This is a genomic window from Longispora fulva, from assembly GCF_015751905.1.
Classification (GTDB): Bacteria; Actinomycetota; Actinomycetes; order Mycobacteriales; family Micromonosporaceae; genus Longispora; species Longispora fulva.
In genome coordinates, this window is record NZ_JADOUF010000001.1 from 2230004 (window position 1) to 2458952 (window position 228949).

Annotated in this window: 201 protein-coding genes and 5 pseudogenes (2 of these 206 cut by a window edge); 69 read left to right on the forward strand and 137 right to left on the reverse strand. The window is 70.8% G+C overall.

Annotated features, from left to right (window positions below; translation table 11 throughout):
* The 3 genes from IW245_RS09885 to IW245_RS09895 all read right to left on the reverse strand — a co-directional run.
* Positions 1 to 6588, reverse strand: the 5' portion of a protein-coding gene (locus IW245_RS09885; protein ID WP_197002871.1) for a discoidin domain-containing protein. The gene continues 1530 nt to the left of window position 1, outside the view; the window shows 6588 of its 8118 coding nt (coding positions 1-6588); its start codon is at positions 6586 to 6588; its stop codon lies off the left edge, out of view.
* A 161-nt stretch (positions 6589 to 6749) separates the two neighbouring features.
* On the reverse strand, positions 6750 to 7568 hold the full coding sequence (locus IW245_RS09890) for a heterodisulfide reductase-related iron-sulfur binding cluster (RefSeq protein ID WP_197002872.1): 819 nt from the start codon (positions 7566 to 7568) through the stop codon (positions 6750 to 6752).
* A gap of 205 nt (positions 7569 to 7773) precedes the next feature.
* A complete protein-coding gene (locus tag IW245_RS09895) occupies positions 7774 to 10647 on the reverse strand; it encodes an RICIN domain-containing protein (protein WP_197002873.1) in 2874 nt (957 codons plus the stop codon).
* A gap of 341 nt (positions 10648 to 10988) precedes the next feature.
* Here IW245_RS09895 and IW245_RS09900 point away from each other — a divergent pair, with 341 nt between their 5' ends.
* From IW245_RS09900 to IW245_RS09925, 6 genes are all read left to right on the forward strand, one after another.
* The gene (locus tag IW245_RS09900) at positions 10989 to 12329 is read left to right on the forward strand and encodes an ABC transporter substrate-binding protein (protein WP_197002874.1); all 1341 of its coding nucleotides are present in this window, start codon (positions 10989 to 10991) and stop codon (positions 12327 to 12329) included.
* Positions 12330 to 12362: 33 nt separating this feature from the next.
* Positions 12363 to 13283, forward strand: coding sequence for a carbohydrate ABC transporter permease (locus IW245_RS09905; protein ID WP_197002875.1), 921 nt, complete (start codon positions 12363 to 12365; stop codon positions 13281 to 13283).
* Position 13284: 1 nt separating this feature from the next.
* Positions 13285 to 14178, forward strand: a complete 894-nt coding sequence (locus tag IW245_RS09910; protein ID WP_197002876.1) for a carbohydrate ABC transporter permease — start codon at positions 13285 to 13287, stop codon at positions 14176 to 14178.
* 29 nt (positions 14179 to 14207) lie between these two features.
* Positions 14208 to 15227, forward strand: a complete 1020-nt coding sequence (locus IW245_RS09915; RefSeq protein ID WP_197002877.1) for a LacI family DNA-binding transcriptional regulator — start codon at positions 14208 to 14210, stop codon at positions 15225 to 15227.
* A gap of 76 nt (positions 15228 to 15303) precedes the next feature.
* The gene (locus IW245_RS09920; protein WP_197002878.1) at positions 15304 to 16740 is read left to right on the forward strand and encodes an arylsulfatase; all 1437 of its coding nucleotides are present in this window, start codon (positions 15304 to 15306) and stop codon (positions 16738 to 16740) included.
* Entirely contained in the window at positions 16740 to 17675 is a 936-nt protein-coding gene (locus tag IW245_RS09925) for a formylglycine-generating enzyme family protein (protein ID WP_197002879.1), read from the forward strand. The genes IW245_RS09920 and IW245_RS09925 overlap by 1 nt, the downstream gene beginning before the upstream one ends.
* 320 nt (positions 17676 to 17995) lie before the next feature.
* Here the strand turns inward: IW245_RS09925 and IW245_RS09930 are convergent, their stop codons facing one another.
* Positions 17996 to 18913, reverse strand: coding sequence for a LysR family transcriptional regulator (locus tag IW245_RS09930; RefSeq protein WP_197002880.1), 918 nt, complete (start codon positions 18911 to 18913; stop codon positions 17996 to 17998).
* A gap of 144 nt (positions 18914 to 19057) precedes the next feature.
* On the opposite strand from IW245_RS09930, the gene IW245_RS09935 reads away from it, so the two are divergent.
* Positions 19058 to 19600 (forward strand): dihydrofolate reductase family protein, encoded by a 543-nt coding sequence (locus IW245_RS09935; RefSeq protein WP_197002881.1) that lies wholly within the window; start codon positions 19058 to 19060, stop codon positions 19598 to 19600.
* A gap of 116 nt (positions 19601 to 19716) precedes the next feature.
* Entirely contained in the window at positions 19717 to 20358 is a 642-nt protein-coding gene (locus IW245_RS09940) for a dihydrofolate reductase family protein (RefSeq protein WP_231398739.1), read from the forward strand.
* A 189-nt stretch (positions 20359 to 20547) separates the two neighbouring features.
* On the opposite strand, the gene IW245_RS09945 is transcribed toward IW245_RS09940, so the two are convergent.
* Positions 20548 to 20844: a three-helix bundle dimerization domain-containing protein gene (locus IW245_RS09945; protein ID WP_197002882.1), complete on the reverse strand. Its 297-nt coding sequence runs from the start codon at positions 20842 to 20844 to the stop codon at positions 20548 to 20550.
* 189 nt (positions 20845 to 21033) lie between these two features.
* Between IW245_RS09945 and IW245_RS09950 the strand changes: the two genes are divergently transcribed.
* Positions 21034 to 21324, forward strand: coding sequence for a hypothetical protein (locus IW245_RS09950; protein WP_197002883.1), 291 nt, complete (start codon positions 21034 to 21036; stop codon positions 21322 to 21324).
* A gap of 247 nt (positions 21325 to 21571) precedes the next feature.
* Here IW245_RS09950 and IW245_RS09955 read toward each other — a convergent pair whose 3' ends face one another.
* Entirely contained in the window at positions 21572 to 23281 is a 1710-nt protein-coding gene (locus IW245_RS09955) for a lamin tail domain-containing protein (RefSeq protein ID WP_197002884.1), read from the reverse strand.
* Between the two features lie 1311 nt (positions 23282 to 24592).
* On the opposite strand from IW245_RS09955, the gene IW245_RS09960 reads away from it, so the two are divergent.
* Positions 24593 to 27586 carry an AfsR/SARP family transcriptional regulator gene (locus tag IW245_RS09960; protein ID WP_197002885.1) on the forward strand — a complete coding sequence of 998 codons (2994 nt, stop codon included), beginning with the start codon at positions 24593 to 24595 and terminating at the stop codon, positions 27584 to 27586.
* A gap of 9 nt (positions 27587 to 27595) precedes the next feature.
* Here IW245_RS09960 and IW245_RS09965 read toward each other — a convergent pair whose 3' ends face one another.
* Positions 27596 to 27901: a hypothetical protein gene (locus IW245_RS09965; RefSeq protein ID WP_197002886.1), complete on the reverse strand. Its 306-nt coding sequence runs from the start codon at positions 27899 to 27901 to the stop codon at positions 27596 to 27598.
* 77 nt (positions 27902 to 27978) lie between these two features.
* A complete protein-coding gene (locus IW245_RS09970) occupies positions 27979 to 28365 on the reverse strand; it encodes a hypothetical protein (RefSeq protein WP_197002887.1) in 387 nt (128 codons plus the stop codon).
* A gap of 266 nt (positions 28366 to 28631) precedes the next feature.
* On the opposite strand from IW245_RS09970, the gene IW245_RS09975 reads away from it, so the two are divergent.
* Positions 28632 to 29975, forward strand: a complete 1344-nt coding sequence (locus IW245_RS09975) for a CHAP domain-containing protein (RefSeq protein WP_197002888.1) — start codon at positions 28632 to 28634, stop codon at positions 29973 to 29975.
* A gap of 45 nt (positions 29976 to 30020) precedes the next feature.
* Here the strand turns inward: IW245_RS09975 and IW245_RS09980 are convergent, their stop codons facing one another.
* Positions 30021 to 30407, reverse strand: a complete 387-nt coding sequence (locus IW245_RS09980) for a RidA family protein (RefSeq protein WP_197002889.1) — start codon at positions 30405 to 30407, stop codon at positions 30021 to 30023.
* 155 nt (positions 30408 to 30562) lie between these two features.
* Here IW245_RS09980 and IW245_RS09985 point away from each other — a divergent pair, with 155 nt between their 5' ends.
* The gene (locus IW245_RS09985) at positions 30563 to 33739 is read left to right on the forward strand and encodes an AfsR/SARP family transcriptional regulator (protein ID WP_197002890.1); all 3177 of its coding nucleotides are present in this window, start codon (positions 30563 to 30565) and stop codon (positions 33737 to 33739) included.
* 18 nt (positions 33740 to 33757) lie between these two features.
* Here the strand turns inward: IW245_RS09985 and IW245_RS09990 are convergent, their stop codons facing one another.
* The 3 genes from IW245_RS09990 to IW245_RS10000 all read right to left on the reverse strand — a co-directional run bounded on the left by IW245_RS09990 (position 33758) and on the right by IW245_RS10000 (position 36144).
* Positions 33758 to 34159, reverse strand: coding sequence for a hypothetical protein (locus IW245_RS09990; protein ID WP_197002891.1), 402 nt, complete (start codon positions 34157 to 34159; stop codon positions 33758 to 33760).
* Positions 34160 to 34307: 148 nt separating this feature from the next.
* On the reverse strand, positions 34308 to 35678 hold the full coding sequence (locus tag IW245_RS09995; RefSeq protein WP_197002892.1) for a TolB family protein: 1371 nt from the start codon (positions 35676 to 35678) through the stop codon (positions 34308 to 34310).
* A complete protein-coding gene (locus IW245_RS10000) occupies positions 35671 to 36144 on the reverse strand; it encodes a sigma factor-like helix-turn-helix DNA-binding protein (RefSeq protein WP_197002893.1) in 474 nt (157 codons plus the stop codon). Before IW245_RS10000 ends, IW245_RS09995 begins: the two co-directional genes overlap by 8 nt.
* A 679-nt stretch (positions 36145 to 36823) precedes the next feature.
* Between IW245_RS10000 and IW245_RS42140 the strand changes: the two genes are divergently transcribed.
* Positions 36824 to 37837 (forward strand): helix-turn-helix domain-containing protein, encoded by a 1014-nt coding sequence (locus IW245_RS42140; RefSeq protein WP_197002894.1) that lies wholly within the window; start codon positions 36824 to 36826, stop codon positions 37835 to 37837.
* Positions 37837 to 38397, forward strand: a complete 561-nt coding sequence (locus tag IW245_RS10010; RefSeq protein WP_197002895.1) for a hypothetical protein — start codon at positions 37837 to 37839, stop codon at positions 38395 to 38397. The genes IW245_RS42140 and IW245_RS10010 overlap by 1 nt, the downstream gene beginning before the upstream one ends.
* A gap of 157 nt (positions 38398 to 38554) precedes the next feature.
* Here IW245_RS10010 and IW245_RS10015 read toward each other — a convergent pair whose 3' ends face one another.
* The 5 genes from IW245_RS10015 to IW245_RS10035 all read right to left on the reverse strand — a co-directional run bounded on the left by IW245_RS10015 (position 38555) and on the right by IW245_RS10035 (position 49499).
* Positions 38555 to 38941, reverse strand: a complete 387-nt coding sequence (locus IW245_RS10015) for a hypothetical protein (protein WP_197002896.1) — start codon at positions 38939 to 38941, stop codon at positions 38555 to 38557.
* Entirely contained in the window at positions 38928 to 43376 is a 4449-nt protein-coding gene (locus tag IW245_RS10020) for a polymorphic toxin-type HINT domain-containing protein (RefSeq protein ID WP_197002897.1), read from the reverse strand. Before IW245_RS10020 ends, IW245_RS10015 begins: the two co-directional genes overlap by 14 nt.
* 174 nt (positions 43377 to 43550) lie before the next feature.
* The gene (locus IW245_RS10025) at positions 43551 to 45848 is read right to left on the reverse strand and encodes an FG-GAP-like repeat-containing protein (protein WP_197002898.1); all 2298 of its coding nucleotides are present in this window, start codon (positions 45846 to 45848) and stop codon (positions 43551 to 43553) included.
* 77 nt (positions 45849 to 45925) lie between these two features.
* Positions 45926 to 48238: an FG-GAP-like repeat-containing protein gene (locus IW245_RS10030; RefSeq protein ID WP_197002899.1), complete on the reverse strand. Its 2313-nt coding sequence runs from the start codon at positions 48236 to 48238 to the stop codon at positions 45926 to 45928.
* Positions 48239 to 48470: 232 nt separating this feature from the next.
* Entirely contained in the window at positions 48471 to 49499 is a 1029-nt protein-coding gene (locus IW245_RS10035) for a helix-turn-helix domain-containing protein (protein WP_197002900.1), read from the reverse strand.
* Positions 49500 to 49594: 95 nt separating this feature from the next.
* Here IW245_RS10035 and IW245_RS10040 point away from each other — a divergent pair, with 95 nt between their 5' ends.
* Together IW245_RS10040 and IW245_RS10045 are read left to right on the forward strand one after the other, a co-directional pair.
* Entirely contained in the window at positions 49595 to 50488 is an 894-nt protein-coding gene (locus IW245_RS10040) for an alpha/beta hydrolase (RefSeq protein WP_231398742.1), read from the forward strand.
* A gap of 265 nt (positions 50489 to 50753) precedes the next feature.
* The gene (locus tag IW245_RS10045) at positions 50754 to 51122 is read left to right on the forward strand and encodes a hypothetical protein (RefSeq protein ID WP_197002901.1); all 369 of its coding nucleotides are present in this window, start codon (positions 50754 to 50756) and stop codon (positions 51120 to 51122) included.
* 39 nt (positions 51123 to 51161) lie between these two features.
* Here IW245_RS10045 and IW245_RS10050 read toward each other — a convergent pair whose 3' ends face one another.
* Together IW245_RS10050 and IW245_RS10055 are read right to left on the reverse strand one after the other, a co-directional pair.
* Positions 51162 to 51419: a DUF4404 family protein gene (locus tag IW245_RS10050; RefSeq protein WP_197002902.1), complete on the reverse strand. Its 258-nt coding sequence runs from the start codon at positions 51417 to 51419 to the stop codon at positions 51162 to 51164.
* Between the two features lie 74 nt (positions 51420 to 51493).
* Entirely contained in the window at positions 51494 to 52963 is a 1470-nt protein-coding gene (locus IW245_RS10055; protein WP_197002903.1) for a glycoside hydrolase, read from the reverse strand.
* A 233-nt stretch (positions 52964 to 53196) separates the two neighbouring features.
* On the opposite strand from IW245_RS10055, the gene IW245_RS10060 reads away from it, so the two are divergent.
* Both IW245_RS10060 and IW245_RS10065 read left to right on the forward strand, forming a co-directional pair.
* Positions 53197 to 53553 (forward strand): YciI family protein, encoded by a 357-nt coding sequence (locus IW245_RS10060; protein WP_197002904.1) that lies wholly within the window; start codon positions 53197 to 53199, stop codon positions 53551 to 53553.
* A 7-nt stretch (positions 53554 to 53560) separates the two neighbouring features.
* Positions 53561 to 54796: an RNA polymerase sigma factor gene (locus IW245_RS10065; protein ID WP_197002905.1), complete on the forward strand. Its 1236-nt coding sequence runs from the start codon at positions 53561 to 53563 to the stop codon at positions 54794 to 54796.
* A gap of 79 nt (positions 54797 to 54875) precedes the next feature.
* On the opposite strand, the gene IW245_RS10070 is transcribed toward IW245_RS10065, so the two are convergent.
* The 3 genes from IW245_RS10070 to IW245_RS10080 all read right to left on the reverse strand — a co-directional run bounded on the left by IW245_RS10070 (position 54876) and on the right by IW245_RS10080 (position 57947).
* Entirely contained in the window at positions 54876 to 56276 is a 1401-nt protein-coding gene (locus tag IW245_RS10070; RefSeq protein WP_197002906.1) for a hypothetical protein, read from the reverse strand.
* On the reverse strand, positions 56273 to 57133 hold the full coding sequence (locus IW245_RS10075) for a hypothetical protein (protein ID WP_197002907.1): 861 nt from the start codon (positions 57131 to 57133) through the stop codon (positions 56273 to 56275). The genes IW245_RS10070 and IW245_RS10075 overlap by 4 nt, the downstream gene beginning before the upstream one ends.
* Positions 57134 to 57386: 253 nt before the next feature.
* A complete protein-coding gene (locus tag IW245_RS10080; RefSeq protein ID WP_197002908.1) occupies positions 57387 to 57947 on the reverse strand; it encodes a TetR/AcrR family transcriptional regulator in 561 nt (186 codons plus the stop codon).
* Positions 57948 to 58043: 96 nt separating this feature from the next.
* Between IW245_RS10080 and IW245_RS10085 the strand changes: the two genes are divergently transcribed.
* Positions 58044 to 58706, forward strand: coding sequence for a DUF2867 domain-containing protein (locus IW245_RS10085; RefSeq protein ID WP_197002909.1), 663 nt, complete (start codon positions 58044 to 58046; stop codon positions 58704 to 58706).
* On the opposite strand, the gene IW245_RS10090 is transcribed toward IW245_RS10085, so the two are convergent.
* From IW245_RS10090 to IW245_RS10100, 3 genes are all read right to left on the reverse strand, one after another.
* Positions 58703 to 59068: a hypothetical protein gene (locus IW245_RS10090; protein ID WP_197002910.1), complete on the reverse strand. Its 366-nt coding sequence runs from the start codon at positions 59066 to 59068 to the stop codon at positions 58703 to 58705. The two genes, IW245_RS10085 and IW245_RS10090, sit on opposite strands and share 4 nt — an antisense overlap.
* A gap of 270 nt (positions 59069 to 59338) precedes the next feature.
* Complete coding sequence (locus tag IW245_RS10095; protein WP_197002911.1) at positions 59339 to 60547, reverse strand: WD40/YVTN/BNR-like repeat-containing protein; 1209 nt, start codon at positions 60545 to 60547, stop codon at positions 59339 to 59341.
* A 422-nt stretch (positions 60548 to 60969) separates the two neighbouring features.
* Positions 60970 to 61434: a DUF6326 family protein gene (locus tag IW245_RS10100; protein WP_231398743.1), complete on the reverse strand. Its 465-nt coding sequence runs from the start codon at positions 61432 to 61434 to the stop codon at positions 60970 to 60972.
* A gap of 161 nt (positions 61435 to 61595) precedes the next feature.
* Here IW245_RS10100 and IW245_RS10105 point away from each other — a divergent pair, with 161 nt between their 5' ends.
* Both IW245_RS10105 and IW245_RS10110 read left to right on the forward strand, forming a co-directional pair.
* A complete protein-coding gene (locus IW245_RS10105) occupies positions 61596 to 62747 on the forward strand; it encodes a sensor histidine kinase (protein ID WP_197002912.1) in 1152 nt (383 codons plus the stop codon).
* Entirely contained in the window at positions 62744 to 63391 is a 648-nt protein-coding gene (locus IW245_RS10110; protein ID WP_197002913.1) for a response regulator, read from the forward strand. Before IW245_RS10105 ends, IW245_RS10110 begins: the two co-directional genes overlap by 4 nt.
* A 150-nt stretch (positions 63392 to 63541) precedes the next feature.
* Here IW245_RS10110 and IW245_RS10115 read toward each other — a convergent pair whose 3' ends face one another.
* Complete coding sequence (locus tag IW245_RS10115) at positions 63542 to 66286, reverse strand: AfsR/SARP family transcriptional regulator (RefSeq protein WP_197002914.1); 2745 nt, start codon at positions 66284 to 66286, stop codon at positions 63542 to 63544.
* Positions 66287 to 66465: 179 nt separating this feature from the next.
* Between IW245_RS10115 and IW245_RS10120 the strand changes: the two genes are divergently transcribed.
* From IW245_RS10120 to IW245_RS10130, 3 genes are all read left to right on the forward strand, one after another.
* Positions 66466 to 67845 carry a CHAP domain-containing protein gene (locus IW245_RS10120; protein ID WP_197002915.1) on the forward strand — a complete coding sequence of 460 codons (1380 nt, stop codon included), beginning with the start codon at positions 66466 to 66468 and terminating at the stop codon, positions 67843 to 67845.
* A 48-nt stretch (positions 67846 to 67893) separates the two neighbouring features.
* A complete protein-coding gene (gene gsmA / locus IW245_RS10125; RefSeq protein ID WP_197002916.1) occupies positions 67894 to 69303 on the forward strand; it encodes a sporangiospore maturation cell wall hydrolase GsmA in 1410 nt (469 codons plus the stop codon).
* Positions 69304 to 69519: 216 nt separating this feature from the next.
* Positions 69520 to 70101: a dihydrofolate reductase family protein gene (locus IW245_RS10130; RefSeq protein ID WP_197002917.1), complete on the forward strand. Its 582-nt coding sequence runs from the start codon at positions 69520 to 69522 to the stop codon at positions 70099 to 70101.
* A gap of 30 nt (positions 70102 to 70131) precedes the next feature.
* On the opposite strand, the gene IW245_RS10135 is transcribed toward IW245_RS10130, so the two are convergent.
* Entirely contained in the window at positions 70132 to 71073 is a 942-nt protein-coding gene (locus IW245_RS10135) for a type VII secretion protein EccE (protein ID WP_197002918.1), read from the reverse strand.
* A 96-nt stretch (positions 71074 to 71169) separates the two neighbouring features.
* Here IW245_RS10135 and IW245_RS10140 point away from each other — a divergent pair, with 96 nt between their 5' ends.
* Positions 71170 to 71589, forward strand: coding sequence for a hypothetical protein (locus IW245_RS10140; protein ID WP_197002919.1), 420 nt, complete (start codon positions 71170 to 71172; stop codon positions 71587 to 71589).
* On the opposite strand, the gene IW245_RS10145 is transcribed toward IW245_RS10140, so the two are convergent.
* Both IW245_RS10145 and IW245_RS10150 read right to left on the reverse strand, forming a co-directional pair.
* Positions 71576 to 72832 (reverse strand): sensor histidine kinase, encoded by a 1257-nt coding sequence (locus IW245_RS10145; protein WP_197002920.1) that lies wholly within the window; start codon positions 72830 to 72832, stop codon positions 71576 to 71578. The genes IW245_RS10140 and IW245_RS10145 overlap by 14 nt on opposite strands.
* Positions 72829 to 73488 carry a response regulator transcription factor gene (locus tag IW245_RS10150; protein ID WP_197002921.1) on the reverse strand — a complete coding sequence of 220 codons (660 nt, stop codon included), beginning with the start codon at positions 73486 to 73488 and terminating at the stop codon, positions 72829 to 72831. Before IW245_RS10150 ends, IW245_RS10145 begins: the two co-directional genes overlap by 4 nt.
* A gap of 34 nt (positions 73489 to 73522) precedes the next feature.
* On the opposite strand from IW245_RS10150, the gene IW245_RS10155 reads away from it, so the two are divergent.
* Together IW245_RS10155 and IW245_RS10160 are read left to right on the forward strand one after the other, a co-directional pair.
* Positions 73523 to 74962: a BTAD domain-containing putative transcriptional regulator gene (locus tag IW245_RS10155; protein WP_197002922.1), complete on the forward strand. Its 1440-nt coding sequence runs from the start codon at positions 73523 to 73525 to the stop codon at positions 74960 to 74962.
* 10 nt (positions 74963 to 74972) lie between these two features.
* Positions 74973 to 75638, forward strand: a complete 666-nt coding sequence (locus IW245_RS10160) for a winged helix-turn-helix domain-containing protein (RefSeq protein ID WP_197002923.1) — start codon at positions 74973 to 74975, stop codon at positions 75636 to 75638.
* Here IW245_RS10160 and IW245_RS10165 read toward each other — a convergent pair.
* The 3 genes from IW245_RS10165 to IW245_RS10175 are packed head-to-tail and all read right to left on the reverse strand — an operon-like array spanning position 75622 to position 77167.
* Entirely contained in the window at positions 75622 to 75936 is a 315-nt protein-coding gene (locus IW245_RS10165) for a hypothetical protein (protein WP_197002924.1), read from the reverse strand. The genes IW245_RS10160 and IW245_RS10165 overlap by 17 nt on opposite strands.
* A gap of 14 nt (positions 75937 to 75950) precedes the next feature.
* The gene (locus tag IW245_RS10170; RefSeq protein WP_197002925.1) at positions 75951 to 76811 is read right to left on the reverse strand and encodes a WXG100-like domain-containing protein; all 861 of its coding nucleotides are present in this window, start codon (positions 76809 to 76811) and stop codon (positions 75951 to 75953) included.
* Positions 76808 to 77167 carry a YbaB/EbfC family nucleoid-associated protein gene (locus IW245_RS10175; RefSeq protein WP_197002926.1) on the reverse strand — a complete coding sequence of 120 codons (360 nt, stop codon included), beginning with the start codon at positions 77165 to 77167 and terminating at the stop codon, positions 76808 to 76810. Before IW245_RS10175 ends, IW245_RS10170 begins: the two co-directional genes overlap by 4 nt.
* 96 nt (positions 77168 to 77263) lie before the next feature.
* Between IW245_RS10175 and mycP the strand changes: the two genes are divergently transcribed.
* The 4 genes from mycP to IW245_RS10195 are packed head-to-tail and all read left to right on the forward strand — an operon-like array spanning position 77264 to position 80069.
* Complete coding sequence (mycP, locus tag IW245_RS10180) at positions 77264 to 78499, forward strand: type VII secretion-associated serine protease mycosin (protein ID WP_197002927.1); 1236 nt, start codon at positions 77264 to 77266, stop codon at positions 78497 to 78499.
* Positions 78496 to 78810 carry a hypothetical protein gene (locus IW245_RS10185; protein ID WP_197002928.1) on the forward strand — a complete coding sequence of 105 codons (315 nt, stop codon included), beginning with the start codon at positions 78496 to 78498 and terminating at the stop codon, positions 78808 to 78810. The genes mycP and IW245_RS10185 overlap by 4 nt, the downstream gene beginning before the upstream one ends.
* On the forward strand, positions 78807 to 79880 hold the full coding sequence (locus IW245_RS10190; RefSeq protein ID WP_197002929.1) for a WXG100-like domain-containing protein: 1074 nt from the start codon (positions 78807 to 78809) through the stop codon (positions 79878 to 79880). The genes IW245_RS10185 and IW245_RS10190 overlap by 4 nt, the downstream gene beginning before the upstream one ends.
* Positions 79881 to 79886: 6 nt before the next feature.
* Positions 79887 to 80069, forward strand: a complete 183-nt coding sequence (locus tag IW245_RS10195; RefSeq protein ID WP_197002930.1) for a hypothetical protein — start codon at positions 79887 to 79889, stop codon at positions 80067 to 80069.
* Positions 80070 to 80119: 50 nt separating this feature from the next.
* Here the strand turns inward: IW245_RS10195 and IW245_RS10200 are convergent, their stop codons facing one another.
* Both IW245_RS10200 and IW245_RS10205 read right to left on the reverse strand, forming a co-directional pair.
* Positions 80120 to 80422, reverse strand: coding sequence for a hypothetical protein (locus IW245_RS10200; RefSeq protein WP_197002931.1), 303 nt, complete (start codon positions 80420 to 80422; stop codon positions 80120 to 80122).
* A gap of 12 nt (positions 80423 to 80434) precedes the next feature.
* Positions 80435 to 80773: a hypothetical protein gene (locus tag IW245_RS10205; protein WP_197002932.1), complete on the reverse strand. Its 339-nt coding sequence runs from the start codon at positions 80771 to 80773 to the stop codon at positions 80435 to 80437.
* A gap of 125 nt (positions 80774 to 80898) precedes the next feature.
* On the opposite strand from IW245_RS10205, the gene eccCa reads away from it, so the two are divergent.
* Genes eccCa through IW245_RS10220 form a run of 3 tightly spaced genes read left to right on the forward strand, consistent with a single transcriptional unit; the run spans position 80899 to position 86387 of the window.
* Positions 80899 to 84849 (forward strand): type VII secretion protein EccCa, encoded by a 3951-nt coding sequence (gene eccCa / locus IW245_RS10210; RefSeq protein WP_197002933.1) that lies wholly within the window; start codon positions 80899 to 80901, stop codon positions 84847 to 84849.
* Between the two features lie 17 nt (positions 84850 to 84866).
* On the forward strand, positions 84867 to 85292 hold the full coding sequence (locus IW245_RS10215) for a hypothetical protein (RefSeq protein ID WP_197002934.1): 426 nt from the start codon (positions 84867 to 84869) through the stop codon (positions 85290 to 85292).
* A gap of 12 nt (positions 85293 to 85304) precedes the next feature.
* On the forward strand, positions 85305 to 86387 hold the full coding sequence (locus IW245_RS10220; protein ID WP_197002935.1) for a hypothetical protein: 1083 nt from the start codon (positions 85305 to 85307) through the stop codon (positions 86385 to 86387).
* An 84-nt stretch (positions 86388 to 86471) separates the two neighbouring features.
* On the opposite strand, the gene eccB is transcribed toward IW245_RS10220, so the two are convergent.
* Both eccB and eccD read right to left on the reverse strand, forming a co-directional pair.
* The gene (eccB, locus tag IW245_RS10225) at positions 86472 to 87857 is read right to left on the reverse strand and encodes a type VII secretion protein EccB (protein WP_197002936.1); all 1386 of its coding nucleotides are present in this window, start codon (positions 87855 to 87857) and stop codon (positions 86472 to 86474) included.
* Positions 87858 to 89195, reverse strand: a complete 1338-nt coding sequence (gene eccD / locus IW245_RS10230) for a type VII secretion integral membrane protein EccD (RefSeq protein ID WP_197002937.1) — start codon at positions 89193 to 89195, stop codon at positions 87858 to 87860.
* A 97-nt stretch (positions 89196 to 89292) separates the two neighbouring features.
* Between eccD and IW245_RS10235 the strand changes: the two genes are divergently transcribed.
* On the forward strand, positions 89293 to 90762 hold the full coding sequence (locus IW245_RS10235; RefSeq protein ID WP_197002938.1) for a serine/threonine protein kinase: 1470 nt from the start codon (positions 89293 to 89295) through the stop codon (positions 90760 to 90762).
* Here the strand turns inward: IW245_RS10235 and IW245_RS10240 are convergent.
* From IW245_RS10240 to IW245_RS10265, 6 genes are all read right to left on the reverse strand, one after another.
* Entirely contained in the window at positions 90714 to 92813 is a 2100-nt protein-coding gene (locus IW245_RS10240) for a transglutaminase TgpA family protein (protein ID WP_197002939.1), read from the reverse strand. The genes IW245_RS10235 and IW245_RS10240 overlap by 49 nt on opposite strands.
* A complete protein-coding gene (locus IW245_RS41550) occupies positions 92810 to 93898 on the reverse strand; it encodes a DUF58 domain-containing protein (RefSeq protein ID WP_197002940.1) in 1089 nt (362 codons plus the stop codon). Before IW245_RS41550 ends, IW245_RS10240 begins: the two co-directional genes overlap by 4 nt.
* 2 nt (positions 93899 to 93900) lie before the next feature.
* Positions 93901 to 94854: an AAA family ATPase gene (locus tag IW245_RS10250; protein ID WP_233472403.1), complete on the reverse strand. Its 954-nt coding sequence runs from the start codon at positions 94852 to 94854 to the stop codon at positions 93901 to 93903.
* 55 nt (positions 94855 to 94909) lie between these two features.
* Positions 94910 to 96664: a fibronectin type III domain-containing protein gene (locus IW245_RS42145; protein ID WP_197002942.1), complete on the reverse strand. Its 1755-nt coding sequence runs from the start codon at positions 96662 to 96664 to the stop codon at positions 94910 to 94912.
* Between the two features lie 212 nt (positions 96665 to 96876).
* Positions 96877 to 99900: a hypothetical protein gene (locus IW245_RS10260; RefSeq protein ID WP_197002943.1), complete on the reverse strand. Its 3024-nt coding sequence runs from the start codon at positions 99898 to 99900 to the stop codon at positions 96877 to 96879.
* A gap of 238 nt (positions 99901 to 100138) precedes the next feature.
* Positions 100139 to 100894: a DUF2306 domain-containing protein gene (locus IW245_RS10265; RefSeq protein WP_197002944.1), complete on the reverse strand. Its 756-nt coding sequence runs from the start codon at positions 100892 to 100894 to the stop codon at positions 100139 to 100141.
* A 93-nt stretch (positions 100895 to 100987) separates the two neighbouring features.
* Between IW245_RS10265 and IW245_RS10270 the strand changes: the two genes are divergently transcribed.
* On the forward strand, positions 100988 to 101686 hold the full coding sequence (locus tag IW245_RS10270) for a TetR/AcrR family transcriptional regulator (protein WP_197002945.1): 699 nt from the start codon (positions 100988 to 100990) through the stop codon (positions 101684 to 101686).
* 3 nt (positions 101687 to 101689) lie between these two features.
* On the opposite strand, the gene IW245_RS10275 is transcribed toward IW245_RS10270, so the two are convergent.
* From IW245_RS10275 to IW245_RS10300, 6 genes are all read right to left on the reverse strand, one after another.
* Complete coding sequence (locus tag IW245_RS10275) at positions 101690 to 102988, reverse strand: hypothetical protein (protein WP_197002946.1); 1299 nt, start codon at positions 102986 to 102988, stop codon at positions 101690 to 101692.
* 215 nt (positions 102989 to 103203) lie between these two features.
* The gene (locus IW245_RS10280; RefSeq protein ID WP_197002947.1) at positions 103204 to 103866 is read right to left on the reverse strand and encodes a Type 1 glutamine amidotransferase-like domain-containing protein; all 663 of its coding nucleotides are present in this window, start codon (positions 103864 to 103866) and stop codon (positions 103204 to 103206) included.
* Between the two features lie 238 nt (positions 103867 to 104104).
* Entirely contained in the window at positions 104105 to 105295 is a 1191-nt protein-coding gene (locus tag IW245_RS10285; protein WP_197002948.1) for a trypsin-like serine protease, read from the reverse strand.
* 202 nt (positions 105296 to 105497) lie between these two features.
* The gene (locus tag IW245_RS10290; protein ID WP_197002949.1) at positions 105498 to 106682 is read right to left on the reverse strand and encodes a heparan-alpha-glucosaminide N-acetyltransferase domain-containing protein; all 1185 of its coding nucleotides are present in this window, start codon (positions 106680 to 106682) and stop codon (positions 105498 to 105500) included.
* Between the two features lie 249 nt (positions 106683 to 106931).
* Positions 106932 to 107357 (reverse strand): poly-gamma-glutamate hydrolase family protein, encoded by a 426-nt coding sequence (locus IW245_RS42150; RefSeq protein ID WP_307788877.1) that lies wholly within the window; start codon positions 107355 to 107357, stop codon positions 106932 to 106934.
* A 24-nt stretch (positions 107358 to 107381) separates the two neighbouring features.
* The gene (locus IW245_RS10300; protein ID WP_197002951.1) at positions 107382 to 109439 is read right to left on the reverse strand and encodes a phosphocholine-specific phospholipase C; all 2058 of its coding nucleotides are present in this window, start codon (positions 109437 to 109439) and stop codon (positions 107382 to 107384) included.
* Between the two features lie 148 nt (positions 109440 to 109587).
* On the opposite strand from IW245_RS10300, the gene IW245_RS41555 reads away from it, so the two are divergent.
* The 4 genes from IW245_RS41555 to IW245_RS10315 all read left to right on the forward strand — a co-directional run bounded on the left by IW245_RS41555 (position 109588) and on the right by IW245_RS10315 (position 112590).
* Entirely contained in the window at positions 109588 to 109719 is a 132-nt protein-coding gene (locus IW245_RS41555) for a hypothetical protein (protein WP_267919845.1), read from the forward strand.
* 5 nt (positions 109720 to 109724) lie between these two features.
* Entirely contained in the window at positions 109725 to 110585 is an 861-nt protein-coding gene (locus IW245_RS10305; protein ID WP_233472398.1) for a PhzF family phenazine biosynthesis protein, read from the forward strand.
* 69 nt (positions 110586 to 110654) lie between these two features.
* Entirely contained in the window at positions 110655 to 111113 is a 459-nt protein-coding gene (locus IW245_RS10310) for a MarR family winged helix-turn-helix transcriptional regulator (RefSeq protein WP_231398745.1), read from the forward strand.
* Positions 111114 to 111156: 43 nt separating this feature from the next.
* Positions 111157 to 112590 (forward strand): MFS transporter, encoded by a 1434-nt coding sequence (locus IW245_RS10315; protein ID WP_197002953.1) that lies wholly within the window; start codon positions 111157 to 111159, stop codon positions 112588 to 112590.
* 122 nt (positions 112591 to 112712) lie between these two features.
* Here the strand turns inward: IW245_RS10315 and IW245_RS10320 are convergent, their stop codons facing one another.
* The 3 genes from IW245_RS10320 to IW245_RS10330 all read right to left on the reverse strand — a co-directional run bounded on the left by IW245_RS10320 (position 112713) and on the right by IW245_RS10330 (position 115740).
* Entirely contained in the window at positions 112713 to 113042 is a 330-nt protein-coding gene (locus tag IW245_RS10320) for an HIT domain-containing protein (protein ID WP_197002954.1), read from the reverse strand.
* A 126-nt stretch (positions 113043 to 113168) separates the two neighbouring features.
* Positions 113169 to 114803 carry an amidase family protein gene (locus IW245_RS10325; protein WP_197002955.1) on the reverse strand — a complete coding sequence of 545 codons (1635 nt, stop codon included), beginning with the start codon at positions 114801 to 114803 and terminating at the stop codon, positions 113169 to 113171.
* Positions 114804 to 114930: 127 nt separating this feature from the next.
* A complete protein-coding gene (locus IW245_RS10330; RefSeq protein ID WP_231399539.1) occupies positions 114931 to 115740 on the reverse strand; it encodes a TetR/AcrR family transcriptional regulator in 810 nt (269 codons plus the stop codon).
* On the opposite strand from IW245_RS10330, the gene IW245_RS10335 reads away from it, so the two are divergent.
* A complete protein-coding gene (locus IW245_RS10335) occupies positions 115739 to 116881 on the forward strand; it encodes an FAD-dependent oxidoreductase (protein ID WP_197002956.1) in 1143 nt (380 codons plus the stop codon). The genes IW245_RS10330 and IW245_RS10335 overlap by 2 nt on opposite strands.
* A gap of 24 nt (positions 116882 to 116905) precedes the next feature.
* Here the strand turns inward: IW245_RS10335 and IW245_RS10340 are convergent, their stop codons facing one another.
* Positions 116906 to 117277, reverse strand: a complete 372-nt coding sequence (locus IW245_RS10340) for a VOC family protein (protein ID WP_197002957.1) — start codon at positions 117275 to 117277, stop codon at positions 116906 to 116908.
* Between the two features lie 164 nt (positions 117278 to 117441).
* On the opposite strand from IW245_RS10340, the gene IW245_RS10345 reads away from it, so the two are divergent.
* Positions 117442 to 117780, forward strand: a complete 339-nt coding sequence (locus tag IW245_RS10345; RefSeq protein WP_197002958.1) for a hypothetical protein — start codon at positions 117442 to 117444, stop codon at positions 117778 to 117780.
* A gap of 141 nt (positions 117781 to 117921) precedes the next feature.
* Positions 117922 to 118371, forward strand: a complete 450-nt coding sequence (locus IW245_RS10350; protein ID WP_197002959.1) for a DUF4279 domain-containing protein — start codon at positions 117922 to 117924, stop codon at positions 118369 to 118371.
* 30 nt (positions 118372 to 118401) lie between these two features.
* Here IW245_RS10350 and IW245_RS10355 read toward each other — a convergent pair whose 3' ends face one another.
* Positions 118402 to 119331, reverse strand: coding sequence for a phosphotransferase family protein (locus tag IW245_RS10355; protein ID WP_197002960.1), 930 nt, complete (start codon positions 119329 to 119331; stop codon positions 118402 to 118404).
* Positions 119332 to 119716: 385 nt separating this feature from the next.
* Positions 119717 to 120706: a hypothetical protein gene (locus IW245_RS10360; RefSeq protein WP_197002961.1), complete on the reverse strand. Its 990-nt coding sequence runs from the start codon at positions 120704 to 120706 to the stop codon at positions 119717 to 119719.
* A 739-nt stretch (positions 120707 to 121445) separates the two neighbouring features.
* Here IW245_RS10360 and IW245_RS10365 point away from each other — a divergent pair.
* Together IW245_RS10365 and IW245_RS10370 are read left to right on the forward strand one after the other, a co-directional pair.
* On the forward strand, positions 121446 to 122561 hold the full coding sequence (locus IW245_RS10365) for an ABC transporter substrate-binding protein (RefSeq protein ID WP_233472388.1): 1116 nt from the start codon (positions 121446 to 121448) through the stop codon (positions 122559 to 122561).
* 526 nt (positions 122562 to 123087) lie between these two features.
* Positions 123088 to 124035, forward strand: a complete 948-nt coding sequence (locus tag IW245_RS10370; RefSeq protein ID WP_197002962.1) for a DMT family transporter — start codon at positions 123088 to 123090, stop codon at positions 124033 to 124035.
* Positions 124036 to 124138: 103 nt separating this feature from the next.
* Here IW245_RS10370 and IW245_RS10375 read toward each other — a convergent pair whose 3' ends face one another.
* The 4 genes from IW245_RS10375 to IW245_RS10390 are packed head-to-tail and all read right to left on the reverse strand — an operon-like array spanning position 124139 to position 127583.
* Positions 124139 to 125590 carry an FAD/NAD(P)-binding protein gene (locus tag IW245_RS10375; RefSeq protein ID WP_197002963.1) on the reverse strand — a complete coding sequence of 484 codons (1452 nt, stop codon included), beginning with the start codon at positions 125588 to 125590 and terminating at the stop codon, positions 124139 to 124141.
* Positions 125587 to 126312: a PIG-L deacetylase family protein gene (locus IW245_RS10380; RefSeq protein ID WP_307788878.1), complete on the reverse strand. Its 726-nt coding sequence runs from the start codon at positions 126310 to 126312 to the stop codon at positions 125587 to 125589. Before IW245_RS10380 ends, IW245_RS10375 begins: the two co-directional genes overlap by 4 nt.
* A 1-nt stretch (position 126313) precedes the next feature.
* Positions 126314 to 127150, reverse strand: a complete 837-nt coding sequence (locus tag IW245_RS10385) for a class I SAM-dependent methyltransferase (protein WP_197002964.1) — start codon at positions 127148 to 127150, stop codon at positions 126314 to 126316.
* Positions 127143 to 127583, reverse strand: coding sequence for a MaoC family dehydratase (locus IW245_RS10390; RefSeq protein ID WP_197002965.1), 441 nt, complete (start codon positions 127581 to 127583; stop codon positions 127143 to 127145). The genes IW245_RS10385 and IW245_RS10390 overlap by 8 nt, the downstream gene beginning before the upstream one ends.
* Positions 127584 to 127630: 47 nt before the next feature.
* Between IW245_RS10390 and IW245_RS10395 the strand changes: the two genes are divergently transcribed.
* Positions 127631 to 128269, forward strand: coding sequence for a maleylpyruvate isomerase family mycothiol-dependent enzyme (locus IW245_RS10395; protein ID WP_197002966.1), 639 nt, complete (start codon positions 127631 to 127633; stop codon positions 128267 to 128269).
* Here the strand turns inward: IW245_RS10395 and IW245_RS10400 are convergent.
* The 6 genes from IW245_RS10400 to IW245_RS10425 all read right to left on the reverse strand — a co-directional run bounded on the left by IW245_RS10400 (position 128253) and on the right by IW245_RS10425 (position 132209).
* Positions 128253 to 128492, reverse strand: a complete 240-nt coding sequence (locus tag IW245_RS10400) for a hypothetical protein (RefSeq protein ID WP_197002967.1) — start codon at positions 128490 to 128492, stop codon at positions 128253 to 128255. The two genes, IW245_RS10395 and IW245_RS10400, sit on opposite strands and share 17 nt — an antisense overlap.
* Positions 128489 to 129331 carry a class-II aminoacyl-tRNA synthetase family protein gene (locus IW245_RS10405; protein WP_197002968.1) on the reverse strand — a complete coding sequence of 281 codons (843 nt, stop codon included), beginning with the start codon at positions 129329 to 129331 and terminating at the stop codon, positions 128489 to 128491. Before IW245_RS10405 ends, IW245_RS10400 begins: the two co-directional genes overlap by 4 nt.
* 21 nt (positions 129332 to 129352) lie before the next feature.
* Complete coding sequence (locus tag IW245_RS10410) at positions 129353 to 130252, reverse strand: diiron oxygenase (protein WP_197002969.1); 900 nt, start codon at positions 130250 to 130252, stop codon at positions 129353 to 129355.
* Between the two features lie 164 nt (positions 130253 to 130416).
* A complete protein-coding gene (locus IW245_RS10415) occupies positions 130417 to 130842 on the reverse strand; it encodes a VOC family protein (protein ID WP_197002970.1) in 426 nt (141 codons plus the stop codon).
* A gap of 109 nt (positions 130843 to 130951) precedes the next feature.
* On the reverse strand, positions 130952 to 131434 hold the full coding sequence (locus IW245_RS10420; RefSeq protein ID WP_197002971.1) for a hypothetical protein: 483 nt from the start codon (positions 131432 to 131434) through the stop codon (positions 130952 to 130954).
* Between the two features lie 313 nt (positions 131435 to 131747).
* On the reverse strand, positions 131748 to 132209 hold the full coding sequence (locus IW245_RS10425; protein ID WP_267919839.1) for a YybH family protein: 462 nt from the start codon (positions 132207 to 132209) through the stop codon (positions 131748 to 131750).
* A 348-nt stretch (positions 132210 to 132557) separates the two neighbouring features.
* Here IW245_RS10425 and IW245_RS10430 point away from each other — a divergent pair, with 348 nt between their 5' ends.
* A complete protein-coding gene (locus tag IW245_RS10430) occupies positions 132558 to 133154 on the forward strand; it encodes a hypothetical protein (protein WP_197002973.1) in 597 nt (198 codons plus the stop codon).
* 20 nt (positions 133155 to 133174) lie between these two features.
* Here the strand turns inward: IW245_RS10430 and IW245_RS10435 are convergent, their stop codons facing one another.
* Complete coding sequence (locus tag IW245_RS10435) at positions 133175 to 134017, reverse strand: alpha/beta fold hydrolase (protein WP_197002974.1); 843 nt, start codon at positions 134015 to 134017, stop codon at positions 133175 to 133177.
* 92 nt (positions 134018 to 134109) lie between these two features.
* On the opposite strand from IW245_RS10435, the gene IW245_RS10440 reads away from it, so the two are divergent.
* Entirely contained in the window at positions 134110 to 134862 is a 753-nt protein-coding gene (locus IW245_RS10440) for a TetR/AcrR family transcriptional regulator (RefSeq protein ID WP_197002975.1), read from the forward strand.
* A gap of 222 nt (positions 134863 to 135084) precedes the next feature.
* Here the strand turns inward: IW245_RS10440 and IW245_RS42790 are convergent.
* From IW245_RS42790 to IW245_RS10455, 4 genes and pseudogenes are all read right to left on the reverse strand, one after another.
* Positions 135085 to 136002: pseudogene (locus IW245_RS42790) on the reverse strand (SGNH/GDSL hydrolase family protein); the annotation flags it as partial.
* A 1476-nt stretch (positions 136003 to 137478) separates the two neighbouring features.
* Positions 137479 to 138273, reverse strand: a pseudogene (locus IW245_RS42795) (substrate-binding domain-containing protein); the annotation flags it as partial.
* Between the two features lie 381 nt (positions 138274 to 138654).
* On the reverse strand, positions 138655 to 141627 hold the full coding sequence (locus tag IW245_RS10450; protein WP_197002977.1) for an AfsR/SARP family transcriptional regulator: 2973 nt from the start codon (positions 141625 to 141627) through the stop codon (positions 138655 to 138657).
* A 95-nt stretch (positions 141628 to 141722) separates the two neighbouring features.
* Positions 141723 to 142193 (reverse strand): peptidase inhibitor family I36 protein, encoded by a 471-nt coding sequence (locus IW245_RS10455; protein ID WP_197002978.1) that lies wholly within the window; start codon positions 142191 to 142193, stop codon positions 141723 to 141725.
* A gap of 260 nt (positions 142194 to 142453) precedes the next feature.
* On the opposite strand from IW245_RS10455, the gene IW245_RS10460 reads away from it, so the two are divergent.
* Positions 142454 to 143956 (forward strand): alkaline phosphatase family protein, encoded by a 1503-nt coding sequence (locus IW245_RS10460; RefSeq protein WP_197002979.1) that lies wholly within the window; start codon positions 142454 to 142456, stop codon positions 143954 to 143956.
* A gap of 82 nt (positions 143957 to 144038) precedes the next feature.
* Here IW245_RS10460 and IW245_RS10465 read toward each other — a convergent pair whose 3' ends face one another.
* From IW245_RS10465 to IW245_RS10480, 4 genes are all read right to left on the reverse strand, one after another.
* Positions 144039 to 144668: an HAD family hydrolase gene (locus tag IW245_RS10465; RefSeq protein WP_231398746.1), complete on the reverse strand. Its 630-nt coding sequence runs from the start codon at positions 144666 to 144668 to the stop codon at positions 144039 to 144041.
* Positions 144669 to 144768: 100 nt separating this feature from the next.
* Positions 144769 to 145209: a hypothetical protein gene (locus IW245_RS10470; RefSeq protein ID WP_197002980.1), complete on the reverse strand. Its 441-nt coding sequence runs from the start codon at positions 145207 to 145209 to the stop codon at positions 144769 to 144771.
* Positions 145210 to 145360: 151 nt separating this feature from the next.
* Complete coding sequence (locus IW245_RS10475) at positions 145361 to 148246, reverse strand: ATP-binding protein (protein WP_197002981.1); 2886 nt, start codon at positions 148244 to 148246, stop codon at positions 145361 to 145363.
* On the reverse strand, positions 148246 to 148422 hold the full coding sequence (locus tag IW245_RS10480; protein ID WP_197002982.1) for a hypothetical protein: 177 nt from the start codon (positions 148420 to 148422) through the stop codon (positions 148246 to 148248). The genes IW245_RS10475 and IW245_RS10480 overlap by 1 nt, the downstream gene beginning before the upstream one ends.
* Before the next feature lie 311 nt (positions 148423 to 148733).
* Here IW245_RS10480 and IW245_RS10485 point away from each other — a divergent pair, with 311 nt between their 5' ends.
* Positions 148734 to 148895: a hypothetical protein gene (locus IW245_RS10485; protein ID WP_197002983.1), complete on the forward strand. Its 162-nt coding sequence runs from the start codon at positions 148734 to 148736 to the stop codon at positions 148893 to 148895.
* 314 nt (positions 148896 to 149209) lie between these two features.
* On the opposite strand, the gene IW245_RS10490 is transcribed toward IW245_RS10485, so the two are convergent.
* From IW245_RS10490 to IW245_RS10515, 6 genes are all read right to left on the reverse strand, one after another.
* The gene (locus tag IW245_RS10490) at positions 149210 to 150046 is read right to left on the reverse strand and encodes a septum formation family protein (protein WP_197002984.1); all 837 of its coding nucleotides are present in this window, start codon (positions 150044 to 150046) and stop codon (positions 149210 to 149212) included.
* A gap of 355 nt (positions 150047 to 150401) precedes the next feature.
* Positions 150402 to 151346 (reverse strand): hypothetical protein, encoded by a 945-nt coding sequence (locus IW245_RS10495; protein ID WP_197002985.1) that lies wholly within the window; start codon positions 151344 to 151346, stop codon positions 150402 to 150404.
* Between the two features lie 327 nt (positions 151347 to 151673).
* Positions 151674 to 153539: an RICIN domain-containing protein gene (locus IW245_RS10500; protein WP_197002986.1), complete on the reverse strand. Its 1866-nt coding sequence runs from the start codon at positions 153537 to 153539 to the stop codon at positions 151674 to 151676.
* Positions 153536 to 157726: a type VII secretion EssC family protein gene (locus IW245_RS10505; RefSeq protein ID WP_197002987.1), complete on the reverse strand. Its 4191-nt coding sequence runs from the start codon at positions 157724 to 157726 to the stop codon at positions 153536 to 153538. Before IW245_RS10505 ends, IW245_RS10500 begins: the two co-directional genes overlap by 4 nt.
* 55 nt (positions 157727 to 157781) lie before the next feature.
* Positions 157782 to 158045: a WXG100 family type VII secretion target gene (locus tag IW245_RS10510; RefSeq protein WP_197002988.1), complete on the reverse strand. Its 264-nt coding sequence runs from the start codon at positions 158043 to 158045 to the stop codon at positions 157782 to 157784.
* Positions 158046 to 158151: 106 nt separating this feature from the next.
* Complete coding sequence (locus IW245_RS10515; RefSeq protein WP_197002989.1) at positions 158152 to 158973, reverse strand: hypothetical protein; 822 nt, start codon at positions 158971 to 158973, stop codon at positions 158152 to 158154.
* 71 nt (positions 158974 to 159044) lie between these two features.
* Between IW245_RS10515 and IW245_RS10520 the strand changes: the two genes are divergently transcribed.
* Positions 159045 to 160514, forward strand: a complete 1470-nt coding sequence (locus IW245_RS10520) for a serine/threonine-protein kinase (protein ID WP_197002990.1) — start codon at positions 159045 to 159047, stop codon at positions 160512 to 160514.
* Between the two features lie 20 nt (positions 160515 to 160534).
* Here the strand turns inward: IW245_RS10520 and IW245_RS10525 are convergent, their stop codons facing one another.
* The 4 genes from IW245_RS10525 to IW245_RS10540 form a co-directional block, all read right to left on the reverse strand.
* Positions 160535 to 162547 (reverse strand): transglutaminase domain-containing protein, encoded by a 2013-nt coding sequence (locus IW245_RS10525; RefSeq protein ID WP_197002991.1) that lies wholly within the window; start codon positions 162545 to 162547, stop codon positions 160535 to 160537.
* On the reverse strand, positions 162544 to 163716 hold the full coding sequence (locus IW245_RS10530; protein WP_197002992.1) for a DUF58 domain-containing protein: 1173 nt from the start codon (positions 163714 to 163716) through the stop codon (positions 162544 to 162546). The genes IW245_RS10525 and IW245_RS10530 overlap by 4 nt, the downstream gene beginning before the upstream one ends.
* Positions 163717 to 163728: 12 nt before the next feature.
* Entirely contained in the window at positions 163729 to 164706 is a 978-nt protein-coding gene (locus tag IW245_RS10535; protein WP_197002993.1) for an AAA family ATPase, read from the reverse strand.
* Positions 164707 to 164949: 243 nt separating this feature from the next.
* Positions 164950 to 165987: a hypothetical protein gene (locus IW245_RS10540; RefSeq protein WP_197002994.1), complete on the reverse strand. Its 1038-nt coding sequence runs from the start codon at positions 165985 to 165987 to the stop codon at positions 164950 to 164952.
* Between the two features lie 258 nt (positions 165988 to 166245).
* Between IW245_RS10540 and IW245_RS10545 the strand changes: the two genes are divergently transcribed.
* The 3 genes from IW245_RS10545 to IW245_RS10555 all read left to right on the forward strand — a co-directional run bounded on the left by IW245_RS10545 (position 166246) and on the right by IW245_RS10555 (position 167305).
* Positions 166246 to 166689 carry a hypothetical protein gene (locus IW245_RS10545; protein ID WP_197002995.1) on the forward strand — a complete coding sequence of 148 codons (444 nt, stop codon included), beginning with the start codon at positions 166246 to 166248 and terminating at the stop codon, positions 166687 to 166689.
* Positions 166671 to 166973, forward strand: a complete 303-nt coding sequence (locus tag IW245_RS10550; RefSeq protein ID WP_197002996.1) for a hypothetical protein — start codon at positions 166671 to 166673, stop codon at positions 166971 to 166973. The genes IW245_RS10545 and IW245_RS10550 overlap by 19 nt, the downstream gene beginning before the upstream one ends.
* 128 nt (positions 166974 to 167101) lie before the next feature.
* Positions 167102 to 167305, forward strand: coding sequence for a hypothetical protein (locus tag IW245_RS10555; protein WP_197002997.1), 204 nt, complete (start codon positions 167102 to 167104; stop codon positions 167303 to 167305).
* A 30-nt stretch (positions 167306 to 167335) separates the two neighbouring features.
* Here the strand turns inward: IW245_RS10555 and IW245_RS42630 are convergent.
* The 3 genes and pseudogenes from IW245_RS42630 to IW245_RS10565 all read right to left on the reverse strand — a co-directional run.
* Positions 167336 to 167422 (reverse strand): annotated as a pseudogene (locus tag IW245_RS42630) (IS5/IS1182 family transposase); the annotation flags it as partial.
* A 25-nt stretch (positions 167423 to 167447) separates the two neighbouring features.
* A pseudogene (locus tag IW245_RS40495) lies at positions 167448 to 167597 on the reverse strand (transposase); the annotation flags it as partial.
* A 67-nt stretch (positions 167598 to 167664) separates the two neighbouring features.
* Positions 167665 to 169056 (reverse strand): bacillolysin, encoded by a 1392-nt coding sequence (locus tag IW245_RS10565; RefSeq protein ID WP_233472386.1) that lies wholly within the window; start codon positions 169054 to 169056, stop codon positions 167665 to 167667.
* A 536-nt stretch (positions 169057 to 169592) separates the two neighbouring features.
* Between IW245_RS10565 and IW245_RS10570 the strand changes: the two genes are divergently transcribed.
* From IW245_RS10570 to IW245_RS10590, 5 genes are all read left to right on the forward strand, one after another.
* Positions 169593 to 170711 carry a 3-deoxy-7-phosphoheptulonate synthase gene (locus IW245_RS10570; RefSeq protein WP_197002999.1) on the forward strand — a complete coding sequence of 373 codons (1119 nt, stop codon included), beginning with the start codon at positions 169593 to 169595 and terminating at the stop codon, positions 170709 to 170711.
* On the forward strand, positions 170704 to 171972 hold the full coding sequence (aroA, locus tag IW245_RS10575; RefSeq protein ID WP_197003000.1) for a 3-phosphoshikimate 1-carboxyvinyltransferase: 1269 nt from the start codon (positions 170704 to 170706) through the stop codon (positions 171970 to 171972). Before IW245_RS10570 ends, aroA begins: the two co-directional genes overlap by 8 nt.
* 195 nt (positions 171973 to 172167) lie before the next feature.
* Positions 172168 to 173244 carry an anthranilate phosphoribosyltransferase gene (gene trpD / locus IW245_RS10580; RefSeq protein WP_197003001.1) on the forward strand — a complete coding sequence of 359 codons (1077 nt, stop codon included), beginning with the start codon at positions 172168 to 172170 and terminating at the stop codon, positions 173242 to 173244.
* Positions 173237 to 175024, forward strand: coding sequence for an anthranilate synthase family protein (locus IW245_RS10585; protein WP_197003002.1), 1788 nt, complete (start codon positions 173237 to 173239; stop codon positions 175022 to 175024). Before trpD ends, IW245_RS10585 begins: the two co-directional genes overlap by 8 nt.
* A gap of 258 nt (positions 175025 to 175282) precedes the next feature.
* The gene (locus tag IW245_RS10590; protein ID WP_197003003.1) at positions 175283 to 176035 is read left to right on the forward strand and encodes an aminoglycoside phosphotransferase family protein; all 753 of its coding nucleotides are present in this window, start codon (positions 175283 to 175285) and stop codon (positions 176033 to 176035) included.
* A gap of 19 nt (positions 176036 to 176054) precedes the next feature.
* Here IW245_RS10590 and IW245_RS10595 read toward each other — a convergent pair whose 3' ends face one another.
* From IW245_RS10595 to IW245_RS10635, 9 genes are all read right to left on the reverse strand, one after another.
* The gene (locus IW245_RS10595; protein ID WP_197003004.1) at positions 176055 to 176714 is read right to left on the reverse strand and encodes a P-loop NTPase family protein; all 660 of its coding nucleotides are present in this window, start codon (positions 176712 to 176714) and stop codon (positions 176055 to 176057) included.
* Positions 176715 to 176776: 62 nt separating this feature from the next.
* Entirely contained in the window at positions 176777 to 177373 is a 597-nt protein-coding gene (locus tag IW245_RS10600; RefSeq protein ID WP_197003005.1) for a hypothetical protein, read from the reverse strand.
* A gap of 135 nt (positions 177374 to 177508) precedes the next feature.
* Positions 177509 to 177781 (reverse strand): hypothetical protein, encoded by a 273-nt coding sequence (locus IW245_RS10605; protein WP_197003006.1) that lies wholly within the window; start codon positions 177779 to 177781, stop codon positions 177509 to 177511.
* A gap of 216 nt (positions 177782 to 177997) precedes the next feature.
* The gene (locus IW245_RS10610) at positions 177998 to 178327 is read right to left on the reverse strand and encodes a hypothetical protein (RefSeq protein ID WP_197003007.1); all 330 of its coding nucleotides are present in this window, start codon (positions 178325 to 178327) and stop codon (positions 177998 to 178000) included.
* A 41-nt stretch (positions 178328 to 178368) separates the two neighbouring features.
* A complete protein-coding gene (locus IW245_RS10615) occupies positions 178369 to 178695 on the reverse strand; it encodes a hypothetical protein (RefSeq protein WP_197003008.1) in 327 nt (108 codons plus the stop codon).
* 63 nt (positions 178696 to 178758) lie between these two features.
* Positions 178759 to 179094: a hypothetical protein gene (locus tag IW245_RS10620; RefSeq protein ID WP_197003009.1), complete on the reverse strand. Its 336-nt coding sequence runs from the start codon at positions 179092 to 179094 to the stop codon at positions 178759 to 178761.
* A gap of 49 nt (positions 179095 to 179143) precedes the next feature.
* Positions 179144 to 179566 (reverse strand): DUF3060 domain-containing protein, encoded by a 423-nt coding sequence (locus IW245_RS10625; RefSeq protein WP_197003010.1) that lies wholly within the window; start codon positions 179564 to 179566, stop codon positions 179144 to 179146.
* 110 nt (positions 179567 to 179676) lie between these two features.
* Complete coding sequence (locus IW245_RS10630; RefSeq protein ID WP_197003011.1) at positions 179677 to 180528, reverse strand: sensor histidine kinase; 852 nt, start codon at positions 180526 to 180528, stop codon at positions 179677 to 179679.
* On the reverse strand, positions 180525 to 181268 hold the full coding sequence (locus IW245_RS10635; RefSeq protein WP_197003012.1) for a response regulator transcription factor: 744 nt from the start codon (positions 181266 to 181268) through the stop codon (positions 180525 to 180527). Before IW245_RS10635 ends, IW245_RS10630 begins: the two co-directional genes overlap by 4 nt.
* A gap of 161 nt (positions 181269 to 181429) precedes the next feature.
* On the opposite strand from IW245_RS10635, the gene IW245_RS40500 reads away from it, so the two are divergent.
* Positions 181430 to 181600 carry a hypothetical protein gene (locus IW245_RS40500; protein WP_231398749.1) on the forward strand — a complete coding sequence of 57 codons (171 nt, stop codon included), beginning with the start codon at positions 181430 to 181432 and terminating at the stop codon, positions 181598 to 181600.
* A pseudogene (locus IW245_RS40505) lies at positions 181537 to 181789 on the forward strand (response regulator transcription factor); the annotation flags it as partial. The gene IW245_RS40500 and the pseudogene IW245_RS40505, both read left to right, overlap by 64 nt.
* 70 nt (positions 181790 to 181859) lie before the next feature.
* Here IW245_RS40505 and IW245_RS10645 read toward each other — a convergent pair.
* From IW245_RS10645 to IW245_RS10675, 7 genes are all read right to left on the reverse strand, one after another.
* Complete coding sequence (locus tag IW245_RS10645; protein ID WP_197003013.1) at positions 181860 to 182156, reverse strand: hypothetical protein; 297 nt, start codon at positions 182154 to 182156, stop codon at positions 181860 to 181862.
* Positions 182153 to 183094, reverse strand: coding sequence for a DUF7662 domain-containing protein (locus IW245_RS10650; protein ID WP_197003014.1), 942 nt, complete (start codon positions 183092 to 183094; stop codon positions 182153 to 182155). Before IW245_RS10650 ends, IW245_RS10645 begins: the two co-directional genes overlap by 4 nt.
* A gap of 114 nt (positions 183095 to 183208) precedes the next feature.
* On the reverse strand, positions 183209 to 183547 hold the full coding sequence (locus tag IW245_RS10655) for a hypothetical protein (protein ID WP_197003015.1): 339 nt from the start codon (positions 183545 to 183547) through the stop codon (positions 183209 to 183211).
* A 309-nt stretch (positions 183548 to 183856) separates the two neighbouring features.
* The gene (locus tag IW245_RS10660; protein ID WP_197003016.1) at positions 183857 to 184525 is read right to left on the reverse strand and encodes a hypothetical protein; all 669 of its coding nucleotides are present in this window, start codon (positions 184523 to 184525) and stop codon (positions 183857 to 183859) included.
* 4 nt (positions 184526 to 184529) lie between these two features.
* On the reverse strand, positions 184530 to 184814 hold the full coding sequence (locus tag IW245_RS10665; RefSeq protein WP_197003017.1) for a hypothetical protein: 285 nt from the start codon (positions 184812 to 184814) through the stop codon (positions 184530 to 184532).
* A gap of 142 nt (positions 184815 to 184956) precedes the next feature.
* Positions 184957 to 185283 carry a nuclear transport factor 2 family protein gene (locus IW245_RS10670; RefSeq protein ID WP_197003018.1) on the reverse strand — a complete coding sequence of 109 codons (327 nt, stop codon included), beginning with the start codon at positions 185281 to 185283 and terminating at the stop codon, positions 184957 to 184959.
* 709 nt (positions 185284 to 185992) lie between these two features.
* Positions 185993 to 186658 (reverse strand): hypothetical protein, encoded by a 666-nt coding sequence (locus IW245_RS10675; RefSeq protein ID WP_197003019.1) that lies wholly within the window; start codon positions 186656 to 186658, stop codon positions 185993 to 185995.
* Positions 186659 to 187302: 644 nt separating this feature from the next.
* Here IW245_RS10675 and IW245_RS10680 point away from each other — a divergent pair.
* From IW245_RS10680 to IW245_RS10690, 3 genes are read left to right on the forward strand one after another with little or no spacing between them, the layout of a single operon-like run.
* A complete protein-coding gene (locus IW245_RS10680; protein ID WP_197003020.1) occupies positions 187303 to 187893 on the forward strand; it encodes a hypothetical protein in 591 nt (196 codons plus the stop codon).
* Positions 187886 to 189004, forward strand: a complete 1119-nt coding sequence (locus IW245_RS10685) for a sensor histidine kinase (RefSeq protein WP_233472382.1) — start codon at positions 187886 to 187888, stop codon at positions 189002 to 189004. Before IW245_RS10680 ends, IW245_RS10685 begins: the two co-directional genes overlap by 8 nt.
* Positions 189001 to 189651: a response regulator gene (locus tag IW245_RS10690; RefSeq protein ID WP_197003021.1), complete on the forward strand. Its 651-nt coding sequence runs from the start codon at positions 189001 to 189003 to the stop codon at positions 189649 to 189651. Before IW245_RS10685 ends, IW245_RS10690 begins: the two co-directional genes overlap by 4 nt.
* Positions 189652 to 190037: 386 nt before the next feature.
* Here IW245_RS10690 and IW245_RS10695 read toward each other — a convergent pair whose 3' ends face one another.
* The 5 genes from IW245_RS10695 to IW245_RS10715 form a co-directional block, all read right to left on the reverse strand.
* Entirely contained in the window at positions 190038 to 190898 is an 861-nt protein-coding gene (locus tag IW245_RS10695; protein ID WP_197003022.1) for a class I SAM-dependent methyltransferase, read from the reverse strand.
* 301 nt (positions 190899 to 191199) lie between these two features.
* Positions 191200 to 192192 carry an ABC-2 membrane transporter-related protein gene (locus tag IW245_RS10700; protein WP_197003023.1) on the reverse strand — a complete coding sequence of 331 codons (993 nt, stop codon included), beginning with the start codon at positions 192190 to 192192 and terminating at the stop codon, positions 191200 to 191202.
* Complete coding sequence (locus IW245_RS10705) at positions 192189 to 193079, reverse strand: ABC transporter ATP-binding protein (RefSeq protein ID WP_197003024.1); 891 nt, start codon at positions 193077 to 193079, stop codon at positions 192189 to 192191. Before IW245_RS10705 ends, IW245_RS10700 begins: the two co-directional genes overlap by 4 nt.
* A gap of 20 nt (positions 193080 to 193099) precedes the next feature.
* Complete coding sequence (locus IW245_RS10710) at positions 193100 to 193507, reverse strand: GntR family transcriptional regulator (protein ID WP_197003025.1); 408 nt, start codon at positions 193505 to 193507, stop codon at positions 193100 to 193102.
* A 221-nt stretch (positions 193508 to 193728) separates the two neighbouring features.
* A complete protein-coding gene (locus IW245_RS10715; RefSeq protein ID WP_197003026.1) occupies positions 193729 to 194208 on the reverse strand; it encodes a hypothetical protein in 480 nt (159 codons plus the stop codon).
* 119 nt (positions 194209 to 194327) lie between these two features.
* Here IW245_RS10715 and IW245_RS10720 point away from each other — a divergent pair, with 119 nt between their 5' ends.
* Positions 194328 to 195032: a VOC family protein gene (locus IW245_RS10720; protein ID WP_197003027.1), complete on the forward strand. Its 705-nt coding sequence runs from the start codon at positions 194328 to 194330 to the stop codon at positions 195030 to 195032.
* Between the two features lie 363 nt (positions 195033 to 195395).
* Here IW245_RS10720 and IW245_RS10725 read toward each other — a convergent pair whose 3' ends face one another.
* Positions 195396 to 195923, reverse strand: a complete 528-nt coding sequence (locus tag IW245_RS10725; RefSeq protein ID WP_197003028.1) for a YidB family protein — start codon at positions 195921 to 195923, stop codon at positions 195396 to 195398.
* Between the two features lie 160 nt (positions 195924 to 196083).
* Positions 196084 to 196584, reverse strand: a complete 501-nt coding sequence (gene gcvH / locus IW245_RS10730) for a glycine cleavage system protein GcvH (protein ID WP_231398751.1) — start codon at positions 196582 to 196584, stop codon at positions 196084 to 196086.
* A 401-nt stretch (positions 196585 to 196985) separates the two neighbouring features.
* Here gcvH and IW245_RS10735 point away from each other — a divergent pair, with 401 nt between their 5' ends.
* Together IW245_RS10735 and IW245_RS10740 are read left to right on the forward strand one after the other, a co-directional pair.
* The gene (locus IW245_RS10735; protein WP_267919830.1) at positions 196986 to 198272 is read left to right on the forward strand and encodes an MFS transporter; all 1287 of its coding nucleotides are present in this window, start codon (positions 196986 to 196988) and stop codon (positions 198270 to 198272) included.
* Between the two features lie 35 nt (positions 198273 to 198307).
* Positions 198308 to 199237, forward strand: coding sequence for an alpha/beta hydrolase (locus tag IW245_RS10740; protein WP_197003030.1), 930 nt, complete (start codon positions 198308 to 198310; stop codon positions 199235 to 199237).
* Positions 199238 to 199252: 15 nt separating this feature from the next.
* On the opposite strand, the gene IW245_RS10745 is transcribed toward IW245_RS10740, so the two are convergent.
* The 17 genes from IW245_RS10745 to IW245_RS10825 form a co-directional block, all read right to left on the reverse strand.
* On the reverse strand, positions 199253 to 199831 hold the full coding sequence (locus IW245_RS10745) for a LysE family translocator (RefSeq protein WP_197003031.1): 579 nt from the start codon (positions 199829 to 199831) through the stop codon (positions 199253 to 199255).
* A 35-nt stretch (positions 199832 to 199866) separates the two neighbouring features.
* Positions 199867 to 201147, reverse strand: coding sequence for an ATP-grasp domain-containing protein (locus tag IW245_RS10750; protein ID WP_197003032.1), 1281 nt, complete (start codon positions 201145 to 201147; stop codon positions 199867 to 199869).
* Between the two features lie 11 nt (positions 201148 to 201158).
* Positions 201159 to 201515, reverse strand: coding sequence for a Rieske 2Fe-2S domain-containing protein (locus tag IW245_RS10755; RefSeq protein ID WP_197003033.1), 357 nt, complete (start codon positions 201513 to 201515; stop codon positions 201159 to 201161).
* Positions 201503 to 202918, reverse strand: coding sequence for an iron-containing redox enzyme family protein (locus IW245_RS10760; protein ID WP_197003034.1), 1416 nt, complete (start codon positions 202916 to 202918; stop codon positions 201503 to 201505). The genes IW245_RS10755 and IW245_RS10760 overlap by 13 nt, the downstream gene beginning before the upstream one ends.
* A 5-nt stretch (positions 202919 to 202923) precedes the next feature.
* Positions 202924 to 204006, reverse strand: coding sequence for a class I SAM-dependent methyltransferase (locus tag IW245_RS10765; RefSeq protein ID WP_197003035.1), 1083 nt, complete (start codon positions 204004 to 204006; stop codon positions 202924 to 202926).
* 407 nt (positions 204007 to 204413) lie between these two features.
* Positions 204414 to 204776, reverse strand: a complete 363-nt coding sequence (locus tag IW245_RS10770; protein ID WP_197003036.1) for a YidH family protein — start codon at positions 204774 to 204776, stop codon at positions 204414 to 204416.
* A gap of 59 nt (positions 204777 to 204835) precedes the next feature.
* On the reverse strand, positions 204836 to 206959 hold the full coding sequence (locus IW245_RS10775; protein WP_197003037.1) for a right-handed parallel beta-helix repeat-containing protein: 2124 nt from the start codon (positions 206957 to 206959) through the stop codon (positions 204836 to 204838).
* A gap of 42 nt (positions 206960 to 207001) precedes the next feature.
* Entirely contained in the window at positions 207002 to 208006 is a 1005-nt protein-coding gene (locus IW245_RS10780; protein WP_197003038.1) for a sugar kinase, read from the reverse strand.
* On the reverse strand, positions 208003 to 208623 hold the full coding sequence (locus IW245_RS10785) for a bifunctional 4-hydroxy-2-oxoglutarate aldolase/2-dehydro-3-deoxy-phosphogluconate aldolase (protein ID WP_197003039.1): 621 nt from the start codon (positions 208621 to 208623) through the stop codon (positions 208003 to 208005). The genes IW245_RS10780 and IW245_RS10785 overlap by 4 nt, the downstream gene beginning before the upstream one ends.
* The gene (locus IW245_RS10790) at positions 208620 to 210671 is read right to left on the reverse strand and encodes an ABC transporter ATP-binding protein (RefSeq protein ID WP_197003040.1); all 2052 of its coding nucleotides are present in this window, start codon (positions 210669 to 210671) and stop codon (positions 208620 to 208622) included. Before IW245_RS10790 ends, IW245_RS10785 begins: the two co-directional genes overlap by 4 nt.
* Positions 210668 to 211375: an SDR family NAD(P)-dependent oxidoreductase gene (locus IW245_RS10795; protein ID WP_197003041.1), complete on the reverse strand. Its 708-nt coding sequence runs from the start codon at positions 211373 to 211375 to the stop codon at positions 210668 to 210670. The genes IW245_RS10790 and IW245_RS10795 overlap by 4 nt, the downstream gene beginning before the upstream one ends.
* Positions 211372 to 212229: an SMP-30/gluconolactonase/LRE family protein gene (locus tag IW245_RS10800; RefSeq protein WP_197003042.1), complete on the reverse strand. Its 858-nt coding sequence runs from the start codon at positions 212227 to 212229 to the stop codon at positions 211372 to 211374. The genes IW245_RS10795 and IW245_RS10800 overlap by 4 nt, the downstream gene beginning before the upstream one ends.
* Positions 212226 to 213116 (reverse strand): ABC transporter permease, encoded by an 891-nt coding sequence (locus tag IW245_RS10805; protein ID WP_197003043.1) that lies wholly within the window; start codon positions 213114 to 213116, stop codon positions 212226 to 212228. Before IW245_RS10805 ends, IW245_RS10800 begins: the two co-directional genes overlap by 4 nt.
* A complete protein-coding gene (locus tag IW245_RS10810) occupies positions 213113 to 214066 on the reverse strand; it encodes an ABC transporter permease (RefSeq protein WP_197003044.1) in 954 nt (317 codons plus the stop codon). Before IW245_RS10810 ends, IW245_RS10805 begins: the two co-directional genes overlap by 4 nt.
* On the reverse strand, positions 214063 to 215637 hold the full coding sequence (locus tag IW245_RS10815) for an ABC transporter substrate-binding protein (protein ID WP_197003045.1): 1575 nt from the start codon (positions 215635 to 215637) through the stop codon (positions 214063 to 214065). The genes IW245_RS10810 and IW245_RS10815 overlap by 4 nt, the downstream gene beginning before the upstream one ends.
* Positions 215638 to 215646: 9 nt before the next feature.
* Complete coding sequence (locus tag IW245_RS10820) at positions 215647 to 216774, reverse strand: mandelate racemase/muconate lactonizing enzyme family protein (RefSeq protein WP_197003046.1); 1128 nt, start codon at positions 216772 to 216774, stop codon at positions 215647 to 215649.
* A gap of 130 nt (positions 216775 to 216904) precedes the next feature.
* Positions 216905 to 218077 (reverse strand): ROK family transcriptional regulator, encoded by a 1173-nt coding sequence (locus IW245_RS10825; protein WP_197003047.1) that lies wholly within the window; start codon positions 218075 to 218077, stop codon positions 216905 to 216907.
* 513 nt (positions 218078 to 218590) lie between these two features.
* Here IW245_RS10825 and IW245_RS10830 point away from each other — a divergent pair.
* Entirely contained in the window at positions 218591 to 219709 is a 1119-nt protein-coding gene (locus tag IW245_RS10830; protein ID WP_197003048.1) for a glycosyltransferase, read from the forward strand.
* 351 nt (positions 219710 to 220060) lie between these two features.
* Here the strand turns inward: IW245_RS10830 and IW245_RS10835 are convergent, their stop codons facing one another.
* A complete protein-coding gene (locus IW245_RS10835; RefSeq protein ID WP_197003049.1) occupies positions 220061 to 220531 on the reverse strand; it encodes a cupin domain-containing protein in 471 nt (156 codons plus the stop codon).
* Positions 220532 to 220593: 62 nt separating this feature from the next.
* On the opposite strand from IW245_RS10835, the gene IW245_RS10840 reads away from it, so the two are divergent.
* Positions 220594 to 221223: a TetR/AcrR family transcriptional regulator gene (locus IW245_RS10840; protein WP_197003050.1), complete on the forward strand. Its 630-nt coding sequence runs from the start codon at positions 220594 to 220596 to the stop codon at positions 221221 to 221223.
* Positions 221224 to 221314: 91 nt separating this feature from the next.
* On the opposite strand, the gene IW245_RS10845 is transcribed toward IW245_RS10840, so the two are convergent.
* The 10 genes from IW245_RS10845 to IW245_RS10890 form a co-directional block, all read right to left on the reverse strand.
* Entirely contained in the window at positions 221315 to 222019 is a 705-nt protein-coding gene (locus tag IW245_RS10845) for an HAD family hydrolase (RefSeq protein WP_197003051.1), read from the reverse strand.
* Positions 222004 to 222372, reverse strand: coding sequence for a hypothetical protein (locus tag IW245_RS10850; RefSeq protein ID WP_197003052.1), 369 nt, complete (start codon positions 222370 to 222372; stop codon positions 222004 to 222006). Before IW245_RS10850 ends, IW245_RS10845 begins: the two co-directional genes overlap by 16 nt.
* Positions 222369 to 222875 carry an NUDIX domain-containing protein gene (locus tag IW245_RS10855; protein WP_233472380.1) on the reverse strand — a complete coding sequence of 169 codons (507 nt, stop codon included), beginning with the start codon at positions 222873 to 222875 and terminating at the stop codon, positions 222369 to 222371. The genes IW245_RS10850 and IW245_RS10855 overlap by 4 nt, the downstream gene beginning before the upstream one ends.
* An 11-nt stretch (positions 222876 to 222886) precedes the next feature.
* Positions 222887 to 223825 carry a phosphotransferase gene (locus IW245_RS10860; RefSeq protein WP_197003054.1) on the reverse strand — a complete coding sequence of 313 codons (939 nt, stop codon included), beginning with the start codon at positions 223823 to 223825 and terminating at the stop codon, positions 222887 to 222889.
* Entirely contained in the window at positions 223822 to 225771 is a 1950-nt protein-coding gene (locus IW245_RS10865) for an ABC transporter ATP-binding protein (RefSeq protein WP_197003055.1), read from the reverse strand. Before IW245_RS10865 ends, IW245_RS10860 begins: the two co-directional genes overlap by 4 nt.
* Positions 225768 to 226592: an NUDIX hydrolase gene (locus tag IW245_RS10870; RefSeq protein ID WP_197003056.1), complete on the reverse strand. Its 825-nt coding sequence runs from the start codon at positions 226590 to 226592 to the stop codon at positions 225768 to 225770. The genes IW245_RS10865 and IW245_RS10870 overlap by 4 nt, the downstream gene beginning before the upstream one ends.
* Positions 226593 to 226812: 220 nt before the next feature.
* Positions 226813 to 227139, reverse strand: coding sequence for a hypothetical protein (locus tag IW245_RS10875; RefSeq protein WP_197003057.1), 327 nt, complete (start codon positions 227137 to 227139; stop codon positions 226813 to 226815).
* A gap of 174 nt (positions 227140 to 227313) precedes the next feature.
* Entirely contained in the window at positions 227314 to 227997 is a 684-nt protein-coding gene (locus tag IW245_RS10880) for a hypothetical protein (RefSeq protein ID WP_197003058.1), read from the reverse strand.
* On the reverse strand, positions 227994 to 228674 hold the full coding sequence (locus tag IW245_RS10885; protein WP_197003059.1) for a hypothetical protein: 681 nt from the start codon (positions 228672 to 228674) through the stop codon (positions 227994 to 227996). The genes IW245_RS10880 and IW245_RS10885 overlap by 4 nt, the downstream gene beginning before the upstream one ends.
* Positions 228671 to 228949, reverse strand: the 3' end of a protein-coding gene (locus tag IW245_RS10890; RefSeq protein ID WP_197003060.1) for a hypothetical protein. It continues 426 nt past the right edge of the window; 279 of the gene's 705 nt are visible here — the last part of the coding sequence; its start codon lies beyond the right edge, outside the window; it ends in the stop codon at positions 228671 to 228673. The genes IW245_RS10885 and IW245_RS10890 overlap by 4 nt, the downstream gene beginning before the upstream one ends.

Consider the following 228949-nt stretch of genomic DNA (forward strand, 5'->3'; position numbering starts at 1 on the left):
AGTGTACGTCCGGGCCACCGGCGCGAGCGAGGAGTCCAGGGTGTCCTTGCGGGTGACCCCGCCCGGGTAGGTCATCTCGGTGAGCTGCCCGTCGGGCGAGTACCTGGCACTGAATGTGCCGGCCACCGAGTCCGTCACCGAGGTCAACAGGCCGCGGGGCTCCAGCGCACGGTCGTAGGTGAAGGTGCTCGAGCCGGTGTTGTCGGACACCTTCGACGGCTTGCCGAAGTGGTCGAACTCGCTGCGGGTCACCCCGCCGTCGGCGTCGGTGTACGTGATCAGGCGACCCAGCAGGTCGTACTCCCGCGTGACCGTCGTGCCGCCCATCGTCGTCTTCGTGACGTGCCCGGACTGTGCGTCGTACTCGGTGGTGAGCGCCGGGACCGCCGCGCCGACGTCCGACGTGATCTCCACACTGGTGATCCGGTCCGCGCCGTCGTAGCCGGTCGTCGTCCGCCGGGTCTTGCCCGCGGCCGTCTCGCTCACGACGGTCGGCTCACCGAACCGGGAGTAGGTCTCGACCCACTTGACCGGCAGGTCGGAGGTCATCCGCGCCGCGTCGTGCCCGGTCACCGCACCGGCGGCACGGGTCACGCACGGCCGTCCCGACCATTCCGGCCTGTTGGAGCACCGGGAGTCCTCGGCGTTCGTCCCGGCCGTGTAGTAGACCGCCCTGGTGGCCCGGGCGTCCGTGCCGTCCGAGCCGATCCCCCACGACTGCACGGCACGCGCCGAGGCGTCGAACACGGTGTACGCGGTGCCCGCGTCCGTGGTCACCGACGTGGGCTTGCGCACCTTCCAGCCGGAGACGCCGCCCTTCTCGGCGCCGTACCCCTGCCTGCTCACCCGGACGTCGGCGTCCGGGTAGCCGGCTACCTTCGCGCTCTCCGTCTCGGTCGTGGCCAGGTGGTAGGTCGTTCCGTCAGGCTTGCCCTCGTCGTACGTTCCCGTCTGGCGGCCCCGGGCAATCACCTGGCTGCCGGCGGTGAGCGTCGTCAGGGTGCCGGCGGGGTCGACGAGGTCGGACTCCAGGGCGATCTTGACCGTCGGGCCGACGCTCTCGAGCATGTCCTGGCCGTCGGCGCTGTACGTCTTGACCGTCGACAGCGCGTTGGCCCGGCTCGCGGTGTCCAGGCCCGCGAGGTTCAGGTCGCCGAGTGACCTGTCCGCATCCGGCAGCGTCCCCAGCGCCAGCTCGCGGTTGGTCGCCTCCAGCGTCCGCACGACGTTGCCGAAGACGTCGTACTCCTGGGTGTCGATGTGCCCACCGGGTGTGGCGGTGTTGACCTCCTGGCCGGAGGCGTTGAGATAGTGGACGTTCGCCAGCCCGTAGCCGTCCTTGCCCGGCGCCGTCGCCGACGCCGTCGAGGTGCCCGGGTCCGACTCGGGGCCGAACACGGCGGTGGCGTCGGTGGGCAGGTCCCTCTGGCCCCACCGCTGGATCGCCGCCCAGTCCAGGTCGTACGGACCTCCCGCGCCGCGGGTCGTCGGCACGCCGTAGACCACCTGGGTGGTGTTCTCGCCGTCCGACTGGTCCCTCGTGCCCGCCTTCAGAGCGCCGCGCCGGAGCTTCTGCAACTTGCCGGCGCCGTCGAAGTCGAACAGGTGCGGCAGCTCGCCCGCGCCGGTGACCTTGGTGACCCGGCCGGCGGTGTCGTACTCGTAGGCCGTCTTCAGCGGCGTGGCCAGGCGCGGGTCCCAGACCTCACGCAGCCGGCCGAGGTCGTCGTAGGCGTACCGGGTCACGTCGACGGCGTTCACCGCGCCGGCGACCGGGTCCCAGTTCCAGATCTTCACCGAGCGCACCCGGTCGGTGAAATCACCCAGGGCGCCCGCGCCGGCGGTCGTGGCCGTGGCGTACTCGTACTCGAGCACCTCGCAGCCCCTGGCCGGGACCGGGGTCGTGCAGTCGCCGGTGCCGGGCTCCTGCGGGTTGATCACCCGCTTGAGCAGGTCGCGGTTGTCGGAGGTGTCGTACAGGTAGCGGGTCGTGGAGTTGGCATCGGAGGTCCACGTCGAGGTGACCGCGAACTTCTCCCCCTGCTTGGCGAACTGCACCACAGTGCCGTCCAGGTCGGCCAGCTGGTACTCCGTGTCGGAGACCTTCGTCAGGGTCAGGTTCTCCGACCCGGGCTCGGGGAAGAACCCGCCCAGGCTGTTGCGCGCGAAGGTCAGGTTCCCGCCGGCCACCATGGTGACCTGAGCGACCTCCGGGCTCGGGAACTCCAGCGCCGAGAAGATGTGGTCGGCTGTTCCGTCCGTCGCCCCGCCGAGCCACTGCGGCCCGAAGGGCGCGACGACCTCGCGGACCGACAGGTTGTCCCAGTAGACCTTCTTGCCGGAGCCGCCGGCGTGCCCGTTGAACACCCGGAAGAACGCCTCGGTCGCGCCCGGCGGCAGCGCCATGTCGACGGACAGTTCCTGCCAGGCGTCGGTCCAGGCCGCCTTGCCGGAGACCACGTTCTGGTAGTTGCCGGCGGCGTCCTTGTACACGCCGACAATCCGCAGCCCCAGGCCGGCGTTCGTCGGGGTGAGCCCACTCGAGCCGGGGACGAAGATCCAACCCGTCATCCGGTACCGCTTGCCGGCCTTCATGCCCAGCCGCATCGCGTACTGGTCCCCGCCGACGGACGCGAAGGTGTCGCCGTTGTTCTGCCAGGTGGGCGTGAGCTCCAGCGAGTCGGAAGAGGATCCCTGACCGCGCAGCGTGGACCTGGCCATCGTCGTCGTGTACGACTCGATCCCGGTCAGGTCGGTCGAGACCTGCTGCTGGTTGGGGGTCAGCCGTTCGCCCTGCCGCACCCAGCCGGCCTCCGGCGAGCGGGAGGACGACGCGCGCGACACCTTCAGTCCGAACTCGTCGGTGTCCGTGGAGCTCAGCGAGTAGTCACCGGTCAGCAGGTTGACCGAACCCGGTCCGACCCCGCTGCCGGCCGCGCCGTCACCGTTGGCGTCGATGTTCGCCGTGAGCCACTGCGTCGTGTAGTTGGTGTCGATCTCGGACCACTTCTCGTTGTCCGACCCGGCGACGCAGTCCCACAGGATGATCTTCGTGCCGTTGTTCCAGGGCCCCACGCCGGAGGCGTTCAGGCACCGGCCGCTGGCCGGGTTGCGGATCATGCCGTCGGCGGTACGCTCGAACTTCTCGTTCGGCGCGTCGGCGACGCAGTCCCACAGCAGGAGCCGGGTGCCGTTGCCCCACGGTCCGGCGCCCTCGGCGTTCAGGCACCGGCCGCTGACCGGGTTGCGGATCAGCCCGTCGGCGCCCAGCTCGAACCGCTCGTTCTCCGAACCGGACACGCAGTCCCAGAGGATGATCTCCGTGCCGTTCGGCCATGGACCCGCGCCGGAGGCGTTCAGGCACCGGCCGCTGGCCGGGTTGCGGACCGATCCGTCCCCGACGTAGTTGATGTCGCCGTACAGCTTGGCGCGCATCTGCACGACGCCGCCGACCGTGCCGAGGGTGTCCACGGCGTTCCAGATCGCGTTGCCGCCCAGGTCCGACAGCGGCACCGGCAGCGCGGTGACCGGGTCACCGTTCGCCTTGCGCAGGTGTGCGACCGGGACGTCGTACACGAGGCCGCCGGGCCCGCGCCGGTACTGGTAGACCACCCTTGTGTAGGAGCTGTCACCCTGCACCGCCAGCTTGGCGCGCGCGACGATGTTGGAACCCGGTGCCGGCTGGGTCAGGCCGGCCCTGCCGACGTTGAACCGGTACACGACCGGGTCCGACAGGTTCCCGGCCTTGTCCTTCGCCCGCACGGTCAAAGTCCGGGGACCGTCCTCGCCGGGGGTCACCTGCGCGGTGGTCACCCCGCCGGCGGCCACGTCCTTCGGCGCCGTGTCGGTGTCCAGCTGGTAGGTGTAGGCGGCGGTGTCCGAGGCCAACGCCGTGGGGGCGTTGTAGGCCTGCACCTCGTAGATCCGCGACGCGATGTCACCGTTCTGGGTGGGAGTGATCACCACCAGCTTCAGGTACCCGGCCTGGGTGGGCGCGGGCAGCGCGTGGTCGGTGACGGACTGGGTGTTGCCCCGCACCTGCAGCGCCGTGTTCCAGGTCGACCCGTCGACCGAGGTCAGGATGTCGTAGTCCTTGGTGTTCCACGCGGTCTGCTCGCCGCCGTCGCCGGAGTGGCGGATCACGACGTTGGTGATGGTCTGCGTGCCGGCCAGCTTGAGCTGCAACCACTTCGACACGTCCGCCGAGCACCACTTCGAGCCGCCGGCCGTCGTGCCGTCGATGGCCTTGTCCGCGGACTCGGCCGCCTGGCACACCGCGCTGCTGGTCGCGCTCGTCACGGGAATGACGGGGAGGCCGTAGGTCTCCACCTCGTAGAGGCGGGTGGCCGCGCTGCCGTCCTGGGTCGGGGTGACCACGACCACCTTGACGTAGCCGGCGCGGGTGGGAGCCGGCAGACGGTCGTTGGTCACCGCGCCGGTGTTGCCGCGCACCTGCACGGCGGTCGTCCACGTCGCACCGTCCATCGACGTCTGGATGTCGTAGTCCTTGGTGTTCCACGCGGCTGGTTCACCGCCAGCGGAGGCGTGCCGGATCACCACGTTGGTGACCATCTGCTCGGTGGACAGCTTGAGCTGCAACCACTTCGACGCGTCGACGGAGCACCACTTGGAGTTGTTCGCCACGGTGCCGTCGACGGCCTTGTCCGCCGACTCGGCCGCCTGGCACGCCGGGCTGCTGGTCGCACTCGTCACGGGCGCGGGCGAGCCGGTCCCGGCCGGCTTAAAGGTGAAGGTGCCCGGCTTGCCGTACTGGCCGTGGTTCCACTGCCCGTCGTTCGGGTAGTCGGTGGAGGACACGAACGGCGCACCCGGCTTGACGGTGTCGACGCTGAACTCGCACCACTGCGACCAGGAGCCCGCGTTGACCCCGTCGGCGCTCCAGGTCTTGCCATCGTCGGTCGCGGCCCGCCACGCGTACGTGCCGCCCTCCGCGAGCATGCCAGTCGGCACCTTGGCCGACAGCCACGCGCCCTGGGCCGCGAAGGCCGTCTCGAACTGGGTGATCATCGAGCCGCCGGCGTTCCACAGCTGGATGTAGGACTTCAGGTTGTCGCCGTCGTCGTTGCCGCCCGTCACGCTCAGCGTCGGGGTCAGCGTGTTGATCCACGGCCGACCGGAGCCTGTGGCGCACTGCGACGTGGGAGTCGTCGCCAGCGCCGTCACCCTGGGCCGGGCGTTGAAGTTGACGTCGAGGGCGATGTTCGGGTCGAACTTCTTCCAGTAGTAGTTGTCGCTCTCGTTGGCTGCCTTCAGCATGAACGAGATCGTGTTGTCGCCCCGGTTCTGGCTGTCCTGGAGAACACTCGTGACGTCCCAGTCGACGGTCGCCGCCGGGCACGACGAGGAGCCGCCGATGCCGCCGGAGGACCAGCCGTGCGCCTCGTTGCGCTGGTCGACGTACCACGTGCTGCCGGGTTGGTTCGCCCAGTTCAGGCTGGGCACCAGCCACGGCACCCGGTGCAGTTCGACAGGCCGCGGACTGCAGCTCCAGGCCCAGACCTCGTTGATCCGGAAATGCGCAGACAGGATCTGCCGGTTGGTGCCCATCCCCTGGCCCGCCAGGTCGATGTTCCAGAACGACCGGACCTTGTTGGTACCGCCGTTCCAGGTTCCCGTCTTGGCGTAGTCGTTCGGGTTCAGACTGGCCGCCGCATCACCGGAGTCCACCAGGTACCACCCGTGCCGGCCCAGCGTCCAGCTCGGGTCGATCGTCAGCGGGAAGGTCACGTCCGGGTCGGCGAGCAGTGCCTTGTCCGGCGTGAGTTCGAACGCACCGGCAACAGCCTTGATCTCCATCACGGCACGCTTGCCGGCCGGGGCCGCGGGCGCGTCCGCCGCACCGGCGGACCGCTGGGCGGCCTTGGGCGCCGCTTCGCGGGACCGCTCGTGCGCGGCGTCCCACATCTCCGCCATCGACGAGGTGAGCACGGCCCTACCCTTGGCGTCGACCAGCTCGACCCGGCCACCCTCCGCGTTGCGCGAGGTCAGACCCTTGGTCGTGGTCGGGAACCGCAGTTTGCGCAGCTTCGGGTCGAGCGCGGCGGCCCGGTCCTTGACGACCAGTACCTCCGAAAAGCCGTCCACGCCCGCGGTGACCTTGAGGTCGACGCCACGGAGAACCTCCGGATACGTCGCGGTGTCTCCGGCGATGACCGGCTTGGGCAGCACCCCGACGGGCGAGCCGAGCGCGAGTTCCTGCCCGTCGACCGTCGCCGTGAGCAGGGGGCCTTCTCCGCCACCGGAGAACCGCACGCCCAGGGTCACCGCCCCGGGAACCACCGAGCCGTCGGGGGCGACCCTCAACGTGGTGTCCGTGGGCACCCACTGACCGTTGCGTTGCACGCGGACCGGGCGGGTGTGGTGTTGCAATGTCAGGGTGCCGTCGGGATTGGCGACGATCTCATCGGTCTCTGTGGTCGAGCCCGAGACCTTGACGGTCTTCTTGCACAGCTTCGCCGCCAGAACGGCCGAGGCCTCGTCCGGCCGATCGACCGGACACGGGACCGGCGGCTTGGCCGGGGCGGCCTGGGCCGGCGGCAGGATCGACCAGGTCTGCCCGAGCGTCACGACCAGTGACAGCGCGAGGACAATCGACAGTTGACGAATGAGTGCCCGGGGCCCCGCCGCAGCAAACGCCCTGAAAAACCGCACACGCCATCGAACCGGCACCGGATGCCCCCGTGAACACGACCGAAACCGCCGGTCGATCGACCGGCGGCGTGATCAAATTAGGCACCCGCACCAGGGCTGTCAATACTGCCCACGGAACCGAGAGATGAATTACCGGGCGGCTCATTGGACGGCTCCCGGACCTGATCGCCTCGGTCGCGGGTGCCGGTGTCCGCCAGGATCTCGGCGAGGTGCACGGTCTTGATGGGGTGTCCGGTCAAGGTGGTCACGTCGCCGAGATGGGCGAGGCACGCGCTGTCGGCGGCGGTGAGGATCTGCGGGCGCCAGAGGCTCACGCGCCGCGCGTACAGGGCGTGGGTGCCGGCGTGGATGTCTGCTTCGGCGATGGTGTCGTGGCGGTGGCGGTACCGGAGTTCGGATGGTTGGCTCAGCCGTAGTCCGCGCACGGCGCGTAGGAGGCGGGTGCAGCGCCGGGTTTCGCGCGTGGCGGGCGGGATGGAGCAGGTCGGATGGTAGGCGACCTCGTAGGGGAAGTGCGCGCCGACGTCGGTGACGTGGAGCCGCTCGACGAGGAGCTCGGTGAAGTCGAACAGGTTGGTGATGATGTCGGCGACGGTGTGGGCGAGTTTCTGGTCCCGGTTCGTCGCGGCGGCGTAGGTGTAGTAGTCGGCGACTCTCGCCGCGGCTGCCGCTGACTGGGTCACCACCGCGTCGGCGTCGGCGAAGCTCGTGGCGAATCGGCTGGTCATGGCGTGGCTGTCCCGGTCTCGTCCGGTGTCCAGTGGCGTCTGGCCGCAGCATGCGAGGTCTGGGCGGGAGACCTGGTGCCCGAGGCGGTGCAGGACCTCGGTGATGGCTTTCCCTGTGCGGGGGGAGACGGTGTTGTCCAGGCAGGTGGTGAACAGTGCGACGCGCATGGCGAGGTGACCTCCAGACCCCGGATGTGTGTGGCGGCTGGGGTGGCTGACGACGTTGTTGTCACAGGCGGGCCTCGACCCGCGACCTGGCATCAGATGCACGCGCGTCCTGGTGGGGAGGCGGGTCGGGGTGGGGGCGTGCCGGATGCCTGCGGTCCGGCACGCCCCCGCTGTTCCTCCGGATCAGATCAGGGCCTGAGGTTCCTCATCCGAGCTTGGTGAAGGTCCAGACCGTCCCGGCGCTCTCCTGGGTCAGCCCGCTGGAGTTGGCGGTGCTGGTGGCCGTGACCGACAACGCGCTGGACTTCGAGGTGATCAGATAGCCCGAGCCGCTGGGCACGACGTTCCACCTCTGGTTCGTGGTCGCGGTGCACGTCGCCTGGTCGATGGTCGCGCCGGCTGTCTGCGATGACCCGGCCACGTCCATGCACAGGCTGGAGCCGCCGTTGGCGAACGTGTAGCTGCCGTCGGTGTTGACCGTGGCCGTCCACTGTTGGTGGGTGGTGTCGTGGTTCGGGTAGATCACCAACTGGGTCCCCGAGGTCTGCGAGTTCGCGGGATTGTCGATGAGCTGCGTCGACCCGGACCGGTAGATCTGGTAGGTCCCCGCAGTCAGGGGAATGACGTTGAGTGTGAGCTGTGTGCTGTGCGTGGTCAGCGCCCCCGCGCCGGTCACCGTGACCGCGAGGCTTCCGACCGGGGTGGTCGAACTCGTCTGGAGGGTCAGCGTCGAGGTGCCGCCGGACGTCACGGTCGCCGGAGAGAAGGTGGCCGTGGTCCCGGTCGGAAGCCCCGAGGCGGACAACGTCACATTCTGCCCCGATCCGGAGGTCACCTTGGTGGTCACCGACACGGTGGCCGAGGAGCCTACGGGCACCATCGCGGCGGTCGGCGACACCCTCATCACGAAATCGCTGGCCGGAGGTGCGGTCATCTGGGTGAAGCCGAGCAGTTGGGCGCTGACCGGGCGGGGATCGGTCGCGCCGGTCGGCGGGGCCCAGGAGCGCGCCGGGCTGGTCGCGACCTGCTGGGTCAGGCTCGAGGCGACGCTGAGCACCAGGTTGCTGTACCGGTTGATCAGGCGGTAGGAGGTGCCGCCGGAGTCGGCCTGGATCGCCCACTCCTGGCCGAGGTCCGCGCTGTCCGGCGCGGCCAGCGTCGGGGTCGCGCCCCAGGCACGACCGGCCTTGGAGGCGGAGTTGACGCCGAGGGCCTTGCCGCTGCCGGCGTTGGTGATCGCGAAGAAGCCGTCGCCGTTGTCGGAGAAGACCCAGTTCCCGGCGGATCCGGCGCCCGAGGACGACACGGCGCCGAGGGTGGGCGCGGCGGCGGTGCCGGTCTGGGCCAGGACGCTCCCGTCGCCGGCAGCGATCCGGTAGGTGCCGCCGCTGCCGACCGGCAGGGTCGGGGCTGTGGCGCGGGTCAGGGTGGTCGTCGAGTACTCCGCGCTGCCGCTCGGGCAGGCAGTGTTGCAGTACACGCGGAACGTGTTGCCCAGGACCTGGTTGCTGGTCCTGTTCGCATCGATCAACATCTGGTAGCGGCCGGACAGGTTGGTGTAGCCGGTGGCCGAGCCCAGGTCGGTCCATTTCTGGGTGGTCAGGTCCTTCGTCGTGTAGTAGTTGTTGCCGGCCACGCCGAGGTACGCGCCCAGGTACGGGCTCCAGGCCACGTCCATGCCCTGCATCGGGGACTCGCGCAGGACGCCGTTGGCGGTCAGGGTCGTGGAATTGCCGACGGCCGAGGGACTGTAGTCGTCGGCTGGGGCTACGTAGCCGGTGCCGGACGCGACCGTCGGGATGATCTCGCTTTCCTGGCCGCCGACGCCGTCGGAGTCCCAGGCGCCGTTGTACCACTTCTTCCAGCCGCTGCCCAGCTTGCCGCTGATCGGCGCGCGTGCGACGTGCTCCTCGCGGACCCAACCGGTTCCGTGACCGCCCTGGTCCACGACGCGGGAGAAGTAGTAGACGTAGAAGTATCCGGACGCGGTGTCGACGAGCAGACGCTGGTCGCCGTCGCCCCAGGAGTACGTGTCGTTCGGAAACGCGTCGGTGTCTCCGCGGGTGGTGGAGTACGGAGACGTCAGGGCATGGTCCTTGATGGTCCAGGTGTTGCCCTGGTCGGTGGAGACGGCGTAGTCGATGGAGTCGTAGTGCCAGCCGTCGCCCAGGGGCCTCGGGGTGAATTCGTTGTGGACCAGTCCGACCCAGTCGCCGGTGTCCGGGTCGACGTACACGCCGATCAGGTCGCAGTAGTTCTTCTGCGAGAAGTTGGTGTTGGGCGTGGTGTTGTAGGTGGCGATCTTCCCGGTGGGACTCTCGTTGCACCGCGTGGTGGTGTCGGCGTTGTCGGTGGCGTTGGACGCCGACGCCCGGGTCACGGAGTCGACGTTCGGGCCGGTGAAGAACCTCCAGTTACGGGTCCCTGTGGCGGGGTAGTTCGAGAACGCGTCCTGGAAGTAGAAGGTGCCGTCCTTGTCGACGTACGGCATGGGCGGGGTGTCATAGCCGTACCCCCACCGGGTGGCCGTGGTGCCGGTGATCGTCACGCCGGTGGGGGCGCCGATCGAGGTGGTCCAGGCCTGTGCCGCCGGGACCGGAGTGTTGGTGAAGTTGATCGGGCAGGTGGCGATGGTGACCGTGTCACCGGCGCTCGGCTCGGCGTCGGAGGTGGCGAGGCAGGTCGCTGACCTCGAGTTGTAGATCTGTCCGCCCGGCCGCAGCACCCAGCGCTGGACCGGGCCGGTGCTGCAGGTCGCCAGCGCGGCCAGGGTACCCAGCACCTTCGACGCCCCGGTCACGGTCAGGCAGGAGCCACCATTTTTGACTTCGCCACTGTTGCTGTCGTACTGCCACGTCTGCGCGGCCGAGCCGGAGCAGTTCTGGACGGTGACGCCGGACGCGCCGTCCAGGCACAGTCCTGATCCGATCGAGATCGGTCCGGTCGCGGTCGCGGCGGCGGCGACGTCGGACCCGGTGACCGAACCCGCCAGCGCGGACGTGAGCAACGTCAGGCTGACGGGGACGGCAAGGGCTCTGACTGCTCGTCGGAGCCCCCGCCTGATGTTCTGCCTTCGCATGGGCATTCCTTTCGTCTGGGCCGCTTCGACCGAGGTCCGAGGGGCGGACGGGGCGTCAGCGGAGGGCATGATCCTTGCGGTCGAACAGTGTCCGCGGCGCCTCCGCGCCGGCCCCGCAGCGCGGGCGGAAACAACGGACCGGAGTGCCACTGTCCCCGAGGCGGTCGAGATTAATCGTTTACCCTCGCTATGACAAGAGGTTGCCCAAGCGTCCCGTAGTCCTCATCCACCGCGCTGCCACCTGGTGGGATTTCTTCGCCTGACTCTTGACGGGGATCACCTCCGGATGTTCGCATGGTCTCGCAGTCAAACGTTTAACCTCGAACCTGAGAGGCACAGACATGCGCCACCAGCACTCCCGCCGCGACTTCGCGGCCAGATCGGGGGCCGTCACGGCCGCGGCCGCCACCGCAGCCGTCGTGTTCGCCCTCACCGGATGCGGCACCAAGGTCGGCGACACGTCTCCGGTCTCGTCGAACGTGCCGCTGACCGTCTGGTCCAACTGGCCGCAAGGCACGCCCCAGGACGTGGTGTACCAGAAGATCGCCGCCGATTTCACCGCTGCCACCGGGATCAAGGTCAAGCTCACCGCGCCGAGCAAGGACAACACGGCGGCGCTGCTGAACGCCGCGGCCACCGGCGGCGACTCGCCGGACGTGTTCGTCACCGCCGCCGGTCCCCTCGCGCGCCTACGCGCCGGGGGCGCGCTGGCCGACCCGGCGCCGGCCCTGGCGCAGACCGTCCCGGGTACCGGCAAGACGCTGGCCCAGCTGATCCCGCAGGTGTACCTGACGGCTTCCTCCGACAAGACCGGTGTCGGGATGGTGCCGGAGATCGTCGACGGCAACGGGGTGTGGTTCGATGCCGCGCGCACGCCCGAACTCGCCGCGAATCCGCCGGCCACGTTCGACCAGCTGCTGAGGGCCGCAGCCGGCTACAAGGCCGAGGGCAAGGTCGCGTTCGCCCAGGAGGGCGCGCAGAGCCGGTACAACATGTGGTGGTTCTTCATGCTGCAGCTGCGCCAGAACGGCGCCGGGTCGTTCGCCGGCCTGAGCCAGTCCGCCGCAGCCTGGGACTCGCCGGGCGTGCTGACCGCCGCCAAGCAGGTGGAGCAGTTGGCCAGGGGCGGCTACTTCCAGCCCGGCTTCGAGGGTTCGGTGTACCCGAACGCCCAGAACCAGTGGCGCTCCGGAAAGATGGTCATGGAGCTCAACGGCTCCTGGCTGGCCAGTGAGACCAAGCCGGTGGCGCCGGCCGGCTCCAAGCCGGAGGTGTTCGCGTTCCCGGCAGTCGCCGGCGCCGCGCACAACAGCCTGCAGTACCAGTCGACGATCGGCTACGCGATCGACGCGAAGAGCGCGCACCAGGATTGGGCGGCCAGGTACATCGCGTTCGCCATGCAGCCCAGGTACCAGGAGATGATGGCCACCCAGACGATCAACATCCCTGCCCTCAACGGTGTCCTGGCACCGCCGGAGCTGCGGGCGCTCCAGCAGATCGAGATGACGGCCACCGAGATCGCACAGAACTGGGACAACGCTCCGTCGGTGGCACCGAAATGGTGGACCGACGTGCTGCCCCCGCTGGACGACAAGCTGATCAAGGGACAGCTGACCGCCGAGCAGTTCGTCGCGGCGGCAAAGCAGGACACCGCCGCCTACCTGGCCGGCGGCGTCAAGTAGATGTCCGGCGCTGCTATCGCAACCAAGCGGCCCATGTGGCGCGCACGTCCCGCCCAGGAGGCTTCCGGGCTCCAGGCCACCCGGCGCAGGGCCTACCGTGGTTTCCTGGTGCCGGCCGTGTTCCTCTACACCCTGCTGTTCATCCTTCCCTCCATCGCCGGGCTCGTCGTGAGTTTCAGCCGGTGGGGTGGTCTGGGCACGGAGTTCCGGTGGGCCGGCCTGGCCAACTACCGGGCACTGTGGCGCGACCCGGTGTTCGGGCGCGCGTTCGGCAACACACTGTTCGCCGCGATCGTCGGCGGCGTCGTGGTGTTCGCCCTGGTGTTCCTCGCCCTGGTCGTGCTGCAGGACCTGCGCGGTCGCAAGTTCGTGCAGGCCGTGCTGTTCATGCCGCACGTCATCTCCACTGTCGCAATCGGCGCGTGCGTGGCGTTCCTGCTCGACAGCGACGGCGCGCTCAACCGGCTGATGGGCATGACGGGGCTGCCGCAGCACACCGCCTGGCTCGGCGACGGCCTGATCTTCAAGGTGATCGTCGCGGTTCTGGTGTGGTCGGCCGGCGGCTACTTCATCGTCCTGATCATGGCCTCGGTGGACAACGTGCCGCCGGACCTGTATGAGGAGGCGCAGTTGGCCGGCTGCTCCAAGGTGCAGCGGTTCCGGCACGTCACGTTGCCGCTGGTCTGGGACGTCATCGCGGTGACAGCGGTCTTGTGGGTGATCAGCACGCTGAAGGCGTTCGAGATGGTGATCGCCATCGCCGGCCAGTCGCAGATCGCACCGATCTCGGCCCGGACCGTCGTGCTCCAGCAGTTCTACGCGATCACTCCCCCCGACGGCTCCGACGCGCAGTTCGGCTACGCCTCGGCGATGGGGGTCGTGATGGTGTTCGTGTCCTTCCTTCTGGTGTGGCTGACCCGCCGCGTGACCCGGCGTGAGCGGATGGAGTACTGAGATGACCGATGCGACCGCGACGCCCCGTCGCCGATCCAGCCTGTGGGGTGACCACGCGGTGCCGGGCGTGGCCCGCGTCGTACTGTGGATCTGGGTCGCGGGCACCGTGCTGTTGGGCGGCTGGGCGCTGATGAACGCCTTCAAACCCTCCGGCGACATCCCGCTGCATCCGTTCACGCCCCCGACCGGCCTGTCGGTGGACAATTTCAGCCGGGCCTGGAACACCGGCTTCGGCAGTGCCGTGGTCAACAGCGTGGTGCTCGTACTGCTCGGTGAGACCCTACTGCTGCTGATCGGCGCTCCGGCCGGCTACGCGTTGTCCCGCCGTGCCAAGAACGGCGGCGGGCTGACCGGATACTTCGCCCTGGGCATGAGCATCCCACTGCAGACGATCGTCGTACCGCTGCTGGCCGTGGGGGTGTACAGCAGCCGGTTCCTGGTGGACTACGTCACCGGCTGGTGGGACGACCGCCTCACGCTGCTGATCTTCTATGTCGTCATCGGGCTGCCGTTCACGGTGTTCGTCTCCTCGGCGTATTTCAGGACCCTGCCCTCGGCACTCGAGGAGGCCGCGGCGATCGACGGCGCCGGCCCGGTGCGGACCTTCTTCCAGGTGATGCTGCCGCTGGCCCGGCCCGGCCTGACCACTCTGTTCGTCATCGGCGTCATCAGCCTGTGGAACGAGACGTTCCTGGTGATGGTCCTCGTCCCGACCGACCTGGCCCGCCAGACCCTGCCGGTGGCACTGCTCCGGCTGGAGATGAGCATGCAGTACGCCAGTGACTGGGGCGCCCTGTTCGCCGGCGTCGCATTCCTGGCGGTGCCCATGATCGCGCTTTACGCCTGGACCGGGCGGCGCATCGTCGAGGGAATGACCATGGGAGCCTTGAAGTGACGGTGCGTGAAGCGAACGGGAGGACCGCCATGGCACGGCCACAGGGTCGCAGGGCCACCATCAAGGACGTCGCCGAGCTCGCCGGCGTCTCGACGGCCACGGTCTCGATCGTGCTCAACGGAGGCGAGGAGACCCGGGCCCGCGCCTCGGAGGAGACCCGGACCAAGGTCCTGGCCGCCGTCGAGGAACTCGGCTACGCCCCCAACCAGGCCGGCCGTGGCCTGCGGCGCGGCCGAACCGAGTCCGTCGCCCTGGCCGTCCCGTTCCCCGACGCGCCGTGGACGCTGGGCATCGCCCGCGACGTCGGCGTCTACGCCGAGGAGCGCGACTACACCACGGTCAGCCTGACCGGTGGCAACTGGCTGCGCTACCTGGGCCGCGGCACCGTCGACGGCGCGATCATCGACGCGAGCGGACAGGTCCGGTTCGATCCCGGATCCATCAGACCCCTTCTGAAACAGGGCATGGCGCTGGTCGTGCTGAGCAACACCGCCGTGCCGGACGGGTTCGACGTCGTGCGCACCAACGAGCGCCGGGCGTGCGCGGACGCCCTGCGTGCCCTGGTCGACCAGGGGCGGCGGCGCATCGCCTGCCTGCGCAACGCGCCGACCCCGGCCGGGCAGGACGTCCCCGAGCGGTTCGCCGCCTACCGGGCGGTCCTGGAGGAGAACGCCCTGCCGCTGGACATGACACTGATCCGCGACGTCCACGGCACGCGCGCGACCGCCTTCAGTCAGACGCTCGACCTGCTGGACGGCCCCGGCGAGCGGCCCGACGCGCTGTTCGCGCTGTCGGACCTGGCCGCGATCAGCGCCCTGTGGGCGTGCCACCGATTGCGGATCCGGGTGCCGGAGGACGTCGCCATCGTCGGTATCGGCAACTCCCCCGAAGGCGAGTACAGCGATCCCGCACTGAGCACCGTCGGCCCCGAGAACCACGACTTCACCGACCTGGCACGCCTGCTGTTCGAGCGCATCGAGGCCTCGACCCCGCCGCCGGGCCGGATCCTGCAGCAGGAGTGGAAGTACATCGCCCGGGGAACCAGCTGACCCACACCGTGGCACACCGGGCGCCCATCGGGCACCCGGCCGCCCCACGTACGCCTGAGACGGAAAGTGACTGATCGTGCCTGTCAATATCCTGCTCCTGTTCGCCGACCAGTGGCGTGGGGACTGTCTGTCCGCCGCCGGCCATCCAGTCGTGGAGACGCCGTATCTCGACCGGCTCGCCTCGAGCGGGACCCGGTTCACCCGCGCCTACTCGTCCACGCCGAGTTGCGTTCCGGCCCGCGCCGCCCTGATGACCGGCCTGTCCGCCGCGTCCCACGGCCGCGTGGGCTACCGCGACGGCGTCCCATGGGACTACGAGACGACACTGGCCGGAGAGTTCACCCGGCACGGGTACCGGACCCACGCGGTCGGCAAGATGCACGTGTACCCGGAGCGCAACCTTCTCGGCTTCGAAACCGTCGAGCTGCACGACGGGTACCTGCACTTCGCCCGCCGCAACGCCGACGACCTCGCCGAGATCGACGACTACGTGACCTGGTTGCGCACCGCCTCCGGTCGGCCGGACGCCGACTACGCCGAGAACGGGCTGGATTGCAACAGCGTCGTGGCCCGGCCCTGGGACAAACCCGAATGGCAGCACCCGACGAACTGGACCGCCGCCCGCACCGTGGAGTTCCTGCGCACCCGCGACCGCGACCGGCCATTCTTCCTGTTCAGCTCCTTCCACCGGCCGCACCCGCCCTACGACCCGCCGGCCTGGGCATTCGAGCAGTACCTGACCCGCCCGATGCCGGCCCCACCCGTCGGCGACTGGGCCGCCACGATGTGGCAGGCGACCGGCGACCCTCTGAATCCGACCTCGCCCTACCTGGAGTTGCCGGAGCATCGGCTGCGCCGGGCCCGCGCCGGCTACTACGGCAACATCAGCCACATCGACCAACAGGTGAACCGCATCCTGGACGCCCTGAACGAGCACGGGGCCGAGGACACGATCGTCCTGTTCTCCTCCGACCACGGCGAGATGATGGGCGACCACCACCTGTACCGCAAAGCCGTGCCCTACGAGGGTTCGGCCCGCGTCCCGTTCCTGCTGGCCGGGCCGGGCATCGCGCGCGGTGTGGTCCGCGACGACCTGGCCGAGCTGCGCGACGTCATGCCGACGCTGCTGGCCGCGGCGGGACTGCCGATTCCGGGATCGGTGGAGGGCGAGGCGCTCGTGGACGTCGAGCGTGCACCGCGCGCCCATCTGCACGGCGAGCACACCGACCATTACTGCGGACAGCACGGCTCGATCCAGTGGATCACCGACGAGCGGCACAAGTACGTCTGGCGCAGCAGCGACGGTCTGGAGCAGTTGTTCGACCTGACCGCCGACCCCGGCGAGGTGCACGATCTGGCTGGCACCGAACCGAGGACGGTGGAGAAGCTGCGCGCGATTCTCGTCGAGGAACTCAAGAACCGCCCACAGGGCCTGGTGCGCGACGGCCAGCTCGTGACGGGTGTCCAGGTCTCCCCGGTGCTCCCCCACGACGCAACGGCCCAGGGGTCCTGATGCGCGAGCCCGTCGCCACCCAGGGAGGCGCGTGCTGCGCGGCGGCGCGCGCACCCACGGACCAGCCGTTGCTCGGCCTGCGCGCTCCGGGGCCGCCGGACCGGCGGGGTTCGGCGTCATCCGGCAGAATGATCCGGATCGCCGGGGACACCTTTCTCATGGGCAACGACGACGACCAGGCCAATCCCGGCGACGGCGAAGGTCCGGTCCGGTCGGTCACCGTCGCGCCGTTCCGGATGGACGTCACCGCAGTCACCAACGCGAGGTTCGCGGCGTTCGTCAGGGCCACCGGCTACGTCACCGACGCCGAGCGCTACGGCTGGTCGTACGTCTTCTTCGCCTTCCTAACGGCCCACATCGCCACAGCGGGCCCCGCCCCGGCCGCGACGCCCTGGTGGCGCGGCGTACAAGGCGCTTGTTGGCGCGCACCGGAAGGGCCGGGAAGCACCATCTCGGCACGCCGGAACCACCCGGTCGTCCACGTCTCCTGGTTCGACGCCGCACTGTATGCCCAGTGGGCAGGCAAGCGGCTACCGACCGAAGCCGAGTGGGAGTACGCGGCCCGCGGCGGTCTGGTGGGCGCGAGATATCCGTGGGGCGAGGACCTGCCGCCGGAAGGCCGCGGCCGCTGCAACATCTGGCGCGGGACGTTCCCGACGTCGGGTTCCGGCGGCACAGTGCCAGCCGACGCCTTTCGACCGAACGGATACGGGCTCTACAACGTCGTCGGCAACGTCTGGGAGTGGTGCGCCGACTGGTGGACCACAGCACATGCCGCCGCAGAGAATCCAGACGGCGACGCCCGGGTCATGCGCGGCGGGTCGTATCTGTGCCATGACTCGTACTGCAACCGGTACCGGGTGGCCGCGCGCACCCGCAATCCACCGGACTCCAGCAGCGGAAATCTCGGTTTTCGGTGCGCGGCTGACGTTTGAGGCGCCGTGGTGTCAGTTCTCGCGGGGCCTGACGCGGTGCGAGGTCCCGCCTGGCGTTCTCCCGATCAGCCGCCAGGCGGTAGGCGCCACCCAGGAGGACGTTGTGACCGGCGGACTGGTCCACCTCGGCGAGGTGGTCACAGCAGGTGCGCGGACCTGAGACCTCTCGTGCACGGGGCCGGACTCCGCCACCGGAGTAGCCATGTCGGCCGACGCCGGGCTGGAGACGTTCCTGCCGCTGACGGTCGACGTCCCGCGCGTCACCGACGGCGTGCACGTTCGCGACGGCCGCGTCCGTGCGGTGGTCAGCGCGCCGACTGTTACTGGTGGGTGGCGGCGAGGTAGATCCGGTTGGCGACCTCGCGGGCCGCTTGTGCGAAGGCGCGGATGCGGGGGGAGTTGTTGGCCCGCAGCCAGATGGGGGCCCAGTCGATCGGCCCGGCGTCGGAGAACGGGAGGTAGGCGACGTCGGGTCGGGTGTAGAAGCGGGTGACCTGCGCGCCGACGATCATCGCGCCGTTGCCGGCGCCGATCAGCTGTAGGGCTTCCTGGAAGGTCTCGAACGCGGGCCCGCCGGGGATGGCCCGGCCGGCGGGGGTGTGTTCGGGCCAGCGGTCAGACGGCCAGTCGCCGGGCAGGGCGCCGGCCAGCCGCAGGAGCCGGACGTCGGCGAGGTCCTCCATGGTCACGGCGGTGCGCCCGGCGAAGGGATGGTTCGCGGGGACGGCGAGCATCCGGGGTTCGGAGATGAGGACCGGGCCGATGACCAGGTCGGGGCCGGCGAGCGGGAGGCTGAGCACGGCGATGTCCACGTCACCGGCTCGGAGTGTCGCGACGGCGTTGATGACCTGCGCTTCGCGGACCTTGACCAGCCATGCGGGTTCGCGCTGGGCGAGCAGGTCGGCGGTCTGGTGGGCGACCTGACCGGCGGCGGCGCCGACGAAGCTGACCCGCAACGCGTCGCGGGTCTGGCGGACGCTGGCGATCGCGCGGTCGAGGCCGGCCTGGAGCTGCTCGTAGCCGGGCCGCAGGTCCTCGCGCAGTTGGTTGCCGAGCGGGGTGAGACGGACGCTGCGGTTGGTGCGGTCGAACAGCGGCGCGCCGATCTGGCGTTCCAGTTTCTGGATGGTCTGGCTGATCCGGCCGGTGGTGACGTGCAGGCGCTCGGCGGTACGGCCGAAGTGCAGTTCCTCCGCCAGGGTGAGGAACGCCTCCAGCTCCAGACGTTCGAGCACCACGTGACCTCCTTGAAGTGTTGAGCCTGGTTAAACGCGGGTTCCAGTATCACTCGTTGTTTGGCTGATCGTGGCCGGGCAGGCTGATCATGACGGCGCGGAAGCCTCCGTATTCAGCCGTTTGATCAGTATTCCGAGGAGCCGGCTGTGAGCAAGATCGTCGCCCTGCCCTTCGTGTCGCTCGACGGCGTGATGGACAGCCCCACCTGGACCGGCCCGTACTTCAACGCCGACCACGCCCGCTACGCCCACGGTCAGCTGTTCGCCGCCGATGCCCTGCTGCTGGGCCGGGTCACCTATGAGGGCATGGCCGCCGCGTGGCCGCGGATGGAGGAGTCCGAGGGCGGGTTCGCCGTCCGGATGAACACCATCCCCAAGCACGTGGTGTCGGCGACCCTGGCCGAGGCGGAGTGGAACGCCACCGTGCTCCGCGGCGACCTGGCCACCGAGGTCACCAAGCTCAAAGACCAGGGCGATCTTCTGGTGTACGGCAGTGGCGACCTGGTCTGCTCCCTCATCGCGCTGGGCCTCATCGACGAACTCAAGCTCTGGGTCCACCCCGTCGTCGTCGGCCAGGGCAAGCGCCTGTTCGGCGACGGTGGCCCGGCCAGCTCGTGGACCCTCGCGGGCACCACGACCTTCAGCACCGGCGCCGTGGTCCTGGACCTGCGCCCCAACGGCCGGGAGTAGCTGATGGTCCGCCAGATCCGACTGCGGGCAACCACGGGACACGCGGGTCGCGGACGGGAACCACCCAACCCACGAACCAACCGCTCACCTTTCGCACGAGACAAGAAGGCACCATCATGAAACTGACCGTGACCACGTTCGTGTCCCTCGACGGCGTCCTGCAGGGCCCCGGCGGGCCCGAAGAGGACCGCACCGACGGCTTCGACCTCGGCGGCTGGCTGATCCCCTACGCCGACCAGACCTTCGGCGGCATCGTCGTTGACTGGATCACCGACGCCGACGCGTTCCTCCTCGGCCGCCGCTCCTACCAGCTGCTGTCCTCACACTGGCCGAACGTCACCGACCCGAACGACCCGATCGCCACCAAACTCAACACCCTGCCCAAATACGTGCCGTCGAACACCTTGACATCGCTGGACTGGGCCAACTCGCACCTGCTCACCGGCGACCTCGTCGAGGAGGTCACCCAGCTCAAGGCCCAGCACGGCCGGGCGCTCCAGGTGCATGGCAGCGGCCAGCTCATCCAAGCCCTGCTCGCCGCCGGACTCGTCGACGAACTACGGCTGCTCACCTTCCCCGTCGTCCTCGGCAAGGGCCAGCGACTCTTCGAAAGCGGCACCACCCCGGCCGCATGGCGACTCACCGACATCACGTCCACCGACGCCGGCGTCATCGCCCACACCTACACCTACGCGGGCAAGCCAGCCCTCGGGACCATCGTCGTCACCGACGGCCAGGAGGAGCTCGTCATCGCGTAAAGCACCTCCAGATCGTGAGATGGGTCGGGCGCCGGCGAGGACGCCCGGCCCATCGGCATACCGCGCGGAACGCCGCCTGACGGAACCACCACCTCGACAGGGCGGATTCCCGGCCGAGCGGATGGGACAGCCTGAACGTCGTCGATGGTTGTCTTGGGGGCATCGTTGCGGTGGCGTCCCGGGCGGGCGCTATCGCGGGCGGGGTGAACGTGCAGGCGCGTCGATCGAGGCCCCCACGAGGCGCTCGACGAAGATCGGGATGAATGTGCGCACGCGGGCGGTCATGAACGTCCGAAAGGCGGCCCGAACCCGGTGCTCCCATTCGGCCGGGGAGATCCGGGACAGCGGAAAGCGCTGCTGCAGCCTGAAGACGATCACGTCGACCTCGAGGTCGGACAATTCTGACGAGGGCGTGGGGAACCCGCGACGGGGGATGTCCTCCTCGGCGGAGTCGGTTCGCGGCGATGCGATTTTCGGGCCGGACATGGCCACCTCGATCCTGGATCGGTGGGTGATCCGAACCGCTCGGGGTGTCAGTCGGGGCTCGCATCGATGGTCACGATCTTCCTGGTGGGAGCCTACGTCCTGGCCAGGTCGCGCGAAGGCCCAAGCGGCATTCTCCCCGCCAGGGCGTGGCCGCTTCCACCGACTGTGCCGTTAGGGAAAGATCCGTTCATGGCACAGGATGACGATGGACCGTTCTCTGTCCGGCTCGCGCAGATCCTTCTTGTCTACGCCGATCCCACAAACAAGTCTGGTTTGGGCGATCTGCGCCTCGCGGTGCGCCGCGGCCGTTTCCCATGGCTCGAAGCCGAGCTCGGCACCTGCCTGCGAGAAGGACTGCTCACGTCCGAATCGTGGGCACAGGTGACCGGCCTTCACGACCGCGCCGGATGTCCTGACCCTCATCGCCTTCGACAGCTGTGGCACACGGTGTTCCCCGCATTGCCACACCCGCAGGACTGAGCCTGGCCGACACCGTGCCGGATTCTACGGCCGGTCGTCTACTGGGCCGCCTACCTTCCACTGGCCCTCTGGGGACCACTGCTCGCTCTTCTGGCCGCGCCCTACCACCGACGACGCCGGTCGCGGGCCGCACACACATGAACCGCACGGCGGCGAACGGCCTCGGAGCGCGGAATCCTTGTGAACACCGGGGATCATGGCGCCGTGCGGTGCCACGATCCCCGGTGTGGTGAGTCTCGGTGTTGACTCAGTACACGGTTCCGTCGGCGCGCTGGCCAGGGGACCGCGGCAGCGAGCTGATCGTGTTGTGCTTGACCCACGCGCCGGTCGCCGAGCCGTCAGGGCTCCGGTTGATCGAGACGCCGTCGGAGCTCGCCTGGCTGGAGGTGTAGCTCATCGACTGGACTGTCGCGCCGGCCGCGTCCCGCAGGATCACCTGGTCACCGCTGTTGGCCAGGCTGAGGCCACCGGTGCTCGCCGCCACGGCCACGATGCCACCGGGGATGGCGGAGGCTCCGCCGAACACGGTGATCGCCTTGCCGGGCTGCAGCGTCGTGCCGGCCGCGAAGGTGTGCCGCACCGCCGTGCCGTCATGGACCGTCCAGCCCGCGATGGAGATCGCGGTGCCACCGATGTTGACGATCTCAACAGCCTCGCCAGCGGTGTCGCTCCCCGGCTCGTTGGCGAGGACCTCGTTGATGATGACGTTGGCCGGACCGCCGCCGCCTGCGGTGACCGTGACGTTCTGGGTCGTCGTGTGCGTGGCACCGCCGTTGTCGGTCACGGTGAGGCTCACCGGGTACGTGCCCGCCGCGGCGTAGGTGACCGAGGGGTTCGTAGCGGTCGAGGTCTGGCCGTCGCCGAAGGTCCAACTGCGGCCAGTGATCGTGCCGTCAGCGTCGGTGCTGCCGTCGGTGAAGGTGCACGTGAGGTTGGTGCAGGAGGACGTGAACGCGGCTGTGGGCGGCTGGTTGCCGCCTCCGCCGCCGAGGGTGAAGTTGTACCGGGCCAGCACCGGGTAGTGATCGCTGGTCGTGGTCGCGTAGTTCGGAATGTAGGCCTGGGGCTGGAACGCTGTCGCCGAGCCCGCGACGTACTTCGCGTTGACCTCGTTGGTGTTGAGCTGGTGGTCGATGAAGTCCGGGTAGCCCGTGGTCGACGCGACCCCGGCCAGGGACAGTGCCCGCGTCGGGAAACCGTAGCGCGCCGTGTCGTTCACGAAGTTGGCGTACGGCGACGCGTTCCCGGGCGTGATGGACGTGTCGACGTCGTCGTTCCAGTCGCCGATCACGAAGACGTCCTGCGTCGGGTACGTCGAGTCGAGGTAGGACTTGAGGGCCTGGGACGCGGGGTTGCGCAGGTTCCACGCATCCTGGGTGGAGCCGGCCTTGGCGTGCATGACGATGAAGACGAGGTCGCGGGTCGCGCCGTCGAAGGTGCCGCGCAGCGTGAACTCGACCGGCGGGCGACCGGCGAAGTTGCTGTTCTGGCTCGTGAGGATGACCTTCGCGCTCACCAGGCTGGCCATGCTGCTGCGCCAGACGAGCGCGACCTTCTGCTCGCCGTTGTTGAAGTCCGAGTAGTACTGCGGCCCGTTCGTCACGATCGGGTCGTTGGCCAGGACCCCGGTGAAGCCGGACATGCCAGAGACGAGGGTGTTGAACGCGGACGTGCTGACGACCTCGGACAGGCCCCAGACATCCATGTCGGCACCGGCCATGACGTCGCGGACGTTGGCCTGCTGCAGCGCCTCGTTGGTCGGGCCGAAGCCCGTGTCACCGAACCACTCGACGTTCCAGTTGCCGACGTCGAGCTGAGTGGCGGAACCCTGCGACGGAACAGTGGCGGAAATCCGCGCCGGAACGGTGGCGGCGTGCGCCGCCGGGGCGAGACTGATCGGCAACGCTACGAAGGCGACGATCGCCCCCATGAACGCGCGGAGATTGTTCTTGATCACCAGGCAACCCTTCGAGTAGGCGTACTGGACTGGGTCCCGACCTTCCCCCCGGAGAGCGGGCTCGGATCGAGTGTCCCGTCCCAGGCCCGTACGCGGCCGAGAGCGACTGTCGAATTCGAAGAGACACTTGTGTGAACTACGCGAACACCGACTCCGAAGGCCGCCACGAGACCCGGGTCGGATGACTCTCCCCCGCGCCGCCGCAGGCTGTCTCATGTGGTGGCGGGTCGGGTGTTACTGGCCGGTTGGGACGGTGCTCGGGAAGGTGGTCGCTCGGGCAGGGAGGGGCGGGTCGGGTGGGGGCGCTTGCGGGGAACGCTGGTCGCCAGCAACGAGGCGCCGCCGGTCACGCGGCTCGATCCACGGCACGGCAGAGCGGCCACGACCCCACCACGCGCCGTCAATGGTCCATACCAGGTGAGCGGCGTTCTGCACCGAGGGATGGTCGCGACGCCGCGCCGTCGTGTTCGCGGTTTCCGGCCCTGCGCCAGCCGTCGGCGGATTTGATTTTTTAGGCCGTTGAGGGGTCGGCGGCCGGAGGTCGTCGGTGCACCCGGCACAGTTGAGGAGCCGGTCGGGGACGCGCGGACCTCACGACGGGGGTGGCGGCAGGCGCACATCGCCACCCCTTGCGACCAGGCGCGAGCGCGGCGGTGAGGACTCCCAGTACAGCGTGTGGGGGGCCTGTGGCGGCGGTCGGGCAGCGTGCGCTCCGACCGTCGCTCGCCGGCCTCCTCCCGCACCGATCCGGGAAGGTCGGGTGAAACCCGGTTGACGGCCCGGCCGGCGCGGACGAGTGCCGCTGGGTGCGACGTGACTATCAGGGGCCCGCGGATCTGCGGAAGCTGCAGGTGTCCGGCCAGCGGATCTGGTCGCTGGCCAGCCGGTTCCACCTCGGTGAACTGACCTGGGGGTTCGGGTTTGACCTGTCGACCGAGGCGTGCCCGCAGGCGCCGATGGCGCTGTGGGAGTCCGACGGCCGGGTGCTGGCCTGGGGCGGGCTGCACCGGCCCTGCAGTCTGTTCCCGATGGTCGACCCGGCGGCGAGGCATGAACGGCAGCACCGAAGGATGGGTGGAGTCCTCGAACGTGTCCGACAAGGGGGCAGCTCCTGGGTAGATGGCCAGCACTTGGCCACGGCCTGTCGCCTTGCTTGTACGGCTCGACTGGTGGGGGTGACCGCCCGGGCTCGGTGCGGCGGCTCATGGGAATCGTGACATGCGCCCGCCTTCACGTCGGCTGGCAGGAAGGCCAACGCCCCGCAGTCACCGCCCCGGGCTGGCCAGCGGGGCGAGCGGTAGGGTGTTGGGTATGCGGTACGCAGTTCTTGGTCCCCTCGTCGTCACGCGTGACGGCCGACCGGTTCCGATCAGCGCCGGCAAGCTGCGGGTGCTGCTCGCGACCCTGCTCATGCGGGCGAACCGTCCGGTGACCGCCGGAGTGCTCGCCGAACGTTTGTGGGGCGAGGACCAACCAGCCGATCCGCGACGGTCCCTCCAGGTGTACGTCACCCGGCTCCGTGACGCGCTCGCCGACGGTGGAGCGGCGGTGCGGACGGAGCCTGGCGGGTACCGGATCATCGTGTCGCCGGGCGATCTGGACCTGGCGAAGTTCGACGCGCTGCTCGTCGAGGCGGAGGCCGCCGACAACGTGGTCCGCGAGGCGGAGCTGTTGCGCGAGGCGCTGGGGTTGTGGCGGGGCGCGGTCTGCGAGGACGTGCCGTCCCCCGTGCTGCATGATCGGGACGGGCGGGTGGTCACCGAGCGCCGACTGGCCGCGGTGGAGCGTCGGATCGACCTCGACCTCGCGGCCGGCAGGCATGCCCAGCTCGTCGCCGAGCTGGCCGGGTTGACGGCCGAGCACCCGTTCCGGGAGCGGTTGTGGGCCCAGCACATGATCGTGTTGTACCGGTCGGGCCGGCAGGCGGACGCGATCGCCGCCTACTGGACGCTGACCCGCCGGCTCGCTGACGAGCTGGGCGCCGATCCCGGCCCGGCGCTGCGCGAGGTGTACCAGAGGATCGTCGCCGCCGACCCGGCCCTCGATCCGGTTGTCCCCGGGACGGGCGAACCGGAACGGACGTCCTTGTGGTCACCGGCCTGCCAGCTTCCTGCGGAGACCCTCGACCTCGTCGGCCGTGACGACGCGGCACGGACCGTGATCGGTCTGCTGTGCGGCGATGAGGAGCGGGCCGGGGTGCCGGTGGTCGTGTTGTCGGGACCGCCCGGGGTCGGCAAGAGCGCCCTGGCGGTCGCGGTCGCGCACCGGTTGCGGTCGCGGTTCCCGGACGGCCAGTGGTACGTCCGCCTCGACGGCGCGTCCGCGCCCCGGGACGTCGAGGACGTGCTCGGCGAGTTGCTGGTCAACTCGGGGCTCGCGGCCGCCGGGCTGCCGCGCGGCCTGCAGCCCCGGGCAACGGCGCTGCGCTCGCGGCTCGCCGACCGTCGGGTGCTGCTGGTCCTCGACGACGCCGGCACCGCGGCCCAGGTGACGCCGGTGGTGCCCGGGACCGCTGGCTCGGCCGTGCTGGTCACGAGCCGTGCAGACCTGCCGGGGCTGCGGGTCCGGCATACGGCCACCGGGTTCAAGGTCCACCCGCTCGGGCCGGACGCCTCGGCGGAACTGCTCGGTCGGCTCCTCGGCGGCGTCGTGGCCGCCGAGCCGGACGCGGCCGCGGACCTCGCCGTCCAGTGCGGGCACCTGCCGTTGGCGCTGCGGATCGCCGCGGCCAACCTCGCGGGCCGAGCGGAACCGGGCATCGCCGGGTACGTCGAGGAACTGCGGGCCGTCCGGCTCGACGGGCTCGCCGTACCCGGGGAGCCGGACCTGGCGGTACGTGCCGCGTTCGACGTCGCCTACGCGGCCCTGGAGCCCGAAGCACGACGACTGTTCCGACTACTCGGCTGCTGCGCCGGGACCGATGTCACCGTTGCGGCGACGGCCGCCTTGCTCGACGCCGCTCCCCCGATCGCCGGGCGGCTGGTGACCGTGCTCGGCACCGCGAACCTCATCACGGACGACGGCGCGGGCCGGTTCCGCTTCCACGACCTGATTCGGGTGTACGCGGCCGAGCTCGCCGCCACCGATCCGCAGTCCCCGGCCGGGTGGGAGCGGCTGTGCCGGTGGTACCAGCAGGTTGCCGACGAGGCCATCGGCTACGAGTTCCCGGCCGTGGTCCGGGTCGAACCCCCGGTCCCCCGCACCGTCGACGTGTTCGCCGGCGCCGACAACGCCCGGGCGTGGCTGGACGCCGAGCGGGCGAACCTGGTCGCCACGATCGTGCGGGCCGCCGAGACCGGGCCGTACGACGTCACGTGGCGGCTCGAGGAGATCCTGCGCAAGTACCTGTCCGCGCATTCCCGCCTGCACGATTGGCAGACCAACGCCGAAGCCGCCGGGGCCGCCGCTATCCGGGCTGGCAACCGGCTTGCCGAGGGCGGGGCCGCGTTCAGCCTCGCCGGGGCGCACCAGGCCCAGGGCCGCACCGCCGAGGCGCTGGCCGGCAACGTGTTTGCGCTGGAGCGGTACCAGGAGAGCGGATTTCTGCTCGGTGAGGCCATGGCCTCCGGCAACCTCGCGCTCACCTACGCCGACCAGGGCGACGCCCGGCGGGCCGTGGACTTGCTCACCCGGGCAGCCGAGATCTTCCGGGCCGCGGGCATGACGTGGTACGTCGCCCACGCGCTGCTCAACCTGAGCCGGGTCGACGTCAGCCTCGGCCGCCTGGACGCGGCCCGCGACCACGCGACCGAATGCCTCGACCTGATCAACACCGACTCTCGCAACCCCGCCTACGCCCCCGCCCTGATCAACCGGGCTAACGCCCTGTGGCACCAGGGCGAACTCGACCTGGCCCGGGCCGACGCGGTCGAGGCCCTGCGGACCGCCAACCGCCGGCACGAGTCCGCCGCCCACCAGATCGCCGCCCAGCTCCACGCCGCGACCGGCGAGGGCGACGAGGCGCTGCGCCACGCCCTCGACGGGGTGCGGATCAGCCGGGACGAGGGCCGCCCCCGCGTGGAGGCCGAAGCCCTGATCACACTCGGCGACGTGCACGTCGCCGCCGGGCTGGCCACCGACGCTGTCGGCTGCCTCGACCAGGCGGTGGCGCTCGCCGAGGCGGGCGGCTATCAGGCCCAACTCGCCGACGCCCTCGCCGCTCGGGCCGAAGCCCGAACGGTCGAGGGCGCGATGGTGGTGGCCAGGGCTGACGCGGCGCTAGCGGCAGCCCTGGCCGAGGACCTGGGCAGGGTCCTCACGGTCCTTCGAGCCGAGCGTGTCGTGGCAGCCGCGCGGCTCGACTGACCGGTCCTGTCATCCGCAGCCGTACCACAGCAGGCTGTCGGACGACCAGCCGTCCACGCCCGTGGTGTTGTCGTGGATGTGGATGAAGCCGTTGCTGGACTCGAAGCAGTACCAGTTGACGAAGTGGCTGGTGTATCCCAGCCCCAGGGCGGGACAGCCGGTGGACGCGCACGAGCGGATCCGCACGCCCTCCGCCCGGAACTGTGCCCACCCATAGGCGGGCCAAGGCTGGGCCGCGGGTGCTGCGGCATGGGCGGTGGCCGGCACGAGCATCCCTGCGACCACGGCGAGTGCCACACCGATCTTCCTGAGCATCGCTACTCCTCCTCGTTCATCCGGATGGCCGGCTGGCGGGCCCCCGAGCGCCCGCCTGCCGGGGAACAGCCGCTGCCTCAGGGACGCGTCCAGCAGGGCAGGCCCTGGCTCTCGTAACCGCCGCTGGGCTTGTGGTACCACAGCTCCGCACACACGGTCTGACCACTCGAGATGCCCCACTTGACGCCCGAGATCACGGTGCCGCCGTTGTAGTAGTAGCCGCCCGTGGAGGTTCTGCTGTGCCCGGCGCCCCACACGTCCATGTGGTATGTGCCGGAAACACCGCATTCCTGCTGGAACCTAATGTTTCCACTGCCGTCGGACGGCCCGATCCAAATGCACCCGTTCGATCCCGCCGACGCCGGGGCCGCGCCGCCTCCGACGATGCCGGCGGCCACGGCCACGGCCACGGCGGCCGTGGCGAGCAGGCGTCGCGGGGTCGAGGTTCTGGAGGTGAGCTTCATCGGGTGTGTCTCCGTTCGAATGGCTGTCATCTGACTGAGGACAGCACACCGGATCAGGCATTCAGTCCGGCTTCAAATCGACTTCACCGCGACGAGGCCGTCTGAATCCGTTGTGAATGCGGCCTCTGGAAGGTCCGCCGAGGGGCATCCACTGGGGATCCCGGCCTGCGCCACCGGCGCCGGCACCCTGACACACGGGAAACGGACTACCGATGACGTCATCAACGACCCGGCGAGGCTTGATACGCCGCCTCGCTACCGTACTGGTGATCCTGGCCGCCAGCGCCGGCCTCACCACCCTCGGGGCCGCGCCGGCCCACGCCGACACCCGCTCGGCGATCGTCGACACCGCCGCAAGTCAACTCGGAAGCGGCCCCTGCAACCCCGGCTACTACACCAGCTGCGGTGAGAACTGGTGCGCCGACTTCGCCATGTGGGTCTGGGACCACAACGGCGTCAACGTCATCGGGCTGTCGCCTGCCGCAGCCAACTTCAAGTCCTACGGCGTCGCCAACGGCACCTGGCACCCGTACGGCGACGGGTACGTGCCCCGCGTCGGGGACGCCGTCTCCTTCGACGACAGGACCAGGATCTACCACGTCGCCATCGTCACGGAGGTCCGCTCCATCACCGACATCACCTATATCGGCGGGAACCAGGGGTCCGACGACAAGATGACCAGTCGCGTCACCCAGAACCGGGCCACTCCCGGGACGGGCGATGTCATCGGCTACACCAGTCCCGCCGGAGTGGTCGACGCCCAGTCCGGGCGGGTGTTCCACAACCTGCGCTACCCGGAGGGCAACTGGTCGGGGGCGTCGGTCGCCGACAACAATACCCACATCGCCGCTGTGGCCGAGGCCGGTACCACAACGAACGACCTGCACCTGCTGACCCTCATCAACGGCACCGTCTACCACAACATCCGCTACGCCGCCGACGGTCACTGGTCCGGCGCCGGCCTCGCCGACGGCAACGGCCACATCACCGGCATCGCGGCAGCCGCCAGCGGTGACGGCAACCTGCACCTGCTGACCCTGGTCAACGGCACCGTTTACCACAACATCCGCCACCCCAACGGCCAATGGACGGGGGCCGGCCTCGCCGACGGCAACGGCCACATCACGGCCATCGCGGCGGCCGGCATGGCCAATGGGAACATGCACCTGGTCACGCTGGTCAACGGCAGTGTCTACCACAACATCCGCTACGCCGACGGCTCCTGGTCCGGCGCCGGCCTCGCCGACGGCAACGGCCACATCACCGGCATCGCGGCGGCCGGAACCGGCTCCGATGACCTGCACCTGTACACGCTCGCGGGCGGCAGCGTGTACCACAACGAGCGCTACGCCGGTGCAGGCCACCCGTACTGGACGAATGCCGGGATCGTCGACAGCAACGGCCGGATCACCGCCATCGCCGCGGCCGGAACCAACACCGACCGCACCCACCTGCTGACGCTGATCGGCGGCAGCGTTTACCACAACATCCGGTACGAGGAGGGCAACTGGTCCGGCGTGAACGTCGAGGACGCCAACGGAGGCATCCTGGCGGTCGCGGCCGGCGGCACCGCCAACGGAAGCCTGCACGTGGCCACGCTGGCCCCGTAGAAATGTCGAAGAGGGTGGCCGCCCACCGGCGGCCACCCCTCGGTCTCAGGCCGCGGCGATGACCTCGATCTCGACGAGCCAGTCGCTGCTGAGCGTCTGCGCGACGATCGCGGTCGTCGGCACCCTGCGCCCGCCCAGGGCCCGGATCCGGGCGGCGGCGTTGGCCTCGGCGTAGGACACGTCCCGCAGGTAGCTCCACAGCCGGACGATGTTATCGACGGTCATGTCCGCGGCCGCCAGGATCGTCCGGACGTTCGACCACACCAGGTCGAGCTGCTCGTCGAGGGTGGCGCCGGGCAGGCCCCTGTGGTCCAGGCCCATCGTTCCGGAGACGAACACGAGCCGGCCGGCGCCGCGGACCTCCACCGCGTGGACGTAGTCGTCGCTGGCCGGGTAGATCCCGTCCGTGGGGTTGAGGGGCACGAACTCCATAGGTGACGCTCCGTGGTGTGAGGGTTCCAGTGTTCGTACCCTCGCAGGGTCCGCCTTCATCTCGCATTCACCGGCCGAACAGGCCGACCATCGCAACCGGCCGGGGCGAGCGGGCGACGAGGCGGTGCCCGACGCCGATGGGTTAGGGTCATGGAATGGGCCTGCCCGTTGTGGATCCGCCGCGTTTCCGGCTCCTCGGGCCGCTGGAGATCATCGTGGCCGGCGCACCCGTGCACCTCGGGGCGCCCCGGCTCAGGGCGCTGCTGGCCGTGCTGCTGATGCGCCGCAACGAGCCGGTGCCGGTGGCCCACCTCGCCGAGTGCCTGTGGGGGCCCTCCTCTGTGGCCAACGACCGCCGGGCGGTGCAGACCTACGTCACCCGGTTGCGTCAGGCTCTCGGCCCGGGCGGGGCGACGATCGAGACCACACCTGACGGGTACCGGATGCGGCTGCATCCCGATCAGCTCGACGTCTCGCGGTTCGAGGCGCTGGTGGCCGAGGCCGAGAGCGCACCGAGCCCGGAGCGCACGTCCGCGGTCCTGCACGAGGCGTTGGAACTGTGGCGGGGTCCGGCCTGCGCGGGCATCGACGCGGAGACCCTGCACCTGGTCGACGTGGTGGCGTTGGCGGAGCGGCGCGCCGTCGCCCAGGAGCGGTGGGCCGAGGCGGAGCTGGCCCTCGGTCACCACGCGGACGTGATCGCGGTGCTGCGCCGGTTCACCACGGAGGAGCCGTTGCGGGAGCGGCGGTGGGCCCTGCTGATGCTGGCGCTGTACCGCTCGGGCCGGCAGTCCGAGGCGCTGGCCGCCTTCCGGGACGTGTCCGCGCTGCTCGCCGAGGAGCTGGGCCTGGATCCCTCGGCGGAGCTGCGGGACCTGCACCGTGCCATCCTGTCCGCCGATCCCGGCCTGACCGGCGTCGGCCAGCCCGGCCCGCGCGTTCTGGTCCAGCCGTGGCTGACGGTGTGCTGCCTGCCCCCGGACAACACCCGCCTGGTGGGGCGCGATGAGCACCGCGCCCTGCTGCGCGCGCGGCTGGGCGCGTCGGGGGTGCCGATCGTGGTGGTCACCGGCTCACCAGGGGTGGGCAAGACCGCGACCGCCGTGGCCGCCGCCCACCAGCTGCGGGCCACGTTCCCCGACGGGCAGTGGTTTCTGCACCTGCGCGGGTCGGCCGCGCCGCGTCATCCCGCCGAGCTGCTGGCCGAGCTGCTGGTGTTCTCCGGGCTGGACGCCACGGCGGTGCCCACCGGCGCCGGGGCGAGGGCTGCGGCGCTGCGGGCCCGGATGGCCGACCGGCGCGTTCTCCTGGTGCTCGACGACGCGGCCGACGCCGAGCAGGTCGAAGCCCTGCTGCCGGGGACGGCGGGCAGCGCCGTGCTGGTCACGAGCCGCAACGAGCTGCGCGGCCTCGCGGTGCGGCACGGCGCGTCCGTCACGACGCTGGACCTGCTGACCCCCGACGCCAGCGTGCGGCTGCTCGCCGACGCCCTGGGCGGGGCCCGGACGACCGCGGAGCCGGCCGCCGTCGACGAACTCGTGGAGCTGTGCGCCCGGTTGCCGCTGGCGTTGCGGATCGCGGCGGCCAACCTCGCGCTGCACCCGCACCGCACCGTCGCCGACCACGTCGGGGACCTCAGTTCCGACCGTCGGCTCAGTAGGCTGGCCATCGCCGGGGACAGTCAGGCCGCCGTGCGGGGCACGTTTGACCTGTCCTACCAGGGGCTGGAGCCGGGCACCCGGCGGGCGTTTCGTGCCCTGGGGTTGTTGGCCTGCGCGGACGTGACCGGCGAGTGGGCCGCCGCCGTCCTCGACGTCGACCCCGTCGACGCCGAGTGGCTCCTGGAGGACCTGGCCGCCCGCAGCCTGCTACAGCGCATGACGCCGGGCAGGTTCGCCTTCCACGACCTGTTGCGCCTGTACGCGGCCGAACGCGCCGCCGCCGAGGAGTCCCCCGCCGACCGGCGGGGCGCCGTCGAACGGCTCATGGCGCGCTTCACCCGCAAGGTGCTGGACGCCAGCGCGCGGCTGTACCCGTGGGCTGTGCAACCCGCCACGGCGTCGACGGACGGCGTCGACGCGTTCGCGGACCAGGGCGAGGCGCTGGCCTGGCTCGACAGCGAACGCACCAATCTCGTGCTCACGGTCCGCCACGGTGCGCGCCTCGGGATCACCCGACCGGTGTGGCTCCTCGCCGACGCGCTGCGCGTCTTCCTGAGTCTCACCGGCCGCCACGACGACCGGCACACGTTGATCGACGCCGGCATGACCGCCGCGTCCGCCGCCGACGACCCTCAGGGGTTGGCGATCATGCATCATGCCCTCGGCCACCTGCACCTCGACCGGGGCCAGCGGAACAGCGGCCGGGAGCAGTTCGTCCGGGCGATCGAGCTGCGCGACGGCTGTGGCCGCCAAGCCGACAACGCGCCGTCGCTCAACAACCTGGGCCTGCTCTACACCGACACCGGCCGGTTGGACCTCGCGGTCGACTGCTTCACCCGCGCGGCGGACCTGGAACGGGCGCACGGCAACCCGCAGGGCACGGCGACCAAACTCAGCAACCTCGCCAACACCCTGTGCGCGTCGGGCCGACTGGAAGAGGCCCGCCGGTGCGCCGACAGCTCAGCGGGCATCCGTGCCGAACTCGGCCAGGACACGACAGACCCGCACAGCCCGCACGCCCAGGCGGCGTGCCTGCACCTCCTCGGCGACCTCGACGGTGCCGCCGCGGCGTTCGCCCGGTCGCTGGACAACAGCCGCCGGGTCGGCGACCGGCTCACGGAGGCCACGGTCCTGGCCGCGACCGCCGCCCTGTGGCGCGACCAGGGCGACCTGGATCGCGCCCTGACCGACGCCACCGCCGCGCTGGCCCTCGCGACGAAAATCGACAGCGGCGCCGCGATGATCGACGCCCTGACCACTCTGGGAACGATCCACCTGCGCCTCGGCAGCCCCGACCTCGCCGTCGACCGGCTGACCGAGGCGTGGGACCTGGCCCGCGACGCAGAACAGCACCGCCAGGCCATCGCGGTCCGCACCGCCCTCGCCCAGGCGCAGCTCGCCTCCGGTCAGCTGACCCCTGCCGGCAACCACCTCCGGCACGCGCTCGGCGAGGCCCGGCGGTACCAGTACCGGATTCTGGAGCTGCGGGCATGGGAGGCGTCGGCCGAGCAGTGCCTCGCCCGGGGCGCCACGGCGGAGGCTCTCGACGCCGCCGACAGGGCCGCGGCCCTGTATGAACAGACCGGATGCCGCCAAGGTCACGACGATATTCTCGGGTTCGTGGCGCTCCTGCGGGGAACGGCTGACGCCCGGTCAGGCTCCGGGGCCTGACCGGGCGCGCGGGCCGGGTCAGCAGTCCGGCACGCCGTCGATCCGGTTCGAGGCGTTGGTCAGGTAGTAGCTGGCCATCCAGCCGAATTCCCCGTCATATGTGTTGACCCACACCCAATAGGGGTTACCGCCCACGACCTGCCCAGTGCTGTTCTGGCAACGCACGTAGACGTTCTGCGGCGCGCTGACCCGGGTCACGACCGTGGGACAGTTCCACGGGCCCGGACGCAGGTCACACTGCTCGCCCGTGTCGGCGCGCACCGCGATGTTGGTGCCCCACACCTGGTACCAGCCCTCGCCGTGGCCCGACGCGAACGCCGGGGTGCCCCCCGCGACCGCCCCGGTGGTGGCCACCAGGGCCGCCACGGCCACCACCCCGGCCCGGGCGAGACGACGGCCCACCGTTCCTGACACCCTCATGATCTCCTCCTCAATCGATGGTGATCTCATGCTCGCCGGACGCGCCTTCATCTCGGCTTCACCGCAGCCACGGTCCATGGGACGCCATACCACGAGGTTGAAGCACGACCGAACCGGCAGGGACGCGGGGCCCGGTGGCCCGGTGGGGTCAGGGTCGCCGGGTGCGGATTCGGCGGACGATCAGCCATCCCCCGGCGAGCAGCGTGAGGGCGCCCGCGACGATGGCGGGTGTCAGCCAGCGGGGGCGGGGTCGGGTGGCTGCCGGTGGGCCGGCGCGGGTGCCCATGGCCGGCACCAGGGCCACGGCGAGTTGGACGTCCGTCGCGGCGACGCTCCGGTCGGGGCCCGGTCGCAGGGTGGCCAGGACCTCGGCACCGCCTCCGGTGACGTGAAACTGGAGGATGCGGGGGTTGTCGGCCTCAGCGCTGGCGTAGTCCTTTCCGGTGAGGGACACCAGCACCAGGAAGGTGCCGGGGTCCTTCCAGCCCAGTACCGGGTTGCGCCAGGCGGGGATGACGAACCCGGCGTGTACGGGTGCGGGCACGGTGGCCGCGGTGCCGGTGGCGTCGAGGAACGCGATCATCGGTGGGGAGTTGGGGTCGGGCAGGATGCGTCCTTGCTGGGTGATGAGTACCAACAGGGTGCCGTCGGGGCTCCAGGCCTGCGCTCCAGCGATTTCCTGACCAGGTGGCACGTCTAGTTCGCGGATCGTGCGGCCGTCAAGGTCCATGATGGTCAGCCGGGTGTCGAGCTGGACCGCGATCCGTTTGCCGTCAGGGGCGAACGCGACCAGGGTCGGCCGGTTGGGGCTTGGCTTCTGGTCGGCCGCGAGTTGGTGGTAGCTGCCTGTCTCGGTGTCCAGTAGCCACAACGGTCCGGAAATTACCGGGATGTTGCAAAATGTGTCGGCGTAGGTGCTGACCACGAGGTAGCGGCCGTCAGGTGACCAGGCCCGGGGGGCCGTGACCGTGGACCAACCCTGGGAGGCCTTGACCCTGGGCGGATCCAGGCGCAGTGTCCGCCGTGCGTCAGTGGCCAGGTCGACCAGCGTGACGACGGGGTTCTTGCCGGAGCAGTCGCCGAGCGCGAGGCGGGTGCCGTCCGGGGACAGTCGGGCGCCGGACTCCTCTTTGATGCCCAGCCGCCGGTACGTGTCGGCCGTGGCACCAGCCACGTAGGCCTCGCCGTGGTCGAAGTCCACGTGACCGACGCTCTGGCGGTAGAACGCGATCGCGGGGCCCGTCGGCGCGTCGGCCAGCAGCGGAATGCTGGTCGAGTGCGCGGGGAACTGCCGGGGCAGGGTGATGCCGCCGTCCGCCGGCCGGGGCGGTGGCGGGGCGTCGGGCAGCGCGACCACCGGCGTCAGCACGGCCAGCACGGCGGCGGCGGCCAACGCGGGCACCAGCCAGGCCCTGCGGGGCCGGCGCGGCCGGGGTGCCAGCACGGCGGCCAGGTTCGGGTGCACCGGCACGAGTTCGACGAACCCGCGTAGCCCGTCGCGTACATGCTGGTCAGTCATCGAGATGCTCCCGGAGAACGGCGAGGCCGCGGTGCAGCAGCGACCGGACAGTCGCCGGCCGACACCCCAACGCCTCTGCGACGGCGGATTCAGGCAGATCGAGGTAGTACCGACAAAAGACGGCGGCCCGGTGTCGGGGCCGCAACCGGGCCAACGCGGCCCGGACAGCCACCACATCGGGGCTCAACGCCGGCACGTCGGGCAGGTCGGTGTAGGCGTGCCGGCGTTCCAGCACCCGGCGGCGGACCCAGGACGTGCACCGGCTGACCACCGCCCGGCGCACCCACGGCACCGGGTCACGAACATCCGCACCGCGCCGGTACAGGTCGACGAAACTGTCCTGCACCACGTCCTCACCGACACTCAGGCTACCCGTCGTCACGTACGCCAACCGGACCAACGACGCGAACTGCGCGGCGTAGGTCGCCGCGAACACCGCGTCATCGACCCACTGCTCGGAAACCACAGTCACACTGTGCAGGGCGCACTAGACCGGCGATCCGTTGCACCCGGCCTCACCAGAAGATCCGACAGCCAACAGTCCGCGCCTCCGCGAGGCTGAACCAAGCCGCAACCTTCAGACCATGGATGCACACGCAACGGTGTCGTAGTGGCAGCCGCCCGTGGAGGTCCGGCTGTGCCTGGCGCCTGGGTGATGGCCGACGTTGGCGTCCGTCTCGGCGTGAGCGTTCCCTGTCGGTGTTCAGAATAGTTCGCGCCATTTGTTGAAACGCAATTCGGAGAGCGATCAGGAGCTCCTTGGACCGTGTGAGCCAGGTTGCGGCTCATCTGGAGCGGGTGTGGGCGGCCAGTGTTTCTGCCATATGGTCATCGCCTTTGCCGCGCCACGAGTTTCGGTCGGAGCCCGGCGGCGAGTAGGAACCTGACCTGGGGGGAACCCACCTTAGCGGAAGCCGCCTTCAAAACGCCTTCATCGCGGGATAGCGCTTACTGTGGTGCCGAAAATGGGTGGATAATCACGAGGTCAGGTTTCAATAAGGTTTACGGAATGAGAAATTCCCAGCTAGCGGTATGCAATGTTCCTGGCGGCCGGATATCCTGCTGGTCCGCTCTGCGGGCATCGTGCACTATGGCCCCGTGACAGGGGAATGTCGCGGGTGCGGAACGAGGGGGAAGGGGAGGCGGTGATTCCGGTTCTGACCCGATGGGGGCTGAGCGCGCAGGCGGATCTGGTCTATCGCACGCTGGTCAGTCAGGGACCTCAGACGGCGTCGGGTCTCGCGGTCCAGTTGGGCCTGGGGGTTCGGGCGGCTCGGTTGGCCTGTGAGGAGCTCGCCGCCTGCGGGGCCGTCGCGGGAGAGTCGTCCAGTGAGGGTGGTCGGCGGTGGCGGGCTCACAGTGCCAGCGGCTTCCTCGACTCGGTTCGGCAGCGACACCTGAACGCCGCGCACGCCCGCGCGGTCGAACAGCAGCGGCGGGCGTCTCTCGCCGGATACGCCCGGGTCAGGGAACTGACCGGCTTCGCCGGGGAGAAGACCGGGTTGACCCCGCTGCACGGCGGGGCGGCGGTCCGTGGCCGCATCGCACAACTGGCCGCCGGCGAGCGGTTCGAACACCTCGCCATGGCGCCCGAGCCGATCTATGACCCAGCAGCCGTGGCCGCGGCGGCCCCGTTGGACCTTGACCTGCTGGCCCGTGGCGTCCGACTGCGCACCTTGGAGCACACCACGGCGGCGGGCGGGGGCTTCGGCGAGCACACCAACGAACTCGCCCGACTGGGTGCGCGGCAGCGGGTGCTGGCCACGGTACCCGCTAAAATGATCATCTATGACCGGCGGGTGGCGTTGCTCCCGATGGATCCGGCGAACACCCAGCTCGGCGCGGTCGAGGTCGACGAACCGGTGGTGGTCGACGCGCTGGTCGCGATGTTCGAACAGGCGTGGGACCGGGCCGTGTCCTATGGCGAGCACGCCGGCACAACCCCCCTCAACCCCCGCGAGCAGGCGATCATGCGGCTGTTGCTGGAAGGGCACACCGATGCGGCGATGGCCCGGACGCTGGGTCTGAGCGCGCGAACGTTGCAGTACACCATTCGTTCGGTCATGGACCGGCTCGGCGTCAACACCCGGTTCGCGCTGGGGCACGCGCTGGGCCGCCTCGGACACGATCTGTCCTCACCCCTCGGAAAGGAAAGTTGATGCGAATCAGAGTTCTGGCTGCCGTCGCGACGGCGATCACCACGGCGGCGCTGACCGTGCCCGGGCCGGCCGCGGCGAGCGGGCCCGACGGACCCTGCGCGGCCGGTGAGGACAACTCCGGGCAGATCACCTCGGTCCAGAACAACGGCGGCGGCTCGATCACGGTGTCCGCGTGGCTGAGGTACTGCTCCCCATCCAGCACCTGGGAATTTTCCGGCCTGCCGGCGTTCGGCGTACACCGGACTGTGGCCGGCGACGCTCTGGACGCCGACGTGGCCGGCGCCGCGTTCAGCACTGCGCGCGGCTACCAGGAGGTGACCCGCACCTTGAGGCTGTCTACGGCCAATGTCACCGATGTGTGTGTGCATCCCGGCGAGTGGTCCGTGCACTGCTGGACTGTGCGGACCTACCCGGACGGGGCAGGTGTGCGGGTCGCCGTCGGCGCGCCCAATGATCACCGGCTCAGCATGTTCGGGCATGTACCCCAGGACCCGGACCCGGGTTGCGGGAACTGTTGGGGCGGTCCGGACGCGCCGCCGGTGGGCGGCGGCAAAGGCTAGGGCTTGAGTTGACGTGCCGGCTCCCATGACCCTGACAACGTGTGATGGGAGCGCGAAGTGGGCTGCACCAGAACTTCGGTTCCGGTGCAGCCCACGATTAGTTCAGATCTCGGGCCATCAGAGCCAACACCTTGACGTGACCTCTAGTGGTGCGGGGCTACCAGCCCCGCAGTTGTTGAGCCGGTTTCCGCGTCCACCACCAGTGCGCGCCGCGTTCCTTGTCGACTTCGGTGTATTGCGCTACATCCAGGCCCCCGTCATCGACCGTGGCTGCACGGAAGACGTCGTCCAGTATGACCACAAGGGAGCTAACTTTAAAGGCCAGGTCGCCGGTCAATAGCTCAATGTCCCGCTCGATGGCGTTTCGAATGTCGAGGCAGTTGATATACTCCTGAACCATTATCGGGCCGCTTGAGACAACACGGGCACACCGTTCCCACGTTCGTAGAAGACTGTGCAGGGACATGCCTCCGTCCAGCCTGAGGCCGAGCGCGTTGAGCTCAGCATCAGAGAGCGAGGAGGCGAATGCGTCAACGGAGTTCATCGTAGTATGCCTTTCCTCTCTCTGGCGTGAATACAGTTCCCAACTCCTGCCCTTCATGCCCGAGTTCACCAGCGAGGGGATTCTCGATCACGACAGCCCGCTTGGCGTCGTCCCAATAGGCTACCCGCCCACCGTTCAGAGGCTTCGACACCGACGCCCTGACCTCGAAGAGTATGTCGTCGACATACTGGGCGAGCGCTTCGCGACCCTCGATGCCCGCGACGTAGTGGTCAGCAAGACCGTTCTTCAGCTCGTCCATAGAGTGGTCCGCGATCGAATAGGCCAGCTCGCACGGGCCGGTGTTGTGCACGAGAACTGGCACGCCACGAACCAGCACGTAGTACGTGTGCAGGTCGGCCACCGTAAGGTTGCGCATCTCCTGCGGGCCGCGACGGTTGCGGACCGCCACGACGGTAACGATTCGGCCGTCGTCGGTGCGTAGCCGATGCTGCACGACCAATTGGCCGGCGTTCACCCATCCGCTTCGGGTCTCATCCCAGAACGGATGCTCCTGGGTGGTCCTGATCACCCCTTCGCCGCCGGAGGGCAGGGCGACGGCGATATCTGCTAGATCAATGTCGATATTTACATGCAATTGGGTGACGTGTTCGGCTGCGGTTACTCCGGTCACTGGGTCGGTGGACAACACGAGATCTCCGAGCGCGACTGTTGCGATCGGTCTGGCGGTGCCGTCTGCCATCAGGACCTGCGTGTCCGCGCTGAAGCTGTTGCTGCGAGCACAGAACTTGAACCGGATGGCGGCGCGACCGACCGCTGTGCGTTCGCCCGCGACAGTGAGAGCAGTCAGGACCCGGGCGTCGATGTTGGGGTTGCCCCGCAGGGCGCCATAGGCCGCTGCGAGTCCCTCGCCATTTGCCAGTGCTCCCCTGAACCTGGTCACGGCGGCGACCATGGCGTCGAGGCGAGCCAGGACCGGTGCCGTGTAGCCGCCCAGCGCGACTCTGAGCACGAGCTGGGCGTCTTCGATGCCAATGCCGGTCATGACGGCGTACCGGACCGCGATGACTCCCTTGACCCCCTTGAGGAGGGTGCCCCAGGGAATGAAAGTGGCGACGGCCCAAGCACACGGCCCGTTCACGCCGGGATTCTTGATGCACGTGATGAGGTCGCCGAACAGCAGGCTGGCAAGGATCTTGGCGCTGTCCCCCGTCATGCACATACCGGATTGCGGATCGCAGCGGACCTGGTAGTGCTCGACGTAGTCTTTGTAGGTCAGCTCGGAGGTGGCGTCGAACTGGACGCCGTCCAGGGTCTTGCTCGCCAGCACCAGGGTGTCAGCCTCGGTGTATTTGCCCTGGCAGCCGGCGATGGACAGGTTCGGCACGGGACAGGTCTTCAGGACGTAGTCCACGGTGCCGGAGACCTTGACCGTGACGGGTACATCGCAGACGTCGACGCCGGCGGCGTTCTTGTGCCAGGTGTGGTCGTCGCTGGTCAGCCAGCCCCACATCCCGCCGGGGTCCTCGGCGGTGCACTTCGACATGTCCTCGTGGACGATGTCCTGTTTCATGTCCGGCCGGGGCACCGCGTCGACGAACGACACCCGGCCGTCCTCGTCGACGAATGCGGTCTCGTTCTGCATGGCGCCCGCGGCCTGCTGGCGGTTCCAGACCTCCTGGCGCGCTGCGTCGGCGGCCTGGTTGGCCTCCGTGGAACTCTTCCCCGCGGCCTCGGCGGATGCCCTGGCCTGGTCGGCCGCGGCCTTCGCGTCGATCGCGTACTGCTTCGCCTGCTGTGCCGAGGCCGTCGCCGCGGTGGCGGAGTTGTCCGCGCGGCGGGCGGCGTCGCGGGCGGAGGCCGCGTTGGCCAGGGCCGTCCTGGCGTAGTCGGCTGCCTGCTTCGCTGACGCCTGGGCCTGCAGGGCGGACGCGGCGGCCTGCCGGGCGGCCTCGGCTGCCTGGCCCGCTGATATCTGGGCCTGGTTGGCGTAGCCGGCGGCCTCGGTGGCCGCGCCTCGGGCGGTGGCAGCTGCCCGGGCCGCCTCCGCCGCGTACTGCCGTGCGACCGCGACCGAGCCGTCGATCTTGTTGAGGTACGCGCCAATCGTGGCCACATGCGCCGCGGTGTCCGCGTCGCGACGCTGGGCCTTGGGCAGCCCGATCTGCAGGAAGGGCACATACCCCGACTTCGGCCCGGACAACACCGCCTGCGCCACGGCATTGACCTCCGGGCCCCCGTCGTGGATCGCCTTGTTGATCAGAACCGCGTTGTCGTCGTCGCGCACCTCGTACTGCTTGTGTGTCAGGAACTCCCGGACGGCGGCGATGGAGCTGTCCAGGGCGGCGCTACCGGCGGCCTTCATCGCCTCGCTGCCGGCCGCCATGATCTGCGACACCAGCACCCGGTCGTCGTCGTCCTTGCCCGGGTAGGCGCCGGTGGACAGGAACTCGCGCACCTGCGCCGGGGTCCCGACGGCCGCCTGTTCCGCGGCCAGGCGCTGCGGCAACCGGGTGGAGGCGTATGCGATGGTCATCACGCTGACCCGGTCGTCGCGGTCCCTGGCCTCGGTGAGGCCGGTGCTCAGGAATGCGCGCACGTCGGCGTCCGTACCGGCGAGGGCGGTTTCGGCGGCGGCCTGGACCCAGGGCCCGCCGGCGGTCAGCAGCCGCACCGCCGCCTGGCGACCCTTGGTGACTGCGACCGCCGGGTCGACTCCTGTGGCGGTGGCCTCCGTGAGCAGCCGTTCGGTGTCTGCGGCCAGTTGTGCGGCCTGACCGGCCTGCCACGCCGCGGTCTTCTTCTGTTCGTCCTCCACCCGCTTCGCTTCCACGGCGGCGGCGACCGAGGCCTTCTCCTGGGCTACGAGGCGTTCGGCGTCGGCTTTGCGGGAGGTGTCGGCGATCTTGTGGGCCTGGGTGGCGGCCTGGGCCGCCGCGTCGGCGGCCGCGGTGGCCTCGGTGGCCGCGGCCTGGGCGGTGGTGGCCGCGGTCGCGGCCTCGCCGGCGTGCGCGGCGGCGGCGGTGGCTGCCGCCGCGGCCGCGTCGGCGTGTCCGGCGGCGGCGTTCGCGGCGCGCTGGGCCTCACCTGCCGCGGCGGCGGCCTCCGCGGCGATGGCGACGGTCGCGGTCGCCGCACGGGTCGCCTCAGCGGCGGCCGTCCTGGCTTTCGTTGCCGCGTCGTTGGCCCGAGTGGCGGCGTCGCCGGACACCCCGGCACACTGGGCGGCGTCCGCCGCGGCCTGCGCCGCCGCCGCCGCGTTCGTGCCAGCGTCGGCGGCGGCCTGGGCCGCAACACCCGCCTCGGTGGCGACCCGGCCCGCCCACGCGGCGGCCTCACCGGCGCTGCGGGCATCGGTCGCCGCCTGTCGGGCTGCCGCTGCGGCGGCGCGCGCGGCGTCCGCCTGTCCGGCGTCGGTGGCCGCGTCGGCGGCGGCCTTGCGGGCTGCCGCGGCGGCGTCGCCCGCCTGCGTGGAGGCCGCAGCGGCGGCAGCAGCCGCGTTCGCCGCCTGCTGGGCCGCCTCGTTCGCGGCGGTCGCCGCCGTCGAGGCGGTCTGGGCGGCGACCGCCGCCCGGCCGGCGGCGTCGGCTGCCCGGCCCGCCGCCGCAGCGGCCTTGACCGCGTCACCTTGCGCGGCCTTCGTCTCCTGCGCGGCCCGCTGCGCGGCGTCCTTCGCCAGCCTCGCCGCGTCCACCGCCTTGGCCGCGGCGTCCTTGGCCGTCCGGGACTGCTCCCCCGCCCGCCCGGCGGAGTTGCCGGCAAGGTCGGCCAGTTGCGCGACGGTCAAAGTCTCCTGGTCGCGGGCCGCGGCGACCTGCCAGCCGGCGCGCAGGAACTCCCGCACGTCCTCAACCGTGCCGTCCAGGGCCACCCCGGCGGCCTTCTTCACTTCAGGGCCGCCGGTGGACATCAGTTGGTTGACCCGGACCCGGTCGTCATTGTCGCGCGCCGTGAACTGTTCGGAGTTCAGGAACCTCGTCACGTCATCGGCCGTGCCGTCCATGGCCTTGCCGGCGGCGACGCGCACGCCGGGGCCTCCGGTGGCCATGATCTGCGACAGCCGGACCCGCTGGTCGTCCTCGAAGGGCTTCCTATAACCGGAGTCCAGAAACGCCTGCACACCGGCCGCCGGCCCAGCCAGGGCTTTGGCTCCGGCCGCACGGACTCCCGGGCCCGACACGGCCAGCCGCTGTTCGAGCTGGGCGCGCAGGTCCTGCTCAGCAGCGGCTGTCTGACCGGTGGCGAGAAAGACCTGTATCCCCTGATCGGGACCGGCCAGGGCTGTCTCGGCTCCCCGACGTACCGCCGGACCGCCGGCCTTCCACGCGGCCAGGACCTTTGCCCGGTCGCTCAGTGTCACCGGCGCCGGGGTGGGATCAGCCAGGGCCGGGGCTGACAGCAGCCCCACCGCCAGGCTGACGGCCAGAATGACGGCGGCGGCGGCCCGCGCGCGTGCCGTCGTTGACTGTGCTGTCACTTTCATCGAACCTGATCCCATCCGGTCGGAGCGCGTCAGGACGCCACCACGCCACCCGGCAATCGCCTGGTGGCTCCAGCAAACGAGTTCACGACAGTCGGGTTGATATCTCCCGGCCTAGGCGGCCCCGCCCCTGCTCGCTCCGGCCGGGGCGGGCCACGAACTTCCCTGTAGTTACAGTGGCTTGGCGAAACTGTTCTTCGCCCAGGTGGCGAAGTTGTCGGCGGCCACCGCCGTGATCGTGAACGAACCGTCGCCCTTCGACAGGGCGACTGGGATGCTGTTCCAGTTGTCGCCACCGACCATCGCGATGTCGGCTTTGCCGTCGCCGTTGTAGTCGCCGGTCAGTGGCTTGGCGGAACTGTTGTTGGCCCATGTCGCGAAATTGCTCGCGACCACTGCCGAGACAGTGAAGGAGCCGTCGCCGTTGGACAACGCCACCGGGATGCTGTTCCAGCCGCTGCCGCCGACCATCGCGATGTCGGTCCTGCCGTCACCGTTGAAATCGCCGGTCAGCGGCTTCGCGGCGGCGTTCTTGGCCCAGGTGGCGAAGTTGTCGGCGGCCACCGCCGTGATCGTGAACGAACCGTCGCCCCTGGACAGCGCGACCGGGATGCTGTTCCAGTTGTCACCGCCCACCATCGCGATGTCCGTCTTGCCGTCACCGTTGAAGTCACCGGTCAACGGCTTCGCGGTCGCGTTCCTCGCCCAGATGGCGAAACTGTCGGCGGCCACCGCTGTGACCGCGAATGAACCGTCACCCTTCGACAGCGCCACCGGAATGCTGTTCCAGTTGTCACCGCCCACCATCGCGATGTCCGTCTTGCCGTCACCGTTGAAGTCACCGGTCAACGGCTTTGCGGAGCTGCTGGTCGCCCAGGTCCCGAAACTGTCCGCCGCCACTGCCACGATCGCGAACGAGCCGTCACCGTTCGACAACGCCACCGGGATGCTGTTCCAGCCGCTGCCGCCGACCATCGCGATGTCGGTCCTGCCATCACCGTTGAAGTCACCGGTCAACGGCTTCGCGGTCGCGTTCCTCGCCCAGATGGCGAAGCTGCCCGCCACCGTTGCGGTGACCGTGAACGAACCATCGCCTTTCGACAACGCCACCGGAATGCTGTCCCAGCTGTCGCCGCCCACCATCGCGATATCGGCTCTACCGTCACCGTTGAAATCACCGGTCAACGGCTTCGCGGTGGGGTTCTTGGCCCAGGACGCGAAGTTGTCGGCGGCCACGGCCGTGATCCCGAAGGAACCGTCGCCCTTCGACAGGGCCACCGGAATGCTGTTCCAGTTGTCACCGCCCACCATCGCGATGTCGGTCCTGCCGTCACCGTTGTAGTCGCGACCCAGCTGGGCCGGGGTGTTGTCCCGGACCCAGCCGGCGATGTCGTCGACCCTGACGGCTGTCGCGGCGGGGCCCCCGCCGGGGCCGTCCAGGCAGCCCGCCTGGCCCGACCGGCTGTGGACGGCGACGAGTTCGCCCTGGCCGTTGGTCGCGGGCCCACCGGCGTCGCCCTTGCACACCAGGCCGGTCGTGACGTTGACCGCAAGGCTGGTGCCGACGGTCGCGGTGACGGTCACGCCGGCCGGCCGCTGCGTCCCGGTGTGCCACGCGGTCGCCGTACGCCCGTATCCCACAGCCTGCAACACGGCCCCCGTGGCCGCTGCGGAGCCGGAGACCCTGAGCGCCGCGACCCCGCCGATGGGCGTCGCGAGCCGACCCAGCACCAGGTCACGGTCGGACCGGGGGACCAGTGCCGTGACGGCCACCGGCACGCGTCCGGGGAACTCCACCTGCGAAGGCCGGCTGGGCGCACCCGCGGGCACGACCGGCTGGGCGGGGTCGTCGGCGAAGCAACTCGCCGCCGTCAGGACCCACTGGGCGGCGACCAGGGTGGCGGTGCAGGCCCTGGAACCGACACGGCCGGGCGGTCCCACGGTGAGGTTCCCGACCGCGGGGTTGGGGTTGGTGACCGACACCGCCGGCCCGTCGGTGGCGATGAGTTCGAGCAGGGTAGTGGCGCCGCTGGAACTGCCCTCGCCGACCGGGGTCCATTCGTTCTTGCTGACATCGACGCTGGCGACAGTCCCCTGGCTGCTCAGCGTGGCCTTGATCGCGTGGCTGTCGCCCCTGATGCTGAAGACCTCGGGAATTTCCAGGGCCAGGTACCCCGTCGCGCCCGTGATCTTGAAGCAGGCGTGGCTGGGAGCCAACGACCGGCTGTACAGCTCGACCAGGCCACCGCCGGGCACACAGTCGGCCAGCACGATGTGCCCGTCGCCCGAGCGCAGCGTGATGCCCCGTGCGGCGAGGATCCCCGCCGCTCCCGGGTAGGCGAAGTCCTCCACCGCCGACGGGAGCGCCGTCTCGGCCGCCGATGCCGACGTTGCCGAACCCACCAGTACCGGAGTGATCAACAATGCCGCGGCCAGCGGCGTGACCAGGCCTCGACGCGCTCTACTCATCCACACAGTGACTCCCACAGCAGGACCAGGGAGCACACAGAGCCCCAGGTCGGAGGACACGACGTCGAACGGCGAGGTCACAGGATCCTCGCCCCGGGTTGGGCGGCCCACGATCCCCAGTCCGCGCCGGGGGGTGCCGAACACGTCACGGTGAAGGTGCCGTCGCCCTTCGACCTGGCCATCGGCAGGCAGTTCCAGCCCGCGCCGCCGGTCAACGCGAGGTCGGCCCTGCCGTCGCCGTCGAAGTCGCCGGCGAGGACCTTCGCGCCGGTTTCGGCGGCCCAGCCGACCCAGTTCAGTGCGGGGGCCGCGCACGTCACGGTGAACGTGCCGTCGCCGTTCGACAACGCCACCGGAATGCACGTCCATCCCGAGGCGCCCGTCATCACCAGGTCGGCCCTGCCGTCTCCGTTGAAGTCCCCGGTCACCACCTTCGCGGCCGGGTTGGACGCCCAGCCACCGAAGTCCGTGATGGGCGCGTTGGTGACCGTGAACGTGCCGTCCCCCTTCGACATCGCCACCGGCAACGTCGACCAGTTGGGGCCGCCCGTCAGGGCCAGGTCGGTGCGCCCGTCGGCGTTGAAGTCCCCGGACACCAACCTGACGTTGGAACTGGTCACCCAGTTGGCGAACTCACCGATGGGCGCGTTCGTGACCGTGAACGTGCCATCGCCCTTGGACATCGCCACCGGCAGCGTCGACCAGTTGTAGCCACCCGTCAGGGCGAGGTCGGTGCGGCCGTCGCCGTTGAAGTCGCCGGACGCCAACCGGGCGTTGGGATTGGCCGCCCACGTGAGCCAGTCCAGGCCAGGTGCCGCGCATGTCACGGTGAACGTGCCGTCGCCCTTCGAGAACGCGACCGGCACGCATGTCCACCCCGAGACTCCCGACAACGCCAGATCGGCCTTGCCATCCCCGTTGAAGTCTCCGGACACGACCTTCGCGGCCGGGTTGGACGCCCAGCCACCGAAGTCCGTGATGGGCGCGTTGGTGACCGTGAACGTGCCGTCCCCCTTCGACATCGCCACCGGCAACGTCGACCAGCTGGGGCCGCCCGTCAGGGCGAAGTCGGTGCGCCCGTCACCGTTGAAGTCCCCGGTGACGGACCGGACCCCCGAGCTCGTCGCCCAGTTGGCGAACTCGCCGATGGGCGCGTTCGTGACGGTGGCCGTCCCGTCCCCCTGGGAGAAGGCGACCGGCAGGGTGCTCCACCCGCCACCCCCGGTCATCGCCACGTCGGTCCTGCCGTCGCCGTTCACGTCACTCGACGCGCGCGGTCGCCGTGGCGTGTTCGTCGCGATCCAGCTCGCGAGGTCATCGACCCTGGCCTCGGTCGCCGCGGCGACGGTGGACGTCTGCGCCAGGCATCCGGCCTGCCCCGACCGGCTGTGCACGGCGGCGACCAGCATCCCGCCACCGGACGGGACCGTGAACGCCGGACCTCCGGCGTCGCCCTGGCACAGGACTCCTGCCGGCGGGGTCGCCGCGATCGTGGTACCCGCGACAGCCGTGACCGTGACCGCGCCGACGTGCGGGGCGGCCGGGGCCCACTCGGTGGCGGTGCGCCCGACGCCCGCGGCCTGGAGGTTCTGATCCACGGCCGGGGCCGCGGTGGCCACACCGGCCGGGGCGATGCCGACGATAGGGAAGGCCAGGCGGGCCAGCACCAGGTCACGGTCCGCCCGCGGCACCAGGCCGGTGACCACCACCGCCGGGTGACCGGTGAAGGTCACGGTGGCGGGGCGGGGCGGCGGGCCGGACTTGACGGTCGCCGGCTGGTTCGGGTCGTCGGCGAAGCAGCTCGCCGCCGACAACACCCACTCAGGCGCGATCAGCGTGGCGGTGCAACCCCGGGCACCAGTGCGTCCGGCAGCGCCGACCGTGAGCGTGCCGACTCCCGGATACGGGTTGGTCACCGACACCGCCGACCCGTCCGTGGCATTGAGCTCCAACAGGGTCGACACGCCGCTGGAGGCACCTTCGCCCACGGGGGTCCAGGCGTTGCGGTTGATGTCGACGCTGGTGACCGTGCCCTGGGTGCTCAGCGTGGCCTTGATCGCGTGATCGTCACCCTTGATGGTGTAGACCTCGGGGATCTCCAGCGCCAGGTACCCCACCGGGCCGGTGATCTTGAAACACGCCTGGTCGGCCAGCGAACGGCTGCGCAGGTGGATCAGGCCGGCCTGCGAATCGCAGTCAGCGAGTTGAATATGACCGTCGCCCGTCTTCAGGGTGATCCCGCGTTGAGTCAGAATTCCCGCCGCGTCCGGGTACGCGAAGTCCTCCACGGCCGTAGCCACGGTCGGCTCCGCGGCCCTGGCCGACACCGCCGACCCCACGATAAGCGCCACCGCCAGTGCCGCGACCAGCGGCACTTCAGCGGCCGTCACCCACAATGCCCTCCAGCCGGCGAGCCGGCCCCCCACACCAGTTCCTGTCACCCTGAACTCCCCTAACGGCCCGTCGGATCGGGTCGGCGAATGCAGGCTCATCCTGAGCAGGAGCTGGCACAGAGACAATGAGAGACGGCGGATATTGCGGAAACTCGCAACGAGCCCCAGCAGGCTTGCCGCCGGGCGGCTGTCCCTGGTGTGTGACGGCCGGGCGCGCCGTGCTCCGCTCTCAGCCGTTCAGGAGCTGCCAGGTGGTCAACGCGAGCCTGGCCCGGACCAGCCCGGTCGGTTCGGTGAGGTTGATGCGCACGCATCGTCCGATCTGGTCAAGGCGGCGGGCGACGCTGCTGTGGTGCAGGTGCAGCATCGCGGCGGCCTGGCGCACCGATCCGGTCGTGCAGTAGGCCTCCAGGGTCCGCAGGTCGTCCGGGCGCTGGGCCAGGTCGGCCACGGCGGTCACGTCCGGGTTGGCGCGTGCGACGTCCGGCGGGATGTCGGCGAGGAGGGCGAGGGATCCCAGGTCCTCGAACCGGATGACCGGTTGGCGCGGGTTGGCGAACCGCAGCGCGGTGCGGGCCTGCCGCCAGGACCGGTCCGCACGGTCGGTGGTGCCGATGCCCGCGTGCACGCCGGCCGGGATCCGTTCCGGGTCAACGGCCGACGCCAGGATGACGCCGACGTCGGCGAGGGCCGCCGCCCGGACGGGGCCGCCCGGGCACAGCCGCGCGCCGACCTCGTTGAGGGCCAGGGTCGTCCGCACGGCCACGACGCGCGCCGGGGTCCAGGCCGGAAATCCCAGCAGCCTCAGGGCCCTGGCCCGGGCGGCGTCGTCGGTGCCGGCGCTGATCGCGAGTTCCACGAGCGCGGGGTCGGCCATCGTGGTACTGGCCGGGCCGTACCGCTCGACGACGGCCGCCGCGGCGATGGCCAGCCGGTCCAGCAACACCTGGTCCAGGGCGCTCGGCGGGTGCGGTCGCTCCGTCCACACCACCCCGATGGTCTCCCCGTCGAGGACGATCGAGGCGGTGCCCGACTCGAGCGCGTCGGGCACCGGCGTGCCGTCCGGGGACATCCGGACCAGCTGCCCCGTGCCGTGGAGCCTGGCCCCGACCACGCACTCGGCCAGACCCGCCGACGCGCGCACCAGCGCCGCCAGGTCGACCCGTCGGCGGATCAGCGTGTCGTAGAACATGATGACCCGGATCGCGCCCTCGGCGTGCGAGTCCAGTTGCGACAACCGCAGAGCCAGTGCCTCCATGCCCCCAGGGTATGCGCCGATTGGCGGACGACTGGTGCCGGATGCGCGACGGCTGGCGGCTGAATGTCGGGCCTGCGCCGGACACCATGGTGGACATGGATCCCGAGCTGGAAGCATTCATCCCGTTGTTCCCCCCGGCGGACCTCGACGACCCGGCCAGTGCGCGCCGGTACCTCGCCGGTCTGGCCGCGGCGGGGCCGGCACCCGACACATCCGACCTGACGATCGAGGACCGCACGGTGCCGCCGGACGTGCCGGTGCGGATCTACCGCCCCCGGCAGGCCCGGGGCGCGATCGTCTGGCTGCACGGCGGCGGCTTCTGCATGGGCGACCTGGACACCGAGCATCCGTGGGCGAGCCGGTTGGCCCTGGGCTCCGGGGCTCTGGTGGTCTCCGTGGGCTACCGGCTGGCCCCCGAGCACCCGTTCCCGGCCGGGCTCGACGACGCGTACGCCGCGGTGACGTGGGCCGCCGGGCACGTGGCCGAGTTCGGGGTCGACCCGGCCCGGCTCGCCGTCGGCGGCCACAGCGCCGGCGCGGGACTCGCGGCGGCGGTCGCACTGCGGGCCCGGGACCAGCGGGGGCCGGCGATCGCGTTCCAGCTGCTCAACCAGCCCGAACTCGACGACCGGCAGGACACGTGGTCGGCGCGCGCCTTCACCGGTACCCCCTGGATGAACCGCAGCAAGCTCGCCGCCACCTGGCGGCACTACCTGGGCGGACAGACCGCCTCGGCCTACGCCGCCGTGGCCCGGGCCGGCGACCTGTCCGACCTGCCGCCCGCCTACGTCGCCACCGCCGAGTTCGACCCCCTCCGCGACGAGGGCATCGGGTACGCGCTGCGTCTCCTGCAGGCGGGCGTGTCCGTCGAGCTGCACCAGTGGCCCGGCACGTTCCACGGCTCGCAGGCGATCCTGTCCGCCGACGTCTCCCAGCGCCAGATCGCCGAGTTCGCCGCCGCCCTGCGCCGCGCGCTGGCCCGTGACTAGGTCCGGCCCACCCGCCCGCCGGGGTGCCCCCCAGCGCCGTCCGGCGTCGGGTGTCCGGGCGAGGGCGCCCCCGGCGTCGTCATCGCGGTGACGGCGCGTCCGGACAGGTCCGAGACCGGCTCAACGGGGGCGGCCTTCGGATCCGGGTCCGCGCGAGCACGGGTCGCACCGTGCTCGGGCCGGGCCGAAACACAGCTGGGACAACTCCGCCGACGGTCGGTCCTCCGCGAGCGCCGACCCGGCAACCTCTACCGAAGGGTTTGACATGCGACTGAAGTCCGCCATCGCCACCATCGCCACGCTGGCCGCCACCGTGGCTCCGTTCGCGGCCGCGGGCACGGCCCACGCCTCCGCCAACGGGCCGTCGGGCTGCAATAACAATGTGTGTATCTATACGTCCTATACCGGCACCGGGTGGCGGGTGTGGGGTGAGTTCAGGAGCGGCGCCGCCGAAGGTCACATCGACTTCTGGGGACCGAACGGGTTCCACGCGTCGTCCCCCAACGGGTACTGGACCGCGGGTGGCGACACCCAGGCGTGGTCCGGTTCCGGCAACGGGCAGCTGTGCGCCCAGGGCTGGTCGCGGGCCAACGGCACCTGGTCCTCCGTGGGTCTGCCCTGCGTGGCCGTCTGACCCCACGGGGCGGGCCCGCGTCGCGGGCCCGCCCCACCGTCAGACGCCCATGTTGATCAGTGCCTGGGCGACCTGGTGCACGCTGGCCGCCACGGCCGGGTGTTCCACCTCGAACCGCTCGACGAGGGCCTCGGCCCGCTCGACCAGCGTGTCCTCCTGCGGCCGGGACTCCAGGAGTGCCTGGCAGGCCTCGAACAGCTCACCGACGGCGTCGTGGTCCTCCGCCGACAGCCCGGGGTCGTCGTCCACCTGTTCGCGCAGGTCGTCGAGGCTCTCGTGCAGTTCGCGGGCGGACATCATGATCTCCTTCGGCGGCGGTTCCAGGCTCAAAAGCGACAAACCCATTCTGCCGTACCCGCGTGGCGGTGCCGCTAGAGGTCCACGTTCGACACCTCAAATGTCTGCACCGTGCGCGGGTTGAACCAGGACCAGAACCGGCTCCCGTGCAGGGTGGTGTCCGCGTGGTAGGTGTAGCGGTCCCCGCCGCCGGTGTTCGTGCACCACCGCCCGACGAGGGCCCCGTCCGAGCCGGGCCGGGTGAACCGGGACAGGTCGTAGTCCAGCCACTGGCCGGTGTCGTGGTTGGTGGCCACGATCACCAGGGTCCGCCGGGCCGGGTCGTACGCCGCCACCGTGTTCGGGTCGCCGCTGTCCAGGATCCGCATCCCGGGCCGGATGTGCCGGGAGTACTGGGCCATCACGAAGTACTTCGTCGCCACCGCTCCCGGGGTCATCCCCGGCTGGCCGAAGCCGTCGATGCCGACCATGCCCCACCAGCCGTCCACGACCTGCCAGTACACCCAGCCGGTCGGGTGCAGCCAGCGCAGGTCACAGTTGATCACGTCGGACATCGCCATCCCCGACCCGTCGCCGTCGCCGTACTCGGTGTTCCAGATCCCCTTGCCTGCCGCCTGGGCCGCGGTGTACAGCAGGTCCCGCCGGCCACCGAGCCCCTGGTAGCCGTGGGTGTTGATCCGGCCCACCTTCGCCCTGGTACCGGCGTCGAACGACCCGAAGGTGGCCCGCGCGTCGTCGTAGCCCCACGCGTCCATCCCGGCCACCTTCATCCACCACAGGTCCCGCTGGTCGAGCTGGGTGCGCAGCTCGTTGACCAGCCGGGCCTGCGAGCCCCGCTCGAAATGGCAGCCCTCCTGGCCGTGGCCCCAGGAGCCGCCCCACGCGCCGTCCGGCTCGTTCACCGGCTGCACCGAGGTGAAGTCCACGCCCCAGTGGTCGTGCGCGTACCGGGCGATCGTGGCCAGGTACGCCGCGTGCCGGCCGTAGTTCTGGTCCTGGAGGTTCTCGCCGCCGTCGGCCGCCCCGAACGGGTCGTCGTTGCGGGTCATCCACCACATCGGCGAGTTGGAGAACAGCTCGAACGTGTTCGCGCCCCGGTCCCGGGCGAGCCACATCATGTCCCGCTGGAACGAGTCGGCGTACCAATTCCAGCTCGCCGAGGACGGGTCGGCGCTGTACCAGTCCAGCTGGTACCCCTCGATCTGTTTGAAGCCGCCGATCCCGGGTGCGGGCCGGCTCCCGATCGGCCGGTCGGTGCAGGCCCCCGCGTTGTACCGGACGATGTTCAGCCCCAGCCCTGGCAGGTCCTCGCCCCGGTAGCGCACCTGGTCGCGGGTGAAGAACAGGTCAGCGAGCGTGGTGTCGTGTCCGAAGGCCTTGGCCCACCAGGCCAGCGACGTGCCCCAGCCCTCCCAGGTGCCCCAGTTCGACCGGGGGTCGATCGTGGCGACGGCGGCGTGCGCCGGGCCGCCGAGCAGCACGGAGCCGGCCACCGCCCCGGCGGGTACGGCGAGCAGGGCACGCAGTGCGGTACGACGTCTCATCGGGTCCTCCTTGTCACGGGTGCGCGAAGGCTAATCGAGGCCGCTGGATTTTCGCTGTCAATCGAGGTCAGGCGGTTGCGGGCTCCAGGTGCCGTGGGCGGGAGCAGCCACGCCCCGGCCGTTGGCTCCGACCGCCCCGCCGGCCGATCCCCGGCTACTGTCGATCCGGGCCTGGCCGGATCGTCGGCTTGGTGAGAGGGCCGAACCGGCCCCCCGACGATCGGACGTGCGACATGGCGAAGTACCTCATCCTGATCTACGGCGACGAGCAGCGGTGGCAGGCGATGACCACCGAGGAGGAGCGGCACCTCGCCCGGGGGCACAACGCCTTCCTGGCCCGGGCCGGCGACGCGATCGTCGGCGGCGGCCAGCTGGAGGGCACGGCGATGGCGACCAGCCTGCGGGCCGGCGCCGAGGGCCGGCCGGCGATCACCGACGGCCCTTTCCTGGAGACCAAGGAGGTGATCGGCGGCTTCTACCTGCTCGACGCCCCGGATCTCGACGCGGCCATCGCGCTGGCCCGGACCCTGCCGGAGGTGTCGGTGGACCACAGCGGCGTCGAGGTCCGGCCGCTGTACGGGACGGACTGAGTTCGCGATGCGCCCCGATGTCAGCGCAGCGGTGGCGCGGGCGCACCGTCGCGAGTGGGCCCAGGTCCTCGCCGCGACGGTGCGCGTCACCCGCGACCTCGACCTGGCTGAGGAGTGCGTGCAGGACGCGTTCGCCAAGGCGCTGCGGACCTGGTCGCGCAGCGGCGTGCCGGCCCGGCCCGGGGGGTGGCTGACGACGGTGGCACGCAACCGGGCCCTGGACCTGCTCCGCCGCGAGTCGCTGTGGCGGCGCGCGGCACCGCTGCTGGTGGTCGACGAGCACGTGCCGGGGCCCGAGGCCACCGGGTCCGGGATCGACGACGACCGGCTCCGGCTCATCTTCACCTGCTGTCACCCGGCGCTGGGCCGCGAGGCCCAGGTCGCCCTCACGCTGCGACTGCTGTGCGGGCTGTCCACGGTGGAGGTGGCCCGGGCGTTCCTGGTGTCCGAACCGACCATGGCCGCCCGGATCACCCGGGCCAAGAAGAAGATCGCCGCCGCCCGGATCCCCTACCGGGTACCGGAGTCCGACGAACTGCCCGAGCGGATCGGCGCCGTGTGCGAGGTCGTGCACCTGGTCTTCACGACCGGACACGCCCCGCCCGTCGGCGACCGGATCCCGCGCGCGGACCTGGTCGACCACGCGATCGACCTCGCCCGGATGCTGCACCTGCTGCTGCCCGGCGAGCCGGAGATCACCGGCCTGCTCGCTCTCCTGGTACTCACCGACGCCCGCCGGGGTACCCGGCTGTCGGCGGACGGCAAACTGGTGCTGCTCGCCGAGCAGGACCGCCGGTCGTGGGACACCGCGCTGATCGACGAGGGCATCGGCCTGCTCACCGCGGCGCTGCGGGGTGGGGCCCCGACCCGGTACGCCGTGCAGGCCGCGATCGCCGCCGTGCACGCCGAGGCACCGACCTGGGAGGCCACCGACTGGGCGGAGATCGTCGGACTCTACGACGTGCTCCGCACACTGTGGCCCTCCCCGGTCGTCGACCTGAACCGGGCTGTCGCGGTCGGCATGCGCGACGGCCCGGCGGCCGGGCTGCGCGCGCTGACCCCTTTGCTCGACAATCCGACGATGGCCGGGTACAGCTACCTCAGTGCGGCCCGGGCCGACCTGCTGCGCCGCCTGGGCAGCCGGGCGGCGGTCGCGGCGTACGAGGAGGCGCTGGCGTTGACCAGCAACGAGGTCGAGCGGGCGTTTCTCGCGGCGCGGCTTGCGGAGGTGTCAGACAGCTGACCCACGGGCGACAGGATGCGGCGGAGCGGCTGTCCCCCGCCTCGTCCCATTCGCCCGACTCTCCCCGACGGTCCTGGGATCAGTCCCTCATTCGCCGGCCGTCGATCGGCCCGGATCTCCAGGCCGCACCCTGCGCGGCCCAGAAAAGAGGTAGGAACAGCCGATCGAAGTCCTCGGCCAGGTCGAGGGAGATGGACCTGGCCACGATCAGGTACCGGTGGTTGGCCTCTGCGACTTTCACCGTCACCGCACGTGACGTGTCGGCCCCTCGCGCGCACAGGCCCGAGCCGGCGCCGGAGGCGGGGCAGACGAAGTTCCAGCCGTCGAAGTCGGTGTCCGCCATGGCGTCGCGGGCGAGCGACCCCGCGATGTACAAGCTGCCGGTGGGCACGATCCACACCGAGACCAGGTACTTGCCGGCCTCGTCCACGTAGCTGCCGGAAAGAGTCGTGCCGCACTTGTTGAGGCGCAGGTTGTCGTTGTACGCGCCCGCTTCGTGGCCGGCCGGGCAGGGGATCGTGTTGGAGCCGCGCAGCATGAAGCGACGCCCGTCGACGTCGGTGTAGCGCTGCGGCAGGTGCGTACTCGCGGTCAGAGGGGACTTGTCGTTCTCTGCGACGTCGAACTCCCCGTAGGTCGGGTCGGGGAGAGGCGACGGCACCGCGTTCTCTGGTTCGGGGTAGACGTGCCGCCGGTCGCGCCGGTAGATGGCGTGGCCGGTCGGGGATTCCGAGGTCGGGTGTGGGCGGGTGAAGTCGCCGGCGCGGATCCGCGCAAAAACGATCTTGGCCAGGTCCAGTTCGCGGGCCGCCGAGTAGGTGTCATCGGCGGCCTGGTCGGCCAGGAATGGCCAGGCGCTGTTCTTGAACCGCCGCACTGCGAACTGGTGCAGCGTGCCGCCGTCGTCGACGAGCAGCCCCGCTCCGGCGCACGAGACGGCGTCGCGCCCGCCGAGCAGTCGCGTGGTCGGCGCGTCCACGGGCCGACACACCGGCGGGTGCCCGTCGGCCGGCACGTCCCGGCCCCCGTCGGCGAGCCGGCGCTTGTCGGCCGGCCAGACGTCGACCGGCACCTTCCCGTACACCCAGGAGACCTCCCATTCGAGCATGCCACCGGCCGGACCGGCGGGCTGGATGATCTGGCCGTACTCGCAGCCGGTCGGCTCCCCGAACCAGGACGGCCCGTCGCCGTCGGCGAAGGTGATCCGGAACATCCCCCGGTCGTCGGCGACCTCCACCGGCCATTGCCGGAACGGGGAGCCGGCGTCGATCCCGGCGAGCGTGTCCACCTGCTCGAGGGTGAGGATCGTGCACGGGTCGGCGGGGAACCCGGGGCCAGGCGCAGAGCCGGGCCTCGGGCCGGGCCCCGGGCCGGGCCCCGGGCCGGGAGCCCGGCCGTGCAGCACGATCACGATCGTCACGGCGGCGATCAACAACGCGACGGCGTACAGCGCGACTGACACCCGCCTCGCGGTCGTCATCCCCGCCGCCCGACCCGGACGCCGGCGAGGTCGATTTCATTGGCGGCGACCGGCTGGAGCGTTCGCGTGCCGCCGAACGTCGTGGCGCACCTGTCGGGTACGCCGGAAAGCGTGAAAGGTCTCCCGTTGTCGGTCACCTCCAGCCGGCGCAGCGCGCCGTTGACCGACACCTCCAGCGACAGTGTGAAACGCGCCAGCCCCGTCGCCGCGAATACGGTGACCACGACTGCGGCCCGCTCACCGCGTTGCAGGGTCAGCGTCCGGGCGTCGAAGTACGGGTCGCCGAGGCTGTTGAGTTTCGGGTCGAGGGTCCTAGCGCGGGGTTGGGCCTCGTCGACCAGCACAGCCATCGCCACTGTGGAGGTCTCGCCCTGCAGGGGCAGCCGGACACACGTCCCGTCGTAGCTGGGGCCACGGTCGAGCACAGTGGCCCGCAGGTCCGTGACGATCACCGTGCTCTCCCGGTTGCCCTCCACCGCGAACCGGATCGTCGTCCGGCCGAGCGGGGCGCTGACGCGGGTCGCGGCCAGCGCGTCGAGTTCGCCCGGTGCGATGCCGGTCAGGTCGATCCGGTCCTGGAAGGCCCAGACCTGCCCAGTGTCCTGCGGCCCGTTCTGACCGGCGAAAGTGATCCCGACCGGCGCGCCAGCGGACAGCCGATCCCCTACGGGGACTTTGTAGATGCTCCAGGTCAGGGCCGCGACGGCGACCGTGACCGCACCCGCCGCCCGCCACACCGCTCCGCCGAACCAGCCCCGTTTCCCCTCCGGACGCGGGTCCGCCGTCGACCGGAGCCGTCGCCGGAGGCTGTTTGCCGGGGCCCGCACGCCGCTCGCCCGCCTCAGTTGTCCTGCCATGCGCAGATCGTCCTCGCCGGACCCGCCCACGCGGTGCGAACCGTCAGCAACCTGCCACAGTTAATCTCGATCCCCGGCGGTCGGACACACGCGCTGGATCCACGCGTCCAGTGGACCGGTTCCGACGGCCACGCCCACCGGGCGTCGAGGCGGCCACAACTACGTGCGGTGAACCCAGGTCACGGACACCGTCAACTCGTTCGGCCACCACCTGGCGTGAGCTGACAGGGCGCGGGACGTCACCGGCCGGGCCCTAACGCAGCAGCCACTTCCTGGTCAGCGCCAGCACCTCCGGTCGGCTGCGCCCGTCGTGGTCGGCGGCGATGAAGTGGGTGCCGATCCGCACCGAGAACGTGACCATGCAGCGCACCTCGACGTCGTCCGGGTCGGGGCAGAAGGACGCGAACAGGGTGCGCAGGTACGCCATCCGCCGATTGTCGACCCGCCTGAGCCGCTCGGCGACGGTCTCGTCACGCCGGGCCCACTCGCGGATCGCCAGGTCGACGGTGGTGCCCCGCACGGATCCGTCGCCGGATGTGGCCACGATGGCGAACAGCCGCTCCAGCCGGGCCCTGCCGTCTCCCCCGCCGCTGTCGACCTCGTCGATCACCGCCTCCGTGACGTCGCGTTCCCACCGGTCGAGCATCTCGGCGAGCAGCGCCTCCCGGCTGGCGAAGTACCCGTAGAAGCCGCCCTTGCTGACGCCGAGCGCCTGGGCCAGGGTCTCGATCCTCACGGCCTCCGGGCCACCGGCCGCGAGCGCGCGCAGTCCCTCGTCGATCCAGGTGCCGCGCGGGGTGCGGGCCACGGCCATCGTGTGTCTCCCCTCACGTCCTCGGCTATCTATACAGTGCCGTATAGATGGCGCTAGCCTCGATTCATACGCCATCGTATAGATCGGGGCACGCGCATGAGACTCCCCACCACCGAACACACCTCCCGCCCCTGGCGCATCCACGAGGTCGCCCCCGACTTCCAGGTCGAGGACGTCTGGGCGCTGCCGACGCCGGGCGGTCCCGACGACCTGGCCCGGCTGGTGCGCCAGTTCGCGACGGGTCACGGCGCCGGGAAGGGACGACCGATCTCCGCGCCGGTCCCCCGGGCCCTCTTCGCGATCCGCTGGAAACTCGGGGCGCTGCTCGGTTGGGACCGGCCCGGCACGGGAATAGGCACCCGGGTCCCGACGCTGCGGGAGCGCCTGCCAGCGGACCTGCGGGACGGCACCCGGGGACCCGACCTGACGGCGGTGCCGTTCACCTCCGTGTACCAGACGCACGACGAATGGGTGGCCGAGATGGCCAACCGCACCGTGCACACGGTGATGCACATCGGCTGGGTGCCGGACGGCGCCGTGGGCTACCGGGGCCAGATGGCCGTCCTCATGAAACCGAACGGGCTGTTCGGCGCGCTGTACATGGCCGCCATCAAACCGTTCCGGTACGTGGGGGTGTACCCGGCGCTGCTGCGGATGATCGGCCGCGGCTGGCGCACGGACGCCGGCCCTGCGGGAGGTCCGGGCGGGGCGGACGCCGGGCCGACGGGAGTCCCTGGCCGGGCCGGGCACCACAGCTAGGGCCTGGCGCGCAGTTCCCGGATCGTCAGGACGATCAGGGGCAGCTGGGCGAGGGCGTACCCGACGTGGAACGCGTAGTGCCGCACGGTCTGCTCGGGCTCGAACGGCAGCACCGGCAGCGGCAGGACACTGAGCGCGCCGCCGACCAGGTGGATCCACCCCCAGCCGGCGAGACAGTAGGTGGTCAACGGCCGGGGTCCCCACCACCACGCGGCCAGCAGGCCCAGCGCGACCAGGGCCGGGTACAGCGTCTCGGGGCTGGTCGCCGTCTGGCCGGGCAGGTCGTTGACGTTGTGCACATACAGGCCGGCCAGGGAGACCACGACAGCGGCCGGGACCGCGACGGCGGAGGGGATGCGCACCCGGCCACGGTAGCCGCGTGGCGCACCCGGCGGCGGCGATCCGGGCCAGTTCGGACCCGGTGGACCTCCGGGTCTGACCGGGCGGTTGCCCGTTCGACACGACACGACCGGTCCAGGAGCCGCCACCACCCGCGGCACGACCCGGTCCGGGCGAGCGTCGCCGCGCGGACCGGGTCGGTTCAGCATCGCCGTCGCGCCGGGTCACTGGTCGGCGGTCGGCGCGTGCCGGAGGTCAGTGGGCGGGTGGCACCCCGCCCCGGACCGGGTGTACTACAGGCCGCCGCCCTCGACCGCGAGGCCGAGGTACAGGGTGGCGGGGTTCGTCGGGTTGAACGCCACGGCGTTGAGGCCGTGGAACTTGTCGTGCTGGCGGGTCAGCGTGCCGGTGGCCACGGAGTACCGGAAGAGGTCGTTGCCGTAGTTCTGGTAGCTGGTGCCGTAGGAGAAGTACAGGACCCCGGCGTCGGCCGGGCTCGGGAACATCGGGGTGCCGTTCTGGAGCATGATGTTCCCCGCGACGTGGTGCACGATGGCCGGCCCGAAGGTCAGGCCGCCGTCGGTGGAGCGCCGGATCTGCTTGCCCTCGTCACCGTCGGCCGTGGCCTGGCTCAGGTCCAGGCTCTGGACGTAGACCACGTTGGGGTCGGCCGGGGAGATGGCGACGGCGAAGGCGTTCACGCCGTACCTGCTGTTCGGGTGGGTCGTCTCGTCATAGGCGATCTTCGTCCAGGTCACGCCGCCGTTGAACGTCGCGATGACGCCCTCCTGCATCGTGCCGGCCACCGCGTGCAGCGGGTTGGTCGGGTCGAAGGCGACCTGGTAGCCCGTGGTGGCCGAGCCGTAGTGGTCCACCGGGAACAGGCCGCCCCGCTTCGTCCAGCTCGCGCCGCCCGTGGTCGACTCGAAGATCTGGCCGTCGCGGCGCGCGGCGTACACGTGCAGGCCGTTGGCCGGGTCCACCCCGACGCCGATCAGGCCGGGCAGGCCGTCGGCCGGGGCGGGCTCCGCGATGGTCGGGTCGGTGTTCGTGGTCAGGGTCGTGCCGTCGACCAGGACGAAGCCACTGTCCCCGCCCGGCGTCCACACGTAGGCACGGCCGCCCTTGGCCGCAGTGGTCCGAAGCGTCCAGCCCCCGGGCAGGGTGCCGATGGAGGCCCATGAGCAGCCGGCGTCGGTGGACCGGTAGACGGTCCGGGTGGTGGTGCCGCCTGTCGTCTGCACCTGGACCGCGAGCAGGGTGTTGGCGGTGTCGAGGGCGACGAGCCCGTGGGTGTACGTCGTGGGGACGGGCGTGCCGGTGGTCGCGTGCAGCGTGGCGCCGTCGTCGGTGGTGTAGGTGAGGGCGCCGGGGCCGGTCACCGTCGAACAGGTCGGGTTGATGGTCCACGTGGTGGCCGCGGTGGCGGACCCGGCCGTCATGGACAGGGTGGCCACGGTCGCGGTCAGCGCCGTGAACAGCCCGGTGGCGAGCTTGCGCATGATCTTCGTACTCCCAGGTAGAGGGTGACTGAGAACACCTCCATCCTTGATCAACTTCGTCCACGACGGACTGTGAGACATGTCTAAGAAATACCTGTCCCCACAAGCAAACCGAATCCATACTTCCAAGATCATCGATGGTCCAGTGGGCTGCGCGTCGCCGGCAGTCTGGCTCTCGTGCGGCTCCGCGGACCGGTGCGAGACGGGCACCGTGACCGCGCCGCGGCCGGCCGCCCAGCCGGGCGGGCGGAGTGACGCCGCTCCGCCGGCGGAGTGTCCCGGTCAGCTCGCGGAGTGCTCCGCCACCGCCAGCGTGCCCGCGGGTGGCGCGAGCGAAGGATGGTCGGACGCCGGGCGGGCAGTCACGCCCGCTGCGGCGTGCGGAGTGGCTCGATGTCGAGGCTGGCTGCCAGGGTCGCCGGTTATGCGGTGCGGCGTGGCCAGGTCCAGGCGGAGCGCAGGATGAAGGCCAGGAGCAGCACCTCAAGTCCGATGGAGATGCCGTAGAAGTAGGCGTAGGTCGAAGTCTCCCCTGCCGCGTTGAACACCGAGACGGGGATGTAGAGCGTCGCGACCACGAGGTTGATGGTGCGGTTGACACGGGCGGGCAGTGTCACGGAGAGCATGATCATGAGACCCGGGATGGCGATGAGCGTGAGCGCCATGCCGACGAAGGTGGGGCCGGTGTGGAACTCTTGGACGGTGCCGGCCCGGATGACGTCGATGAAGCCGGGCTTGTACAGGGCGAGGTAGTCGACGTAGATGTAGAGGAACATGAAGCTGGTCCATGCCGCTGCGAGCTTGGCCTTCACGGGCATGCGCAGATCCTCCAGCGTGCTCTGGGACGGCGCATTCTCCAGTGCGGTGTGGGATTGAGGCGTTCTCATCACAATGCTCCTCGGCGTGATCAGGTGGGTGCTTCCACCTTCACCGATGCCGGCGGCGGGCACATTAGCCCCGGAACCTGAATCGACCTGGTCGCTGGCACAGCCGACCTCTTGTACTTTTGGCGGATACGCTGATCACGCGGGCTGCCTACGCTGCTCAGATGGCCACCAACGCACTCCGCTCGCTGTGGGCCGAACCTCGACCCACGAATGCCCCGGACCGGGGGCCACGGGACTGGGCCCTGGTCGCGGCACTGATCGGTTGGTCGGTGCTGGAAGTGGTGCTTCGCAAGGACCTGGCGCCGCTCCCGCTGCTGCTCATCGCCGCGCTCGCGGTCGTCGGCCCCCTGCTGTGGCGACGCACGCACCCGCTCGTCGCGGTCGCGGTCTCCATCGGCACGTTGACGATCGTCGACATCGTCAGAATCCTCACCGGGTCGCAAGGCGCCATGCTCAACAGCAGCATCGCGGTGCTGATCCTGGCCTACGCCCTGTTCCGGTGGGGCTCCGGTCGGGAAGCCGCAAGCGGACTCGCCGTCATCCTGCTCTGGCTGGCCATCATCACCACCCACGGCGCCGACCCCACCAGCCCTGCGGAGGCCGTCGCAGGATACGCGTTCTTCCTGTTCGCCGCCGCGCTCGGCGCCGCGATCCGCTATCGCACGAGGATCCGCCTCCGCGACATCGACCAGGCCAAGGCCCGCGAACGCGAACTGCTCGCTCGCGAGCTCCACGACACCGTCGCCCACCACGTCTCGGGCATCGCCATCCAGGCCCAAGCCGGACGTGCCATCGCGGTCTCCCACCCCGAGCGTGCCATCGAGGCCTTCGCCATCATCGAGGACGCGGCGACCCGCACCCTCACCGAGCTGCGCGCCATCGTCGGCGTGCTCCGCGCCTCACAGGACACCGAGTTCGGGCCGCAGCCCGGCGTGGCCGAGGTCGAGCAGCTCGCCACCGATGGCCATACGCGTCCCCGCGTCGAGGTGACGCTGTTCGGCGAGTTCGACGACCTCAGCCCGGCGGTCGGGGCCGCGATCTACCGCCTGGCCCAGGAGTCCATCACCAACGCTCGCCGGCACGCCCGCCACGCGACCCGGGTCACCGTCGCCGTCACAGGCGACGCCGACCGGGTACGGCTGACCATCGACGACGACGGCTCCGCCGCTGGCGGCCGTGCCCCGGCAGGCTACGGCCTGGTGGGTATGCGGGAACGCGCCTCACTGCTCGGCGGCACCTTCCACGCAGGTCCCGCCGCCGAGCGGGGCTGGCGGGTAGAGGCGGTCCTGCCCCGAACCGGGACGCCACGATGAGCATCCGGGTCCTCATCGCCGACGATCAGCCCATCGTGCGCAGCGGGCTGACGATGCTGCTCGACGCCCAGCCCGACATCGAAGTGGTCGGCGCGGCCGCCGACGGGCGCGAGGCGGTCCGCCTGGCCCTCCAGCTGCGCCCCGACGTCGGCCTGTTCGACATCCGAATGCCGCTGATGGACGGCATCGAAGCCACCCGACGCCTCGCCGGCCCCGACGTCACCGACCCCCTGCCGATCGTGGTCATCACCACCTTCGACCTCGACGAGTATGTCCACGGGGCGCTCAAGGCCGGCGCCCGCGGGTTCCTGCTCAAGGACGCCGGACCCGCCCTGCTGACCCAGGCCATCAACGCCGCCGCCGACGGAAACGCACTGATCGCACCCAGCGTGACTGTCCGACTGCTCGCAGCGTTCGCCCACGCACGGACCTCACCACCGAGGCGGCCGATAGAACCGCTCACCGCCCGCGAGGAGGAAGTCCTCGTGCCTGTGGCCCAGGGCCGCACCAACAATGAGATCGCCAGCGAGCTCTACATCACCCCGAGCACCGTCAAAGCGCACCTCGCCAGCCTCATGCGAAAGCTCGGTGCCCGAAACCGCGTCGAGGTCGCCATGTGGGCCCACGAGACCGGCCGCATCTGACGCCGCAAAGCCCGCCCAGACACCGCAAACGACCCGAGCCTTACTCAACCTGACCGAAACAAACCCCAACAACGGGACAGATATCTACGTACTACGCTCTGAGGGCGCTGGTTCAAGAAGCCATCCGCGGTGTGCCGGCGCGGTCGCCCGTCACGCCCCGGTCCCGGTGCAGCAGGTGGCCCGGCGGTCGAACATGTGCGCGGTGCCCTTCGGGTTCAACCCGGTCCACAGGTCGACGGCCTCCGCCCAACAGGCGTGCGCGCGGTGGGACTGCCCCGTGGCGTGGAGAGCCCGGCCAAGGCCGTCGAGCAGCAGCGCCACCCCCCAGCGGTGCTGAACGGCCCGGGCGGCCTGCAGCCCTTGTTCGAAGTAGTCGATCGCCTCGGCGTGCCGGCCGAGCTCGTGGTGCACCTCACCCAGGCCGTGCAGGATATCGCCCACCGTTTGCAGGCTGTTGAGCCGCCTCTGGACCGGGAGGGCGGCCAACATGCACTCGATGGCCTGGGCGTGCTTCCCCATCCGGTGATAGGTGTGGCCCAGATTGGACAGTGACATGCTCTCGCCGTCGGTGTCGCCGAGCTCGCCGCGGATCCGGACGGCCTCCAGGTGCGCGGTTACGGCCTCCTCACGCCGACCCAGCTCGTCATAGGTGACGCCCAGGCTGGTCAGGGTCACCCCCTCCAGCTCCGGGTCGTCGATCTCCCGACAGATGGCCAACGCCCGCTCGTGATGCGCGACCGCCTGGTCGAGCTCGTCGCGCTGGCCGTGGGCGACGCCCATGAAGTTCAGGAGCCGGGCCCGCAGGCCGTGCGCGCCGAGGCGGCCGGCCGCGTCCGCGCCGAGCCGGCCGCTGCGCAGCCAGTCGTCCCAGTGCTTGGTGACGTCGTAGTAGCTGATCAGCGCGTTGGCGAGCTGGCTGACGAGGTCGGGCCGGGCGTGCGCGGCGGCGGTGTCCATCACGGTCAGGAAGTTGGCGCGCTCGGCCTCGCACCATGCGAGCGCCCCGTCGTAGTCGACGAGGTCGGGCAGGTGGGCGGGCGTCTGGGCCGGGTCCGGGGGGCTCTGCCGCCCCGGCGGGTAGAGCAGGAGGTAGGCGCGGTGCGCGGTGTGCAGGTACCAGCGCAGGACCCGGTCGGCCGCCGCCCGGTGATCGGGGACCGGGCCCGCCGCGCACTCGACGGCCAGTTCCCGGAGAAGATCATGGAAGGTGTACCGGTCGGCAGCCGTCCGCTGGAGCAGGTGCGCGTCCGCGAGCTCGGCGAGCACCCGTGCGGCGTCCGGCGGTGACACGTCGAGCAGCGCCGACGCGGCCCCTGCGGACACCTCGGCGAGAGAGACGGCTCCGAGCAGCGCGAACAGGATTCGCGCGGTGGGGCTCAGCGCCCGGTAGGACAGCGTGTAGGCGGCCCGGACCGCGTACATCTCGTCACCGTCGGCCGTCAGTGCCGCGAGCCGACCGCCCCGGTCGAGCTCGGCCACGTACCCGCTGATCGAACGCCGGGGCTGACTGGTCAGGTTCGCGGCCGCGATCCGTAGCGCCAGCGGGAGGTAGGCGCACCGACGGGCCAGCTCGGTCAGCGCCAGGGGCTCGGCGGCGGCCCGCGCGGGCGGCACTGTCCGGGCCAGCAGCGCGACCGCCTCGTCGGGGGCCAACATGTCGATGGCCACGACCTGGGCGCCGTCTCGGGCCAGCAGGCCCGCGAGGGGATCGCGGCTGGTGATGAGGGCCAGGCAGCCGGGGCCGGCGGGGAGGAGCGCGCGGACCTGCTCGGCGGTGCGGGCGTTGTCGAGTACGACCAGGATCCGCCGGTCGGCCAACAGCGACCGGTACAGCGCTGCGGCCTCCTCCCGGTCCGCGGGTACCGCCTCCGGCGGCACGCCCAACGCCCGCAGGAACGCCGCCAGCACGTGACCGGGGTCCAGGGGCGCGCTCGGCGCGTAGCCGTTGAGGTTCACGTACAGCTGTCCGTGCGGGTACAGCGCCGCGTGGCGGTGGGCCCAGTGCACGGCGAGCGCGGTCTTGCCGGCTCCGGGTGGGCCGGAGATCAGCACCGGCCCGCCGCCGAGTGTCGCGTCGAGCCGGTCGAGGTCGGCTGCGCGGCCGATGAACTGCGCGCTGTCGGCCGGCAACTGGCGCGGAACTGCCGGGGCTGCCGGGGCGGCCAGGAGATCCGGGTGGGCGTTGAGGATCCGCAGGTGCAGGGCCCGTAGCGGCTGGCCGGGGTCGCTGCCCAGCTCGGTGGCCAGGAGGCGGCGGGTGCGGTCGTACTGCTCGAGCGCGTCGGCCTGCCGGCCACTGCGGTACAACGCGAGCATGAGTTGGCCGGCGACCCGCTCGTCCAGCGGATGCGCGACGGCCCGCTCATGCAACTCGGCGAGCATCGTGGAGTGCTGACCGGTCCGCAGCCGCAGATCGTCGCGGTCCAGCTCCGCCGCCAGCCGCTCCCGGTCCAGGGTGTCGCGGACCTCGCCCAGCCAGGGGGTGTCCAGATTCCCGAAGGCCTGGCCCCGCCACAGCCTCAGGGCCGTGTCGAACAGGTGCAGGGCCCGTTCGTCGCCGACCGCCGCGCGGGCCTCGTCGACCAGCCGGCGGAAGTGGTGCATGTCGACGGTCACGGGGTCGGCGGTCAGCACGTACCCGCCCGGTCGGCGTTCGATGTCCACGCCGGTGACCTGCAGTGCCCGGCGTAGCCGGGAGAGGTAGCTGTACAGCGAGCCGTCCACGCTCCGCGGTCGGGCCTGGCCCCAGACCCGGTCGGCCAGCGTGCCCCTCGGAACGGGGTGGTTGGCCTCGACGAGGAGGACGGCCAGCACGCACTGCTGGCGGATGTGGCCGATGTCGATCCGCTGACCGTGGCTGCGTGCCTCGATCTCCCCGAGCACCCCGAACTCCATGCCCAGCTCACCCTCCCCCGGCGGGCAACAGCCCATAGTGCCAGCTCGTGGCCGGTTTTCAAGATCCGTACAAGTCCGGTCCGACAGGCTACGTCCCGTTCGAGCGTAGCCGGCCGGTCGTCTAGTGGATCGCCGGTAAACGACAGGATTCCGACCGCACTGTGAAAGGACGACAAACCGTGAGAGTTTCGTCGAAGAGCGGGCTCGGCCGGCGAATCGCCGGTGCGCTGCTGATCCTGGCCGCGAGTGCCGGGATCACCGCGATGTCCGCCGCCCCCGCGATGGCCGACACCCGGTCGGGCATCGTCGACACGGCACGGGGCCAGTTAGGTCACGGTCCGTGCAGTCCCAGCTACTACTCCAGTTGCGGTGAGGACTGGTGCGCGGACTTCGCCAAGTGGGTGTGGGCGCAGAACGGGGTCAACGTCACCGGGCTCAACCCCATGGCGGCCAGTTTCAGGACGTACGGCATCAACAACGGCACCTGGCATCCGCTGGGTGACGGATACGTGCCGCAGCTCGGCGACGCCATCATGTTCGACTACAACGGGACCGGCATCAGCCACGTCGCGCTCGTCCAGGCGGTCCGCTCGGTCAACGACCTCACCGAGATCGGCGGGAACCAAGGCACCGGCAACTGGAGCGCCAACCGGGTGACCGAGTACCGGGTCACCCCGTCCGCCGGGCGCGTCGTCGGCTACACCAGCCCGGCGGGTATTCCCTCGTCACCGCCGCCGGTGAAGTCAACGCCGATCGCGGTCGGGTCCGACGGTACCCAGATGATCCTCACCTCCGGAGGCACGGTCCTGGCCAAGCAGGGCGTCGGCCTCTACGGCTGGACGGTCGAGACCGACCCGGGGGTGAAGGCGATCGCGACCAACGGCGGGGTGCAGCTGATCCTCACGGCCGACGGCACAGTGCTCGCGAAGGAAGGGATCGGCCTGTACGGCTGGACGGTGGAGAGTGACCCCGGGATCACCGCGATCGCGGTCGGCGGGGACGGGACGCAGCTGATCCTCGACGCCAGCGGAACGGTGTGGGCGAAGAAGGGCGTCGGCCTGTACGGCTGGACCCAGGAGACCGACGCCGTGGTCAAGGCCATCGCGGTCGGCACCGACGGAACCCAGATGATCCTCGCCGCCGACGGCACGGTGCTGGCCAAGCAGGGCATCGGCCTCTACGGCTGGACGGTCGAGTCCGACGCCGTGGTCAAGTCCATCGCCACCAACGGCGGAGTGCAGGTGGCCCTGGCGGCCGACGGCACCGTCCTGGCGAAGCAGGGCATCGGGCTGTACGGCTGGACGGTGGAGAGCGACCCGGGGATCACCGCGATCGCGGTCGGCAGCGACGGCACCCAGCTGATCCGGGATGGTTCGGGCCAGGCCCTGGCGAAGAGCACCATCGGCCTGTATGGCTGGACCCTCGAGACCGACGCCGTCGTCGCCGCCGTCGCGACCAACGCCGGAGTCCAGCTGATCCTCGACAACTCCGGACATGTTTCGGCCAAGCAGGCCATCGGCCTCTACGGCTGGACCCTCGAAAGCGACCCGATCAGCTGATCCGCCGGCTCCTCGTTCACGACATCAGACCAGAGGAATGAACCAGACATGCATCAGTTGATCTTCCGGCGACGCGCGTCGCGGGCACGCACCGCACTGGCCGCACTGTGCCTCACGCTGATCGGCGTCGCCGGTGCCAGCGCGGTGGACGCCCCGGCCCGGGCGTCCACCCAGACCGACTTCATCGCCGTGGCGGGCCCGGCGGCGCAACGCGGCCAGGTCGAATACCAGGTGCCCGCGTCCGTCACCGTCGCGCAGGCGATCCTGGAGTCCAGCTGGGGCCAGAGCAATCTCAGCGTCCGGGACAAGAACTACTTCGGGATCAAGTGCGCCACCGCGAACGACCCGGGTCCGATCGCGGTCGGGTGCCGTCCGTACCCGACCGAGGAGTGCGTGCCGGCGCCCTGCCATACAGTGACCGCCAGCTTCCGGAGCTACGCCTCCATGGAGGACTCGTTCCGCGACCACGGCAAGCTCCTGCGGGAGTCGGCCCGCTACGCCAACGCGTTCAAGTACACCACCGACCCGGACCGGTTCATCTACGAGGTGTGGAAGGCCGGCTACGCCACCGACCCGGCCTACCCGGGCAAGGTCACGAAGTTGATGCGTGACTATGACCTGTACCGGTTCAACGCGATCACGTCCTCGCCGATCGCCGTCGGGTCCGACGGCACCCAGATGATCCTCACCTCCGGGGGCACGGTCCTGGCCAAGCAGGGCATCGGCCTCTACGGCTGGACCGTGGAGACCGACCCGGGGGTGAAGGCGATCGCGACCAGCGGCGGGGTGCAGATGATCCTCACCGCCGACGGCACGGTGCTGGCCAAGACGGGCATCGGGCTCTACGGCTGGACCGTCGAGTCCGACCCGGGGATCACCGCGATCGCGGTCGGCGGCGACGGGACCCAGCTGATCCTCGACGCAAGCGGGACGGTCTGGGCGAAGAAGGGCGTCGGCCTGTACGGCTGGACACAGGAGACCGACGCCGTGGTCAAGGCGATCGCGGTCGGATCCGACGGCACCCAGATGATTCTCACCACCGACGGCACGGTCCTGGCCAAGCAGGGCATCGGCCTGTACGACTGGACCGTGGAGAGCGACCCGGGGGTCACGGCGATCGCCACCAACGGTGGCGTGCAGGTAATCCTCACCACCGGTGGCTCGGTGCTCGCGAAGCAGGGGATCGGCCTCTACGGCTGGACGGTGGAGTCCGATCCGGGGATCACCGCGATCGCGGTCGGCAACGACGGCACCCAGCTGATCCGCGACGGCGCAGGGAAGGTCCTGGCCAAGAAGAGCATCGGGTTGTACGACTGGACCGTGGAGAGCGACGCGGTGGTCGCCGCCGTCGCGACCAACGCCGGAGTCCAACTGATCCTCGACAACTCCGGACACGTCCTGGCCAAGGACACCATCGGGCTCTACGGCTGGACGGTGGAAAGCGACCCGATCCGGTAGGGCGGGACGGATGGGCGGCTCCGCGTCAGCGCGGGGCCGCCCGACGCGTTGGCCACCGGCCGCAGCCGAGTTCAAACACCACCGCGCGGCCAGGGCCGGGTACGCCGACGGCTGCGTGGCCACCATGCCGACCCGCGCGTCGGAGTTCGGCTACCCGCCCCGGCGACGGCTCACGACACGCTAATTTTGGGGCACCCGTCAGCAGAGGAGAGCCCCGTGGGCAAGGTGGTCATGTACAGCTCGGTGTCCGTGGACGGCTTCGTCGCGGACGACAATGACCAGCCCGGACCGCTGTTTGACTGGTTGACCAGCGGTGACGTCCCGTTGGACGAGAGCGGCGTGCTGAAGGTGTCGCGGACGTCCTACGACTACACCCGGCCGTACTGGGACCAGATCGGGGCGACACTCGTCGGCCGGCACGTGTTCGACATGACGGACGGCTGGGACGGGAAGCCTCCGGGCGGGATCGACCACGTGGTCGTCGTGACGCACCGGCCGGCGCCTGAGGGCTGGGACCCCGAGGCGCCGTTTCACTTCGTCGACGGGGTCGAGGCGGCCATGGCCAAGGCGCAGGAGCTCGCGGGTGACCGCACGGTCGAGGTCGCCGCCGGTGACGTCGGTGGCCAGGTGCTCGCCGCGGGCCTGGTCGACGAGGTGCGGATGGACGTCGTACCCGTCGTGTTCGGGTCCGGCAAGCGCTACTTCGGGTCGGTCCACGCGCAGCACCTGCTGGAGGATCCTGACGTGGTGATGCAGGGCAACCGGGTGCTTCACGTGCGCTATCAGGTGCGCCGTTGAGCGATCTGTGACCGCTCCCGCCGGGGCGGATCAAATCCCGAGTGGAAGAGTGCTGGCCAGGGCGCGCAGATGCCGGCCGTCGTGCGGGGTCAGGACGATGCCCTCGGCCTGGGCGACCCGGGTCAGGGTCAGGACGGCGCGCTCCAGGTCGCCCCGGGTCGGCGCGGCGGCGCGCAGGGTCGCCGTCGATGAGCCGTCCCGCCGGGCGATGACCGCGATCGTCACCGCGGCCTGCGGCACGGCCGTCAGCAGTCGCTGGGTCAGGCGCGCCCCGGCCGGTCCGGGCAGGTCGGCCCACTCCCCCAGGTGGTACGTCGCCTGCGCCACTGTCCCGCTCGACCAGTGCCCCCATTCCTCTCGGATCCGGCCCCGGCCCCCGTTGACGTGGGCAAGGGCCGCCAGGGTGCCGAGTAGTTCGTGCTCCGGCAGGCCACGGGCGGGCACGCCGGCTCGGCGGAGTTGCCGGCTGACCCGCCGGACCGCGTTGGCCAGGGCCGTGCGCACCTCCGGGTCGGCGTGACTGTCCACGGTGCGCGGTGTGTGCAGGGCGATCCAGCTCCTGGGTGGCCGGTCACCGCCGACGTGGTACACGACCTGGACCATGAGCGGCTGGCCGCTGTCCGGGGGCAGCAGGGCGGCGGGCTCGGGCACCGGACCGGTGGGGCGGAGCACGGCCGTCATCCCGGTACGCAGGCTGAGCATGCAGATGTCGTCCTCGGCGCCGCCGGTGGCCTCCGGGGCCAGGAGGTACAGCAGTTCGCGGCCGGCCACGGCGGGAACCCCGAGATCACGGGTGCGGGCCCGGAACAGGAAACTCGCGGCGGCCGGTGCCCAGGCGTACAGGAACCGGCCCCGGATCCGCGCCGACGTGACCACGACGGCGGCCACCGCCGCGAGAGCGACCCCGACGGCCGTGGGCCACGGCCGGCCCACCGCCAGCACGACAGCGACAGCCGCGAGTTGCCAGCCCATGACCTGCGGGATACCTACGATGCGCCCGATTCGCACTACGATGCCTCCTCATGCCCCTGGGACATCCCAGCTTCCCGGCGAGAGGGTGAGGTTTCGATGACACGACGCTGGCGCTACCTCCTGGCGGCGGTCGTCGTGCTCGCGGTCGCCGTGCTGGTGGCCCGGTGCGGCGGGCCGGAGCTCCTGCCTGTCGGGCCGCGCGGCGACCTGGTCATCGCGGGCCGGGTGACTCTGGAACCGGCGACGCCGGCGGTGGGCCGGGTGATCCGGGCCAGGATCACGGTCAGCGCGGACCGGAGCGTGACGTTGCGCAGGCTGGCGGTGCGGATGCGCGCCGAGACCGGCGGCTACGCCGACTTCCCGCCGTTGACGGACGTGGCGCTGGGCCCGGCCGAGCGGGAGTTCACCGTGGAGCTGGTGCTGGACAAGCCGGGAGAGTACAGCTATTTCCTCGCCTACCAACTCGACGGCGACTGGGTGAGCCTGCCGCCCTGGCAGCAGGTCACCGTCCGCTGACCGGCAGCGTCAGCTCGAAGATTGCGCCGCCCTCGTCGGCGTTGTACACCGACAGCCGGCCGCCGTGCGCCTCTGCCACCCAGCGCACGATCGACAGCCCCAGCCCGGAGGAGCCGCCGGTGCTGCTGAACCGGTCGAACGCCTCCCCCGCCGCCGCCGGGTCGATGCCCGGCCCGTGGTCGGCGACCGTGACCGTGCCACCGGCGACGGTGATGTGCACGATGGCGGCGGAGCCTGGCTGTCGGCCGTAGCGGACCGCGTTGTCGAGCAGGTTGCCGATCGCGCGTTGCAGCAGGGCGGGGTCGGCGTCCACCTTGGTCGGCGCGGCGGTCACCGTCACCTGTGCGCCCTCGGTCGGGCTGCCGTCCACCACTCCGGCGACGAGCTGGTCCAGCCAGACCGGCTGGATCGTGAGCTGCTCGACCCCGGCGGCGAGCCGGGCCCGTACCAGCAGGTCGTCGATGATGCCACCCATCCTGGCCGCGAGCCGGACGGTGCGGGGCAGCAGGTCGGCGCGTTCGGTCGGGTGCGCCAGGGCGGTCTCGGCGAGGGCGCGCAGCGCCGCGACCGGGGTACGAAGGTCGTGCGCGGTCTCGGCGAGCAGGATCTCCTGCTGTTGCAGTGCGGCCGCGGCGGGCCGGATCGCCCGGCCGGACAGCAGGTAGCCGGCCACGCCGAGCCCGCCGATCAGCAGCAGGCAGCCGGCACAGACGAGCAGGACCAGCTGGTCGTGGCGTTCCTGTTCGGGGCGGGTGTCGGCGACCGCGACCACCGCGCCGATGTAGTTGCGGCCCGTCCGGTCCAGCAGTGGCTCCACCCGGACCCGGACCAGCTCGCCGTGCACTCCGCGCTGGTAGCCGACCGCGGTCCGGCCGGTGCGGACCGCCTCGGTGGCCATGCCGTTGAGCACCCCGATGTCCATGGGCACGCACACGTGCCGCGACACGTGCGCCTTGAACGCGGGGGCCCCGCCCGGCAGGATCGCGAACTGCGGGCAGGACTCGTTGAGCACGTCCGCGGTGACCAGGCTCAGGTCGATGGTGCCGTCGAAGCCGACCAGCCGGCTGATCGAGGAGGTGACCCGGTGCAGTTCGGCGTCGGTGCGGGCCACAGCGCGTTCACCGTCGCGGCCGATCTCGAACCAGGCGAAGCCGATCAGTCCGACCGCGTTCATCACCGTGAACAGCGCGGTCAGGACCCAGCGCAGCCGTCGTAGCCGGTCGGCCGAGGACGAGCCGGTCATGCCGCCCCCAGCCGGTACCCGAGGCCGCGTACCGTGTGGATGATCTCTGGTTCGTGAAGTTTGCGGCGTATGCGGCGCACGGTGACATCGACCACGTTCGACATGGGATCGGTGCTGGTGTCCCAGCAGTGCTCGATCAGCTCGGACCGGTCGACAAGCCGCTCGACGTTGGTGAGCAGATGCTCGAGCACCGCGAACTCCTTGTGCGTCAGAGTGAGCAGCACCCCGGCCCGGCGCACCTGCCGCCGGGCCCGGTCCAGCACCAGGTCCGCGTGGCTGAGCACCGTGGGCTGCCCCGCGGTGCGGCACAGGTTGACCACCCGCTCCGTCAACTCGGCCACCGCGAAAGGCTTGTCCAGGTAGTCGTCGCCGCCGTGCTCGAATCCGGCCATCCGATCGGCGAGCGAGTTGCGGGCGGTGAGGAACAGGACCGGGGTGTCCCAGCCGCGCTGCCGCAGCCGGTGCACGAGGTCGACCGCGTCGCCGTCCGGCAGCATCCGGTCGAACACCACGCAGTCGTACCGCGCGCCGGTGGCCGCGGCGGACGCGGTCGCGAGGTCCCCGGCCACGTCGACCACCAGACCCTCCGCCCGCAGGAGCGCGGATACGGCGACCCGCAGATTCTCGTCGTCCTCGACGACCATCACCCGTGTCATGAAGACCTCATGTGTGCCGGAACAAGGTTGGTGCATGCAGTTTCGCCTACTCGGTCCACTCGAGACCCACACCGACCATGGTGTACGCATCGAGCCACGGGCCGCCAAACTCGCCGCGTTGCTGACCGCGTTGCTCCTGAACGCTAACGCCTGGGTCAAGGTCGACGATCTGATCGAGGCGATCTGGCATGAACAGGCCATGCCGCCCTCCGCCGTGCGCAACCTGCGCAGCTACGTCTGGCAGCTCCGCAAGCAGCTCGGCGACCGCCTGGAGGGCGGGTCCGGCGGCTACCGGCTGCGGGTGGCATCCGCGGAGCTGGACCTCGACGTCGCCGCGGACCTGGCCGGCGCGGCGCGGACCGCGTTGCTCGCCGGCGAGTACGAGCAGGCCGCCGGGCACGCGGCGGCGGCGCTCGGGCTGTGGCGGGGCGCGCCCCTGGACGGGTACGACTTTCCCGACGCCCGGGCCACTGCGGCCCGCCTCGACGAGTTGCACCGGGAACTGCACGAACTGCTGGCCCAGGCCCAGCTCGGCGCGGGCCGGGCCGCTGAGGCGGTGGCCGTGCTGCGGGGCCTGACCGAGCGGGAGCCTCTGCGGGAGTCCACCTGGGCCAGGCTGATTGAGGCGCTGGGCCGGGCCGGCCGGATGGCGGAGGGAGTGGCGGCGTTTGAGAGGGTGCGCGGGATTCTCGCGGCGGAACTGGGGGTCGAGCCGGGGCCGGAGGTCACCGCGGCGCGGCACGGGCTGGGCACCGGGCCCGGCCGGGAGTCCGGGGCGGCCCGCCCGGTCGGGGCGGTCCCGGTGCCGGCGGACCGGGCCGCCGACGGACGGCCCCGGCTGAGCCTGGTGGTCGGCGGCCGGCCGGCGGCGGGCTGGACGGGGATTGACGCGTTGTTGGCGGGTGCCGGGCACGAGGTGCTGGTGATGAGCTCCGGTCGGGGCGACGGGCCGATCGGCGGGTTCCGCCGGGTGGACTTCGACAACATCCGGCGCGGGGTCCGGTACCGGGTGCTGTTCCCGGACTCGGCCCGACTCTCCGGTGTGCTCGCCCGGCTCACCCGGCTGGGCGCCGAGGTCCGCACCGACCAGGCCGCGCCGATGGAGGCGATCGTGATCGACCGGACTGTCGCGGTGCTGCCCGGTGAGTCCCGGGCCGGCGTGGCCGTGTTCCGACTGCCCGGCGTGGTCACCCCCGCCGTCGAGCTGTTCGAACGGATCTGGCAGGCCGGCGTGCCGCTCAGCCCGGCCGAACCGCCCGAGACGGGCACCGTCCTGACCCGGCGCGAACGCGATCTGCTGTCGCTGCTGTGCGCCGGCAGCACCGATGAGTCGGCGGCGGCCCGGCTGGGCATCTCGGTCCGCACGGTGCGCCGGCTGGTGTCGGATCTGATGAACCGGCTCGGTGCCCGCAGCCGGTTCCAGGCCGGGGCCAAGGCGATGGACCAGGGCTGGTTGCTGGACCGCGCCGGATAGTATCCGCGGTGTGCGGGTGCTGGTGGTCGAGGACGACGACAATCTCCGGATCGCGCTGGAGGCCGCCCTGCGGGCCAGCGGTCTCGCCGTCGACGCCTGCGCCGACCTGCTCGGCGCTGATCTGGCGCTCAGCGTCAACGGTTACGACTGCGTCGTCTTCGACCGGATGCTGCCGGACGGCGACACCCTGCCGTATGTCGCCGCCCGCCGCCAGGCCGGCTGGGCGGTGCCGGTGCTGTTCCTCACCGCCCGCGACAGTCTCGCCGACCGGGTCGACGGCCTGCGGCACGGTGGCGGGGACTATCTGGTGAAGCCGTTCGCGATGGTCGAACTGGTGGCCAGGGTGCGCAGCCTGGGCCGGCGCACCGTGGTCCGGCCGCCGAGCGTGCTGCGGTACGCCGACGTCGAGCTCGACAACGGACGCGCCGAGGTCCGCCGGGACGGCGTGCTGCTCACGGTCACCCGCAAGGAGCTGCTCGTGCTGGAGCGGCTGATGACCGAACCCGAGCGGCCGGTGTCGCGGCTGGAGCTGATCCGGTACGCGTGGGACGAGATGGCCGACCCGGTGTCCAATGTGCTCGACGTGGTGGTGGGGCAGCTGCGGCGGAAGTTGCGGCAGCCGCCCCTGATCCACACGGTGCGCGGCGTCGGGTACCGGATCAGTGCGGTTGAATGACCGTCACCGCCGCCTGTTGGCCCTGCTCGTAGCCGAGGACGCTCCGCCGACCGGCCTCGGCCAGTCGCGCGGTGTCGGCCACCGCGGCCGGGGCGTCGGTGCCCAGCCGCCGGTGCCCCGGACCGTAGTTGGCCGCGAACCGCTGGCCCATCGGGCCCAGGCCCAGGCGGGTCACCGCCGACTGGATCCGCTCGGCGGCCCGCGACCAGGCCGCGTCCAGGTCGTCGCCGACCGTGCCGAGGGTGGTCGCGTGCCGGTCCATCTCCGTGATCAGCATGTCCGCGTTGTCGCCAGCCATCTGTCGTGCCTCCTCTACCTACCCGGGATGATCTCCCAGACGTGTGTCTCGCTCCGGCCGATCCGACCCGAAGCGCCGGCCCCGATCCCCACAAGGGCCGTGCCGGTGTGCACCGGCTGACCGTTGGTGCCCGTACCCCAGTCGGCGTCCACGCTGACCCCGAGCTCTTCGCCGCCGGAGACCGAGACGTTGTTGAACGGCCCTTCCTGGTCCATGACGGTGTCCCCGTCGCTGAGCTGCACCCCGACGCCCGCCGTCGCGCTGACCCCGAGGGTGTTGCTCAGACCGCCGGCGTGCGAGGAGGTGAGACCGACCGAGCCGTCCGGCGCTTCGATGACGCATCCCGTCCAGGAGAACGACAGGCCCGGCACGCTGACCGACGCGCCGATACACAGCCCGACGGTCGGGTCGTTGGCGGTGCCGGTCGGCTGCTCGGCGACCAGGTCGCGGAAGGAGTGCGCCAGGTTGTCGACGAGGCGGTCGCGTACCGGATGCAACATCGGCACCGCGTCGAGCAGCTGGTAGAGCCGGTCGTTGCCGGCGATCCCGGCGGTGATCGTGGTCTTCACGTCGGCCAGCCGCTGGGCGTACCGGCCGGCCAGGGTCGCCTGGTGTTCGGCGAGTTGGCAGACGGTGTTCCACCGCTCGCCGTTGCGGGTCAGGCCGGCGGCCATGTCGTCGCCCGCCGCGTCCAGCCAGGACCCGTTGACGGCCCGGACGAGCCGGCGGACCCCGTCCCGGCCCTCGCCGGCCTGGGTGCGCAGCCGGCCCAGGTCCGTGGCGAGCTGCGCCGCGACATCCTCACTGTCGGGCGGCCAGGAGTCGTAGACGGCCCGCACGGCCCGCCACAGGTCGCTCGACGGTTCGCCGATCATCGCCCACCACCTCCGGTGATCCGTTGGTCGAGTTCACGCAGGACCGGGTCGAACCCGGCGTCGGTCGGCTCCGCCCCGGGGCCGGTCGGCACGGTGCTCCAGGCCAGGACGAGGCATTCCGCCCGCGCCCGCCCGGCGGCCAGGCGCACGGTGCCCACGATGTCCGCGCTCAACCCGGCCGCGTCGGCGGTCCGGTAGATCCGCGGGTCCAGGCGCAGCTCCAGCAGCTCGCCGGAGCCGCCGACGACCGCGGAGATCAGGCCGTCCGGGGACTCGGCGCCGGCCCGGACCGCCGCCACCCGCTCGCGGATGGACCGGACGTCGCGCGCGAGCCGTTCATAGTCGACTGGTTCCATCGGCCCAGTGTCGTGCGGGTCCGGCCGCCGGGAACCGCCCTGGCCGCAACAGGACACGCCACGTCCCGCCCCGGGCACGGCCCGCAGGATGCCAGTGTGAGTCGACTTCATGCCCTGCCGATCGCGGTCGCGCTGCTCGCGGTGGCCGTGGCCAGCCCGGCTGCCGCCGCGCCGCCACCGGGGGCCTGCCATGACCCCGAGGGGCCGCACGCCCGGATCCAGCAGGTGCCCTGGGCCCAGCAGACCCTCGACCCGCGCCGGGCCTGGCCGTACAGCCGGGGTGCCGGGGTGCTCGTCGCGGTGATCGACTCCGGAGTGGACGCCGACCACCCGCAGCTCCGCCGGCCCGGCAAGGTCCGGCCGGGACGCGACTTCCACCTGCCCGGGGCGCTGCCAGGCGCGTTCGACTGCGTGTCGCACGGCACGGCGGTGGCCAGCATCATCGGCGCGGACCCGGTGCCGGACGTCGGCTTCCACGGCGTGGCACCCGACGCGGAGCTGCTCGCGGTGCGGATCAGTGACCGCGACGTCGGGGACCGGGGCGAGCTGCTGCGGATCAACCCGCAGGCGGTGGCCGACGGCATCCGGTACGCGGCCGACCAGGGCGCCCGGGTGATCAACCTGTCCCTGGCCGGTCAGTCGGACTTCCCGGCGATCCGGGAGGCGGTGGCCTACGCGGTGGCACGCGACGCCCTGGTGGTGGCCGCGGCCGGCAACGCGCAACGCGACGCGGGCGAGTTGCCGTCGTTCCCGGCCGGTTACGACGGCGTGCTCGGCGTGGGTGCCGTCGACATCAACGGCGCCCGGCTCCCGGATTCGCAGATCGGCGGGTACGTGGGACTGGTCGCGCCCGGGGCCAAGGTGGTCGGCGCAACCAGGGTGGACGGCCACGCGTACCTGGACGGCACGAGCTTCGCCGCCCCGTTCGTGGCCGGCACCGCGGCACTGGTCCGAGCGGCGTGGCCCGCGCTGAGCGCCCCGGAGGTGGCCCGCCGGTTGAAGGCCACGGCCAGTCCGGCCCGGGGCGGCCGGGACAGCCGGGCGTTCGGCGCGGGCCTGGTCGACCCGTACCGTGCGGTGACCGACGGGCTCGACCTGGCCCGGCCCACGACCCGGCCCGGTTACGTGGCCCGGCCACCCGACCAGGCCCGCCTCGACCGCGAGGCGCGCGACCGGCACGTCCTGACCACCGCGCGCGGGTTGGCCGGGGTGGCCGGGGGCACGGGCGCGCTGGTCGCCGTCCTGGCCGCGGTGTTCGCCCGGGGCCGCCGGCGGGGCTGGCGTCCGGGCTGGGCGGTGCCACCTGTTGTCGACCGGAGGAGTGGCGGATGAGCCTGGACATGAACCTGGACGCGACGATGCGCGCGATGAACGTGCTCCACGGGATAGCCGACCAGCTCGAGGCGGCGTGGCGGACCGCCGGCGCCGATGTCGACTGGCTGACCGGCGCGCTGGGCAAGGGACCGCTGGGGGCACGGTTCCGCGCCGTCTACGATCCGGCCCACACGGCGTTCCAGCAGCACCTTCAGAGCGTCAGCCCGCTGCCGGCGGCGCTGGCCGCGGCCGGCATGGACTGCGTCGACGTCTACGCCACCGCCGAGGCGCATGCCGTGGCGGAGCTGCTCCAGGCGCGGTTTCGATGATCGTGGAGCCGTCGTCGCCGCTGTGGCACGCGGTCAAGGCCTTCCACGATTCCTGGCCCCCGGACAATGAGGAACACGCGCAGCGGCTGTCGCAGGTGCTCGGCGGATTCGGCGACATGGTGCTCGACGCAAGCGACGACCTGATCGCCGACGCCCGGGCGACCGGGGAGGCGTGGCACGACGAGGCCGGGGCGGTCCTGGTCGACCGGATCACCGCCAACGCCGGCCAGTGGGTGAAGGTCGACGGCCGCGCCCAGGCACTGTCCAGCGTCGCCGCCCGCTACGCCACGGTCATCGTCACCGTCAAGCGGATCATCACGAACACCATCGCCCACAACGACGAGGCGTACCTCAGGCTGCTGCACGGGCCGAATCCGGGCCCGTCGCTGGCCCGCGACCTGGCCAGGGGCATCGCGGACGCGCTGTGGCAGATCGTCAGCGGGGAACGACCGGCGCACGGCGGGGTCGGCGACTTCCTGAGCGGTGTGGGCGCGGCGCTGGCGAACGGGGTGGGCCACGCCGTCAACGGCCTCGCGTCGATCGGCAACGCCATGCTGCACCACCCGTTGGACACCGCCTCCATGGTCGGCGGCATCGCGTTGGCCACTCTCGGCGCGGGTGGGGAGGTCGGCGGTGTCGCGCTCGACCTCACCGGGGCCGGGGCGGTCGTGGGGGTGCCGGCCAACATCGCGTCCGCCGGGGTGATCGCCGCCGGGGTCGGCACCGCCGCCGCCGGCGCCGGGGACATCCTGTCCCACGCGTCCCGGGACGACCGCGTCGAACCGATGCGCACCGACCACCAGGGCTCGGGCGGCGAGAGCACCGCCGCGCGCGACATCCATGGCAAGCTCCGGATCTCCGAACGCGAGATCGACGTCAACGAGGTCAAGCAGGACGGGGACCTCTACGTCCAGGACGACGGGCAGATGGTCCGGGTGCTGGACCGTGGCGGCGGCCGCAGCGACGTCGTCATCTACGACCCAGGCAATCCGTCCGGGGAGCCGACTACGGTGATCAACATGTCCAACAGCTCGGTCGCCCGCAGGGTGGACCAGGGACGATGGGAGTGACGAGCCATGCGCAAGACCTCAGAACGTCTGCGGTGCTGCATCTGCGGCGGTGGGACCGAGGACAGTCCCCGGTACATCGAGATCGAGGTCACCGTGGCCGACGGCGATGACCGGCAGCTCTTCGGCGCGCACGCCGATCATTTCGAGAGCGTGCTGGCCCAGGGCTTCCGGTTGGAGATCCTTGACTGAACGGCGGCGCCCGGCGCGTGGTACGCGCCGGGCGCCTGTGCCGTGCCTGTTCAGCCCTGCCCGATGTACGCCCGGGCCTGGTTGAGGGTGTCCTGGCCGATCTGGCCGATGTTGCCGTAGGCGTCGCCCTCGCCGTTGAGGCCGTCGGTGTGGTAGCCGGTCATCTTCTGGCGCTGCTGGTGCTGCTGGAGCGCGTCCTCGGCGGTGTCGTCGTCCCAGCCGGAGCCGTAGACGCCCTGCATCAGCCGGACCTGCTCGTCGGCCCGGTTGCCGATGTCACTCGCGGCCCGGTGCGCGTCGGACCTCGCCGTGTCCATCGCGTTGAAGTCGACCTTGAAGCGGTCGTCTGCCATGGGTCATTCCTCTCAGGTCGGGTTGATGGCGCTGCCGGTGCCGTAGCTGATCGCGTTGGCCGTGCGGACGGCGTCGTCCTGGCCCTGCGAGTACGCGCCGAGCGCCTGGTGGAAGTTGTCGACGAGCGCCCGGTTGTTGCCGGCGGACACGCTGGACCAGTCCGACTGCCGCTCGACACCCCGGTCCCGGGCCGCGCCCAGCACCTGGCCGGCCAGGCCGCCCTCGATGGTGGTCTGGTTGCGCTGGTCGTGACCGTGGCTGGCGTCGTTCTGCTCCTGCTGCGCGCTGTCGGTGGAGTTGATCATCTGTTGGACCGCGCCGAAGTCGAGATCCGCTTTCCCGGAAGACATGCACCCTCCTCATTTCCTCGGTGATCGCGGTACGGACGCTAATCCGCCCGAACCGCTGTTCCCGCCGCACGGCACGTTCCTGCCATCGCACCGCGCCGGGGTCTTGGATCGCGAATGATCGCCGTGTGGCGACAATCCTGGTGAAACGGCCGACCCGCGCGCCGGCCCCGGAGCTGCCCTCCGGCGAGCTGATCCTGCAGCCGCCGCCGGAGATCCCGGCTCCGGCGGCCCGACAGTGGGCCCAGATCCTCATGGTGCTGCCGATGCTGGCCATCATGGGCTCCACGGTGCTGCTGTATTCCGGCTCGATCGCCGGGCAGATCCGGTTCATCGTGTACGGGCTGATGGGCGTCGGCATGCTCGGCATGATCGTGATGGGTTTCCTGCAGAGCGCCGGCCCGAGCAGGCGCGAGATGGGGCTGGCCCGGCGCGGGTACCTGCGCCATCTCAGCCAGCACCGGCTGCGGCTGCGGCGGGCGGTGCGCCAGCAGCGGGCGGCCATGGAGTACCTGCACCCGGAGCCGGGTGCGCTCTGGTCGGTCGCGGCCGGGCCTCGGCTGTGGGAGCGCCGCAAGGACGACCCCGACTTCGGCGCGGTCCGGCTCGGCCGGGGCGCGCAGAGCCCGATGATCACCCTGGTGCCCCCGGACACCGTGCCCCTCGAGGACCTCGAACCGCTGTCGGCGCTGGCGTTGCGCCGGTTTCTCACCACGCACAGCACGGTCCCCCGGCTGCCGATCGCGATCGCTGTCAACGGATTCAGCCGGATCCAGCTGCGCGGCGACCGGGCGGCGGTGCTCGGCACGGTCCGCGCGATGCTCGCCCAGCTCGGCGTGTGGCAGTCCCCGGACGACCTGCGGATCGCGGTGTGCGCCGGCCGGGACCGGCGGTCGGACTGGGACTGGGTCAAGTGGTTGCCGCACGCGCTGCACCCGGAACGCACCGACGCGCTCGGCCCGGTCCGGCTGGTCGCGCCGACCGTGCCGGCGCTGGAGGCGATGCTCGCCGAGGAGCTGGCCAACCGGCCCCGGTTCGACCCGGAGGTGGCCGTCCGGCTGCCCGGACCGCACCTGGTGGTGGTGCTGGACGGCGGATCGGTCACCGGCTCCGATCACCTGATGACCGGCGGCGGGGTCGAGGGGGTGACCATCGTGGCCCTGGGCGGCCCGCCGCCGCGCGGCGCGGACCGCACGGTGGTGGCCCTGCGGGTCGAAGCCGACGGCACCCTGGTCAGTGAGACCGGCGACGGTGACGTGCCGCTCGGCACGGCCGACGCGCTGGGGCCGGTGGCGGCCGAGGGCCTGGCCCGCCAGCTCGCGCCGCTGCGGCTGACCGCCGGGGCGCGCGGCGACGCCCCGCTCAGCGCCGAACTCGGGTTGGCGGAGCTGCTGGAGCTCGGCGATCCGTACGCCTTCGACCCGGCTGACACCTGGGTGACCCGACCCAACCGGGACCGGTTGCGGGTCCGGTTCGGGATCCAGGCCGACGGGGTGCCGATCGAGCTGGACCTCAAGGAGTCCGCCCAGGACGGGATGGGCCCGCACGGGCTGCTGATCGGGGCCACTGGCTCCGGCAAGTCCGAACTGCTGCGCACCCTGGTACTGGCCCTGGCCGTCACCCACCCGCCGAACTCGCTGAACTTCGCGCTGGTCGACTTCAAGGGCGGCGCCACGTTCGCCCGGCTGGACGCGCTGCCGCACACCAGCGCGGTGATCACCAATCTGCGCGAGGAGATCCACCTGGTCGACCGGATGACCGACGCGATCAACGGGGAGCTGGTCCGCCGCCAGGAGCTGCTCCGCGCGGCCGGGAACTACTCCTCGCTGCGCGACTACGAGAAGGCGCGGGCCGCGGGCGCCGAGCTGCCCGAGGTGCCGACCCTGCTGGTGATCTGCGACGAGTTCTCCGAACTGCTCACCGCCAAGCCCGACTTCATCGACATGTTCGTCCAGATCGGCCGGGTGGGCCGGTCGCTCGGGGTGCATCTGCTGCTGGCCTCCCAGCGGCTCGACGAGGGCCGGCTGCGCGGGCTGGAGGCGCACCTGTCGTACCGGATCGGGCTGCGGACGTTCTCGGAGATGGACAGCCGGGCCGTGCTGGGGGTGGTGGACGCGTTCCAGCTGCCGCGTTCCCCCGGGCACGGTTTCCTCAAGGTCGGCACGGAGCCGATGGACCGGTTCCGTTCGGCCTACGTGTCCGGGGTGCACCAGCGCGACCCCGGTGCCCGCAGGGGCGCGCGGACCGGGCCGGTGCTCGGGCTGCGCGAGTACACCGTGGACCATGTCGCTCCGGAACCCGACAGCACCGGGTTGACCGAGCCCGAGCCCGACCCGGTGCCGGGTGAGGCCCTGCTCGACGTGCTGGTCGACCGGCTGCAGGGCCGGGGCGCGCCCGCCCACCACGTCTGGCTGCCGCCCCTGAAAAGGCCGCCCACGGTCGACGCGCTGCTGCCGGCGCTCTCCGAGGACCCGGTGCGCGGACTGTCCGCCGGGGCCGGCGACCTGCGCCCGGTGATCGGCCTGGTGGACCGGCCGTTCGAGCAGCGCCGTGATCCGCTGGAGCTGGACCTGTCCGGCGCGGCCGGGCACGTGCTGGTGATCGGCGCGCCGCAGACCGGCAAGAGCACCGCGCTGCGCACCCTGGTCACCAGCCTGGCGCTCACCCACACCCCGCGCGAGGTGCAGTTCTACTGCCTCGACTTCGGCGGGGGCACGTTCGCGGCGCTGGCCGGCCTGCCGCACGTCGCCGGTGTCGCCGGCCGGCTGGACGTGGGCGCGGTCCGGCGCACGGTCGCCGAGGTGGCCACGGTGCTCACCCAGCGGGAACGGATGTTCGCGGCGCGGCGGATCGACGGCATCGCCACGTACCGGCGGCTGCGGGCCGAGGGCGCGTTGGGCGACGAGCGGCACGGGGACGTGTTCCTGGTCGTGGACGGCTGGGCGACGCTACGCGCCGAGTTCGACGACCTGGAGGCTGCGGTCGGTGACATCGCTGCCCGGGGACTGGCGTACGGGGTGCACGTGGTGGCGAGCTGCGCCAAGGCGTTCGACCTGCGGATGAACGTGCGGGACCTGTTCGCCAGCAAACTCGAGCTGCGGATCGGCGACCCGATCGACTCGGTGATCGACCGGCGGGCCGCCGCGGCGGTGCCCGCCGACAGCCCCGGGCGGGGCCTGGCGATGTCCGGGCACCAGATGCTGGTCGCGCTGCCCCGCATCGACGGCTCGGACGAGACCGACGACCTGGCCGCCGGCACGGGTGCCCTGGTCGAGGCGGTCAGCCGGGCCTGGCCCGGGGCCCCGGCTCCACGGGTGCGGCTGCTGCCCGGCACGTACCCCTATCCGGATCTGCCGGCCGTCGACCAGGTCACCGGCGAGGACGCGGGGCTCGCGGTCGGCATCCACGAGCACGACCTGTCCCCGGTCCGGCTGGACTTCGGCACCGACCCGCACTTCTTCCTGCTGGCCGACACCCAGGCCGGTAAGACCTCGTTCCTGCGGCTGCTGGCCCGGCGGATCTGCCAGGCGTACTCGCCGGAGCAGGCCCGGATCGTGCTGGTCGACCACCGCCGGGGCCTGCTGGGCGAGATCGACGACCGCCACCTGCTCGGCTACGGCACCAACGACGAGCACAGCCGCGGCCTGCTGGCGGAGGTGGCCGGCGAGCTCGCCCGCCGGCTGCCCGGGCCCGACATCACCCCGGAGCAGCTGCGCACCCGGTCCTGGTGGCGCGGCCCGGAAATCTTCGTCCTGGTCGACGACTACGACATGGTCGCCACCCACAAGGAGCATCCGCTGATGCCGCTGTTGCCGCTCGCGGCGCAGGGCCTGGACATCGGCCTGCACGTGGTGCTCGCCCGCCGGACCGGCGGCGCGGGCCGGGGCCTGTTCGAACCGTTCCTGGCAAGGCTGCGGGAGGTCGGCTCGCCCGGCCTGATGATGTCCGGCGACCGGGACGAGGGCCCGCTGCTCGGCGGGATGCGCGCCCAGGTGCTGCCGCCCGGACGGGGCTGGCTGGTCAATCGGCGGGGCACGAAGAGTCTGGTCCAACTCGGCTGGCTGCCGCCGAGTCACTGAAACCCAAGGAGGGGCAGATGCCCGCAACGGAGATCAACGGCAACCCGACGGCGATGGCCGCCTTCTCCACCCAGCTCAAGGCGCCCGAGCTGCCGTCGTCACTCGCCCGGCTCGGCACCCCGCCGAACCTGGGCGGGCTGTTCGAGGGCATCGCGATGTCCCTGCTGGACAAGGCGTCGACCGCCCTGGTCGCCGCATACCTGACCAAGGTCACCGAGGAGATGGTCACCTACTCGGCGAAGGTGAAGGCTGCCTCCGCGTCCTACACCGCCGCCGACGTGACCAGCAGCCTGGAACTGGTCGCGGCGACCGCGAAGCTCGCCCAGCAGGGGGTGAGCCTGGTCAAGCAGCTCACGGCGGGTACCGGGACGTCATCCACCGGGCACGCCCACACCCCCACCCCCGGCGCGCACGCGCCGACCGATCCGCAGCACAGCGCCTGAGGAGTGCCGAACATGACTGTCGTGTACAACGCCTTCCCGATCGAGTCGCACCTGGCCATGGTCAACGCGCAGCTGGCCAGCGTCGCCGTCCTGCAGGACCAGGCGAAGATGTGGACCGACGTGCGGGCCTGGATCGAGTCGGCCCGCACCGAGCTGAACACCAGGATCGGTAACCTCGCCACGGAGTGGACGGACGAGGCCGGCCGGGAACTGGAGACCAAGACCCGGCGCACCCTCGCCGAGCTGAGCGGCTGGGGCGAGCGGATCGACTCCTCCCAGGTGGTGTCGAACCTGACCACCCTGGCCGGCGCGATCCCGGAGGCGGCGAGCACGGTGTCCGGGCTGTACCAGGCCTACGTCGCGGCGCTGTCCAATCCGTTCACCGCCCCGGCCGCGTTCGCGATCCAGCAGGCCTCCGGGGCGCGGATGACCGCGCTCGGCGCCCAGCTCGACGCCTCGATGCTCACGGTGTGCGCAGCGTCCGGGGTCGCCTCGCCGGCGGAACTCGTGCCCGGTATCCAACTGCCCAGCGCGTCGGAGGCCACCAAGGCGGCCAAGGCCGCGACCGAGGCCCTGTCGGCCGTGGAGGGCCTGGTGTCCAGCCTCACCGGCGGTTCCGGCACGGGAGTGGGGAGCCTGCCGGGTGGCACGTTGCCGGACTGGTCGGCACCCGACTGGTCGTCGGGCGGGCCCGCACTCGCCGGGATCGGTGGCGGTGTCGACCCGGCCGGCTTCGGCGGCGGGATGTCGTCGACGGGCGTTCCGGTCGGCGGGATAGGCCCGACGGGTGCCGCCCAGGCGCCGCCGGTCGCGTCGGGTGCCCTGAGCGGCGCGGCCGGGACAGGCGGGGCTGGCGGGGTGCTGTCGCCGATGATGCCGATGTCCGGCGGTCGGGGCTCGGGCGGAGTGCCCCGGGCGGGAGCGGCCGAGCGGCCGGCCGGGCGCACCGGCACCCGGCGCAAGCCGGCCAACGGGTCAGACGGGGTGCTGGCGGGGCTGCGGGGCCGGGCGGGGGCCTCCGATCCGGCCCAGTTCGCCCTGCCCCGGGACCGGTCGGGCGAGGTCCTCGACTCCGAGATCTGGGACGTGCACTGAATCCACCCCGCGACACCGGTCACGGTGTCCGTCCGCAGTGGACCACCGCGCCGGTCAGCTCCAGCTGGCCGGCGCGGTCGCGTCCTACACGGGCCGGCCCGCGACCTGCGGATCCAGCCCAGGCCCCTCCGGCAACCGGGCCACCAACCCGGCGGGCAGCCGGACCGGCCGCACCCCGGCGTACCCCAGCATCCTCAGCACCTCCGGGGTGGCCAGCGGATAGCGCCGCCCCTGATCGGTGACCACGGTCAGCGTCCCCGCCGGCGCACCGGGCGCGGGCATCGCCTCGACCACCGCCGCCCAGCCCGGCGGGACGTACACCCGGTCGGCGAGCGGGGTCCCGGTGTCCGACCGCCGGGCGGTCGGCACCGAGGCCGGCAGTCCCGGGTCGAGCACCAGGCGCGGCGGCTCGTCCGCGCGGCGCACGGTCGCGCACACCGTGGCCTCCCGATCCCGGAGCCGGGCCATCGGCGGCCGGGCGGCCGGGGCGGCGTCGACAGTGGCCGGCACGGGATCGAGTTGCCGTGCGGCGGCGACCGCCGACGGGGCCAGGGACACCGCGTCGCCGGCCGCGGCGCGCTGGATGTCGTACTGCAGATCCGTGATCGGCCGCAACGCGTCCTTCTCGGCCAGGTAGTACTGCTGGCCGGCGGTGGAGGTCCGCACCACCAGCAGCGCGCCGATCCGCAACTCCGGGCGGCCCGGCACCGCCTCGGACGGTCCACCGGCACCGGCCGGGGTGAGCGCGCCGATCGCGGCGCCCTCGGGCAGCACGTCCAGCCATGCCCGGCCGGCCCGGGCCCAGGACTCGGCCCCGAGGGCCAGCCCGGTGCCGACCGCCGGATAGTCGTTGATCCGGTGCCGGTGGCCGCGCCAGACCAGGTACCGGTCCCCTGTCGGCACCAGTTCGACCAGCAGGCCCTGTTCGCCCAGGTCGGCGCCTCCCCGTGGTGGTTCGCCGACCAGGAGCACGGACTCCTCGACCCGGGCGCCGGACTGGTCGCTGGCCGGCACGGTGCACAGCGACCAGGCGCCGGTCAGCAGCCGTTTGCGGTCGGGCAACGCGTCCGGGGCGTCCGGGATGCCGACCCGGGGGCCGCGCGGCACGCCGACCAGGGAGTCGCGGGACACCCGCTCGGTGGGCCGGTGGTCACCGAGCAGCAGCAGGGCGGAGGCGTAGTTGGTGACCGGGTACAGCTTCTCGTTCAGGTACACGTACCGGGTGCCGGTCTCCTTCTCCACGATCACCGCCGGCTGCCGCCGCCAGGAGGTGTCTCCCCCTGCGACGATCAGGCCGTACACCCCGAAGAAGGCCAGCGCCACCAGTGCCACCGCGATCCCGGCGAACGCCGAGGTCTCTGCCCGGCGAAACGGTGGCCGCTCGGGGTCGGTGTCCCGGGTGACCAGCGCGGAGACGGTCCGCTGCACCAGGAACTGGTACGCCTGCAGTTGATCCCGTTTGGACGCCATCTATCCCCCCAGGCCGCGCATGTGGTCGTACAGGCCGAGCACCCAGCACGCGACCGGCACCACCGCCACCATGATCAACATTTCCAGGTACTCCGCGATCCGCCCCGCGTACGGCCCCGCCGCCCGCACGCTGCGCACCAGGCCGGCCCCGACCGCGAGCGCCGCACCGGCCACCGCCACCGTTCCCGCGATCAGCGGCGCGCCCACCAGCACGAGGCTTCCGGCGCCGACCAGTCCGGCGGCCAGCACCGGTACCCGCTGCCGCACGACCGGGTACAGCCGTGCTCTGAGCCCGAACCCGGCCGCGAGCACCCCGACCAGCACCAGTTCCGCCGTCCCGCGGCTGCGGACCAGCAGCGCCGCGCAGCAGGCCGCGACCAGGGCCACGCCGCACAACATTCCGGTGAGCAGCGCGTCGGCGCGGGCCACGGCGGCGTGTACCACCGCGAGGGGCGGCTGCGGCTCGTCGCGGACCAGGTCGGCGGCCGATCGCGGCAGTACCGGCATCGGCACCCGGCCGAGCCGCAACGCCAGCGGCGCGAACCCGCTGGACACCACGAGCGCCACGGCCCCGACCACGGCGGCGGCCCGGTGCCCGGCCACGGTGTCCGTCCCGGCCAACCAGCCGCCCAGCACCGTCAGTACCCCCACCGTCGCGGCCCCGCAGAACAGGGCCGGTGCCGCCGCGACGCCCACGTATCCGATCACGCCGGCCAGCAGCAGCGCCGCTCCGGCCAGCAGCAGGTGTCCCGCGCCGAACCGTGACTCGTCCCCCGCCAGCAGCAGTCCGCCGCCCGCGAAGGCCAGCGGCAGCGCCACCCCCGCGAGCACGGCACCGGTCCCGGCGTCGCCGAAGGCCCGGGAGGCCACCACCCCGGCCACCAGTGCGGCTCCGGCCACGCCGAGCGCCCACAGCGCGGGCGCGGTCCAGGGCGGCCCGGCGCGCAGGACCGCGAGCAGCCCGAGCAGCACCGCGCCCGCGCCGCAGGTCAGTCCCGCCGCCCGGGTGTGCCGGGGACCCCAGCCGCGCCCGGTGGCGCCGGTGGCGACGGCGTCGGCCAGATCGTCGTACTCCACCTCCGGCCAGTCCGTCCGCCGGGGCGTGAGGTGCAGGATCTCGCCGTCGCGGACCCGGTACCCGCCCAGGGTCCGTTCCGGGTCGAACGCGGTCCCGTCGGCGCGGCGGAGCAGCCAGCCGCCGTCGGCGGCGCCGGGCTCCCCGGTGTGGGCCAGCAACCCGGGCAGGATCTCCGCGACCGCCGCGTGCTCCGGGAGCGCCATGTCGACGCGGCGGCTCGGGGTGGCGACGGTCACCCGGATCAGGCCATAGCTCTGCATGCTGCCAGCCTCGGCGCGTCGGTCCCGTCGTGGGCGGCGGAGGCAGGAACCTGCCGCGCGGGCTCCGCGGCGGTAGCGGGTGCCCTACCCTGGGACGGTGCCGCACTCCCCAGCGGTCGATGACCTGCGCCAGCTCGGCACGGGTCCGATCGCCACCGTCTATATCGGCCGGTCCGCCGACACCGGCGACGACGTCGCGATCAAGGTGTACCCCGACAAGCTCGGCCGGGACACCGCCGCCCGGCTGGCCCGCGAGCGGGCGGACCTGGCCGCGCTCCGCACGGTCCGCTCGATCCTGGCCGTCGACGGCGAGGTCGCGGTGCCCGGCGGGCGGCACGCGACCCGGATGGAGCTGTGCCGGGGCTCGCTCGCGCGGCGGGTCGCCTCCGGCGGTCCGGTGCCCGTCGCCGAGGCCCTGGCGGTCGGCTCGGCGGTCGCGTCCGCGTTGGCCGCCGCGCACCCGGCCGGCGTCGTGCACGGCGGGCTGACCCCGCACAATGTCCTGTTCCGGATGTCCGGCGAGATCTGCGTCTCCGACTTCGGCCTGGCCCTGCGCGAGGATCTGCGCGCGGACCGGGCGTACGCGGTGGAGTACACCGCACCGGAGACCCTGCGCGACGCGGTGCGCACGACAGCGTCGGACCTGTACGGGCTCGGGGCGGTGCTGTATCTGGCCCTGACCGGCGCGGCCCCGTTCCCGCGCCGGACCGGGGTGCCGCCGGCGGAACGGATTCTGCAGGTGCTGCGCGAGCCGGCCCCGGCGGTCGAGGTGCCCGGGGTGCCGGCGGCACTGTCCGACGTGGTGGCCCGGCTGCTGGCCAAAGAGCCGGCGGACCGGCCGGTCGACGCCGCCGGCCTGGTTGACCTGTTCGAGGGACTGCGGCGGGGCATGACCGCCCCGGAGCCGGAGCCGACCCCGCAGGACGACTACGATTTCGACGACTTCGCCCCCACCCGGGTGAAGACGCCCGGGGCGCGGCCCGTCCCGGTGGCGATCGCTGCTCCCGGACCGGTGTCACCCGTCGCCGACCCGGTGGACCCGGCGCCGCGGACGGCGACCCCACCCGCAACCGGCACTCCGCCGGGCGATGGCTCCGCTCGGCGCACCCTGGTCAAGACGTTCGGCGGCCCCGGCGGCACCCGCGGCCCGCGGGCTCGCCGGCCCGCGATCCTGGTCGGGATCGCCGCGGCGGTGGTCACGCTCACGGTCATACCGCTGACCCTGCTCCCCCGCGACAAGCCCGCCGGCCATGACCAGGCCGCACCGGCCGTCCGTGTCGCGCCGGAGGTCACCGTCGGGGCGCGGATGCGCCTGGAGCTGGCCCCGCCCACTGACGAGGGCACCCAGGTCCAGCTCAGTTGGCAGACCGACGCGGACCTCGACTTCGCCGTCGTGGTGGCTGGCGAGCAGTTACAGAACATGGTGCTCGTCGCCCACCGCACGCACACGATGCGGGTGCCCGTCGACCCGGACCGCAAGTACTGCTTCCTGATCCGGGGCACCGACGGCCAGCGGATCTACACCAGTGATCCGGTGCCGATCCGCGGCGCGCGCTGCAACCTGTGACCGAGCAGGGTCCGCACCTCCAGCGCGGCCCGCAGGCGCCTCCACCGTGGCCGGCCGCGCAGCCCGCGCCGCACCGCCTGCGCCTCGGCCCACGCGGCGGCGGGGTCGGCCGCGGCGGTGCCGGACCACATTGCGGCGTCCACCTGGGCGGCCAGCCGCAGCATCGGCTCCCGCACCGGCTCGCCTGCCAGCCAGGCCAGGTCCCTCGGCGTCAGTTCGACCCGGTACCCGGTGCCGTGCGCCCACACCTGGTCCCGCACGTCCAGCCACGCGCCCAGCACTCCGTCGACCCCTGATCGGCGTCGACGCCGCCACCGCCGGGCCGCCTTGGCGACGGGCACCCCGACGAGCCAGCCGAGCAGCACCGCGAGGGCCCCGGCCGCCGGTGCCGGCCACGCCACCCGGGTCGGGCTGTGGTGGCGGTCCTCCCCGCCTGGGCGGGTGTCGGGCAGCCGGGCCGGCCGCAGCTGCTGTTCGGACGGCAGTTGCCGCCGGGCCTTCTCGGTGGTGCCTGCGAGATCCGTCTGGGTCGGGCCGGCTTTCCTCGCGCCCGAGGTCGGGTCGAGCGGCACCCAGCCGATCCCGGTCACCGCGACCTCCGGCCAGGCGAACACCTGCCTGTTGCGCACCACAGCGAAGCCGCCCTCGTACTCGGTGGAGCCCCGGAACCCGACCGCGAGCCGGGCCGGGATGCCGGACATCCGGGCCAGCACGACGTACCCGGCCGCGAACTGTTCGCTGGTGCCCCTGCGGCTCTCGAGGAGGAACCGGCGCAGCTGCGGCCAGCCGTGCCCGGTCGGCAGGTCCCGCACGTCCTCGGCGAGCTGGTACCCGTCCTTCAGGTACCGCTCCAGCTGCAGCGCCGACTGGAAGGTGGGCCGCAGGCCGAGCACCGCGTCGTGCGCGATCGGGTCGATGCCATCGGGCACCGGGCCGAGCGCGCCGAGGCCGCCCGGGGCGCGCGGGTCGACGGCGGCGGCGAGCAGCGTGCCCGGATCGACGGACCGCTCCGACCAACTGAGGGTGTAGCTGGCGTCCGGGACCGGTCCGGACTCCAGCAGCAGGGTGCCGCCGGCCTGGTCGACCAGCGGTGCCAGGCCGTCCACCGCGGTCAGTCCCGGCTGGCTGGGCAGCCACGGGCCGGGTAGGGCGCGCAGCCGCAGTTCCGCGGTGCGGGTCGGGCCGGCGGCGGGCAACCGGGTGCCCAGCCGGTAGTACCGGGCGTCGGTGGACCAGTTCGCTCCGTCGAAGCCGTCGAGCACGGCGAGTCGCCACCGGTCGACGGGCGCGTCGGCCCGGTACCGGAACACCTCCTGGTCCGGCCGGACCAGCCGGGCCGCGATGTCCTGCAACGGGTCGGTGATCCGCTGTGGCCGGAGCGGGACCGGGTGCGCGTCCCTGAGCCGGTAGGGTTCCCGGTCGGCCGGGTCGGCGGCGGTGACGGCGAGCGCGCCGGCGGCGACGGTGAGCACGGTCAGCGCGGCCCAGCTGACCCGCCCGTCACCGGGCCGCCGGGCGGCCAGCAGCACCGCGGCCGCCAGCGCGTAGCAGAGCGCGGCCAGTACCGCCGGCCCGCCGGACAGGGCCTGGTAGGCCTGGCTCAGGCCCAGCAGGGCCAGGCTGGGCAGCAGGGCGAGCAGCGGGCGGCGGAGCAGTTCGACGCCGACCACGGTGGCCAGCAGCACGGCCAGGGGCACGAAGAGCATCAGCTCGGGATCGGGGCGGGCCGGCCAGGTGGACTGCAGGGTGAGTTGCCAGCTCCGGGTGACCCCGTGCCACAGGGCCGTGCCGGTCGCGCCGGTGGGCAGACCGGCCACTGTGGTCCGGAAGAGCACGGTCTCCACGACTGCCAGCAGGCCGGCCAAGGCCAGGAGCACGGGCCGGAGCGGCTCCAGCGCCGGCCGGCGCGCGACCAGTTCCCAGCAGGCGTAGCAGGCCGCGAGCAGCACCAGGATCGGCGGTAGCAGCGGGCCTGGCCCGAACACCGGCGCGAACAGCAGCCCGGCGAGTCCGGTAGCGCCGAGCAGGCCGGCCATCCCGAGCCGGTTCATCTGGCTCCCAGGGCGTTCCACTGGGTGATCGCGTCGGCGGCGTCCCGCGCGCAGATCGCCCCGGGCGTCCGCTCGGCACCGAGCCGCACCACCGTGTCCGGCCGCCACCGGCGCACCGGGCCCAGCTCCGTGTCAGCCCCGGTCACCACGGTCACGGCCCCGCCCGGCCGCCCGGCCGTCCCGGGGATGATCGTCGCCTCCGCACATTGGGTGACCAGGCACAGCTCGTCCAACAGCGCCCTGGCGTCCGACCCGGTGGACATGTCACGGGCGTCCGGGGTCAACAGTGCGCAGTGCTGCCCGGCGAGGGTCGACGCGTACAGCAGCGACGCCGCGACCTCTACCGCCTCCTCGAACAGTTCCGGCGACAGCGCGGCCGACCGGGTGTCCAGCAGGACGGTCAGCCGGAGTTGGGCCGGGTCGGCGTACTCGCGCACCATCAGCCGCCCGGTGCGCGCCGTCGCCTTCCAGTGCAGGTGGCGCACCTCGTCTCCCGGCACGTACTCCCGTACCGCGCGCAGGTCCTCCGACCCGTGCGACGGCGACTCGGCCATCGGACCGTCGTGGTGGTGCCGCGCAGAGCCCGTGCCGGCGGGCCGCGCGGCATGCAGGCGCGGATACACCCACACCTCGGACGTGCCGCCCGCGGGCAGCTCTCTGCGCAGCAGATCCAGGCGATCGGACCGGTACAGCGCCAGTGGCCCCACGACCAGCCGGCCACGCACCCCGGTGGGCAGTTCATAGTGGTACGCGGTCTCCGCGCCGGCCGCCAGGGACCGCACCCGGACCTGGTGCACGTGGTCGCCGATCCGGTCCCCGGCGGTGAACCCCGCCAACCCGCGGCCGCCCACGTTGCGGACCACCAGGGAGGCCAGCGCCGGCCGGCCGCGCTCGACCCGGTCCGGGTGCACCGTGCGGCGCACCTCGACCCGGGGCCGGACCAGCGCGGCCAGCGCCGCGGCGGTCAACGCGCCCGCGGCGACCCCGGCCACGGCGCGCAGCAGCGGATAGCCGGCCCACTCGCCCAGCGCGTAGCACACCACCGCCCCGCCGAGCACGGCGAGACCGCGGCCGGTCAGCCGCACCGTCAGCTCCGCGCGTGCGTCATCGGGACGGCCGCGTCGGCCAGGACCTCCGCCACCACCTGCTCGGGCAGCCGCCGGTCGAGCTCCGCCTCCGGGGTGAGCACCAAACGGTGGCACAGCACCGCCCGGGACACGTCCCGCACATCGTCGGGGGTGACGAACGACCGGCCGTGGGTGGCCGCGAGCCCCTGCGCGGCACGGACCAGCGCGATGCTGCCGCGCGGGCTGGCACCGTGCCGGACGGCCGGATGGGTCCTGGTCGCCGCGGCCAGCCGCACCGCGTAGGACACCACCTCCGGGTCCACGTGACTGCGCCGCACCTCATCGACCACCCGCAGCACGTCCTCGACGCTGAGCACCGGGCGCAGCACGTCCGGGTCGATCCCGGCGCACTCGCCGATCACCACCTGCATCTCGGCCTGATGGTCGGGGTACCCGACGGACAGCCGCATCAGGAACCGGTCCAGTTGGGCCTCGGGCAGCCGGTAGGTGCCGGCCATCTCGATCGGGTTCTGGGTGGCGATCACCAGGAAGGGGCGTGGCACGTCCTGCCGGACGGTGTCCACGGTGACCCGGCGCTCGGCCATCACCTCCAGCAGGGCGGACTGGGTCTTCGGCGTGCCCCGGTTGACCTCGTCGGCGAGCACCACGTTGGCGAAGATCCCGCCCGGGTGGAACTCGAACCGTTCGGTGCCCTGGTGGTACACCATCACGCCGGTGATGTCGCCGGGCAACAGGTCCGGCGTGAACTGGATCCGGCTCATCCGGCCGTCGATGCTCGCCGCCAGGCACTTGGCCAGGGTGGTCTTGCCGACCCCGGGCACGTCCTCGATCAGGAGGTGCCCCTCCGCGAACAGCGCGGCGACGGCAAGCCGGACCAGGTCCGGCTTGCCGCGCAACACGTGCTGCACGTTGGTGGCGATCAGGTCATAGGCCGCGCTGGGCGTGGGGGTCACGACGCACCTTTCTGGATGTCCCACGGCGGTCTCCCTGTCATCCGCCGCCGGTCGTTCACGGAGTGCCCGTCCAGCTGCCGGTGGCCGTGCCCGCCCCGGTCCTGACCGTGACGTCCATGGTCACAGGCATCATGATCATCGCCGATGTGAAGCTCATCGTGATCTGGCTGCCGTTGCCGCAGGGGACCCAGCCGGTCTGTGCGCCGCTGACCCCCCGCATGGTGGCCTGGCAGGTCGCGTCCAGTCCCATGCCGTCGGCGTTCACCGTGGTCACGTAGGTGAGGAACTTCGGCGAGGTCACGCCGAGCACCTGCACCGTGGGCGGCGGGCTCGGGGTCCTCGCGCTGGCGCTGACCCCCGCGCCGCGGCCGACCGCGTTCTCGGCCGCCACGGTGATCACATATGACGTGCCGTTCGCGAGCCCGGTCAGAGTGGCGCTCGTCTGCGCCCCGCCGACCCTGGTCGAACCGCCGGACCAGGACAGCACGTACCCCTTCACCGGCGACCCGTTCGAGGCCGCGGGGGCCCAGCTCACGGTGACCGACCGGTCCGCGCCGACGGCCCGGACGTTGCCTGGCGCGCCCGGCACGCTCGCCGGCGGCTCTCCGCCGGGCTGTCCGGCGCCCGGCTGCGGGGCGGGCGCCCCGCTGGCCGGCGGCACGGGAGGGGGTGCCTGCGCGGCCGGGGACGGGGTCGCGATCACGACGTTGACCTCCAGCACCGAGCCGTCGCCGCCGTTGACCACGACCATGTGCGACCCGTCGGCGTTGTCCACGTAGACCCGGTCGTCCTCGCCTTTGCTGAGCCGGGGTTTGCCGGCACCGCTGGGCAGGTGCTTGGTGCCTTTCCTCGTGCCCCGGCTGTCGTAGGTGGACACCTCTGACCGGGTCTCGTCGACCAGCACCACGGTGTTCCCGGCGGCGACCGGCCGGCTGAAGGTGGTGTCCTTCGGCAGGTCCACCGTCACCGTCCTGGCCGCGGGCCGGTTCCGGTCCAGCCCGGCGGTGTCGATCAGCAGCAACTGGTGCCGGGCCGGGTCGGTGACCACGAGCCGGCCCTCGACGGAGCCGCTGGCCACCTCGACGTCGGCGGACAGCTCCACCCCGGTCGGCACCGGCTCGCCGAGGCCCGCGCCGTCGACGGCCCGCAGGGCGGCGGCCGTCGTGTCCAGCAACACCGGCCGGTCGTCGACGACGGCCAACGCGCCGGAGTGCCCGGCGGGCACCTGGGCGGGGCAGCTCAGCCGCTGCGCGCCGCGAGCCAGTTGGCACAGCGCGCCCGAGTCGATCCGGTGCAGCCAGACCGTGCCGTCCCGCGTGGCCACCGGCCCGGACACCGGACCCCCCGCCGGCATGGTCGCCGTCGGGTCGCCGAGTCGCACCAGTTGGCCGGCGTTGCGGTACACCAGGTACGGACCGCCCGCGATCTCCATGACCACGGGCTGCTCGTTCGCCGGCGGGGTGGCCGCACCCTCCACGCTGAGCGTGGACTTGCCGAAGATACTGATCTTCGAGCGGCCGACCACGTATCCGGACCGGTCGCCCTGCACCACCTGGCTGCCGTCCTCGGCGCCTGGGATCCGGGCCCGCGCGTCCACCTGTCCGGTCGAGCCGTCGACGTGCGACGCGGCACCGAGGGAGTCGGTGTACACCCAGTGCCCGGCCGTCGCGAACTGCAATCCGGGGGCGGCCGGAGTCCGGCCGGCGATCGCCAGGCCCACCACGCCCAGACATGTGGCGGCCAGCACCGCCACCGCAGGCTTGGACCGCAGCACAGCGCGAAGCCGGCCCGCTCGCACGTCGATAGTCACTACTGGATGGTAACGATGTCAGGTATAGCGGCGATACATCCACTCTGGCCTGTGTCCATGCCCCAGAATGGCCCAGCTTGTCAAGCCCTCGATCTCCGAGTGGTGCGCGTGGGCATCCGGGCCACCCGCGCCGCGTCGTCCGCCGACAGTCCCAGGGTCGCAAGGACCGCGTGCGTCCTGGGACTGTCGGCGGCGCGTGCCACCGCCGGGCGTCAGCCGAGTGTGGTGAAGCCGTCGAGGACGGCGTACTGGCCGGACAGCTTGGTGACGATGATCGTGTGGGTGCCCTGGCTGAGCCCGGTCCTGCCGAACACCGCCACGTTGGCGTGGCGTTGCCCGTCGGCCGGCACGGTGTCGACCACGACCTGGGTTCCGCCGTCGATGCTGACGCCGAGGGTGCCCTGGTCGGTGTACTGCTCGCCATGGACCTGGATGCCGGTACCGGTGAAGGTCAGGCTCGCGGTGGAGCCGTTCGCCGTGGCGAAGTGGATGTCACCGTTGTAGTCGCCGTAGGGCCGGCCGCCCTGGAGGGCGAACCCGCTGTAGGTGATGCCCGCTGCCGTGTCGTCGATCCGGACCGCCGTGTCCAGTACCGCGAAGCCGTCGAGGACGGCGTACTGGCCGGACAGTTTGGTCACCACGATCGTGTGGGTCCCCGGCAGCAGGTTCGCCTCCCGGAACACGGCCACGTTGGCGTGGCGTTGCCCGTCGGTCGGCACGGTGTTGACCACGACCTGGGTTCCGCCGTCGATGCTGACGCCGAGGGTGCCCTGGTCGGTGTACTGCTCGCCGTAGACCTCCACGCCCGTGCCGGAGAAGGTCAGGCTCGCGGTGGCGCCGTTGGCCGTGGCGTAGTGGATGTCGTTGTTGTAGTCGCCGAAGCCGCGGTTGCCGTTGGTCGCGAAGGAGGTGTAGGCGATGCGGCTGTCGGTGTCGTCGACGCGGCCCTTGGTCGCAGGCCCCGCGTCGCCGACCCGGATGTCTGCGGCGACCGTCCCGGCCGGGATCGGGACCACCAGGAAGCCGCCTGACAGGAACTGCGTCCCGGTGACCGGCACGTTCTTGACGTAGACCGGGGTGGTCGAGGTGAAGCCCTGTCCGGCGATGAGGACCTGGGTCGCGTTCGTCGTCGGGGAGATGTACTCGACGTCGGGCGTGCCGCCCAGGTTCAGGTACGCCGATGTCAGCCCGGCCGCGGTCAGCAGGCTGTTCGGGATGTCGCCGGGCTTGGGGGTGGCCGGGATGGTGGTGTTGCCGCTGGCGTGGGAGTCGACCGCACTCGCGCAGTGGTAGTTCTCCACCGAGGACGAGAAGTAGTTGCCGGTGATCCAGAAGTGGCCGGTGGCCTCGCAGCCGCCCTGGGAGTACTGGCCGGCGTTGAACGCGGCGTTTCCGGCCCAGTTGATCCACTCCGAGCCCGCGTCGTCGTAGTAGGTGAAGTTGGTGTTGCGGCCGTCGAACGCTACGTTCCCCTTGACCTGCAGGCCGTTGGCGAGGGTTGCTGCGGGGTCGATGGTGGTGCCGTCGGCCTGGTAGCGGTACCCGGCCTGGTGGCCCTCGACGTAGATCGCGCCACCGTCGGAGCGGACGGACAGGTAGTCGTGGATGATGTTGCCGCTGATCTCGTTGTTCTCGTTGATGTTGGTCGAGTTCTGCGGGTGGGCGGCGTTGTCGACGTGGCCCTGGATGACGCCGGCGGTGATGGCGGTGTAGGGCAGGTCGTACAGGAGATTGTTGCTGATCTTGGTGCCGCGGGAGAACAGCAGCGTGATGCCACAGGCGGAGGAGTACTCGGTGCCGATGTGGTGGATCACGTTGTTCGACACGGTGGTGCCGGTCAGGATCTCGTTGGTGCCGATGGTGTCACCGGACACCGCGGCCGGGTCGGGGGTGCAGTGGTCCTTGATGCCCTGTGCCTCCGGCGCGTTCAGCGGCGTGGGGTCGTAGGTGCAGCCCAGCAGCAGCGCTGTCGAGGCGATGTCGGTGAACTCGTTGCCCTGGATGAGGGTGTTCTTGGCGCCGTACATGACGCTCAGGCCCGCACCGCCCAGGTTGGTGAAGCGGTTGCCGGTCAGGCTGAGGTTGGTGGTCGCGGTGAAAGCCACGTTGCCCATCGGCTGCGTCAGCGAACCCCACGGACATGTGCCCGCCGGACTGGCGAAGGTGCACATGCCCTGGTCGCGGCCACCGGTCATGCGCAGGTTGCTCTGCACGTCGGCGAAGCCGTACGGGCGGGACGGGTCGTTCCACGTCGCGTAGGAGAACTGCAGGCCCTGGAAGGTGAGGTCGTGCAGCGGGTTCGCCAGCGTGCCCGCACCCTGGACCAGCTTCTCCAGCCGGGGCAGTTCGATGTCCAGCGAGGCGACCTGCTCCCCCGGGTTGGGCTGGTAGTAGAGGGTGTTGGCCGCCCGGTCCAGGTACCACTCGCCAGCGCTGAGCAAATTCCTCGCGTTGGTCACCCGGGTGGGCTTGGTGCTCACGCCCATCGACGGCAGGCCGCCGCTGGCCTGGCTGAACGAGGCCCGGTTGGTCACGTTGGTCCAGCAGGGCTGGGACATGGTGACGATGCTCCCGGCGAAGCTCGCCACCCGGCACCGCGACTCGGTCCACGGGCCGTTGCCGCCGGGGTAGTCGAACTCGACTCCGGCCACCTCCGCGGCGGTGCGGGCCCCGAACCAGGCCATGGCCGTGCTGTCGGCGCTGATGTCGTACCCGGTCGACGACCCGGTCCACGTGCCGTTCCAGCCCAGCGCGGAGCGGTCGGCACCGGAGATCGGCGCGAGTTTGCCGTCGACGTAGAGCTGGCGGGTCTCGCTGCCCGCCGCGACGGCCGCCTTCCAGGCACCGGTGGTGCCGTCCTGGGTCCAGCCCGTGACCCTCGTCGCGCCGGAGATCACCGGCGTGGCGCCCGCCGCGGCCCGCCAGCTGACGGGGTGACCCGCGCTGCCGGAGTCGGCCGCGCCGAACTTCCACGTGTCGGCGAGGCGGTAGGTGCCGTCGGCGAGCAGGACCGTCACGTCGGCGCCCGGGTCGGCGGCGAGCTTGGCCCGCACGGCGCTCTGCGCGCCCGCCAGCGCGCAGGGTGCCGCCTGGGTGCACGCGGTGCCCGAGCCGGTCGTGCTGGCGTAGAGGGTGACGGCGGTCGCGGCGGTCGCGGCGGGGACGGCCTGCACGGCCAGGCCTGCGACCAGGGCCGCCAGCCCCCAGACGGCCTTGCTGAGGTGGTGGGTACGCATGAGGGGACAGTCCTCTCGGAGAGGTCGTGAGTCACGAACAGCGGCGCAAGGCCGGTCCCATACATCCGATGTCTGCCGCTAATTTGCCGTTGATCATGGATATTTTGCGAGTCAATCATCGAATACATCAGATGACTCGGAACCTAGAGGTGATCCGGCCCGGCGTCAAGGGGGCACGTTGACGCCCGTCAGGCGCGGCGGTCAACAAGCCACCGCCATGATGCGGGTACCGGACTCCTCAGCCTGTCAGGGAAACCGTCGCCGCAGGAGTGGGTTCTGGCGCCGTCCTGTCGCGACCCGTGACGGACCGCCGGACCCGGGTACGCTCCAGCCACCATTCCGCGAGCACCAGGTTGACCACCCAGCTCAACCAGATGGCGGCCTGGGCGGCTTCGGGGATCATCCGGTTGATGTCGCCACCGTAGTGACTGTCGACCGTGGGGCTCAGGCCGATGATGAGGGCCACGATCCACACCCGGTTGGCGACGATCGAGGTGGTGAGGGCGAAGCTGCGGACCATCCAGCGGCGGTGGTCGGCGTACCGGCGCAAGCGCGCCGTCCGGTAGCCCCGGAAGGTGGTCGCCAACCACACCAGGCAGAGGGTGAGGTTGCCGATCCGGCCGACGTACCCGGTGTGGGACACGATCGAGACCACGATCCCCGTCAGACCGGCCGGCAGCACGCCGGCGAAGACGTAGACCCTGCCTGCCCTGCGGTGCCAGGCCGGATGCCGCTGGCGGAACCAGGGCCAGACCTGCAGCCCGCAGGTGACAAGGGCGACCGTGCCGAAGCCGATGTGCGCGAGCAGGACCGCGTAGTGGGCCGGGAAGCCCGCGCGCAGCGGCAGCCGGGCCTGGGCGGGATCCAGGCTCAGGTACGGCGGCAGCGAGAACGCCAGGAACGCGAGCGTCAGCACCGCCAGCGGCGCGACCCAGGGCCGGCGCCACCAACTGACCGCCGGGGTGACGGGCGGTCGTTCGGTCAGTTGTGTCATGGTGTTTCTCTCCCCTTGGAGAACTGCGTGCCCCGTACTCAGTTCAGCGTATGCCATACGCAGTCCGATGGGAAGCTCCGGAGAGGACACGAGTTGACGACCGAGCACAGCGACTTGCTCTGGGGCGACCGCCAGCGGCCGGCCCGGGGCCCGAAACCGGGCCTGAGCCGGGACCAGATCGTGGCGGCGGCCATCGAGCTCGCCGACGCCGAGGGCCTGGTCGCGCTGTCCATGGCCCGGCTGGCCAGCCGGCTCGGCGCGGGCACCATGTCGCTGTACCGCTATGTCAGAACGAAGGACGAGCTCGTCGCCGTGATGTTCGACGCGGCACTCGGCGAGCCACCGGCCGTCGACCCCGCCGACTGGCGTTCGGCCGTGCGGACCTGGGCGCACGGCACCCGCGACATGTTCCGCCGGCACCCGTGGCTACTGCCCCTCACCACGGCCCCCCGGGTGCTCGGCCCGAACGAGGTCGCCTGGACCGAGACCGCCCTGGTCGCGCTGTCGGCGACGGGCCTGGCGCCGGTCGCGGCCTTCAAGACCGTTTTCCTGATCAACGGGTACGTCCGCGGCAGCGCCCAGTTCCCCGCCGACCAAGGCGGGCCGGTCCTCGATCCCATGCTGGTGCCCCGCTGGGCCGAGGAGGGCCGGTTCCCGACCCTGGTGGGGATCCTGACGGGAGGCGGGCTCGACGGGTTCGACCACCGGTCGGAGGCCGCGTTCGACTTCGGCCTAGACCGAATCCTCGACGGCCTCGCGCACATCGTGGCCGGGCCGGCGACGGGGGCCTGACCCTTAGCGAGGTAGCCCTACCGTCCCGATCACCGCGTGGCAGGCGTCGTACAGCTCCCGCAGGTCCCCGTCGAGGAACGGCTCCAGTCGAAGGGTGATTCCGGCCAGCCAGCCCGTGAGGTCCTGAGCCAGCGCGGTGTCCCCCCTGCGGTGGAAGGCGCTGGCCGCGCCCGACACCACGCGGGCCCAGTCCGGGCCGAAGGCGCTGAAGTTGTACCGCAGGTTCGCCTCGCCGCCCTTGGAGGCGAACACGAACAGGTAGTGCGTCTCCAGCGCGAGCCGCAGCCCGGGGCCAGGGTCCACGGCTTCCCCGTCGAGCATCCGCACGGCGTGCGGGGCCAGGGCCGAGGCGTTCATCAGCGCCAGCCGTGGGTCGCTGTTGACCCGGCCCGACTGGGTCGGCGACCGCTGGGCGTTGGCCACCAGGTCCTGGAAGAGCGCGCCGATCCCCGCCGCCGTCAGCGCGTCCGCGAACGTGGGCAGCCGGGCGGCGGTCACCCTCGCCACCGCCTCCGCCGCACCGGCGGCGTCGATCTCCCTGGCCCGGCCGGTCAGCACGGGATCTCCCTGACGCAGGCCGAGGCGTGCGAGAGCACCGGCCACCTGCCCGGTTCCCCGGTTCTCCAGCAGCGAGATGAGGCTGTCGTCGGCGTCCGTGGCCAACGCCGCACGCCCCGCGATCGTGTGCGCCTCCGCCACCACCTCCAGCGCCATCATCAGATAATGGAAGTCCACCGGGCCTGTCCTGGGCACCGCCGGGCCACGGGTGTAGGCGAAGATCGCCTCGTCGGCGGCGGCGACCGCGAGGTCCTGATCGCCGACGCGGTGCTGAACCACGGCCGCCAGCGTGAGCACCCGGGCGAGATCCAGGGCGTGCGCGCCGTCCGGGTCCCGCGCGTCGAGCCGCGTGTACCGCACGACCGCCTCATCGGCGTCGAGCACGGCGCTCACTCCCCGACCCGCGACGCTGTACGCCCGCGCCCGCCGCGCGCACACGTCGGCCATGTACGCCTCCGGCACGGCCAGCTGTTCGTAGATCGCCTGGCACTCGTCGAGCAGGCGCACCGCCTCATCGGCGTGGCCGGCGTCGGTCAGGGTGGAACCCATCCCGTACAAGATGGAAGCCAGACCCTGCCGGAAGGTGGCGTCGTCCGGCCGCGCCACGACCAGCTCCCGGGCCAGCCCCAGCGCCTCCCGCTGCACGGGCACGGCGTCAGCGGCCCGACCCGCCGTCATCAGCGGCATGATCTGGTCCATGAGCTGACCGATCCGGTGTTGTTTCTCCTGCCAGCCCCAGTCCATGCCGTCCATTGTGGGTCGCCGCAAGATCATGGTCGAATCCACTGGTCCATATATTCCAGGCCAATGGGGCATTCCCCGCTGGACACGTCCGGATCTGACACCCTACTGGCCGCGACCTCGAAATGCATGGCCCGTGCAGGTCTCTCCATGCCGACCAGAGATGGCGTGCCCAAGGCGGCGGATTCGCCGAGCGCCACCAGACATCCCTCGCGTCGTTAGGGGTTAAGCAGTCTCCAGTTCCCTTCGGAGATGACTTCGACGTCTCCGTCGGTCACCTTGATGGCCGTCTCGCTGTCAATGGCATACGCCCGCATCGGCATCGTCGCGGCCCACTTCTCGGCGTGGGCCATGGTGTTGGTCGCCATGCCCGGGGAATCCACGTGCGGGAAGATCGCGAAGTCGACCACGCCCAGCGTCCGGTCGCCGCCCCCGGGCGGGCTCCAGCGGACGAAGTCCTCCCCGATCCGCGGGGTCATCACCATGCTCCCGGCGCTCAGCCCCACATAGACCATGTTGTCGAGCGTCGGGAACAGGTCCGCCAGGCCGGACTCGCGCATCCAGTGGCACAGGAACATCGGATCGCCACCCTCGACCAGCAGGACGTCCGCCTCCCGGACCATGGGGACCCAGAGCTCCTCACCGATGCTGGGCAACGCGGTCAGCTCAAGAACCCCGAGGGACTTCCACCCCAACTGGGCCATGGGCGCCAGGTCTCCGCTGATCGCGCGGGCAGCCAGGACGGCCCCGCCCTTCTGGGCGTGCAACGCCGTAGGGACGACCAGGGCACTGGACTCTGCGACCGGCTTGCCGAGCAGGTCGACGAGTGCGTCGTGGATGCTCGCGTTCGTGATGCCCGAGTCCGTGAGGAGAAGCCTCATGACAACCTTCCCAGCCAATGGACGATCCTGCCGGGCCACGCTAACTCCTACCCCTGACAAAACACCGTCGCCACTCTCCTCACGCAACGACGGTCCGGCGACCTTGATTCTCCCCTCGACCCCTGGTGTTGGCAGGTCAGGCGCAGCATCGGGTCTCCGCTCGCCGGGTCATCGCCACAGCATGCCCGGAAGCCGGGTCCGGGGATATCCCCGGACCCGACCCCTGTGAGCTGGATGCCTAGAGGGTCAGCTTCCAGGAGTCGACCGTGCCCGTGTCCTGGGTCGCGGAGTCCCGGACCGACAGCTTCCAGGTACCGTTCCCGGTCTTCCCGGAAAGATCGACGGTGTACGACTTGACCACGTCGTGCCGGCTGTCGACCCGGTCGAAGTCCTCGAGCAGGACGCTGGAGCCGTCCGGCGCGATCACCCGGAGCGTGAGGTCGCCTCGCCAGGTGTGCCGGATGGTCACCGCGACGGTCGCGGTGGCCGAGGGCTTGCCCGCGCAGCCGGCGACGGTCGCCGGGCTGGTCACGGTCCGGTTGTCCCGGATCGAGACGGGGGCGGTGCCGGTGACGGAGACGCCGCACCCGGTCGGGTTCGGGTTGGGGGTCGGAGTCGGCGTGGGCGTCGGGGTCGGGCCGGGCGTCGGGCCGCCGCCGAGCGCCTCGGCCGCCGCCCAGATGTCGGCGGCGAAGTGCGAGACCTGTGTGTACACGCCGGGCTTGCCGGCCTGGGCGCAGCCGTCGCCCCAGCTCACGACGCCGATCTGCAGCCACTCGCCGTTGACCTGCTTGGTCATCGGCCCGCCCGAGTCGCCCTGGCAGGTGTCGACGCCACCCTGGGGGTACGCGGCGCAGATCTCCTCGGCGGCGACGAGCCCGGAGTAGTTCCCGCCGGCGGCCTTGCAGCTCGCGTCGTCGACGAACGGCACCTGCGCCTTGAGCTGGTACCGCGAACTCGATCCGCCGTCGGAGGTGTCGCCCCAGCCCATGATGGTGAAGACGCCGGAGTCGTTGGCGGGGTCGGTGTTCAGCCGGAGCAGGTGCGGGTTGGCGATCGGGGTGGCGAGCTTGATCAGGGCCCAGTCCTTGCCGGTGCCGTTGTAGCCCGGCGCCTGGTGCACGTACGTCGACCGGACGCTGATCGCCGACGGGTCCTGGTCGTCGACGACACCGTAGGTGGCGGTGATCGACGTGTCGGCTCCGGTGCGGTCCACGCAGTGCGCGGCGGTGAGCACGAGCTGCGGCGTGTACAGCGCGCCGCCGCAGCCCATGGACAGGTGGACCATCCACGGGAGCTCGCCCTGGGCGGCCCGGGTGCCGCCCACGATGGACGGTCGCGGGTCGGGTGTCGGCGCGGCGGCGGCCGGGGCGGCGACGACGCCGACGGCCAGCGCCACGGCGGCGACCCGGATGAGGGTACGGAGCATCGAGGGTTACTCCTTGCGGTGTGGTGAGCGACCGGTCGGTCGCGGGTGAATCCAGGCTGGTCGATCGGGCGGGTCCGGGTCGTCTGCCGATCGGCCCGGTCGGGTATGTCGAACGGCAGATATCCCGTACGCCGTTCGGCCAGCCGGCGATGCCCATCAGGACCCATGACCCTGGCCGTCGCCGATCGCTCGGGAGCCCGGGTTACGTGGCCGGGGTCGGCTTGGTCGGTTCGAACACGGTGTCGGCAGTCGGCTGCCGGCCGGTGTCCGCCGCACGATTGGAGATCCAGGTGACCACGCCCTCCAGCGGGCCACTGGTCCGGAACGTCCGCCACAGGACGGCGAACGCGAGCGCGGCGGCGACGGAGACGGCGGCGAACCAGGGACTCTCGCCCGCGCCGTGCTCGGGTGCCTCCTGCGACAGGAGCAGGAAGGACGCGATGTGCAGGACGTACACGGTCAGCGTGATCGAGCCGAGGGCGGCCAGTGGCCAGGTGGCGGTCCGCACCTCACGGTACCGGCACAGCAGCAGGAGGAGCCCGATCACCGCGATCGCCAGGCCGCCCGAGCCGAGCACCTCGCCCCAGCCGCCGCTGTGCGGGGAGGACGTCGCGAGACGGTCGAGGGGGTCGGGAAGTCCGGGCAGGTGGCCGAGGCCATACCCGGTGACGGAGATCGTGGCTCCCACGCCGAAGACGACGCCGGCGGTCCGGCGGTTGTCCAGGGCCAGGCGGCCGACGCCCATGCCGGCGAGGAGGAACGCGAGCCAGATGACAGCGGGATACGTACCGGTGAAAAGGATTTCCAGCGCGAATCGGGCCGCGATCGGCAGGTCGACGCCGTCAGTGGGCACGCCCTTCACCGCCGTGGCCAGCGATCCGGACTGCGGCTCGCCGCCGTGCCCCGGCACAAGGTTGGCCAGGACAGGGCCGGTCAATGCGACGATCCCGGCCGAGACGAGCAGCCACCGGGCGCTCAGCCGCAGGAACGGCGTCGCGAGCAGGAAGAGCACGCCGTAGACGGCGAGGATGACCGCGGCGCCGCCATTGAGAAGGTCCAGCGCCGCGCCGATCCCGAGGAGTAGCGCGGCGCGGGTGAAGACGCGCACCCTGGCCCTGACCAGCCGCTCGCCGGAGTGTGGCCGCGGACGGCCGGCGATGAACGTCAGGGACAACCCGGCCAGGGTCATGAACAGGATGGAGGACCGGCCGTTGACGAGGCCGGGCCAGGTGCCCGGATCCGACAGCGACACCTCGGTGCCGCCGAACGCCAGGTGCGCCAGGATCATGCCGATCACGGCCAGCCCGCGGGCGACATCGATCGCTCCGAGCCGGGGTCCGGTGACAGCGACGGCGGCCGGGAGCCGTCGGGTGGGATGGGTGATCATCGGTGTGTCTCCCGTGGTTCGACGTCGCGGAGCCCGTGGCGCGCTCGCCCTGGACGCCCTGGTCGGGGTCGTGCCCACCTCGGGCGGCCGGCACGTCAGGGGTGGTCCAAGCGTCCGCGAACGCCATGCCCGGTCGACATGGACGATCGACCACACCGGGGCCGACGAAAGTAACCCGCGAGCGCGGACGGTCGGCACCGCGCACCCGTCCGGCCGTTTGCCGCGCACGGGCCCGGCAGGCCGGTGTGGTCAGGGCGCCCGGAGCCCCTCCACCTGCGCGATCGCCGCGCGCACGGAGTCCCGGCAGCCGCGCAGGCTGATGGCGTGTTCGCTGCCGCCGAGCATGCTCAGCGCTAGGGGATCGTCGTTGTGCTCGGAGGTGACGTGCAGCGCCAGGTTCGAGCGGATGTCGGGGCGGATTCCCTCGAACATCCAGTACTCGTACCGGGCGGCCGGCCTCGGGTCCGGGCTCGTCGGCAGCGCGGACCCGGCCACCGTGTCCGCGACGCCGTTCAGGACCGGCCTGGCTCCAGGTCGCGCGGGTCGAGCCGTTCGTGACGCACCGTGCCGCGAACGACTGACCAGACCTGGGAGGTCGTCGTCGCGGTGAGCTCGTCGAGTATGTCGCCGCCGCCGAACCCGCGTCGAGCGGTGGCCCACCGGCTGGTGGGCCACCGCTCCCCTGCGGCGCGGCCGAGTTCAGCCGGTGACGCTCGGCGCGCCGGTCTCGATGTGCCCGGTGAACCGCCGCGACCAGGTGCCGTCGGCCGACAGCGAGACCGCGAGGTCGTACCAGCCGTTGGTGTAGGCGACGGCGTTCCAGTAGTCGCTGACGGTCTGTCCGGCGGGCACGGTGTACGTCCACGGGCCGTCGGTGCGGTAGTTGGCGGCGGCCACTGTGAAGGTGACGGGCACTGCCGAGCCGTTGACCATGTCGAGGAAGATCGCGAGTTTGCCGGTGCCGGCCTCCACCGCCACCCGCGAGCGGACCTCCACGTTGCGGCTCGCGCTGGTGGCGGTGCCGGTCAACCGGCGCAGGAACCGGTTGGGGCCGACGACGGTGAAGTCGTACCGGCCGCTGCCGAGGCCCGGGCCGCAGTTGAAGAAGTCGGTCACCGGCTGGCCCGGCGACACCGTGTACTGCCACGGGCCGCCGCTGCGGAAAGCGTTGGCGTACACGGCGAAGTGCGCCGCGTGCCCGGCCAGCGGGCCGTCGTTGGCCATCGTGATGTTCAGTCGGATGCTGCCGTCGGCGCCGTAGTCCCAGGAGGAGATGTGCGCGGTGGGCTGGTAGGGCAGCGCGCGGGCCTGCCGGGTGCCGGGCTCCTGGGCGGGCAGGGCGTTGGTGGACGGCGACGGGTTGGGCAGCGGCCCGCAGTACGACGTCGAGATGGCCGCGCCGGGGGTGGGCAGCGCCGGCAGGCCGTACACGGGGTGGGCGAAGTCGAACGCCGAGGTCAGGTCGCCGCACACGGCCCGCCGCCACGCGCTGATGTACCGGCAGGTGGCCGGTTTGCCGATCGCCGTGCTCCAGGTTTCCAGGAACCGGAGCACGGAGGTGTGGTCGAAGGTCTCGGAGGTGACCCAGCCGCCCCGGCTCCACGGGGAGACGACGAACATCGGCACCCGGAAGCCGAGCCCGACCGGGGTGCCGCCGACGAACTCGTCCGGGGTGCCGGCTGGCGGTGCCGGCGGGGGCACGTGGTCGAAGAAGCCGTCGTTCTCGTCGTAGTTGACCAGCACGACGGTGCTGTTGAACACGGCGGGGTCGGCGTTGAGCGCGTTGAGGAGGCCGCTGACGAACCGTTCGCCGTTCACCGGCGGGCCGATCGGGTGCTCGGAGGTGGCCTGGTCGGTGACCACCCAGGACACCTGAGGCAGGGTGCCGGCACGCACGTCGGCGCGGATCGCCGCCAGGATGTCGTCCGGGGTGCTGCCGGAGACGCGGGGCACGCTGACCATGCCCCGGTCGTGCAGCGGGGTGCCGGGCGCGGCGTTGGCGAACTGGGTGAAGTAGGCCAGCGCGTTGTCGCCGTAGTTGTCGGAGGCGTTCTGGTAGACCCGCCAGCTGATCCCGGCGTCCTGGAGTTCCTCGGCGTAGGTGCGCCAGGTCAGGCCGGACTCCTCGCCGCCGTCCTTGGCCGGGGAGCCGAATCGGCCGGCCGCGTCGATCATTCCGCTCCAGTGGAAGGTGCGGTTCGGGCCGGTCGCGGTCAGGCCGGAGCTGTGGTAGGCGTCGCATAGGGTGTAGGCGTCGGCCAGCGCGTAGTGGAACGGCAGGTCCTTGCGATCCATAAAACCCATACACCCGATTTTGTACGCCTTCGCCGGCAGCCAGTTGTCCAGCTTGCCGCTGTTCCACGCCGAGTGCTGGTCCGACCAGCCGTGCGCCAGGTCGCCCTGGCACTGCGCGAGGGTCTCCGGGTCGGGGCTGCCGGACGGGCCGCGCAGCGGGAACGGGTACTGCCGACCGGACCAGTTCGGCTGATTGAACACCGAGTAGCCGCCGTTGATCGAGATCGCGGTGCGGTCGCCGAACCCGCGTACCCCGCGCATGGTGCCGAAATAGTGGTCGAAGCTGCGGTTCTCCTGCATCAGGATCACCACGTGCTTCACGTCGGCGATCGTGCCGGTGCCCGCCACCGCGACCTCCGGCCCCGGCGCGGCCCCGGGTGCCGCCGCCGAGGCCGCCGGCAGCGCGACGCTGCCCGCCACCCCGGCCGATCCGATCAGAAACCTGCGTCGCGCGATGCCCATCGGTGCCTCCAGCGGTCCAGACCAATCCAACCGGCGCACAGATTAGGGGCGCAGGGTGACCGACGGGCGGCGGATTGTCGATGGCCAGATGTCCGAACGCGGACAATCCCACGCGTGTTCAACCCGAGAGAGAGCTGAGGGGCCATCCATGAGGATCGCCGAGTTCCCCGTGTCGGCGGCGCGGGCCGGTGTGGCCGAGGCCTTGACGGAGGACATGGCCACGGGCGACATCAGAACCTTGTGGAGCGTCCCGGCCGACCCGATGGAGGTGACGCCTTGATCGACGTGACGATCATCGACGCGTGCCGGCGACAGGGCCGGGGCGGCAGTCCGACCGCCGTCCTTGACGATGCGCCGTTCACCGATGCCGAGCGACGGCGCATCCCCGCTGCGACAGGCACCTCGCATGCCGTGTTCATCGCCGCGGGTGACGGCGACGATCGGGCGCGACCGTCGTACCGGCTCCGTTTCTTCACCAGCGAGGGCGAGTTGCCCGCCTGCGGTCACGGCACAGTCGCGGCACTGGCGCTTCTCGCCCTACGCCACGGCGGCGCCGACTACCGGGCCGTGCTGCACACAACAGGCCGCGTATTCGAAGGCTGGGCGAGGCGAGAACGAGACGGCCTGATGGCCACGTTCGATCCGGGCCCGATCCGTCTGCGGGACGCCGGGGAGTCCGAACTCCGGGCGATCGTGACCGCTCTCGGCCTGACGGGCGAAGCTCTTGCCGACGGCGCCTGTGTCGCCTCACCTGGCCGGCCGCGGCTCCTGCTGCCCGTGCGATCGCGCACCGTGCTTGCCGAACTCCGTCCGGACTTCGCCACGCTGCGCCAAGCCTGTGACCGCTACGGACTGCTGGGCTGCTACGCGTACTCAGGCCCCGAGGCGGACGGTCAGGCGTCAGCCCGGATGTTCGCCCCGTCGATCGGCGTCCCCGAGGATGTCGCCAACGCCAACAGCACCGCATGTCTGGCCGCATGCCTCGCGGCTCAGGGCGTCACCAGTATCGCGGTCGACATGGGCGATCACCTCGGCAGACCGTCCACGATCACCGCCAGCACACACAGCAGCGCGTCCGGCACCCTGATCCGCCTGGGCGGCGCCGCACAATTCGCGCGTGCCGTCCGCCTCCCCCAGCGCGGCTGACACGAAGGCGGGTTCGAGTCCAGGCACTGGATGCATAAAGCATTCATATAAAACTGCTATGCTTCAATCATGAGTCGTCAAGACGCCAGTGGTCGCGCTTCCGAGGCGATCGGGTCAGCCCTCTACGGACTGGCCACCAGGGCCGTGAGACGTCTTCCCCGCGACATGAGCCTCACGTCCGCCGCCACCCTGGCCACCCTGGACAGGACCGGCCCACGACGCATCACCGATTTGGCCGCGGTCGAGGGTGTCACCCAGCCCGCGATGACCGTCCTGGTTCGGGTGATGGAGGAATCCGGGCTGGTCGAGCGGACAGGCGATCCGTCCGACAGACGGGTCACGCTGGTGTGCCTGACCGAGGCCGGCGCGTCGTACGTTCGGGCGCGGCGCCAGGCTGGCGTCCACGCGCTGGAGCGGTTGATAGACCAACTCGCTGACGACGAGGTCGAGGCCTTGGTGGCAGCCCTTCCGGCGCTGCTGCATCTGGCAGCGCTCGAGAACCAAGACCGAGAAGGGCTGAAGCAGTGACAGGTCCCGGCCTGTTCGAACACGTCACGACCGAAACCAGCCGATGAGCACCACCCCGGAGCACTCCGAGGCGCGACTGCTGGTCCCCTCCCAGATATTCATCGCCCTGGTGGTTGCGGCAGTCGCCAGCCTGGGAACGCCGCTCATCACCAGCGTGGCAACCACGTTCCACGTCTCGCTCGACAACGCGCAGTGGACGCTGACCATCACGCTGCTGAGCGGCGCCGTCGCCACGCCCGTCCTCGGCCGGCTCGGAGCCGGCCCACATCGACGAGCCACCATTCTCGCGACGCTGGCGGTCGTCGTCGCCGGCAGTGCGCTCACCGTGCTACCGCTGCCGTTCGCGGGGCTGCTCGCCGGCAGGGCGGCCCAAGGCGTCGGGCTCGGCCTGACGGCGCTCATGATGGGCGTGGCCCGCGACCATCTTCCCGAGGGGCGCAGCGCGGCCACGATCGCCCTGATCTCGGTGGTCTCGATCATCGGGGCCGGCGTCGGCTACCCGCTGGCCGGGCTGCTCACCGAGTTCGGCGGGGTGCGGGCCGCCTATGGCCTGGGCCTGTTCGTCACCGCTATCGCTCTCCTGGCGGCGTGGCGCGCCATGCCCGCAGCTCCGGATGGCCGCTCCGCCCACGTGGACGTGGCGGGCGCGCTCCTCCTGGCGGGCGGTCTGTCCCTCGTCCTTTTCCTCGCGAGTCAGAGGAGCCTATGGAGCCATCACCTCGAGGTGGCGGTGGTCCTCGCCATCGTCGCCGTGCTCCTCCTCTGCGGCTGGATCGCCTCCGAGCTGCGCAGTAGGACGCCCCTGGTCGATGTCCGGGCGGTACGGCACCCGGCGGTCGCCGGAGCGAACATCGCCATGTTCGTCGGCGGGAGCGGCATGTACCTCCTCCTCACACTCATCACCAGGTACGCGCAGACGCCACACAGCGCCGGCTACGGCTTCGGGCTGACCACCTTCGTCGCCGGGCTGGTCCTCGTCCCGTTCTCTGTGATGGGGTTCGTCGCCGGCAAGCTCACGCCTACGTTTCGGAGGCGGATCGACGCCTCCTTCCTCGTGGCCGGCAGCGCCGTCGTCGTCGGTGGCGGGTTCGTCCTCTTCGCGGCGCTTCGGTCGAACCTGGCCGAACTGTTCGCGGCAATAGGCGTGCTGGGCTTCGGTGTCGGCGGCTTCGCGGCCGCCATGCCCGGCGTCATCCTGGCCGTCACCCCAGCGAGCGAGACGTCGAGCGCCATGAGCTTCAACTATGTCGTCCGCAGCGTCGGGTACTCCTTGGGCAGCGCCATAGGCGGCCTGATCCTGGCCGCCGGCACCGACACCGGCCATCTCTTCCCGAACGACAGCGCATACACCACGGCAGCGCTGATCGGCATCGCCGCGATGGCGTTCACCACCATGACCAGCCTCGCTCTCGCCCGCCGCCGCTCGCCCGAGACCAGCCCGACCGGCGCACCGAGCCAGGACCGGTCGAGTCGATGACAGGCTCGCCGGACGAGCTGTGGCCTGACCGGCGCCTTCTGGATCAGTTCTCGAACTCCGGCCCCAGGTCGCCGCAGCTACCGCCGGGCCCAGCCGTGTGATCGCACCGTGGATGCCACAGCTCAGCGCAGCGGGCTGCCCGCCCCCACATGGAAGTGCAGGTGCTTGGAGTCCTGATATTCGCCAATGTTCGTCACGACCCGACAAGCGCCATGATCGCGGGTGACCTGCTCGGCGACCCTGCGCACCACTGCCAACACCTCATGCAACAGTGCCTCATCAGCACCACCAAGGTCCACCAGAGACGGAACATGGACCTTAGGAACCACAACGATGTGCGCAGGCCAGTACGGCCTGGTGTGATGAAAAGCTAAGACCCCGCTGGTCTCGGCAACCACCGTCACCGGAGTACGGCCGCTGAGGGCTTCCTCGCAGTAGAAGTCACTCGTCATGCCCAACAACGTACTCGCCTTCGCAGTACCCACGCCGCCGGAGCACTCCCCAAGGCGTCCAACCATCCGGCCACTGCCTTGACAAGAACATAGGGGCACCCCCGAGATCAGGCGTCCATCGCGGTCTCAGAGGACTGGGTCCTTGCGCGGCTTGAAGCGCTGCTCGTAGTCGTAGGCGGCCCGGATGAGTCTGCCGTCGTCCAGGTAGCCGCCGATCAGGGTCAGCCCCAGGGGCTCGCCCGAGGCGCGGTAGCCGGCGGGCACGCTGATGGCCGGGTACCCGGCGTGGGCGTACACGATGGAATCGTTGTTGGCGAGACTCAGCAGGATGTCGACCTGGTTGTCCCGAAGCGTGCTGTCGATCGCCGCGCGGGCCCTGGTCCGTGACTCGGCCGCGTTGTCAGGCCCCGGGTCACCCAGTGCCTCCTCGAGAAGCTTCTGCCCCCACGGTGCCCGGTTCGCGAGATCCTGCTTGTTGAAGGCGATGACCTCGGCCAGGGAGGCGACCGGTGCGCCGGTCTCGGCCAGGTAGCTGTCGACGTCACGCCGGAAGTCGTGCAGGAGCACATCGCCGTGCGTGTCGGAAACGAATGTGACCTCGTCCTCGGGGAAGCTGACGTCCTTGACCACCGCTCCTGCGGCCTTCAGGTTCGCGACCGCCTTGTCCTTGATCTCCTGGTCGCCCTTGCGGGGTGCACCGGACGGGAGCACCCCGACCCGCAGCCCGCCGAGGCCACCAGGGCTGAGGAACGTGGTGAAGTCCGTCGTCGCCAGGGAGCGGGCGGCTTCGGCGTCGGCACCGGTGGCGCCGGGGCCGCGCAGCCCGTTGAGGAGCACGGCCAGATCCGGGACGGTACGGCCTATCGGCCCCGCCGTGTCCACCGCACCGGAGATCGGGATGATGCGGTCGCCGCTCAGCAGCCCGATGCTCGGGTGCAGGGCGAAGACCGAGTTCTGCGAGGCGGGGTAGATCAGCGAACCCGTCGTCTCGGCGCCGACTGTCACCGCCGCCAGCCGGGCCGAGGCGGCCACGGCGGATCCGGAGCTCGACCCGCCGACGTCGTACTTCCCGTAGGGGCTGCGGGTCTGTCCGCCCAGCACGCTGAACCCGCTGGGTGCCTCGGAGTCCATGTAGTACGACCACTCGCTGAGGTTGGTCTTACCCAGGATGATCGCCCCGGCCTCGCGGAGCCTCGCGACGATGAAGGCGTCCCGGCCGGAGCGCGCGTCGCGGAGCGCGGCCACCCCGGCGGTCGTGGGCATGCGGTCACCGGTGGCGATGTTGTCCTTCAGCAGTACCGGGATGCCATGCATCGCCCCCAGCCCCGGCGTGGCGGCGGCCCGCTCGCGGTCCTTGTCCCTGGCCGTGGTCAGCGCGTCGGGATTGACGGTGAGGACGGCGCGCAGCTTGCCGGAGTCGTATTTCTCGATGCGCTTGAGGTAGTACAACGTGAGCTGTTCGGCGGTGAGGCGGCCAGCGGCCATCTGCTCGCGGAGTCCGCGGATGTCAGCCCCGGCGATCTGGCTGTCCCAGGCGCTGAGCTGCGCATCGGAGACCGCGCCCAGTTCGGCGGCGAAGGGCGAAAGGTCCGGTGGCCGGGCTCCCTGATAGGACGGCGTCGAGTACTGCCGGCGGATCTGGCTGTCCACGAGCCGGTCGGGGATGGACCGCACGAACGACCGCACTGCCGCCGCGGCGCCCCCACCGACGACCAGCACCCCTGAGACAGCGACCAGCAGGATCTTCTTCCAGCGCCGCATGACCACCCCCAGTCAACATGGTCACATACCGGCACATTTTTCGCGATCTGATTGCACACAGCGCCATGGCGTCGCGCCGGCACCGTCACCGCACTGGAGTTAGCTGAGGATCAAGGATTGGGCCAGGTCATGTCCGGGTGGGGCCATCCACGACCGGCAGGGCCAGGCTGGAGATGCCGCCGAGGATGAGATTGATGCCGGCGAGGAACTCCTCGCGGTCATCGTGGTCGCGCAGCTGGTCGGCGACGGTCCGCGTGAACGGGTACTCGATCGGATCGAGGTTCGCCCACTCGGCCGACGCGGTTGCGAGGGCCGCGGTCCGGTCCGTGCCCGGTTCGTGCGCCCGGGCGTTCGCGGCGTTTTGTCTGCCGACGCCGAGGATGTAGTTCCACAAGGCCGCGGCCGCAGTGAATTGAGCCGCCGTGGGGACGCTGAGCGCTTGGATCTGGCGTCCGAGGCGTTCGAAAATCCGCAGCATCGTCGGCTGCGATGGAGCGCCGGAGAGCTGGGTGCCAGCCCAGGGGTGCGCGTCGACCGCGTCGAACACACCGAGCGCGACCGCCCGGATCGCCTCCTCGGGGGTGTCCTCGGCGACGTCGGCCGCCGTTGCGTGGGTCAGGACGGCGTCGGTGGCGGCGGTGAGGAGTTCGTCCTTGTTCGCGACGTGCCAGTAGATCGCACCGGGCCCGGTCTTCAGGTGCGCCGCGAGGGCCCGGAACGTCAGGCCGCCTTCGCCCGCGGCGTCGAGCAGCTCGACGGCGGCGTCAACGATGCGCTTGCGGGAGAGTGCGTCCGTTCGCCGACGTGTGTCACCCGTCTCCGTTGCCATGCACTCATCTTGACAGATCTGGAACGTTGTTCCAAGCTGGGTACTGGAACGGCGTTCCAGAGTCGCGCGGTCAAGCTCCGTGCGGCCTTCGATGGAGGAAATCACCATGACCACTCCCGTCACGATCATCGGCGCGGGGCTCGGCGGACTGACCCTCGCCCGCGTCCTGCACCTGCACGGCATCCCGGCGACCATCTACGAGGCGGAGGCTTCCTCGACCGCCCGCACCCAGGGCGGGATGCTCGACATCCACGACTACAACGGCCAACTCGCCCTCAGGTCAGCCGGTCTGTACGACCAGTTCGTCGACCTCATCCACGCGGGCGGCGAGGCGTCGCGGGTGCTCGACAGGGACGGCACCGTCCTGCTCGACCGGCCCGACGACGGCACCGGCGGCCGGCCCGAGGTCCACCGGGGCGACCTGCGCCAGATTCTGCTCGACTCCCTTCCGGCCGACACCATCAGATGGGGGCACAAGGTCACCGCGATCCGTCCCCTCGGCGACGGCCGGCACGAGCTGACGTTCGCCGACGGCTCGATCGTGACGAGCAGCCTGCTGGTCGGCGCGGACGGCGCCTGGTCACGCGTACGCCCGCTGCTGTCGGATGCCGAACCCGCCTACGTCGGCACATCCTTCATCGAGACGTACCTGTTCGACGCCGACGATCGTCACCCCGCCAGCGCGAAGGCGGTCGGCGGCGGCGCACTGTTCGCACTGGCACCCGGGAAAGGAATCCTCGCCCACCGCGAGCCCGGCGGCACCCTGCACACCTACGTGGCGCTGACCAGGCCGCCAGGTTGGATCGCCGACATCGACGTCACCGACACCGAGGCAGCCACCACCACGGTCGCCGCAGAGCTCGACGGCTGGGCCCCGGAGCTCACCGCACTGATCACCAACAGTGACACCGCCCCCGTCCTACGGACCATCAACGCGCTGCCGATCGAACACCGGTGGGACCGGGTGCCCGGCGTGACCCTCATCGGCGACGCCGCCCACCTGATGTCACCATTCGCCGGCGAGGGCGCCAACCTCGCCATGTTCGACGGCGCCGAACTCGCCACAGCCATCGCCGCCCATCCCGACGACGTCGAGGCCGCGCTCACCGAGTACGAGAACGCCCTGTTCCCCCGCAGCGCCGAGGCCGCCGCCGAAGCCGCGCACAACCACAGGATCTGCTTCGACGAGGACGCCCCACAGGGCCTCATCGGCCTGTTCAGCAGTTCGTCGCCACCGGCCGGCCGCTGACTCTCGCTCCGCCATGGCATGTCGTCACAGGATCAATGTGCGCTTCGGTCGAATGACGCAGAACTCGTTGCCTTCGGGGTCGGCGAGGACGACCCAGGACTCCTCACCGGACTGCCCGACATCGACGTGGCGCGCGCCGAGTGCCAGTACCCGTTCGATCTCGTCGACCCGGTCCTCCGCCGTGCACGTCAGATCGAGGTGAAGGCGATTCTTGACCGCTTTGACGTCGGCGACCGGCATGAAGCAGATCCCGACCGGCGCTGTGACGTCCGGTCCGATGACCACCTCCCGGTCCCGTTCGGACAGGATCTTCCAACCCAGTACCTGGGCCCAGAATCGGGCCAGGCCTGGCAGATCGTGGGCGTCGATGACGATGTGGTGCAGTCGCAGCGGCATGGGTCTGATCCTCGCGGATGCCGTCGCCATCGGCCACCGCACCCACTGAGACCACGACCCGGTGTCGATACTCGGTGGATGACTGATCTCCCGTCCGGTGAACGGCCCACGACTTCGGCTTCGGCCTGCTGGCCGCCGCGACATTCGACCGGTGCAACCCGGACGTGATCGAGTTCTGCATCGCCGGATTCCTGCCGGGCTTGCTGGCCGTACCGGTCCTCCTGGTGATCACCGGGCCACTGGTCGCCTGGGCGCTGCGACTGCACTTTCCCATCCTGTTCGCCGTGCCCGCAGTCGTCTTCCCCGTGCTGCTGTTCTGCCCCGAGGTGGTCATTCCAGGTGACCAACCGGCCCGACTGATCGGACACCGCCGCCGCACTCCACCCGGCGTCCCGCAGACGCTCTGGCCCCGCAGCACACAGGCACACCACTGCGGCGCATGGAAGGTGGAGATCGCGGCTGCGGCGAACGCTGAGCCCCAGCTACGTCTGAAACAGTCCTGACCTGGACCGCCGTCACCCTGACGACCCGCAGGTTGACCAGGACATTCGCTCGAATCGGATCCACGACCCCTGCGCCGGATCCGGCTTGAGCTTGTTCTTCAACCGTGGTGGTCGCCATGTGGCGACAGCTATGGTGCGGCTGTGATCATTTCTCAGTACGTGTACTTCTCGATCGCCTCGGAACAGGTGTCGGCGCAGGAGATCGGAGCGCGTCTCGGTCTGTCGCCTGATGAGCACACGGTGCGTGGCAGCAGGTCGGCCCTGCCCATGGTGCCCAAGGCGCACTCATGGAAGGTGGTGTGCCGTGAGAGCGGTCTATGCGTGGACGAACAGGTCGAGCGACTTGTCGAGCGGCTGGAGCAGTACGCGGTGCCGATCGGGGCTCTGGCTGACGAACTGGCCGCCAGCGAGGGTGGCCGCAGCGCGACCTTGCAGGTAGTGCGGTACCTCAACTCCGGCGCCGACCCTGAGTACAGGGTGCTGGGCTGGCATTTGGACGCCCGCGTGCTGGACTTCTTGAGGGTGACGCGCGCGGAGTTGGATGTCGATGAGTACGGCCACGAGTGTCCGGCAGACCCCGAGGACGACTGAGATCGCCCACATCCGAGTTGCGCCCGCTGGCTAGCCCAGTGCCGCCCGGACCTTCACGATGGACGCCTCCAGCTCGTCGGCGTCGTCGTGGCGCACAGACCACTCCACGCCCCGCAGCTCACGCCGGACCCGGTTCACCGCCACGCCCCACCCCAGCGCCCCACTGTCGATGCCGGTGAGCTCCGCGTAGCGGCTCAGGACTGCGGCACCGAACTCCGCGCCCAGACACCACAGGCCACACAGGTCAGCCGCCCGATCACCGAGCCGGGCGTCCTCCCAGTCCACCACCGCCGCCAGCCGGCCTTCCCGCGCCACGAGGTTGCCGTGCCAGAAGTCGCCGTGCAGCGCGACAGGCCTCCCGACCTCGGCGATCCAATCCCGGTACTCGGCCCGCCAGCGCCCGAACGCGGCGACCTCCGGACCGGCCAGCCGGCCGGCGACGAGCTCGACGACTGGGTCCGGTGGCCAGAGTTCGGCCTCCTCCACTGACCGGCGCAGCCCGACTTCCGCCGGCGTCCGGCGCAGCACGGCTTCGAGCTTCGGGGAGTCGACCGCATGTAGGGCGGCGAGGAACTGTGCCGTCTCCCCGGCGAGTGCCGAGCCGTGCGACCGCACCAGCCCGGCGGAGACCGGCTCGCCCGGCAGCCACACGTGCACCAGCGCACCATGCTCCAACGATTCCTGCGCCGGCAGCACCTCGACCACTTCCGGTACCCGGGCCGGCAGCTCGGGCAACGCGCCGAGCACCTCCGCCATGCGCCGACCGCGCGCGGCGGCATCCTCGGTGCCGGGCACCCGCACGACGAGGTCCGGCCCGGCCCGCACCACCGAGACTGAGAACCCGGCCCCCAGGAACCTCAGCTCCGAAAGCTCGAACTTCCGTCCCGCCCGCTGAAGGGCGGTGCTGACCCCGTCGAGCAGACCGTCGTTCGACCGCTCTCCCACCACCTCATCCGACACCCCGCCATTCTCACCGCCCACGCCTCACCCCGCTGCCCCGCTGCCCCGCTGCCCCGCTGTCCCAACGACGCAACCAAGAGCCCCGGCCACCGGACGGGCCACGCCCCGGGGACGGCGGCCCACCACGACGGAGCCGTGTCCTCCATGCCCGGCGGCAACGACGCCCAGCGCCTGACCGGTGGGTTCACCCGGCTGGACAGTCAGGCCGAGACGGCCCGCGACCCGACCGCGCTGCGCGACCTGGCATCCGGCCCGGCCGTTGAGGTGTGGCTTACGCCCAGCGCGGTCGACGAGCACCGGATCGCGGTCTACCCGCACTTCGAACGCACTGGCCTGAGCTGGGCCAACGAGGACCGGGAGGCTCAGGACGCTGCCCGGCATCTGTTCACAGCGCGCGCATCAGTCGTTCGCCGGCGGGGTGGCGCTTTAGTTCCTGCATGTCTTTCGCCAAACCGGTAGGCCCGCGTTCTTCCCGTTTGTGGGCCAACTGCGTCCGGAGGTTCCCGGGGAGAAGCGCCGCACGGTTGGGGGTCTTCCACAGCTCGATGGTCTGCGCCACCCAGTAGGCCGCGAACTCCAGGATCAGGAGCGACTCGACGACGAGGATCGCGTGGCTCCATGGGGTGAGCAGTAGGTGTACGCCGATGACGATGAGCAGTGTCGCGAGCATCAGCACGGCGATGACCTGGTACAGCCGGTAGTAGATCCTCGGGTGTGGCGCTTCGGGAGTGGGAGACTGGCGGCGCGCCACGAAGGCGGTGAGGCACACGGTGACGATGATCGCCGCGAACAGGGTCCCCGCGGCGACCCCGTGCGCCCGGGCGTTGAAGAGGTCGCGGCGGAAGACGAAGGCGATCAGTCCCAGCGCCAGTACCACCCGGAGGAGCCATACCGCGATCTCGCCCAGGACGCTGCGATGCTGGTCGGTGTGCGTGCGACGGTACATCCACCGCGACGCGATGTATGCCAGGAGCAGGGCGATGATGAGCGCCCACACGTTGTTGGTGATCGCCGGTTCCCACTTCGCCCACGGTCCCGCCGCGCCACAGACCTGTCCGGGCGAGCCGGTCGGCACGAAAGCGACGATGAACGCGAGGACGCCGGCCAGGTCGAGCAGGGCATCCTCGGTGTCACTACTGCCCCTGTAGACGATCAACTGGACGCCGATCGCGCACAGCGCCGCGACGAAGACGCTGTGCGCGGTCGTGTAGTAGTACGCGCTGATGGATTCCTGCCAGCACGTGGCATGGAGCCGTTCGCCGACGACCCCGGCGGCCAGCAGGCCGACCATGATCGCCATGCCCGCGCGCAGGTACCGGTAGGTGTCCAGCGTGATGTCGCGGGCCTGTTCCTCCGCGTCGCGCGCTTCGCTCATCAGACCTCACACCCAACCGACGATCGGATCGATTCGCCGCGTCGCGATGGGCATGCGCGGCTACCGATGAGTATCGCACGATCGTCGGGCGTTATCCCGATGCCAAATGTCGGCGAAGTCGCTGGGAGTGATGGACAGTCAAACATGGACAGTCCCGCTAGGGGTGCCGAGCCATTGCCCCCGGGCTCCGTGCGGGCGAAGGCCGGCTCCAGCTCGGCGGCTGAGGGCTCGCGACCCGCGCCGAGACCGGCACGGGCCGCGACGCCCACCGCCCGCCCGCACAGTGCCGCCCCGAAAGTCGATTGGCGGAGTTTCGGCGGGGCCGGGCGTCGGCAGCACGGGCGTTGCGGGTTCCGCCGCCCCGATCTGTGTGAGGAGGTCGCGGTTGGCCTGGATGAGGTGGCGGGCGCTCAGCCAGTTCAGGACGAACATCCCGCAGCCGGGACCATGAACAGCACCGTGGTCGGCAGCGTCAACCGGCCGCGCAACGGCAGCCGGGAACGGAAGGACGGGCCACCCTGTCATGACGTCGGGGTAGCGGTTCCGGTGTACCCGGATGAACTTTTCTGCCCGGATATTGACACCCGAAGGTGCGGATCCCAGAGTGTCCAGGACCCGTGGAACCCGGGTCGAGCGGCCTGCGGGCCGACTGTAGGGCGAGGTCAGCACCCATGCCCGATAAGTGCGACATCCCGGCGGCGGTCACCCCGTCCGGCCCCGGCCTGACAGGAGGACGCCCGTGCGGTGGACACATCGCCGACCCATTTTCGGCATCGTCGTCGGCACGCTGCTGTTCACGGTGGCGTGCGCACCGGCGGAGCCGGAGAGGGTGCGGCCGGCGTCCGCGACCTCGGCGGCCGAGCTGGGCGGCATGGACGCGCTGGTCGCGGCGGCGAAGAAGGAGGGCGCGCTCAACCTGATCGCGCTGCCGCCGGACTGGGCGAACTACGGCGCGATGATCACGGCGTTCGGCAAGAAGTACGGCATCCGGGTCAACTCCGGGCAACCCGACTACACCAGCCAGGACGAGATCAACGCCGCCCGGGGCCTGAAGGGCACCCCGCTCGCGCCCGACGTCCTCGACCTGGGCGCGAACGTCGCGCTGGCCAACACCGACGTGTTCGCGCCGTACAAGGTCGCGACCTGGGCTGATTTCCCCGAGCCACTCAAGGAGCCCACCGGCCTGTGGTTCGCCGACTATGGCGGCTACATGTCCATTGGATATGACGCCGGCAGGGTTCCCGCGCCCAGTTCCATCCAGGACCTGCTCAAGTCGGCGTACAAGGGCAAGGTCTCCATCGACGGCGACCCGACGGCCGCCGGCGCGGCGTTCAACGCGGTCGTGACTGCCTCGCTGGGCAACGGCGGTTCCCCGGACGACATCGGCCCCGGAGTGGACTTCTTCGGCCAGCTCAAGCGGAACGGCAACCTGGTCCGGGGCGAGCCGAACACGACCACGATCCAGACCGGCAAGACGTCCGTCGTGATCGACTGGGACTACCTGAACGCGGGATACGCCTCCAAGCTCAAGGGCGTGGTCGACTGGAAGATCCTTGTCCCGCAACACGCCGTCGTCGGGTCATACTACGTCCAGGCCGTGCACAAGGACGCGCCGCACCCGGCCGCCGCCCGGCTGTGGGAGGAGTTCCTGTATTCCGACGAGGGCCAGAACATCTGGCTACGGGGCCTGGCACGTCCGGTCCGGGCCGACGCGATGCGGCGGGCGGGCACGATCGACGCGGCGGCGGACGCGAACCTCCCTCCGGTCGTCGGCGACCCGGTATTCCTGTCCCCCGCCCAGACCGATGCCGCGAAGAAGTACCTGACGGAGAACTGGAACCGGGCGGTCAGCTGACCCGCCCAACGCGACGTCCGAATGGCACCAGACCCGCCTGGACCGCACGATCATGGACTGGTCAACGAACACGACAGGTGCCTGACGGACGGTGGCAATCGTGACCGGCGGCAGCCGGGGGCATCGCGGCGGGACCCGACTGGCGTGCGCGGAGCCACAATCTGGTCGAGGGGTTGTCTGCTCGCGCCTGCCATCGTGGGCCTGCGACGTGTGGATCATGAGCCGGCCGGCTTCAGGTAGCACTCCCTTCGGATCCTCCGGTCGTGGGCTGACGTTGGAGTAGCCAGTTCCCACCACCCACCACCTCTCCTCCGTGCGCGTCCCCTCACCACGCCGGTTCGACCGCGTTCCGGTCGCGTCCGCCACCACCCTGCGCTACTGCGCACACGTCCCGGCGGCCGCCGGCCCGAGCTGCCCAGCGCCGCCACCGGGTCCAGGTCGATCCGTATAACAATGTGGAATAAGTCATGACTTCAACTACTTCGGGCCTTGCGTACCGCCAGGCATCGACGGCAGACTGTCTGCCATGTCTCACTCCACGGCCGCCGAGTGCACCCCGGGCCAGACGTCGACCCCCACCCGCTGGTGGCAGTCCTGGCCGACCTACTTCCTGGTGCTCTCCGCGCTGTGGGGCACGACGTTTCTGTACATCAAGGTGGGGGTCGAGACCTTCGCGCCGTTGCAGGTGACCTTCGGCCGGGTCGGGTTCGGCGCGCTCGCCCTGCTCGTGGTGCTGCTGCTCCGTCGCGACCGGCTGCCCCGGTCGCCCGTCGTGTGGGGGCACGCCGCGTTCGTCGCGGTGATGGGCAGCGTTCTGCCCTACAGCCTCCTGTCCTACGGCGAGCGGCACGTGTCCTCCGCGCTCGCCGGCATCCTGAACGCCGCGACCCCGCTGTGCGCCCTGGTCGTGGTGCTGTTCCTGCTCCCGGAGGAGCGGCCGAACCGGGCCAGGATCACCGGCCTGCTGATCGGCTTCGTCGGCGTGCTCGTCGTACTCGGTGTCTGGCAGGCGGCCAGTGGCGCGCTCAGCGGTGGCCTGATGTGCCTGGGTGCCGCCGCCTGCTACGCGGTCGCGTACCCCTACATGCGCCGCTTCCTGATCCGCCCCGACGTGTCCGGGGTGGCGGTGTCCACGGCGCAGCTGCTGATCGCGTCCCTGATCACCGGGGTGCTGATGCTGCTGTTCACCGATCCGCCGACGAGCTGGCCGGTGAACGCGATCGGCAGCGTCGTCATGCTCGGCGCGGTGTGCACCGGTCTCGCCCAGGCGCTCAACTACGCGCTGATCGGCAAGGTCGGCGCGACCACCACCACCTCCACCACCTACGTGATGCCGGTGTTCGCGGTCCTCGCCGGGGTCCTGGTGCTTGGCGAGCCGGTCGCGTGGAACCAGCCGGCCGGCGCCCTGATCGTGCTGGTCGGGGTGGCGATCTCCCAGGGCGTGCCCCGCCGGCTGCTCAACAAGGCGGCTTGAACTCCGGCGCGGGCGGCCAGCCACGCGGCCTGACCACCCACGTGGGTGGCCTGCGGCCCGGCCGGGCACCCGCGTCGCCCGGCGACAAAGCCTCCGGCTCACTTCAGGCAGCCGTCGTCGCGCGCGCGGACGTGACACGGGCCGTGATCGCGGCGGCCACGGCGTCGGCGGCCCGGTTGACCATGAACATGCTCCCGGCGTAGTACAGCTCGCCGGAGGTGATGTCCCCGATCGCGTACGCCGCCGGGTGTCCCCCGCCGAGCAGGGCGTGGCTGTCCACGTCGACCCGGAGGCCGCCGTAGGGGCTGGGTTCGCCGAGACCCGAGGTCACCACCGAGGACACCAGGGACCGCGAGCCCGCCCCGACCACGGCGAGGCCGACCCGGGTCGAGTCGATCACGGCGGCTGCCGGGGGCGGTGCGGCGGGCCCCTCGGCCACGAACCCGCGATCCGGCCGGTGGGTCACCGCCGTCACCCCCGGCCGCACCGACAGCTGGCCGGAGTCCATCGCCGCGAGCAGTCGGCGGGCGGTGTGCGGCGGCATCGGGTTGTAGGTGCTCTTCAGCACCGGCTGGAACCGGGCGAGCACCAGCCGCTTCTCCGCGTCGGGCAGGCCGGTCCACACCGGCAGTCGGGCCGAGTGCAACGCGGCCATCATCAGGCTCTGCGCCGGGTTGTCCGACGCGGCGAGCTGGCCGCGCAGCCGGTCGGCGGCCGGGACCACCGGCCCGACCAGCGCGCGGGGGTCGGCGCCGGCCTCGCGCAGGTCGGCCCGGAACAGCCGCCAGACCTCGCGGAGCCGGACCGGCCCGGCGGCGAGCCGTTCGGGGGTGAGGTGCCGCAGGGTCATCGGCCGGTCGACGGCCCGGACGCCGGGCAGGATCCCTCGCCGGGAGAGCATCGTGATCGGCCCGGTGTGGCCGAGGTGCAGCAGCCCGAGTGCGGCATCCACCCCGGACAGTCCGGTGCCGAGCACCAAGACGTGCCCGTCGCCGAGCACCCGGGGCAGAACCTCCGTCATCGGGTACGGGTCGGGGTGGAACCCGGGCGCGCCCGCCAGCCGGTACGGGTCCCCGGGGGCCGCCGATCCCACGCACAGCACCAGGGCGTCGGCGTCGGACACCCAGCCGTCGCCGCGCAGCAGCACCCCCTCGCCGGCCGGTGCGACCTCGTGGACGAGCGCGGCCCGTAGGTCGACCCGCCAGCCCCGGCCCTCGGCGGCGGCGACGCACTCGGCGAGCCGCCCCGTCAGATACCGGCCGAAGTCCGATCGGGGCACGAACGACTCGGGCTCGGCGTCGGCGTGCCTGCCGCCCTGCTCGCGCAGCCAGCGCAGGAAGTGCTCCCGGTCGCCCCACCGGGCCGACATGTAGCCGGCCTGGCGGTTGACCAGCGCGCAGTCCAGGTCCGGCCGGTACGCGCGGCCGGTGGCCAGGGTGCCGGAGCCCTCGTACACGGTGATGTCGAGGGTCGCGGGGTGGCCGTCGAGGTGGCGGAGCAGGCTGTCGAGCAGGCTGACGGCGGCGGCTCCGCCCCCGATCACGGCGAGTCTCATCCGTCCTCCTTCGCGGCCGGTCCGGTGGTGACGACCTGAAACGCCTCGGCGAGCACCCCGTCGGGCAGGCCGCCGCGCCGGGCGTGCCCCGCCAACCGGGACCGGACGTGCCCGTCGAGGTCGGCCAGGTGCCCGGTCTGCGAACCGTGCGCACGCAGCGCCGCCACCTTCAGGTCGACGAACCCGGTGACGTCGACGAAGTGGTCCGGGGTCGGGCCGCCCACCACCCAGGTCTCCGGCACCGTCCACGGCGCGAGGTCGGCGATCTCGGGGTGGGCGTGCGGGTTGCGCGCGTCCGGGTACACCGCGCACCATGCCGCCTCGCCGGCCGCCCGGTGGTCCGGGTGGGTGTCGGGCACCCAGTCCCAGTGGAACTCGGGGCTCTGCAACAGCACCCGGTCGGGCCTGACCTCGCGGATCACCCGGCTGATGTCCCGGCGCAGCGCCACGCTGACCTCCAGCCGGCCGTCGGGGTAGCCGAGGAACCGCACGTCGCGCACGCCCAGCACCGCGGCGGCCGCCCGCTGCTCGGCGCGCCGTGCCTCACCGACCCGGTCGCGGGACTCCGCGGACTGGCCGGCGTCGCCGTCGGTGAGGACGCAGTAGGCCACCTCGACGCCGGCGCGCACCCAGCTGGCGACCGTGCCGGCGGCCTGGAAGTCCACGTCGTCGGGGTGCGCCACGACCACGAGGGCGTGGCGCACCTCCCCGTCCGTGAGCACGTCAGCCCGTCTGGGCCGTGAAGAGGAACGAGCGGGGCGCGTTGGCCAGTTCCCGGGGCGGCGCCGGGTAGGGCCAGCGGCCGTACGCCGCGCCCTCCTCGCCGGGCTGCTTGAGGTCGGATACGGCCCACCCGGTGCCCTTCAGGAACGGCTCGGGCTCGTCGGTGCCGAACAGCCACGGCGCGCCGTCCTCCTCGAGCGCGCCGAGGAACTGCCGGGCGAACGGGTTGGTCAGCGAGGCCCGGCTGGCCATGTCCGCGACCAGGACGGAGCCGGCGGCCGACAGCCCGCGCAGGGTGCCGAGCAGCCGGGTGACCGCTTCTTCGGGCAGGAAGAAGAACAGGCCCTCCACCACCCACAACGTCGGCGCGGCCTGGTCGAAGCCGGCCGCCACCAGGGCGGGCGTCCATTCGCCGGCCAGGTCCACCGGGACGGGCACCCTTTCGGGGCCCGGGCGGGGGGTGGTGGTGGCGAGCAGGTCGTTCTTGGCGGCGAGCAGGGCCGGGCGGTCCAGTTCGTACACGGTGACCCCGGCCGGCCACGGCAGCCGGCGGACCCGGGTGTCCATCCCTGCGGCGACGAGCACGACCTGGCGCGGGCCGTCGCCGGCGGTTGCGGCCACGATCGCGTCGTCCATGTACTTGGTCCGCACCGCGATGAACGGCACGATGCCCGAGCCGGAGTACCTTTCGAGCAGGGTGAACCCGGTGTCGCCGGCGACGGTGCGCGCGCAGTCGTCGACGAAGAGGGCGTCCGGGCGTTCGGATTCCAGGGCCCGGGCCGCGGCGGTCCACTGGGCGGTGAGCGAGACGGCTTCCATGATGCTCCGATCAGTCACGACGACGGAAGATGCTGTGCAGGACCATGCTGAACACGACCTCGCCGGCCGAGTTGACGAACTCGCACCGCGGCTTGACGATGCCCAGCCGCGAGTCACTCAGGGAGGGGAACGAACCGAGCACGGTGAGCCGCGCCGTCAGGGTGTCGCCGGGCCGGACGGGGCGGACGAATCGCAGTTCATCGACGCCGGGCGATCCTTCACCGGAGCTGTCGGCGAGCACGGTGTCCACGTAGCGCCGCATGAACATCGCCGCGGTGTGCCAGCCGCTGGCCACCAGCCCGCCGAACGTGGAGCCGGCCGCCGCGTCGTGGTCGACGTGGAACCGCTGCGGGTCGAACGCGCGGGCGAAGTCCAACATCTCCGACTCGGTGACCGTTACGGAACCCAGGTCGATCACATCGCCGGGCTTGAAGTCCTCAAAGTACCACAATATATTCACCTCTTCCTATATCGTCAGGGCTCGTCTAGCCTGTGGCCATGACCGAGCTGACGCCCTCCGAGCGGATTCTGCTGGCCGAGCACCGCACCCTGCTGCCCCTCGTCCGTGACCTGCCGCGCGCCGCCCTCGACGCGCCGACCGTGTGCTCCGCCTGGTCGGTGCTCGACATCCTGGCCCACTGCGGCGCCGCCCTGAGCTGCATCGCCCGGGGCGTGGCCTACGACTCCAGCCCGGCCGGCAACGAGACCCAGGTGCTCGAACGCCGCACCTGGACCGTGCCCGCGATTCTCGACGAACTCGAACACGGGCTGCTGGAGGCCGGGGCCGCGATCGTCGCGTCCGACGGGGCCTGGGACGGCGCGGCGCTGGGCACCTGGATCCATGGCGGCGACATCCGCGCTGCCCTCGGCGACGCGGGGGCTTACGCGAGCGAGGGCCTGCACGACGCGGTCACCCTGCTCGGGGCGAGCGCGCGCGTCCGGGACACGCCGCTGGCCCATGTCACCCTGCCGGACCGCACTCTGGAGCTGGGCAGTCCGGTGCCGGGCCGGGCGCCCGCGACACTGCGGACGGACGCCCCGACCCTGATCCTGTTGTACTCAGGCCGACCCGCCGACCCCGGCAGCTACACGCTCACCGGGGCCGAGGCCGCCGAACTCGTCAGCCAGCAGTGGTGAGGTAGCGCTTCGTGATCCTCTCCAGGGTGCGGAAGTCGTCGATCTGCAGGCCGTCGAGGCTGATCACCTGGCCGCTGACCTGGCCGATGTAGAACACGAACTCGACGAACGACAGCGAGTCGATCAGCCGACTGTCGATCAGGTCCACGTCGGGCTCGATGTCGGCGAGCCCCTCGTGCCGCTGGAGGATCCAGGTCTTGACCTGCTCGGTCGCTGAGGTCACAGCAATACCCCTTTCGTGTCCATGTTGGATGAGGCCTTCAGAACGGCGGACTGGGCTTCCTCCCAGTCGCCGAAGCGCTCGAAGAGCGCCGACAACCATCGCTCGAGGCCGAAGGCCGCGCAACTGGTGAACACCGGGTTGGCCTCCGGCGCGAGGGTGATGGCGCACCGGTCGCCGAAGAAGTTGCGGTGCATGTTGACCGAGGCGATCGCCATGTCGCCCGCGAGGAACTCGTGCTTGACCGGGGACAGCCGCTGCAACAGAGCCCGGGGGCTCTCGCCGTCGAAGAACGGGTCGGTCGCGACGTCCTTGCGCAGCGGCAGGTCGAGGGCGGCGGCGAACGCGGCGACCCTGTCGCTGAACCGCAGCAGGTGCGCCTCGACGAACTCCTGGGAGCCCATCGCGACCACCTCGCGCATGTGGAAGCCGAGCAGTCGGCGCAGGTCCACGTAGTGGTCCTCGCGGCGGAAGCACCGGCCGAGCACGGTGACCAGGGTGTCCCCCGGCAACTGCTGGCCCTCGTAGTGCAGGTACACCCCGAAGCAGGCGGCGGACGGCAGCGCGAGCTGCGCCGGCTCCAGGAAGAAGGTGTCGAACTCCCCGGTCTCACCGTCAGCCGGCAGGCTCTGCCGCTTGGACATGTCCAGGGAGCTGACGAGCATCGCCTGGTGGGGGAAGTTCTGGTAGAAGTCGAGGCGCGCCAGGCTCCGGACAGGGAGCAGTGGCGGCATGATCATGGAAACCGCGCCATCCCCGTGGCCCCAACCCTCGAAGATGCCGTCCAGGCATCGCAGAAGGTCGGTGGCACCCGGACCGAGGGCGGTCAGTCCGTTGTTCACAATCGTCTCCAGGTGAGGAGGTCAGACTCCGGCCAGGTCGAGCGTGTCGTCGGCGAAGATGCCGGACCTGAGCAGGAACGACAGGGGCTTGCGAATGATCTTGCGCTCCAGGGGGCGGCGGCGCTCGTCGTTGAGCAGCCTGGCCCGGAAGGTCAGCGGGTCGCTGATCCCGGCGTCCAGGTAGACCTGCGGGTTGTAGAAGCCGCGGATGCTGAACACGAGGTAGCGCTTGAGATACGTCTCGATCTCGCGCAGCGCCGACTCGTCGAGCCGGTCGCGCAGTCGGGAGTAGAGCAGCTCCACCAGCTCCCGGCCGAAGGCGATGTGCCGGGACTCGTCCTGGTGGTGGATCCGGTTCACCTGCTGGATCGTCTCGTGCAAGGTGGGGTCGTCGGACATCCGGAGGTTGTAGAAGTCGACGATCTCCTCGAAGAGCAGGATCCGGGCGAAGACCAGGAAGTTCTCCACCTCGGGGTCGGCGTGCGCGATCTGGCCGAGCTTCGGCCCCGAGTAGATCCGGCCGCCGCCGTAGCGTAGGCAGAACTCGGCGAAGAACCACATGTGCTCGTTCTCTTCGCCGACGAAATGGTGGAAGAATTCGGAGGCCATTGCAAACTCAGGTGAATGAATGCGCTTGATCACCTCCACGAGGAGCTCGCGAATTCCTTCCACATTCATGCTGTAGAAATTGATGCTCTCCCAGCGCGACAGGCGGTGCAGCGCCTCCGGCCCGATCTCCTCCGCAAGGTCGGTGCCGTGTGTCGACAGCAGGTCCGCGCTCATCCAGAGGGTGTCCTCGGGAAGGGTGTCCGGCCAGGTGAACACCCGGTAGGGGTTGTAGTAGTCCTCGACCGCCTTGTGGCTCAGGCGGTCGAGGATCTCCACGAACCGTTCGGGCACAGTGGCATCAGTTGTGGGCATGATGCTCCCTTTGACAAAGACGAACAAGAGATCCCCGGCAGCGTGTCCGCGCACGGGGGCAGAACCCCGTTTTCCCCGCTCTCAAGGAAGAGTCTGCCACGCTCGTCTACAAAGGTGCAAGCATCAGAATATTTAAATGTATAATAAGGAAGGCGTACTCGCGGTCACCGCGCGAACAGGGCGTCCTCGGCGAGGAAAGCCTTGAACTCCAGGGCGTTGCCCGACGGGTCCCGGAAGAACATCGTCCACTGCTCGGCGGGCTGGCCGGCGAAGCGCAGGTACGGCTCGACCACGAACGCGGTGTCGACCTCGCGTAGCCGGTCGGCCAGCTTGTGGAACTCCGGCACGGTCAACAGCAGGCCGAAGTGCGGCACCGGCACGTCGCGGCCGTCCACCACGTTGCGGCTCTCGGCGGACCCGCCGGCGGCGAGGTGGGTGACGAACTGGTGGCCGTAGAGGTCCCAGTCGACGGAGATGTCGGTCGACCGACCCTCGGACAGACCCAGCACGCCACCGTAGAACGCGCGGGCGGAGTCGAGGTCCTCCACGGGGACGGCGAGATGGAAGCGGGGGCGGACTGCTTCGGTCATGCGAACTCCCTAGCAATTCGACTACCAGGCGGTCTTCCGGACAACGGACACTGTACCCGGAGCACTCCCCCCGGACCCCCGTCCATCTGCGGGTCCTGGTGCGGCCCTGTCAGGCGCTCCGCCGGCCTCGGAGGTGTCGCGGGCCGGATGATCGGCGGCGTCGCCCGGGCCAACCCATCCACCAGACGGCCGTCAGCAGCGCCAGACCGGCGACGCCGAGCGGCCAGGCCAGACCACCGGGGGGCGGCAGTTGCACCTCGGCGCCGTCCACCAGCACCCGAATCGTGTCGCCGGGCCGAGCTGAGCCTGCCGCAAACGCGATCGTGCCGGATCGTGGTTGGCCACTGTCTGACCATGTCACCGCGCAGCGCTCCATCCGCTGGGTGGCACCTCTGGTTCCGACCTGGGTGAACGGCTGGCAATCGCCGACCAGAGCAGCCGCGCGCTGCCAGGGGTGCAACTGCTTGTGGGACCGCAGATCGAGACCGAAGGCGGTCAGGAGCAACATGCCACAGATGGCGAAGGCGACATAGGCCGTCGCGTCCCAGCGCGGTGGCCGCGCCGCGCCGGCCACGCGGCGCAAGACGTCCATGCCGTCAGGATAGAACCGCAGGGCGGCGTGGCCGCCGATCCTGACCAATCGGGTCGGATCGACTTACCGGCGGACCCGCCCGCTGCCGCGCCCGGCCGGGGAGCACTTCCGCGTCACCGGGTACAACCCTCCGAACCTGCTCACCGCGGAAGGCGACCGAGGCCCTTTGACCGGGACCAGCACGTCCCGGTTGACCCCGCTCGACGAGCGCACCACCCGGCTGGTCAACAGCGTGCAGGTCCGGTTCGCGGTCACGGCCACCAGCCCGAGAACTACCGCGCGCCGAACCGGCCTGGAACTGACCGCCGGGTGGTCAGCTCAGTCCCAGCGCCTCCTGGATGCCGCGATCCGCGTCGGTCTGGTGATGGATCATCTTCCAGTCGCCCCCTTCGCGTCGGTAGATGTTCGTGGCCCGGATGTCGGAGTGGACCTTCTTACCCCCGGCCTTGGCGTCCACATGTTCGGTGCCGAGCGTGTAGGCCAGGCCGTCCACCGCGTGGACGCTCAGGTCGCTCACCTTCACCATGCCGTCGGAGAAGGCCTGAGCGGCTCCGTCCCAGGAGGCCCGGACCTCCTCCCAGCCCTCCTGGCGACCGCCGAGCGGATGCGTGGTGGACACGTCGTCCGCGTGCGACCAGACCTCCGCCATCGGGCCGCTGTCGCCTTTCAGTAAGGAGTTCAATGCCGCGTAGACTGATCGGACGCCTGACGGACCTCGTCTTCGGTGGTCATGATCATGTCCCTTCTCTCGACTTCTCCGATATCTACCATGCATTAGTCAGAAGCATGACGATCTCAGCGGTTTTGCCGCCTCGGCAGGGCGTGCTTCGCGTCGTTTCTTCTTCTGCGGCCGCCACCACAATCGGGCAGCTCCCTCTCTGGGCGGGCGGCGACGAATCGCGTGCGAGTTTGCTCCGCACATCCCCTGACCTTGCAGCGGAGCCGCATTGTGCTCTACCGAAGGTCCTCACTGACAAGGGCGATCCGGAGTTCGTGAGCAGGTGACGGGCTCAGAGCGTCCTCCCGACACCACTTGACAGATCTTGGACTATCGGGGTCCGGTCAGGTCGCCGGGGTGGCTGGATGGTCAGGTCACACCAGACGGCCTCGAGGGGACGGCGACATGGTCGGCGAGGAACGCCGCAGGACTGGCTGGGCCCGGCTCGCCGAACTCGGCCCGGCCTGGCTCAGCTCGATCGCGGCCGTGATCGCGGCGCTGGCCGCCGCCGGGTTCTTCGCCGGCCGGCTCACAGCGGACGTGTCCACGTCGGCGGCGCCCCCACCGACCACATCCCCGGCCGCCGTGGTCACCACCGGACGCGCAGCCGCGATCGACCCGCCCGTCGCGACGCCCAGCACGTCCGCTGGTGTGGAACTGGCCAGCTACGACGTCAAACTGGTCGACAGATTCGGCTTCGTCGCCGCACTCACCGCCCCCAGCCAGGATCAGCTCCTGGAAACCAGCGACACGGACGTCAGGCTCAACCTCGGGAACTTCTTCACCCGCAGCCAGAACAAGCTCGTCGCGCTACCCACGCACACATCCCCCAGCTACGCCGCGTGCAAGGCCTCCCCCGACATCATCAGGGTGGTGCAGAACCCGGCCCCGGGGACAGGGTTCTGCGTGATCATGCAGACCATGGTGATCGGCGTACGGGTGACCGAGGTGCAGAGCAGTCCGCCCCACGCGGTCGTCCACGCGACCCTCTGGCAGTACTGACCCGGCCCGCAGCTGAGACCTCAGCTGAAGAAGTCGCGCAGAGCCGCGCCCACACGCCGCGGATCCCCGTCATCGTCCGGGCCCGAGTGCCCCAGGCCGGGGAAAGTGACCCTGCGCGCATCGGGCAGGGCTGAGGACAGTTCGTCGAGTGCGACGCCGAGGTACGCCGGGCTCCGTGCGCCGCCGAGGAGCAGAACCCGCGCGTCGAGCGCCGTGTACTCCCGGGCGGTGTCCGCCAGCTCCAGTACCAGTCGCATGTCGAAGTGTTGGGTGGGTATGAGCGCGGCGATGGAAACGTCATCCGCGGGCAGGTCGCGCGACAGGCGTGTTCCGATGTCCAGGAGCGGTACGAGCACCCATCGCGGGAGCAGGCCGAGCACCGGTTCGACGCCCATGCCCTTGAGCGCCGTGACCAGTGCGGAGGCGTGCCTGCCGGTGGTGATCTCGTGGTCGTAGCGCGGGATCCAGTCCGTCGGCACCGATCCGTTGACGGACAGCGGGGGCTCGTACAGGGCGACCCGGTCGAGTGCGGGGGTGGCGAGGGCGGTGCGGAGGGCGACGAGTGCGCCTGAGCTCAGGCCGAAGATCCGCGACGCCCCGGTCGCCGTGACCAGCGCCTGTAGGTCCTCGACCTCCCGCATGACGCTGAAGTCGTCGCCGTGGGGTCCGCTCAGGCCGCGTCCGCGCCGGTCGGGCACGTGGACGGTGAACTCGGCGGACAGGGTGTCGGCGAGTTTCATGAAGTGCTGGGAGGCCTGCATGCCGCCGTGCACGACGAGGACGGCCGGGCCTCGGCCGAGTTGGCGGTATCCGATGACCGTCCCGTCGGCGGAGATGACCGAGCCTGTGCGGTATCCGCTCACCAGGCCCTCCCCCATCGGGTTTCGACTCCACCACTATACGGGCACAGTGTTCGCATAAGCGGGACCGTAGCTCATCGCGTACACTGTGCGCAATGGATGGACCGACGGATGACACAGCACCTCGCGGCTCCGCGCGGCTGCCGATCTGGCTGCGAGCCGAACGCGCCAGCCGGGGACGACGCCCCGCCCACAGCCGGGCCGACATCGCGGCCGTAGCCATCCGGGTCGCCGACGCCGACGGCATCGAGGCGGTGTCCCTGCGCCGGGTCGCGGGCGAGTTGGGCACGGGCACGACTTCGCTGTACCGGTACATCACCAGCAAGGACGAGCTGTTCGACCTGATGATCGACAGCGCCATGGGGGAACGTGAACCACCGGCGCCGACAGGAGACTGGCCGGCTGACCTGAGAGCGATCGCCCACGAGACCCGCGCCATGGCGTTGTCCCACCCGTGGCTGGCGACGCTGCCCGCGACCCGGCCGGTGCTCGGCCCCAACAGCCTGGCCTGGTTGGAGGCGACGTACGCGACGATGGGCGGGCTCGGGCTGGACGCCGACGAGACCCTGGCCCAGGTCGGTACCCTGTTGACCTTCGTGCGCGGGCATGTCATCGAGGAACTCGCCGAGCAGGAGGCGGCGCGCCGGTCGGGCATGGACATGACGGCGTGGCTGGAGGCGCAGGCGCACTACGGCGAGCTGATCTTCAGTAGCGGCAGATACCCGCACCTGAGCCGGATGATGCTGGAGGCCGAAACGCCGCACGCCGGGGACCGCTTCGAGCGGGCGTTCCGACGCGGACTGGATCTCGTCCTGGCCGGTCTCGCGCACAGCCGATCAACCGCGTGACACCGAAACCGTGCCACAGGCGGGTGTTGTGCGCGATCAAGAAGGCCGCGACCGGACACCAGGTCCCAGACCTCCGGATCAGGGACAGGCTCGACGGCGAAGGCGGCACCGTCGGGAGAAGATCGGGCCGGGGCTGGTGACCGGTACCGCCTTGTCGGCCGCGTCCGGGTTGTGCACGCCGAACGCGAGCACCACCCGGACAGCGAAGGGCTCCAGGGTGGACTACGAGCCGGTCCCGAAGTATGTCGCGCTGATCAGTGCCGCCTCTGCGGCCCAACCCGCGTTGTTGGGGTGCGCGCTGGCCGTGTCGACGAAGGGCGCCGCCCATCGGATCTTGTTGATCCACGCGTTGCCGCCGGCGCACGTGTCGTGTCCCTGGAACAGTGCCCGGGTGTCGATGTAGTCGATCCGGCCGGGCCTGGGCGCTTCGTTGGCCGCCGAGACGGTGTTGGCGATGACCGTGTCGAGCTCGTCGGTCATCCGGTTCAACATGGCCATCTTCGCACTGCCCAGGCTGGTGGCCCAGCTCAGCGGGTTGTCGATGGCGCAGTTGTTGGAGCCGTTGTCGGCGAAGATGTGCGGGTAGCCGATGACCAGGACCCGCGCGTCGCCCCCTGTCTCGGCGACGGCGTCGTAGACCGAGCGGAGGCGTGGCGCCAGGCCGTCGATGGTGGCCTTGAGTTTGGCCTCGTAGGTGGCCAGCGAGGCGCCGCCCGTGCAACCGCCGAAGCCCAGCGCGCACTGCAGGATGACGTCGGAGAATCCTGCGTCGTTCCCGCCGATCGACAGGGTGATCAGGTCCACCGGCCGGTCGCGCAGGGCCCACAGCATGTTGATCTGGTAGTCGGGGGCGATGGCCCGTTGTTGGTTCCGGAACACCGCGTACGGGTTCCACGACTCCATGCCGCCCTGTACCCCACTGCCGGGCAGGCCGGGGATGATGTTGTTGGCCACGGCCCCGTTGCAGGCGACGATGTCGACCTGCCCCTGGTTGGCGCGGGCGTACGAGCCCAGGTCCTGCGTGTCGAGCTGGTCCTTGAGCTGGCCGGCGTACGCCTTGGCAGACCGGCGGCACTGGTTGCCGTCATAGCCGGTCGCGCCGGTGCCGGAGGAGTACGAGTCGCCCATCGCCACGTAGTGCTTGGCCCGGTAGGGCTCCTCGGGCACGGACTTGATCAGGTTCGACGCGTTGCCCGTGCTCCCGTTGGCGAACACCGGGGTGACCCGGAAGAAGTAGATCTGGCCGTCGGGCACCCCCTCGTAGCGCCAGATCACGTTTTTGCCGGTGACCTCGCCGCCGGACGGGTCGGCCACGGTGTCCATCAGCACCCAATTGCCGCCGCCGAGCGTGCAACGGTCCCCGTAGTGCCAGGAGCCGACGCCGATGAAGCACTCGACCCGATAGGACACGGCCCCCTCCCGCTGCCGCCAGAGCAGGGTGACGCCGTGGTCCCGGTTCGTCGCCGTCAGGCCGTCCACACCGGGCACGTCCTGGCCGTGCAGGGTGACCATCGCGCCGTACGCCCCGCCGAGGGTGTCGTCGTTGATACTGAAGTCGACGCTGACCAGGGTGTCACCGGCGCCATTGGACACGCCGTTGTGGGCGAGATAGTGGAATCCGGGCCCGTGGCTGACGATCAGCGCGCCGAGGTTGGAGATGGTCTTGGTGTGGAAGTCCCCGCTGGGGAAGTTCGTGGAGCCGTCGGCGTAGTGGTAGTACCAGGCGGTCAACGTCACCGTGCAGTGCGGCCCGATCACCCAGGCGCTGGAGAGGATCTCGGTGAAACTGTTGGTGAAGGTACCGTCCAGCGCGCAGGCGCCGTGCCGGGCGTGCACGTGGGTGCCGCTGCCGGGGATGTACCCGTGGTCGAGCGCGATCGTCGGCCGGACGTCCACATGGGTCGCCGCCGCCGACGCCGCCCGCACTAGCGGAGCCGCTGCCACCGGGGCAGTGCTGTCGTGCTGGAGCGAACCGCACGGCTCCGCGTCACCGTCCAGCGGCGCGAACCCGAAGGCCGCGATCACCAGGGGCTGCTGACACACCAGGGAGTTCGGGCCGATGAACACCTCGTTGGCCGGGCTGGTGTTGACCGTGGCGAAGGGCATCGCGTTGTACACGTGGTAGTCGAACCCGCCTCCGTAGGCCGGGTTGAGTAGCAGCGGCAACGGCGGCGTGGAGGCCGTACCGCTGTTGTCGATCGTGCCCAGCCGGGCCGCGCCGCGCACGTCGGCCACGATGCCGAGGAGTTGGTTGGCGTAGCCGCCCACCGCGAACGGCATGATCGCGTCGTTGCCCAGTCCCCGGCCGTCGTTGGCGGCGGCGGTGGGCCGGATGCACGGGTACCTGCCGGCCACCACGTCGTCGTCGGAGATACCGAGCAGCGCCTCCCACGCAGAACGGGTGTCGCCGGAGGACGGCAGCAGCGGGGTGACGCCGGTGACCGTGCAGGTGTAGACGGACTGCAGGTCGGCCAGCGACATCCGCGAGCCGATATTGCTGCTCGTGGAGACCGCGAAGGACACACCGCCCGGGTACCGGGCGGCATTGGGCACCACCGGGAGCTGACCCAGGTCGCTGAGCACCCCCAGGTGGACCCCGGCGGTCACGTCGGCCTGGGTGGCGCCGGTCTGCGCGAGGTACGAAGCGATCGAGAACGGCATGACCGAGTTGGCGTCGAGTCCCCGACCGTCGTTCTCCCCGAGCGGCCGGCCCCCGGCGTCACGGTCGACGACGCACGGATACGCGCCGCGGCGCACGTCAGCGTCGGCGAGCCGCATCATGCCCAGCCACAGCGTGCGCTGCCCGGAGCCCGCCCCGGGCAGCAGCGCGCGGATGCCGCCCATCGCCGGGTCGCAGTGGTAGATCGCCCGCAACTGCTCAGTGGTGATGGTGCCGGGCACGTTGCTCGCCCCATTGACCGCGAAGGTCAGGCCGTCGCGTGCGAAGGGCACGTAGACCAGGCCCGGGTCGGTGGTCGCCGGCACCCCGCCCGGCGCGTACGGCGTGACGGCCCGGGCGAAGTCCACGCATCCGTCGCCGGCCCGCGCCGAGGTCAGCAACGCGCCGATACCCTGCTCATCGTTGACGGGCCGGACGATCGAGCATCCGCCGGTGTCCTTGGTGGAGATCGACCCGGAACCGGAGACATCGAACGATCCGAGCACCGACTGCCCGTTGATCGTCGTCGACCGCGACAGTCCGGACAGCACTGGATCGGCCGTGGCCGAGCCCACCCCGACGACCTTGCCCACGACGGGGGCGGCCAGAGGCGCGGACGGCGGCGGCACCGCGGACGCGGGGACGGCCGGGACCACCATGGCCACGGACGCGGCGAGGCCGAACAGCGCGAGGGCCACCGCGAGGCGTCGCGGTGTGGACAGTGCCGAACGACGACGTGTAGTCATATCCATCTCCCCGTTACCTGCCACCCCGATGGGCACACGTTAACGATCATGGATGGAGGGGTGGATGGCCGACATGTGAACAGAACAATGTGTTTCGCCGCCTGGACGACCGCCGCCAGATGTCCATCCGAGACACGCTCGGAAGCCGGCCCGACCGTGACCTGACCGGCTCTCCCATCCGAGGAGGCCGCAGCCGTCGACGCAAAGATCATCGAGGTGCTGGTCACCCGGGTCGTCTGCCGGGACCTGACCCTCATGGGCGCGCCTCGGAGGTGCGGCACCTGCCGTACCGGGACGCGGGCGACGGGGAGGCTCCGGCCGTCGCGTGTCCCTGGCCTGGGGTCCCAGCCGTGGGGGCTGGCGTGGCGTTATCTCCACCGCCGGTGGCTAGCCTGGCGGGGCGAGCGTCCGGAGCCAGGTGAGGACCCGCTGTTCCGTCGGTGGGTCAATGGTCCGGGCGACGGCGAGCGCCTCCTCGCCCGTGCGGAGCGCGGCGGCCAGGTCGCCGGCGGCGGCGTGGGCCCTGCTGAGGTACAGCAGCGCCCGGTTCAGCGGGCGGGTCTGCCCGAGGGGCCGGGACAGTTCGGTGGCTTCGGTGAGCAGTGCGAGCGCGGTGGGCAGGTCGTCGCGGTGCAGGGCGATCTCGCCGGCGAGTTGTACGGCGTTGCGCACCGCGCGCGGGTGGTAGGAGTCCCGGGCGTCGGCGAGGCCCCGCCGGACGTGCGTCCACGCCGCGTCGATGTCGCCGGTGTCGAGGTGCAGCCTGCCGAGTTCGAGGGCCGCCGCGCACTGGCCGGGCTCGTCGTCGGCGGCGACGAACAGCTCCGCGGCCCGTTCCGCCGCGACCAGCGCGTGGCGGGGATCGCCGGTCCGGCGCAGGCTGGACGCCAGGCAGATGAGGGCGTGGCCCTCGCCGGCCAGGTCGCCGACGGCCCGCATCACCGCCGCCGCCTGCTCGAACGATGCGCTGACCAGGTCCTGCGGATCGTCGCGGAGCGTGAGCAGGTTGCCGCGGGCGACGTACGCCTGGCCTAGCTGGGATGTCGGTGGCCGGTCGCGTAGCCGGGCGATCGCCCAGTCGATCGCGGCCTGCGCGGACCGGACCCGATCGAGTTGGCGGTACACCATGCTGAGCTGCGACGCGGCGGTGGCGGCCCGCAGGTCGTCGCCGTGTCGGGCGAACAGGCGCCGTGCCCGGCCGAGCATGGCTGCCGTGGACGCGAGTTCGCCGCGACCGCGCATCATCCCGCCGAGGCCGAGGAGCAGGCAGGCCGCCCCGTACCCGTCGGGTGCGGCGGCCAGTGCCGTCTCGGCGGCGTCGGTCCATTCGGCGATGTAGGAGCGGTTGCTGGCGAAATTCGTCAGGGCGGCGACCATCCGCCAGGCGAGGTCCGGCCAGCCGCGGGCGACGCAGTCGCGCGCCACGCCGACGAGCAGGTCCCACTCGTCGGCCAGCCACTGCGCCGGGGCGGTGGACAGCGGCCAGGCCCGGTCGGCGGGGTCGTCGGGCAGGGGGGTCGGGTAGTGCTTGCTGGGCAGCTCGGCGTCCGCGTGCACGGCGAGCCCCAGGAGCGACCGGTAGCTGCGCCGGAGTGCGGCGAGGTCGTCGGCGTCGGCCTGCTCCCGGGCGAACAGCTGAACGAGGTCGTGCAGGACGAACCGGGCGCCGGTCCGCGGGGCTGACAGCAGCGACGCGTCGCGCAGGGTGCCCAGGAGGTCGGCCGCGTCGGTGTCGGATCCGCCCGTCATGTCGGCCGCGAGCCAGGGGGCGACCTCGGTCACCGGGAGCAGGCCCAGCCGGCGGAACAGGACGGCGGCGGGGTCCGCCAACCGGGCCAGGCTCAGGGCGAAGACGGCGCGGACGGCGCTGTCCGGGTCGCCGTCGACCGCCAGGCCGTCGAGACGGTCGTCGGCGACGGCGTCCACCCAGGACCGCAGCGTCATGCCGGGCTGTTCCGCGAGGTTCGTCGCGGCGATTCGCAGCGCCAGCGGCAGGCCGCCGCAGATCCGGATCACCGCGGCGGTGGCCTGTGGTTCGGCGCGCGTGCGGTGCGGACCGATGATCTGCGCGACCAGGTCCTCGGCCTCGGCGTCGGTGAGGGTGTCGAGGTCGAGCCGGTGCGCGCCGTCGCGGGCGACCAGGCCGGCGAGGCGGTCGCGGCTGGTCACCACGACGAGGTTGCCGGGGCCGCCGGGCAGCAGCGGGCGGACCTGTCGGGCGGAGGCGGCGTTGTCCAGCACGATGAGCATCCGCTGCGCGGACAGCTGCGCGCGGTACAGCGCGGCGGCCTCGTCGTCCTGGTCGGGGATGGACGCGGCGGGCAGCCCGAGCATCCGGAGCAGGCGGCGCAATGCCTCGCCTGCCCCGAGCGCCGCGCCGGCGCCGTGTCCGCGTAGGTCGAGATAGAGCTGCCCGTCGGGGAACCGGTGCATCGCGTCGTGCGCCCAGTGCACGGCCAGCGCTGTCTTGCCCATCCCGCCGGTGCCCGAGATCGCGGAGACGACCGCGACCGGGGAGCGCCCGCCCGCCACGGTGTCCAGCCACCGCAGTTCCCCGGCCCGGCCGGTGAAGTCGGGCACGTCGCGGGGAAGGTACTCCCGGCGGGGCGTGGCCACCTGCCCCGCCGACAGGGTCGGGTCGGCCCGCAGCATGCGCTCGTGCAGCCCGCGTAGCTCGGCGGAGGGCTCGATGCCCAGTTCCTCGACGAGATGGGTACGCGTCCGCCGGTAGATCTCCAGGGCGTGCGCCTGCCGGCCCGACCGGTACAGGGCGAGCATGGCCAGCCAGATCAGCCGCTCACGGGTGGGGTGCCGGCGGACGAGTTCGAGGAGCTCGTCGCACGCTCGGGCGTGCAGGCCGACCTCGATCTGGGCCTGCGCGTGCAGTTCCAGCGCCGTCAGCCGTCGGGCCTCCAGCTCCGTCCCGAGCCGTTCGCGCAGGGCGTCGTCGGCGGTGTCGGCCATCAGCGGTCCCCGCCACAGGGCGAGGAGGTCGCGCAGGAGCGGCAACCGCTCGGCGGGGTCGGCGATGCGGGTTGCGGCGTCGAGCCCGTCGGAGAACCGGTGGACGTCCACGGCCCGCCGGTCGACGTCGAGCTGGTAGGCGGCGCCCTTCGTCTCCAGGCGCAGCCCCGTGGGTGCGATCATGCGGCGCAGCCGGGCGATGTAGGTGTGCACTGTGGCCCGGCTCGACGCCGGTGCCCGGCCGTCCCATAGCAGGTCCAGCAGCCGCTCGACGGGCACGGCCCGACCGGCCTCCAGCAGCAGCAGGCACAGGACGCACCGCTCCTGCCGGCGCCGGACCACCATGACCTGGCCGTCGTGCTCGAAGCGGACCGGTCCGAGCAGATCGAATCCCACACCGCATCGTAGTCAGCGCGGGGCTCCGCGCTCAGCCCCAATACGTGACGGAACCGCCCCGGCCGTCCGGCCGGGGCGGTGGTACCCGCCGATGGTCAGCAGCCGGAGGTCACCCACCGGTGTGAGCGCAGGTTCATGCCCCCGTTGACGCCGTCCCACTGCCAGCCCTGGTGCAGGCAGCCGGCCAGGTACTGGTAGTTGGCGTCGAAGTAGAACGCGACGCCCCAGTAGCTCTGGTTCTGGCCGTTGTTGTACATCGAGTGCACGTTGCCGTTCTGCGCCCACCAGCACGTGATCGAGCCGGAGCGCCAGTCGTTGTCGGCGTTCTGCCAGCTGCACCGGTTGCCGGTTCCGCCGGTGCCGTCCCAGACGCAGAACGCGCCGGAGTCACACTGCCACGCGGACAGCAGGGCACCGGTGCGGGTGTCGACCGCCTGGTGGGCGCCGACCGGGGCCCGGTCGCTGGCGGCGGCGGGGGCCGCCATCCCGCCGAGCAGTACCACGAGCAGGCTCACCGCGACCGCGATGCGACGGGTGAGGTGGATCGATCTTCCCTGTACGGACATGGCCACTCCTCAGGTTCGTTCTCCGTGATGGATGCCGGAGACGTTAGGTACGTGTCCTTACCGGCGTCTTACCGCGAAGGGCGTCCTGCCGCGCGGACGGCGCACCCGCCGGGCCCGCGTCCGGCGCCACCGTCGCACGGACGGTCGGGTGAACTTCATCGGCGCACCCCACCCCCGTCGCCGACCATTCATCGACGACCTCAATGGTATGAACCAATTCGGCTCGGTCGAGCCGGAGCCACCCTGGAGGTTCGTACCCGATGAAGAGACCCAGAATCGTGCTGGTCGGCACGGTCGCCGCCATCCTGCTGTCCGTCCTGGCAGCACCGGCCACGGCAGCGCCCCGGCCTGCCGCCACCAGCGCAAACCTGATCGTCAACGGCGGCGGGGAGTCCGTCGCCGAGTGCTCGCCCACCGGCCTGGACGGCATGACCGTGCCCGGCTGGGCGGTCAGCGCTGGCGAACCGAACGTGGTCTGCTACGGCGCGGCCGGCGGCTACCCGGACGCCGGCACCCCCGGCTCACCCAACCGGGGCACCGGCTTCCTCGCAGGTGGCGGCACCGGCAACTCCTCACTCACCCAGAACGTGATCGTGTCGGCGGCCGGTGCGGCGATCGACGCCGGCGGGGTGACGTACAACCTGAGCGGCTGGCTGGGCGGGTACTCCTCCCAGAACGACCGGGTCGGACTCACGGCCACCTTCCTCAGCGGCACCGGCACCGCCCTGGGCACCTCGCAGCTCGGGCCGGTCACCAGCGCCAACCGGGGCAACGTCACCAAGTTCCTGCAGAAGACCGCCACCGGCACCGTGCCCGCCGGCACCCGGACCGTCCGGCTGGTGCTGGCGTTCACCTGGGCCTCCGGGGGCGCGATCGACGGGTACGCCGACGACCTGTCCCTGACCCTGTCGGCCGCCGTGCCGACCCCGACGCTGACCGTGCCCGCGTCGAGCGTGCCCGGCTACGACCACGTGTTCGTCGTCATGATGGAGAACTCCAACTACGGCGACATCATCGGCAACTCCGCCGCGCCGTACATCAACAGCCTCGCCGGCGCGAACACCCTGTTGACCCAGTCCTACGGCATCACCCACCCCAGCGACCCCAACTATGTCGCACTCGCCGCCGGCGGCCTCCACGGCCTGTCCGACAACAGCATCCTCACCACCACGATCAACGCCCCGCACCTCGGCACCCGCGTCGAGGACGCCGGCAAGACCTGGAAGTCCTACGTCGAAAACCAGAACGGCAACTGCGACACCACCGCCCACGGCCACTACTACCCCGACGACGTGCCCTTCTACTACTTCAAGGACATGAAGACCGACGCAGCCCGGTGCGCTGCGCACTGGCAGCCGCTCACCCGGATGGTCACCGACCTGAACTCGACGGCCACCACCCCCAACTTCGTGTGGTTCGCCGCCGACGGATGCGACGACATGGAGGACTGCGGCACGACCGCCGGCGACACCTGGCTGAAGAACACCCTGCCCGCCATCTTCAACTCTCCGGCGTGGACGACCCAGCGCTCGCTGCTGATCGTCACGTTCGACGAGGACGCCGTCAAGGCCTTCGGCCCCGGCTATCCCAACCACGTCCCCACCATCCTCGTCGGCTCCCAGAACACCGTGAAGGCCGGCTACCAGAGCGCCGGGCGGGTCGACCACTACGGCATCCTGCGCACCATCGACCAGGCCCTCGGCCTGGCGCCACTGACCAACAACGACCGGTACGCCGCACCCGTCAACGACGCCTGGCGGTAGCCGACAGGGCACCGCCGCGCCGACCTGGGCGCAGCGGTGCCCGCTACGTCACCCAAGTGGCTTTCGATTCTGTCGGGTGAGCTCAACACCCTGCTCGGCGGCCCGTCAACAGCTCCAGAGCCTGCGACGGGTGCGACAGGACGGCGTGCGCCGGCTCGGCCGGGTCGTGCAGATGCCCCCACCCGGCGGCCAGCGCGGTCGCGCCGGCCGCGTGCGCGGCGCGCAGGTCGACGTTGGCATCCCCGATGTAGCCGATCGCAGACGGCTCGATACCCAACTCGGCAGCCACCCGCAGGAGGCCATCCGGAGCGGGCTTCGCCGGGACCTGGTCCCCGCCGACGACGAGACTCGGGTGGATGCCGGCCGGCCCCAGTAGGGCGTGCGCGGCCCGGCACGTCGTGCCGGTGAACACCACGACCGGCAGCCCCAACCCGACCAGCGCTTCCAAGGTGGGCAGGATCCCCGGGTACGGGTCCACCACCGCCCCGGCCAGCAGCCGGTAGTAGACGCCCGCCTCATCGCCCGTGAGCGCACGGCCGAGGAAATGCTCCAGGATCACCTCCGGCGTACCCAACGAGTACGCCGCCACAACCTCGACCGGGTCAGGTCGCTGTCCGCCGATTTCTGCGATCGCATCGGCCAGGGCGTCGGGCACAACGCCGGTCGAGTCGATCAACGTGCCGTCCATGTCCCACACCAGATGGCTCACCATCCGCACATTTTGCCCACCCGGACACAGAACACATCCGGCGGGGCGTCCAACCCCAGCACGGATCGATAGTTGGCCACGCCGGGACCTAAGCCTCGCCCGTTCAGCGCCGGAACTGCTGTGCGACGGTGTCGAAGACCTCTCTGCCGGCCTGGCCCCGTGATTCCACCAGTTCGGCGACCGGTTGGTCGAGCTGCGGATCATAGCCACGCAGCCCGGTCGCGTGTTCCACGATCACGGCGAGGTCGAACGCATTCGCAAGTACCCTGGCTGCGGCGTCGCCCTCGGTCCAGTAGGGCACCTTCAGCGACCACTCGCCTTCGATATGACCCAGTTGGATGCCGGTGGGCCCGTGGACGAGTTCCCAGTTGGGTGGGCCCTCGGTGACGGACACCTCGCCGAACAGCTCACGAGCCTGAGCCACGATCGTTCCCCACTGCGGGGACTGTGTCGGCGGTTCGCCCTCGTGCTCCTCCAACTCCTCCAGCGCCTCCTCCCAGGTCTGGCCGGACTTGAGGTCCAGGAAGTAGATGTCATAGCTCATAGCCCGAATCTACTGGGAGACCGGGTACGACTCATATCCGCACCGAATAACCGGCACTTGCCACCCCGCCGGTCTCCTCGGCGCACACCCCGCCCGGCACGCCCTTCGACATGTCCTGGCGGCTTCGGGTACACCTCGACGGTTGCTGTTCTCAGCTCACCGCCAAGAATGGAATCCCGTTCGCCGACGCGTACCTGGCGAGCGCTCTCCTGTCCTGACACTCCAGTTTCGCGAGGAGCCCGGACACGTGCTTCTCCACAGTGCGGGGCGAGATGAACAGTCGCCGGCCGACGGCCCGGTTGTCCAGTTGGCCGGCGAGCAGTCCGAGCACCTCGAACTCGCGGACGGTGACGCCCCGCGCCCGTAGCGGCGGGGGGACGGAGCCCCAGCCGCGTCTCCGGGCCGGCGTGGGGGCGCCGGCCGCGCGCAGGACCGATCGGCACGCCGCGGCCACGGGTCGGTGACCCAGGTCGTGGAAGTACTCCTCGGCGGTCCGGGCCCATGCGGGTGGGTCGCCCCAGCCGGTGGTGACGCCGTCCTCGGCGACCAGCCGCAACACCAGGTGCCGGGCCAGCGGGAACACGGCGGCGGCCTCGTCGGACTCGGCCAGCGCGGCCCCGGCTTCGGCCGGTCGGCCGTCCCGGGCGAGCAGGACCGCGCGGGCGGCGCTGACGAACTGCCGGTTCCACCGGTACCGGGACCGCGGGTGCGCCGCGACGGCGTCGTGTTCCACCCAGCCCTGGTCACCGTCTAGGACGCCGAGCAGCAGGGCCAGCCCATACCTGCCGGACAGCGCGTACGGCGAACCGGTCGCCTCCTCGCGGGCCGTGGCCCGGTCCAGATCGGCCCTCGCCCGGGCACGGTCCTCCTCCAGCAGCGCGCACACCGCCCCGCCCTGCCCCCAGGCGACCGGCAGGTAGTGGGTGTCGGCGCCACCGTCGGCCATGAGCGCCTCGACATGTCTGTCCATCTCGGCCCGACGCCCGCGGTGCCCGGCCCGGACGGCGGAGGACAGGGTCAGGTACCGGACGATCTTGTGATGGCCGAGGCGGGCCGCGAGCTGTCGGCCGGGAACGATCAGCTCGGCGGCCCGGTCGTGCTCGCCCCGCAGCACAGCCAGCATCGCCTGGAGACCTTCCACGCCGCACAGGTCGCGCAGCGCGCCCAGCCGGACGGCCTGGGCGTGCGCCTGGTCGAGGCGGCCGCCGTGCCCGTCGCGCAGCATGTCGTTCGCGCCCAGGTATGCCAGGGCCTCCAGCTGCCACGCGCCGAGCTCGTGGCGTTGTGCCGTGGCGAGCAGGAGTTCGAACACCTCGTCGGACTCGGCCAGCGAACCATCGCGGGCCGTCGTTCCCAGCACCTCCCAGGCCCGGCACGCCAGCTCGGGCAGGCCCGCGTGCTCCGCGGTGACGGCCGCCCGCCGGGCGAGGTACTCGGCGCGGCCCGGCGGCGCCTCGGGGGTCTCGACGAGCACCAAGGACTCCAGCACGTCGAATCCGGCCTCGTACTCGGCGTGCGGCTCAGCGGCGAGCAGTGCCCGACCCGCGCCGATCCGGGCCAGGCAGACCTCCCGTGCGCCGGTCGCCGAGGCCGCCTCGGCGAGGCGCAGCTGGAGCCCGGCTAGCACCGCCGGTGCGGCGACCAGTCCGTCGACCGCGTCGGAGTACCCCAGAGCGTTGTCGCCGCGACCGGACATCGTCCATGCCCGCAGCAGCGGGTCGAGGAACTCGGAGCGATCGGCGCCGACGAGTTCGACGGCGCGTTCGAACAGGGAGACCGCCGTCGTGGCCGTCCCGGCGGTGAGGGCCCGGCGACCCGCCACGGCCAGTATCTCGGCGGCCGACCCGAGATCGGCGGCGAGCACCCGGAGTCGGGCCACCCGTTCGCACCACTCCCCCGGCAGGCCGGGAAAGTGGTGTTCGATCGCCGCAGCGACCGTGGCGGCGAGAGTCTCGCCCAGGGTGCGGGGCAGCGACGCGAGGAGCACCTCGACGGTCAACGCGTGCCGGAACGCGAACCAGCCCGGTGTCGGTTCGGCGGTGAGAATTCCGGCCGCGCACGCCGCACCGAGCAGCTGGTCCACCTCGGCGGCGGTGCGGCCCGTCGCCTCGGCCGGCACTGAGGCGGGAAAGCGTCGATCCACCAGCGCCCCGGCGCGCAGGAGGTGCAGAATGTCCGGGCCCAGCGCCTCGGCCCGCTCGGTGATGAGTTGGGCCAGGGTGGCGGGAATCGCGCCGACCGTGGTGTCGGCGGCCGCCCAGCCGTGCGCGTCGCGACGCAGGCCGCCGGAGGAGACCATGCCGGCGAGCAGTTCCTCCAGGAAGAACGGGTTGCCGTCCCCGTCGCGCACCAGGGTGGCGATCACCGAGGGCGGCGGGCGGCCGCCGAGACAGTGCGCCGCCAGTTCCGCCATGTGCGCGGGTTCCAACGGGCCGAGGCTCACCGGTCGGGCCACCCGCCGCCGTCGCGCGGACGCGAACAGTTCGCGGGCGGGTCCCGGCTGGTCGCGGGCGGTGAGCAGCGACAGCACGGGCCACTGGTCGACGTTGTCCATCAGGTACTCCACCGCCGCCAACGTCTCAGGGTCCGCATCGTGCAGGTCCTCGAGAACCAGAAGGCAGCCGGCCGGATGTCCGACGCCCAGCAACCGCAGAACGGACTCCGCCACGACCAGCGGTGAGTCCGCCCTGCCCGGGTCGGCCAGATGCCCCCACTGGGGCACGAGCCGCCCGAGGACCGGCAGGAACGGCTCCAGTGCTGGCCCGGTGGGCGGACCGGTCGTGCGGAACGCCGACATCAGAGCCTCGGACAGCGGCCGGTACGGCACTGACAGCACCGTCGATCCCGCGCGCCCCCGCAGCACCGGCATCGATGCCCGCCCTTGCAACTCGCTGGCCAGCCGGGTCTTCCCGCTACCCGCCTCTCCGAGCAGGATCACGGTCGAGCCCGTCCCCGACGACACCATGTCGCCGAGGGCCCGTGCCAGGACGCCCAGCTCATGCTCTCGGCCGACCAGTACCGGGGAGGACAGCGGCACTAGAGGTCCCCGGCGGGCTCTTCCAGCCCGCGTAGACCAAACGTGGTGCAGAAGTAGTCCAAACTTACCGACGGAATCTCGCCATCGCCGTGCCTCAGCACGATCTCCCCCGCGGGGTGCGTCCCTGTCCGGTGGTCGGGGTCCTTCCAACTGCGCACCAGTTCCTCGACGGTCACACGGTCTCCCTCAGTTCAGCCTCACCGTGCGGAGCATGTGCGGCCCGCAGCTCGTACAAGGGTCAGTCCCAGACCGCCACATGTCTTGGGGGCCATGCCCCCAGATTCCTGCGGCCATCCGCAATATCCCGGCATGTCCGCGCAGATCTGACCGCGGGTGTGCCTCACCTGGGGCTACGTGGTCCCGGCGCCCTCGCCAGCACCCAGTTCGCGGATCCGGACACCCGACTGTGGACCGCGGCATTGTCCGGGGTCCGGGCTCGGCGGTTGACTACCCGACGACACATCCCGCCGTATCCCGAAGGAGTCCTGTGCTCAGGAAAATTCTTGTTCTCGCCGTCATCGCCGGCGCTGCCCTGACGACCGTTCCGCTGCACGCCGCCGCCGTGCAGGCGAACGACCGATCCGTCGTCGCGCTCGAGTGCGAGCGGCCCTGGGAAGAGCGCTGCAGCCCCGATTGGCCGCTCTGGTAGATCGGCCGGTCACCAGGGGCGGGCTCCGCGCAGCGGGTGTCCGCCCCTTCCCGCCACCGACGACAATCCACAGAGGATGGCGATACGCATGACATATGCCGGCGGGTCGATCTGGGCTGCTGGTACGAACTCCACCACGTCGATCGGGTGCGCGGTCGCCAGCGGCAGGTCGGCCATGTCTGCGTCGGTTATCCTGGGCTCGACCGAGGTCGCCGCTGGCACCCGGATGTTGCCCGACGCACGGGGTCGCGCGAGACGGCAGTACATGGGACCGTTCGGTCCATGCCCGACAACAGCGGGTGAACGCGGCTGGGTCAGGTCAGGATGAGTGGCTCGGTGCCGATCCCCTTGATCATGCGGGTGAGGTGCTTGTCTCCCCTGACCGCGACGAAACAGCGGACGGACCGAAATCCCCGCTGGATCTCCTCGGCGGTGGGTGAGGCCCACAGCGGCATGAGCTCCCCGGGAACCCGGCCCTCCGGTACGCCGAGATACCCGCTCACCGTCGCGCCGCACGCCCGCGTGCCGGAGGCGCGCAGCTCGTCGCGGGTGGCGGGTGGATGACCGTCCGTGTCTTCCAACCGGGCCAGCCCGACGAACTCGCCGCTGTGCGGGTCCCCACAGTTGGGCAGGTAGGTGAAGTCGATCAGTGTGTCGCCGTCGGAGACCCGGTTGACGCACTGGATGGTCATCGGGCCAGACTGGGCGAGCACGCCCCGCAGGCTGGATGTCCTTGCGACGACCAGCTTCTTCGCCATGCTCCTGGTCTCGGCCACGACGCACGCGATCCACCGGTGGGGTTTGCCGTTGATGGTCTTGGTGTCCGGGTACCAGCGCAGTTCGACCCTGCCGGTCAGGTAGGGCGCACCGAGCAGCTTGTCGGCCTCCTGCGCGCACAGTTGAGCCGCGGCGGTGATCGCCGTGCCCTCGTCGGCGGTCGGGTCGATCTCTCCGACGTGGTACGTCTCGTACTCGTGCGAGCGGTCGCATGCCACGATCCGACGGCCCAGCGTGGACGTCGGGATATCGCTGGTGTTGGCGTTCCAGCATTCGTTCGCCCTGTCGTTGGGGCCGAAGTACTGTTCCCCGTTGCCCGGGTCGGCCCGGGTGCACCCTGCGAGCCCCAGAACGGCCACAAGAAGCATCCTCATCGAAGTCACTCGATAGCTCCCCATGTAGTGGAGCCTACGGGGCGCGCTACGATCCGACTTCCGCCGAACGGCCACACCCCTCAGCGAACCCACGACAGGAGGCCGTCGGCGCACGAGCGATGCGGCAGGGCGAGGTGGTCCAGGTCCTACAAAATTCCCAGGCATCTCGCGTATTAGCAATGATGCGTGAGCACAGCAGGAACACGGGTGGGCCCAAATGGCCCCAGGGGTCGGCATCCCGGGTTGAGAGGCGGCACCATTCAAGGCTGCCGAGTCGAGTTCGTGAGATCTCACGCTCTGAAGATAGTTCAAAGCAATCGCGCAGCGCTTACGCAACATTCGCGGCGGTTTTTCGTCACCACCATGCCGTCTTTTCGTGAAACTCTGGCGGCTCGATTATCAGGAAATTGTGGTATGCGGTCAACGTGAACTGATCCCAGTGTTGGAAGAAGGGATAGTCCCGTGATGAGGGTGCCTTCTCCGCAACTTTACTGCGGTCCCGCACCCATCCACCATCTCTGGCCGCCAGCTGACGCAGAGCATGGAGATCATGAATGAAGGCGAGCGGTGCGCGGTAGTGGCTAGCGGCTGCTATGAACCGGCTTAGCGCGACCACATCCGAACCTGAGGGCCAAGGCGCGGTGTAGTCCGGCAGGTCCATTTCGAACGGTGCCGGCAGAGTGATCCGCTCCGCGGCTTTGGCTCTCAGGCTGGGCGTTGCGTGGTCTGGCCACACTTCGGCGCCATTAAGCCGTTGGTCGGCAGCAACCCAGCGCTCGCCGAGAGGCGTCAGGCAGACCCTGTGCGGGCCTGCTGCGACGAGGTTCCAGACCATCGCCGCGGACCACGCCCCAGCAGCCCGGGGGTGCGTGAGGATGCGCTGGATCTCTGTTGCCGGCTGGCTCCCCCAGAGCCAATACAGCAGGCGCCGCAGACGCTCGGCGGCGCCAGTATGCGGACATGCGACACCTCCGCAAATATAGGCGCGCATGGATGAAAAGTACGCCCGAATTGTTTCAGTCGCAGTGTGACCTCGGGGTTTACCGCTACTGCTCCACAACTCGAACTTCGACGCATATTCGGTGTCGTTAAACCATTTCACCACCAGCATGTCCTGCTCAAGAGCAGTCGACGAGTGCGTCTTAGATGTATCTACCCAGTACATCGTCGAACTGCCATCGGAATGAAAGGCTTGCCGCGCTTCTCTGTCATGCACGACAAGAGATTGATCGTATTCTCGGGCTGTTGCCACTTGAAGGTGCTCAACCCTAGCCGTCGCGTCGAATCCGCCGCCGGGCATCCATAAATCGTGAGCAGTTACGACGGCCCTTTCTCGCACTCGATCCGGAGCACGATTGCGATCATGGGCACTGTGATAGGCGCACCACAGTAGTGACGCAGGCAAGCGGTCTGCATAGGACATGTCAATCTCCCGGGACTACCTCATCGTCGCCGTGCTTTTGCAACGCGGCATTGCGCTCATTCGACAAACACTGGCGTCGACCCGAGAAGGTCGCGGCGCGTGATGGCCGCGTGGCTCCGCAATCACCACGCGCCAAGTCAGTGATCATGGCCCGCAGACGCATTGAGCGGCACGGCGACGAGTGCCTCGGCCTCGTTCACGTCATCAGTCGGGGTTGTGCGGTTCGACCACCCGGTACTGCAGGGCAATGGTCCACGGCTCCCCCTGCCTCTGCTCGAGCGGGGAGCCCTCGTTGCTGGACTCGCCGCGTAGGAACAGGCACATCGTCGAGCGCACGTTGCAGATCATTCCGTAGTTCCAGCCGTTGTTGTTCGTCTGGGCGTACCAGGTCCACAGCTGGCTGCCGCCGGAGTCCCTGCACGGCATCTGGACGATGTCGGCCCCCGCCGACGTGCTACCGCCGGCGACGTCGAGGCATTTTCCGCTCGCGTAGTTCACGATCTTGTAGCTGTTGCCGCGGTAGCCGCCGGCCCAGCCCCAGAGGGTCGTGCTGGTTTGCTTACAGCGGTTGTCCCAGCTGACCCAGTACTGCACGACGGCTGCGCCGTCCGCCTGGCTGCCGCCCTGTACTCCGATGCAGCGACCGCTCAGCGAGCTGCCGATCTGCCCGTAGGACGCGGGGTTGGGTTGGGCCTCGGCGGGCGGAGGCGGCGGGGGCGGCGGTGCGGTGGTCGGCGCGACTGTCGGCGACGGCGTTGGTGGGCGCGTGGCCGGCGCTGGGAGGACCGTGACGGCCGGGGTGGGTACGGGGCGCGGCGGGGTGGTCTTCGGCGGCGGCGGAATGCTCGCCGGAAGCGAGGCCGGCGGGGCGGAGGGCTTCGGTGCCGGCTTCGGCGAAGGGCTCTGGCTGGGCGATGGGGCTGGCTTCTGCGCCGGGTCGCGGACCGGGGTGTTCGGGTCGTGGATGCGGATCGGCCTGGCGGCCCCAGTCTCGTCGATCACGATGCCGGTGTCGGCGTTACTGGTGTAGATGAACAGTTTGCCGTCGTCGAGGACCAGCATGGGTTCCCCGCCGTCGGGCAGTTCGATGTCGGTGCCGCCGCGCCGACCGTCCTGGTCCAGGACCACCACTTTGTGGCTGTCGAGGCAGGGAACGTAGACCTGGCCCCGGAACACGGCGGGTTTCACCGGCCGTTGGCAGTCGACCTGGCGCATGTCCACGGTGAGCACGGTGTCCGGCCGGGCCAGCACCACGGTGGAGGCCGAGGTGGCCGCTGCCGGCACGAGGTCTGCGGGGCTGGTGTCGGCGGCCTGGATCGGGCCGCGCAGCGCCGGGGTGCTCAGCCGGACCCCGTCCGCGCCGCCCACGCTGGTCACAGAGCCGGCCTCGGGGCTGAATACCGTCACGCCGGTTTGGTGGGCGACCAGCACCGTGGCGGGTCCGGCGCCGGTGATGGTGGCCGGGTCGGCGGGACGCTCCTCGACCTTGCCGCTGTCGTTCCAGCGCAGGGAAAAGAGCCGACCCGCCCGGTTGAGTGCCCAGATCTGCCCGTCGCCGTCGACGGCGGCATCCGACAGGCTGCCGCCCGGGGCCGCCCAGGGCGTGCCGAGGGTCGCGGACGTGCGCGGGTCGACCCGGTAGATGTTTCCCTGTTCCAGGTCCGCGAGGTACACCCGGCTGGCGGACAGCAGGGTCTTCACGGCCCTGCTGTGCGTACGCTGCCCGCTGAGCCGCAGGGTGCTCAGGTCGATGAAACTCACCTCGCCGGTGCTGCCGTCGGTGACGACCAGCTGCTCGCCGCGCTGGGCGACGCGCAGGTCGGCGCCGGGCTTGCCTACGGTGATCGCCACCTCTGGTTGCCCGGTGTTCGGGTTGACCTGGACCACCTGGCCACGTTTGCCGTCACCCAACCAGGTCAGCCCGTCGGGCATGTCCAGGTCGACCTTGGCCGCGCCGTAGCCGAAAGCGACACTGAGCACCAGTGCGCTGAGCACCACGGCGGCCAGGGTGCCGGTGGCGGTGCGGCGGGACCACATGCGCCCGGCCCGGTGGCGCAGCCAGCCACTCATCGGATCTGCTCCTCTTCGGGCTCGGCGGTGACGAAGTGGACGATGCGGGTCGCGCCCTGGGTGCAGAGCACGCCTCGTCCGGGGCCGGCCAGGGACTCGATTCCCCCGCCGTAGGGAATGGCGAAGCCGAGCGTGCCGTCGTCTGCCAGTTCGGGTTGCAGCAACACCCGAGTCCGGTTCTCCAGCGCGATGGTCACCAGGTCTCCCGGGAGGATGCGGGCGTGGTCGAAGTCTGCGGCGACGACCGTCGCGAGCCCTGGCGTCGTCCGGACAAGCTCCAGCAACTGGGACAGGCCATCTCCGGACACAGTCTCCCATTGATGGGCGTCGTCCACCAAAAGCAGAGACCAGCCGCCAGGATCGGCCGGGGTCAGGCTGGCCGGGACCGCGTCGCCTGGGCGGAGGTACACCACGTGCTCTGGCGGGTTCGGCGCGCGGCGCGCCTGGGCGGCGATGCCGGCCAGCACGCTGGACCGGCCGCTGCCCTTGCGCCCGGCGACCAGCAGCGTTGTGCCGCGTAGCGGTGTGCCGACCGGTTCGACCTGGTCGGCGTCGAGTCCGATCAGGATCTCCCAGTCGGTCGGCGCGGGCAGGCTGTCGGGGTGCACCCTGTTCGGCAACGGCGGAATCGCCATCGGTCTGTTTGCGGGATCGATCGGGGCGGCGGGCGTGGCCGGGTCCGACACCGCGAGTTGGAACTCCAGCCCGCCGTACACGCCGCGCCCGGGCGGGCCGTCCTGGTGGAGGACTCCGGTGGGCACGCCGAGCATGGTGTAGTCGTCGTCACTGGTCATGCGCAACACGAGCCGCTGGCCGAAGGCCGCCTGGACGGCCACGTCCAACGCTGCCCGGCTCGGGGTGGTGGCCGTGACGTGCACTCCGGCCCGCCGGCCCTCTTGGAGCACCGTGACCAGCAGTTCGGCGTGCTCGCGGAGGATCTGGCTTCCCGCCAGCTCCCCCAGCAGCGCCGGGAGGTTGTCCACCAGCAGGTGCACGCGGGCCGGGCGGACACCGCTGGGCAGTTGGCCCACCTCGGCGACGTCGTACTCGGCGAGCAGTCGGTTGCGGCTGCGAACCGTGCCCTCGAGCCGGCGCAACAGCCGCAGCACCCGCGCCGTCTCGGCCTGGCCGATCACGGCGCCGACGCCCGGCCGGTCCGCGAGGCCGGACAAGCCGCCGCCTGCGTAGTCCAGGCAGTACATCTGGACCGGGCGCCCGGCGGGGTGCAGCGCCCCGGCCGCGGCCAGGGTGCGTAGCAGCTCGGTCTTGCCGGCGCGGGAGGCGCCGTAGGCCAGGACATGACCGAGTGCCGGGTAGTTCAACAGGAGGGGACGCTGCTCACGGCGGCGGGGGTCATCGAGCAGGCCGACCGCAACGGTGCCCTCCGTCCCGCCGTGCAGCCTGCCGAGCGGCTGGATGTCCGCCAGCGGGGGCAGCCAGGGGGCGGTGACCTCGCGCTGACGCCCGCCTGCCAGTTCGGCGGCGAAGGCGGTGTTGACAGTGGTGACGAGGCGGGCCAGGTCGGTGCGGTCGTGTGAGCGGTGGTGGCTGTGGCCGTGGGCGTTGTCCGAGGCGGTGAAGGCTCGTACCTCGACCAGACGCTGCTCCGGCACCAGCTCCTCGCGGGCGCCCACCCAGGCGACCTGCAGCGGTTCGGCCTTGCGTCGCCCGACCCGGCGGACCAGCGCCCGGCCCGGGGTGGCCCGGTTGATCTCTGCGGCGTCCGCGCAGTCGAGCACGTCGTGGGAGTCCTCAGCGGAGGCGACCCGCAGGGCGATGCGCAGGTCGGTGTTCGCCCGGATGTTGGCGGTCACCACCCCGGCCGGACGCTGGGTGGCCAGAAACAGGTGCAGGCCCAGGGAGCGGCCGCGCTGGGCGATGTTGACCATGCCCTCGACGAACTCCGGCACCTCGGTCGCCAGTGCCGCGAACTCGTCGACGCAGATCAGCAGACTGGGCGGCGCGGCGGACGGGTGTTCGGCCTCCATCTGGACGAGGTCCTTGACCCTGTACGCGTTGAGGAGCTCTTCGCGGGCGGTGATCTCCGCGCCGAGGGCGACCAGCGCGCGGCGGACGTCGGCCGGCTTGAGGTCGGTGATGCACCCGATGGTGTGCGGCAGGTTCTCCAGTTCACGGAACGCCGCCCCGCCCTTGTAGTCCACCAGCAGGAACGTGATCCGGCTCGGCGGATTGTTCAGGGCCAACGACAACAACATGGTCTGCAGGAACTCGCTCTTCCCCGAGCCGGTCGTGCCGGCCAGCAGCGCGTGCGGCCCGTCCTCGCGCAGGTCGACGGTCGCCACCCCGGACACGCCCAGGCCGAGTTGGGCCCGCAGCCCCCGGCTGCCCGCCCACCGCTCCACGACCACCTCAGGATTGTCGGGGTCTGCGAAGTCGCCGGGCAGGTCGGGCAGCCGCACCTGGGCGGGCAGGTCGGTGTCGGCGGAGCGGGCCGCGACCTCGTCGACGTAGGGGTGCATCGCCCGCGCCAGCGACCAGGCGTCGATCAGGTCCATGCCGTCGGCCGCACGCAGCGGCGTCACGCCTCCTCTGTCGCGGAACGCCAGGCACGCCGACTCCCCCGCCGGGGCCTGCGTTCCGGTCAGGTTCAGCACGGCCGAGGTGCTGGCCGGCACGGTGTGCGCCGACGCGCCCAGCCACACGAGGCGCAGCCCCGCCGCTCCGGCAACCGCTTCGACCCGGCGGCGGGACAGTCCGGCCGCCTCGTCCACCAGGCACACGGTGACCCCTGGTCCAGTGGCGGCGGCCAGTTCCTCCAGGAGCAGGTGACCGTCCGCCGCGCCCACGGCCACCGGCGCGCGTCCGCCTGGCCGGCGGGAGACGTGCGGCAGCCACCGTAGCCAGGTCTCGTGCCCGGCCCTGCCTGCCGACAGCACGGCGGCGATCGACAGGTCCACCGGCGAGTGGTCGGCGCACAACCGCGCCACCAGAGCTCGGGCGGCGGCGTCGACCACCTCAGTGGGACCGGTGATGGCGGTGACGGGCGCGTCTGCCAGCCGCCAGGGCACGGCGGTGTCGTCGAGCACGCGTCGGCGGTCCAGTTCGCCGACCGCCCAGGATGTGGCCGCCCGGTCGCCGCCGTCGTCCAGGGTCCCGGTGGCCAACGCGGGCACGGATCCACGGCCGACCCTGATGGTCAGGAAGTCCTCGGTGTCTGGGCGGCGGCCCCACAGCGCGGGTTCGCGACCCAGGACCCGGGGCCGCAAGCCGGCGAGGTCGGGGTGGTCGGCCTTCGCGCGGTCGCGTTGTGCGCGAGCCTTCTCGTCGAGGCCGGCGAGCAGCGTGTCGAGGTCCGCGCGCCACCGGGCCAGCTCGGTGCGGAACTCCTTGTCGACCCGGCGGACCTGCAGCCAGTGGTCAAGCAGCATCAGGGCCGGCCAGCCGAGAATCATGGCGAACCCTGCGATGTTCCACCCGGCCCCGAACAGGCCGACGCCAGTCACGAGGGGCAGCAGCAGCATGGCCCACGGCAGGTGCGGCCTCTGTGCCCGCACCGGCGGGGCGGGCACGGCGGTCACACTGACCTCAACCGGCTCGCCGAACAGCGGCGGGCGCAGCACCCCGTGCTCCCGGGACCCGTCGCCGGTGTCCTCGAGCATCGCGACCGCGAACAGGGTCCCGCCCACCGTCACCTGCTGGTCGGCGGCGACGGGCGTCCGCCCGGTCACCGGCGCCCCTCCGACCAGGACGCCGCTGGAGGACCCGTCGTCCACCAGCACGGGCTGGCGGCCGTCGAGAAGAATCCGGCAATGCAGGCGAGACGTCAGAGGGTCGGTGAGCCGGACGGTGCAGCCATGTCCCCGGCCCACGGTCGCCGCGTCCCCGGTCAGCGTCACGGCGTGTCCGATGTCCGGCCCCGCCAGCACCCGCAGGACGGCCCGGGCGCGCTGCGGCCCGCCCCCCGCCAGGGCCCAGGAGGCGGGCTGCGGGGTGACACCGAGCAGGTCGCCGTTGCGCAGGCCGCACTCGGCGAGCGGCTGACCGGCCCACCAGAGCGTGTCAGCCGTCACCGGCACCAGGTACGCGAACGACTGCCCGGCCCCGCGCAGGTGCTCGGCCAGCGCCTCGGCAAGGTCACGCACGGTGGCACCGGGCTGGGCCCGCACCACCACATCCACCGGCACCAGGCCGCTGTCGCGTGGCGGTTGAATGCTCAATGTCAACATGCCGTCGCCTTCCGGGTGATGGGGGGCCGGCGGGCCGATCCCGCCGGCGGGGCCGCTACTTGGAGGTGTTGACCTGCTCGTCGGCTTCCTTGTTCAGCTTCGCGCCGTTGGAGGTCAGCACCTCAGCGACCTTCTTCACCGCCGGCACGCAGTTGGACTTCCACTCCTGCTTGAAGCGCTCCGCGTCGGGCCCCTTCCAGTTGACGCCATCGACGGCGCTGGTCAGCTGCGCGACGGCCTGGTTGATCGTCTCCGCAGTCTTCGACATCTTCGCCGCGAGGGCTTTGGCGGACTCCGGGTCCATTCCGATAAACGGCATGACAAACCTCCATAGCAGATGGTTCAAGGTGGATTGTGTCCTTGAGTGAGGACCTGCACCCATGCTATGGACGGCTCGAACCGGCCGGCAACTGGAACGTTCCGGATCAGCCCCGCCGCTGGCGCGCCGCGCGCTCCACGCTCTCCAGTTGCTCGGCCGTCACCAGGCCGACCTCGGCGGCCCGGCGGCCGACGGCGTACCGGGCGTTTTCCACCCGGCGCCCGTCGACGGGCCGGAACGGAAGACCACCAGCCCCGAATGCCAGCGCGCAGATCTGTTGGATCGCGTCGTGTACCCGCCGCGGTTCCGTCAGGCGGCCGGTCTCGCCCCGCCAGGTGAGGATCCGTTCCGAGATCTCGCGGTTGGTGGGCGGGCGGGGATAGTCGTCGTCGCCGGACAGCCACGGCTCGGCGAGAGCCAGGGCCACGAACCACATGTCGGTGTCCGGCTCCAGGCCGGGCAGCGGGGCGGTGGTCGCCCGCCGCCAGGACGGCTCAATGCCCGCCGGTCGGGTGTACGGGAAGCTGGCGTCATCGCGGTCGGCCCGCACCTCGATGGTGACCGTGAGGTCGGTGTGGCCGACCGGCTCCTCCCTGCCGCGCAGCACGAGCAGCTGGTTGTCTCCCTCATCGAGCATCGCGGTCATGCCCGCGCCGAGCATGCCCCGGCGGGCGCCGCCCGGCGCGTCGAACAGGCTGGACAACTGCGCACCGGGTTTGCCCTGCCAGCGCACCCGGACGCTGTCGTCGCCGACCACGCATTCGCCGAGCAGCCGGGAGACGTTCGTCCCGGCCTTCGGCAGTGCCAACAGGCTGCACGTCAGATCGTCGCCAGCGGGTGCCCCGGTGGGTAGCCGGCCGAACAGCAGGGTCTCACCAGCGCCCAGCACCAGCGGCGCGGCTCCGGCCACCCGCACGGTCACTCGCATGTGTGGCATCCTCCCGATAGCCTGTCGCAGGAAACTATATGCGTGCATTCCTGGATGGAGGCGGTCCGCTGATGTCGGATCTGGACACGACGGATCCACCCGGCTGGGCCCCCGGTGACGGGCCTGGGCAGCCGCTGGTTCTGGAGGGCTACTCCGACTTCACCCTGATCGCCGAGACGACGCACAGCAGGGTGTACACCGCGGTCCGGCGCCTGCCGGACGGGCTGAAGCGACGCACAGTCGCGGTCAAGGAACTACGTGACGGCGGCAGCCGGAGCCGGCCGCTGCGGGAGGCGCAGCTCACCCTCGACCTGCAACACTCGAGCATCATTCCGGTGTACGACGTGCTCACGGCCACCAACGGGGCGACGTGCATCATGATGGAGTACTGCCGGCGTGGCTCCCTGGCCGCCGAGAACCGGCAGCTGACCGTGGCCGAGACACTCGCCGCGGGCATCGCGGTCGCCGAAGCGCTCGAGTACGCGCACCGCAAGGGCGTCCTGCACCGCGACATCAAGCCGGACAACGTGCTGGTGCGCGGCGACGTCCCCGAGCGACCTTCCTCCTATGTGCTCACCGACTTCGGCATCGCCCGACAGGTGAACGCCAACCTGACCAACTCGACGAACCAGTTCACCTATCCGTACGCCTCGCCGCAACAGCTGACGGGCAAGCCACCGTCGGTTGCCGACGACGTGTGGTCGCTGGGTGCCACCCTGTTCACGCTGCTGGACGGCGCGCCGCCGTTCGCGCTCACCGGGGTGGCCGATACGACGGACACCCTGACCAACCACACCAGGCGCATCGAGAATGCCGAGCCCAGGGCCATGCGCCGCACCGACGTGCCTGACGCCCTGGTCGCCGTGATCAGCCGCTGCCTGCACAAGGACCCGACCGGCAGATACGCCGACGCGGTCGCCCTGCGCGCTGCGCTGTCGGCGGTCGTCCCGGCGGAGTCCGCCTGGGCACGGCCCGGCGTTGCCGTCCCCGCGCTGGCGGAGCCGGCCCCGCACCTGGCTCCGTCGGCGTTGGCGAACGTGCGGCCGGAGCAGCCGCCGACCGGCGTGCCGGCCACGCCGGAGTCGGACCCGCAACCGGTACCCCGGAGGAAACGACGCCGCTGGCTGGCCCTGGTGGCGGCCGCGGCCACAGTACTGGTCGGGGTGCCAGTCGGCGTGTTGCTGGCTCGGGGTGGTGAGCCGAACCCGTCGGCGGTCGGAGCCCGGGCAGGTTCGCCGACCGGATCCTCGGCCTCCCGGCCCGCCTGGGCTCCGGAGTTGCTCGACGTCACCGACCAGCAGTCCGGCGCGGCCCTCCTCTGGCTGGACCACAGCACCGGGCGGGCCGGGTTCATCATCGTCGCCGAGCCCGACGGGCGCACCGGCGACGAGCGCGGTCACTTCCCGCCCGGAACGACCAAGGCCGCGGTCACCGGCCTGGACCCGCTCGTGCACCGGTACTGCTTCGCGGTCGTGGCGGTGCTCGGCGGGGAACACGCCGTCTCCGAACCCCGGTGCGTCACCCGCGCCCGCGCCGGCTGACAGCCGGCGCGGGCGCGGTCCTAGGGACGAAACAGCGGCCGGGGGTCCACCGCCCACAACGCCCTGCGGCGCCACGGCACGACCCTGCGCACCTCGCGGCGTAGGTGCAGCCAACGCCGCCAACTGTCCCCGGCAGCCGCTGCGGCCAGACCGGGCGGGGCGAACGCGGCCCGGTCGGCGGCCTCGGCCAGCGTCGTGGCCGGGCCGGCCGCCTTGGGCGCCAGAGCGGCCAGGTCCGCTGCGACCGCCGGGGCGCTGGCGGACGCTGGCGGACGCCGACCGAGGAGCACCAGCAGGTCGAGGACCTCCGACCACGCTCCGCCCACGCCGGCCCTCCGGTGCCGACGACGGCGCGCCGCCCGCAGCGCGACCACGGCCAACCCTGCCAGCGACACGGCGACGCCCAGCGCGGCGCCCACCGGGGCCCACCAGCCGCCGGCACTGTCCGGTTCCCGGGGCCGGGCCTCGGGAGTGACCGGGGCGACCGGGGCCGGCGCGGGCGGCGGAACAGGCCTACCGGCCGAGTCGTCCCGGGAGGTGCTGGCGCCTGGGCCGCCGACCAGCGGCGTCGGGTCGAACGGGGCCCAGCCGGCCCCGGAGAAGTACACCTCAGGCCACGCGAGCACGTCACGACCGCGCACCACGCGCTGCCCGTCCGGCCCGGCCTCGCCCTCCCGGAATCCGACCACCAGCCGCGCCGGTAGCCCGACGGCCCGGGCCAGCAACACGAAAGCGCTGGCGAACTGTTCGGAGGAACCGGCTTGCGCGCCGGGCGTGCCGGCCTTGCCGAACAGGAAGGTGTCCAGCCGGGCGTAGGAGGAGCCGGTGGGCGCCTCCGGATCGAACCGCCGGCCGGCCCGCACGACCTGTTCGATCCGTTGGGCCTGCTCAAGGCGGGTACCGGCTCCGGTGGTGGCGCGGTAGGCGTAGTCGGCGATCGGCACCGGCAGCCGGGGCGTGGCCAGCCACGGCTCGGTCTCCGGGCCATCGGGGACGCCTGCCGCCGCCACCTCCGCGGGGCCGGGCGTGTCGACCTGGCCGCGTACGTCGTAGCGCAGGCCCCTGGCCAGTCGGGGCTGCCAGACCAGCGTTCCGGCCTGCGGTTCGACCCTGGCCTCGGCCAGCGAGGAGCCCAGCGGCCAGCCCGGCGACGGCAGCCACGGCCCGGTCAGGTTCGAGACGGTGATCGTGGCCTGGACCGTGGCGCTCTTCGCCCCGGGGGTGGGGCCGGTGCGTTCGACGGCGCCCAGTGGGTAGTAGTCCGAGGCGGTGCGCCAGCTCGCGCCGGTGAAGTCGACGAGCGTGACCAGCCGCAGCCGGACCGGGGACGCCGACCGTACCCGCAGCAGCTCGTCGTCGCCGTGCCGGGCCCACGCCGACAGCCGGGGCAGCGGGCTCGGCTCGGTCAGGGTCAGCACAGGCAACCGGACCAGGTCGCGGGGTTCGAACGGATCGGCCAGCGGCAGCCGCCCGCCGACCAGCGCGGTCATCGCGCACAGCAGCAGCACCGGCGTCGAGGCCCGCCAGCGCCGGTCGACCGCCGCCCAGCCCAGCCCGGCGAGCAGCAGCAACGCCAGCGCACCCAGGCCGTGCCGGTCGGCGCTGCCGGCGGTGAGCAGCGCGCCGCCGAGGTAGAGCACGGCGGCTCCGGTCGGAGCGGCCAGCGTCCCGCCGCCGTCCCGGGCGGCCAGGGCCCCGACGCACACACCCACGAGGGCGGCGACCAGCGCTCCGGGGACCAGAGAGGCCACTGTGACTGGGATCGGCTCGCCCGCGGTGAGCATGCGTGGCACGGCGTCCACCAGCCCGCCGTGTGCGGCGGTCGCCATGTGCGCGGCGATGCCCGCCGCGGCGGTGAGCGCCAGCGCCCAGGCCGGACCGGGAAGCCGCAGGCGGGCGCCGAGCAGGCTCAGGGCGTATCCCATGAGAAGCGCCGCGACCAGCGTCGCGACCCCGAACCAGCCCGACCACGCCCGACCCAGCAACGCCGCTGCGGTCGCGGGCAACACAGCCGCCCACAGCTGGCGGATCATCGCCCGGCTCCGACGGGCCCGGCCACCACGTGGTCCCACAGCCCGATCAGGTCCTCGGCGCGGGCTCCGCGCAGAGTCGACCCGCCGGTGAACGCGGTGCCGGAGCCGGGGTCGACCACCAGGATCGCGCGGACAGCGGCCGGTTGGGCCAGGGACTCCAGCGCGCGCACGTCGGCGTGCGGGCCGGTGGCGACGGCGGCCACGTCGGTCCCGGTGGCCACGTCGGCCAGCACGGGGCCGCCCGGGGTGCCTTCGACGCCGGCCAGCATGGCCACGATCTCGCGCGGGGCACCGCCGTCGAAGTCGGCCAGACCGCCGGAACAGGTGCGCACCGCGACCGGGTGGCCCTGCTCGCTGGCGGCCCAGGCCAGCGACGCGCAGACGTCCACCGCCTCCTCGAAGTCCTCGGCGCTGGCGTAACTGGCCAACCGGTCGTCGAGCAACAGCGTGAGGTGTGCGCGCGACGGCTCGGCGTCCTCGCGGACCATCAGCCGGCCGGTGCGCGCGCTGGTGGCCCAGTGCACCCAGCGCAGGTCGTCGCCGGGCACGTACTCGCGCAGGTTCACCAGGCTGGTGCCGCCGGCGGCCACCCGGTCCTCGGCGGTGGCGTTGCCGTGCCGCTGGCCAGTGGGCAGCCCCCGCACCGGCAGTACCCGGGGCAGCACCCGGACCTCGGCGGGCAGCTCGGCGCGCGCGACTCCGGCCGCCAGTCCGGCCGGGGTGGACCGCCGCAGGGTGAGCGGGCCGACCCGCAGCACTCCGCGCCGGCCCGTCGGCAGCTCGTAGTGGGTTCGCGCCGAGCCGCCGGCGGTGGCCCGCAGCGGCCGGGCCGGGATCGGCTGCCCGTCGACCTGGTCTGCGGCCTCCAGCTGGATCCGGGACCAGCGACCCCGGTCGACTATCGTCACGGTCACCGCGCAGGCCGCGTTGCGGGCGACCTCCAGCGGCACGATCACCCGGGACACGTCGACAGCGCGCGGCCAGCCGACCAGAGCCAGCGACCCGGCCGCCATGACGAGCAGGCCCAGGCCGAGGACCAGCAAGCCCGGGTAGCCGAGCACGGTGCCGGCGACCAGCAGCGCCGCGCCGAGTGAGGTCGCGGCCGCGCCGCGCCGGGTCAGCCGGCCGCGCAGCCTGAGTGCCGCGCGGGTCGGCGGGGGCGAGGTCATGTCAGTACCCCGTCAGTCCGCGGACGGTCGGGGCGCGGCCACGGCGCGCAGGACGTCCGCGATCACCGTGGCCCCGGTGACGCCCGCGAGGGCGGCCTCCCGGGTGGTGATCAGCCGGTGGGCCAGCACCGGCTCGGCGACGGCCTGCAGGTCGCCGGGCACCACGTAGGTCCGGCCGCGGGTCGCGGCGTACACCTGCGAGCACCGCACTAGCGCGCGCAGGCCCCGGGTGCTCACCCCGAGCCGCAGCCGAGGGTCCTGTCGGGACGCCGCACCCAGGGCCTGGGCGTATCCGAGCAGCGGGTCGGCGACGTGCACGGCGCGCAGCGACTCCGAGACCCGGGTGACGTCGCCGGGCCCACACACGGTCGCGACATCGTCGACCTCGCCGGAGCGGCTCGTCGGGCGCAGGACCGCCACCTCGTGGGCGGCGTCGGGGTAGCCCATGGACAGGCGCATCGTGAACCGGTCGAGCTGCGCCTCCGGCAGCCGGTAGGTGCCGTCGAGGTCCACCGGGTTCTGGGTCGCCACGACCATGAACGGCTCAGGCACCCGGTGCGCGAACCCGTCCTGAGTCACGGTGTGCTCGGCCATGACCTCCAGCAGCGCGGACTGGGTCTTGGCCGCGGCCCGGTTCACCTCATCGGCCAGCAGCACGTTGGCGAACACCGGCCCCGGGCGGAACCGCAGCTCGCCGCTCGGCTGGTGAAACACCGCCGTGCCGGTGACATCGCTGGGCAGGAGGTCAGGGGTGAACTGGATCCGGCGGGACACGCCGCCGAACGCCGCCGACAACGCGCGGGCCAGGGTGGTCTTACCTGTGCCCGGCACATCCTCGACCAGCAGGTGCCCACCGGAGAACAGTGCCACCAGGGCCAGCTCCACCACCGCACGTTTGCCCGTGACGGCCATTTCGACGGCGTCGGCGACGGCACCGTGCAGTCGTTGGAACTCCAACAGCTGAGTCTCCGTGAACGGAGCGGCCACCATGGTCAACGCCGTCCCCGCCTTTCAGCACCGTCCACAAGCAGCACGCCGATCCCTCCGTCTTTCACGCCATTCCTCCGCGCCGCTGTGACGCATGGAGGAAGTCCACTGGATGAGTGTCATTCATGTCAATTCAGCGATCTTGCTGATCAATCGCAATGCGTCGGGCAGCACCGGGCGCTGATCGAGCCGGGGTCGCACTACGGCAGGCCAGCGTAGGTATCCCCCGGCATGCGTCAGCGTGGCTCACCACAACGACCGGAGCTTCTTGATCACGTGGCCGCCCGTGTCCGCGACATCGTCGAGGACATCGCCGGCCCTGTTCTTGACGTCCTTGGCCGTGTCGGCCACCTTGCCCGGATCGACGGTGAGGTTGATGCTGAACCCCGCTCCGGGGCCAAGGGCTGCGCCCGCGTCGAGCCGAAGCCCGAACGTGCCGTCGTTCTTCATCCCGATGGTGCCTTCAGCGTGCGCGCCGATACCGAGGTACGCCTCGCCTGTGCCCGCGTACCCGACACCGCCGACGTCGACCTTCTGTTCCACCTCGCCCTTGACGCCGGCGAAGGCGTCGGCGCCCACGCCGATCCCTTCCGTCCCGGCGACCAGATGTGCCTCGGCCTCGGCACCGGCGAGCCCGGACACTCCTATGGTGTGGCTGGCCGGGCCGATGTCGGCGCGTCGTTCGGCGGAGGCCTGAACACCCTCTGAGGCGCTGAGCCGCTCGACCAGGCCGTGCTTGTCGAGTTTGACTACACCGCTGACCTGCGCGCCAACGCTGACCTCGGCGTGTCCGGTCAACAGGACGGGGCCCAGACCCGCGACCCCATCAGCGTCGGCCTTGCCCACCATGGCGTGCCCGTCAAAACCAGCGACGCCATCCGCTGAACTGCGCCGGGTGGAGAACCCGACGTCCGGACCGCTGGCCCGCGACGAGCCGGAGTAGTGCACTGGGCCAAAGGAATGCTCTGCTCCGACCGGACCGGTCGACGAGGGACCGCTGACCGCGCCGCCCGCAGCGGAGGCCTGGATCTGCTCGGCGGCCTGTAGTGTCAACTCCGCGCTGTGACGGCGAAGTTCACCGGTGACCTTCAGGATGGCGGGCAGCATCGTCGCCTGCCACGCGGCCCGGAAGGCGCGGCTGTCGGTTCCCGCCCAATGCACGCCCGTGATCGCTACGGTCATGTCACGGCTCTGGTCCTCCATCCGCTCGGCGGCGCGCCGCATCGCGGCTGCCAGAGTGCGCGCCGAGTCCGGGTCCATTCCGACAAGTCCGTAGGCGGTCATCGAGATCTCCCGTGGTGAACGACGGGGGTCCACGCCTGAGGGGCCTTGTGACCGCGGGCGCGACCAGACGGCACGTATCCGGCCGTCGGACTCTCCCGCAGTTTCCATTCCATCCGTGAACCGGCCCTCATGGTCAACCTCCGCCCTGCCAACCGTTGCGAACAGCGCGACCATAGGGCGAAGCGACGATGACGGTCAATCGGAACGTTCCGCGCAGCGGGTGCGGGCCACGAACTGGCCCCAAGTTAGTCTCATGCGATGAGCGACGACGATCTCGAGGTCCCGGTCGACGAGCCGGGGTCCGGTTCGGACGCTGAGCAGTCCACCGAGCTGGCGACGACCGATCCCACCCGACTCGAGCGCCTCGGCAACAAGGCCAGGGACGTCAGCGACAAGATCTTCAACGTCGGCGTCGACGGCAGGGGCCCGTGGAAGGGATCGATCCAGGTCGCGGAGGAGCACCTCGCGAAACACGGCGACGCAGAGAAGGCCATCCAGCGCCTCATCTCCACCCACGTTCGCATCACCTCCAGCGCCGGCTTCCTCGCCGGCCTCGGCGGGCTGATCACCCTGCCCGTCACGCTGCCCGCCGACCTCACGGCGCTGTGGCCCACGCAGGCACGCCTCGCCGGAGCGATCGCGCACCTGCGCGGGTACGACATCCGCTCCGAGGAGGTGCGCCCGTGGTACTCATCTCCCTGATCGGGTCCTCGGCGGCCGAGGCTCTGTCGCAGGCGGGCGTCCAGATCGGCACGAAGTCCGCCATCAGCGCCATCAAGCACGTCCCTGGCCGCGTCCTGATCCAGATCAACAAGGCGGTCGGCTACCGGCTGATCACCAAGGCCGGCACCAAGGGCATCGTGAACCTGACCAAACTCGCACCCGTCGTGGGCGGGGTGATCGGCGGCGGCATCAACTACACGAGCACCCGCATCGTCGGCACCTGGGCGAGGAAGAACTTCCCAGCCACCACGACGCAGCCCTGAGCACACCCGCTGCCCCTGACAGCGCCGGGCAAAGGCATGCGCGAGCCAGGAAGCGGCCGTACCCGGCGGGTGCTGACCGCGGAGATTGTGGCCTCCCGCTCGGCCGGCCGGGCTGCCACCATGAACGCATGACGGTCTGGAAGCTCGTGCTCGGCATCGTGCTGGTTCTGATGGGCGGCCTGTGGACCCTCCAGGGCCTGGGTTACGTCGGCGGTGGCTTCATGATCGGCTCGAGGGCCTGGGAGGCGTTCGGTCCGGTCGTGGCCATGACGGGCCCGGTCTGGGCCGTGACCGGCCTCTACCTCGCGTTCACCGCCCGCCCGCGCGCCTGAGTCGGAATCCAGTCGAGGCCAGGCCAGATTGAGTTTTCGCAGGCAGATGATGTTGCGGGCGAGGCTGATGAGTGCTCGGTGGATGTCGGCGCGGCGTTCGTAGCGGGTGCGTAGGCGAACGCCGCCGTCGGCAGCCGGTTCCGCCGATCCCGGCGCACAACACGAAAACGACGCCTTCAAGCACGTCCCTGTCCGGGCTACGACGCCGGCCAGGAACCCGGAAACGACGCGGCCGCACCGAAATCAACGGCTCCAGCCGCGCCCACAACTCATCGGTCAAGACCCGATCCATCAGACAAATCTCAGACGATCAGACCAAACCACAACGCACGGCGTGTCCGCTGATTTCGAACTGATCTCTATGCCAGGCCACGCGCGTGGAACGCCGCCTTCACCGCGTTCGCGGCCGCGGTGCCGCATAGTGCTCGAGCCGCGGCGATCGTTCGGGAGGCCGCTGCGGGCATGGTGGTGGTCGGTGTGATGGTGAAGTGCGACTCGATGATGATCCTATCGGCGGTGGCGCGGCCGAGCGCGGTGTTGATGTCCTGCAGCGCCCGCGACCAGATCTCGCCGTCGTCGTGTACCTCGCCGGTGAGGTCGCGCGGGTAGACCTTGCGTCCGTCGGTTCGGCGCAGGCAGCGCGGGAAGGTCGTGGCGTAGGAAGTGGCGTCCCAGTCGCCGATACACGCCCACGGGGTGGTTTCCGTGTTCGGGCTGACCGGCTGTGACATGGTGTAGGCCCAGTAGTCGCCGAAGCCCTCGCCGATTGCCCCACCGTCGGGGCTGGTGCCGAAGTCGGGCACTTGGGCGTCCTGGATCGCATGCCCGTACTCGTGCCAGATGATCTCGGCGTCCTCGGCGTCATCCACTCCCCCGGTGCCGAATGTGATCAGGTCCTTAGCCGGGTCGTAGAACGAGTTGTCATCGGTCAGGCCAGTGGTCCGGTAGTCCTGCGACTCGCTGTTGACACCTGAGAACCCGAGCCTGTGGATGTACTCCTGAGCCGACGTGATGTGGTAGTAGCCCATGACCTGCTCGAATCCGGCTTGCGACCGGTCGTAGGCGAAGTAGCCCAAGGATGAGGTCACGGGCTTCTTACTCACGTTGTTGGCGTAGGCGCCGATGAGCCTGTCCTGCGAGTGCTGGTGGGTCAGGAGGACTGTCTCGTACGTGAAAGCGGAAGCGGGGCTGGTGTCAACGAGGTGGGTGTTTTGCTCGGCCACTGGCGGGTTGGGGTCGAAGACCTTGCCTACGGCGTGCTTCACCAAGTTGCGCGTGGACAGGATCGTGGCATTGTCGGCGTCGACCAGGCTTTCGACAGAACCCGTTTCGGGATCGGTGTGCACCTGCCAGGCGAGCTTGGCGGCGTCACCCGGCACGATGACGAGGCGCGACCGGTATGCGTCTCCGCCGGTGTGTTGTGCCGCGGCGGCGTTGGCCCGCGTCTGCGTGACCGAACCGCCGGCCAGGCCATGAACCGGCCCCCGGACGGCCTTTCGCCCGTCGTCCACGGTGACCGCGCCGCTGGCCCTATCAACATGCCTGGCGTAGAAGCCGCCGACAACGGGGTGTCCGCCGAAGGTCTGCTCATACCAGTAGTGGGTGCCGAGCAGGGACTCCTGGGTCGAGACGAGCCGGAGCCCATCGGCTTCGGGTTCAGACCGCGCAGGCGATGCGGCGACGGCCGTGACGAGCGCGGCGCTGACACCCAGAATGCACACGCGACGGAACGCAAGGGCGAAGGACTTCACTGGCACCTCCAGCTCAACGAGATATGGCGGGAAGGCTATCGGCAGCCGGCGGCCCCAGAAGGAGACTCTCTGGGCAATTGCTAAAAATATGACACCCCGCCGTGCGCACGTACAGGCCTGGAGATTGTCACCAGCCCCAACCGTGCAGCTCCGGCGGGCGGTTCGGATTCTCCTGCCGACCACCACGTTCGGCCACCAACCAAAGCTGGGGTCACATGCGGATAGGGACAGTGGCCAGCCAACGCCCTGATCGGCCAACGATCGGACCGGCCGGTGATCCGCACCGCGGCGTCAGGCCGCCGATGTCCCTGGCGGATGCCGGGGAACGCGTGTTAGCGTCGGCCCGTGGCGTGTCGTGAGAGTCGATGGTTTGGGTGGCCGGCCTGCGGGCTCGGCGACTCGGTCATGACCTGACGTCACCATCACGCGAGCCGGCAAAGGCAGGGACACGATGTCCCTGCCTTTTTGTATGCGCAGAGCATGCCGGCTCGGTCGCGGGAAGGCCGGCCCCGCCCCTGCCGGCGAAAGGTACCCCTATGGCCACAACACTCATCACGGGCATGCACGAACCGCGCATCGACCGGATGCAGCCTCTGACACCACCGGATCTCCTGCACCGCGAGCTACCGATCGACGAGGTGCGGCGCACAGCGGTCACGGACGCCAGAACCTCCGTGGCCGCCGTGCTCGACGGCCACGACGACCGGCTGCTAGTGATCGTCGGACCGTGCTCGGTCCACGATCCCCTGGCCGCGCTGGACTATGCGACCAGGCTCTCCGGACTGGCCGGCACGCTCGGCGACGACCTCCTCGTCCTGATGCGGGTGTACTTCGAGAAGCCGCGGACCGTCGTGGGCTGGAAGGGCCTGATCTACGACCCGCGCCTTGACGGGTCCGGTGACATCGACCTCGGCCTGCGCACCGCTCGCGCGCTCCTCCTTCGGGTGCTCGATCTGGGGCTGCCCGTGGCGTGCGAGTTCCTCGATCCGCTGCTCGCCCGGTACACATCCGACACCGTGGCCTGGGGCGCGATCGGGGCCCGAACGGTAGAGAGCCAGATCCACCGGCAGCTCGCCTCGGGCCTGCCCATGCCGATCGGGATGAAGAACCGCCCGGACGGCAGCGTGACCACGGCGGTGGACGCCGTCCTCGCGGCGGGCGCGCCACACGTCCACGCCGGCACCGACACCACCGGCCAGCCGGTGATCGCGCACACGACGGGCAACACCGACTGTCATCTGGTACTGCGAGGCGGCAGCCGGAGCGGCCCGAACTTCGGGCCGGTGGCCGTCGAGGACGCGTTGCGGCGGCTGCGCTCGGCGGACCTGCCGGAACGCGTCGTCATCGACGCCAGTCATGACAACAGTGGAAAGGACCACCAACGCCAGGCGGGCGTCGTCGGCGAGGTGGCCCGGCAGGTCGAGTCCGGCCAGCGCGGCATCGTAGGTCTGATGTTGGAGTCCTTCCTCGTGGCCGGGCGACAGGACATCGTGCCCGGCCGGCCGTTGACGTACGGCCAGTCGGTCACAGACGCGTGCCTGAGCTGGGAGGCGACCGTCGCGACCCTGGACAGGCTCGCCCTGGCCGCCCGGCGTCGACGCGGCACCCGGCCGGCCGGCGCGGGGCACGCGGTCCTGGGGGCCCGTCATGCCTGATCCCGAGGCCCAGGGCAAGCCCGGCGGCTCCGTCGTCATCGTGCCCGGTTCGAAGTCCGTGACGAACCGCGCGTTGTTCCTCGCCGCCGCGGCGGACGGCACGACCACCCTGCGGGGCGCCCTGCGCTCCGACGACACCGACGCGTTCGTCGAGGGCCTGGGCGTTCTGGGGTACGAGGTCGAGCGCGGCCCCGACGCGTGGCACGTCCGGGGCCGCCCCTCGGGACCGTCCGCCACGGAGGCCGACCTGTACTGCCGCGACGGCGCGACCGTCGCCCGCTTCCTGCCGGTACTGGCCGCCACCGGCCACGGCACCTTCCGGTTCGACGCCTCCCCGCAGATGCGCCGCCGGCCGCTCGGCCCGCTGACCACGGCGATGCGCCACCTCGGGGTCGAGCTGCGTCACGACGAACATGAGGGACACCATCCCCTCACCGTCGTCGGGCGGGGCGTTCGCGGCGGGGCGGTCCGCCTCGACGCGGGGGTGTCCTCACAGTTCCTCAGCGCGTTGCTGCTGGCCGGGCCGCTGATGGCCGAGGGGCTGCGCGTCGAGGTAACCGATCTGGTGTCCGCGCCGTACGTCGAGATCACGATCGCGATGATGCGGTCCTTCGGGGTGCGGGTGGTCCGCGACGGTGACGCGTTCGTCGTGCCCACCGGGGGCTACCGGGCCACCGACCACACCGTCGAACCCGACGCCTCGACGGCCAGCTACTTCTTCGCCGCCGCCGCGCTCACCGGCCGCCAGGTCACCGTTCCCGGGCTGGGTGCCGACGCGGTGCAGGGCGATCTGCGGTTCGTGGAGATCCTGGAGCGGATGGGGGCGACGGTGCGGGTCACCGCCGGTGCCACGACCGTGACCGGCACGGGCCGGCTGGCCGGGATCACCGCGAACATGCGCGACATCTCCGACACGATGCCCACCCTGGCGGCGATCGCGCCGTTCGCCGCCGGGCCGGTGCGCATCACCGACGTGCACAACACCCGGGTCAAGGAGTGCGACCGGATCGAGGCGTGCGCGGTGAACCTGCGTAGGTTGGGGGTGCGCGTCGAGACGGGGCGCGACTGGATTGGGATCTGGCCGGCCGTACCCGTCGGAACGGAGATCGACTGCCACGGCGACCATCGGATCGCGATGAGCTTCGCGGTTACCGGCCTGCGCACCCCGAACCTGACGCTGGACGAGCCCACGGTGGTGCGCAAGACCTTCCCCGACTTCCACGAGGTGTTCGGTGCGCTGCGTCACAGGTGGGGATTGTGAGGAAGGATGGTGGCACGCCTCCCTCGTGGTCTAGGGTCTTCGGCATGACCTCGTCGATGAAGTGGTGGTGGCCTGCCCGGCAGGCGGCCCTGTTCGACGTGTGACATCTTCTTGTCCCGGCCGCCTCGATGAGGCGGCCGTTGTCATGTCCGGGCGGCGGGGTCTCATCGGGGCTCCACGAACCCGGAGTACCCCATGACCCAGCCTCCCGTGCCCTGGCCTTCCCTCGTCGCCACGCTCCTCGACGGCGACGACCTCACCGTCGAGCAGGCGGCGTCGGCGATGGACGAGATCTGTTCCGGCCGCGCAAGCCCGGTGTCCCTGGCCGCGTTCCTCACCGCGTTGCGGGCCAAGGGCGCGGCGCAGGCCGAGGTGACCGGATTCCTGCGCGCGATCACCGCGCACGCCGTCGCGGTCCGGGTCGCCGGACCAGTCGTCGACATCACCGGTACCGGCGGGGACGGCGCCCGCACCGTCAACGTGTCCACCATGGCCGCCCTGGTGGTGGCCGGCACCGGCACGACCGTGGTGAAACACGGCGGCCGGGCCGCATCCTCAGCCTCCGGCGCCGCCGACGTCCTGGAGGAGCTCGGGATCCCCATGGACCTCGGGCCGGACGAGATTCCCGAGGTGGTCCGGCGGGCGGGCATCGCCTTCTGCTTCGCGCCGCGGTTTCATCCCGGGCTGCGGCACGCCGCACCGGTGCGCCGGGAACTCGGCTTCCCCACCGTGTTCAACACCCTGGGTCCCCTCGCTCACCCGGCCCGGCCGACGCATCAGCTCCTGGGCGTCGCGGATGTGCGTACCGCACCGGTCCTCGCGGCGGTCCTGGCCGCCCGGGGCACCACCGCGCTCGTGGTCCGCGGCGACGACGGGCTCGACGAACTGACCGTGACCACGACGTCCCAGGTCTGGTCGGTCGAGGACGGAGCGGTGCGACACCTTCGGATCGACCCCCGCGACCTCGGCATCAGGCGCGCCGCACCTGGGGCGCTGCGCGGCGGGGACGCCCGGCACAACGCGGACGTGATCCGACGGGTACTGGCTGGCGAGACGGGACCCGTCCGTGATGCCGTACTCCTCAACGCCGCCGCGGCGCTGGCCACCGTCGAGCCGGGCCGCGACCCGTTCACGACACGCCTGGCCGCCGCGCTGCCCCGGTGTGCGGGCGCGGTGGATTCCGGGGCTGCCAGCGACGTGCTGCGCAGGTGGCGCGAGGCCAGCTCGGCGCACGCGCCGGCCAGTACCCGGAAAGGGATTTCGGATGTCTGACGCTTTCTGCTTGTTGCACGCGCGCGGCACCACCCGGCTCGTCACCGGCGAGGTCCGGTACGGCAAGCTCCTGGCCGATCTGCCGCGGCCGACCGGCCTGCCCGTGATCAGCATGGTGCCGTACAGCCAACTGCGCGAACGCGGCTTCGTCGTGCACGACAGCGAGGAGCCGCTGATCTCGCTCGTGGCCACCGACTGCCGCGAGGTCGACCTCGACGCGCTCCTCGACGGGCCCGAGCCGCCGTTCCAGATGTCGGAGGTGACCCTGGGCACGTCGGACGCCGACTACGCCGCGATGGTCCGTCGGGTCGTCGACGACGAGATCCGCCGGGGCGAAGGGTCGAACTTCCTGATCTCCCGCACCGGGGGCGCGAACATCGAGGGCTTCTCCCCCGACGTGGCCCGGACCATCTTCCGCCGACTGGTCCGCAACGAACCGGGCGCCTACCTGACGTTCTGCTTCTTCGACGGCGAGCGGTACTTCATCGGTTCCTCGCCCGAACGACATCTGACCTTCGTCGGCACCGAGGTGACGATGAACCCGATCAGCGGCACTCTGCCCAAGCGGCCCGGCACCGGGCGCGCCGAACTCCTCGACTTCCTCACCGACCCGAAGGAGATCAACGAGCTCTTCCAGGTGGTCGACGAGGAGCTGAAGATGATGTCGCGGATCTGCTCGGCGGGCGGGACGGTGCGGGGGCCGTACCTCAAGGAGATGGGTTCGCTGGTGCACACCGAGTACGAACTGGTCGGGCACAGCACCATGGACAAGGTCGACGCGTTCCGGGAGTCGATGTTCGCCGCCACGATGATCGGCAGCCCGTTGGAGAACGCCGCCCGGGTCATCCACCGGCACGAGGACACCTCCCGGCGGTACTACTCCTCCGCCCTCGTCGTGCACGGGCTCGACGAGGGCGGGGCGGAGTACCTGGACAGCGCGATCACGATCCGCACCATGGAGGTCACCGCCGACGGGCGGGTGGCCCTGCGCAGCGGCGGCAGCATCGTCCGAGACTCCGATCCGGAGAAGGAGACCCGGGAGGCGAGCGCGAAGATGGCCGGGCTGCTGCGCGCCGCGTCGTCGGCCGAGCGCACCCCGGTGGTCCTGCCGGGGCTGGTGGACGCGCACGTCGAGGAGGTGCTGCGGTCGCGCAACGGCCGGCTGTCGCGGTTCTGGACGGACAACCAGCAGGAAGCGCGGGTTCCGGCGGCGCCAGGGGCGCGGATCCTGGTCGTGGACAACGAGGACGAGTTCACCCGGATGCTCGCCCACGTCCTCACCCACCTCGGCCACACCGTCACCGTCGGCGACCACGACGACCCGGGGCTCGACCTGGCGGTGGCGGACCTGGTGCTGGTCGGCCCTGGACCCGGCGACCCCACGGACCCCGACAATCCCAGGATGCGACGGGTACGCCAGATCGTGGCCGACCTCCTGGCTGCCGACGCCCCGTTCCTCGCGGTGTGCCTCGGCCACCAGATCGTCTGCCAGCACTTCGGGTTCGACATCGCGCCCGTGGACCCGCCGTTGCAGGGCGTGCAGCGGACCGTGGACCTGTTCGGCCGGCCGGAGGCGGTGGGGTTCTACAACACGTACTTCGCCCGGGTACCCGCCGCGCCGCCCGCCGGAGTCCGGATCGCCGCCGACGGGGACCGGGTGGTGGCCCTGCGCGGGCGGCGGTTCCGCACTTTCCAGTTCCACGTCGAGTCGGTACTCACCACACATTGTGAGGAGATCCTCCGCGAAGCCGTCGACGCCCTGCTCGAGGGAGGATGGTGACCCTGTGGGTCTGTGAGTACCCGCAGTCGGTGGATGTCCTGCGGTCCGTTCTCGGAGCAGGCGGCGGCCACCGGCACGCGGGCGCCTTCTGCCTGCCGTGTGCGGCCGGGTGTCGGTCGTGGTGTCATCATCATGAACCCGGCCGACGCTATGGCCGCCTGGCACCGCACGCTGCCGATCTGGCCGCAGCCGACCATGGCCAGCGCGGCGGCCCGATAACCAGTTGTGTCGCGGCAGTTTCCTCGCCACGGTTGCCAGGTGACTACGCGAGATCTCGGTCGGGTCGAGCGGATCGGCGACACGGTGCACCGGCCGGTCGGGCCGTGGACCCCGGCGGTTCACGGGCTGCTCCGCCATCTGGAGGCCGTCGGCTACGAGCTGGCGCCCCGTGTGCTCGGCTTCGATGAGCAGGGCCGCGAGGTACTGACCTGGATCGGCGGCGAATCCGGTCCGGACGGTTGGGCGAAGGTCGTCGACGACCGGGGGCTGATCACTTTCGCCGGCCTGCTGCGCGACTACCACGACGCTGTGGCCGGATACCGGCCCCCGGCCACGACCTGCTGGTCCACCACGACCGGCGGACCGGTCAGCGACGAGGTGATCTGTCACGGCGACTTCGGTCCCTGGAACACTGTGTGGCGCGGCGCCCGGCCGGTCGGCATCATCGACTGGGATCACGCGCGTCCGGCGCCCCGGTTGCACGACGTGGCGTACGCACTCGAGTACGTGGTGCCGTTCCGCGACGATAGCGAGTGCGTGCGGTGGCTGCGCTACCCGCGGCCGCCCGACCGGCGTCACCGCCTTGAGGTATTCGCCGCCGCCTACGGCCTCACCGACACGGCGGGCCTGGTCGATGCCGTGCTCACCGTCCAGGAAGGCGGCATCGAGGCCGTCCGGCACCTGGCGGAACAGGGCCACGAGCCCCAGGCCACCTGGGTCGCCGAAGGGCACCTGGACGAACTCCGGGCGCGCCTCGCATGGGGTCAGGCCAACCGGCACCTGATGGAGTAAGGAGTGTTGCGAATGTAGATCAGGAGCCGTAGTTGGTTCGGGTGGCTTTCTGATCTGACCAACCCCGCGCCAGGGCGAGATGGCCGGAGCGGAGCGCGTCGCGCCGTTGGGCTACCCATTGCTCAACCTGGTCTACGGATTCCGCAACGGACTGGTCTGTGGTGTCGATCAGGTGGGTGCACCATCGTCGGTCGTCGGCCGTCCACCCGGTCCAGCGGTGCCAGGCCATGCGGTGCCAACTGTCGTCGATGATGACGTCGGGTCGGTATCGGGGATCCTCGGCGTGCCGGCGGTGCCAGGCGGCCCAACCGAGGAAGGCGTCAACCGCCGCACTGTCCCATCGGCCCGAGTCACGCATGGTGAGCCTGCCGCGCCGGAGCTCGTCGGACACGTCGACCAGACACACCGCGATGCCATCCAGCAACGGGGAGGAAGGGCTGGCCAGGACCTCTCCCATCGGGGACTGCCCGGTCAGCAGGAGGTCCACTCCACGGTCCTGGTACTCCAGCGCGCGACGCACCCACAACTCGGTCATGCGATGGCGCCACTGGCGATCGGCGCCTTCCGGTACGCCGAGCTCGTCGAAGTCGTGCACGGCGACCCGCTCCAGCCGCTCGCCCACGGCGTAGGCGAGCGTGGTCTTGCCCGAGCAGCTGGAGCCGGTCAGTTTGAACAGCATCTCACCAGGATGTCATGCCGCACTCACCACCCCGAAACGGTGAACCCAGCCCCGAGACGGGACTACCGAGCCCAGCGTCCCATGGTCGGCGCGGTACCGATCAGGCACTCGATGTCGATCGGGAAGCCGACCATGGCGTAGGCGGTCAGGCGCAGGTGGCCCTCAAGGCAGACCAGGTTGTCCTGCCGCTCGCCGACCAGGATGAGCGGAGGAAACCGCTCGCCTCTGATGAGCGCGTGGGCTGCATCGATGAACGGGTCGTTGGGTACGTCGAACGCGCGTAGCCCTGCTGTGATGCGTGCGGCCGCGTCGGTCGGCCGGCGGCTGCCACCTGACAGTTCGACCCAGTAGGAAAAGTCGAGGTAGCGCACGCAGGCCGCCTCGTCGGCGGACAGGAGTGCCCTGGCCCACGTGACGTGGGCGGGGAAGTTCTCGAACAGGTCGCGATTCTTGCCGTAGCCGCGCGTCGCAGCGAGCAGAGCGCGACGGGCGACGTTCGCTCCAGCGTCGGACAGGTCCGGATGCGTCAGCAACCGCTCGGCCTGCCCGGCTGCCGCCAGGTGGGACCGGAGGTTCTGACCGAACCTCCGGCTGGACAGCTCGCCGCTCAGGAAGCAGGCGACCATCTCGTCCTCACTGCTCTTCCCCAGTACCCGCACGACCCTCAGCCTATTGCTCGTTCATCCTTCGAACGGCTGGCTGCGGGGTGGTGGATGGTAGCGGCACGTGGGGCGGTGTGAAGCTGAGTATCCGAAAACGCCACACCAACGAACACAACGAGCCAGAAGAAGCGCCTAGTCGAAGCTGCCGCTGGCAGCATCACCGTAAATCGAGTTCTCCAGGATCGCCGCCGAGTACATCTCACCCACGCCGTCGCCGCGTTCGAACGTGTCGCGGTGCGGGCGGACCTTGCTCTTGCGAATCGACAGCGCCGCCCGACGGGCGGCATCCATCTTCTCCTGGACCGTAGCCGGCTTCCGACGCGCTCGCCGCCGCACGGCCACGACGAGAACCACGCAACTGGCGGCCAGAGTCACCGCCACCATCCACCACATCGCCATCGACACCCTTCGAGAGTACCGCCGCTGGCAGCCTGCCCGCCGACCCGACGACGACCGCGAACGTCGACCGGACGTGTCACCCAACCGGGCGGGTCTTGGCAATCTTGGTTCATTTGAGCTTTGTGGTGTTATCGGCGTGTCGAACGGTATAGTTCCGGCTTGTCGCGAGTGCCGGGTGGTGGGTTTGCCGGTTGTGGTCAAACCCACCACTCGGAGATCGCTTCAGTAGCTGACGACGACGTAGTCGACGACTTCGGTGTTGGTGGGGCATTGCACGGCGGACCAGGATGTTCCGGGGCCGTAGGCGGCGGTGCCGTTCGCGCGGAGGATCTGGCCGTCACCGAGCCGCTGGCAGTCGGCTCTGAAGTACCACATGGATGAGTTGTCGTCGAAGCAGGTCGCGACGACGCGGTTGACGGACCAGTTGTAGGTGTACGTGCAGTTCGCCTGGTTCACGGCGGCGGCCGCAGGTTGCGCGGTCAACGTGACGATTCCCGCGGCACCGACCACGGCAGCTGCAGTGCATCTGCGGATTGCGGGAATGATGGACACGAAATCTCCAAGGGCAACGTGGTTGGTCGGTGTCAACCGGGCTAGAGGTTGACGACGACGATGGTGTAGTCCACGAGTTCTCCTACGGTGCACGTCACCATGGACGTGCCGGTGCCGGGTCCGTAGGCGAAGGTGCCGTTGATGTAGATGTTGTCGTCGTAGACGGTCCAGCAGTGGGCCCTGAGCTGCCAGCGGGACAGGTTGTCGTCGTAGCAGGTCGCCGAGACATGTTCGCGGTACCGGTCGTAGCTGTACTTGCAGGCCGCCGGGTTCACGGCGGCCTGCGCCGGTGCCGCGAAGGTGACGCTGGCCGCGACCCCGAGCACGGCGACGGCCACGCTCAAGCGGATCCCGCGATTGATGGACATGAGACCTCCAAGGGGAGAGTGGATGGTCGGAATCGACATGCGCAGGTGAGGCACCTGTTGGCGCTACTCGTAACCGTTGCAGGGGCTGAAGTGCACGGACGACTCGTGGGGCGCGTTCGCCGCGTCCAGGTACTGCACGCGCATGTAGTTCAAGCCGCGCCGGCAGGGGCCGGTCGGGTGGTAGAGCCCGTCGAGCTCGGGGTGGTAGTAGCCGTTGAGCGTCCACTTCTCGCCGTGGAACTCGGCGTGGGGGGAGGCGCCCAGGTCGCAGGCGTACATGGAGTGCGGGCCGCTGCTGCAGTCCAGGATTCCGTCGTCGCTGACTTCCGCACCCGCCGGAGCGGCGCCGAGGCCGAGGGATCCGGCGACGAGTGCGGCGACTGCCAGTGCTTTGAACAAGTGACGCATGGTGTTCCCTACCTTCGTAGAAATGGGAAATCGGGGGAGGCTAGGCCGATCCCTGACTCACGACGTTGCCGGCGCCGGAGTCCTCGACCTTGGGGCTGCCGTGCAGCCACTGCACAGAGTTCACGGTGGAGCCGGCGGCGAGGACCACGGTGGTCACCGTCTCGACGGTGACCACGTTGCCCGTGCCGTTGACGGTGACGGTCGGGCACGTGCCGGTCAGTGTCACGGTGCTCGCGTTGGCTTGGAGGTCCACATTCCTGCCGGCGCAGTCGAAGGTCTTGACCAGCGCCGTGCCGTTGATGGTGAGCGTGGCGCCGCCCGCCTGTGCGGGTGCCGCCGACACGGATGCCGGGGCGGGACTGGCCGTGGCCGTGGGTTTCGGTTCGACCGTCGTCGTGCATCCGGTGGCGGTCAGGGAGACCGCGGCGAGAACCAGGGTGGTCGCGAGGACGGGGCGGTGCATGGGATCTCCTGTCTTAAATGGACTGACAGGAAATACGCTACGGGCCCGTCGTGCCAGGCGAATGGCAGCGGTGTACCGGATCTGCGACACCGGGTACCGGATCGGGAACCCTAGACCGGCAGCCGCACCCGGACCACGGTGCCCTCGCCGGGGCGGCTGCGCAGGTCACATGTTCCGCCGTGCCGGTGTGTGACCACCCGGACCAGGGCGAGCCCCAGCCCGCTGCCGGGGATCCCCGCCGTGTCGCGGCCCCGTGCCAGTTCGGCCCACACCGAGTCGATCTCCTCGGCGTTGATTCCCCGCCCTGTGTCGGCGATCTCCACCACAACGTGATGGTCCTGCTCGAAGACCCGTAGCGCGATCCGGGAGCCGGGCCTGCTGTACTTCACCGCGTTGTCCACGAGGTTGTGCACGGCGAGATCCAGCAGATCCTGGTCGCCGGGAACAGTCGGCAGTGGCCACGGCACCTCCGGAACGGTCACGCTCACCTGCCGGTCCACGCAGGTCGCGGCGGCGGCCCGGAGGATCTCGGCGAGGTCGACGGGTACCCGCTCCATCGGGCCGTCGGAGATCTCCGCGAGTTTGCGCAGATCCACGACGATCCGGGACAACCGCGATACTTGACTGGAGACGGCTACGGCCGCGGGTTCGGTGGAGGCGAGGTTCGCCAGAGCGATCAGGATCGCGGTGAGCGGGTTCTTCAGTTCGTGATCGAGTCGGCGGAGAAACACCCGGTGCTCCCGCGCGGCGACGGCCGTAGCGCCGGCCCGCGCGCGGTCGAGGAGAATCCGGACGGTCCGCACTGTCGCGGTGACCAGCAGGGCGGCTCCCGTGACCGCCGCGACGGCCACGGCCGGTTCGACCCGGAACACCAGTACTACGTCCCCGGCTTGCCAGGCGGCCAGTGCGGTGCCGAGCACCCCCGCGCCGACCAGCACCAGGACGAGCCACCACCGCCTCATCCGATGGTCACGACCTCGGCGAGGAACCGGTACCCCTGGCCGGGCACGGTCTCGATCCAACGTGGCTGGGCGGCGTCGTCGGCCAGCACCCGGCGCAGTTCGGCGATCCGGTTGTCCACCGCCCGGGTACCGCTGATCGCGTCCCAGCCCCAGACGACCTCCAGGAGCCGCTCCCTGGACAGCAACTCGTCGGGATGGGTGACCAGATAGTCCAGCAGCAGCGCCGCCTTGGGGGTGAGCAGCAGCTCCCGATCGGCGAGCCAGGCACGGCGTGCCACCCGGTCGAGGCGGAGCTGACCGGCCCTCACCTGGCCCGCGGCCCCGAGTGCCGGCAGTCCGCGGCGGGACCTGCGAAGCACAGCCCTGAGGCGGGCGACCAGTTCGTACGGGTCGAAGGGCTTGTTCAGGTAGTCGTCAGCGCCCTCCTCCAGGGCCATCGCGCGTTCGGTGGACTCGCCGACCTGGGTGAGCAGCAGCACAGGGTAGGCGAGGCCGGCCCGGCGGAGCCGGCGCAGCACCTCTCGACCGTCCATCTTGGGCATCAGTACGTCGAGAACGATCAGGTCCGGGCTCTCGCGTTCCGCCGCGAGCAGGGCCGCCTCGCCGTCAGCGACCACGCGAACGGTGAACCCGGAGCGCTCCAGCAGCGGCACGAGCTGCCCGGTCACGGCGGCGTCATCGTCGGCCAGCAGCACGACCGGCGCGATGTCGGAGGGAGAAGCTCTCGGGGAATCGGCCATCTCATCGACCTCCCAGGTCAGGGAACACATCATGTACGAATTGGGACACCATCACAATCCTGGGCCCCGCCCACGGGCATCCGCGCACCGGATCAGGCGTGGCGGGGCGTCCAACGGCCGGAGCACCTCCCCCGACCGAGCCGATCACCGGATCGACGGCCATGGCCGAGCTCCGCGCCCCGACGCCCCGCCAGAGGCCGTCGCCCGAGCGGCCGGGGCGATCCGTGCGGGCGGGCCTGGCGATGATCTGCGGGGCCGCGCCCGGACTGTCCGTGGTGGGCGAGGGCCGGCAACGGCGCCGAGGCACGCTGTACGGCTACTGGGCCGGTTGAGCGAACGGGAACGGGATGTGGCCCTGGCGCTGGGCCAACTGCTACTCCAACGCCGAGATCGGGCACGAACTGTTCATGAGCGTGGCCACGGTGAAGACCCACGTGTCGCGCATCATGACCAAACTGGACCTGAACAACCGGACCCGAATCGCACTCCTCGCCAACGACGCCGACTTCACCGGCAACTGACTCGGCGCGGACAGACTCTGCGTGGCCGTGTCGCGGGCGTCTCGGGTCGTGTGGATCGGGAATTGGCCCATCACAACGCGGTCCCCACGGCCGTGGTCAGCAGCGCGCAGACGGTGCCGACGACCGGCACCGCGGCCCACAGCGAGGACAGACCCAGCCGGGCACGGTGCGCAAGGATGCCCCACGCCGCCAGGTAGTGCAGGGGTACCTGGCCGCCGACGAGGACACCGGCCAGCAGTGGCGTCACCGACGCCGGGTCGGCGTCCAGCCGTCGCGTGATCAGCTGGGTCAGGACCATTCCGCTGATGTACGCGGTGACGATCGTGATCAGAAGGGCACCCAGCGCGGCCTTTCGGATCCTCGTCACCGTCTCCTCGAATCCTGGTGTCGACCTTCGGTCCCAGATCCACTCGCAGTGGGGATTCGGTCTGGGCGTAGGGGGTCGAAGGTGACCACGTCGCCGTCGTCGGCGACGAGGAGGACCGCGATGTCCAGACGGGCGAGACTCCCCCAGGTCCTCGACACCAGCGACTGGTACGTCGGCCTGCTGGGCAGGGCGATCGCGAGTTCATGGTCGGGGTACTTTGCGCGGTTGAGCATCGTGGCGAGGAGTACCTGGGCGTACCAGTGCCGGGCCTGGGTCGATGGCGTACTCGCCTTTACCTTGTGGGCGCGCGCGGCATCGGCGTACCGCCGGCCGGGGTATCCCTTCACCTCCACGGCCAGGTGCCGGTTCCCCTGGCTGGCCATGACGTCCACGCCGTGTTCCCTGGTCGCGGTGTTCGCCGTCCGCTCGATCCGCCAGCCCTGCCGTGAGAGAAAGGCGACGAGGAGGCTCTGCGCGGCCTCTTCAGACATTCCCTGATCGGCGTCCACCGGCAGTGTCCTGGGGGAACTCAGTTCCGGCTTCCCGTCCCCGCCACGCGCTGCGATTCGAGCTGCCCGGTACGCGCCGCCACGGGGGCCGCGGGCGAACACCACCCGGCCCGCCCGCTGGTCGACCGACCGCACCCGCCAACCGGCAGCCCTCCACGCTTGGGCCTGGACCTTGGAGTCGTTGGCCCACCACGCACGGTGCGCCCGCGCGGACGCCGGCAGCGGGCCGACCAGGCCCTCGATCTCCTCGAAGGTCATCAACAGCTCCTCGGCGGCGACTCTCGACCCCGCAAGGTGGTCGCGCAACGGGTCATACTTCGCCACGGTCGTCGGTGACACCTGATTCACCGCCTCCTCTGGCATCCGGATAAGCAGGAGCGATCGCCCGATCGCCCTCGACCATCCTGGCCCCGTGACGAGCGTCCGCATATCGGCCTTCCGCCCGTAACGGACGGTAGGGTGACCCCCCGAATGTGCCCGGATCGCCCGAGCACCCGAACAGCCCCACGGGCCCAGCACGGTATTGGCGGGAAGTTTCGGGTTCTACTTCCGATGGAATTCGTACAACTGGCGCTCGCTGGAGCGACTACTTGGCACGTAAAGCACCAGATTCTCGCCCGTCCCAGTCATCAACATCTCAACGGTATTGCCGCCCACCTGATAGCCAGATCCCTTTGGGTCAGGCATGAGCCGAAAGGTCAATTCCACCGCAGTACCCATTGGCTTTCCGGACGTCTTCCAGGTTCCTGCGGACGAGCCGTCCACGACCGCCGCGTCGAATAGAGGTGGCAGATCTACGCCATTGAAGGATGCCCCGGCGAGCAAGGTGATCCGCGCGCCCTGAGCAGATTCCCAGTTGCCGAGGATCTGTTCCGGCTTCACAGGCCGACTATCCGAGGAGGCCACGCCACAACCCGGGACCAGCAAGGCCACTGACAAGGCTGGCGCCCAGAACAGCTTTCTCATCGCCACCTGACCGCCTCGCTCCACCTGTAGTACTGATTCGTCGTTAGCCCGGCCGTACATTAGTCGCCTCAGCATCTTGATCCGGCGCAACCCGCGTCGAGCGCCCGCCGCATCGCGTTCGCGGCCTGTCCGAATCACCCGGAATGTGTTCAGGCCCTGCCGGACGACCGCTTCATGGCTACCTGAATGTTGCCGGACCAGCTGAGGCTCGACTTCTTGGTCTCGTCACTGTGAGGGCCTGCGTGTCGGTCGATACAGGGGTGCGGACTGGGGCGGCCACTTGTCCCGGGTGATGTCGGCGTCGGCGTCGGCGCGGGTGAGGAAGAACCGGTCGTAGCCGCCTCCGACGTAGTTGTAGGCGTCGTAGTAGGGGTCGTCTTTGGGGTCCCATTTCCAGGTGAGACGGACCTGCCAGAGGTCGCCGACCGGGAATGGGCCGGCCGTGAAGTGGTGGCGGATGAGCGCCCAGGAGCCGTCTATGCCCGGCACCGGTACCCGGTGATGACCGACGTGTTCGACGGCGTGGTTGTTGGCTGCCAGCAGAGGCCACCAGGTCTCGCGGTAGGTGGCGCGCAGCGTCGGGTCGAACAGCACCATCTCGATGACGTCCTCGCCGGCCGGCGACAGTACGGTCGGCACGGACCGGGTCTCGCCGCCGACGCCCTGGCGCAGGATCATGCCGTCGTCCCACAGCCACCAGGCCGGGGTCACGTGCAGAAGCCGTGGGCCGATCTCCACCACCGGCGGCGCGCTCTGGCTGAGGTCAAGACTGGCGAGCACCTCACGGGCGCTGGACGCCCAGGTGAACTGGCGCCCACCGGCCAACTGCCCGGAGGGCAGGTACCAGGGGCTCAGGACGATCCGGGTCGCCGTGTCGGGGATGAGGTCGATCACTGGACTACCTGTCGTTCGTCGCTGAGGCGGTGCGTGTGGTCATCGCGGTGGCGAAGCTGAAGCCGGCCACGTGCCAGAACCACACGCTGGTGATGGTGAAGCCGATCCCGCCGGCGGGCAGGCCCAGCAGTGAGGCGGCGAGGGCGGGCAGGGCGATGGCCCAAGCCCGCCAGTACCCGGTGCCGCAGGCCGCGACCCGGCGCAGCGCACAGACCGGACGGCGGAGTTCGCCTGGCCGCGCTGGAGACGGTGGAGCGCTTGCACCCGGTGCCCGAGGTTGAGCAGCCACCCGCCGACAGGCGCCAGCAGCCACGTCGCGCCGATCAGCACTTCGACGGGCCCGGCGCGATCGGCGACCGGGAACCGCCACGAGGTCCGCAGCCTCAGCGGCCCGTGGAGATCCATCGGGCGCGTCATGGTCGGGAGCCGGTTCAGCTGAGGAAGTCGACGCGGTCGATGAGGCCGTCGCGGACCCGGTAGGCGACCAGTACCCGGATGGGGGTGTCCGTGATGCCGTGGGCGATCTCATGATCGACCACCCAGTCGCCCTCGGTGAGGCGACCTACGATCTCCGCCCGGCACCGGCCCTGAGCGAACTGGTCGGCGTAGGCCTCCCGCAGGCCGTCACGCCCGAGGAGTTGGCTGCCGTCGCGGCGGTTGACACGGACATCTGGTGCGTACGTCGCCGCGAACGCGTCGAGATCATGGCTGTTGTACGCGGCGAGCTGGCGTTCGACGACGGTCTGCTGGTCGGTCATCACATGATCATGCATGACGTTCCCACAGCTCCACCACACCAGGGACCTGGGCACCCACGATCGCACCGGCCCCGTGACCTGCGGCTACCCGGCCATTCGTCCGCCGAACAACGCCGAGTGGGCGTCGGTGCGCGCCGTGGGGGCTGGCGGTTCCGCCAGAACGGACCCGTTCCAGCGCCACCAGATGCCGTTAGCGTCGGAAGGGAAGGAGGGAGAGCCTGTGGCCCGGTGGAGGAACCTGTGTCCGCGCTGCGCGACCCCGCTGCACCGCCACGGTGAGTGCCGGGCATGCGAGATCGCGGCTGATCCGGCCTTCGTGGCGTTCGCCAGAGCGCAGGCGCGCGTCGCCGCCGGAGCGCCCCGGCCCGGGGACCCCGTGGTCATCACCGACTACCTGGTCGCGGTGAAGCGGGCCGAGGGATTGGCGGCGAGTCTGACGACCGGCTGCTCGCGCTGCGGTAGGCCGTTGTGGGACGCCCGGCACTCAGTCGGCGGGTCCCATGACTACCAGCGCCCGTCCGAGCGCACCCGCACACAGCGCGCGTGGGCGCATCAGTGCAGCCGCGAAGGCCGCCTTCACATCGTCGCCGGCGTCTTGTACCTACGCGCGGCCACCCGCAAGTCCCGGGCACGGTAACAGCCGCAGCCCGCACGAAGGCGTGAGGTCGCACCCCGCAGGCGGGTGGGGCCGCCTCTGGAGCCGTACGCGCTACCCCGTGGCGGCCGGTGCCGGCGGGGTCCGCCGCGCCGCGCGAAGCATCCCGATGACAGCGCCGATGAGCCACAGCCCGAAGGCCACGGACGCCATGCCCGCGCTCCAGTAGCCGGACAGGCACAGCACGACGACGGCGTAGGACACCCAGACGGCCCACTTCGGCAGGGCGTGCGCCTGCTGGGCGATCCGCGTCGTCACGGCGACCAGCACCGCACCGCCGGTCAGCCCGGTGAGCGCGACGAGGCCGCCCGCCGTGCCGAGTACGCGGGCAATGTCCGCGTCGGGGGTGAACGCGTCCGACAATGCGGTGATCGCGCTCGACACATCGAGCGACACTCCTGTGATCATCAGCCCGCCGAACAGCGCCGCCGCCGGCACGATCGCATGCGCGAGCGGGTCGCCGCCAGACAACCGGTCCAGCACCCGCCGCAGCCCGACGGCGAACCACAGCAGTAGCGCAACCCCCGCGCCGACCACCGGCAGCCCGATGCCGGCGGCGGCCTGCCGCGCGCCGTCGTCGAGCCTTGCGAGGATGGCGGCGTCCGACACACCTGGTGCGTCGACTCCGACCAACGCGCCCAGCGCCACCCCGATGACGAGCAGCACCACCGAAGCAGCGCCCGCCCATGCCGCGCGCCGAAGTGCTCGTGACTCGTCCATCCCACCTCCCACGCTGAAGGGGCCGCCCGCGGGTCGGAGATGGTGTGGGCACCGGGATCCGGTCTGCCGCGCGAAGTGGGGCCAGCCAGAGTGTGTCTCCGTGCCGGGCGGCGAGCAAGGAGCCACGCGGACCTCGATGCCGCCCGTTTTGGCGATCGCACGAATGTGTTGGGGGCGCCGCCCTGGCAGTGGCGTGAGGTCGGGCGCTGCACCTCACGCCGCTGGAGGCGTCATGCGCCCGGGTGGGCTTCTCCGCTACCCGCCCCATCAGTAACTCCGCATGGCCGGCGGGCCGTGCCGCGGAGACAGTCCGCCACCCACCCAAGAGATTGGCGGCGCGATCGAGGTCCCTGGTGGCCTCGGCGACCTTCAGCGCGAGGCCGGGCCCTCCTGACGCTGCCGGGGCGGCCTGAGGCGACGGCCACGCCCAGGATGCAGGTCCGGTGACGCCGCCGCCGGATCTCCGCCCAGTCCTCCAGGCTCGGCCGACGGCGACAACCCGTGATCAGTCGATGCTTGGCATCCACCCGCTCGAACGGCTGACGTATCCCCCTTGAGAGGGAGTCCCAAGTGGGGTGGGACGAGCGATCACAGGTACGGGGTCGGAGATCGAGGATAGAGATCACTTCGAGAGAGGAAACCCCATGAACCCCCGCCTCGCCTTCATCGCCGCCCCGCTGCTCACCCTGACTTACGGGATCGCCCGTTTCGTGGATGGGCTGGACGGCAAGCGCGGCTCCGGCTTCTTCTGGAACTTCGGGCATCTGGCCTTCCTGGTGGCTTTGGCCTGCTTCGCTCTGGCGTTCGTCGAGATCCGGGCCCTGCTCGGCCGGTCCGTCGGGGCGACGGTCGCCGCGGCGATCGGCTTCGTTGGGATCGCGTGTGCCGGGGCTCAGTTCGCGATCGACATCTTCCTGGGCCTGGCCTACTCCGACCGGGAGGCGATGAACGCCGCGTTCGACCAGATCCAGAGCGTTCCCGGGGTACAGGCCGCCGTGTACGACTTCGGGCCACTGCTGTTCTTCGTCGGCCAGATCACGCTGTCGGTGCTGCTGGCGAAAGCCGGCAAGATCCGCTGGTTCGCGCCGCTGCTGGTGGTGGCCGACCTGATGGTGCCGTTCGCCGACAAGGACCTGATCCCGCTCGGCGCGGTCTGCCTGCTGATCTCCTACTGGCCGCTGGTCCGCCGCACCGCCGCCACGACCGAGCCCAAGATCGAGTACTCGGGTGTCTGAGGCAGAATACGAATCCGTGTTCGACCTACCGCTCGCCGACAGGCTCCGGGCGCTCCCTTCACTCCTGGTGGACGGGGCGCTCGTCGCCGTGGTCCTCCTCGCCCAACTGTGGCCGTTCCTGGGCGGGCCGGTCGGCTGGTGGGGGGTGGCGATGGTCGCCGGCTCCGCGCTGCCGCTGCTGTGGCGGAGGCGCGCGCCGCTTGCGGTGTTCGCGGTCAGCCTGCTGGCCACGAGCCTGTATGACCTCGGTGGACCCGAGGCTTCCCAGCCGGTCTGGTACGGCGGCCTCGTCGCCCTGGCCACGGTCGCCTCCCGGTCGCCGCGGTGGGCCCGGCTGACCGCCCTCGGCGTGGCGACCGCGCTGGGACTGCTGGCCGTCGGTTCCTCCGACACGGCGCTGCGCGGCCTGATCCTGTTCGGCGCCGCCTACGCGATCGGCCGCTCGGCCCGCACCTCACGGGCCTACGCCGCAGCGCTGGAGGAGAAGGCCGAGCGGGACGCCGAACGCGCGGCGACCGTGGAGCGGGCCAGGATCGCCCGGGACATGCACGACATCCTCTCCCACGCCGTCAGCATCATGGTCGTGCAGGCCGAAGCGGGCCCGCTGGTCGTCCGGTCGAAGCCGGAACGGGCCGAAGCCGCGTTCGAGGCGATCGCCGACGCCGGCCGCGACGCGATGCAGCAGCTACGCCGGATGCTGGGCGTCCTCAAGGACGAGCCGGGCACCCGCACCCCGCAGCCGACGCTCGCCGACCTGCCCGCGCTCGCCCGCGACGTAGCGGGCCTGTCCGTCTCCTACAGCGAATCCGGGACCGCCGCCACGATCGCCGCCGACAGCGCGGTCGCCGCCTACCGGGTCACCCAGGAAGCCCTGACCAACGTGGTGAAACACTCCGGCGCCGACAGCGCCCGAATCCAGCTCCGATGGGAGACCAGCACCTTGACGATCGAGATTCTCGACGACGGCCCCGGCACCGCCCGCGTCCTGCCCTCGGGCGGCCACGGCCTCGTCGGTATGCGCGAACGCGCCGCCGCCTGCGGCGGAACCCTCACCGCCGGCCGGCGCGGCACCGGCTTCGCCGTCGCCCTCCGCCTGCCGGTGACCACATGATCAGGGTGGTGGTCGCCGACGATCAGGATCTGGTGCGCGGCGGTTTCGCGATGATCCTCGACGCCCAGCCCGACATCGACGTCGTCGCGGAGGCGGCCGACGGGGCCGAGGCCGTCGCGGCAGCCCGCACTCATGCCCCCGACGTCATTCTGCTCGACATCCGGATGCCCGGCATGGACGGCATCGAGGCGACCCGGCGGATCTGCGCCGACACCACGACCCGCGTCCTCATCCTCACCACCTTCGACGCCGACGACCTGGTCTATGAGGCACTCAGCGCCGGCGCGACCGGCTTCCTCCTCAAGGACGTCCGACGCGACGCACTCGCCGAGGCCGTCAGAACCGTCGCGGCCGGCGACTCACTGCTCGCCCCCACCGTGACCCGCCGCCTGATCACCGACCACATTTCCCGGCCCTCCTCCCGCCCGGCCGCCGACGCCCTCGCCCAACTGACGACCCGCGAACGCGAAACGCTCGGCCACATCGCCCGCGGCCTCTCAAACGCCGAGATCGCCGGCGCGATGACCCTCAGCGAACACACCGTCAAGACCCACGTCAGCAACATCCTCACCAAACTCGGCCTCCGCGACCGGGTCCAAGCCGTCATGGCCGCCTACGAGTCCGGCCTGGTCGTCGCGAACCGGTAGCAGGCCGAGACTCCGGCGCGGGCGCTCGTGCGCACTGATCGCCTGGGCGATGGTGCGAGCCGGGCGGACCGAAGCGCGGTCATCTTGAGGCCGTGGTCGTCGCCGACCAGGTGCCGGTGATGCGGTACACGGCGGCCGGGTCCAGGTCTGAACCTGCAGGCCCGTCTCCTTCAGGATCTCGCGTCGGGCGGCCTACTCGGCGGTCTCGCCGTCCTCCAGGCCGCCGGCCGCGCGCCGGCCGATCGCGGCGATGAGATCGGCGTGGGTCCATGTTGAAGTAGACGTCCGTCATGCCGCTCCGCGTCTGGGCGCAGACCAGCTGCGGCGGGCGATGTCGGCGTAGAACGCCGAGGCGAAGCACCACACAGGGTGGATAGTTCCGCCGGTTAGGCGTGAATCTGCTGCGCGGACCGGAGTCGGGTGGTCGCATGGTTGATCCACATCCCGCAGGGCAGTATCCCGTCGGGGGCTACAAGGGACTGCGAGTCGGTCATGAACCGGTCGTGCAGCTGCGCGACCTGCTCCTCGCCGAGATCGTGCATGTCATAGAGCATGCCGGCCAGCATCTCCCAGACCTGCTCGGGAGTACCGCGCCGGTCGACGGCCACTGGCTCCCAGGACACCGGCTCGAATCCGTGCGGAACAAGGATCTCGTCCAGACCCTCCCGGCGCCGGGTCCGGCGGTCACCGAGCTCCGGGACCTGCGACTCCGTGGACCGAGCCCGGAAGAGGGGCCGGGCAAGCGTCATGAACAGGTCCCGAGCCTCACCCTTGACCGCGCCACCGCCGACCGCGACGGCGAACATGCCACCGGGGACCAGCACCCGGGCGACCTCGGCCACTACCTGCTCCACATCAGACATCAGCATGAACGCCATGTGCGACACGACCGCGTCGTAGCTGCCATCAGCGTACGGAAGTTGCTGCGCCCGGCCGCACCGCAAATCCGCGCCGGCGAGCGCCGGTCGACGCCGGGCGAACGCGAGTTCCCCTTCAGACAGGTCGATGCCAGCCAAGGTTTCGGCACCCGCTTCGGCGAGACGTTCGAGCAGCCAGCCGTCCGCGCACCCCAGATCCAGCACTCTACGGGCGCCTGCCACCGTGTCAGCCATGATCCGGTAGCTGGAGCGGCCGTCGGCGGCCAGCAGCAACTCGGCACCCTCGGACTGCAGACCAGGGGTCAGGTCATGGCGAGCACGCAGGTAGGACTCGGCGGCAGTGGCGGCGGCTGACGGCGCGGTGATCATCCGACGGACCCTACCAGTCACCTGACCGCGACACCGCCCGCCGACGGCGCGGTCGACGGCACCTCGGCTCCTTCAGCACATCGCCCGAAGCACCCAATTGCTCAACTGCCGGTCGGCGCTCGGGTCACCCGCCGCGCCATGGACCAGGTGTCGGATCACCAGCCTGAGCATCGCGGCGGTGGCTTCGCGGAGCCGTTGACCGAGCCGCCGCCTACCCGTTGCAGGCACCGTGCTTCAGACCGCGCCGACCCGATGAGCACGCCGATCACCGGCCCGAAGGTACCGGTGATCGGCGGGCGGGTCAGGCGATCCGGCGGATCCGGCGGATGGCCAGGTAGAGCAGGAGTCCGGCGAGTGCGAGGAAGATGCCGGTCTCGATGCCCTGGAACAGCCAGAACCGGCCGGCGGGCTGGTATTGCTGCCAGTTGTAGGCGCCGGGTCCGATACCGAGTCCGGCACCGCAGTCGGTGGTTCCTGATGCCGTGGCATCGGCGGAGCAGGCGATCTCGGAGTTGGCGGCGACGAGCTTGCCGGTGGCGTCCCGTACTCCGAAGGACTGGACCCAGTCGCCGAGCGTCCTGTTCGGTTGGAGGACGGCTCCCTTCACCGGGTAGGTGAGGATGCGAGCGGGCAGGTAGTGCGGTCGGGCAAGGGTGGTCAGGGCGATCCGCACGCCGACGAACCCGGTGAGGGTGGCGGCCATGGCGGGCAGCACCTTGTGCCAGACGGTACCGGCGAAGACGCCCAGCGCGACCGCGAAGACGGTGTAGCCGATCGGCGCGATGCCCTGCATGTCGAAGAGCAGGACGTCGAACCGGGACGGGTGCCCGGACTGACCCAGCGGGGCCAGCCACCAGGACATGCCCAGCCCGTAGACGACCGCCACGGCCAGCGTGACGGAGCCGACGAGCCCGAACTTGACCAGCGCCCAGCGGCGTCGGCTGATGCCCTGGGTCCAGACCATGCGATGGGTACCCTGTTCGACCTCGCGGGCGACCAGTGGAGCGCCCCAGAACAGTCCGACGAGCAGCGGCAGGACGAGAAACAGCACGCCCACCGAGCTGAGGTCTCCGAATTGGCTGTGGAACTGGTGGAGCGCCGCGTTACAGGTCTCACCGCCGGGCGGGACCAACTGGGCGTCGCCAGCCTTCGCCACGCAGTCCGGCAACCCGAGGCTGGTGAAGGTACTGCGCATGGACAGGCCGGTCGGGATCATCAGCGCGGCGAGGGCCGCAAGGCCGATCAGGGTGAACAGCGCCTGCCTGCGGTGCTGGTGCCAGGTCAGCCACATCATGCCGGCACCCCCCAGGCGGCGTGGCTGGCTGGCGCGGCGCCGTCGGCGAGGTAGGCCAGGATCAGGTCCTCGAGGGTCACCTCGCGCACCGTCCACGCCGGATCGGTGACGGGGCCGTTGGTGCGTACCAGCAGGGTGGACTGCCGGTCGGTGTGGCTGGCCCGGACCACCGCCGCGACCCCCGCGATCGGGGCGTCGCCGTGGCGGGGGCCGATCAACTGCCGGTGCGAGTCGACCAGGTCATCGACGGCGCCGACGAGCTGCACCTGGGCAGAGTGCAGCACGATCACGTAGTCGCAGACCCGTTCGAGGTCGGCCAACAGGTGCGAGGAGAGCAGCACGGTGGTGCCGGTCTCGGCGACGCTGCCCATCAGCGCCTGGAGGAACTCCCGTCGGGCGAGTGGATCGAGGCTGGCGACCGGTTCGTCTAACAGCAGCAGCTTCGGCCGTTTCGCCAGGGCGAGCGCGAGCGCGACCTGGGCGCGTTGCCCGCCGGACAGCTTGCCGACGGGCTGGTCCGGCGAGAGGCCGAGCTGGGCCAGCCGGTTTCGGGCGAGGGCCGTGTCCCACCGCCGGTTCAGCTTCGAACCCATCGTGATCAGCTCGGCGGCGGTGAAGTCCCGGTACAACGGGGTGTCCTGGGCCACGAACCCGATCTCGGACAGAATCGCCGTGTTGTTGTACGGCGACTCGCCGAAGACCCGTACCGCCCCCGCGTCGGGTCGCAGCAGACCCACGGCCAAGTGCAGCAGAGTACTCTTCCCCGCGCCGTTCGGCCCGACAAGAGCGGCCACCCGTCCGACGGGCAGGCGCAGCGAACAGTCCCGCAGCGCCCACGCCTTTCCATACCGCTTTCCGAGCTGGTCGGTCTCCAGCACGTTTTCCATCTGGTGTCCTCTCATACGGCTCACGCGGTCTCCTGGTACGGCGAGTCGACCGAGATCGTGGCCCGCATCGTCGTCTCCACCAAAGCGGTGACGTCCTCGCGCGTCAGCCCGGCGGACTGCGCCCGGTGCAGCCAGGCCACCAGGTCGTCGCGCAACTCGGCCTGATGGGGCAGGGACGCGCCCGCGAGGGTGCGCCTGACGAACGTGCCCACCCCGGGTCGGCCCTCCACGAGACCCTCGAGCTCCAACTCGCGGTACGCCTTCAACACCGTATTCGCGTTGATCGCCAGCGACTGCGCGACATCGCGGACCTTCGGCAACTGGTCACCGGGCACCGCGAGGCCCACGCGCAAGGCCTGTTTCACCTGCTGCACCAGCTGCATGTAGGTGTTCACCTTCGACCGGCCATCCAGCACGAACTCGATCACCCGCGACGACCCTCCTGTTGTCCTACGACAGTAGAACTATAAGACAGCATCCTGACTGGACACTCCACTGTCAAGACCGCGACACCGCCGGCCCGTAGGCGGACAACGAAGACAGGCCCGCGCACGCCCCAGATCAACGAGGTACCGGCGCGCGAGTCTGCGGCTGGCCGGGGTAGTTCATCGCGGGTGCCCGTCGGTCTGGTGGCCGGTCTCCCTGTCGGTCACATGCCCGGCACCGGCTGGCCGGCTGCGATCCGGGGTAGGAGGTCGGCCAGTGATGGTGGGCGCAGGTCCAGGCCTGCCAGTGCGTCGAAGCCCACCCAGGTGACGGTGGTGGTGTGCCCAGGGTAGTGGGCTGCGGCGGGCGGCGTCGGACGTGTCGGTGGTGGCCGCGAAGATGAGGTCGATACGGTGCAGGGTCCGCCCCCTGTCCACTCCTCGGCGGCCGCTGCGCGGACCAGGGCGTGCTCGGCGACGCCGCCGAAGGCCACACCGGTGGCTGCGGCGTCGATGACGGCGGCGATGGCCAGGGCGCTGGCGGTGCGCCAGTCGCCGCCGTGGTACCAGCAGCAGGTCCGCGCGCGGCGGTCACGGCGCGGGTGCCGCCAGCGCTGGGTCCGCGACACTTCCGCGCGGCGACGACCCGCCGCGGCCGTGCCTTTCCGGTCGGGTGTGTTCAGACGCTCGAGCGTGTGGTGCACCCTGCCGATCAGGGCGACGACAACGTGGCCGGGTCAGGACGCAGCCCGGCTGTGGCATGGGTACAGGGGCGCCAGCGAAATCGCTGGCGGCGCCGGCTAGGTTCACCTACCGTGCGGGCATGGCCGTACAGCTGCTGGCAGTGACCTATGACGCCGACGATCCCGCGCGGCTGGCTCGATTCTGGGGCGGCATGCTGCGCCGGGACACGGTCGCCGACGCCGACGGTCTGCTGCTGCCAGGCACACCGACCCAGGTCGGCCTCCGGTTCACCCCGGGCCGACCGGATCAGGCGCACCTCAACCGGCTGCATCTGCACCTGACCAGCGCCAGCCTCGACCATCAGCAGGACACGGTGGCCGCGGCGCTGGCGATCGGGGCCAGGCATGTCGACGTCGGCCAGCAGCCCGAGGACGGCCACATCGTCCTGGCGGACCCGGGCGGCAACTTCTTCTGCGTCATCGAACCCGACAACACGTTCCTGGCCGGCTGTGGCTTCCTGGCCGAACTCGCCTGCGACGGCACCCGACAGGTGGGCCTGTTCTGGAGTGACGCGCTCGGCTGGCCACTGGTGTGGGACGACAACGAGGAGACCGCCATCCAGTCACCGCACGGCGGGACGAAGATCGCCTGGGGCGGGCCGCCCGTCGCGCCGAAACTCGTCCGCAACACACAGCGTTTCCTGCTCGCCGTGACCGACACCGACCTGGGCACCGAGATCGACCGGCTGGTGTCACTCGGCGCAACCCTGAACTCGATGACCGGCGACGACTCCGCCGAGCTGGCCGACCCGAACGGCAACGAGTTCGACCTACGACAGACCTGACCAGTCACCGTCCTGGACGAACCTTGATTCTCAAAATTGAGGGAAAATGGTGTGGGAGCGGGGCACTTTGCCCCGACGTCTTGTCTGATGGTTTTCACCGAGGTGATGCGTCTCCGCGCCTTCTTAGCCGGGACCTTCGTCTCGGCCTTCATGGACTGGCCTTGGCGGCGGGCGTCGGCTGCTTGGCTTCGGGACCGACTTGAGCGCTCAGGGCCCGCAGCCGAGCTTCCGCTTGGCGGCAACCGCCCCTCGCGGGCCCCGGCCAGCAACGGCCGGGGCCCGCGAGGGCGTTTGGGCGCATGGGGATCGCGGCGGGCGCGTGACGCGGCTGGGATCGCGTCGAGACCCGGACAGGATGGATTTCTAGTGTCCTGTCGGGTCGCTGAAGTTGATCGGGTCGCCCATGTTGTAGGCGTAGGGGTTGAGGCCACCGGTGCCAAACGGGCTGTGGAACCGGGCCGACGGGGTGGCTTCGGAGGGCTGGCTGGCGGCCAGGGTCGCTTCCGTCAGCACCTGCGGGTCATCGGTGATCTCCCCGGACGGGGAGATCGTGTCGAACAGGACCGGTAGCTGCTGGGCGTAGTGCTCGGCGACGACGTCTTCGGGCACTTCGGCGTCCGCGGCGATCCGGGCCAGGTTGTCCGCACCGATCGCGTCGGTGATCTGCTGGGCGGTCACCGGCTCGTTGGCTCCCACGGCGATCCAGGACCGCACCTGAGTCTGCAGGCCCCCGTCCGACAACTGCTGGGCGGCGGTGACGGCCATCGACCGCAGCAGGACCGGAGTGCCGAACTCCGGCACCACCGCATCCGACGAAGCGTGCGACCAGCGCAGTTGAGGAACCGCGCCATCGGCGATGTTCCCGTCGGGGCCCGGTGCGTCAACAGTCATGAAAGTTCGTCCCATCTGGAAGTCAACGGTGTGGATCCATCGCGCCGGAGGTGCCCGACACGGGAAAGTCTGTCGATCTTCGAACCCGTTCCACTCGGCGGGCGTGACGCGCGCGGCCTGCGCCGGACCCGGTCCGTCGGGCATCCGGCAACCGCAGGGGTCAGGAGTCCTTGACGAGGCGGGCGTAGGCGTCGGAGTCCATCAGCGCCTCGGGCGCGTAGTCGCCGGAGGGCACCACCTGAAAGATCCAGCCCTCGCCGTAGGGATCGTCGTTGATGATGGCGGGGGTGGCCTTCAGCCTGGTGTTGACGGCCGTGACCGTGCCGGACACCGGGGAGTACAGGTCCGAGACGGCCTTGGTGGACTCCAGCTCCCCGCACGGATCGCCAGCCACCACGACGTCGCCGGCCTGGGGCAACTCGACGTACACGATGTCGCCGAGAGCGTCCGCCGCGTGCGCGGTGACCCCGACGATCAGAATGTCACCCTGACGCACCCATTCGTGTTCGGCGCTGTAGAGCAGATCCTCGGGGACGTTCACCGTGTACTCCTTCGCGAGCAGGCGGACCTGCCGGGCAGTCGTGATGTCCCACGACCAGCACGGACGCAGGAGCGCGTCCGCCGGAAGAGTCGGCCGCGCACTAGTCAGAAATCTTCGCATATCATCACTAACAACTCAACGGTTCGCATGCCCAGTCGCCCGGCCCCGACTCTGCTCCACTGACCAGCGCTGGGCCTGCCGGTTGGGGCTGTTGGACCGGGTTTCAGTGGTCGGTGTCCGCAACCGGTTGGATGAGATAGGGGCCGTCGGCGGCCACCGAGTTGATGGCCGGGGACACGCGGTGGGCCCTCACGCGGGCGGTTCGGGCCCCAGTAGCCCGAACGCGGCCTGGTGGGCTCACCTCGTACCGGCGATCTCGGCTCGGAGGCGGGGACGCGGTCGACTGGCGAATGCATCGACGAGTGGCGGGTGCGATGTGGTCAGTTGATCGGATAAGGTCAATGTCGCGCCACTGCTAGTCGACCGCGTTCGCACCGCAGAACAAGGCCATCGGAGGGGCGATGCAGATCGACAGCGTGTCGGAGTCGGCCGGTCCGCCGGTGACCGTCGGCGGTGTGCCTACAGCGGGTCGGGATTTCGCCATGCTGTGGGCGGGTCAGTCCATGAGTCTGATCGGAAGCAAGTTCATGGTGCTGGCACTGCCGTTGTTGGCCTTCACCACACTCGGGGTCTCCGCGGCACGGGCGGCCCTGCTGCCGTTCGCGCTGTTCGGACCGTGGCTGGTGTTGGGGCTGCCGGCCGGGGCTGTGGTCGAACGGTTGCGGCGGCGCACGGTCATGGTGGTCAGTGACACAATCCAGGCGGTCGCCTACCTCGCGATCGCGGTGCTCGGCGCGCTGCGGCTGTTGTCGTTCCCCGCGATGCTCATACTGGTGTGCGTCGCCGGTTGCGGTGCCGTGTTCTTCCAGGTCGCGTACACCTCCTACCTGCCTGTGCTGTACTCCGATCCGGCACTGCTCCATCGCGGAAACGCCCGGTTGTTCGTCTCCGAGTCCGTGGGTCGGGCGGTCGGACCGGCGGTCGCGGGTTTCCTGATCAGGCTGACCAGCGCGACGTTCACGGTGGCGAGCGTCGTGGTGACGTTCTCGGTCTCGGTGCTGACCCTTCTGTTGATCCGGCACCGGGAGCCAGCGCCTCTCCGAAATGCCGCGCCCCGCCGGCGGGGATGGATCCAGCGCGACGTGCGGGAGGGGTTGCGGTTCGTCCTCCGGCACGGCCAGCTCGAACCGGTCATCTTCTGCGGTGCGGTCTACGTCCTCTTCCTGACCATGGTCGAGGGCAGTCTGGTGCTCTACTGCCGTGAGGTGCTCGGTCTGAGTGTGGCCGGGATCGGGATCGTGGTCGGTGCGGCGGCGGTCGGCTATCCGCTCGGGAACGTGGTATCCGGCCGGCTGGTCCGGCGGCTCGCCCCGCCGAGGACGCTGGTCGTGGGCGCCGCGATCTCCGTCGCGGGCCTGGTGACCATGCCGGTCGCCGGGCATGCGGGTTCCGTGCTCGGCCTGATCGCCGGTAGCGTGGTGCACGCCTTCGGGGAGGGAATCTTCGGTCCTACCGGCCTCACGCTGAGACAGACCGTGTCCCCGCCGGAGATCCTCGTCCGGGTCAACTCCGTGGCTCGCTTTCTCACCTGGGGAATGGCGCCGATGGGCAGTCTCCTGGCCGCGGTCACCATCGGGCTGGGCGGGCTGTCCACCTCCATCTGGGTCGGTGCGATCGGTACTTCCTTGTGCCTGCCTATTCTGGTTCGCCGGGGAATTCGTGCGGATTTCATCCGGCCTGTTCGTTGACCATCATGTCCAGGTACCAGGAAAGGAACAGCAGGATGACCTACGCGCCCGGAATCCAGGAGTTCGTCGACCGGTTCAACGAGGCGATGCCGTCGGACTTCTACACCCGCCCGCTGGCGGAGGCGCGCGCCTTCTACGAGAACCTCGGGGTCGTGTTTCCCTACGACATACCTCTGGGCCTGACCATCACCGACGAGACGGTCTCCTCCCGCGATCGGGAGTTGCCGATCCGGGTGTACCGGCCGAGCCAGGTGACGGGGCGGGGTCTGTTGATCTACTGCAGAGGCGGCGGCTTCGTCATCGGTTCGCTGGAGTCCCTGCACTCCGTCGTCGCCGAACTCGCCGCGAACACCGGCCTGGTGACGATCGCCCTCGACTTCCGGATGGCTCCCGAGCACCCCTTCCCCGCGGGGCTCGAGGACTGCTACGACGCGCTGTGCGCGATAGCCGCCGACCCGGACCGGTTCGATGTCGATGCGGACCGGATCGTTGTCGCCGGCGACAGTTCGGGAGCGAACATGGCGGTGGTGCTCGCCATGATGACCCGGGACCGGGGCGGACCGCGGCTGCGTGGCCAGGCTCTGCTGAGCCCAGTGCTCGACTTCCACCGGTGGCGCGGCGGCGGCGAGGACGCGCCCCTGCTGACCGGCGGGGAAATGGAGTTCTTCACCGCGTGCTACTGCCCCGATCCGGCGCAGACCCTCGATCCATATGTCTCCCCGCTGATCGGCGGGGAGTTTCACGACCTGCCGCCGGCGTACATCATGGGCAGCGAGCTCGACTCGTTGCTGGTCGATGCCCGGCTCTGCGCCGAACGGCTCCGGGACAACGGCATCAGCGCCCAGCTCGTAGAGGAGCAGGGGCTGGTGCACTCCTCCTTGCGTGCCAGAGCGCTCAGTCCCCGCGCGGCGGAGATGTGGACGGCGTTCTGCGCGGCGACGGCGCGGCTCGCCGGCGACAGGTAGCCGAAACTCGGGGCGTCATTCGAGGATCAACCGGAGCGCGAACATGCTGAACACGGCCGCGATGATCCAGTTGGCGACGCGTGCCGTCGTCGGGGCGTACAGATAGCGGCCGAACAGGCTCGTCAGGTTGATCCATACGAGCAGCCACACCAGCCCCATCGCCAGGTAGACCGTTGCCAACCGCGCGACGCCGACGACCGGATCGGCTCCCGCCGGCACGAACTGAGGCAGGAACGCCATCAGGAAGATGCACACCTTGGGGTTGGTTCCTGTGCACAGCAGCCCCTGGGTGAAGGCGTGTCGGTCCGGTCTCTCCGCCGGCGGCGGGTCCGACGCCGCCGCGCGGAGGGCACGGACCGCCCAGAACAGCAGCACCGCCGCACCGGCCCAGCGAAAGGCCCGGAACAGCGCCGGATTGACCGCGAGGAGTGCGGCGAGCCCGGCCATTCCGAGCGCGACCTGCGCCGCACCCGCGGTGATCATCCCGGCTGCGGCGGTGATCGCTGGGCGCCGTCTCCGGCGGGTGAGCACTAATTGCGTGACCAGTGCCATGTCCGGCCCGGGTGTCATGATGACCAGTAGGGAACTGACCACGAACGCGATCGTGACGATCTCCGGGCCCCCCGCCCTCAGTGCTCGGCGACTGGGACGTGCGGCGTTTCGATCACCAGCTGTTCCTCCAGTTTCCGGATGGTGTCGTGGTCGCGTTGGACCTGTTCGGCCTCGCGGTGCGACAGGATCGCGAACCCGAAGTCCAGGCTGTCCACCAGGTCCCTGGTCATGGGGACGTGGGAGCCGTCGACGAGATTCTGTACGGAGAAGTGATGGCTGGTCAGGGCGGTGATCTCGTCGAGGACCGCGGTGTTGCGCACCACGCCGGAGCGCCGGGCGATGTGGAACACGCAGGTCTGGTGGCGGCGGAGCTCGTAGCCGGCGGAGATCTCCTTCCCGGTGAGATAGCTGACGGTACGGTCGATCTGGCTGTCCCCGGTGGCGTTGCGGTTGAAGCGGGGCTGGCCGCCGCCGTGCGGACGGGCGCCGAGTTCGATGAGCAGCGGGCCGTCGGGGGTGGCCATCACCTCCACGTGGGCGGCGCCGAACCGCATGCCGACCGCGTCGAGGACTCCTCGGGTGTAGTCCGTGATCTCCGGCAGCGCCTCGTCGTTCGGGGCGACCCACTGCATCGTGTCGTACACGGCCATGTGGGGGCCGTTGTCGACCTTGCGGTACCTGCAGACGTCGACGATGGTGTGTTCGCCGTCGTGGCTGAAGGTGTCCACGACGTACTCGGTGCCCGTCACGAACTTCTGCACCACGAGCAGGTCGTCCGTCTCGCCGAACTGGTTGGTCCGGCCGATCTGCCGCGCGAAGACCTCCCGCCAGCCCACGCCGCCGGGGAGCTTGACGACTCCGTCGGTGCTGGCGCTCCTGGGCGGCTTGATGACGAGATCTCTGCCCGTCAGCCCCTCGCGGTCCAGCCAGGCCTGCACTTCGTCCGGGTCGGCGGTGCAGATCTGGGGGATGATCGGCAGCCCGACTGCGGCGGTCGCGGCTGCCATGGCGCTCTTGTCGCGTCGGGCGGATGCCAGTTCCGGCACGTTCGACCGGTCGGGCAGCACGAGCGGCGCGAGGCGTTCGGCGAGGTCCACGCCTGACTCGCACCCGGCGATGACGCAACGTGGTGCCAGCTCCCGCACTCTGCCGACGACGGCGTCGAGGTCCCCGTCGAAGACGATGATCTCCGGGTAGTCCTGCGGGCGGTAGGAGGAGGCGTACGCCTGTGGGGGCCGCGGCCCGCTGACCACCGCGACGACCGCGACGCCCTGCTCGGCGAAGGCAGCCGCGAAGAGGGCGCCGGAGGAGTAGGGATCGACGATGACGGCGGGACCGGTGAACTCGGCCTTGGGCACTGCTGGTCTCCTCAATCGTGGTGGGACCCGCTGCCGCCGACCGTGAGGTCGGCGGACAGCGGCAGGTGTGAGGTCCGGTGTTCGGTGTCGGCGGCGACGGCGAACACGGCCGTGACAGTGTTCTCCCTGCGCACCGAAGGTATCCCCTGCCGGATCAGCCGACGCATCGAGATGGGGCCCTCGTGCCATGGGCATATCAGCCGGTCCCGGTCCGGGTCGATGTGGCCGAGGTTCAGTGGCCCGCCACGGTGCGGGCACCGGGCGGGCAACATGAACGAGCCGAGCCTGGTCCGGGCGAACACGTAGAGCTGCCCCCCGACCTCGACGCAGTTGCCCGCCCCGTCGGCGGCGAAGGTCAGGACAAGCATGCGCGGTAGTCGCCGACCGAGTGGATCTCGTAGACGCACTCCTCCGACTCGATGACGGCGCCGTGCAGCCGGTTCTTCCAGATGACTGTGCCCTGGCCGGCCTCGAGGATCTGGTGGGAGTCATACCCGCTGACGAACTTCATCGTTCCCGACACGATGTGGCACAACTCGTCGCCGTCGTGGTGGTGCGTGTTGGACAACTCGCCCCGGGGCTCGATGAGATGGGCCACCGGGGCGGCCACCGAGCCGTCCTCGACCTTGGCCCACACCGGGTCGTGTAGTTCCTTGTTCACCGGGCCGGAGTCCATCCAGTCGACCTGGGCGGCGAAGTCCTGGTCGGCGATCCGCGCGATGACCTGGAACTCCTCGAATCCGCGCACGATCTCCGGGATGACCCCCTCGCCGCACTGGTCGACGATCGGCAGGATCAACTTCTCCAACACCATGCGCCCATGATGGGTATCGATGTGCACGTGCTCGGTGAAGTATCTGGTGTCGGCCTCCTCGCCGAACACGCTGGTGAGCAGGTTCGCGGCCCGACGACAGAAGTCCACCAGGGTGGTCTCGGTGAAGTAGAGCGCGCCGAGGTAACGGAAGAACAGCTCGTGGCTCTTGCCCAGGTAGTGGAAGTAGTTGCTCATCAGCAGGCTGCTGTTGAGGTAGTACTGCCAGTAGTGGTGCACGTCCGCGCGCAGGCCCACCGAGGTCATGGTGTTCTCGAACAGGGTGCTGTGCTTGGTGTCGTGTACGCCGTAGCCGAACTCGTCGATGATGACCTTGAACCAGTCGGACTGCACCGGGCCGTAGTACCCCATCACGTTGCGGATCATCGGCGAGGCCTCGGAGAGGAAGTCCGGGGCGAACTGGATGAGCCAGTTGCGCGCGGCCCGCTGGGGATTCGCCGACTTCTCGATGGCCAGCTCCGACAGGGTCGGCTCGGTCGGGCTGTTTGCCAGCTCGCCCAGGAACGCGGTGAGACTCTCCTTCGTCCAGTCGCCGCTGACCTCGACCTCCTGGTCGAGGAATCCGAAGACGTGCCGTTCCAGGTAGGGCCGGATCATCTCGCCCCGGATCCGGTTGCTGTGACTGTAGAACAGGTCGAAGTCCGCGCGCTTGGCCTCGAAGCCAGCCTTGGGCAGGAACATCAGGTCCGCCTCGTAGATGCTGGCGAGGATCCGGTTCGCGGCGAGCGCCGAGTAGGCCAGGATCTCCGGGCGCGGCAGCGGGACCGAGAAGTCGAGGTGCTCGATGATCTGTGGACGCAGCTGGCGCCGGTAGGGGTTGTCGTCGTTCTCCCACTCCTCGTTGTCGAGGTAGAGCGGGCTGCTGGCGTAGTTGAGCGTGGTCTCCCGGAGCTGATCGGGGGTCAGCTCGAACGGCGTGTGGTTCGGCGTGAAGCTCATGGCGGCTACTCCGAAGGTTGGGTGGTGGTCAGGTGCTGTATCGAAAGGCGATTGCGTCGCCAGGCGAGTTGGACCTGGACGGACCCGCCGGCCCGCACGGAGATCGGCGTGGGCAGGGGGACGCAGGCCTGCATCCAGTGCGTCGCCAGATTGTTCGGCGAGTTCGACAGAACCACTCCCTTGCCCAGCGTCATGTCGAACCACACGACCAGCGCGTGCGCCGGGCCGGAGGTGGCCACGGGAATGTCCAGGAGCGCCCGACCGTCGGTCAGCGGATCGCTGGCGAAGTCGAAGGACGCGAGTTCCACGGCCGGCGAGAGCATCTGGTGCGGCCAGGTGTTCAGGCGTACCGGGAAGTGACCTTCGGTGGCCACCTCGTTGAAGAGCCGGACGTCGAATCCGGCGGCGCTGTCCACCCGGTTCAGCCGGTCGATCGCGACGCTGTTCACCAGGGCGCCGACCAGCCTGGCCGACTCGGGGATCAGCAGGCCTCCTGGGGCGAGCAGGTGCTCCCGGGCGTGCCGCACGACGGGAAGCAGCCCTTCGCCGAGCAGGCCGCAGTCGACGATCTCGGAGACGATCACGTCGGCCCGCGCCGGCAGGTCCACCCCCACGCGCAGGTCGGTTGACATCTTCGGAATGACGGTGATGACGTCGGACAGACCCTGCCTGGCGATGATCCGTCGGGCCAACCCGGCCAGCACCGGATTTCCTTCGCACGTCGTCACCGTTCCCGCGCCGGCCCTAGCCGCCATCATCGCCAGCAGGCCGGTGCCGGAGCCGATGTCCAGCACATTCGAGCCGGTCGGCATCAGCCGCTCGAGTGCGGCGGCGAACGAGGCGTTGCGCTCCGCGTCGTTGATCATCAGGAAATGCCAGCGCGGAATGGCGCGGATCACCGCTTCGTGCATGTCGTCCCTGGGGTTCGGGGACGTACCGGTCAGTTGCCCGACCATGTCGCGGAGCACGTCCAGCGAGTGCTTCGCCTCCTGGACGGCGCCATCCACCGCCGCGAGCGACATCTGCCGGCGGGAGTCATCCGGCGTCGCGGCGAGCGGGGGTTCGGAGTGAAAAGGTCGCTCCATCATGGAGCATCGAAGAGGAGACTGCGGCGCTGGATCCACTGGACTTCCCCCGACGGCTAGTGGTCGCCGCCGACACTGGCAGCAGACGAACATTATCGTCGATATATACGTTGGTCAATTATTGCTACCGCTTTGTGACCTCGACTCCACAGCCGTGGGGCCGGCCGGCTTGGCTTCCCGGACTGGCCCGTTGACGTCGATGAGAGGTGTGAGAACGCCCCAAACTTTGGAGCGGTTGGCCCTCTGGCCTGGGTTCTCCTGGATCCTTTGCTGGACTTCCACGCGAGTGCGGCGCGGGAGACCTTGGAGTCCGGTCGTACCCGGCGACCGCCTGTTTTCCGGGCAAGGCCTGCGGCTTCTCGACACGTCGCCGATCACGGCGACCCGACATGGGCGATCCGCGAGCGTAGTCAGGCCGGCACGAGTGCCAGGACCAGCCCGGTGAGGGCCGCGGCGGCGACGGTCACGGCGACGATCGTGTGAAAGTGCGCGGCGGGGAGTTCACGTCCCAGTCGGATGGCCAGCTCGCAACGCATCCACCGCCACAACGCCCGGCAGGCGACGACCGCTCCGCAGACCAGCAGAGCCACCACCAACCATCGTGGCGCCAGATGGGTGCGCTCGGCGGCGATTCCCCCGCCGACGAGGGCCAGGGCGGTACGGATCCACGCGAGGAAGGTGCGTTCGTTGGCGAGGGTGAATCTGTAGTCCGGTGTGGTGCCGACCCGGGTGAGCCGTCCAGGGGTGACCCACCGGGGCGGGACTCGGGTCATGGCGTTCTGCTTTCGGGGGTGGGCCCGCCGGGACCCACAAGATCCCGGCGGGCGAGGTGTCAGCAGGAGGCAGGACGGACCAGGAGGTCGTCGACGCCGAAGGATCCAGCGGGGCTACCGGTCTGTACCCGGGCGCGCGCCTGGGTGATCGTATTGGTCGACGGTCCGGTGTGCGCGCCAGTGACCACGGGCGTGCCGTTGACGGTGAAGTCGTAGGTCCCCGTGGCGGGGTGGACGAAGATGTCCAGCACGTACCACTGGCCGGCTTCGTAGGACCCGGTTTCGGTCCAGGAGCCGTTTGCCGTGTACGCCAGCTTTCCGCTCGCGGCGAGGCTGGTCTTGATGACCTCGACTCCACTGGCGTCGAGGAGGTGCACCCCGAGGGGTACCGTCGTCTGGTCGGCGCGGACCCGCAGCGAGACGTGGGTGTCCCCGGACACCGTGACGGTGGTGTTCGTCCTGGCCTCGGTGGCGCCTCGGGTGAGCGTGACGGACTGGCCGTACTCGCCCCACGGGTAGCTGGTGCCGGGTACGGAGGCGACTGCGACGTTGCCGCTGCTGGTCCAGCCGGCGGGTCCGGAGCCGAGGGTGTCGGTGTCGAAGCGGTAGGTCTGGGTCGGGGCGCACGCGCCGGCGGAGTTGACGGCGCCGATGTTCGGAGCGCCGCTGCCGGAGACCGGGGCGCCGAAGTAGTCCTTGCCGCCGTTGCCGGAGACCAGGACGCCGGCGCCGAGGGTGGCCGCGCCGGTGCCGAGCCGGTAGCCGTTGGGGTCGCGCACCTGGGCGGCGAGCAGCCCGTGCGGGGCGGTGACGGTGTTGGTCGCGGTCGCCGGCCCGGTGACGTTGTGGAACGCGTTGTGGTCGATGGTGAACCCGCTGTTCGGCAGCGCCCATGGCAGGTTGCCGGAGCCCTCATTGCTGACGATGTTGTTGGTGAAGCTGATCGAGCGCGTGTTGGTGGGCGCCTCGTCCTTCACCACCTTGGGGGTCAGCCCGTTGCCGACCACCATGGTGTTGTTGTAGATCTGGCCGTTCTGCGCGGTACCGGCGCAGATCCGGATCAGCCGGGTGCCGTCGTTGACGGAGATGTTGTTCCGGATGACGAAGTTCTTCGCTGCGGCGACCGGGCAGATCATGGCGAAGCCGCCCGCGTTGTCGTGCGAGTAGTTGTACTGGACGACGGTGCCGTCGGTGGACTGGTCCACGTCGAAGCCCATCGAGTCCTTGTCTGTCAGCGCCCCGGCGGCCTCGTTGTACTGGAACGTGGTGTTGACGGTGTTCGCGTTCCACATTCCGGCGTTGTTGGAGTCCGACCGCCGGTTGAACCCGATCAGGGTGTTGTGCTCGACGAGGGTGCCGGTGGCGGTTTTCGGCACGATGCCGTCGCCGCCGATGTCGTAGAGCCGGTTGCCGCGGATCACCGCGTTGGTGTGCGGGAACCAGTTCTGGACGCAGCCGGTGGTGGCGTCGTTCCAGGCCACCAGTTCGGGCCGCCGGCACCAGTTGGACCAGAAGTAGATGCCCTCACGATCGACGCCCCGCAGCTCGTTGTCCTCGATCAGCAGGCCGTCGAAGGCCGTCTGGGTGGTGCCGCCCTGGGCGTCGACGACGATGCCGCCGGAGGCGTCCTTCCACTTGCCGATCGGGGAGCCGTCCGGGCTGCCGGGAAACGCCGAGGGCATCTTGCCCCGGACGTCGTGGATGTAGAGGTCGCGGACCGTGACGCCATGCAGGGTGCCGGCGTCGGCGCCGTAGACGTACACGCCCCGGCGGGTCGTGGTGTTGTCCCCGGTGGCGGTGAGTTCGAGGTCCTGGAGGGTGAGGTAGGCGTTGTTGGACAGCAGGACGGCCTGGGTGGCCCCGTTGGCGTCGATCCGGGGGCGGGCGGTGCCGGTGCCGTAGGCGCCGATCACGATCTTCGACGAGGAGGTACCCGAGCCCACCGGCGCGAACTGGCCGGTGCACGTGACGCCGTGTTGGAAGTTGACGGTGTCGCCCGCCGACAGGGTGACCGCGTGCACGGCGGCGAGGTTGTTGAACGGGGACGCCAGGGTGCCGGTGCCGTTGCTGGCGGCGGAGCAGTCGACGTAGTAGCCGGTATTGGTCGCAAAAGCCGGGGCCGGGGCGAGTGCGACACCGAGGAGGGCTGCGCACGCGAGAACGGTGGAGCGTGGATGGGACATGGCATTCTGCCTTTCAGGGGGTGCGGTGGTGGTCCCCGCGGGTCAGCGGAGGATGTCCTCCCCTGCCAGTAGGCCGGCGAGTTCGGGGCGCGTTGGTAGCCCCTCCCAGTCGCCGTCGCAGGACACCGCGACGGCGGCGACGGCCGCGGCGGTGGTCAAAGCGGTGTGGAAGTCCCGACCGGCCGCCAGGTCGGCGAGCAGGCCCGCGGCGAACGCGTCGCCGGCCCCGAGCGGGTCGCGGACGGTCACCCGATGCGGCGGGATGTGGTGGCGGTGGCCGGCCTCGTAGCCGGTCGCCCCGTCGGCGCCGTGTTTGATGACGAGGAGACGGGGGCCGAGCTGGGCGAGGGCTGCCGCGGCCCGATCGGACGCGTCGGTGTCGGCGGACCAACCCGTCGCTGAGCCGGCCGGAGTGCCGCCCGTCTCCACCGGCCGGGCACCCACGAGCAGTTCCGCCTCATCGAGGGTGGCAAGCACGATGTCGGCGTACCCGGCCAGTTCCCGCAGCACCGGCGCGGCCTTCTCCGCCGGCCACAGCGTGGACCGCCAGTTGACGTCCAGGCACACGGTCGCACCGTGCCGCCGGGCCCCTGCGACCGCCGCGCGCACCGCTGCGGCCGCCGAGTCAGACAGCGCTGGGGTGATGCCGGTGACGTGCAGGATGCGGCAGGACCGCAGGTCGTCCTCGTGAACGTGGTCGGGTGCGAGGCGGGAGCCGGCGTTGCCGGCCCGGTAGTAGGAGACCCGGTGCCGGTCGCTGGTGCGCCGTTCGGTGACGATCAGGCCGGTGGGTACGTCCCGGTCGACGGCGATCGCGTCGACCAGGACGCCTTCGGCGCGCAGCCGGTCGCGGACGAGGAGGCCGAACTCGTCGTCGCCGAGGACGCCGGTCCACCGGGCGGTGCCGCCGAGCCGGCACACGCCGATCGCGACGGTGCTCTCGGCTCCGGCCAGCGACACGGCGAGGTGGTGGCCGAGGCGCAGCGGCCCGGTGGTGGTGGAGCGCAGGGCGGCCATGGTCTCGCCGTAGGTGAGGACGTCGATCATGTCAGCGCCGCCTTCCAGGCCCGGGCCCGGGCGCGCAGGCCCGCCATGTCCCCGGTTTTCAGCGCGTCGCCGGCCAGCGGGGAGCCGACTCCGACGGCGAACGCCCCGGCGGCCAGCCACGCCCGCGCGTTGTCGCGGTCGACGCCGCCGGTGGCCACGATCTTCAGATCCGGCCACGGGCCGCGCAGCGCGGTGAGGTAGCCGGGGCCGACGGTGCTGGCGGGGAACAGCTTCACGGCCCGCGCCCCGAGGCCGTGGGCGGTGTGGATCTCGGTGGGGGTGAGGGCGCCGGGCAGGACGGCGACGCCGTGTTCGGCTGCCCAGCCGATGACGTCGGCGCCCACGGCGGGGCTGATCAGGTAGGTGGCGCCCGCCGCGACCGCGTCGGCGGCCTGGGTGGTGGTCAGGACCGTGCCGGCGCCGAGCGCGACCGCGTCGCCGAGCCGGTGGCGGATGTCGGCGAGTGCCGTGAGCGCGCCGGGTGTGGTGAGGGGCAGTTCCACGCAGTCGAGTCCCTCGGAGACGAGGACCTCGGCGGCGTCGGCGAGGTGGTCGGGGGTGGTGGCGCGCAGGATCGCGACGAGGCGAGTGCCTGCGAGCCGGTCGAGGATGGTCATCGCTGTGCCGCCCGGGTGATCGTGTGCAGGCCGGTGGTCAGCTCGCCGGGGAAGTGGCAGGCGGCGTACCGGTCGGCGCTGACCTGGGTCAGTGGTGGCGGGGTGGTGGCGCAGATGACGCGTTCGGGCCGGTGTGCGGGGCCGATCGGGCAGCGGCCGTGGAACCGGCAGCCGGGCGGCGGGTCGAGCGGGCTGGGCACGTCGCCGGTGAGCAGGATGCGTTCGCGGCGGCGTTCCAGGGCCGGGTCGGGTTCGGGGACCGCCGACAGCAGACTTGCCGTGTACGGGTGCAGGGGCGCTTCGGTGAGCCGTTCGGCGGGTCCGATCTCGACGATCTGGCCGAGGTACATGACGGCGATCCGGTGGGACAGGTGCCGGACGACGGCGAGGTCGTGGGCGATGAACAGGTACGCCAGTCCGAGGCGTCGTTGCAGGTCCCGGAGCAGGTTGATCACCTGGGCCTGCAGCGACACGTCGAGGGCCGACACCGGTTCGTCGCACACGATCAGGCGGGGCCCCACGGCCAGCGCGCGGGCGATGGCGATGCGTTGGCGTTGCCCGCCGGAGAACTCGTGAGGGTAGCGGTCGGCCATCTCCGGGGCGAGGCCGACGAGTTCGAGGAGTTCGGCGACCCGCCGGTCGGCGTCGGCGCCGCGGGCCAGGCCGTGCACGTCGAGGGGTTCGCGCAGGACCCGGCCGATGCTCATCCGGGGGTTGAGGGAACTGTAGGGGTCCTGGAACACCATCTGGATGTTGCGGCGCATGCGTTTGGCGCCTAGCCCGTAGGGGCCGGTGACGTCCGCACCCTCGTAGGTGACGGTGCCGGAGGTGGCCGGGTGGATGCCGACGAGGACCTTGCCGAGGGTGGACTTTCCGCACCCGGACTCCCCCACGAGGCCGAGGGTCTCACCGGGGGCGATGGTCAGGTTCACGCCGTCCACGGACCGCACGACCGCGCGGGCGCGGCCGAACAGGTTGCGGTGGACGGGGAAGTGCCGGGTCAGGTCGCGCACCTCCAGCAGAGGGATTCCGGTGGGCGGCGGGGGCACGTCCCCGCCGACCGGCCGGTCCGGTGGAGCCATGGTGAGGTCGGGCAGCCAGCAGGCGGCCCGGTGCCCGACCGACACGACCTCCAGCGCCGGCTCGTGCCGGGTGCACATCTCGCGGGCCATCGCGCACCGGGGTGCGAACGCGCAGCCCTGGATAGGGTCGATCAGGTCCGGCGGCCGGCCGTCGATGGGCGTGAGCGTGCTGCCCCGCGCCGCCGCCAGTCGGGGTGTCGCGGCCAGCAGCCCTCGGGTGTACGGATGCCGCGGGGCCGCGAACAGCTCGTCGACGGTCGCGGACTCCACGATCCGCCCGCCATACATCACGTTCACCCGCTGGCACAGTCGGGCGACGACGCCGAGGTTGTGCGTGATGAGCACGACGGCGGTGCCGAGTTCGCGGTTGAGGGACGCCAGCAGGTCGAGGATCTGGGCCTGCACGGTGACGTCGAGGGCCGTGGTCGGCTCGTCGGCGATGATCACGTCGGGTGCGTTGGCCACGGCCATGGCGATCATGACCCGTTGGCGCATCCCGCCGGAGAACGCGTGCGGGTAGTCGGCGAGTCGGGCGGCCGGGTCCGGGATGCCGACGAGGCCCATCAGGTGAACGGCACGGTCGCGGGCGGCCTGGCCGGTGAACTTGCCGTGCGCGAGCATCGCCTCGGTGAGCTGGTCGCGGATCCGCATCACCGGGTTGAGCGAGGACATCGGGTCCTGGAAGATCATGCCGATCCCTCCACCCCGGACCCGGCGCAGTTCGCTGTCCCCCATGGCGAGCACGTCGCGGCCCCGGTAGCGGACCTGGCCGGACTCGACCCGGCCGGGGGCCCGGACCATGTTCAGGATCGACATCGCGGTCACCGACTTGCCGGACCCGGACTCCCCCACCAGGGCGACGGTCTCCCCGGCCTCGACGTCGAAGCTGACGCCGTCGACGGCGCGCACGACGCCGCGGCGGGTGTGAAAGCGCGTGACCAGGTCGCGCACCTCGAGGATGCTCATGTCTGTACCTCCGGGGAGCGGGCCGTCAGCCCGCCGTCGACGGGCAGGACCACGCCGGTGACGAACGAGGACTCGGACGAGGCGAGGAAGGCGACGGCGGCGGCGACCTCCTCGGGGCGGCCGGCACGGCCGAGCGGGTACGCACGGGTCAGGTCCGCGAGGGTTTCGGGGTCAGACCACAGGTGCGCGTTGCGTTCGACGGCGACGAAGCCTGGGGCGACGGCGTTGACCCGGACCCCGAGCGGGCCCCATTCCAGGGCCGCCGTGCGGGTGAACGCCTCCAGCGCGGCCTTCGCCGCGGCGTAGGCCCCGAAGGCCGGTGCGGCCAGCGAGGCGTGCACGGATGTGACGTTGACGATCGCGCCGCCACCGGCGGGCAGCTGGCCCACGAAGTCCCGGGACAACCGGACCGCCGCGTGCAGGCACACGGCGAACGTGCGTTCCCAACCCTCGGCCGTGCCGTCCAGCAACGTCGCCCGTTGTTCCGCGAACGCGCAGTTGACCAGGATGGTCGCCGGCCCGGCGACGCTGAGCGCCTCGGCGATGGTGGCTTCGTCGGTGATGTCGCCCCGCACCCCGGTCCCGACGGGCACGGGGTCCAGGTCGACGCCGACGACCGTGGCGCCGCGGGCGGCGAAGGCCTCGGCGATCGCGCGGCCGATGCCCCGGGCCGCGCCGGTGACGATGGCGGTCTGTCCGTTCACAGCACAACCTCCGGGACGGGTACGCCGGTGATCTGAGCCCTGACACGCAGCAACTTCCCGTCGTCGGGCCGCCGGTCGCGCTCGTCGGCGCTCAGCCGGGACCGAGCGCTCGTGACGTACAGGTCCTCGCCGACGAAGGCGCAGCTGGTCGGGTGGCTGACCGGCAGTTCGACGACATGGTCGAGGCGGCCGGTCGCGGTGTAGCGGTGCAGCGCCCACCCGCCGAACAGCGCTACCCACACCCCGCCGTCGGCGTCGACGGCCAGCCCGTCGGGGGTGCCGTCGACCGCCGCGAAGGGTCGACGCGCGGTGGCGGTACCCGTCTGGGGGTCGTAGTCCATCACGTCGATCCGACCGGTGGGGGTGTCGGTGTGATACATCCGGGTGCCGTCCGCAGACCAGCCGAGCCCGTTGGAGATGCCCAGGTCGCCGAGTACCAGGGTCGGGATCGCGTCGCAGCGGTACAACGCGCCGCGGGTGTCTCCCGCCGCGACGGTGCCGATCCACAGCCGGCCCCGGGGGTCGGCCTTGCCGTCGTTGGCTCGGCCGCCCGGGGGCAGCCGGTGCGGGATCCGTCGCCCTCCGGCCGCGATGGAGCCGGCCGGTATGTCGGGCAGGGGGATCTCCACGAGGTCGCGGTCGTTGGCCAGCAGAAGCGACCCGGTGGCCGTGGGCAGGGCCACGGAGACCGGTCCGTGGAACGTCCGGGACCGCGTCCGGCCGGTGTCGGGTCGGGTCTGGTGCACCCGGCCCGCCGGAATGTCCACCCACCACAGGCAGCCGCGTCGCGCGTCCCACACCGGGGCTTCGCCGACCTCGGCGGTGGGCGTGTCGAGTACGTCGATGTCGCTCATCGCCTCAGCAGTCCCTTGTTCAGCCCGTCGGCGATGAGGTTGAACCCCACCACCAGGGCGGTGACGGCCACCATCGGTCCGATCGCGTACGCCGGGTTGGCGTCCAGGAAGTTGATGGACGTCCGCAGCAGCGAGCCCAGCGACGGTTCGGGCGGTCGGACGCCGAGGCCGACGAAGCTCATCGCGCCCTCGATGAACACTGCCATCGACAGCGACAGGGCGGCCTGCACGATCAGCGGGTCGACGCAGTTGGGCAGGATGTGCCGGGTGAGCAGGCGGACCGGTCCGACGCCGGTCACCTTCGCGGCGGTCACGTAGTCGCGGTCGCGCTGGGTCATCATGGCGTCGCGGGTGATCCTGCCGAACAGCGGCACGTTGACCAGGGCCACGGTCCAGATCACCGCCGTGGTGCCGGGCTGGACGATCGCGGCGACGGTGACGCCGAGGACCAGGGCGGTGAACGCGAGGGTCACGTCGAAGATGCGTTGCAACACGAGGTCGACGAACCGGTGCACGCCGCAGGCCAGGCCGAGCGCCGTGCCGACGAGGGCTCCGATCGGCACGGCCACGAGGGTGATCCAGACGTCGACACGGATGCCGTACAGCACCCGGCTGAACAGGTCTCGTCCGAACTCGTCGGTGCCGAGCGGGTGGGCCGCGGAGATCGGTGCGAGGGCGTCGGCGCCCTGGGCCTGCGGCGGGTGGCCGGCGAGCAGGGGTGCTGCGAGGCCGAGGGCGAACAGGACGCCGACGGTCGCGAGTCCGGTCACGGTGGCCGCGCTCCACCGGCGGGCCGATCCGGGGCGGGTGCGGCGCGGGCGGCGGCCGGGAACAACCGGCGCTCCGGCCGGGGCCGGCGTCAGGTCGGTGGCGTGGTGGGTGGTCATCGGCCCTCCTGGTCGCGCATGCGGGGGTCGAGGGCGGTGTGCGCGATGCCGGTGAGGGACTGCAGCACGACGAACACGGTGACCGCGAGCATTAGCAGGTCCTGGACCAGCAGGTAGTCGCGGCCGAGTACGCCGCTGAGGAGGAGTAGGCCGACGCCGGGCCAGGCGAAGATGGCCTCGACGACGATCGCGCCGCCGAGCAGCTGTCCGATCTGGATGCCCAGGACGGTCACCACCGGCGGCAACGCGTTGGGCAGCACGTGCCGCCACAGCAGCCGGCGGCGGCTGATGCCTTTGGCGACGCCGGTGGCGACGAAGTCCTCGTCGAGGACCCGGCGCATCGACGCTGCCAGGAAGCGGGCGATCACGGCGGCGGCGGGCAGTGCCAGGCACAGCGCGGGCATGATCAGGTACTGCGCCCCGAGCACCGGATCGTCGAACACCGACACCTGTCCGCTGGCCGGCAGTACCCGGGCGGTGACCGCGAACACGAGGACCAGCAGCACCCCGGACACGTACGGCGGCACGGCGTACATCAGGCTCACCAGGCCGCCGAGGAGCTGACCGGTGACCTTGCGCCGGGTGGTGCCCAGTGCCATGCCGGCCGCCCCGCCGACCAGTACGGCCAGCAGCAGGGCCGCGCCGGCGAGTTGGGCGGTGTTGCCCAGACCGTGGCCGATCAGTGTGCCGATCGGTGCGCCGAGGATGTAGGAGGTGCCCAGGTCCCCGGACAGCAGCCCGCCGAGCCAGGTGGCGTACTGGTGCCACACGCTCTGGTCGAGTCCCAGCTGGTGGCGGACGGCGTCGATCGTGGCCGGGCTGGGGTCGGGTCCGGCGAGTACCACGGCGGGGTCGCCCGGGGCGAGCCGCAGGATGGCGAACACGACCCAGGAGGCGACGAGGAGGACGAGCAGCGCGGACGGTACCCGTCGGAGGGTGTATCCGATCATGGCCGCCCACCGGCCAGGTACGTCTCGTCGAGGTTGAGGTAGTCGAACATCGACCAGGCCAGGCCGCGCACCTTGCGGGTGATCGCGTAGGTGTGCGCGCTGACCACGAGGTCGGACACGAACTGCTCGTCGAGGAGGAACGCGTTGACCTTCGCCGCCGCCGCGCGCCGGGCCGTGTCGTCGGTGGCCTTCCACAGCGTGTCGGCGAGCTGCTTGTACTCGGCCGAGTCGAAGTTGGAGGCGTTGCGGTCGGCGTTGAACGGGAACGCGCCCTTGACCAGGGTCGCCGGGTTGAGGTGGCCGAAGCCGTGCCCGTTGACGAACAGCCCGGGCAGGGCGCCGGAGGTGAGTTTGCCCTGGAAGTCGGCGGCCTGCAACGGCACGGCCGCTGCGTCGAGCCCGGCTTCCTTCAGGTTGTACTGGACGATCTCGGCGATCGCCGCGTTGGTGGCCAGGCCGGCGTTGTAGACGACGTCGAGACGCACGCCCGCCGCCCCGGCCTGCGCGATGAGTTGCTTGGCTTTGGCCGGGTCGTAGTGGTAGGACTGGGCTGCGGTCTTGTCGTAGGCCGGGGATGACGGCGACCAGGGCAGCGAGCTGGTGGAGCCGATCCCGCCGAGGACCTGCTTGAGGACGCGGTCGCGGTCGATCGCCCACGCGATGGCCTGGCGTACCTCCTTGCGGTCCAGCGGGGCGACCTTCACGTTGGAGGCGAGGTAGAAGGTGGAGTCGTGCGGGTCGGCCACGACCAGTTCGTACGCCGGGTCGTTGCGCACCGCCGCCGCGTCCAGCGGTGCCATGTCCAGGGCCAGGTGGGTGTTCCCCGAGCGCAGCGACGCCAGCATCGAGGAGGACTGGGTGATGATGGAGATGTCCACCCCGTCGAGGTACGGCCGGTGCTTGAAGTACTTCTCGTTGCGGGACAGTTTCAATCCGCTGCCGGGAGTGTAGGAGTCGACCGCGAACGGCCCGGTGCCGATCAGCTTCGCGCCCTTCTCCAGGTCGCCGATCGACTCGGAGTCCAGGATCAGCATGATCTCGAACAGGTCGAACATGTTGCTGACCGGATGGTTGAACCGCAGCCGCACCTCGCCGTCGCCGGTGGCCGAGGCGTCCGCGATGGCCTTGGCGACATGCTTGAGCTGCGAACTCGTGGTGTCCTTGCGGAGGTAGTCGAGGGTGAACAGCACGTCCTTCGCGCCGAACGGCCGGCCGCTGTGGAACGTCACGCCCTGCCGTAGCTTCAGGGTGACCGTCGCGCCGTTGTCGGCGAGCTGGAACGACTCGGCCAGGCCGGGTTTGGCGGCCAGCGTCTTGTGGTCGTACTCGAAGAGGGTGTTGAACACCGTGCGGCACACGGCCATGTTCGGGTTGTTCTGCGACAGCAGCGTCTTCGGCGAGATGTCGGCGGCCTGCGCGATCTTCAGGACGCCACCCGGGGTGGGCGTGCCGGCACCGGCGTCGCCCGCCTGTTCGACGGCCGATCGGCATCCGGGCAGCAACGCGGCGACTCCGCCGGCGCCGATGGTGGCTAACAGCGCCCGGCGGGACAGGTCAAGGTTTCGGGACATCATGTTCTCCTAGCGAGTCGACCACACGACGGTGACCGAGGGGAGGCTTTTGTCCAGATCCAGGCCGAGGCCCGGACCTGGGGCGATGGCCAGCCGGCCATCCGTGATCCGTTCGGCGCCGCCGACCAGGTCGGCCCGCCAGCCGACCTCGCCGAACGCGTATTCCAGGGCGATCGCCCCGGGACACGCCGCTGTGAGGTGCGCGCTGGCGGCGGTGGCCACCGGCCCGCACGGGTTGTGCAACGAGACCGCGGTCCCCGCACCGACCCGGGCCAGGGCGAGCGCGCGGCGCAGCCCCCCGGCGTGTTTAACGTCCGGCATCAGCACGTCGACGACTCCGGCCTCGACCGCCGGGGCGACGTCGCCGGGGGCGAAGGCGAACTCGCCCCCGGCGAGCCGCAGCGGGGTCCGCGAGCGCAGCTGGCGCAGTTCCTCGACCCGGTCGATCGCGACCGCGTCCTCCAGCCAGAGCAGGCCCAGGTCGGCCAGCGGATCGAGAATCGGATCCAGCTCGTCGAGCGCGAGCCGCTCGTGGCAGTCCACCATCACGTCCACGTCGTCGCCGACGGCGTCGCGGACGGCGCGAACCCGGGCGAGCCCGATGTCGGCAAGCCGACCGGCGCCCGGAACGTCGAAGGGCGCGAGTTTCACGGCCCGGAATCCGGCGGCGACGGCCGCCCGCGCCACGGACGCGACGTCGCTGGGCTCGCGGCCGCCGCCGGCCCGGTTGATGTTGGCGTAGACGTCGACCGCGCCGGGATCGGACCCTCCGAGCCATTTCCAGAGGGGTACGCCCTCGCGTCGGGCCGCCAGGTCGCTGAGCGCCTGGTCGAGGCCGCCGAGCACCGTCGCGTCGGTCAGGCCGGTGACCCGCAGGGCGAGTTCTTCCAGGACGGCGTCGCGTTCGGCCAGCACGTCGCGGGACCGCAGCATCGCCCACCAGGCGGACATCCTGGCCGCCACGAGACCCACGGCACCGGCGTCGGAACACTCCCCCAGACCGGTGACTCCGCCCCGGTCGCTGACCGCGAGAACGAGCCACGACGTCCTGGGGGACACGGCCACCCGGTACAGGGTGATGTTCCCGATCATGCCCATGCCGTCCGGCGTCGGGGCCGGACCGTCGGGCGCGCGCATCGAGCCACCGCCGGTTCCGGGCCGGCGGGGCGCGTCGGGGCCGGCTCGGAACCGTAGCCGCCGCTGTAGCCGCCCCGGGTGGGTGTCTGCATCCGGACCCCGTCGGTCCGGTCGAGTGTCGCTGTCGTTGTCATCGTGGCTCCTCAAGGAACGCGAGAGGGTCGGCCAGCAGGTCCTCCAGCAGCGCCGCCGCGGAGGACACCACCAGCGAACCCTCGCCGAAGGTGGTGGGAAGAATGCGGTCGCCCAGGTCCGCCGCCAGGCGGTGCGCCCGGGCGCTGGCCTCGGCGCGCACCTCGTCCACATGGGCCGGGATGGCGACCACGCCACCTGCCAGGACGATCCGGGACGGGTTGAGCAGGTCGGCGAGCATGGCCACGGCCCGCCCGACGTACCGGGCGCGGGTGCGCAGGATCGCGTCGGCCGTCGCGTCGCCGGCACGGGCCAGGTCGACGACGGCGTCGAAGTCGGCGACCGGGAGTCCCTGTGCCCGGGCCTCGGCGAGCACGGCCGTATCGCTGGCCCTGGACTGCAGGGTCCCGCCGTCGACCGGCGCGTGGTCGACGCTGCCGGCGGCCGAGCGGGGCCCACGCTGGATGACGCCGCCGACGACGGTGGCGACGCCGACCACGTTGCCGACGAACACCAGGGCCAGGTCGTGCACGTCGCGCCCAGCCCCGAACCACATCTCCGCCTGCGCGGTCGCGCGGGTGTTCTGCCCGAGCCGGATGGGCCCGGGCACCTTGTCGCGCAGCATCGCCAGCAGCGGGACATCGGTCCAGCCGAGCGCCGGGTGTTCGACCACGACGCCGGCGTCCTCGTCCACCCAGCCGCCGATGCTCACCCCGGTGCCGACGAGCCGCTGATCGCCGAGGTGCTCGGCGAGGAACGCGTCGACGGCGTCGGCGGCCTGGGCCACCAGCGGCTCGGGTTGGATCTCGTGGGGCAGCGCGACCTGGGCCCGAACGGTGCCGTCGAGGCCGACGAGGCCGATCGTGGTGCGCAACAGTCCGATGTGCACGCCCAGGGCCACGGCGGCGGTGCCCTCCAGGGTGAGCGGGACCCTGGGCCGGCCGAGTTCGGCCGAAGCCTGTGGGGCGAGCTCGCGCAGGGCGCCGGCCTCGATCAGCCGGACGACGACCTTCGTGACGCTGGGCGCCGACAGGCCGGCGTGCCGGGCGATCTCCGCTCGGGCGACGGCGCCGTGCGCCAAGACCGTCCGGAGGACCGCCGACTCGTTACGTCGACGCATCGCCTCGGAGTCCTGCCCCACGGCGGCCACGCCCTGTTGCCTGCTGCTCACTCCACAACTCCTTTACTTAGTTTCTCGAATTTAATAAGCATGCCACACGGCGGCAATCATCTGAACGGCTGACCAGAAAAATCGTGGGAACTGCGGCAGCGATACCTAGCTGTTGATCCCGTTATACCCGGTAACGGCGGATCGAGATCGACGGACGCGACCTCCGCGAGCGAGGCTCGGGCAGCGAGACCTGACGCGGTACCGCAGACCCAGCCAATCAGCCCCGCCGGGCGGACCCGCCCGACGTTGCGGGCGGCGGCAACACGGTCAATCCAGCCAGCACACGATGCCGCAGACAACCAACCCGCTGCTCCGAAGCCCCACATCACCCACACAAAGGCTCGGAGAGACTCGGTATGGCGGGATGCTTCAGGCGGGTTTGTCTGCGACTAAGGGCGGCAGCTGGCGGATCGGACCTATCAGTGGCGGACGATCAAGGTGTATCGCTGATAGCCGGGGTAGCAACTGGCCACAGGGCACCCCGCCGACGCCCGTGGCGCTATCGTTCGACCGGTGCGGATCTTGTTCACGTTCATCGGTGGCAGCGGCCACTTCCACCCGTTGGTCCCCGTCGCCCGCGCCGCCCAGGCTGCCGGGCACACGGTGGCCGTGGCCGGCGGCGGGACCATGGTCACCACGATCGAGGAGGCTGGCTTCACCGCGTTCGCCACCAGCCCGCCCCGGCCCCGACGGGCACCGGACCACGGGCCGCTGGAGCCCGCCGACCCGGCAGGGGAGGCACGGCACCTGCGGGAGGGCTTCGCTGGAACCGGGGCCCGGCGGCACGCCGCTGTACTGCCCGGCATCGTCGCGCGGTGGCGTCCTGACCTGCTGGTCCGCGACGAGGTCGACTTCGGCGCCGCGATCGTCGCCGAGCTGCTCGGCCTGCCCTGCGCGACCGTGCTTGTCCTGGCGGCCGGGACGTTCCTACGCCCGGAGATCGTCGCCGAGCCGCTGCACGAGCTGCGGGCCGAAAAGGGCCTGCCGCCGGATCCGGCGCTGACCATGCTGGAGCGTGGGCTAGTGCTGTCGCCGTTCGCGCCGAGCTTTCGCAGTCCAGCCGCGCCGCTGCCGCCGACGGCGTTCTCTTACCGGGCCACCGCCGGCGCCCCGGCGCGCGCGGCCACGACGCGGCCGACCGTCTACTTCACCCTCGGCACGATCTACACTCACCCGGAGCTGCACACCCGAGTCCTCACCGGGCTACGGGACCTGCCCGCTGACATCATCATGACCGTCGGCGAACACATCGATCCCGCAGGGTTCGGCCCACAGCCCGCCCACGTGCGGATCGAGCGGTTCATCCCGCAGGACGAACTCCTGCCGCGCTGCGACCTCGTCGTCTCCCACGGCGGTTCGGGCAGCATGATCGGCACTCTCACCCACGGCCTGCCGGCGGTCCTGCTGCCAATGGGCGCCGACCAGCCGCATAACGCGGCGCGTTGCGTCGAACTCGGCGTCGGGCGGGCGCTCGACCCGATCACCGTCACCCCAGACGAGGTCCGCCAGGCGGTTTCGGCGGTACTCGCCGAACCCGGCTACCGGCGGGCAGCAGCCCGGATTCAGACGGAGATCAGCACGCTGCCACCGGTAGCGGCGACAGTCGCCGCGTTGGAGCGCCTGCGCGGCTGAATGAGCCCGGGCGGGCCGCGGAGGGCGACCAGAAACTGCCCGGCCGCCCCAGTGCCACGCTCGCGCCGACAGGCAACCTGTGCCCCTGGCCGACAGCCTCAGCCAACAGGCCCACTGCGGCGCGGCGTTGTGTCCGCCAGCAATCGCTCTTGGTCACAGCCCCGGTGTTTTCCCAGGCCAGGCGGATAGTGTGGATTTCGCCTGGGGTGGGTTGTCGGGGCGTTCCCGCGTGAAATTGGGTGGCGATGAGGACACGCCGGAGTTTGGCGATCATGTCGGCGTAGCTGGGCTGGCTACGTACAGCGCCACAACGAAGATCAACGCGCGGATCGCGGCAGATGGGGGCGTGGTCTAGAAGGGTGGGGGTCCGACGATGTCGATGCCCCCGTTTTGCTGGGCGCTCTGCGCGATCCTGGCGAAGTCCACGATGCACGCCGATCCTTCAAGTGGCTCGCTCGCGCCGCGGTAGAAGGGTTCGCACTCGCATGTGGGCTGGATGCCGAGCACCTTGGCTGTTGCGCTCTTGACGATGAAGGCGTGAGGCACACCCGCGGGCACCATGACGAAGTCGCCGGCCCCGAGTTCGTGTTCATCGTCGTTGATGCGGTACCGGATCTGTCCGTCGAGCACCCACATCGACTCCGAGACCGGGTGGGTGTGGACCGGGGTCCACTTGCCCTCGACCATGTCGACCTCGATCAGGCTGATGTCCTCGTTGGCGCCGCCGAGCTTCCAGGTGAAGACTCCGCCGCCGAAAAACCATCGCTTCTCGCCCTCGCCTGCCCGTCGGATCACCGGCGCGAGCGTCGTCTTTTCGGTCATTTGACACCCCGATCGTTTATGAGACTTGAGTCTTATAACGAGAATCGCATATCATGAAGGGCATGTCAACGGACTACCTCGAGTCAGGTCGCACGCGGCAGAAGCAACGCACCCGCGACCAGCTGATCGCTGCGGCACGCGAGCTGATCACCGCGGGCGACACGCCCAGCGTCGAGGAGGTCGCCGAGGCCGCCGGGATCTCCCGCCCGACCGCCTACCGCTACTTCGCGTCACGCGCCGAACTTCTCGCCGCGGCATACCCGGAGACAGCGGTCGCGTCGGTCCTTCCCGACCCGCCGCCAGCAGCCGTGGACGAACGCGTGGCCGCCGTTGCCGAATTCGTCATCGGCCGCGTGCAGGAGCATGAGCCACAGCAGCGTGCGATGCTGCGCCTCTCGCTGGGCGAGGTGTCCCACGAGCTACCGCTGCGCCAGGGCCGCGTCATTCCGTGGTTCGTCGAGGCGCTCGCGCCCATGGCCGAGTCGATCGGCGACGAAGGCGTCCACAGGCTCGCGTTGGCACTCCGCGCCGCATGCGGCATCGAGACCCGCGTCTGGCTCAGCGACATCGCCGGACTCGCGCCCGCAGAAGTCAGCGCGCTCCAGCAATGGATGGTCGACGCCCTCGTCAAACAGGCCCTCGAAACACCCTCGACGTTGCTCGCGAATTTGGTGGTGACTGATAGTGATTGACGTTGCATGAGGGATGTCGATGAGCTTGTGGCCACCGTGTGCAGGGCCTGGCCTGTGGATAGCGGCGTGCCTGCGGAAAAGTTTCCGCAGGTCAACGGCATACGTTGAGAATCCGCCTCACGGCCTCCGGGTCGGACAGGTCGGGAAGGACGAGGTCGGCGCCGTCGAGTTCGGCGGCGGTGTGCGGGCCGGTGGCGACCGCGACGGCGGCGACGCCGGCGGTGCGGGCGGCGTCGATGTCGCGTGGGGTGTCACCGACCACGATCACCCGGCCGGGCGGAATCGGCGTGGTGGTGTACCGCGACGCCGCCTGCCAGGCGGTGTGGACCAGTTCGGCGCGCACGGTCGAGTCGTCGCCGTACCCTCCGCACTCCCACACCACGAGGTCGTGCAGCCCGAGGACCCGCAGCTTGGCTTCGGCGACCGACCTGATGTTGCCGGTGACCAGCACCGAAACCACATCGTCTCGGCCGTGCAGGGCCTCCAGCACGTCCCGGGCTCCGGGCAGGACCCTGGCCAGGGCACGGTAGTCGCCCATTAGGTCCATGGCCGCGTCGTGCAGCGCCGCGAGGTAGTCGTCGAGCAGCCCGGGCGCATCGTCATGATCGACTCCTGCGGCGATCAGGTAGTCCAGGCCTATCGCCCGGTCGGTCCTGCCCGCGCGGGGCGGGAGGTCGTCGGGTTCGCGGCCGGTGACGGCCCGGGTGGCCGCCAGCGCGGCGCGCTGGCCGATCACCCCGGCCGTGACCAACGTGCCGTCAAGGTCGAAGGCCACCACGATCACCGCGCGCTCCACTTCGTTCGTTCGTGTCCTTGAAACAGCAGGATCCAGATCATCGGCGACACCGAGGCGATGACCGCGACGACGCCGGCGAGCACCTGCACCGGCCGCACCCACATCCAGCGGGCGGGGACGGCGAACCCGGCCACGGCCGTGGCCGCTGCGACCATGACGACGGCGGAGATGACGGTCATGTTCAGGCCGCCGCAGGTGCCAGGTCGGCACATCGCCGACAGGCCGTGGGCCGGCATCCCGCAGGCCAGCAGGAGCAGGGGTGCTGCCGCCGCGAGGACGATCACGACCCGGGTCGACGACCGGCTCGCCGCGGCCGGCGCAGTCCGGGGCTCGACGGGTTCCGGTGGGCTCATCGCGTGCCTGCCTCAGGCTGGTCGGTCTGGTGTCCGGTCTCGGTGTCGGTGAGGTATCTCGGCACCGGTTCGCCGGCGGCGAGCCTCGGCAGGAGCCAGGCCAGTTCTGGTGGGCGCAGATCCAGTTCCGCGAGCGATTCGAGCCCGATCCAGGCGACGGCGGTGGTGTGCCCGGGTTGTGGTCCGAGGCGCGCGGTCAGCGGCTCGGAAGTGGTGGCAGTGAAGACGACGTCGATGCGGTGGCGGTGGCTGCCGCCCGCAAGCGGGTAGGACGTCTCGCGGACAAAGGTCAATTCGGCGAGTACGACGTCGAGACTGGTCTCTTCCCGCAGCTCGCGGACGGTGGCCGCGGCGGCGGTCTCGCCCGGGTCGAGGCCTCCCCCGGGTAGGTGCCACAGGTCGCTTTCCGGGCCGCTGGCGGTCAGAAGGACCGCACCTTCGTGGAACAGCACGGCGCGGCCGGTGACCCGCAGCTGGTGGGCGGGATCGGTCAGGTGGTCCACAGCGACTCCCGTCATGTCGATGCGCCGGTGGATCGGTCTGCATCGTGTAGAACGTGGCGTGCGCGGTCGAGTTCGACGGCCAGCAGGCCGTGGCGGGCGGCGCGTACCGCGAGGTCGGGCAGGTGGCGGTGCAGGGAGATCTCCCGGGCGACGAGCACGACCAGGTTGAGCGCGTACCCGGTACCCGCCCCGTCGCGGGCGACGCGGGTGTTGATCGTAGCCCGCACGGCGGGGCTGCCCGAGCCGATGAGCACGTCGATGAGGGCCAGGTCCAGGCCCTGCACGTAGCAGCCGACGAACTCCAGGTCCACCAGCCCGACCCGCCCGTGGTCGAGGAGAAGGTTGGTGGGCAGCGGATCGCCGTGCTGCACAACCCGCGGGGAGCCCACGGCGGCCAGCAGGCGCAGCGCGGCGCGGCGATCAGGCGGGGTGAGTATTCCTTCGGCGCTGGCCTGTTCGATCCGGGCCGGATAGTCCCACCACTCCCGGCGAGCCGCCGGCGTCGCGGGCCAGGACGCGAAGGCGGTGAGAGCGTCGCAGATCGCTTCTGCCGTCGGGGAATCGACGTGCTCGGCGTAGCGGTGCTCGCCGACCCGCGCGCCCGACAGCCGTCGGGTGACCGTCACCGGCCCGGTACCGCTGATCATCAGCTCGGGTACCCGCGCGGCGGGCGGTTCGATCGCTGCGGCGGCGAGGACCTGCTGTTCGTGACGGTGCCGCACTGCCCAATCCGGGCCGCCGTCGCGGGGGCGGGCGGTGAGGAGCTTGATCACGACCGCCTCGCCCCGGTAGGTGCCATCGGTGACGAGGGACTTGTCGGTGTGGTGCAGGACGGCCCCCACGTGCAGGCCGTCGATCGTCGCGGTGGCGGCAGTCAACGCCTCGAGGTCAGCGGCCAGGTCGCCCACTGTCCCGAACCAGGCGGGGCCCACAGTTTTTGGACCACTCATGCGACAGGCCGCTCACTCGAGTACCCGCTGGCCTGGAGCTGGAACAGTTCCGCGTACGTGCCGTCGGCGGCCATCAGCTGGTCGTGGTCGCCGTGTTCGAGGACCCGGCCGTGGTCGAGGACCAGGATCTGGTCGGCGTCGCGGACGTTGGCGAGCCGGTGGGTGATCAGGACGGTGATCCGGTCGGCGGCGCCGTCGCGCAGGTACTGGAACAGGGCGTGTTCGGCCCGCGGGTCCAGCGCGGCGGACGGTTCGTCGCAGATGATGACCGGCGCGTCGCGGTGAAAGCCCCGGGCGGCGGCCAGGCGCTGCCACTGGCCCTGCGAGGGGTCGTGGCCGCCCTTGAAGCTGGTGTCCAGGAGGGTGGCGTACCCGTTGGGCAGGCCCAGGATCATCTCGTGCGCCTCGGCGGCGCGGGCGGACGTCTCGATGTCGGCCTGGGTGACGGGCCGGGGCTCGGCGCCGATCCGGACCGCCTCGCGGGCGGTGAACGGCCAGCGGGCGAAGTCCTGGCTGATGGTGGCGATGTGTTCGCGCATCGCCTCCGGCGAGAAGCCCGACGTGTCTGCGTCGTCCCACAGCATCCGGCCGCCGGTCGGCTCGTACAGTCCGCCGAGGATCTTGGCGAGTGTGGACTTCCCGGACCCGTTCTCCCCCACCAGCGCGATGGTCTGCCCGCGCCGGATGGTCAGACTCACCCCGGCGAGTGCCGGCGCGTCAGCGCTCTCGTACGTCAAGGTCACGTCCTCGAGCCGGATCTCGGCCGGGGCTTTGGGGGCGGCGGTGCCGGCGCGTTCCTGTCGGGCGAGGGTGGTGGTCTCGGTGTCCTGGACGTCGGTGACGTACAGGCCGGACTCGAAGACGTGGTTGACGTTGTAGATCAGGTTCCGCAGCGCGCTCCCGCCGGTCTGCAAAGCGAACACGGCCGTCACTGCGGCGGCCAGGGGCAGGTGGCCTTCGACGAGCAGGAAGGCGAGGAGCGCGTAGACGCAGGCGGTACCGATGCCCGCGAGGCTGCCGCCGATCACCCGCGCGGTGGTCTGCTCCCGGGCGACCTGGAGCTCGGTCTGCTGGATCTGGTCGAGGAGCAGGCCGAAGCGGCGCAGCAGGTAGCCGCGCAGGTTGTAGGAGCGCACCTCGGGGGCGTGGCGGCGGTAGGCGAGCTGGTGCCCGAGCGTCCACGACCAGCGGGCGCGGGCCAGCCAACGGGTCGACGCCTGGTACTCGGCGCGCGCGGCCCGCACCGCGCCCCACCCTTCGGGGAGGGCCGCGACGATCAGGACGGGAAGCAGCAGGGGGTGGATGGTGAGCAGGGTGACGGCGACGGCGGTGAAGCGGGCGGTGTTGGTGAGCAGGTCGATGGTGGCGTTGACCAGCTCCTCCACGGCGTGCAGTCCACGATTGCGGGCCCGGTCGAGGGCGTCGGCGTAGGACTCGGTGTCATACGCCGACAACTGCACCCGGCTGGTCACCGACAGCAGGTGCACCTCGGCGGCGTTGCGCACCCTCGGCTTGAGGCGGGCCTGGGCGTAGCCGGCCGCGGTGGACAGCCCGCCCCGGGCCACGGCGGCGGCCATCACCACCAGCAGCGACGGCAACGCGGCGAGGACCTTGTCGCGGGTCAGACCGCTGGAGAACAGGTGCACCAGCACCTGCTGGGTCGCCAGCAGCCCGAACGCCGTGAACAGGCCGCTGGCCACCTGCAACACGACCGTCGCCACGGTGTCACGGGCCGAGGCCCGCCAGGCCATCCCGAACGCGAGGCGGGTCAACCGCGGCAACCGCGCCAGCACCGTCCAGAACCGGGTGTCGATCATCTGGCTGGTGTACTTGTGCCAGTGGTTGTCGGCCTCCATCTCGACCAGCAGGTCCTGCTCGACTGCGACCGTGGGGCTGTCGGTTGTCTGGAGTTGGGCGGGGGCGGTCTGCTCGGCGGGGCGGCTCATGCCCGACTCCCCGACACTGCCGGGAAGCCGTCGGCGGCGTAGATGCGTCCGGCGGTGATCTCGGTGAGCGCGGCGACGGTGTACGGCACCATCGGCTCCGGTAGAGCGTCCGGTTCGACCCAGGCCAGCCCGGAGCAGCGGTCCGGCTCGGCGTTGACCGGATCCCCGGTCCACCTGTCGGCTTCGAAGAAGAATCCGACCCGCGGTTCCTGTCCGCTGGCCTGGTGGTGCATGACGTGCACGAGCCGCAGGTCGTCGAGGTCGATGTCAATGCCGAGTTCTTCGCGGGCCTCACGCGCGGCGCCGTCGGCGAGGGGTTCACCCGGCTCGAGGTGCCCGGACGGCAAATGCCACATTCCCGAGGCGTACACCGCACCCGCCCGGCGCGCCAACAGCAGCTTCCCGTCGTCGCGGCGCAGGAGCACATGCAGGTCCACGATCGACCGGTATCGACCCAGGCCCACCAACAGCCCCACCTCGGCCGGTGGCAGGTCCGCACGCGAGCGCAGTGCCTGCATCCACTGCACGACGAGCCCACCGAGCTGCGTCAACTCCCCATACAGCAGGCGGGGGTCGGCTTCAGCGAGTGCTTCGGCGAACTCCTCCTCGATCAGGTGCCGCCACGACACCGTGCCTCCGGCCGCCTGGCAGGCGGCGCGTGCGACATCTGCGCGGTCTTGCCACTGGGGCCCGGTGCCGTCCGGCAGCCCGGACTGATCCCCCCAGGCTGCGTGCTGCCGGATGCGCTCGGCGACCAGATCCGCGAGCGCCCCCGCCATGCCGGCCCTGTCCAGTTCCGATGCGGATAGTGCGTTGGCCATCAGTGCCTCCCAAGATGGAATCCGAACATATGTATCACAACGAGGCCCGGTGCCGCAGGATGCTTCGGGTGGGTTTGTCTGCGACCAGGCGCGTCGGCGCCGAGACCTGCGTTGGGGCGGCGGCTGGATACTGACGTTGGCGGAGGTGGTCACGAGCACGGTTCCATCCGAGGAGACTGTGGGGCAGACGTCTGCTGGCCGGGGGTTCACAGGGACGGCGTCAGCCCGTACAGGTGGCGTAGACGCGCCCGCCGGGGCCGGTGCCCTCGATGTGCACGGTGACGGGATGGTCGGGCACGGTAACCGTCCCCGACGCCTCGGTCACCGAGCCCTGGTTGTGGCCGTCAACGCGCACGCTCAGCCGGGTGGTGGTCGCGCCGGCCTCGTCGCGGGCGGTGTACGTCCAGGTGACCGTGGTCGGGGTGGTGCGGGCGAGGGACAGATGGCCGGTGTTGCGTTCGGCGCACGGCTCGGTGTTCGGGGCTGCGCTGGCCGAGGCGACCGCGCCCAGATCGGGGAGCCCGTCGAATCCGCCGACGACGTACAACCGCGCCGGCCGCCAGTCCGATGCCGGCGAGGAGGATGGCCTGGTGTTGTCGGCGACGGACGGCGTGTTCTGCCTGGGCGCGTTTGCGGTCTGCCCACGCGGTGCGCACTGCCCGCAGCAGCAGCCAGCCGACACCGCCGACCAGCACGAGCACGCCGAGGTTGACCCAGACCTTCACGACGATGCTCCCGAGGCCTGCGTCGAGTGCGTGGTACGAATGTCGGTCAGGGCGTCGTCGATGCGATCCAGATGGGCCGGCAGCTCGTGGGTGAGGATTGCCCGCACCACGGCGCGCGCCGGGTCCGAGCCGGTGACGTCCAGGCGTCCGGCGGCGTCGGCGTGGATGCCGGCGGCGACAACAGTATCGCCGACCATCGCGGTCACGGCCATGACCGACGGACCGCTTGCCTGCCGGTGGAGGCTTTCGATGCGGGCCATGGTCGCGGTGCTGGTGCGGGTCGCTCGGCGTGTGGCGAGCATCGTGCGTACCGCCCAGCACGTCAGCCACGCCACCCGCAGGCTCACTACCCCTGCGGCGATCAGCAGCGCCGTGGCGATCGGCTCGGTCACTCCGATAGCTGCCGGGGTGGCGCCGAGGGCGAGGGCGATGGCCACGAGTCCGGGCGCGCGGCGGGCGGCTCGGTGCGTCGGGCACGTGCGGGTCAGCACGCGTGCCGCTTCCTGGGTGGCAGTGATCGCGGCCTGGCCGTGGTCGGCGGCGTCGGTGAGGCGCGGCTCGGCGTGGCTGCTGGCGAGGTCGGTGAGGGTGTGGGTGGAGAAGGTCAGGAGGGCGTGGCAGGCCACGAGGTGCTCCCCCACCTCGTGGCAGGCGCAGCGGCCAGGTGTTGTGCGTGTCATTGCGGTGCTCCCAGGTGGGGTGTGGGGTCGACGGTGGCGGTGTGCGGGATCAGCCTCGCCAGGACCGCGGGGACTTCGCGTTCGATCTGTTCCCACCAGGGCTCGCGGCCTGTGCGGCGCAGGTGTGGCCAGCCGGGGCGGTGGGTGGCGGCGAGGTGCGCGAACGGGTCGCACAGTGCCGCGAGGCGTTCGGTGATGATCGCCACCGCGTCAGGTGCGAGCAGGTGGCCTGCCTGTGTGGGGTCGGCGCGTGCCGCGGCGATCTCCTTGTGGAGCCGCCGGCGGTGGGCTGCGCGTTGGTATGCCGCGACCGCGACGCGCCACCACGTCTGCAGGATCATGGTCCAGGCGACCAACTGCGCCACCTGCACGGCGAGGCTCGCCGCCGACTGACCGGGTGCGTCAGGTACCAGCCACGTCAGGGCGTTGGCGACAACGGCGGGCAGGTGCCAGCGGGTGCGGGCGGCGAAACGGTAGTCCTCGACCAGGTACGCCCAGTGTCGTAGTCGTCCAGCAAGGTGCACGGCGTCGCGGCGTGCGGATGGGTCATCTGTGGCGTGGGCGTCGGCGACGATGGCCATCCCGTCGAGTGCGTGTAACAGGCGCGAGGCATGCACCTCGACGCGGATCGGCGCGGGGGCGTGTCGCCACAGCCACTGGGCGGCGGCGGTAGTCATGGCGTCCTCGGTTCCGCTGACCGCAGCACGTCGGCCAGCAGTGCGGAGTGGACGCAGGCGAAGGGCACGGTCAGGGGCTGCCCGTCGAGGAGGGCGGCCAAGGCTCGGCCGGCCGGGGTGCGTGGGAGGCGGCTCGTGCGGGCGGCGTTGCGGAGCCCGGCCAGCTGGTGGGCGTGCGTGTCGACCCAGGCCCGCACCGCCGGATCCGGCCCGGCCACGCCCTGGCGGAGATACTCGCGTGCCGGAGTGGTGATCTCCCACAGGGCGGTATCGAC

Bases quoted from the DNA above. Each gene is read 5' to 3' on its own strand.
- IW245_RS10670 (WP_197003018.1), bottom strand. From the start codon at position 185,283: ATGACCGACCAGCAGACCGTCGTCGAACGCCAGCTCGCCGCGTACAAC.
- IW245_RS10395 (WP_197002966.1), top strand. From the start codon at position 127,631: ATGACCGAGCTGACGCCCTCCGAGCGGATTCTGCTGGCCGAGCACCGC.
- IW245_RS09960 (WP_197002885.1), top strand. From the start codon at position 24,593: ATGCGGTACGCAGTTCTTGGTCCCCTCGTCGTCACGCGTGACGGCCGA.
- IW245_RS10595 (WP_197003004.1), bottom strand. From the start codon at position 176,714: ATGCTGTTCAAACTGACCGGCTCCAGCTGCTCGGGCAAGACCACGCTC.
- IW245_RS10840 (WP_197003050.1), top strand. From the start codon at position 220,594: ATGTCAACGGACTACCTCGAGTCAGGTCGCACGCGGCAGAAGCAACGC.
- IW245_RS10015 (WP_197002896.1), bottom strand. From the start codon at position 38,941: ATGAACTCCGTTGACGCATTCGCCTCCTCGCTCTCTGATGCTGAGCTC.
- IW245_RS10065 (WP_197002905.1), top strand. From the start codon at position 53,561: ATGCGCCCCGATGTCAGCGCAGCGGTGGCGCGGGCGCACCGTCGCGAG.
- IW245_RS10370 (WP_197002962.1), top strand. From the start codon at position 123,088: ATGTCTCACTCCACGGCCGCCGAGTGCACCCCGGGCCAGACGTCGACC.
- IW245_RS10510 (WP_197002988.1), bottom strand. From the start codon at position 158,045: ATGCCGTTTATCGGAATGGACCCGGAGTCCGCCAAAGCCCTCGCGGCG.
- IW245_RS10770 (WP_197003036.1), bottom strand. From the start codon at position 204,776: ATGACCCGAGTCCCGCCCCGGTGGGTCACCCCTGGACGGCTCACCCGG.
- IW245_RS09910 (WP_197002876.1), top strand. From the start codon at position 13,285: ATGACCGATGCGACCGCGACGCCCCGTCGCCGATCCAGCCTGTGGGGT.
- IW245_RS10465 (WP_231398746.1), bottom strand. From the start codon at position 144,668: ATGGTGAGCCATCTGGTGTGGGACATGGACGGCACGTTGATCGACTCG.
- eccB (WP_197002936.1), bottom strand. From the start codon at position 87,857: ATGGCGTCCAAACGGGATCAACTGCAGGCGTACCAGTTCCTGGTGCAG.
- IW245_RS09940 (WP_231398739.1), top strand. From the start codon at position 19,717: ATGAAACTGACCGTGACCACGTTCGTGTCCCTCGACGGCGTCCTGCAG.
- IW245_RS10495 (WP_197002985.1), bottom strand. From the start codon at position 151,346: ATGCCCGGCGGCGGATTCGACGCGACGGCTAGGGTTGAGCACCTTCAA.
- IW245_RS10470 (WP_197002980.1), bottom strand. From the start codon at position 145,209: ATGAGCTATGACATCTACTTCCTGGACCTCAAGTCCGGCCAGACCTGG.
- IW245_RS10540 (WP_197002994.1), bottom strand. From the start codon at position 165,987: ATGACCGCCTACGGACTTGTCGGAATGGACCCGGACTCGGCGCGCACT.
- IW245_RS10755 (WP_197003033.1), bottom strand. From the start codon at position 201,515: ATGCTTGTCCTGACCTTCGCCGCCGACGGGGCGGGCAACTGCGTCGAG.
- IW245_RS10260 (WP_197002943.1), bottom strand. From the start codon at position 99,900: ATGCGTACCCACCACCTCAGCAAGGCCGTCTGGGGGCTGGCGGCCCTG.
- IW245_RS10100 (WP_231398743.1), bottom strand. From the start codon at position 61,434: ATGAGAACGCCTCAATCCCACACCGCACTGGAGAATGCGCCGTCCCAG.
- IW245_RS10760 (WP_197003034.1), bottom strand. From the start codon at position 202,918: ATGAGCTTCACGCCGAACCACACGCCGTTCGAGCTGACCCCCGATCAG.
- IW245_RS10200 (WP_197002931.1), bottom strand. From the start codon at position 80,422: ATGGCAGACGACCGCTTCAAGGTCGACTTCAACGCGATGGACACGGCG.
- IW245_RS10775 (WP_197003037.1), bottom strand. From the start codon at position 206,959: ATGTCCCATCCACGCTCCACCGTTCTCGCGTGCGCAGCCCTCCTCGGT.
- IW245_RS10430 (WP_197002973.1), top strand. From the start codon at position 132,558: ATGGTCGGCGAGGAACGCCGCAGGACTGGCTGGGCCCGGCTCGCCGAA.
- trpD (WP_197003001.1), top strand. From the start codon at position 172,168: ATGACCCAGCCTCCCGTGCCCTGGCCTTCCCTCGTCGCCACGCTCCTC.
- IW245_RS10185 (WP_197002928.1), top strand. From the start codon at position 78,496: ATGAGCCTGGACATGAACCTGGACGCGACGATGCGCGCGATGAACGTG.
- IW245_RS10635 (WP_197003012.1), bottom strand. From the start codon at position 181,268: ATGGCCGATTCCCCGAGAGCTTCTCCCTCCGACATCGCGCCGGTCGTG.
- IW245_RS10625 (WP_197003010.1), bottom strand. From the start codon at position 179,566: ATGCACCGCCCCGTCCTCGCGACCACCCTGGTTCTCGCCGCGGTCTCC.
- gsmA (WP_197002916.1), top strand. From the start codon at position 67,894: ATGCATCAGTTGATCTTCCGGCGACGCGCGTCGCGGGCACGCACCGCA.
- IW245_RS10335 (WP_197002956.1), top strand. From the start codon at position 115,739: ATGACCACTCCCGTCACGATCATCGGCGCGGGGCTCGGCGGACTGACC.
- IW245_RS10085 (WP_197002909.1), top strand. From the start codon at position 58,044: ATGAGACTCCCCACCACCGAACACACCTCCCGCCCCTGGCGCATCCAC.
- IW245_RS10425 (WP_267919839.1), bottom strand. From the start codon at position 132,209: ATGCATGGTAGATATCGGAGAAGTCGAGAGAAGGGACATGATCATGAC.
- IW245_RS09980 (WP_197002889.1), bottom strand. From the start codon at position 30,407: ATGGAGTTCGTGCCCCTCAACCCCACGGACGGGATCTACCCGGCCAGC.
- IW245_RS10520 (WP_197002990.1), top strand. From the start codon at position 159,045: ATGTCGGATCTGGACACGACGGATCCACCCGGCTGGGCCCCCGGTGAC.
- IW245_RS10080 (WP_197002908.1), bottom strand. From the start codon at position 57,947: ATGGCCGTGGCCCGCACCCCGCGCGGCACCTGGATCGACGAGGGACTG.
- IW245_RS10880 (WP_197003058.1), bottom strand. From the start codon at position 227,997: ATGACACGCACAACACCTGGCCGCTGCGCCTGCCACGAGGTGGGGGAG.
- IW245_RS10165 (WP_197002924.1), bottom strand. From the start codon at position 75,936: ATGGCTGGCGACAACGCGGACATGCTGATCACGGAGATGGACCGGCAC.
- IW245_RS09925 (WP_197002879.1), top strand. From the start codon at position 16,740: ATGCGCGAGCCCGTCGCCACCCAGGGAGGCGCGTGCTGCGCGGCGGCG.
- aroA (WP_197003000.1), top strand. From the start codon at position 170,704: ATGCCTGATCCCGAGGCCCAGGGCAAGCCCGGCGGCTCCGTCGTCATC.
- IW245_RS10300 (WP_197002951.1), bottom strand. From the start codon at position 109,439: ATGGGCATCGCGCGACGCAGGTTTCTGATCGGATCGGCCGGGGTGGCG.
- IW245_RS10075 (WP_197002907.1), bottom strand. From the start codon at position 57,133: ATGGCAGGACAACTGAGGCGGGCGAGCGGCGTGCGGGCCCCGGCAAAC.
- IW245_RS10615 (WP_197003008.1), bottom strand. From the start codon at position 178,695: ATGTCCATCAATCGCGGGATCCGCTTGAGCGTGGCCGTCGCCGTGCTC.
- IW245_RS10835 (WP_197003049.1), bottom strand. From the start codon at position 220,531: ATGACCGAAAAGACGACGCTCGCGCCGGTGATCCGACGGGCAGGCGAG.
- IW245_RS10870 (WP_197003056.1), bottom strand. From the start codon at position 226,592: ATGGCCAACGCACTATCCGCATCGGAACTGGACAGGGCCGGCATGGCG.
- IW245_RS10530 (WP_197002992.1), bottom strand. From the start codon at position 163,716: ATGACCTCGCCCCCGCCGACCCGCGCGGCACTCAGGCTGCGCGGCCGG.
- IW245_RS10145 (WP_197002920.1), bottom strand. From the start codon at position 72,832: ATGACCGGCTCGTCCTCGGCCGACCGGCTACGACGGCTGCGCTGGGTC.
- IW245_RS10805 (WP_197003043.1), bottom strand. From the start codon at position 213,116: ATGACCACCCACCACGCCACCGACCTGACGCCGGCCCCGGCCGGAGCG.
- IW245_RS10700 (WP_197003023.1), bottom strand. From the start codon at position 192,192: ATGATGTGGCTGACCTGGCACCAGCACCGCAGGCAGGCGCTGTTCACC.
- IW245_RS10265 (WP_197002944.1), bottom strand. From the start codon at position 100,894: ATGACACAACTGACCGAACGACCGCCCGTCACCCCGGCGGTCAGTTGG.
- IW245_RS09965 (WP_197002886.1), bottom strand. From the start codon at position 27,901: ATGCTCAGGAAGATCGGTGTGGCACTCGCCGTGGTCGCAGGGATGCTC.
- IW245_RS09970 (WP_197002887.1), bottom strand. From the start codon at position 28,365: ATGAAGCTCACCTCCAGAACCTCGACCCCGCGACGCCTGCTCGCCACG.
- IW245_RS10320 (WP_197002954.1), bottom strand. From the start codon at position 113,042: ATGACGAGTGACTTCTACTGCGAGGAAGCCCTCAGCGGCCGTACTCCG.
- IW245_RS10630 (WP_197003011.1), bottom strand. From the start codon at position 180,528: ATGAGGCGGTGGTGGCTCGTCCTGGTGCTGGTCGGCGCGGGGGTGCTC.
- IW245_RS10850 (WP_197003052.1), bottom strand. From the start codon at position 222,372: ATGAGCCCACCGGAACCCGTCGAGCCCCGGACTGCGCCGGCCGCGGCG.
- IW245_RS10725 (WP_197003028.1), bottom strand. From the start codon at position 195,923: ATGACTGTTGACGCACCGGGCCCCGACGGGAACATCGCCGATGGCGCG.
- IW245_RS10570 (WP_197002999.1), top strand. From the start codon at position 169,593: ATGGCCACAACACTCATCACGGGCATGCACGAACCGCGCATCGACCGG.
- IW245_RS09915 (WP_197002877.1), top strand. From the start codon at position 14,208: ATGGCACGGCCACAGGGTCGCAGGGCCACCATCAAGGACGTCGCCGAG.
- IW245_RS10280 (WP_197002947.1), bottom strand. From the start codon at position 103,866: ATGAGGCTTCTCCTCACGGACTCGGGCATCACGAACGCGAGCATCCAC.
- IW245_RS10215 (WP_197002934.1), top strand. From the start codon at position 84,867: ATGCCCGCAACGGAGATCAACGGCAACCCGACGGCGATGGCCGCCTTC.
- IW245_RS10175 (WP_197002926.1), bottom strand. From the start codon at position 77,167: ATGGAACCAGTCGACTATGAACGGCTCGCGCGCGACGTCCGGTCCATC.
- IW245_RS10410 (WP_197002969.1), bottom strand. From the start codon at position 130,252: ATGCCCACAACTGATGCCACTGTGCCCGAACGGTTCGTGGAGATCCTC.
- IW245_RS10820 (WP_197003046.1), bottom strand. From the start codon at position 216,774: ATGCGCGCGCCCGACGGTCCGGCCCCGACGCCGGACGGCATGGGCATG.
- IW245_RS10170 (WP_197002925.1), bottom strand. From the start codon at position 76,811: ATGATCGGCGAACCGTCGAGCGACCTGTGGCGGGCCGTGCGGGCCGTC.
- IW245_RS10765 (WP_197003035.1), bottom strand. From the start codon at position 204,006: ATGATGGAGCGACCTTTTCACTCCGAACCCCCGCTCGCCGCGACGCCG.
- IW245_RS10585 (WP_197003002.1), top strand. From the start codon at position 173,237: ATGTCTGACGCTTTCTGCTTGTTGCACGCGCGCGGCACCACCCGGCTC.
- IW245_RS10650 (WP_197003014.1), bottom strand. From the start codon at position 183,094: ATGCGGACGCTCGTCACGGGGCCAGGATGGTCGAGGGCGATCGGGCGA.
- IW245_RS10860 (WP_197003054.1), bottom strand. From the start codon at position 223,825: ATGAGTGGTCCAAAAACTGTGGGCCCCGCCTGGTTCGGGACAGTGGGC.
- IW245_RS10705 (WP_197003024.1), bottom strand. From the start codon at position 193,079: ATGGAAAACGTGCTGGAGACCGACCAGCTCGGAAAGCGGTATGGAAAG.
- gcvH (WP_231398751.1), bottom strand. From the start codon at position 196,584: ATGCGAAGATTTCTGACTAGTGCGCGGCCGACTCTTCCGGCGGACGCG.
- IW245_RS10415 (WP_197002970.1), bottom strand. From the start codon at position 130,842: ATGACCGAAGCAGTCCGCCCCCGCTTCCATCTCGCCGTCCCCGTGGAG.
- IW245_RS10205 (WP_197002932.1), bottom strand. From the start codon at position 80,773: ATGTCTTCCGGGAAAGCGGATCTCGACTTCGGCGCGGTCCAACAGATG.
- IW245_RS10455 (WP_197002978.1), bottom strand. From the start codon at position 142,193: ATGTCCGTACAGGGAAGATCGATCCACCTCACCCGTCGCATCGCGGTC.
- IW245_RS10720 (WP_197003027.1), top strand. From the start codon at position 194,328: ATGGCCGTACAGCTGCTGGCAGTGACCTATGACGCCGACGATCCCGCG.
- IW245_RS10110 (WP_197002913.1), top strand. From the start codon at position 62,744: ATGAGCATCCGGGTCCTCATCGCCGACGATCAGCCCATCGTGCGCAGC.
- IW245_RS10790 (WP_197003040.1), bottom strand. From the start codon at position 210,671: ATGAGCATCCTCGAGGTGCGCGACCTGGTCACGCGCTTTCACACCCGC.
- IW245_RS10275 (WP_197002946.1), bottom strand. From the start codon at position 102,988: ATGGACTGGGGCTGGCAGGAGAAACAACACCGGATCGGTCAGCTCATG.
- IW245_RS10735 (WP_267919830.1), top strand. From the start codon at position 196,986: ATGCAGATCGACAGCGTGTCGGAGTCGGCCGGTCCGCCGGTGACCGTC.
- IW245_RS09950 (WP_197002883.1), top strand. From the start codon at position 21,034: ATGGCACAGGATGACGATGGACCGTTCTCTGTCCGGCTCGCGCAGATC.
- IW245_RS10035 (WP_197002900.1), bottom strand. From the start codon at position 49,499: ATGGAGGCACTGGCTCTGCGGTTGTCGCAACTGGACTCGCACGCCGAG.
- IW245_RS09945 (WP_197002882.1), bottom strand. From the start codon at position 20,844: ATGTCCGGCCCGAAAATCGCATCGCCGCGAACCGACTCCGCCGAGGAG.
- IW245_RS10515 (WP_197002989.1), bottom strand. From the start codon at position 158,973: ATGCGAGTGACCGTGCGGGTGGCCGGAGCCGCGCCGCTGGTGCTGGGC.
- IW245_RS10045 (WP_197002901.1), top strand. From the start codon at position 50,754: ATGCGACTGAAGTCCGCCATCGCCACCATCGCCACGCTGGCCGCCACC.
- IW245_RS10505 (WP_197002987.1), bottom strand. From the start codon at position 157,726: ATGTTGACATTGAGCATTCAACCGCCACGCGACAGCGGCCTGGTGCCG.
- IW245_RS10330 (WP_231399539.1), bottom strand. From the start codon at position 115,740: ATGGTGATTTCCTCCATCGAAGGCCGCACGGAGCTTGACCGCGCGACT.
- IW245_RS10535 (WP_197002993.1), bottom strand. From the start codon at position 164,706: ATGGTGGCCGCTCCGTTCACGGAGACTCAGCTGTTGGAGTTCCAACGA.
- IW245_RS10815 (WP_197003045.1), bottom strand. From the start codon at position 215,637: ATGTCCCGAAACCTTGACCTGTCCCGCCGGGCGCTGTTAGCCACCATC.
- IW245_RS10240 (WP_197002939.1), bottom strand. From the start codon at position 92,813: ATGAACCGGCTCGGGATGGCCGGCCTGCTCGGCGCTACCGGACTCGCC.
- IW245_RS10525 (WP_197002991.1), bottom strand. From the start codon at position 162,547: ATGATCCGCCAGCTGTGGGCGGCTGTGTTGCCCGCGACCGCAGCGGCG.
- IW245_RS10285 (WP_197002948.1), bottom strand. From the start codon at position 105,295: ATGCTCCGTACCCTCATCCGGGTCGCCGCCGTGGCGCTGGCCGTCGGC.
- IW245_RS10780 (WP_197003038.1), bottom strand. From the start codon at position 208,006: ATGATCGACGTCCTCACCTACGGCGAGACCATGGCCGCCCTGCGCTCC.
- IW245_RS10800 (WP_197003042.1), bottom strand. From the start codon at position 212,229: ATGAGCGACATCGACGTACTCGACACGCCCACCGCCGAGGTCGGCGAA.
- IW245_RS10195 (WP_197002930.1), top strand. From the start codon at position 79,887: ATGCGCAAGACCTCAGAACGTCTGCGGTGCTGCATCTGCGGCGGTGGG.
- IW245_RS10690 (WP_197003021.1), top strand. From the start codon at position 189,001: ATGATCAGGGTGGTGGTCGCCGACGATCAGGATCTGGTGCGCGGCGGT.
- IW245_RS10290 (WP_197002949.1), bottom strand. From the start codon at position 106,682: ATGATCACCCATCCCACCCGACGGCTCCCGGCCGCCGTCGCTGTCACC.
- IW245_RS10340 (WP_197002957.1), bottom strand. From the start codon at position 117,277: ATGCCGCTGCGACTGCACCACATCGTCATCGACGCCCACGATCTGCCA.
- IW245_RS10360 (WP_197002961.1), bottom strand. From the start codon at position 120,706: ATGAGCGAAGCGCGCGACGCGGAGGAACAGGCCCGCGACATCACGCTG.
- IW245_RS10155 (WP_197002922.1), top strand. From the start codon at position 73,523: ATGCAGTTTCGCCTACTCGGTCCACTCGAGACCCACACCGACCATGGT.
- IW245_RS10025 (WP_197002898.1), bottom strand. From the start codon at position 45,848: ATGAGTAGAGCGCGTCGAGGCCTGGTCACGCCGCTGGCCGCGGCATTG.
- IW245_RS10680 (WP_197003020.1), top strand. From the start codon at position 187,303: ATGAACCCCCGCCTCGCCTTCATCGCCGCCCCGCTGCTCACCCTGACT.
- IW245_RS10440 (WP_197002975.1), top strand. From the start codon at position 134,110: ATGGATGGACCGACGGATGACACAGCACCTCGCGGCTCCGCGCGGCTG.
- IW245_RS10375 (WP_197002963.1), bottom strand. From the start codon at position 125,590: ATGAGACTCGCCGTGATCGGGGGCGGAGCCGCCGCCGTCAGCCTGCTC.
- IW245_RS09995 (WP_197002892.1), bottom strand. From the start codon at position 35,678: ATGACTGACCAGCATGTACGCGACGGGCTACGCGGGTTCGTCGAACTC.
- IW245_RS10055 (WP_197002903.1), bottom strand. From the start codon at position 52,963: ATGAGACGTCGTACCGCACTGCGTGCCCTGCTCGCCGTACCCGCCGGG.
- IW245_RS10095 (WP_197002911.1), bottom strand. From the start codon at position 60,547: ATGCGCAAGCTCGCCACCGGGCTGTTCACGGCGCTGACCGCGACCGTG.
- IW245_RS10325 (WP_197002955.1), bottom strand. From the start codon at position 114,803: ATGCGGCGCTGGAAGAAGATCCTGCTGGTCGCTGTCTCAGGGGTGCTG.
- IW245_RS10740 (WP_197003030.1), top strand. From the start codon at position 198,308: ATGACCTACGCGCCCGGAATCCAGGAGTTCGTCGACCGGTTCAACGAG.
- IW245_RS10675 (WP_197003019.1), bottom strand. From the start codon at position 186,658: ATGGACGAGTCACGAGCACTTCGGCGCGCGGCATGGGCGGGCGCTGCT.
- IW245_RS10490 (WP_197002984.1), bottom strand. From the start codon at position 150,046: ATGAGGATGCTTCTTGTGGCCGTTCTGGGGCTCGCAGGGTGCACCCGG.
- IW245_RS09890 (WP_197002872.1), bottom strand. From the start codon at position 7,568: ATGCGCGTCGCACTGTTCACCACCTGCCTGGACAACACCGTCTCCCCC.
- IW245_RS10135 (WP_197002918.1), bottom strand. From the start codon at position 71,073: ATGGGCTGGCAACTCGCGGCTGTCGCTGTCGTGCTGGCGGTGGGCCGG.
- IW245_RS09900 (WP_197002874.1), top strand. From the start codon at position 10,989: ATGCGCCACCAGCACTCCCGCCGCGACTTCGCGGCCAGATCGGGGGCC.
- IW245_RS10785 (WP_197003039.1), bottom strand. From the start codon at position 208,623: ATGACCATCCTCGACCGGCTCGCAGGCACTCGCCTCGTCGCGATCCTG.
- IW245_RS09985 (WP_197002890.1), top strand. From the start codon at position 30,563: ATGGGCCTGCCCGTTGTGGATCCGCCGCGTTTCCGGCTCCTCGGGCCG.
- IW245_RS40500 (WP_231398749.1), top strand. From the start codon at position 181,430: ATGGCCGAGCTCCGCGCCCCGACGCCCCGCCAGAGGCCGTCGCCCGAG.
- IW245_RS09990 (WP_197002891.1), bottom strand. From the start codon at position 34,159: ATGAGGGTGTCAGGAACGGTGGGCCGTCGTCTCGCCCGGGCCGGGGTG.
- IW245_RS10105 (WP_197002912.1), top strand. From the start codon at position 61,596: ATGGCCACCAACGCACTCCGCTCGCTGTGGGCCGAACCTCGACCCACG.
- IW245_RS10070 (WP_197002906.1), bottom strand. From the start codon at position 56,276: ATGACGACCGCGAGGCGGGTGTCAGTCGCGCTGTACGCCGTCGCGTTG.
- IW245_RS10315 (WP_197002953.1), top strand. From the start codon at position 111,157: ATGAGCACCACCCCGGAGCACTCCGAGGCGCGACTGCTGGTCCCCTCC.
- IW245_RS09905 (WP_197002875.1), top strand. From the start codon at position 12,363: ATGTGGCGCGCACGTCCCGCCCAGGAGGCTTCCGGGCTCCAGGCCACC.
- IW245_RS09895 (WP_197002873.1), bottom strand. From the start codon at position 10,647: ATGCGAAGGCAGAACATCAGGCGGGGGCTCCGACGAGCAGTCAGAGCC.
- IW245_RS10050 (WP_197002902.1), bottom strand. From the start codon at position 51,419: ATGTCCGCCCGCGAACTGCACGAGAGCCTCGACGACCTGCGCGAACAG.
- IW245_RS10420 (WP_197002971.1), bottom strand. From the start codon at position 131,434: ATGGACGTCTTGCGCCGCGTGGCCGGCGCGGCGCGGCCACCGCGCTGG.
- IW245_RS10220 (WP_197002935.1), top strand. From the start codon at position 85,305: ATGACTGTCGTGTACAACGCCTTCCCGATCGAGTCGCACCTGGCCATG.
- IW245_RS10190 (WP_197002929.1), top strand. From the start codon at position 78,807: ATGATCGTGGAGCCGTCGTCGCCGCTGTGGCACGCGGTCAAGGCCTTC.
- IW245_RS10865 (WP_197003055.1), bottom strand. From the start codon at position 225,771: ATGAGCCGCCCCGCCGAGCAGACCGCCCCCGCCCAACTCCAGACAACC.
- IW245_RS10500 (WP_197002986.1), bottom strand. From the start codon at position 153,539: ATGAGTGGCTGGCTGCGCCACCGGGCCGGGCGCATGTGGTCCCGCCGC.
- IW245_RS10310 (WP_231398745.1), top strand. From the start codon at position 110,655: ATGAGTCGTCAAGACGCCAGTGGTCGCGCTTCCGAGGCGATCGGGTCA.
- IW245_RS10545 (WP_197002995.1), top strand. From the start codon at position 166,246: ATGAGCGACGACGATCTCGAGGTCCCGGTCGACGAGCCGGGGTCCGGT.
- IW245_RS10115 (WP_197002914.1), bottom strand. From the start codon at position 66,286: ATGGAGTTCGGGGTGCTCGGGGAGATCGAGGCACGCAGCCACGGTCAG.
- IW245_RS10555 (WP_197002997.1), top strand. From the start codon at position 167,102: ATGACGGTCTGGAAGCTCGTGCTCGGCATCGTGCTGGTTCTGATGGGC.
- IW245_RS10885 (WP_197003059.1), bottom strand. From the start codon at position 228,674: ATGACTACCGCCGCCGCCCAGTGGCTGTGGCGACACGCCCCCGCGCCG.
- IW245_RS10695 (WP_197003022.1), bottom strand. From the start codon at position 190,898: ATGATCACCGCGCCGTCAGCCGCCGCCACTGCCGCCGAGTCCTACCTG.
- IW245_RS10140 (WP_197002919.1), top strand. From the start codon at position 71,170: ATGACACGACGCTGGCGCTACCTCCTGGCGGCGGTCGTCGTGCTCGCG.
- eccD (WP_197002937.1), bottom strand. From the start codon at position 89,195: ATGCAGAGCTATGGCCTGATCCGGGTGACCGTCGCCACCCCGAGCCGC.
- IW245_RS10810 (WP_197003044.1), bottom strand. From the start codon at position 214,066: ATGATCGGATACACCCTCCGACGGGTACCGTCCGCGCTGCTCGTCCTC.
- IW245_RS41555 (WP_267919845.1), top strand. From the start codon at position 109,588: ATGAGGATCGCCGAGTTCCCCGTGTCGGCGGCGCGGGCCGGTGTGGCC.
- IW245_RS10010 (WP_197002895.1), top strand. From the start codon at position 37,837: ATGCGAATCAGAGTTCTGGCTGCCGTCGCGACGGCGATCACCACGGCG.
- IW245_RS10060 (WP_197002904.1), top strand. From the start codon at position 53,197: ATGGCGAAGTACCTCATCCTGATCTACGGCGACGAGCAGCGGTGGCAG.
- IW245_RS10150 (WP_197002921.1), bottom strand. From the start codon at position 73,488: ATGACACGGGTGATGGTCGTCGAGGACGACGAGAATCTGCGGGTCGCC.
- IW245_RS10040 (WP_231398742.1), top strand. From the start codon at position 49,595: ATGGATCCCGAGCTGGAAGCATTCATCCCGTTGTTCCCCCCGGCGGAC.
- IW245_RS10460 (WP_197002979.1), top strand. From the start codon at position 142,454: ATGAAGAGACCCAGAATCGTGCTGGTCGGCACGGTCGCCGCCATCCTG.